The sequence below is a fragment of the Sphingobacterium sp. UGAL515B_05 genome, from assembly GCF_033097525.1.
Classification (GTDB): Bacteria; Bacteroidota; Bacteroidia; order Sphingobacteriales; family Sphingobacteriaceae; genus Sphingobacterium.
In genome coordinates, this window is record NZ_CP109907.1 from 5,766,093 (window position 1) to 5,996,778 (window position 230,686).

Annotated in this window: 196 protein-coding genes, 1 tRNA gene, 1 pseudogene and 1 riboswitch (2 of these 199 only partly in view); of the genes and pseudogenes, 76 read left to right on the forward strand and 122 right to left on the reverse strand. The window is 39.0% G+C overall.

Annotation, left to right across the window (positions count from 1 at the left end):
- The 12 genes in view from OK025_RS24155 to OK025_RS24210 are tightly spaced (at most 60 nt apart) and all read left to right on the forward strand, a layout consistent with a single transcriptional unit that may run on beyond the window.
- A protein-coding gene (locus tag OK025_RS24155) for a DUF932 domain-containing protein (RefSeq protein ID WP_317667308.1) crosses the window boundary here: on the forward strand, nucleotides 1-656 show its 3' portion. The gene continues 418 nt to the left of window position 1, outside the view; 656 of the gene's 1,074 nt are visible here — the last part of the coding sequence; its start codon lies off the left edge, out of view; its stop codon occupies nucleotides 654-656.
- A 60-nt stretch (nucleotides 657-716) separates the two neighbouring features.
- Nucleotides 717-1,130, forward strand: coding sequence for a hypothetical protein (locus OK025_RS24160; protein WP_317667309.1), 414 nt, complete (start codon nucleotides 717-719; stop codon nucleotides 1,128-1,130).
- An 11-nt stretch (nucleotides 1,131-1,141) separates the two neighbouring features.
- Nucleotides 1,142-1,552, forward strand: a complete 411-nt coding sequence (locus OK025_RS24165) for a hypothetical protein (protein ID WP_312336235.1) — start codon at nucleotides 1,142-1,144, stop codon at nucleotides 1,550-1,552.
- Nucleotides 1,549-1,995 carry a hypothetical protein gene (locus OK025_RS24170; RefSeq protein ID WP_317667311.1) on the forward strand — a complete coding sequence of 149 codons (447 nt, stop codon included), beginning with the start codon at nucleotides 1,549-1,551 and terminating at the stop codon, nucleotides 1,993-1,995. The genes OK025_RS24165 and OK025_RS24170 overlap by 4 nt, the downstream gene beginning before the upstream one ends.
- A gap of 5 nt (nucleotides 1,996-2,000) precedes the next feature.
- Entirely contained in the window at nucleotides 2,001-2,357 is a 357-nt protein-coding gene (locus tag OK025_RS24175; protein ID WP_312336239.1) for a penicillin-binding protein, read from the forward strand.
- Entirely contained in the window at nucleotides 2,341-2,550 is a 210-nt protein-coding gene (locus OK025_RS24180; protein ID WP_312336241.1) for a hypothetical protein, read from the forward strand. Before OK025_RS24175 ends, OK025_RS24180 begins: the two co-directional genes overlap by 17 nt.
- A gap of 3 nt (nucleotides 2,551-2,553) precedes the next feature.
- Nucleotides 2,554-2,922 (forward strand): hypothetical protein, encoded by a 369-nt coding sequence (locus OK025_RS24185; protein ID WP_317667312.1) that lies wholly within the window; start codon nucleotides 2,554-2,556, stop codon nucleotides 2,920-2,922.
- The gene (locus OK025_RS24190) at nucleotides 2,909-3,463 is read left to right on the forward strand and encodes a PRTRC system protein E (RefSeq protein ID WP_317667313.1); all 555 of its coding nucleotides are present in this window, start codon (nucleotides 2,909-2,911) and stop codon (nucleotides 3,461-3,463) included. The genes OK025_RS24185 and OK025_RS24190 overlap by 14 nt, the downstream gene beginning before the upstream one ends.
- Before the next feature lie 11 nt (nucleotides 3,464-3,474).
- On the forward strand, nucleotides 3,475-3,693 hold the full coding sequence (locus OK025_RS24195) for a PRTRC system protein C (RefSeq protein WP_241282721.1): 219 nt from the start codon (nucleotides 3,475-3,477) through the stop codon (nucleotides 3,691-3,693).
- A 16-nt stretch (nucleotides 3,694-3,709) separates the two neighbouring features.
- Nucleotides 3,710-4,867, forward strand: a complete 1,158-nt coding sequence (locus OK025_RS24200; protein WP_317667314.1) for a hypothetical protein — start codon at nucleotides 3,710-3,712, stop codon at nucleotides 4,865-4,867.
- A gap of 11 nt (nucleotides 4,868-4,878) precedes the next feature.
- Complete coding sequence (locus OK025_RS24205; RefSeq protein ID WP_317667315.1) at nucleotides 4,879-5,586, forward strand: PRTRC system protein B; 708 nt, start codon at nucleotides 4,879-4,881, stop codon at nucleotides 5,584-5,586.
- Nucleotides 5,583-6,395 (forward strand): PRTRC system ThiF family protein, encoded by an 813-nt coding sequence (locus OK025_RS24210; RefSeq protein WP_317667316.1) that lies wholly within the window; start codon nucleotides 5,583-5,585, stop codon nucleotides 6,393-6,395. Before OK025_RS24205 ends, OK025_RS24210 begins: the two co-directional genes overlap by 4 nt.
- Before the next feature lie 248 nt (nucleotides 6,396-6,643).
- Here OK025_RS24210 and OK025_RS24215 read toward each other — a convergent pair whose 3' ends face one another.
- From OK025_RS24215 to OK025_RS24240, 6 genes are all read right to left on the reverse strand, one after another.
- Complete coding sequence (locus OK025_RS24215; protein ID WP_317667317.1) at nucleotides 6,644-7,543, reverse strand: hypothetical protein; 900 nt, start codon at nucleotides 7,541-7,543, stop codon at nucleotides 6,644-6,646.
- Nucleotides 7,544-7,582: 39 nt separating this feature from the next.
- Nucleotides 7,583-8,362: a tetratricopeptide repeat protein gene (locus OK025_RS24220; protein WP_317667318.1), complete on the reverse strand. Its 780-nt coding sequence runs from the start codon at nucleotides 8,360-8,362 to the stop codon at nucleotides 7,583-7,585.
- Between the two features lie 28 nt (nucleotides 8,363-8,390).
- On the reverse strand, nucleotides 8,391-9,110 hold the full coding sequence (locus OK025_RS24225) for a hypothetical protein (protein ID WP_317667319.1): 720 nt from the start codon (nucleotides 9,108-9,110) through the stop codon (nucleotides 8,391-8,393).
- Between the two features lie 18 nt (nucleotides 9,111-9,128).
- Nucleotides 9,129-9,461, reverse strand: a complete 333-nt coding sequence (locus tag OK025_RS24230) for a DUF4280 domain-containing protein (RefSeq protein WP_241282651.1) — start codon at nucleotides 9,459-9,461, stop codon at nucleotides 9,129-9,131.
- A 1-nt stretch (nucleotide 9,462) separates the two neighbouring features.
- A complete protein-coding gene (locus OK025_RS24235; protein WP_317667321.1) occupies nucleotides 9,463-11,562 on the reverse strand; it encodes a type VI secretion system Vgr family protein in 2,100 nt (699 codons plus the stop codon).
- A 622-nt stretch (nucleotides 11,563-12,184) separates the two neighbouring features.
- On the reverse strand, nucleotides 12,185-13,915 hold the full coding sequence (locus OK025_RS24240) for a helix-turn-helix domain-containing protein (RefSeq protein WP_317667322.1): 1,731 nt from the start codon (nucleotides 13,913-13,915) through the stop codon (nucleotides 12,185-12,187).
- 383 nt (nucleotides 13,916-14,298) lie between these two features.
- Between OK025_RS24240 and OK025_RS24245 the strand changes: the two genes are divergently transcribed.
- The 3 genes from OK025_RS24245 to OK025_RS24255 all read left to right on the forward strand — a co-directional run bounded on the left by OK025_RS24245 (nucleotide 14,299) and on the right by OK025_RS24255 (nucleotide 15,533).
- On the forward strand, nucleotides 14,299-14,547 hold the full coding sequence (locus OK025_RS24245) for a hypothetical protein (RefSeq protein ID WP_317667323.1): 249 nt from the start codon (nucleotides 14,299-14,301) through the stop codon (nucleotides 14,545-14,547).
- A gap of 176 nt (nucleotides 14,548-14,723) precedes the next feature.
- Nucleotides 14,724-15,173, forward strand: coding sequence for a MauE/DoxX family redox-associated membrane protein (locus tag OK025_RS24250; protein ID WP_317667324.1), 450 nt, complete (start codon nucleotides 14,724-14,726; stop codon nucleotides 15,171-15,173).
- Nucleotides 15,174-15,269: 96 nt separating this feature from the next.
- Nucleotides 15,270-15,533 (forward strand): hypothetical protein, encoded by a 264-nt coding sequence (locus OK025_RS24255; protein ID WP_317667325.1) that lies wholly within the window; start codon nucleotides 15,270-15,272, stop codon nucleotides 15,531-15,533.
- 175 nt (nucleotides 15,534-15,708) lie between these two features.
- On the opposite strand, the gene OK025_RS24260 is transcribed toward OK025_RS24255, so the two are convergent.
- The 7 genes from OK025_RS24260 to OK025_RS24290 all read right to left on the reverse strand — a co-directional run bounded on the left by OK025_RS24260 (nucleotide 15,709) and on the right by OK025_RS24290 (nucleotide 25,437).
- Nucleotides 15,709-17,151, reverse strand: coding sequence for a TlpA disulfide reductase family protein (locus OK025_RS24260; RefSeq protein ID WP_317667327.1), 1,443 nt, complete (start codon nucleotides 17,149-17,151; stop codon nucleotides 15,709-15,711).
- A 4-nt stretch (nucleotides 17,152-17,155) separates the two neighbouring features.
- Nucleotides 17,156-18,523, reverse strand: coding sequence for a RagB/SusD family nutrient uptake outer membrane protein (locus tag OK025_RS24265; RefSeq protein ID WP_317667328.1), 1,368 nt, complete (start codon nucleotides 18,521-18,523; stop codon nucleotides 17,156-17,158).
- 9 nt (nucleotides 18,524-18,532) lie between these two features.
- Nucleotides 18,533-22,066 (reverse strand): SusC/RagA family TonB-linked outer membrane protein, encoded by a 3,534-nt coding sequence (locus tag OK025_RS24270; protein WP_317667329.1) that lies wholly within the window; start codon nucleotides 22,064-22,066, stop codon nucleotides 18,533-18,535.
- Nucleotides 22,067-22,176: 110 nt separating this feature from the next.
- Nucleotides 22,177-23,337: a FecR family protein gene (locus OK025_RS24275; RefSeq protein WP_317667331.1), complete on the reverse strand. Its 1,161-nt coding sequence runs from the start codon at nucleotides 23,335-23,337 to the stop codon at nucleotides 22,177-22,179.
- Between the two features lie 60 nt (nucleotides 23,338-23,397).
- Nucleotides 23,398-23,979 carry an RNA polymerase sigma factor gene (locus tag OK025_RS24280; RefSeq protein WP_317667332.1) on the reverse strand — a complete coding sequence of 194 codons (582 nt, stop codon included), beginning with the start codon at nucleotides 23,977-23,979 and terminating at the stop codon, nucleotides 23,398-23,400.
- A gap of 384 nt (nucleotides 23,980-24,363) precedes the next feature.
- Nucleotides 24,364-24,813, reverse strand: coding sequence for a hypothetical protein (locus OK025_RS24285; protein ID WP_317667333.1), 450 nt, complete (start codon nucleotides 24,811-24,813; stop codon nucleotides 24,364-24,366).
- A 15-nt stretch (nucleotides 24,814-24,828) separates the two neighbouring features.
- The gene (locus tag OK025_RS24290; RefSeq protein ID WP_317667335.1) at nucleotides 24,829-25,437 is read right to left on the reverse strand and encodes a hypothetical protein; all 609 of its coding nucleotides are present in this window, start codon (nucleotides 25,435-25,437) and stop codon (nucleotides 24,829-24,831) included.
- Between the two features lie 415 nt (nucleotides 25,438-25,852).
- Between OK025_RS24290 and OK025_RS24295 the strand changes: the two genes are divergently transcribed.
- The 3 genes from OK025_RS24295 (at nucleotide 25,853) to OK025_RS24305 (ending at nucleotide 28,116) form a co-directional block, all read left to right on the forward strand.
- Entirely contained in the window at nucleotides 25,853-27,139 is a 1,287-nt protein-coding gene (locus OK025_RS24295) for a hypothetical protein (RefSeq protein WP_317667336.1), read from the forward strand.
- A gap of 5 nt (nucleotides 27,140-27,144) precedes the next feature.
- Nucleotides 27,145-27,525, forward strand: coding sequence for a hypothetical protein (locus tag OK025_RS24300; RefSeq protein ID WP_317667337.1), 381 nt, complete (start codon nucleotides 27,145-27,147; stop codon nucleotides 27,523-27,525).
- Nucleotides 27,526-27,741: 216 nt separating this feature from the next.
- A complete protein-coding gene (locus tag OK025_RS24305) occupies nucleotides 27,742-28,116 on the forward strand; it encodes a hypothetical protein (protein WP_317667338.1) in 375 nt (124 codons plus the stop codon).
- Nucleotides 28,117-28,497: 381 nt separating this feature from the next.
- Here OK025_RS24305 and OK025_RS24310 read toward each other — a convergent pair whose 3' ends face one another.
- The 3 genes from OK025_RS24310 to dinB all read right to left on the reverse strand — a co-directional run bounded on the left by OK025_RS24310 (nucleotide 28,498) and on the right by dinB (nucleotide 35,554).
- On the reverse strand, nucleotides 28,498-31,215 hold the full coding sequence (locus OK025_RS24310; RefSeq protein WP_317667340.1) for a dsDNA nuclease domain-containing protein: 2,718 nt from the start codon (nucleotides 31,213-31,215) through the stop codon (nucleotides 28,498-28,500).
- Nucleotides 31,216-31,349: 134 nt separating this feature from the next.
- Nucleotides 31,350-34,394: a DNA polymerase III subunit alpha gene (locus OK025_RS24315; RefSeq protein WP_317667341.1), complete on the reverse strand. Its 3,045-nt coding sequence runs from the start codon at nucleotides 34,392-34,394 to the stop codon at nucleotides 31,350-31,352.
- A gap of 11 nt (nucleotides 34,395-34,405) precedes the next feature.
- A complete protein-coding gene (gene dinB, locus OK025_RS24320) occupies nucleotides 34,406-35,554 on the reverse strand; it encodes a DNA polymerase IV (RefSeq protein ID WP_317667342.1) in 1,149 nt (382 codons plus the stop codon).
- 78 nt (nucleotides 35,555-35,632) lie between these two features.
- Here dinB and OK025_RS24325 point away from each other — a divergent pair, with 78 nt between their 5' ends.
- Nucleotides 35,633-36,403 (forward strand): LexA family transcriptional regulator, encoded by a 771-nt coding sequence (locus tag OK025_RS24325; protein ID WP_317667343.1) that lies wholly within the window; start codon nucleotides 35,633-35,635, stop codon nucleotides 36,401-36,403.
- Nucleotides 36,404-36,407: 4 nt separating this feature from the next.
- On the opposite strand, the gene OK025_RS24330 is transcribed toward OK025_RS24325, so the two are convergent.
- From OK025_RS24330 to OK025_RS24375, 10 genes are all read right to left on the reverse strand, one after another.
- A complete protein-coding gene (locus tag OK025_RS24330; RefSeq protein ID WP_317667345.1) occupies nucleotides 36,408-37,619 on the reverse strand; it encodes a hypothetical protein in 1,212 nt (403 codons plus the stop codon).
- Between the two features lie 194 nt (nucleotides 37,620-37,813).
- Nucleotides 37,814-38,839 carry a hypothetical protein gene (locus tag OK025_RS24335; RefSeq protein WP_317667346.1) on the reverse strand — a complete coding sequence of 342 codons (1,026 nt, stop codon included), beginning with the start codon at nucleotides 38,837-38,839 and terminating at the stop codon, nucleotides 37,814-37,816.
- Between the two features lie 26 nt (nucleotides 38,840-38,865).
- Nucleotides 38,866-39,186, reverse strand: coding sequence for a hypothetical protein (locus OK025_RS24340; RefSeq protein ID WP_317667347.1), 321 nt, complete (start codon nucleotides 39,184-39,186; stop codon nucleotides 38,866-38,868).
- Nucleotides 39,187-39,211: 25 nt separating this feature from the next.
- Nucleotides 39,212-39,979 carry a DUF2314 domain-containing protein gene (locus tag OK025_RS24345; protein WP_317667348.1) on the reverse strand — a complete coding sequence of 256 codons (768 nt, stop codon included), beginning with the start codon at nucleotides 39,977-39,979 and terminating at the stop codon, nucleotides 39,212-39,214.
- Nucleotides 39,980-40,077: 98 nt separating this feature from the next.
- Nucleotides 40,078-40,533 carry a ribonuclease E inhibitor RraB gene (locus tag OK025_RS24350; RefSeq protein WP_317667349.1) on the reverse strand — a complete coding sequence of 152 codons (456 nt, stop codon included), beginning with the start codon at nucleotides 40,531-40,533 and terminating at the stop codon, nucleotides 40,078-40,080.
- An 11-nt stretch (nucleotides 40,534-40,544) separates the two neighbouring features.
- On the reverse strand, nucleotides 40,545-41,054 hold the full coding sequence (locus OK025_RS24355; RefSeq protein WP_317667350.1) for a hypothetical protein: 510 nt from the start codon (nucleotides 41,052-41,054) through the stop codon (nucleotides 40,545-40,547).
- Nucleotides 41,055-41,118: 64 nt separating this feature from the next.
- Nucleotides 41,119-42,099: a hypothetical protein gene (locus tag OK025_RS24360; protein ID WP_317667351.1), complete on the reverse strand. Its 981-nt coding sequence runs from the start codon at nucleotides 42,097-42,099 to the stop codon at nucleotides 41,119-41,121.
- Between the two features lie 10 nt (nucleotides 42,100-42,109).
- Complete coding sequence (locus OK025_RS24365) at nucleotides 42,110-42,466, reverse strand: hypothetical protein (RefSeq protein WP_317667352.1); 357 nt, start codon at nucleotides 42,464-42,466, stop codon at nucleotides 42,110-42,112.
- Between the two features lie 23 nt (nucleotides 42,467-42,489).
- On the reverse strand, nucleotides 42,490-43,635 hold the full coding sequence (locus OK025_RS24370) for a putative toxin (protein WP_317667353.1): 1,146 nt from the start codon (nucleotides 43,633-43,635) through the stop codon (nucleotides 42,490-42,492).
- Nucleotides 43,610-45,010 (reverse strand): hypothetical protein, encoded by a 1,401-nt coding sequence (locus OK025_RS24375; RefSeq protein WP_317667354.1) that lies wholly within the window; start codon nucleotides 45,008-45,010, stop codon nucleotides 43,610-43,612. Before OK025_RS24375 ends, OK025_RS24370 begins: the two co-directional genes overlap by 26 nt.
- A gap of 657 nt (nucleotides 45,011-45,667) precedes the next feature.
- Here OK025_RS24375 and OK025_RS24380 point away from each other — a divergent pair.
- The 5 genes from OK025_RS24380 (at nucleotide 45,668) to OK025_RS24400 (ending at nucleotide 54,243) form a co-directional block, all read left to right on the forward strand.
- Nucleotides 45,668-46,153, forward strand: coding sequence for a sigma-70 family RNA polymerase sigma factor (locus OK025_RS24380; protein WP_317667355.1), 486 nt, complete (start codon nucleotides 45,668-45,670; stop codon nucleotides 46,151-46,153).
- 93 nt (nucleotides 46,154-46,246) lie between these two features.
- Entirely contained in the window at nucleotides 46,247-47,140 is an 894-nt protein-coding gene (locus OK025_RS24385) for a FecR family protein (protein WP_317667356.1), read from the forward strand.
- A gap of 160 nt (nucleotides 47,141-47,300) precedes the next feature.
- Entirely contained in the window at nucleotides 47,301-50,375 is a 3,075-nt protein-coding gene (locus OK025_RS24390) for a SusC/RagA family TonB-linked outer membrane protein (RefSeq protein ID WP_317667357.1), read from the forward strand.
- A gap of 11 nt (nucleotides 50,376-50,386) precedes the next feature.
- Nucleotides 50,387-51,760: a RagB/SusD family nutrient uptake outer membrane protein gene (locus tag OK025_RS24395; RefSeq protein ID WP_317667358.1), complete on the forward strand. Its 1,374-nt coding sequence runs from the start codon at nucleotides 50,387-50,389 to the stop codon at nucleotides 51,758-51,760.
- A 152-nt stretch (nucleotides 51,761-51,912) separates the two neighbouring features.
- Nucleotides 51,913-54,243, forward strand: a complete 2,331-nt coding sequence (locus OK025_RS24400; RefSeq protein WP_317667359.1) for an alpha/beta hydrolase family protein — start codon at nucleotides 51,913-51,915, stop codon at nucleotides 54,241-54,243.
- A 27-nt stretch (nucleotides 54,244-54,270) separates the two neighbouring features.
- Here the strand turns inward: OK025_RS24400 and OK025_RS24405 are convergent, their stop codons facing one another.
- The 22 genes and pseudogenes from OK025_RS24405 to OK025_RS24510 all read right to left on the reverse strand — a co-directional run bounded on the left by OK025_RS24405 (nucleotide 54,271) and on the right by OK025_RS24510 (nucleotide 71,403).
- The gene (locus tag OK025_RS24405) at nucleotides 54,271-54,525 is read right to left on the reverse strand and encodes a DUF6520 family protein (protein WP_317667360.1); all 255 of its coding nucleotides are present in this window, start codon (nucleotides 54,523-54,525) and stop codon (nucleotides 54,271-54,273) included.
- A 31-nt stretch (nucleotides 54,526-54,556) separates the two neighbouring features.
- Complete coding sequence (locus OK025_RS24410; protein WP_317667361.1) at nucleotides 54,557-56,071, reverse strand: DoxX family protein; 1,515 nt, start codon at nucleotides 56,069-56,071, stop codon at nucleotides 54,557-54,559.
- 136 nt (nucleotides 56,072-56,207) lie between these two features.
- Nucleotides 56,208-56,942 (reverse strand): AraC family transcriptional regulator, encoded by a 735-nt coding sequence (locus OK025_RS24415; protein WP_317667362.1) that lies wholly within the window; start codon nucleotides 56,940-56,942, stop codon nucleotides 56,208-56,210.
- Nucleotides 56,943-57,246: 304 nt separating this feature from the next.
- A complete protein-coding gene (locus tag OK025_RS24420) occupies nucleotides 57,247-57,723 on the reverse strand; it encodes a DUF3872 domain-containing protein (protein WP_241282574.1) in 477 nt (158 codons plus the stop codon).
- 11 nt (nucleotides 57,724-57,734) lie between these two features.
- Nucleotides 57,735-58,292, reverse strand: coding sequence for a conjugal transfer protein TraO (locus OK025_RS24425; protein WP_241282572.1), 558 nt, complete (start codon nucleotides 58,290-58,292; stop codon nucleotides 57,735-57,737).
- 11 nt (nucleotides 58,293-58,303) lie between these two features.
- Entirely contained in the window at nucleotides 58,304-59,188 is an 885-nt protein-coding gene (traN, locus tag OK025_RS24430; protein ID WP_317667363.1) for a conjugative transposon protein TraN, read from the reverse strand.
- A 23-nt stretch (nucleotides 59,189-59,211) separates the two neighbouring features.
- The gene (traM, locus tag OK025_RS24435; RefSeq protein ID WP_241282568.1) at nucleotides 59,212-60,546 is read right to left on the reverse strand and encodes a conjugative transposon protein TraM; all 1,335 of its coding nucleotides are present in this window, start codon (nucleotides 60,544-60,546) and stop codon (nucleotides 59,212-59,214) included.
- Nucleotides 60,527-60,808 carry a nitrogen regulatory IIA protein gene (locus tag OK025_RS24440; RefSeq protein WP_241282566.1) on the reverse strand — a complete coding sequence of 94 codons (282 nt, stop codon included), beginning with the start codon at nucleotides 60,806-60,808 and terminating at the stop codon, nucleotides 60,527-60,529. The genes traM and OK025_RS24440 overlap by 20 nt, the downstream gene beginning before the upstream one ends.
- 8 nt (nucleotides 60,809-60,816) lie before the next feature.
- Nucleotides 60,817-61,239 (reverse strand): hypothetical protein, encoded by a 423-nt coding sequence (locus OK025_RS24445; protein ID WP_317667364.1) that lies wholly within the window; start codon nucleotides 61,237-61,239, stop codon nucleotides 60,817-60,819.
- An 11-nt stretch (nucleotides 61,240-61,250) separates the two neighbouring features.
- The gene (gene traK / locus OK025_RS24450) at nucleotides 61,251-61,874 is read right to left on the reverse strand and encodes a conjugative transposon protein TraK (RefSeq protein WP_312336325.1); all 624 of its coding nucleotides are present in this window, start codon (nucleotides 61,872-61,874) and stop codon (nucleotides 61,251-61,253) included.
- Between the two features lie 2 nt (nucleotides 61,875-61,876).
- Nucleotides 61,877-62,896, reverse strand: coding sequence for a conjugative transposon protein TraJ (traJ, locus tag OK025_RS24455; protein WP_241282560.1), 1,020 nt, complete (start codon nucleotides 62,894-62,896; stop codon nucleotides 61,877-61,879).
- Between the two features lie 15 nt (nucleotides 62,897-62,911).
- Nucleotides 62,912-63,544, reverse strand: a complete 633-nt coding sequence (locus OK025_RS24460) for a DUF4141 domain-containing protein (RefSeq protein ID WP_394799627.1) — start codon at nucleotides 63,542-63,544, stop codon at nucleotides 62,912-62,914.
- Between the two features lie 20 nt (nucleotides 63,545-63,564).
- Nucleotides 63,565-66,140 (reverse strand): annotated as a pseudogene (locus OK025_RS24465) (TraG family conjugative transposon ATPase).
- Between the two features lie 8 nt (nucleotides 66,141-66,148).
- Nucleotides 66,149-66,505, reverse strand: coding sequence for a DUF4133 domain-containing protein (locus OK025_RS24470; protein WP_241282558.1), 357 nt, complete (start codon nucleotides 66,503-66,505; stop codon nucleotides 66,149-66,151).
- A 4-nt stretch (nucleotides 66,506-66,509) separates the two neighbouring features.
- Entirely contained in the window at nucleotides 66,510-67,346 is an 837-nt protein-coding gene (locus tag OK025_RS24475; RefSeq protein ID WP_317667367.1) for a DNA adenine methylase, read from the reverse strand.
- Between the two features lie 26 nt (nucleotides 67,347-67,372).
- Nucleotides 67,373-67,681, reverse strand: coding sequence for a DUF4134 domain-containing protein (locus tag OK025_RS24480; RefSeq protein ID WP_241282555.1), 309 nt, complete (start codon nucleotides 67,679-67,681; stop codon nucleotides 67,373-67,375).
- Nucleotides 67,682-67,871: 190 nt separating this feature from the next.
- Nucleotides 67,872-68,669: a hypothetical protein gene (locus tag OK025_RS24485; protein WP_241282553.1), complete on the reverse strand. Its 798-nt coding sequence runs from the start codon at nucleotides 68,667-68,669 to the stop codon at nucleotides 67,872-67,874.
- Between the two features lie 189 nt (nucleotides 68,670-68,858).
- Nucleotides 68,859-69,263: a hypothetical protein gene (locus tag OK025_RS24490; RefSeq protein ID WP_241282551.1), complete on the reverse strand. Its 405-nt coding sequence runs from the start codon at nucleotides 69,261-69,263 to the stop codon at nucleotides 68,859-68,861.
- 46 nt (nucleotides 69,264-69,309) lie between these two features.
- Entirely contained in the window at nucleotides 69,310-69,879 is a 570-nt protein-coding gene (locus OK025_RS24495) for a hypothetical protein (RefSeq protein WP_317667368.1), read from the reverse strand.
- 49 nt (nucleotides 69,880-69,928) lie between these two features.
- Nucleotides 69,929-70,225: a DUF3408 domain-containing protein gene (locus OK025_RS24500; RefSeq protein ID WP_317667370.1), complete on the reverse strand. Its 297-nt coding sequence runs from the start codon at nucleotides 70,223-70,225 to the stop codon at nucleotides 69,929-69,931.
- A gap of 1 nt (nucleotide 70,226) precedes the next feature.
- Entirely contained in the window at nucleotides 70,227-70,634 is a 408-nt protein-coding gene (locus tag OK025_RS24505) for a DUF3408 domain-containing protein (RefSeq protein ID WP_241282545.1), read from the reverse strand.
- A 1-nt stretch (nucleotide 70,635) separates the two neighbouring features.
- Nucleotides 70,636-71,403, reverse strand: a complete 768-nt coding sequence (locus OK025_RS24510) for a ParA family protein (RefSeq protein WP_241282543.1) — start codon at nucleotides 71,401-71,403, stop codon at nucleotides 70,636-70,638.
- A 670-nt stretch (nucleotides 71,404-72,073) separates the two neighbouring features.
- Here OK025_RS24510 and mobA point away from each other — a divergent pair.
- Both mobA and mobB read left to right on the forward strand, forming a co-directional pair.
- Nucleotides 72,074-72,502 (forward strand): conjugal transfer protein MobA, encoded by a 429-nt coding sequence (gene mobA, locus OK025_RS24515; protein WP_241282541.1) that lies wholly within the window; start codon nucleotides 72,074-72,076, stop codon nucleotides 72,500-72,502.
- Nucleotides 72,499-73,770: a conjugal transfer protein MobB gene (mobB, locus tag OK025_RS24520; RefSeq protein ID WP_317667372.1), complete on the forward strand. Its 1,272-nt coding sequence runs from the start codon at nucleotides 72,499-72,501 to the stop codon at nucleotides 73,768-73,770. The genes mobA and mobB overlap by 4 nt, the downstream gene beginning before the upstream one ends.
- Before the next feature lie 182 nt (nucleotides 73,771-73,952).
- Here mobB and OK025_RS24525 read toward each other — a convergent pair whose 3' ends face one another.
- Together OK025_RS24525 and OK025_RS24530 are read right to left on the reverse strand one after the other, a co-directional pair.
- Nucleotides 73,953-74,636 (reverse strand): hypothetical protein, encoded by a 684-nt coding sequence (locus OK025_RS24525; protein ID WP_241282536.1) that lies wholly within the window; start codon nucleotides 74,634-74,636, stop codon nucleotides 73,953-73,955.
- A 207-nt stretch (nucleotides 74,637-74,843) separates the two neighbouring features.
- Nucleotides 74,844-75,098, reverse strand: a complete 255-nt coding sequence (locus OK025_RS24530) for a hypothetical protein (protein ID WP_317667373.1) — start codon at nucleotides 75,096-75,098, stop codon at nucleotides 74,844-74,846.
- A gap of 181 nt (nucleotides 75,099-75,279) precedes the next feature.
- On the opposite strand from OK025_RS24530, the gene mobC reads away from it, so the two are divergent.
- The 5 genes from mobC to OK025_RS24555 all read left to right on the forward strand — a co-directional run bounded on the left by mobC (nucleotide 75,280) and on the right by OK025_RS24555 (nucleotide 84,748).
- A complete protein-coding gene (gene mobC / locus OK025_RS24535) occupies nucleotides 75,280-77,265 on the forward strand; it encodes a conjugal transfer protein MobC (protein WP_241282534.1) in 1,986 nt (661 codons plus the stop codon).
- 156 nt (nucleotides 77,266-77,421) lie between these two features.
- Entirely contained in the window at nucleotides 77,422-78,237 is an 816-nt protein-coding gene (locus OK025_RS24540; protein WP_241282533.1) for a hypothetical protein, read from the forward strand.
- A gap of 17 nt (nucleotides 78,238-78,254) precedes the next feature.
- Complete coding sequence (locus OK025_RS24545; RefSeq protein ID WP_241282531.1) at nucleotides 78,255-79,328, forward strand: ComEC/Rec2 family competence protein; 1,074 nt, start codon at nucleotides 78,255-78,257, stop codon at nucleotides 79,326-79,328.
- Entirely contained in the window at nucleotides 79,325-84,211 is a 4,887-nt protein-coding gene (locus OK025_RS24550) for an ATP-binding protein (protein WP_317667376.1), read from the forward strand. Before OK025_RS24545 ends, OK025_RS24550 begins: the two co-directional genes overlap by 4 nt.
- A 6-nt stretch (nucleotides 84,212-84,217) precedes the next feature.
- Nucleotides 84,218-84,748, forward strand: coding sequence for a hypothetical protein (locus OK025_RS24555; RefSeq protein WP_241282528.1), 531 nt, complete (start codon nucleotides 84,218-84,220; stop codon nucleotides 84,746-84,748).
- Here OK025_RS24555 and OK025_RS24560 read toward each other — a convergent pair.
- The 8 genes from OK025_RS24560 to OK025_RS24595 form a co-directional block, all read right to left on the reverse strand.
- A complete protein-coding gene (locus OK025_RS24560; protein ID WP_241282526.1) occupies nucleotides 84,745-85,281 on the reverse strand; it encodes a hypothetical protein in 537 nt (178 codons plus the stop codon). The genes OK025_RS24555 and OK025_RS24560 overlap by 4 nt on opposite strands.
- A 34-nt stretch (nucleotides 85,282-85,315) precedes the next feature.
- On the reverse strand, nucleotides 85,316-86,062 hold the full coding sequence (locus OK025_RS24565; RefSeq protein ID WP_241282524.1) for a hypothetical protein: 747 nt from the start codon (nucleotides 86,060-86,062) through the stop codon (nucleotides 85,316-85,318).
- Nucleotides 86,063-86,301: 239 nt separating this feature from the next.
- Nucleotides 86,302-91,623, reverse strand: a complete 5,322-nt coding sequence (locus OK025_RS24570; RefSeq protein WP_317667377.1) for an N-6 DNA methylase — start codon at nucleotides 91,621-91,623, stop codon at nucleotides 86,302-86,304.
- Nucleotides 91,610-92,047 (reverse strand): DUF1896 domain-containing protein, encoded by a 438-nt coding sequence (locus OK025_RS24575; RefSeq protein ID WP_241282520.1) that lies wholly within the window; start codon nucleotides 92,045-92,047, stop codon nucleotides 91,610-91,612. Before OK025_RS24575 ends, OK025_RS24570 begins: the two co-directional genes overlap by 14 nt.
- 174 nt (nucleotides 92,048-92,221) lie before the next feature.
- Nucleotides 92,222-94,306 (reverse strand): type IA DNA topoisomerase, encoded by a 2,085-nt coding sequence (locus tag OK025_RS24580; protein WP_317667379.1) that lies wholly within the window; start codon nucleotides 94,304-94,306, stop codon nucleotides 92,222-92,224.
- A gap of 5 nt (nucleotides 94,307-94,311) precedes the next feature.
- A complete protein-coding gene (locus OK025_RS24585; protein ID WP_317667380.1) occupies nucleotides 94,312-95,691 on the reverse strand; it encodes a DUF4099 domain-containing protein in 1,380 nt (459 codons plus the stop codon).
- Between the two features lie 71 nt (nucleotides 95,692-95,762).
- A complete protein-coding gene (locus tag OK025_RS24590; protein ID WP_241282514.1) occupies nucleotides 95,763-96,062 on the reverse strand; it encodes a helix-turn-helix domain-containing protein in 300 nt (99 codons plus the stop codon).
- A gap of 239 nt (nucleotides 96,063-96,301) precedes the next feature.
- A complete protein-coding gene (locus tag OK025_RS24595) occupies nucleotides 96,302-97,144 on the reverse strand; it encodes an RteC domain-containing protein (RefSeq protein ID WP_241282511.1) in 843 nt (280 codons plus the stop codon).
- A 471-nt stretch (nucleotides 97,145-97,615) separates the two neighbouring features.
- Between OK025_RS24595 and OK025_RS24600 the strand changes: the two genes are divergently transcribed.
- Together OK025_RS24600 and OK025_RS24605 are read left to right on the forward strand one after the other, a co-directional pair.
- The gene (locus tag OK025_RS24600; protein ID WP_317667381.1) at nucleotides 97,616-98,227 is read left to right on the forward strand and encodes a Crp/Fnr family transcriptional regulator; all 612 of its coding nucleotides are present in this window, start codon (nucleotides 97,616-97,618) and stop codon (nucleotides 98,225-98,227) included.
- Nucleotides 98,228-98,855: 628 nt separating this feature from the next.
- Nucleotides 98,856-99,833, forward strand: coding sequence for a DUF6602 domain-containing protein (locus OK025_RS24605; protein WP_317667382.1), 978 nt, complete (start codon nucleotides 98,856-98,858; stop codon nucleotides 99,831-99,833).
- 468 nt (nucleotides 99,834-100,301) lie between these two features.
- Here the strand turns inward: OK025_RS24605 and OK025_RS24610 are convergent, their stop codons facing one another.
- A complete protein-coding gene (locus OK025_RS24610; protein ID WP_317667383.1) occupies nucleotides 100,302-101,051 on the reverse strand; it encodes a hypothetical protein in 750 nt (249 codons plus the stop codon).
- A 224-nt stretch (nucleotides 101,052-101,275) separates the two neighbouring features.
- Between OK025_RS24610 and OK025_RS24615 the strand changes: the two genes are divergently transcribed.
- From OK025_RS24615 to OK025_RS24630, 4 genes are all read left to right on the forward strand, one after another.
- Nucleotides 101,276-102,052 (forward strand): hypothetical protein, encoded by a 777-nt coding sequence (locus OK025_RS24615; protein ID WP_317667384.1) that lies wholly within the window; start codon nucleotides 101,276-101,278, stop codon nucleotides 102,050-102,052.
- Between the two features lie 110 nt (nucleotides 102,053-102,162).
- Nucleotides 102,163-102,738, forward strand: coding sequence for a Crp/Fnr family transcriptional regulator (locus OK025_RS24620; RefSeq protein WP_317667385.1), 576 nt, complete (start codon nucleotides 102,163-102,165; stop codon nucleotides 102,736-102,738).
- 74 nt (nucleotides 102,739-102,812) lie between these two features.
- Nucleotides 102,813-103,631 carry an alpha/beta hydrolase gene (locus tag OK025_RS24625; RefSeq protein ID WP_317667386.1) on the forward strand — a complete coding sequence of 273 codons (819 nt, stop codon included), beginning with the start codon at nucleotides 102,813-102,815 and terminating at the stop codon, nucleotides 103,629-103,631.
- The gene (locus OK025_RS24630; protein ID WP_317667387.1) at nucleotides 103,618-104,490 is read left to right on the forward strand and encodes a DMT family transporter; all 873 of its coding nucleotides are present in this window, start codon (nucleotides 103,618-103,620) and stop codon (nucleotides 104,488-104,490) included. Before OK025_RS24625 ends, OK025_RS24630 begins: the two co-directional genes overlap by 14 nt.
- Here the strand turns inward: OK025_RS24630 and OK025_RS24635 are convergent.
- Complete coding sequence (locus tag OK025_RS24635; RefSeq protein ID WP_317667388.1) at nucleotides 104,471-104,896, reverse strand: hypothetical protein; 426 nt, start codon at nucleotides 104,894-104,896, stop codon at nucleotides 104,471-104,473. The genes OK025_RS24630 and OK025_RS24635 overlap by 20 nt on opposite strands.
- A 372-nt stretch (nucleotides 104,897-105,268) precedes the next feature.
- Here OK025_RS24635 and OK025_RS24640 point away from each other — a divergent pair, with 372 nt between their 5' ends.
- The 7 genes from OK025_RS24640 to OK025_RS24670 all read left to right on the forward strand — a co-directional run bounded on the left by OK025_RS24640 (nucleotide 105,269) and on the right by OK025_RS24670 (nucleotide 116,853).
- Nucleotides 105,269-106,444, forward strand: coding sequence for a FecR family protein (locus tag OK025_RS24640; RefSeq protein WP_317667390.1), 1,176 nt, complete (start codon nucleotides 105,269-105,271; stop codon nucleotides 106,442-106,444).
- A 184-nt stretch (nucleotides 106,445-106,628) separates the two neighbouring features.
- Nucleotides 106,629-110,057, forward strand: a complete 3,429-nt coding sequence (locus tag OK025_RS24645) for a TonB-dependent receptor (RefSeq protein WP_317667391.1) — start codon at nucleotides 106,629-106,631, stop codon at nucleotides 110,055-110,057.
- A 17-nt stretch (nucleotides 110,058-110,074) separates the two neighbouring features.
- Complete coding sequence (locus tag OK025_RS24650; RefSeq protein WP_317667392.1) at nucleotides 110,075-111,730, forward strand: RagB/SusD family nutrient uptake outer membrane protein; 1,656 nt, start codon at nucleotides 110,075-110,077, stop codon at nucleotides 111,728-111,730.
- A gap of 55 nt (nucleotides 111,731-111,785) precedes the next feature.
- Nucleotides 111,786-113,309 carry a sulfatase-like hydrolase/transferase gene (locus tag OK025_RS24655; RefSeq protein ID WP_317667393.1) on the forward strand — a complete coding sequence of 508 codons (1,524 nt, stop codon included), beginning with the start codon at nucleotides 111,786-111,788 and terminating at the stop codon, nucleotides 113,307-113,309.
- Nucleotides 113,306-114,796 (forward strand): arylsulfatase, encoded by a 1,491-nt coding sequence (locus OK025_RS24660; protein ID WP_317667394.1) that lies wholly within the window; start codon nucleotides 113,306-113,308, stop codon nucleotides 114,794-114,796. Before OK025_RS24655 ends, OK025_RS24660 begins: the two co-directional genes overlap by 4 nt.
- 199 nt (nucleotides 114,797-114,995) lie before the next feature.
- Entirely contained in the window at nucleotides 114,996-115,589 is a 594-nt protein-coding gene (locus OK025_RS24665) for an RNA polymerase sigma factor (RefSeq protein WP_088161078.1), read from the forward strand.
- A gap of 673 nt (nucleotides 115,590-116,262) precedes the next feature.
- Complete coding sequence (locus OK025_RS24670; protein WP_088161077.1) at nucleotides 116,263-116,853, forward strand: riboflavin synthase; 591 nt, start codon at nucleotides 116,263-116,265, stop codon at nucleotides 116,851-116,853.
- 91 nt (nucleotides 116,854-116,944) lie between these two features.
- Here OK025_RS24670 and OK025_RS24675 read toward each other — a convergent pair whose 3' ends face one another.
- Nucleotides 116,945-118,744: a chloride channel protein gene (locus OK025_RS24675; protein ID WP_317667395.1), complete on the reverse strand. Its 1,800-nt coding sequence runs from the start codon at nucleotides 118,742-118,744 to the stop codon at nucleotides 116,945-116,947.
- Nucleotides 118,745-118,750: 6 nt separating this feature from the next.
- Entirely contained in the window at nucleotides 118,751-119,689 is a 939-nt protein-coding gene (locus OK025_RS24680) for a hydrogen peroxide-inducible genes activator (protein ID WP_120334676.1), read from the reverse strand.
- Between the two features lie 226 nt (nucleotides 119,690-119,915).
- Here OK025_RS24680 and OK025_RS24685 point away from each other — a divergent pair, with 226 nt between their 5' ends.
- A complete protein-coding gene (locus OK025_RS24685) occupies nucleotides 119,916-122,078 on the forward strand; it encodes a S46 family peptidase (protein ID WP_317667396.1) in 2,163 nt (720 codons plus the stop codon).
- A 178-nt stretch (nucleotides 122,079-122,256) separates the two neighbouring features.
- On the opposite strand, the gene OK025_RS24690 is transcribed toward OK025_RS24685, so the two are convergent.
- Entirely contained in the window at nucleotides 122,257-123,435 is a 1,179-nt protein-coding gene (locus tag OK025_RS24690) for a MalY/PatB family protein (protein ID WP_317667397.1), read from the reverse strand.
- Nucleotides 123,436-123,617: 182 nt separating this feature from the next.
- On the opposite strand from OK025_RS24690, the gene OK025_RS24695 reads away from it, so the two are divergent.
- Entirely contained in the window at nucleotides 123,618-124,001 is a 384-nt protein-coding gene (locus OK025_RS24695; RefSeq protein WP_317667398.1) for a diacylglycerol kinase family protein, read from the forward strand.
- Here OK025_RS24695 and OK025_RS24700 read toward each other — a convergent pair.
- A complete protein-coding gene (locus tag OK025_RS24700; protein WP_317667399.1) occupies nucleotides 123,984-124,472 on the reverse strand; it encodes a hypothetical protein in 489 nt (162 codons plus the stop codon). The genes OK025_RS24695 and OK025_RS24700 overlap by 18 nt on opposite strands.
- 265 nt (nucleotides 124,473-124,737) lie before the next feature.
- Between OK025_RS24700 and OK025_RS24705 the strand changes: the two genes are divergently transcribed.
- The gene (locus tag OK025_RS24705) at nucleotides 124,738-124,926 is read left to right on the forward strand and encodes a hypothetical protein (RefSeq protein WP_075992013.1); all 189 of its coding nucleotides are present in this window, start codon (nucleotides 124,738-124,740) and stop codon (nucleotides 124,924-124,926) included.
- 152 nt (nucleotides 124,927-125,078) lie between these two features.
- Here OK025_RS24705 and OK025_RS24710 read toward each other — a convergent pair whose 3' ends face one another.
- From OK025_RS24710 to OK025_RS24750, 9 genes are all read right to left on the reverse strand, one after another.
- Nucleotides 125,079-126,812 (reverse strand): thiamine pyrophosphate-dependent enzyme, encoded by a 1,734-nt coding sequence (locus OK025_RS24710; protein WP_317667401.1) that lies wholly within the window; start codon nucleotides 126,810-126,812, stop codon nucleotides 125,079-125,081.
- A gap of 301 nt (nucleotides 126,813-127,113) precedes the next feature.
- A complete protein-coding gene (locus tag OK025_RS24715) occupies nucleotides 127,114-128,895 on the reverse strand; it encodes a DUF4091 domain-containing protein (protein WP_317667402.1) in 1,782 nt (593 codons plus the stop codon).
- Between the two features lie 154 nt (nucleotides 128,896-129,049).
- Nucleotides 129,050-129,832, reverse strand: a complete 783-nt coding sequence (locus OK025_RS24720) for a zinc-dependent peptidase (RefSeq protein ID WP_317667403.1) — start codon at nucleotides 129,830-129,832, stop codon at nucleotides 129,050-129,052.
- Between the two features lies 1 nt (nucleotide 129,833).
- Complete coding sequence (locus OK025_RS24725) at nucleotides 129,834-130,595, reverse strand: hypothetical protein (protein ID WP_317667404.1); 762 nt, start codon at nucleotides 130,593-130,595, stop codon at nucleotides 129,834-129,836.
- A gap of 166 nt (nucleotides 130,596-130,761) precedes the next feature.
- Complete coding sequence (locus OK025_RS24730) at nucleotides 130,762-132,045, reverse strand: glucose-1-phosphate adenylyltransferase (protein WP_120334684.1); 1,284 nt, start codon at nucleotides 132,043-132,045, stop codon at nucleotides 130,762-130,764.
- Nucleotides 132,046-132,051: 6 nt separating this feature from the next.
- Nucleotides 132,052-133,464 (reverse strand): glycogen/starch synthase, encoded by a 1,413-nt coding sequence (locus OK025_RS24735; RefSeq protein ID WP_317667405.1) that lies wholly within the window; start codon nucleotides 133,462-133,464, stop codon nucleotides 132,052-132,054.
- 153 nt (nucleotides 133,465-133,617) lie between these two features.
- Nucleotides 133,618-135,576, reverse strand: coding sequence for a 1,4-alpha-glucan branching protein GlgB (gene glgB, locus OK025_RS24740; RefSeq protein WP_317667406.1), 1,959 nt, complete (start codon nucleotides 135,574-135,576; stop codon nucleotides 133,618-133,620).
- A gap of 2 nt (nucleotides 135,577-135,578) precedes the next feature.
- Nucleotides 135,579-138,038 carry a glycoside hydrolase family 31 protein gene (locus tag OK025_RS24745; protein WP_411567683.1) on the reverse strand — a complete coding sequence of 820 codons (2,460 nt, stop codon included), beginning with the start codon at nucleotides 138,036-138,038 and terminating at the stop codon, nucleotides 135,579-135,581.
- A 148-nt stretch (nucleotides 138,039-138,186) separates the two neighbouring features.
- Entirely contained in the window at nucleotides 138,187-138,660 is a 474-nt protein-coding gene (locus tag OK025_RS24750) for a Dps family protein (protein WP_153846887.1), read from the reverse strand.
- 338 nt (nucleotides 138,661-138,998) lie between these two features.
- Here OK025_RS24750 and OK025_RS24755 point away from each other — a divergent pair, with 338 nt between their 5' ends.
- On the forward strand, nucleotides 138,999-140,678 hold the full coding sequence (locus tag OK025_RS24755) for an RluA family pseudouridine synthase (protein WP_317667408.1): 1,680 nt from the start codon (nucleotides 138,999-139,001) through the stop codon (nucleotides 140,676-140,678).
- A 301-nt stretch (nucleotides 140,679-140,979) separates the two neighbouring features.
- Nucleotides 140,980-143,577, forward strand: coding sequence for a DUF5686 and carboxypeptidase-like regulatory domain-containing protein (locus OK025_RS24760; RefSeq protein ID WP_317667409.1), 2,598 nt, complete (start codon nucleotides 140,980-140,982; stop codon nucleotides 143,575-143,577).
- Nucleotides 143,578-144,083: 506 nt separating this feature from the next.
- Here OK025_RS24760 and OK025_RS24765 read toward each other — a convergent pair.
- Nucleotides 144,084-145,769 (reverse strand): protein-disulfide reductase DsbD family protein, encoded by a 1,686-nt coding sequence (locus OK025_RS24765; RefSeq protein ID WP_317667410.1) that lies wholly within the window; start codon nucleotides 145,767-145,769, stop codon nucleotides 144,084-144,086.
- Nucleotides 145,770-145,868: 99 nt separating this feature from the next.
- A complete protein-coding gene (locus OK025_RS24770) occupies nucleotides 145,869-146,936 on the reverse strand; it encodes a PLP-dependent cysteine synthase family protein (protein WP_120334692.1) in 1,068 nt (355 codons plus the stop codon).
- A 157-nt stretch (nucleotides 146,937-147,093) separates the two neighbouring features.
- On the opposite strand from OK025_RS24770, the gene OK025_RS24775 reads away from it, so the two are divergent.
- On the forward strand, nucleotides 147,094-147,555 hold the full coding sequence (locus OK025_RS24775; RefSeq protein WP_248933805.1) for an Lrp/AsnC family transcriptional regulator: 462 nt from the start codon (nucleotides 147,094-147,096) through the stop codon (nucleotides 147,553-147,555).
- 76 nt (nucleotides 147,556-147,631) lie between these two features.
- Here the strand turns inward: OK025_RS24775 and OK025_RS24780 are convergent, their stop codons facing one another.
- From OK025_RS24780 to yihA, 3 genes are all read right to left on the reverse strand, one after another.
- On the reverse strand, nucleotides 147,632-149,308 hold the full coding sequence (locus OK025_RS24780; protein ID WP_317667412.1) for a PNGase F N-terminal domain-containing protein: 1,677 nt from the start codon (nucleotides 149,306-149,308) through the stop codon (nucleotides 147,632-147,634).
- A gap of 80 nt (nucleotides 149,309-149,388) precedes the next feature.
- Complete coding sequence (locus tag OK025_RS24785) at nucleotides 149,389-150,243, reverse strand: UbiA-like polyprenyltransferase (protein ID WP_317667413.1); 855 nt, start codon at nucleotides 150,241-150,243, stop codon at nucleotides 149,389-149,391.
- 17 nt (nucleotides 150,244-150,260) lie between these two features.
- A complete protein-coding gene (yihA, locus tag OK025_RS24790) occupies nucleotides 150,261-150,890 on the reverse strand; it encodes a ribosome biogenesis GTP-binding protein YihA/YsxC (RefSeq protein ID WP_075991997.1) in 630 nt (209 codons plus the stop codon).
- Nucleotides 150,891-151,324: 434 nt separating this feature from the next.
- Here yihA and OK025_RS24795 point away from each other — a divergent pair, with 434 nt between their 5' ends.
- Both OK025_RS24795 and OK025_RS24800 read left to right on the forward strand, forming a co-directional pair.
- Nucleotides 151,325-152,260, forward strand: coding sequence for an ABC transporter ATP-binding protein (locus tag OK025_RS24795; RefSeq protein WP_317667416.1), 936 nt, complete (start codon nucleotides 151,325-151,327; stop codon nucleotides 152,258-152,260).
- Nucleotides 152,253-153,578 carry an ABC transporter permease gene (locus tag OK025_RS24800; protein WP_317667417.1) on the forward strand — a complete coding sequence of 442 codons (1,326 nt, stop codon included), beginning with the start codon at nucleotides 152,253-152,255 and terminating at the stop codon, nucleotides 153,576-153,578. The genes OK025_RS24795 and OK025_RS24800 overlap by 8 nt, the downstream gene beginning before the upstream one ends.
- Nucleotides 153,579-153,721: 143 nt before the next feature.
- On the opposite strand, the gene OK025_RS24805 is transcribed toward OK025_RS24800, so the two are convergent.
- Nucleotides 153,722-154,249, reverse strand: a complete 528-nt coding sequence (locus tag OK025_RS24805) for an Mpo1-like protein (RefSeq protein WP_317667418.1) — start codon at nucleotides 154,247-154,249, stop codon at nucleotides 153,722-153,724.
- 141 nt (nucleotides 154,250-154,390) lie between these two features.
- Between OK025_RS24805 and OK025_RS24810 the strand changes: the two genes are divergently transcribed.
- The gene (locus OK025_RS24810) at nucleotides 154,391-155,041 is read left to right on the forward strand and encodes an HAD-IA family hydrolase (RefSeq protein WP_317667419.1); all 651 of its coding nucleotides are present in this window, start codon (nucleotides 154,391-154,393) and stop codon (nucleotides 155,039-155,041) included.
- A 298-nt stretch (nucleotides 155,042-155,339) separates the two neighbouring features.
- On the opposite strand, the gene rny is transcribed toward OK025_RS24810, so the two are convergent.
- From rny to pheT, 4 genes are all read right to left on the reverse strand, one after another.
- Nucleotides 155,340-156,893, reverse strand: coding sequence for a ribonuclease Y (gene rny, locus OK025_RS24815; protein WP_075991992.1), 1,554 nt, complete (start codon nucleotides 156,891-156,893; stop codon nucleotides 155,340-155,342).
- A gap of 354 nt (nucleotides 156,894-157,247) precedes the next feature.
- Nucleotides 157,248-157,538, reverse strand: a complete 291-nt coding sequence (locus OK025_RS24820) for a cell division protein ZapA (protein WP_046675831.1) — start codon at nucleotides 157,536-157,538, stop codon at nucleotides 157,248-157,250.
- Between the two features lie 54 nt (nucleotides 157,539-157,592).
- The gene (locus tag OK025_RS24825; RefSeq protein WP_046675830.1) at nucleotides 157,593-157,898 is read right to left on the reverse strand and encodes a hypothetical protein; all 306 of its coding nucleotides are present in this window, start codon (nucleotides 157,896-157,898) and stop codon (nucleotides 157,593-157,595) included.
- Between the two features lie 40 nt (nucleotides 157,899-157,938).
- Nucleotides 157,939-160,335, reverse strand: coding sequence for a phenylalanine--tRNA ligase subunit beta (pheT, locus tag OK025_RS24830; RefSeq protein WP_317667420.1), 2,397 nt, complete (start codon nucleotides 160,333-160,335; stop codon nucleotides 157,939-157,941).
- 511 nt (nucleotides 160,336-160,846) lie between these two features.
- Between pheT and purL the strand changes: the two genes are divergently transcribed.
- Nucleotides 160,847-164,578, forward strand: a complete 3,732-nt coding sequence (gene purL, locus OK025_RS24835) for a phosphoribosylformylglycinamidine synthase (RefSeq protein ID WP_317667421.1) — start codon at nucleotides 160,847-160,849, stop codon at nucleotides 164,576-164,578.
- A gap of 37 nt (nucleotides 164,579-164,615) precedes the next feature.
- On the opposite strand, the gene OK025_RS24840 is transcribed toward purL, so the two are convergent.
- Together OK025_RS24840 and OK025_RS24845 are read right to left on the reverse strand one after the other, a co-directional pair.
- A complete protein-coding gene (locus OK025_RS24840; protein WP_075991990.1) occupies nucleotides 164,616-165,062 on the reverse strand; it encodes a DoxX family protein in 447 nt (148 codons plus the stop codon).
- 250 nt (nucleotides 165,063-165,312) lie between these two features.
- Nucleotides 165,313-166,227 (reverse strand): AEC family transporter, encoded by a 915-nt coding sequence (locus tag OK025_RS24845; protein ID WP_317667422.1) that lies wholly within the window; start codon nucleotides 166,225-166,227, stop codon nucleotides 165,313-165,315.
- A 107-nt stretch (nucleotides 166,228-166,334) separates the two neighbouring features.
- Between OK025_RS24845 and OK025_RS24850 the strand changes: the two genes are divergently transcribed.
- Nucleotides 166,335-167,165 carry an AraC family transcriptional regulator gene (locus tag OK025_RS24850; protein ID WP_317667424.1) on the forward strand — a complete coding sequence of 277 codons (831 nt, stop codon included), beginning with the start codon at nucleotides 166,335-166,337 and terminating at the stop codon, nucleotides 167,163-167,165.
- A gap of 55 nt (nucleotides 167,166-167,220) precedes the next feature.
- Here the strand turns inward: OK025_RS24850 and OK025_RS24855 are convergent, their stop codons facing one another.
- From OK025_RS24855 to OK025_RS24910, 12 genes are all read right to left on the reverse strand, one after another.
- The gene (locus OK025_RS24855; protein WP_317667425.1) at nucleotides 167,221-169,557 is read right to left on the reverse strand and encodes a mechanosensitive ion channel family protein; all 2,337 of its coding nucleotides are present in this window, start codon (nucleotides 169,555-169,557) and stop codon (nucleotides 167,221-167,223) included.
- Between the two features lie 115 nt (nucleotides 169,558-169,672).
- Nucleotides 169,673-171,076 carry a radical SAM protein gene (locus OK025_RS24860; RefSeq protein WP_317667426.1) on the reverse strand — a complete coding sequence of 468 codons (1,404 nt, stop codon included), beginning with the start codon at nucleotides 171,074-171,076 and terminating at the stop codon, nucleotides 169,673-169,675.
- Between the two features lie 11 nt (nucleotides 171,077-171,087).
- A complete protein-coding gene (locus OK025_RS24865; protein WP_046675824.1) occupies nucleotides 171,088-171,327 on the reverse strand; it encodes a hypothetical protein in 240 nt (79 codons plus the stop codon).
- 5 nt (nucleotides 171,328-171,332) lie between these two features.
- Nucleotides 171,333-172,085, reverse strand: coding sequence for a prolipoprotein diacylglyceryl transferase (locus tag OK025_RS24870; protein ID WP_317667427.1), 753 nt, complete (start codon nucleotides 172,083-172,085; stop codon nucleotides 171,333-171,335).
- Nucleotides 172,086-172,218: 133 nt separating this feature from the next.
- Nucleotides 172,219-173,379: a diaminopimelate decarboxylase gene (gene lysA / locus OK025_RS24875; protein WP_317667428.1), complete on the reverse strand. Its 1,161-nt coding sequence runs from the start codon at nucleotides 173,377-173,379 to the stop codon at nucleotides 172,219-172,221.
- 15 nt (nucleotides 173,380-173,394) lie between these two features.
- Nucleotides 173,395-174,708, reverse strand: coding sequence for an aspartate kinase (locus tag OK025_RS24880; protein WP_317667429.1), 1,314 nt, complete (start codon nucleotides 174,706-174,708; stop codon nucleotides 173,395-173,397).
- A 125-nt stretch (nucleotides 174,709-174,833) separates the two neighbouring features.
- Nucleotides 174,834-175,781 (reverse strand): D-2-hydroxyacid dehydrogenase, encoded by a 948-nt coding sequence (locus OK025_RS24885; protein ID WP_075991985.1) that lies wholly within the window; start codon nucleotides 175,779-175,781, stop codon nucleotides 174,834-174,836.
- Between the two features lie 144 nt (nucleotides 175,782-175,925).
- Entirely contained in the window at nucleotides 175,926-176,996 is a 1,071-nt protein-coding gene (serC, locus tag OK025_RS24890; protein WP_317667431.1) for a 3-phosphoserine/phosphohydroxythreonine transaminase, read from the reverse strand.
- Nucleotides 176,997-177,182: 186 nt separating this feature from the next.
- Nucleotides 177,183-177,440: a hypothetical protein gene (locus OK025_RS24895; RefSeq protein WP_317667432.1), complete on the reverse strand. Its 258-nt coding sequence runs from the start codon at nucleotides 177,438-177,440 to the stop codon at nucleotides 177,183-177,185.
- A 55-nt stretch (nucleotides 177,441-177,495) separates the two neighbouring features.
- The gene (gene icd / locus OK025_RS24900) at nucleotides 177,496-178,758 is read right to left on the reverse strand and encodes an NADP-dependent isocitrate dehydrogenase (RefSeq protein ID WP_317667433.1); all 1,263 of its coding nucleotides are present in this window, start codon (nucleotides 178,756-178,758) and stop codon (nucleotides 177,496-177,498) included.
- A gap of 25 nt (nucleotides 178,759-178,783) precedes the next feature.
- The gene (locus OK025_RS24905; protein ID WP_153847450.1) at nucleotides 178,784-180,907 is read right to left on the reverse strand and encodes a cation:proton antiporter; all 2,124 of its coding nucleotides are present in this window, start codon (nucleotides 180,905-180,907) and stop codon (nucleotides 178,784-178,786) included.
- 115 nt (nucleotides 180,908-181,022) lie between these two features.
- Nucleotides 181,023-182,240 carry an ABC transporter permease gene (locus tag OK025_RS24910; RefSeq protein ID WP_317667434.1) on the reverse strand — a complete coding sequence of 406 codons (1,218 nt, stop codon included), beginning with the start codon at nucleotides 182,238-182,240 and terminating at the stop codon, nucleotides 181,023-181,025.
- A gap of 150 nt (nucleotides 182,241-182,390) precedes the next feature.
- Here OK025_RS24910 and fmt point away from each other — a divergent pair, with 150 nt between their 5' ends.
- Nucleotides 182,391-183,308 carry a methionyl-tRNA formyltransferase gene (gene fmt / locus OK025_RS24915; RefSeq protein WP_182984266.1) on the forward strand — a complete coding sequence of 306 codons (918 nt, stop codon included), beginning with the start codon at nucleotides 182,391-182,393 and terminating at the stop codon, nucleotides 183,306-183,308.
- Here the strand turns inward: fmt and OK025_RS24920 are convergent.
- A complete protein-coding gene (locus OK025_RS24920; RefSeq protein ID WP_046675813.1) occupies nucleotides 183,305-183,526 on the reverse strand; it encodes a helix-turn-helix domain-containing protein in 222 nt (73 codons plus the stop codon). The two genes, fmt and OK025_RS24920, sit on opposite strands and share 4 nt — an antisense overlap.
- 390 nt (nucleotides 183,527-183,916) lie before the next feature.
- On the opposite strand from OK025_RS24920, the gene OK025_RS24925 reads away from it, so the two are divergent.
- Nucleotides 183,917-184,777 (forward strand): RNA polymerase sigma factor RpoD/SigA, encoded by an 861-nt coding sequence (locus tag OK025_RS24925; RefSeq protein ID WP_028068906.1) that lies wholly within the window; start codon nucleotides 183,917-183,919, stop codon nucleotides 184,775-184,777.
- A 136-nt stretch (nucleotides 184,778-184,913) separates the two neighbouring features.
- Here the strand turns inward: OK025_RS24925 and OK025_RS24930 are convergent, their stop codons facing one another.
- Nucleotides 184,914-187,769 (reverse strand): M16 family metallopeptidase, encoded by a 2,856-nt coding sequence (locus tag OK025_RS24930; protein ID WP_317667435.1) that lies wholly within the window; start codon nucleotides 187,767-187,769, stop codon nucleotides 184,914-184,916.
- Between the two features lie 248 nt (nucleotides 187,770-188,017).
- Between OK025_RS24930 and xerD the strand changes: the two genes are divergently transcribed.
- Nucleotides 188,018-188,920 carry a site-specific tyrosine recombinase XerD gene (gene xerD / locus OK025_RS24935; protein WP_075991976.1) on the forward strand — a complete coding sequence of 301 codons (903 nt, stop codon included), beginning with the start codon at nucleotides 188,018-188,020 and terminating at the stop codon, nucleotides 188,918-188,920.
- Here the strand turns inward: xerD and OK025_RS24940 are convergent, their stop codons facing one another.
- Nucleotides 188,921-189,223: a hypothetical protein gene (locus OK025_RS24940; RefSeq protein WP_317667436.1), complete on the reverse strand. Its 303-nt coding sequence runs from the start codon at nucleotides 189,221-189,223 to the stop codon at nucleotides 188,921-188,923.
- A gap of 277 nt (nucleotides 189,224-189,500) precedes the next feature.
- Between OK025_RS24940 and OK025_RS24945 the strand changes: the two genes are divergently transcribed.
- The 4 genes from OK025_RS24945 (at nucleotide 189,501) to OK025_RS24960 (ending at nucleotide 192,813) form a co-directional block, all read left to right on the forward strand.
- Nucleotides 189,501-189,572, forward strand: a tRNA-Arg gene (locus tag OK025_RS24945).
- A gap of 411 nt (nucleotides 189,573-189,983) precedes the next feature.
- Complete coding sequence (locus tag OK025_RS24950; protein ID WP_317667437.1) at nucleotides 189,984-190,376, forward strand: hypothetical protein; 393 nt, start codon at nucleotides 189,984-189,986, stop codon at nucleotides 190,374-190,376.
- An 8-nt stretch (nucleotides 190,377-190,384) separates the two neighbouring features.
- Nucleotides 190,385-190,987 carry a GNAT family N-acetyltransferase gene (locus tag OK025_RS24955; protein ID WP_317667438.1) on the forward strand — a complete coding sequence of 201 codons (603 nt, stop codon included), beginning with the start codon at nucleotides 190,385-190,387 and terminating at the stop codon, nucleotides 190,985-190,987.
- A gap of 914 nt (nucleotides 190,988-191,901) precedes the next feature.
- Entirely contained in the window at nucleotides 191,902-192,813 is a 912-nt protein-coding gene (locus tag OK025_RS24960) for a helix-turn-helix domain-containing protein (protein WP_317667439.1), read from the forward strand.
- 110 nt (nucleotides 192,814-192,923) lie between these two features.
- Here OK025_RS24960 and OK025_RS24965 read toward each other — a convergent pair whose 3' ends face one another.
- From OK025_RS24965 to OK025_RS24995, 8 genes are all read right to left on the reverse strand, one after another.
- Complete coding sequence (locus OK025_RS24965) at nucleotides 192,924-194,678, reverse strand: sensor histidine kinase (RefSeq protein ID WP_317667441.1); 1,755 nt, start codon at nucleotides 194,676-194,678, stop codon at nucleotides 192,924-192,926.
- A 1-nt stretch (nucleotide 194,679) separates the two neighbouring features.
- On the reverse strand, nucleotides 194,680-195,801 hold the full coding sequence (locus OK025_RS24970) for a sensor protein KdpD (protein ID WP_317667443.1): 1,122 nt from the start codon (nucleotides 195,799-195,801) through the stop codon (nucleotides 194,680-194,682).
- An 83-nt stretch (nucleotides 195,802-195,884) separates the two neighbouring features.
- Complete coding sequence (locus tag OK025_RS24975; RefSeq protein ID WP_317667444.1) at nucleotides 195,885-196,967, reverse strand: porin; 1,083 nt, start codon at nucleotides 196,965-196,967, stop codon at nucleotides 195,885-195,887.
- A gap of 91 nt (nucleotides 196,968-197,058) precedes the next feature.
- Nucleotides 197,059-197,628: a K(+)-transporting ATPase subunit C gene (locus tag OK025_RS24980; protein WP_317667446.1), complete on the reverse strand. Its 570-nt coding sequence runs from the start codon at nucleotides 197,626-197,628 to the stop codon at nucleotides 197,059-197,061.
- Between the two features lie 77 nt (nucleotides 197,629-197,705).
- A complete protein-coding gene (kdpB, locus tag OK025_RS24985) occupies nucleotides 197,706-199,715 on the reverse strand; it encodes a potassium-transporting ATPase subunit KdpB (RefSeq protein WP_317667447.1) in 2,010 nt (669 codons plus the stop codon).
- 22 nt (nucleotides 199,716-199,737) lie between these two features.
- A complete protein-coding gene (kdpA, locus tag OK025_RS24990; protein ID WP_317667448.1) occupies nucleotides 199,738-201,426 on the reverse strand; it encodes a potassium-transporting ATPase subunit KdpA in 1,689 nt (562 codons plus the stop codon).
- 98 nt (nucleotides 201,427-201,524) lie between these two features.
- The gene (kdpF, locus tag OK025_RS26865) at nucleotides 201,525-201,602 is read right to left on the reverse strand and encodes a K(+)-transporting ATPase subunit F (RefSeq protein ID WP_120259290.1); all 78 of its coding nucleotides are present in this window, start codon (nucleotides 201,600-201,602) and stop codon (nucleotides 201,525-201,527) included.
- Nucleotides 201,599-201,985 (reverse strand): hypothetical protein, encoded by a 387-nt coding sequence (locus OK025_RS24995; RefSeq protein WP_317667449.1) that lies wholly within the window; start codon nucleotides 201,983-201,985, stop codon nucleotides 201,599-201,601. Before OK025_RS24995 ends, kdpF begins: the two co-directional genes overlap by 4 nt.
- Before the next feature lie 937 nt (nucleotides 201,986-202,922).
- Between OK025_RS24995 and OK025_RS25000 the strand changes: the two genes are divergently transcribed.
- From OK025_RS25000 to OK025_RS25010, 3 genes are read left to right on the forward strand one after another with little or no spacing between them, the layout of a single operon-like run.
- Nucleotides 202,923-204,110, forward strand: a complete 1,188-nt coding sequence (locus OK025_RS25000; RefSeq protein WP_317667450.1) for a BamA/TamA family outer membrane protein — start codon at nucleotides 202,923-202,925, stop codon at nucleotides 204,108-204,110.
- Nucleotides 204,110-205,804 carry a phosphoethanolamine transferase gene (locus tag OK025_RS25005; RefSeq protein WP_317667451.1) on the forward strand — a complete coding sequence of 565 codons (1,695 nt, stop codon included), beginning with the start codon at nucleotides 204,110-204,112 and terminating at the stop codon, nucleotides 205,802-205,804. The genes OK025_RS25000 and OK025_RS25005 overlap by 1 nt, the downstream gene beginning before the upstream one ends.
- A 60-nt stretch (nucleotides 205,805-205,864) precedes the next feature.
- Nucleotides 205,865-206,827 carry a PCMD domain-containing protein gene (locus tag OK025_RS25010; protein ID WP_317667452.1) on the forward strand — a complete coding sequence of 321 codons (963 nt, stop codon included), beginning with the start codon at nucleotides 205,865-205,867 and terminating at the stop codon, nucleotides 206,825-206,827.
- Between the two features lie 183 nt (nucleotides 206,828-207,010).
- Here OK025_RS25010 and OK025_RS25015 read toward each other — a convergent pair whose 3' ends face one another.
- The 3 genes from OK025_RS25015 to OK025_RS25025 all read right to left on the reverse strand — a co-directional run bounded on the left by OK025_RS25015 (nucleotide 207,011) and on the right by OK025_RS25025 (nucleotide 210,408).
- The gene (locus OK025_RS25015; protein WP_317667453.1) at nucleotides 207,011-208,090 is read right to left on the reverse strand and encodes an acyl-CoA dehydrogenase; all 1,080 of its coding nucleotides are present in this window, start codon (nucleotides 208,088-208,090) and stop codon (nucleotides 207,011-207,013) included.
- The gene (gene pnuC / locus OK025_RS25020; protein WP_317667454.1) at nucleotides 208,077-208,694 is read right to left on the reverse strand and encodes a nicotinamide riboside transporter PnuC; all 618 of its coding nucleotides are present in this window, start codon (nucleotides 208,692-208,694) and stop codon (nucleotides 208,077-208,079) included. The genes OK025_RS25015 and pnuC overlap by 14 nt, the downstream gene beginning before the upstream one ends.
- 55 nt (nucleotides 208,695-208,749) lie before the next feature.
- Nucleotides 208,750-208,894: riboswitch (TPP riboswitch) on the reverse strand.
- Nucleotides 208,895-208,908: 14 nt separating this feature from the next.
- The gene (locus OK025_RS25025; RefSeq protein ID WP_317667455.1) at nucleotides 208,909-210,408 is read right to left on the reverse strand and encodes a malate:quinone oxidoreductase; all 1,500 of its coding nucleotides are present in this window, start codon (nucleotides 210,406-210,408) and stop codon (nucleotides 208,909-208,911) included.
- Nucleotides 210,409-210,920: 512 nt separating this feature from the next.
- Between OK025_RS25025 and fabG the strand changes: the two genes are divergently transcribed.
- The gene (gene fabG, locus OK025_RS25030) at nucleotides 210,921-211,664 is read left to right on the forward strand and encodes a 3-oxoacyl-[acyl-carrier-protein] reductase (protein WP_317667456.1); all 744 of its coding nucleotides are present in this window, start codon (nucleotides 210,921-210,923) and stop codon (nucleotides 211,662-211,664) included.
- A 273-nt stretch (nucleotides 211,665-211,937) separates the two neighbouring features.
- Nucleotides 211,938-212,918 (forward strand): acyl transferase, encoded by a 981-nt coding sequence (locus OK025_RS25035; RefSeq protein ID WP_317667457.1) that lies wholly within the window; start codon nucleotides 211,938-211,940, stop codon nucleotides 212,916-212,918.
- Between the two features lie 194 nt (nucleotides 212,919-213,112).
- Here OK025_RS25035 and OK025_RS25040 read toward each other — a convergent pair whose 3' ends face one another.
- Nucleotides 213,113-213,982, reverse strand: a complete 870-nt coding sequence (locus OK025_RS25040; protein WP_317667458.1) for a neutral zinc metallopeptidase — start codon at nucleotides 213,980-213,982, stop codon at nucleotides 213,113-213,115.
- Nucleotides 213,983-214,262: 280 nt separating this feature from the next.
- On the opposite strand from OK025_RS25040, the gene OK025_RS25045 reads away from it, so the two are divergent.
- A complete protein-coding gene (locus OK025_RS25045) occupies nucleotides 214,263-214,844 on the forward strand; it encodes a PhnA domain-containing protein (RefSeq protein ID WP_120334732.1) in 582 nt (193 codons plus the stop codon).
- A gap of 84 nt (nucleotides 214,845-214,928) precedes the next feature.
- Here the strand turns inward: OK025_RS25045 and OK025_RS25050 are convergent, their stop codons facing one another.
- Nucleotides 214,929-215,855, reverse strand: coding sequence for a polysaccharide deacetylase family protein (locus tag OK025_RS25050; protein WP_317669787.1), 927 nt, complete (start codon nucleotides 215,853-215,855; stop codon nucleotides 214,929-214,931).
- A gap of 324 nt (nucleotides 215,856-216,179) precedes the next feature.
- Nucleotides 216,180-216,710 carry a hypothetical protein gene (locus OK025_RS25055; RefSeq protein ID WP_317667459.1) on the reverse strand — a complete coding sequence of 177 codons (531 nt, stop codon included), beginning with the start codon at nucleotides 216,708-216,710 and terminating at the stop codon, nucleotides 216,180-216,182.
- Nucleotides 216,711-216,923: 213 nt separating this feature from the next.
- Here OK025_RS25055 and OK025_RS25060 point away from each other — a divergent pair, with 213 nt between their 5' ends.
- Nucleotides 216,924-217,499 carry an NAD(P)H-dependent oxidoreductase gene (locus tag OK025_RS25060; protein WP_317667460.1) on the forward strand — a complete coding sequence of 192 codons (576 nt, stop codon included), beginning with the start codon at nucleotides 216,924-216,926 and terminating at the stop codon, nucleotides 217,497-217,499.
- A gap of 33 nt (nucleotides 217,500-217,532) precedes the next feature.
- Here the strand turns inward: OK025_RS25060 and OK025_RS25065 are convergent, their stop codons facing one another.
- Both OK025_RS25065 and OK025_RS25070 read right to left on the reverse strand, forming a co-directional pair.
- Entirely contained in the window at nucleotides 217,533-218,399 is an 867-nt protein-coding gene (locus OK025_RS25065) for an aminotransferase class IV (protein ID WP_088161006.1), read from the reverse strand.
- Between the two features lie 19 nt (nucleotides 218,400-218,418).
- The gene (locus tag OK025_RS25070; protein ID WP_317667461.1) at nucleotides 218,419-219,465 is read right to left on the reverse strand and encodes an RluA family pseudouridine synthase; all 1,047 of its coding nucleotides are present in this window, start codon (nucleotides 219,463-219,465) and stop codon (nucleotides 218,419-218,421) included.
- Nucleotides 219,466-219,483: 18 nt separating this feature from the next.
- On the opposite strand from OK025_RS25070, the gene OK025_RS25075 reads away from it, so the two are divergent.
- The 7 genes from OK025_RS25075 to OK025_RS25105 all read left to right on the forward strand — a co-directional run bounded on the left by OK025_RS25075 (nucleotide 219,484) and on the right by OK025_RS25105 (nucleotide 226,231).
- A complete protein-coding gene (locus tag OK025_RS25075) occupies nucleotides 219,484-220,431 on the forward strand; it encodes a 1-aminocyclopropane-1-carboxylate deaminase/D-cysteine desulfhydrase (protein ID WP_317667462.1) in 948 nt (315 codons plus the stop codon).
- A gap of 177 nt (nucleotides 220,432-220,608) precedes the next feature.
- Entirely contained in the window at nucleotides 220,609-221,172 is a 564-nt protein-coding gene (locus OK025_RS25080; RefSeq protein WP_317667463.1) for an NAD(P)H-dependent oxidoreductase, read from the forward strand.
- Nucleotides 221,173-221,250: 78 nt separating this feature from the next.
- Nucleotides 221,251-221,829 carry a DJ-1/PfpI family protein gene (locus tag OK025_RS25085; RefSeq protein WP_317667465.1) on the forward strand — a complete coding sequence of 193 codons (579 nt, stop codon included), beginning with the start codon at nucleotides 221,251-221,253 and terminating at the stop codon, nucleotides 221,827-221,829.
- Nucleotides 221,830-221,838: 9 nt separating this feature from the next.
- On the forward strand, nucleotides 221,839-222,216 hold the full coding sequence (locus OK025_RS25090; protein WP_317667466.1) for a hypothetical protein: 378 nt from the start codon (nucleotides 221,839-221,841) through the stop codon (nucleotides 222,214-222,216).
- Between the two features lie 247 nt (nucleotides 222,217-222,463).
- Complete coding sequence (ppk1, locus tag OK025_RS25095; RefSeq protein WP_317667467.1) at nucleotides 222,464-224,533, forward strand: polyphosphate kinase 1; 2,070 nt, start codon at nucleotides 222,464-222,466, stop codon at nucleotides 224,531-224,533.
- Nucleotides 224,534-224,657: 124 nt separating this feature from the next.
- Nucleotides 224,658-225,338: a M15 family metallopeptidase gene (locus OK025_RS25100; protein WP_317667468.1), complete on the forward strand. Its 681-nt coding sequence runs from the start codon at nucleotides 224,658-224,660 to the stop codon at nucleotides 225,336-225,338.
- A 2-nt stretch (nucleotides 225,339-225,340) separates the two neighbouring features.
- A complete protein-coding gene (locus OK025_RS25105) occupies nucleotides 225,341-226,231 on the forward strand; it encodes an AraC family transcriptional regulator (RefSeq protein ID WP_201670649.1) in 891 nt (296 codons plus the stop codon).
- Here the strand turns inward: OK025_RS25105 and OK025_RS25110 are convergent.
- From OK025_RS25110 to OK025_RS25135, 6 genes are all read right to left on the reverse strand, one after another.
- Nucleotides 226,214-226,921 carry an HAD family hydrolase gene (locus OK025_RS25110; protein WP_317667475.1) on the reverse strand — a complete coding sequence of 236 codons (708 nt, stop codon included), beginning with the start codon at nucleotides 226,919-226,921 and terminating at the stop codon, nucleotides 226,214-226,216. The genes OK025_RS25105 and OK025_RS25110 overlap by 18 nt on opposite strands.
- A 1-nt stretch (nucleotide 226,922) precedes the next feature.
- A complete protein-coding gene (locus OK025_RS25115) occupies nucleotides 226,923-227,912 on the reverse strand; it encodes a lysylphosphatidylglycerol synthase transmembrane domain-containing protein (RefSeq protein WP_317667476.1) in 990 nt (329 codons plus the stop codon).
- Nucleotides 227,905-228,855 (reverse strand): CDP-alcohol phosphatidyltransferase family protein, encoded by a 951-nt coding sequence (locus tag OK025_RS25120; RefSeq protein WP_317667477.1) that lies wholly within the window; start codon nucleotides 228,853-228,855, stop codon nucleotides 227,905-227,907. The genes OK025_RS25115 and OK025_RS25120 overlap by 8 nt, the downstream gene beginning before the upstream one ends.
- The gene (locus OK025_RS25125; protein ID WP_120334741.1) at nucleotides 228,836-229,729 is read right to left on the reverse strand and encodes a hypothetical protein; all 894 of its coding nucleotides are present in this window, start codon (nucleotides 229,727-229,729) and stop codon (nucleotides 228,836-228,838) included. Before OK025_RS25125 ends, OK025_RS25120 begins: the two co-directional genes overlap by 20 nt.
- Before the next feature lie 4 nt (nucleotides 229,730-229,733).
- Nucleotides 229,734-230,444 carry an NDP-sugar synthase gene (locus OK025_RS25130; RefSeq protein WP_317667479.1) on the reverse strand — a complete coding sequence of 237 codons (711 nt, stop codon included), beginning with the start codon at nucleotides 230,442-230,444 and terminating at the stop codon, nucleotides 229,734-229,736.
- A 182-nt stretch (nucleotides 230,445-230,626) separates the two neighbouring features.
- Nucleotides 230,627-230,686: the 3' portion of an inositol-3-phosphate synthase gene (locus OK025_RS25135; RefSeq protein WP_046675789.1), read on the reverse strand. Its footprint extends 1,269 nt past the window's final position; 60 of the gene's 1,329 nt are visible here — the last part of the coding sequence; its start codon lies beyond the right edge, outside the window — the gene reads right to left on this strand; its stop codon occupies nucleotides 230,627-230,629.

Sequence of the window (230,686 nt, forward strand, 5' to 3'; positions counted from 1 at the left end):
CAAAGCTTCCTAACTATATCCGCATAGGAAATTCAGACGATGTTATTGAAAAATACATCTTCCTGACCACGAGCCATGACGGAAGCGGAAGCATAACGGCTGCCTTCACACCTATCCGTATCGTCTGTCAGAACACGCTGAACGCTTCGCTCCGAAATATGAGCAACGTTGTACGCATCAAACATACCGCAGGTGCTAAACAACGGCTCAACGATGCACACAAAGTCATGGGACTGGCGAATAATATGACCACGCAAATGGACAGTATTTTCAACCACTGGTCAACGATCAAAGTCAAGGACAGCGAGGTCAGAAAACTGATACAGCTCGCCTTATGCCCGAACAAGGAATCATATAACCTGCTCAAAAAAGGTGCGGAAGACGAACTGTCAACGATGTTCAAAAATACCGTGGACGATGCCTTTGCCTATGCCATGATGAACGACACACAGCAACTGGAAACGACCAAAGGAACCCTGTTCGGAGCATATAATGCCGTCACTGGCTACTTTCAGAATGTGCGCAATTACAAGGACGGCGAAGCGAAGCTACAGAGCATTGTACTCGGTGGCACTGCACAACTTAAATCACAGAAGGCGTTTGACCTCTGCACTTCATTTGAAAAGATAGGAACGGACATATTTCAATTGAATTAAGCAAATCTTAACAGGTGGCAGGGATTGTAAAAAACTGCCACCTACATAAAATACAAAATCATGAAAGCATTAACAGAAATGAACAACACGGAAAGGGCGTTTACGGTAGCAAGGCTTTTCCCCGATCATCTTGGAACATTGACCGACTTTATAAAAACCGAAATAGCACACCTGCGTGAAAAGGAGCAACATATCAGAAAAGCGTGGCCACCCAATTGCGTTGCAAGTGCTGATTATTGGTACAGGCTTGTCGAAAATGCCGAGCGGACAATCGAAAAATTCGGTGTTCTCCTTTACAGAAACCCAAGGATTTTTGCGGACCAATTTTTCTATCAGGACAACAGCGTTTTTGGTATCCACTGCCTGATCAGACTTGCAGGCTCGCAGGACTTACCACCAATGCTGAGACTGGCAATAGAACTCTATTTCGGGGACGACAAGGTCGTCACCATAGACTTTAAAAAGAAACCTTAAAATTTAAAAAAATGAAAAACTTACAGCAGATGAACAATTTGGATAGGGCGTATCTACTGGCAAACCTATTTCCCGATGAACTGAAAGCGCTGACCGAGTTCATGAAAAAGGAAGCCAACCTATTCACTGACAATCGAAATCAAGTCTATGCGCAGTGGACTGAAAAGAATATAAATGCTGACCTCTGGTTCAGGTTTATAGCAAATTTTCAGAACAGGTACAAGAGAAACGGTACAAGACTGTATAGAAATAAAAAAACGTTCAGGGATCAATTATTTGACGGCTACGATTCCCTATTTACTTTACATGCTATCCTGCATTATACCGAGCAGAAAGAATGTAGCAGTGAATTAAAGTATGCCATATACATGCTTTTCGGAACAAGGAAACTCATTGAAATCAACTTCAATACTTCGCCATGAAAAAATCAGCTAAAATGACGGATGTCATGCTTTTAAAAGCATTCAGCGAGAAAGGGCGTAACAATCACGAGGTAGCCATTATCCCCCTTTGGGGGGACTGGCTTAAAAAGTCGGTTGAGACAACAGACCTGCTCGAACTGCTGAACGTGGAATCCTTTTCGGGCTACATCGCACGAAAAGATCACGGCATTTCTTTCCTGCTTTGCAGGACAGCGAAAATACCATTCTATGAGCAGTGGCTCGATGGAAATGAAATTGCTTTCTTGGAAGCTCAAGCAAGCGAAATAGAACAGCTATGCAGACATTTTGATTGCATCAAAAGTGACAGCCTTCGGGTACATCCGAGCGGGATGGCAAATTATGAAGCATTTGAGGACGTCAAATTCAGAACAGTTGATTTTGACCTCAAACTTATACAGGAAATTTTAACAGCAAAAAATTAGAACTCATGACACGATCAAACTTACATATCACATTATCTGACGGACAGCAGATTATCTGTGTTGCAGATAGTACGAGCGCACCGGAACAGGGCTATATCGTTGAAGAAGTATTCATGCTCCTTATGAAACTTGATGATTCCAGTAAGGAACTATCCTTTCTCAAAAAGCATTGTACAATGGATGAAAGACGGGCAAATGCAACGTACCGCTATTACATCAACCTGATAACAAAAGAGGTTACGATGTTTGAGGAGCATTTTAGCTACACTTCGGAAAAGTTCAGGAAAGGAAAAGATATAACGCAACGCTATACAAACTACGTAGAATACTTGAATAACCAAGATCATGAAAAAGGAAACTGATACAGAACTGCAATCGCTTCATATCATAGCCGAAATGGTGATGAAGTTCGCACAGCTCCATGTTCTAAATATTAAGGAAGAAGACTGGAAACTGCTGAACAACGCAAGGCAATGCCTTGAGAAAGTAATCCATGACAATGGTTACCGCATGAACTATGACAAAAATTTAAAAAATCACCTTATAAAACATTAAGAAATGGACATACTGGCAAAATATAAGTTCGCAGACTATCTCTATAACAGGTTTGTCGAAAATTATAAAAATCAGAACGTCGTGGAAGCTTTCATTTTCTTGGATATTTTATCACGTTACCAAATGTTCGCAATGGAATTCCGAAAACTTTCCGATCAGCGCAGACATATAAAAGAACTGTACAGGGATATTAACAAGGCTCTGAAAAACGGAACCGCTCATAAACTTTTTCTCACAGGCGAGGAAGGTACAGCAGAATTTAACAGAGAAATGAAAGCCTATGGAGATTCCCTAAGGGAACAGGGCTTTTCAGAATCATATATAACACAATGCGTAAGCGATAAAGCAATGAACTACTATGGAAACAGCTAATTTTTTCAGACAGATTTCGCAAATGGACATAAACAGCAAAATTACGCTATCCATTACAAAGGCGACAGAAAACAGGATACTCGTATCTATCTTGATTGAGAATGACAGTTGCGCAGACAAGGCAAAGAATATCATTCCCCCTTTTAATCTGAAAGGAAGTCCCGAAGAACTAGACAACGGATTTTTTGAGCATATCAAAAAACCCCTGAAAACGGCTGACGGACTGATTTCAAATATGCAGAACTTTCTTAAAGGCGTGGAATCGGCTCAGGCAAACTCCGCAATGGAAAAACAAAAGTCGGATAAGGAAAAAGCAAAGGGTAAAAAATACAGCGAAGCCCTGATAAAAGCCGACACGCTTGCAAAAGCAGGTAAATACAAAGAGGCTTGGTCTGCACTTCCGAAAGTCGGTGATTATCCTGAGCATAAAGAAGACATCAGAAAGAAACAGGATGAGTACGAAAAACAATTTGTACCCGATCTCTGGTCAGCTTCCGAGCCGAAGTCAGAAACGGTCGATCAGCAGGAAATTAACCCCTAAAAAGTAATATTATGTTAGTAGCAACAGAACTTCAAAGAGTGTTTATCCTAAAAGAAAAAGAACAGGAAATCAGGCTTGACGACCCTGAGCCAAAGTGGAACTTGCAGGCAGTGTTAAATTTCTATTCAAACAACTACCCTGCCCTGACCACTGCGAAAATTTCACGTCCGACAATCGTTGACGATGTTGTAGAATATCGCTTCGAGACGGTAATCGGAACAAAAGGTTAACCAAAATTTTAAACCCATGAACCATGCAGAAAAAATATCCGCAAACGGTAAAACTGCCCACCGCAATAAGCCAGTCACAACTTCACCGCCAGTTGGGCGAGTTCGCAAAGTGGATGAAACGACCCAAAGATGCAGGAGAACTGCGCAAGGACAGACGGCAGTCCGTTCCACCTGCGATGTTACCAATGCCTTTTTAGCAATGCAGTTTTATCCAAGATTGCATGAACCTGAAATTGGAGAAGATTACAATGCAATAAAATTGGAGAGGGAATTTTTTAAATCCCTCTCCAATATCTCCAAAAAACTCAATATTACTAAACTGGATTGTACCAATGTGCCTTACCCGTATAATATTTCAGCATCATTGGCGAACCTCAAAAAACAGCTCAAACTCAGCATGAACGACTGGCGGGAAATCAGATTGGTAAATGATGGACAGAGTACCTTTTTTGCGCGGGAAGAAAATTATGACACGGGTTCCACGCTATACTATATTCCGGTAATTCCGCTTTATACAATCCTGCACAAAAAAGAGACTGCGAATGCCAGTAAATTATTGGTAGCAGTATATGCCTATATCTATCAGATTCTTGCAGTACCCTATTATAGAAATACTGACTGTTATCTGAACTCTATGTATGAAATGCTTGAAAATTCATACCAAGAAGAGGAGGAAGAATACCAAGATGAGGAAAGTTTAGACGAGTTCAATGACGCTGAACGGATCGGAGATTATATCAAAGAGCTGATAACAGATAAAAAGCATCTGCTATCCTTTCAAAAACTTGTAGACAAGTTCGTTCCAAAAAATGATTTTGATAAAGATGTTCTTTTGATCGCAACATCATTTTATGAAATCTTTCATTCGTTTCCGAATGTACGTATAGACTGTAAATATTTTCCTTTACGGTACAGGGAAATAAACGAAGAATACGACAATCCTATCGCACTGGACAACTATGTTTCATTCTGCGCATCCATTAAAGGAAACCTTTTTGAAACGCTCTGCGATTTCGTTAATAATGAATTACAGGAATATTCCGAAATAGATGAACCTGTACGCTTTATACCCTTTGATAATCGAAAAATAGAAAATAACGATTTCGATTTTGAAACAAAAGTTTTCGATACGATTGACAACCTCATTAGACTTTGGCAGAAACATAACTTTTAAAATTTGAACTCATGGAAGATATAACAAACAATTTTGAAACCTATTTTGAACCAACCTGCGCATTGGTTTTTTACCAAGGTAATAAAGCATATAATGATTCGTATGTCGAATATTTTGACATGGAAGACGGTATCCCCATCAATCCGCATCCCCTATCAGTAAACGAAGGAATCAGATTGGCAACCGCATTGAAAGTCGATGAAAATAATCTACATATGTTGCATTCTGAAGGCGTACTTCCCAGTAACCTATTATCCTTTGATTCAAAATCGGCTACCCTTGTCTGGTATACAAAGGCGCAGTTTCGGGAACTATTTTTTAATAAACATCTTGGAATAAAGTCGGGAAAAGCGCATACACCTCCAATGGTATGGGTCGCAGACAGGGAAACGCTGAGGGTTTTTGCACTTTCAACATCGAGGAGACCCACCCCTAATACCCCTCTTTATTACGCCCCATTTTTTAATGTTTATGAAAACAGCTCAGTTTGCATGGGTACAGTAGATATAGACACCACAGCAACAGGCTCAGTAAATGAACTGATGACCTTGTGGGAAAATTACTTTTTCAATAGTTACTTTTCGCATCTGATGCATGACCACAACCCTGTTAACGGTAACTGTGTCATGCTATGGGAAAATCTTGTAGGAACTGGAAAAGCTTTTCCAAATGACAGCCTTGTAAAAACGTCTCAAAAACTTAAAGACATCTTATTATGAAAACAGCGAAAACAAATATTCATTTTTTGGATAACTATCTGTTAAGTCCCACAAATCCAATTCGTGTAAACGTTATAGGTGCGGGCGGAACAGGCTCAAAGTTTATGACCGCACTCATGGAAATCAATCATAGCCTGTTGGAACTCGATCACCCGGGACTGGACGTACATCTCTGGGACGATGATATTATTACAGCTTCAAATATCGGAAGACAAAGGTTCGCAGATTCGGAAAAAAATCTTTACAAATCACAGGCGATTATTAACCGCCTTAACCGTTGGGCAGGAACAAGCTGGAAAGCAGAGACACGAAAATTTCAGCGTGATGAAGATGCAAAAATACCGACTGGTGCAGGAGCATCTATTTATGTGTCATGTACAGACACGGTGGCATCAAGAATAGAAATTTCCGAAATACTTAATCACCTTAATAATGATTATGGATTCCATAGGGACAAAGGAAAATATTGGCTCGATCTGGGAAACACTAAATTTTCAGGACAGGGAATACTTTCTACCATTGGAAAAATTGAACAGCCAACCTCCAAAAAATTTAAAACAGTTGATACCTTACCGTCTATTATTGAGGAATATGGTAACCTTATGCAGACTTCGGAGCAGGAAGATGATACGCCAAGCTGTTCATTAGCAGAATCACTTGCAAAACAGGATCTTTTTATAAACAGCACGATAGCCAATCTCGGAGCTTCGCTTTTATGGAATCTGCTGAAAACTGGAATGACAGAAAATCGTGGATTTTTCCTGAACCTGCAAAATTTTAAATCTCAGGCCATAACCGTCGGCAGTTGAAAAAACTGCCGCGGCCAAAAGCCGTTGGCTTTTGGCGCAAAAATCGGCTGCAACGGCTGTCTCCCTTCTCCTATCCCCGCTTCGACAGCCGTTGCGGGTTATTTGTGGGATACACAGTATCCCAGAATGCTTCGCAGATAATTTTTTAGTGACATTCAAATTTTCCCAAAGCAATACCGGTTTCTTTATGTAAGTTTTTGCCATTGAATAATTTCAAACCTTATAAATCATATAGATCTTTGGCAGTATTATACATTGTCTCCATCTAACAGGGAGAAATTTCGACCTGGTTTTCTTCTTTCAGTCTCATACTCTTCCCACTGTTCGAAAGTATATTTTTTGCCCTCGTGGATTTTATGAATGCCTCCGCTATAACTATCAAAATCAGAATCAACCGTATAGATTATTTCTTCGGAAAGCTCCTGCTCACCCTTAATGGAAGATTTAAATGTGATATGTTTTATGATATTCGCAGCGTTGTCAATGATTACTGTGATCTTAGAATCAATCGAAAAATCACGTGAAATATGATAATCTTTTGCCTTCGTCCTAAATCCCTGATCCATGAGCAACCTATCCAGATTAGTCTCATTTACTCTTACCCAGCCCTCAAGATGTGATTCTTTTTCGGTAACTGCTTTACATTCAAAAATAGTTTCCAGCGGAATGTCCAATGGCATGGATAGATAATCAAGTCCCCTGTACTTTTCATCTTTCTTATAATTCCCGTCCGAATCTATAAAAAATGCAAGATAGACACCATTGGAAAAGGTATCATGCTCCATCCCCAACGGAGTATTGAAATATAATTTTTCAATTAGCATCAGCATCACCCTATTGGTCGGATTGCGGTGCTTATCCCGAAATCGATTCCATTTAGGTTTGAAATTCTTTTTGTCGGTAATCGCAGCAACACCTAAACTTCTGGCATATTTCCACTCTACCGGACTGAATAATAACGGGTCATTGGTATTGCTGCTCTTATAACTTAGATTAGTGAACTTAAAGGTAGGTTCATCGGCATTCATTTCTCCTTTTTCCAAAGTGAATACTCCATTTGAATCTATATTAAAAAGTGACCTCCCTTTGTAAGAACTTTTTTTTTGAAATGAAAACCTATATTCAACAGGGTTCAATAAATCAGACATGTTTTTAATTGCGGACGGAAACCATCCAGTTTATTACAATTATACTTTATAGTTTTCGGGATTAGCACTCTCAAAATATCCCTGTTCAGCATCTTTTTCCATGGACTCAACCATTTCTTGCGGAACCATATAAAGTGTAAGCATTTTTGCTTCCAGCTCCTTCATTTTTTCCCTATCGTTTAAGGCATGGTACAGCTTAAACAGGATCTCATCTTCGGAAAGGAACTGATAAGGGTCACTTACGTAATGGCTTCTGAATGCAACAAATTCGTTTATTTTTTCAGCAGCCTTTTCATATTGATTAGTCCGTATCAATGAAGAATATAGTCGATTATATGCAAAAGAAAGCCATTGTCCAAATATTTTGCGCTGGTCATCCTGTGAATATTCATTTCGCCCAGTATCAAAATTAGCGAGCAGGTATTCGGCTTCTTTTATCGCATCGTCATAGCGTTCAAGCTTATAATAAAGTAGTACAAGCCTCAGATATCCCATCTTAAAGGGTTGATTCTTGGAAATCGATTCTTTATAATACTTTTCCGCAAGTTCATCATTGCCTCTCTTTTCAGCAATCATTCCCTGCAATTCAAATGCTTCGGGATAATCTGGATCTTTTTCCAAAGCCTTCCTGCAATAGTCTTCTGCCGTATCGATAGAATCAGCATCATAATATGCACTTCCCAAGAGAGCCAGATATTTCTTTTCTTCTGGAAATTCATTATTTAAAATATGTAAATTGGCGATAGCTTTCTCCGTCTCACCAAACATTTTTTGGTTGCTTATTTTCTGCAATAACTTTTCTACTTCTTGTTCATTCATTATTCAAATTTTATAATTGTAAGCAATTTTAACCCCTGAAAGTATTACCAGCCGGAAATTTACCATGTGTGGCCACATATGCATCAATCAGCGACACTTCTTCAGCATTCGCCGTGGCGTAGTTCACATTTTGTACATACCATTCTTTTGGCAACAATTTTCCCGAAGTTAGACTGTTTAATATATATTCATCTTTATCTCCATGATATAATTGGAAAATTACTAAATATCGCGCATATACAGATTTAAAAGATGTCAATCCATATTTCCAGATCGCACCACTCATCATAAATTGGTTTACAAATCCGGCACCATAGGTGTAATTACGCATAAGTCCTGGAGTTCCAACGTGTAGATCATAAACGTTATATATGTCTTTTTCTCTTCTTCTTGTTCTTGGTTTTGTCTGCGGTACGCTGATCGGCGGTGCAATTGGAACCGTTATAGGTTCGTCAATAGGTATGTCCACAGGAGGCGGAACGGGTTTGGGCAACTCTTCATCCACTGTCGGCGGTGGTGCTGTCACGGGTGGTGCAGTGACAAATTCCCAGACTACCTTTGCTGCGTCTGCAATTGCATTGCCTACAGTTGAAAAGAAATCACATATATCATCCCAGAAATACCATATTGCGGCAATTGCGACAACAGCTAAAATTATCCATCCAATAGGATTCCACGACATCGAAGTTCCGGCAGTCGTTGCACTGGCAAAAATACCGGAAGCACCGCCTGCTATTGCTAATTCCATAGTTCGAATTTTTAAAATTTATAATTGTCCCGAGTTTTTACAGCTTATAACACCTCCATAGGGACAGATACATTTTGACACATCTGATAGGGGCTTCTTATCCAGAACTTTAATCTTTGGCACTGTTTTAATCCATGTAAGGGGTACTCCCGAAAGTTCAAGATTTAACCTGCAGATTCCTTTTAATCCACATAGCCCGAAATTGGGGATATTCAGTCCAGCGACGTTATCCTTGTCAGTGGCAAACTTACCATCACGGAGCTTGATCTTTGGATTGGACGTAACAATCAGTGTAGAACTCAATAGTCCTTTATCACAATCCAGTATAGCCTGATCTTTTATGTATTCCATCTTATGTAAGTTTTACCTCAATTCCACCTTTTACATTTATATTCTTGTCATTACTAATCGTAATATCACCACCTTTGGAGGTGATGTCTATCGTTCCGGAACCGCCGCCCTTTTCGGATGGCGTCGCATTTATTGCCAGATTATTGCTACCCGTTACGGTTATATCTTTTCCGGTCAGACTGATCGTACCGTCTTCTTTCATTTTTAAGGAACTGTTACCAATCGTAATTGTCAGGCTCTTTTTTCCTTTAAAACTGATATTTCCCTGGTCGTCCATATCAAAAATAGACGCAGCTGGATTGTTTTCTTTTGCTCCAACATTTATTGAACTCGTACTGCCAGCATTGACCACGTGATTTAAGTTTGCATCGGTCGTCGCATTGCCAGTCCCGTCAAAATGCATATTTGCACCTCCCTTATCTTTTAGATTCATAGAACCAGCACCGTTATCATATTTTAGTTCAGCACCGCTCCTTCCACTGAATGACATAATATTATTTCCAGATCCGCCACCTGCTCCGGACCCGCCGTGAAAAAGTCCTCCCATGACAAATGGTCGGTCAGGATGCTGATAGACAAAATTGACCATAACTTGATCCCCTACCTCGGGAACGGACATAAAGCCCCTATTCGTTTTCACGTCTTCACTGCTGCCAGCATCCGGAGACATGACCCGAATAAACTCTGAACTATCCTTGCCCTGCTGCCAGTCAAATTGAACCTTAACCCTTCCCTGATTTAAAGGATCGCTATTTGAAACTACCTTACCAAATTGTGGTTCGGCCTTTGGGACAATAAATTCCGGTCGGGGAATGTAACCCGAATCGGCCGCAATAGCTTCGAACCTTCCGCTGTAATACCCCCTTGCATCAACTTCATGTACCACTTCGGTCAATAGCAATCGTGTAAAATATGAAGTTTCACTGCTTTCAGCTTTTCGCATTTCCATGTCTGCAGTACAGCCCGGATACAAAAAAGGTACAGTGGATATTCCTGTTGTGATGAACACCTCAGAAGCCTTACTCCCTGCAGTTCCTTTCTGCGACGATTCAACATCCAAAAAGGAATTGGCTTTGATGGGTGCTACACGTAATGAAGGCGTTTTAAACGTTTTTACAGAAATTTCATAAGCTCTCTGCGCAATATCCGAGGTGTGTTTGATAGCCGGAATTCCCCCTGTCAGTTTCTCATTTTTACGGCTATTGTAACCGTAGAAAGAAGGCTTCACATGTTGGGCTTTCATCCGTATCCTTACATCGCTCAGGTTTTTGCCATAGACCAGCTTTACAGGATTTTCAGCAGGTGGGAGCTTTCCGAAATGTAGAACCTCCCCATCATAGAAAAACTGTTCTCCATAAGCTTCCGCTACCCGTGCTAAATAATTGTAATGTGTTTCTTCATACTGCGAACTATAGCTTATATTACCAAAGCTTGCATCTACCCTGAAATCAAATTTGCTCGGGTCAAGACCTTCGCTGATAACTTGCTGTGCAATGCTATTGAGACTGATTTCCTGTCCTCCGCCAAAACTTTGGGTATGCGGTGCCGCATCCAATAAGATCGTTGGACTTTCCCCAATAAGCACAATATTCCCCAGACTTCCCTGATCTTGGCTGAACCCTACCTCGGTCACTACGCCGACAAAGTTTCGCTCCGGGCTCTGCTGTACATCCTTATATCTGAACACAACAGTAATCCGCTTTCCTAGGAAATTTTGTGCCTCTTCCAAATTGTGATTTTCAGCCTCTCCCAAGGTGTCATGTGCTAAGGTCAGCTCAAATGTATGATGCTTTATAGCGCTCTGTACAAGCTTAAAATGCTTAAAAAACCGAATGGAAGTACCCTCAACAACAATTTCAAGCTTTACCAAGCGATTCAGTCCCGTCACTTCATTTTCAACAATTGCATTTGCATTATAAATTTTTGAAGTCGGCTGGTCTTTCCAGAGTTTCCCTTTCGTTAGGGACTTTTCATTCTTCTGTATAGGCTTGTCAAAGAAAGTATTCTTTTCGGCCATTTCTTGTGTAATATTAACAGTTGGTTTGTTACTTTCTCCTCCAACTGCTGAGGAATCTATATGATCCATATCTTTCTGAAACATACATATCTATTTTTTCATTTATGTAATTACAATGATATTCTACCTGTATATGGTGAGACTATTTATTCAGGCATCCAGTCAATAAGATAAAATCCTCATATGAGATGTAGGAATTTATGACTGTTCTGAGAAGGATTCGTACAAATTTCAAAAGGTTGAAACTCTTTTCTATGTGCAGGGATGCACGCTTATATGATATAAATTTATATTCTTTTTCATAAATTAATGTGATTTTGGTTTTGCAATATAGTCTATTGAAAAATCACAGCAAAATGATTTACACACTTTTTTAGAAAGTGTCGTAATTCTACTATCTGTCTATGATGCAACAATTTTGGTCAGAAAAATTGGAGTTAATTTGCAGTTACAGCCCATCTATAATGATCCGTTCCTAAACTGTTCTTTTGCTTTTTCTATTTTTTCTACCCTGTAGACGTACACTATAATCGGTTAGCTTTCTTCATCAGTTCCTTCATATTCTAAAAGGTCAAAAAAATGGGGTTTCGGTTCCCTCACAACACGGCCAGTCCAAGCAATAGTTACTTGATCTTTCATAAACGGCTAAATATAGTATAGATAATATAAGAAAAATTGCGGGAACCCGTAAGGAGATATTCTAAATTTATTCATTTAAAGATATAGCAGCAGTATCCATTTCTGATTTTACTTTGTTTAGATATTGTGTAAAATTCATTCCTGTGACCTGCATAAATACTTTTGAAAAATTAGTCCGTGATGAAATTCCGCACTTTTTTGCCAGTGCATCACTGGTAAATTTATGATATTCAGGATCGGTATCAAGTTTTTCAGTAATATATTTAATCCGTAACTCGCAGAGGTATAGATGAAAATTCACTCCCTTATGTGCCTGAATGATTTCGGATAGATAATTGTGGTTTACACCAAAACTTTTGGCCATTGATTTAAGCTTCACGTGCTCCATAAGATAGTCATGATTTGCTTCAAAATCGCTCAGTTTGTTAAGAACGTCCTCAACAATACTATTACCTATATCCGTTTTCTTGTATGTTCGCATCCTGAATACCCCTTCACCGGGCAAATTCAACGTTCCTCCTGCAAGGTTTATCCCTAAAATGCTATTACGACCCATAACTGTCCTTCTGGATCTCACCCTCAAAAGCAGATAAAACGCTCCAAAAGAAAAAATAAATAGTACGATCATATAAACGGTCCCTCTAATCCAGGATAGCCGCTGTAATTTATCCTTCTCCTGTAAAAGTTTATCTGCATCATATTCATGATGGATCTTTGAAGAGAGGTAAACGAAATCTTCTTCAAGAATTTTATCGACCTTAATAAGCTGTTTAGTATAGTATAATGATTTCGTAGTATCTTTTTGATCAGCATAATAATCTATCAGATCAACATATATATGTCTTACTTCCGGCAGAATAAAATTATGCTTTACAAAAATTGAATCTATCTTTTCAAAATCCCTGACCGCTGCTCCTTTATTCCCCTGCTCCAAATTGGCTCTGCCAAGGTAGGAATACGATACCGTTAACCATGCAAAGTCATTCACCTTGATCAGTTCTGATAAAGAACTGTTCAACATTTTGACCGCATTGCCATAATGTTTGTTCCGAAATCCGCGGATACCCTCCTCTTTGAGGAAATAACTATGTTCCTGCTTGTAATCCGCATTTTTCGATGATCCGGCAAGCCCTACCCCAATCAGAGAGTCAGCCTTTTTATAATCGTCCAGTTTGCGGTAACAGACGACCATTTGATGGATCGTATTCAAGTACCCTCTTTGATTTCCGTACATCAAATTTGGATGCTGATACTTCTTGATCTCACCTTCAAAAAATGCTCTTCCCTCCTCAAAATCATTAAGTGCTTCCCTGTAATAACCGATATAGCTTTTAACAACACCCATATGATAATTCAGCTTGTTTCTATAATATGGATCTTTATTGCTTTTATTCTTTTCAAAAGCTTTTAAATATTCATTCAGGGCAAGCTTATATTTTTTAAGATAGAAATAATAAACCACTCCTTTGCTCAGATATGCACTGCTCAATAAGCTATCGTTCTTAATTGCCTTTGCAACATAGATCGCACTGTCCGCATATTTCAGTTTGACCTGCGGATCAACCGAATAATAGCGGGCATCTTTATAGCCTAAAAAGAGCTGCGTATTATTATTTTCAAGTTTTGCCTTGCGGATAAGCTTTCCTACTAGCGGAAGTGCAGCTGCATCATTTTCTGGAAGGTTCTCATATTGACGCTGAATGAGATAAAAATCGCTCAGCTTTTCTTGCTGGGCAAACAGCAATTCGCACAGAAAAAGTAATATGATTGATAAAAAATGAATTTGTGGGCGGTTCATGGCTAAATATTACTATAAAATTAAGAAAATTTCCCATATACCACACAACCCAAAATCATGGTTAACCGAAAAAGCATTTTACAAAGCAGCACACTGCATATCAATTAATTACGAAATATTCCAAGCAAATCGAAAGTGTGAATTTGCGTTCTAATACATGTGAATGCTTTCTAATACACTTCAAAAATACCCCCGATTCAACATTTTTTCGCAAAAATATTAGGTGACTTTTTCTCAATTATTTACATCCGCCGTAGGGGCCAATTAATTGGTGTGCATTTGATAAGTGAGACCACAAGTTGTTTTAACCTATCCCAAAGACTGATAATTTGGACCACAGAATTCAACCACGTCTCGGCCGAGATAATCTAAAAAATTTTACAATGAAAAAAACAACGGTTATCTCAATATTGATAATCCTCTTCACCCTCTGCGCATTACAATCATGCAGACAGGATGAAATGGATTTAGTACCAGAAAGTAACAGTCTGGTGGAAAAAGAAAATCAGCAAAAGCTCTATTTAAAAACAGAGAATGACACTTTGCAAACAACATCAAATTTAAGTTTTGACGTGGACGGAAATGAGATCAAAGATCCACCACCAAAAGACAAGGATCAATGGAAACATTAACTGTGAAAATTTTCTAATACAGTGTGCATTTGTATTCTGAGACAACAAGTTCTTGCATTTAAGCCAAAAGGCATTCTAAATTTGATGAAATAGAAATTTTGAAAATAGATTTTTATTTCCGCGAAAATGCAAGTGACCAATTAAAGCATATATAACAACCACCAAACAATCACATCATGAGAATTAAGAATATCATTTCAGAACTGATCATATTTATCCTCATTCTTGTATGGGCGTACACCTTCGCCAGTAAAATCTTTGATTTCGACACGTTCAATAGGCAAATTAAAGGTGCTTACCTGTTATCTGCAGGAGGAGCTGTCTTACCTTATGTTTTACAGGCTGTACACCTCGGGATTGTTATACTGCTGCTAAACAAGAAGTGGAGAAGATTGGGATTATTGACTTCCCTCTCTGTCATGATCCTTTATACTGCATACCTCATTTATATTTTAAAATTTGCACCGAGCATTCCATGCTCATGTATTGCAGTTTTTAAAGGTATGAACTGGAACGACCAACTGTATTTTAATTTCATTGCACTGGCAATTAATACTATTGGTCTGATCACTTTTTCATCGCTAAAGCGAGCCCCACACGATAGTGTTCAGACCACTTATAACTAAACTAATAACCAACAGGGGTAGCCGAAAACCTGAACCAAGAGTAGGCGAAAAACTAACCAAAGTTTAGCTTTTTGATTTATAAAAGCACCAAACATCATGAAATCACTAAGAATTACTCTAGGAGTTGCAGCAATTGCAATTGGAAGTTTCGCAGCTTTCTCTTTTGCTCCCGCAAGTAGCAGTGCAAAAGTAGCTTTACAAGAATTTTATGTGAATCCAGACGGTTCACAAGGAGCCCAAGTTACGGGTAACAATCAATGCAAGGATCAAACACAGATCTTATGCTCACAGGAGTACGATACCTCGACCGGCGAACCAACAGGAAATACTAGCAGAATGCATAGAGGTCCTCGTAACTAATAAAAAATTAGACTGCTATGAGCAGTCTTTTTTACATATGCATTCTTTACAAGAAGCTATTCTATTTAAAATTTCTAGATTTCATCCCCGTAAGGAAAATGCACCAAATAGGTTTATACCATGAAAGGATGAAAATTAAATTTACTACTACCCCAAAATTGGGGTAGTAGCGTTTTTATAGATATTGGTTGATGAATCTCTTGAACTCGGCACTATTCCCCCTCGGGTCAGGTGGTGGCCCGATCAGATTACCATTCTTATCAATCACTATCAAAAACGGATAACCACCAGGGTTCAAAAATTCGACTAATGGGTGTTTTGTTTCAAGACCCTCCGTAAAAAGTTGCAAAGAACTGCTACTACAGTACTTACCTATCCCTTTCAACCATAAACTCTTCTTACTATCAATACTTATTGATATAAATTGAATTTCCTTACCAGAATACTCTTTTTCTAAATCCGCCATAACTGGAGCTAGCACTCTACATGCTCCACAACCATTAAACCAAAAATCCAGAATTACAACTTTGCCTTTAAAATCGGTCAGTTTATGAATTCTCCCAATTGAATCAGGTAATGAAAACGAATAGAATGGCATTCCTCTCTTCAATCTTGTTTTTACGATCTGGTAACTATCAGCTACTTTTTTGAAAAATTTAGAGCCATGATCGACATTGTCAGAGTACAATCTGTATATCAAGTCTGTATTTTTACTGTCCTGTTCATCCGAAAAAACATTTAATGCAGTATTAGCTAAGAGATATTCTTTTGCGGCAGGATATTTTGATAAATGTTTAAGAATTAACCGGCAATAATTAACAGGGTCATTATTCATCATTTCCCGAGCATTATCTTTGCTAGGATTTTGATACTCTGAAAGTAGTATATAATCGCGAAGTATAGTTAATCCACTATAATAAACATTTATATTCTCTAAAAATGGACTAAATCGATTTTTTTTCTGTACGAATTTTTCAAATAATGTTCTGACTGAATCGCTTTTGCTATTTACGGCAGAAAGCATTAACATATCCAATACTGTTTCATACTCATTTGCTTTAATAAGTTCCTTATCTCTTTTTTTAATGTCAATTTTGTAGTTTTTATAGATCGAATCGATGGCGTTCAATTTTTTGTCCGTAGTAGCGAACTTATAGCTTATTGATTGCAGACGATATGCTGGATCTTCCTTATACAGTGCCAATTTTCTTTTTACAATTTCTTTCTGAAAATCAATTTTGTCGACACCCTTTCCGGAAAAATTCAGATCCATCATCCCCAGTTTTTTAGCATTAGGTACTAAAATATGTAAACTATCTCCAGGGTTTACTAAAATTGAAAAGGTTCCCGGTAAAAACAAGATTTTTTCGTTTATCGCTCCTCCAATTTGTACTGGCTCTGTTAATTCAATTTCAAATGTAAAATTTCCTTTTGATGTTTTTGTTTTATAATCGATCTTACGACCTTGACCAATAACGAAAGGATAAAAGACGCTTATCTCAACATCGGCTGGTGATTGTATTGATTCTGGTATAAACCCAGTGATTTTGGTCTTGACCTGTCCCGTTGACGTAAAAAATATAAGAGACAAATAGATTATTAGAATAAATTTTTTCATGTTTTTAATATTGATTTTGTTCAATATGATTGAAGTTTATTACAAACTGAGGAATTGGTAATACGTATCTTGGATCATTAGGAGGTAACGTAAATGTTTCATCGCCGATCTTTCTTATTAACGTTTGCGAAAACTTCGGATCTCTATTGAGCCTTTTAAGATCTTGCCATCTAAGTCCCCTTGTCAGAAGTTCTTTTCTTCTTTCTTTTAAAATGAGATCTAACGCTGCATTGGCATTCTGAGCAGTAAAATTTTGAAATCCTTCCTTTTTGTATCTTTTACTTGAAAGCTTGTTTAATGCGTCCATAGCACCCTGAACGTCATTCAGTCTTGCATTTGATTCTGAAAGAATTAGCAAGACTTCACCAGTTGTTGTACCAGTGAAAAGGTTATTCAAAAACTCACCGCGGAAAGTAAACTTTCCATCTTCCTCTTCCTTAAAGAATAGGGATTTTCGCAAATCGTTACTACCATAGTCATTATATAGAGATGTATTAATACGTCCTAATGATGGACTGCTTGATGACTTAACCATTAAACTTCTTATATGAATCTCTTTCGACTTAATATCCAACGGATTATTAGCAGTCGGATCATTTATTAAATTAAAATCTTCAACAAAAGAGTTATATTTTAATGATGAATCTGCAGCACTTTTCGCTTCTTCATAATTATCCATAAAAAGAAAAGTTCTGGCAAGAAGAGCGAATGCTCCTGCTTTTGATACTTTTGTATAATCAGGTTGGGTAGTAGGTAGAGCACTTGCTGATTGTTTTAGATCATTAAGAATTTGCTGATAAGTTTGTTCTACTGATTCTCTCCGAACCATCTCATCAATATCATCATCTAATTTTATAGGTATTCCCAAATCACTACTTGATGTACTCTTGTCATAATACTTGCTAAAGGTCATCACCATATTGAGAAATTGTTTTGCTCTATGATAAAGAGCTACACCCCGAATACGGTCATAATCAGAACGGTTCGCATCTGTCCGATCAATCAAAGAAAGTCTCTTCAAAACTACATTGCAAACTTGAATCTGACTGTAAGCACAACTCCATTCATTCTGTTGAACAAGGTCTAGGTTCTCATAGTCTTTTTCTTTTTTCCATATAATAAAATCACGATCAAATCCAAAGTAAACTTGATTAAACTGATCTCTTGTAAATTCATAATCATCACATGATGTCTCTATTCCCCCTCTTCCGTCATATTGAAATAAATCCGCATTTAAAAGAAGATCCAGATCGTTCAAGGTAGTAGGAACGATCAATTTAATATCTTGCTTTTCCTCAAGCCATTGTTTTGAACAACTTACTGTCAAAGCAGTCGCCAAAAATGCTAACAAATTAAAAATTATCTTTTTCATAGCGTTAGATTAAAGAGTACAATTGAATGCGATCGCAAAAGTGCTAGGCATTTTGCTAGTCGGAAAATCGGGATCTAGCCCCACTTTGTTGGCTTTCCATAACAAACCAACATTATTAGCAATCGCTGATACCCGCAGAGATTTGAGATGAAGTGCGTTTAAGGTTTTTGAATCAAATGAATATGATAGCACAATATCTTGCAATCTGATGTGGTCACCTTTTTCAACCAAAACTTCCGAATTTCTGTAATATTGATCTGCTAATGTAGATGCAGGATATATTAGGGCTGGTACATTCGTAATTTTCTCGTCGCCAGTATTTTGCCATCTTTTATAAAAATCGCCGTGCGTGGTGTAGTTGCGATACAATGAGGAATACATAATACTGTTTCTTCTAAAATAATAACCAAAACGATATGTAATATTAAAAGAAAGTTCAACACCCTCATAACTAAAAGTGTTCCTCAAAGCTCCGAAATATGGAGCTATTGCACGCCCATTATATCGAAGATTATTTTGAGGATCGAGCGCTAATTGCTGTGTTATTTTTGAATAATCTTTTGAAGCGACACCATCCAAGTAACCTCTAGCTTGACCAGTTTCAGGATCGAGCCCAGCCCATGGGTAAGAATAAATTCCAAAAAGAGGTTTACCGATCACTGGCGAATAGTTTGATGGATTCCTATAAATACTGTTATCAGTCAAGAAGGTATTTATGGATGTTGGGCGTTGATATTTTGTAACCTTATCTTTCGCAATAGAAAATAATGCAGTTGTATTCCATCTAAATCTTTTAGTAATTATATTTGAAGTTTTAAATTCCACATCCAAGCCGCTTCCAGTCATATTAGCTACATTACCTCGATAGCTAGTAAATCCGCTAGTAGGATCAATTGCGCTGTTTCCAATTAAATCGCTCCCCAACCGATTAAAGTATTCAATACTACCGACAATACGGTTATTTTTTGTACCATAGTCTATCCCTATATTGAACATCCTATTTTTTTCCCATCTCAAGTTCTTATTTGGTGGGTTCCGTAAGGTGGCCGCAGGAAGAGTGTTTATACTATTATAAGTCAAAATAGCAGTTGTATATGCGGTTATGGTTTTATCAACATTTCCACTATAACCAAAAGTAGATCTAAAACTTAGTTGTGGAAGCCAATCTATATGGTAAAAATGCTCTTTGCTTATATTCCACTTTGCCCCCACCGACCATAAAGGAATTGACTTTTGATTCGTTTTTACTCCGAAAAGATTGGATTGATCGATTCGTGCACTTGCGGACAATACATAACGGAGATCATAATTATATGCACCGTTGAAATAATAGGATCGTATTCTATTCAAGGTCTCAGAATAGTCATTTCCCTGGGGAATTACGCTTGTAGAGCTAGATCCATAGAATGGAAATTCGGTCAGATAATCGACAGTGATGTTGGAACCAACATTTGGGTCAAAACCATAAAGACTATTTGAAAGCCCGTTAGCCTTTACTTCCCTTACTTCAAATCCAGTAATGGCGTTGACCTGATGTTTATTCCATCTTTGATCAAAGTTTAATTGGAAGCGGCCATTCAGCGCTTTCAGATCATTATTTGTATTATCAAGCTTGCCTCCTAATGGTATGTTGCGCTTCATTAAACTATTTGAAAACGTAGTATATTGATTAATTAGGTTGCGCATAAAATAACTATCAACATCATAAAAATTGCGACCCTTTCCAATCTGATTTTCGTATTGAAATCTCGCCTCAGCAGTTACTGAGGAAATAATCTTATATTTTATCGCAGCATTAAGTCGAATTTCAGATTGTTTAAATTTATTGTCTTGATATCCCAGCTCATTCAAGGGTATAAAATCCCAATTGAGTAGACCATCTGTTAGTGCCTTTCCTTTCAATGCATTACTATAATCTTTTGTTACAATAGAAGCATCGCCATTACCATCAAGAAGCGTAGCGTAAGGGTACATTTGCTCTTGTCCCATATTGGTTAGCATCGAAATTACATTTGATAATGATCGATTATTTTGATTGTAGTATAATCCCGCTGAAATCTCTAATTTTTCGATGGGACGGAAAACTTGGTCACTACTTATGCTTACCCTACTAAACCCCTCACCTTTAGCTGAACTTTTGTTTTTATCAAATCCTGCTGAAAAGTAATAGGCATACTTGTTGGATCCACCGTTTAAATCCACAGAATATTGCTGTTTTATACTATTTTGATACAAATACTTACTCATGTCCCTGCGGAGATCGCCACTACGAAGAGCATCAATTTGCAGATTAGCCTGCTCAGACGTTATTAACCCTTTTCTTTGATCGTTGAGAATACTTACTACTGGCGAATATGGACGATTGTTAGTAGTATTGCTGATAATCGTATTGTAGAATCCTTTTTCAAAAAGCATTTTCTCAATATCAATGAAGTCTGAAGGTTTGATCTGTGGAATGTAGTTCAGATCAGGCTTCTGCCCGATCGTAAGATTGGAGGTAAAACCAATATTCATGGGCTGGTCTGCTCGTCCTTTTTTAGTTTTTATGACGATCACACCATTACCAGCACGAACTCCCCAGATGGAAGCTGCAGCAGCATCCTTCAAAATATCAATATCCTCAATATCATTAGGATTGATGTTATTGATGTCGCCTTCATAAGGAAAATTGTCAACAACAATCAATGGCTGATCGTTTCCGAAGATCGTCGCCTGTCCCCGAATGGTCAACTTTGGAGAACCTGAACGTTCGTCAAATAATATAGAGGGAGCAATACCTTTCAGTCTGCTGATCACATCGGTGGAGACCTGACGGTTAAAAGTCGCATTGTCAACTTTTGAAAAAGACCCCGTAGCCCTTTCTTTGGGAATGGACTGGTAGCCACTGGCTACCACACTCACCTCTTCTATCCTATTGGAATTCGTAACAAGTACGATTCTTTCGGCACTCTTTGCAGAGACTTCCATCCGTGCGTAGCCCAGATAGGATATCATCAGATCCGAATCAGAAAATTCACTGGGCAATTCAAATGATCCCGTATTGTCGGAAGTTACTGTAAAATTTGTTCCTTTTACTTGGATCGTTGCCCCCGCAAGTGGATTGCCATTTTCATCCACAACCCTCCCTTTAGTTGTTTCCTTATTTTTTGAAGGGGTTGTATTTCCGTTTGCTGGTTTTTCTTTTAAAATGATAATGCCATCGGCGATCTTGTAGGAAATCGGCTGGTCAGCAAACATTTTGTTCAATACCTCCGTAATGTTAGCATTTTTAAGATTGATGGAAATTGGACCAGCTTTTTTTAATAGCTCTTCACTATAAGCAAAGTCATACTTTGTGCTCTTCCGTATTTCGGAAATCGCCTTTGATAGTGGTGCTTTCTGCAGTGAAAGGCTAATCTGCTGTGCCTTAATAGCAGTGCCGCTGGCAAGAAGCATAAAGAATAGGGTACTCTTTAAGCCTGCACGCAGCAATTTTTTCCTGCCCGAAAACATATCCGCTACCTGCGGTATGTTTTCCCTGTTGGAAAAATCATGTTTTTTCATAGATTTGTGTAGGGTTAATTATTAGTTGCTCGAAACTCTAGTATATAGACCCGATCGCCGGAGTGCGCTAACACTCCGGCATTATTTCAGGCCAACATATGAAACAGTAATTAGTTATTGTCTACCTCAATCCTCCTTCCTGTCATTTTAAACTTTAAATCTGTAATTTCTCCTAGCGCATAGAGTACGCTCGTCAATTTTTTATTTCGGCCAATTGTAGCATAAACTTTTATATGCGGAACATTCTTATAATCCACATCGATATCGTACCACCGCTCCAGTTGGCGCAGAACCTCCGCCAGTTGAGCGCCTTTAAATTGGAATTCATTCTCAGTCCATCCTATAAAAGACTCTGCATCAACTTTTTTAACTTCAATACCACCAAGCACAAATCTACCCTGCTCCCCAGGTTTAAGTCTTAATAACAAATCATTTTGTAGATTTCTCAATTCAACACTTCCGCTAATAAGTGTTGTCCTTGAATATTCTTCGTTAGCATACGAATTGATATTGAACTTTGTTCCAAGAACCTTGACCCGCTGGCCTTTTGATTCCACTATAAATGGCCTTGAAGCATTATGCGTAACTTCAAAATAGCCCTCACCTTCAAGTTCAACCAGACGTTCCGCACCTGCAAATTTTGTAGGATACTTAAGTTTGGATTCAGCATTCAGCCACACTGTCGTTCCATCCGGTAGTACCGCTTTATATTGTCCTTTACGTGGTGTTTTAAGTGTCGCAAACTGCATCTTTGACGCTGAAACCGCTTTACCATCCAGATAGGTTACACCACTGGCATCGCTCTTCACCGTCTTTCCTTCCAGATCAATGACCTGACCATCGTCGAAAGTCAATGTCGCCTGATCCTTACCCGGGTCAATGTCGGCCGTGGCAATATTGACGGTCTCAAGAATGGACTCTCTGGACTGATAATACCTGTATAGAAGCAGGGTAAGCGAAAAAAACAGGAATACGGCGGCAGCGGAAGTCCAAAAGACAACGCGCTTATAATGGGATTGACGTTTCTTCAATACCCCATGTAGTTTTTCAAGTTCCGAAGTAGTGCTGGAACCAGCAAGCTCCCGCTTTAAAAGTTCACGGGCAACATGCTCGTCGTCTTTCAGGTGTTCAAAGAAAGCACGGTTCTCACTGCTCTGACTGAGCCAGACCTCAACCGTCTTCTCTTCGAGAACGGTCAGAACCTCTCCTCTGACAATCTTTGTCAAAAGCGGGACAATCTTTAACTCATCAAGAATACGTTGCTCTTCCATCGGTTTCATTTTAAATAGAAACCCGAAAAGATATTGCGTTGTCCCAAAAAAGTTAAAAAATTATGAATAAATCATTAAAAGTGCGATTCCGGCACCTGAGAGGGATTTTTTTAATAGCGAAAGCGCTCTTGATTTTTGGGTATTTATCGTACTGACAGGAATACCGAGCTCCTCAGATATTTCTTTTGGTGTATCACCGCTGACAAGCCTGCTCATAATAAGCCGGTATTGTTCCGGCAACAGATCAATCGCTCTATAAAGCTCCTCATATACTTCGGTCTGAACAATACTATCAAGTACATTTTTTTCGAACTCGTCAAAGTTCTTGGAGTACAGGTCAAACCGCTTTTGATTTACCTTTTCCTTTTCAATCGCTTTGATACAGCTATTTTTTACGGATATATATAGAAACGCTTTGATATTTGACAGCGTTTCAAAACCTTCCCTCCTGTCATATAATTTAAGAAATATGTCCAGTACAATCTCCTTGGAAATTTCCATCCCGATATTCAGAAGTAACCGGTCTGCAAAAAATATCAATGAAGAATGAAACATTGTGAAAATACGGTCAAAAGCCAGTTTATCACCGCTTTGAAACTGGGAAAGCAGTGCCCTTTCGTCGATCACATTTCGGGATGTCATAATAGGGCAATTGGTAAATGATTTAGTAAAGTTAGAAAATAATAGTTGTAAAAAAAAAAATGCCATGATCGATCAACTCAATAAAAACTGAATTCTTACTTGATTTCAAATGTCATGACGTAAAAATTAATTAAATTTAGTGTAGTCTGCTTGTGGAACACACAAGAGATTAAAGTAATTTTAGCAGAACTGTCAATGGATTCTACGCAGAAAGTATTTTTAGTTGGGAATATAAATCTTACAAAGATAATACTGCTTAACGGCTGTGGTAATATGGGCTGATGTACTCAATACAAAAATTACGTATGACGGTATACGCAGGTCTTTAATAAAAAGTGGTAGGCCGAAACTTTATGAGGTTTCAGCCTATATTTTTTGTCTAAGTTAATTATTAATGTCCAATTCTTGAACTTTGGTTTCCAACCATTTAACCATATTATTTTTTCTTTCATCCATAGGGATTAGATTTTCATCAAGAAAGGATGAATAGTAAACATTTTGAAAATCGTTAAAAATATCAAAACTGTTCATCTTGATAAATTCGAGATTACGCTCTTCATGGTCTTTCAATATTCGATAGAGGTTATTGATCAGATCGTCGTCAATTGGAGAAGCGAACTCAATATGGCTCAGTGATCCAAGAGAGACAATTACATTATTGTTATCGGTCCGCAAAATTCGACGGGACCATTTAAATTGAAGACAGAGCATAGAGTTAGAAACTTTTTTAAGTTCCATATCTGTTTCAGAATCCATTACAAACCTGCCACCTGTTGAACTTTTGTAATCAAGGTGGTAATCCGTAATTGTGTATTTTCCTTCGATTTGTTGCATACTTAATACTTGAATTTAATTTTTGGGTATATAAAGTGATCCAGTCCATTCGACCTGTTTGGTCCGTACTATCTCGTTGTATTCATAAATTACATAATTAGCATATCCCCGCCATTGCCCAGTGCTCCCCACCACCCATCGTGTTACGCCAAAAAGGCTTCTCAGCACCTTAATGTAACTATAGAAATCAACCGGATTATTTACATACTCAGTTTGATAATAACTGTTCTCCTCCCTAATATACTTGCCTGTTAAAGTGATTATTGCTCCTGGAATCTGATTTCCGGGTAAGTAAGGATCCGGCTGGGTGACGTCAATAGTAGTGTTAGCATCTGCCTTTTTAGAAATGCCTTCCCCGTTTGAACGGGAAAGACGATATACCTTTTTTGTTCCGTCTGCCATCGTATGTATTTCACGTCCATTGACGTAATCAAGCTCCATTTTGTCAGGAAGCGCGTTAAAAAACGAATCGACGGCTTGCTTTGCTACCGCAGCAGAAATTTTGGGATTAGTTGAATTTTTCTCTTCTAATTTTTCGGTTTGTTGCTCTACAGGATCATCTTTTCTACAGGAATGCACTATCACCAAAAGGGCAATAATTAAAAAAAAAATGTTCTTTTTCATAAAAATGGTTCTAAAATATTTCTTAATATCGATACAACACCAGCTCAAACAAATTGTTTGATATTGGCATTATTTATTTTAGAAAATAAATATTTAAAATTTTACTCTAGTATATTCAAGAGAAGAGACTGCCCCATTTCTTTTGAAGGCTTTAAATTGTTCTATCATATTTTTTCAAATAGATCTATAAGATCAAGAGGGAGTATGTATTCGATCACTTATACTTTACTTTTTAATTCCTATCTAACTTAACATCAAGCCATAACAATAGATTAGATAAAATATTTATTCACAAATTATGCAAGTTGAATTTTTTGCCTTTTGTCAAAAGATTTTATTTTTTATAGGCTTAATTTAGTTTCAATAATTCATTGGACAAAGAAATACAGCGACACTAACCTTTAAACCACATAAAATGTTAACAAAAATTTTCAGAAACTTACTTTATGCAGTATTCGCAATTATCCTGCTACAGTCATGCGAAAGGGATATGGAAAATTACCCTCAGAACGATGAAACCTCGGTAGCCAAAAAATGGTACGAGGACAACGGGAAACCTTTTCCCTTAGATTGGAAAAAGGCACAGCTCATAAACGGAAGTAAAAGTTCGACGCTCGTAGTTCCCGTACAGGATGGCACAATCCTAGGTTGGGGATATTCGATGCAGCAAAACCTGATTTTTACTATTGAAGGAAATAAAGTAGCCAGCGCCAATAAAGTGAGCCTTTTCGCAGACACACGAACTGTGGCAGAATTTTCCGAACAGGCTATTTCTAATTACGTTAAAAAACAAGTGTATCGAGGTGAGGATCTTGGAAAAGTATATTATATGGTATATGATTTAAATGATACCTTGTTGTACAGCCAATTAATGGATGTAGACGGTCTTAAACAGGTGAAACTTCAATTGAAAATTAAAGACGACGACGCCAACACAAAAAAAGGAAACGTCAAACCTGACACAAATAAAAATATACCTGTTGTTTGCAGTGAATGGTATCTGGTACAGTACTTTGATGATGGTACCGAATATTGGACTTATTTATACACCACATGCACTGGTACTGCCTCAGGTGGAGGTGGCGGCGGTGGTGGTGGAGGTGGCAGTGGAGGCACTTCTAGTTCATCTTTCGTGGCGGTTGCACCTGTAACAACGATCGATATTGAGGAGCGATTGAAATGTTTCAACAATGTGGTAGATAATGCAAACACAAAATATAAAGTGACTTTGAATGCACATAGAATAGACCTAAATTCTGATAAACCTGGTCACGCTTTTCTCACTATTGAAAAATCAAACGGTACTCAGCTTCAAAGACTTTCTTATGGCTTCTATCCGCAATCTGGTCCATCGGCGGCGACAATGCAGCCAGTTACCAGTGCAATGGGGGAAGAATCGAGTGATTATAAGCGAAAAAGTGATGCAAGATATGCTTTGTCTGTTACCAAGGCGCAATTCGATGCAATCGTAAGCCAGTCTATTGCCCTATCTAAAGTCCCCTATGATCTAAATGAAAATAACTGTACACATTATGCTACCGATGTTTTTAATCTACTCCTTCCGAGCAGCGGACAATTAAATAATAATGGTTTTTTAACACCGGATGGCGTTTATACATATTTAGCAAATTTAAAACAGGGGGGTAATCCAAATGTCACATTAGGTCGGATTGATCCGCCAACTAGCACGAATTGTCAATAAAGGATATGAAAAGAAAATTTATTATAGGAATTGTACTATCTGTTCTGGTGATACCCAATACACCAGTTATAGGTACGGAGATATTGAAGGCCATTGATGGTGACCATTTTCGATATTCTAATGCAAACGCCGCTTTTACCGGCATTGAGTACATGGATGTTTTTTCCCCTTGGATGAGCAAATGGGTAACATATGGATTTATCGAGGCTACGCGACCCCAAATGGCCAATATGGAAATTTTTAGGTTGTATAGAATTAATCCATTTTGTTTCTGGCGTTGGCGTTATTATTTAACCGTTAGCAGAAATTTCGCGTATCGGGACTGGGAAACTATAAAGCTAAACAGAGTTCCCTTCAAACCATCAAATAAATGGCAGGATTTCTGATTTTTCCTAAAAGAATAAATGGAACGAGCATAGTATTTTTCTATAATAAGCAATCTGTACACTTCGAAAAACTCTCATTTGATGGGAGTTTTTCTGATAAAATCCGCCAAAGTAATAACATACACAATAAATTAATGCACCAGTCTTTCATACTTCAAATAGTGCTGATCGCCTGCAAATGAGCAAAAAGATATGAAGAGGAAAATAATTAGAATAATGAGGAAAACTATTATTATAGTGGTAGGAACTATGCTATTACTTCCTAATATGCCTTTTATTGGCAAGGACATTCATCACTGGTTAGATGAGGGCTATTTTAGATATTCCAATTTAGATGGATCATATTACATCACGCAAGATTTTGATTTTAAAAGCCCCGGATTTTCAACCTTTGGTTTTGAATATTTCGTAAAAACTACTTCACCTGCCAAAGAAAACCGGAAACTTTACAGATTGTACAAGATTAATCTCCTGTGTTTCTGGCGGTGGAGCTATTATCTTAGGCATAGTATCCATTTAGATTATATGGACCCAAGTGTAATTGAACAGAATATGGAGAAGAAAAAGGTCGATACCACTAAAGTGATGTAGCATTTGCGTCGTCCAATAATAGCTAGATCTAAAATCTTGAAAACTCCCATTGTATGGGAGTTTTTGTAATTAAATCCATGAGATTTTCATTAAAAATCAAACGCATCTCTAAAAAGATGCGTTTAACAAACTAATAACCATGAAACGTATTAAACCTGTAAGCAGGTCTATCCGTGTATTTGAAATGTATTGTATTTTATTATCGAATTGAATTAGGTTAACATATAACCGAGACAAGCTCTCAGATTTTCCGTTGCAAATTTAAAGATTAATTTTTGATCTGCCTACGGATTCCCGTAATCTCAATAAAGACATTTTCTTTATTGAGAGCACTTAAACATCTTTTTTCCCGGAAGCCCGATTTCATGCTCCCTGTGGATACTAAGTTCGGTTTGAAGGGAAGTCCGCTCTACGAGCATCATTAAATTCTTCACTGGTGAGTAGATCAAAATATACCGTCTGATAACTGCTGAGTGAAAGTCCTTTTTCACTTAACTTTTTTGTTTTATTAAGATCCTCAAACATTGCAGCAAATTCTTCTTCTGGAATCTGACTTAAATTCTTGAGTATGGTATTTATACACGATCCTATAAAGCCGTAATGATCTTGAATTTCCTCTTTCGTGCGGCTAATGGTCGATGGGATAAAAATATCGTAGCTGAACTTCTCATCTTCCTGTCGGAACTCCGGGGAGCGATCGTAATTTTCAGCAACCTGGATATTTATCCTGACAATTGGCGAATTAAATCGGAGATTGGTTCCCAGAGCGGCAATTTCTGCTAAAGTGATCTGAATCAATGCACAGAATTCCTCCGCAACTCCATTAGAAACCGCATCGTTAGGAAAAGCAATTTGCCACTGCATACCACAGAATTGGAACCTGATTTCACGCACAGGTCCCAAATCATTTAAAGGAATATCGACCAATTTTCTTTCCAGCAGCTTATTCAAATCACCTTGGCCCTCTAGCGTTGGTATGATACCACTTGCCATTGCGTCAACCATTTCGGGAAAAGGACTTCCAAAGCTATTTTTCTGGTAATTTACAAATGCAGTCAGATCTTCACGGAGTTTAGTACTGCTTCCAAGGAGCATTGAGACGTCGAGTAGGGTTTTCCTTAACATTTCGTCTTTTTCCAGGTCTACTTCTTCTGTCGTGAATTCCTTTCGGGCATGGAGGTATTTTTTAAAACTATATAGTGCGCTGATCCAGGCCCCCTGTGTAAAATCGGCCTGAAATATGACAGCGTAACTGTCGCTTATTCTTTTCAGCGTTTTATAATCTCCCAGGTGAAAGCATGCGTGCAAGGCACATAGACCATAATATTTAGCAGCAAAGTTCAATTTTAAAGTGGAATACACCTGAGCTGTGACTAACAATCCGAGAATAAAACCTTCCTTTGTATCGTCAAGAAAATATAAGCTTTTTGCCTTATGAAAACATTCTAATGCTTTTAGATTGTTTTCAAAGGATGGATTACTCAAATAAGCCTTTCCACGTTTTACCAGGTTTTGCGCAGAATGGTGATTGCGTTCAGTTTTACTAGCCTGTTCCTCTATTCCATCACAGAAATCTTCAATAAGTTTAACGACCTCAGAATGCCTCCCAAAGACAATCAAGGTTTCCAAAATCTTCGTCAATTGATCATGCAACGTGGAAATACTGTAGGTTTTAGTATCCGGTAAAAGTTCTATTATTTTCTTATAGATAGCAAGTGAGCTATTAGTGCGATCAATCAGCGGGATCTGTTGATTTCCTTGAAATAGGAAATGTCCTTGTAGCTCATATGCTCTGCAGAGTTCATCCACTGTCGATGGGTTACCCAATTTCACATTAATTTCCTGCTCTACTCCGGCTGCCCATCCTTCGATTTCCGCATCCTCCAGAAACTTTTCACGAAAATACTGCTGGGCCTGAATAATTTCCAGCAGTACAATATCGTCCTCAATATCACTGAAAGTATTCCTATCCCCCATGTGGTTAAAGTAATACCGGATCAGCTCCTGCTGGTCTGTAATTTCCCTTTTAGGCTGAAAATTTTTAGGATGAGGAGATAAGGTAAGAAATATATATTCATAGATGGCCTTTCGTCTGTAGACAATAATCGTCTGATCCAGATCAATATAATTTTTAAGCAGTGTAAGCCATAATCTTTCATGCTCACTGTTGGAAAGCTCCCATCTGCAGTGCCTTGCTGCACTGATCACCTCGTAGAAAGATCCCACATTAAATTCTGTAATGTTCTCTACTGCTGACCATTTTTGATAAACATCAGCGTACCATCTCTGTGCCTCTGAACCTTCATTTAGGATAAGAAAATCCAATAATTGATTGGTAAGTGCGCTTTCTTCGGTATCTGTTTTTCCTGTGCGTTGCGTAATTTCATAGTGGAGAACCGAAATATAAGTTGATACTTTTTTCGAGTCTACTGGAAGCGGGAGCTGAAGGACTAAATCTTCGATTTCTGAGAGTAAAAGAGGAATGGCCTCTTCCTGGGGGATGGCATCAAATTGCCACTCAATCGAGGAAATGAACTTATTCCAGGTTTCCTCAGTTAGCTGATCATAGATTTCTTTAGCCTCCCTGAGTTCCTCAACGCGCTTTTGCGAAGTGGCGGCGGAAATCGCTTTTTCTACGTATTCATCAATGATTGTTTTGACCCGTTCGCGACATCTCTGCTGTAATTCTTCACTCAGTGTCCCATAATTTGCTGCCCATTCACGCAGAAGATCGGCATCGTTTTCCCCATAGGCTCTAGCAACATTTGAATTTGTTTCAAAGACAAAACTAACCTCATCCGCACTATAATCCTCCTTAACAAAGAGCATGAAAAAATGAGCCAGACTTTTGGTGACTTCTTCCTTTGAAAAAGAAAAATTGGAAGAATAAAGTTTGACCTGCCTGAATTTAGATTTACCCTTTTCAAAATCCCGTTGGAAAATATCTTCTTCATAGTCACAATAAATAGTTTCATCGGCATGGTTGATCCGGTTTTCCAGCCATGTTTTTAATGTCTTTAATTTTTGGTACTGGAATCCCTGTTCTGTGGCTGGCGCATCAGTATCTTTTGCAAATAAATAGAGTTTATGTATGGACATTGAATATCGTTTTCAGGTTATTAATATATGGAATTAGCCATCAATTTTTCCTTAGAAACAAATATATTTAAAAAGATCAACTGATTATTACTTTCAGTAAGAAACTCTTTTTACGTAAAAAAACGATAAATCATCTAAAGTTTTTTCCTTGGAAGTCCGATCTCATGTTCCTGAGGATAAGGCGCTCTAAAGGTCATACTGACGTCCTCCTTGATCCGTTGCTGCGCCTCATATTTCTTTTCTTCATCATGTGAATACCTTGGATCGGCAATAAACGGCATCTTGGCCATTTTAGTAATTGTTATGGTCGGAAAATGAAAGTCCACTTCAACTATTCCTAGCAAGAGGTAGCATCCCCCACCTTGAAAAGGATATTTTTCAAGGCAGTCCGGGAAATGAGCTGTATCAAAATAGTTTCCTTCCACATCTATCCATGTTCCGAAATACATTGTCCCCCGTTTGGTCGGCACATGTTTCCTTGAAATAAGGTAGGCCAGCATCTTCACTTCTTTTTTGTGATGGGCAGTGAGATCTTTCGCCATAACAGTTCCTCTATATTTTGTCTGAAGCAGATCGAAAGGTGTACAGGATACCGGAAAACTTAAAATCTCGATTTCGTCGAAAGCATCCTCAAACACATTTCTTTTTAATTCCGGAAATTTGTATTCCTTGATCGGTTCTTCAAAAAGAGTATGAAATCTTTTTTCCGGTTTAAAATCACCCAATTGAATGCGCGCTTTGAGCAATAATTCATTTTTTGGAACACCTGAAAAACGGAATGCTCCGATAAAGATCAACGTCTGCAAAGTCTCAATACCAATTGGAACTCTCTTGATAAAATCTTCCATTGACCTATACTCCCCATTTGCCTTTCTTTCCTTAGGTATCAGCTGAGCAAGTTTCGATTCAACTTTTTCAAGCAGCATCAGTCCCAAATATATTTCCTCTCCATAAATCGTTGTTTCGTACTCGCTTTTATTGACACATGGATTCAATATAACACCCCCTGACATCCTTGCCTCATGTACATAGACCTCTGTCCTATAGAAACCGCCCATATTATTTATCGCCGAAACCATAAACTCCAATGGATAATAAACTTTAAGATACAGCGATTGATAACTCTCCACTGCATAGGAAGCGGAATGAGCCTTACAGAATGAATACCCTGCAAACGATTCAATCTGTCGGTAAATTTCTTTACTCAGCTGCTCAGGATGTCCCTGTTTTCTGCAAGATGCAAAAAAATCATCCTTCACTTTTTGAAGTGCCGAAAGTGACCTACCTTTTCCGCTCATAGCTCTTCTCAATATGTCACCATCAGCAGCTGAAACACCACCATAATGCAGAGCAATCTTGATCACATCTTCTTGATAAACCATAATGCCGTAGGTCTCCCCTAACTGCTTCTCAAAAACAGGATGGAAATATTCAAACTTGTCTGGATTATTGTGCCTAAAGATATATTCCCGCATCATGCCCGATTGGGCAACCCCGGGTCTGATGATAGATGATGCGGCAACCAATACCTTATAATTATCGCATTTTAACCTTCTAAGCAAACCGCGCATAGCCGGTGATTCAATATAAAAGCAGCCTATGGTTCTTCCCTGACTTAAATATTCATTGCATTTTTGTTCATCCTTGGAAATCGTAGTGTCTTTGATATTGACCTTGATTCCCCTTTTTTCTTCCAGTAGCCTTACGGTATCGTTAATCGTCCCAAGCCCTCTTTGGGATAAAATATCAAATTTTTCAAAACCGACCTCCTCAGCAACATGCATATCCCACTGTACAATGGGAAAACCCTTTGGTGGCAACTCAAGGGCTGTAAAATTTGTCAGCGGTTCCTCGGAAATAATAATCCCGCAGGAATGCATACTCCGCTGGTTGGGAAATTTTTCAAGCAGCTTCCCATACTTCTGCACCTGCTTTACTATATCGTCCCGAAATACCCGTTCTGGATATTTGCTCAGCTCGTCAAGTTCCTCTTTTGGAAGTCCGAATGCTTTTCCAACTTCCCGAATAATCGAACGATATTTAAACTCTACATTAGTGCCGCAGAAGGCGACATACTCTTTACCGTATCTATTGAAAATATAATCAAGAATAATATCTCTTTCCTGCCATGACCAATCGATATCAAAGTCAGGAGGACTTTTTCGATTAAGGTTGAGGAACCTCTCAAAATATAGGTCAAGCTCAATCGGACAGATATCAGTAATGCCAAGGCAGTATGCTACAATAGAATTGGCCCCACTGCCCCTTCCCACATGCATGAATCCCATACTGTTGCTATATCTGATGATATCCCAGGTAATAAGAAAATAACCGCTAAAGTTTAATTCGTCGATAACCTTCAGCTCCTTTTCAATACGCTGTTTTGCCTGTTCATGATGTCTACCGTATCGGCGCTCCAGACCAGCATAAGCTAACCGGGTAAGCAGTTTAAGATCATCAGCTTTGGTTCCTGTATAATGCTTTCTATTTCTTGGTGTAGAAAATGCAAATTCAAATTTGCACTGTGACAATAATTTTTGCGTATTTTCTATAATCTCCGGATAATGGCGAAAGATTTCAAATACGGAGTGGGCGGACCGCAAATATTCCGACTTCCTGCAAACTTCCTTTTCCGGAAGCTTGGAAAGAAGTACATTGTTATCAATGGCACGTAAGATCCGGTGAAGATTGTATTCCTTCTTTGTGCTAAATGTAACCGGGCAGAGAATAACCATTTTGGGTATTACCCTCTTTAACTCAGGTCGTATCAACAGATTGAGCTCATCCTCACGGATTCCGATATATTCATTATCACGAAGATTTTTAGGAGCATTATCCAAAGGATAGATAATAAAATTATCGTTTAAATCCGGCTGTAACGGTAAATTGACCCCATCACAATTATACGAAGTAAGCATGCTGTTTACTTCTGAAATCCCTCGAAATTCCTTTGCAATTGTAATATAGTACAGTTCGCTTCCTTTACGCACTTCCACTCCCACAATCGGACGGATATTATTCTTTTCACATTTAATTTTAAATTCATAGATGCCGGTCACTGTATTTATATCGGTTAGAACAAGTTCCTCTATTCCCAAAGCTAACGCCTGCGAAATAAGATCATCTATGGAAAGTGTTCCATAACGAAGACTGTGAAAGGAATGACAGTTTAAAAACATACTTGCACATGCTAGCGTGAAAAATTAAAACCTACTGCACGACCTACTGCATCTTTACCGAAACGGTTTTTGATATTGTCCATCGCCTGATATAAACTGATCAGCTCAGCATTGTCCTCAAAAAGATTCATTTGGTAGCTACCGTGAACGAGATCCGTAAATCTTAATCCCACTAAACGTAGACGCATCCGGCGTGAATAAACCTTGTCGAAAAGTTCCAATGCTACCCTAGCCAATGTATGATCAGAAGAAGTATAGCTCACCCGGCACTGTTTGGACTCTGTATCAAAGTTTGAATACCTGATCTTGATCACAACTGTAGAAGTTAGCCACTTCTCCTGTCGGAGCTGATGGGCAAGTTGCTCAGCCATACCAGAAATTAGGCTTTTAACCTCAAAGACATCCATCGTATCAGTGCTAAAGGTCCTCTCTTTTGAAATTGACTTTCTTTCGGAATAAGGTATAACAGGAGTTTCGTCAATACCATTCGCTTTTTTCCAGAGATCGACTCCATTTTTTCCGATCATCTGTTGTAGGACATCAACAGGCATTTCTGAAAGTGTGCCGATAGTCCGGATACCTACTCTCGAAAAAAGCTGAAAAGTTGCATTCCCGACCATCGGCATTTTTTTGATAGATAAAGGATTTAAAAACGACTGAACACCCACTGATGGAATTTCCCGATGACCGTGCGGTTTGGATTCACCAGTCCCTATTTTGCTCACGGTCTTATTGATTGATAGCGCATAACTGATCGGTAGTCCTGTCTCCTTCTCGATCCTTTTCCCCAGCTCTTTAGTCCATTTATATGCTCCGAAAAACCTATCCATTCCTGTTAGATCCAGATAAAATTCATCAATAGATGCTTTTTCCATTACTGGTGCACTTTCCTCGATCACTTCTGTAACCGTATGTGACATCTTGGAATACAGTTCCATGTCCCCCTTAACCACCTTTGCCTGCGGACATAAACGGAGCGCCAGTTTCATGGGCATTGCAGACCGAACTCCGAATGTTCTTGCTTCATAACTGCACGAAGACACAACCCCTCTGTCCCCACCTCCAATGATCAGTGGAATACCGTTTAAACCGGAATTTACCAGCCTTTCACACGACACAAAAAAGGTGTCCAAATCCAAATGTACAATCGAGCGTTCCATTTTATTACTAAATTATTTAGCAAAATTGTGAACATTTTTCCCAAATGCACTATATTTGTTGTGAAAAATATTCACAAAATGTCAGCGCTTGCAATTTTTTCCGATAACATCAAGTATTTAAGGATGCAGATACCTAAAATGTCCCAACAAAAATTTGGCAACATATTAGGCATCACCAGAGATGCTTATGCCAAATATGAATCGGGAAAAATCAATATTCCGATTGATACCTTAATGGCTATATCCAAATATTACCACATCAGTACTGACTTGTTATTGACTGTTGATTTAAGAAAGTATAAGCTTGAAGAAATGTTAAGCTTGCCCGATAACAGGATTTTGCTACCCATAAAAACTGATTCAGTAGGTGAAAATAAAATAGAGATAATACCCTATAAAGCCTCAATGGGCTACCTGTCAGGATATGCTGATCCAGAATATATTGAAGGTCTGCAAACAATGTCACTACCTTTCCTTCATAATGGAAAATATAGAGCTTTTCCAGCAGTAGGTGATTCGATGCCTCCCTATCAGGATGGCACCTACATTGTTGGAAGATACGTCGAGAGTATTCAAGATATCAGTTTGGGTAAAACGCATGTACTGGTAACGCGCAAAGGATTTACTTTCAAACGCATTGAAACTATCAACGACAATTCCATTACCGTAAAATCTGACAATACATTTTATGATAGTTACGATATTTCATTTGCTGACCTTTGGGAGGTTTGGCAATATGCAGGCAGTTTTTCATCTAGAGAACAGGAAATAATTGACTTCGCAGGCGAAGACATAAAATCAATGCTGATAAAATTGATGGAAGAGGTTCGAGAATTAAAAACCCGATAAATACTTAATTAACATCCTTTTTATCAATGATACTTTCATAAAATTCAATTAGCTTTTTCACCAAGGCTTTAAAAACCTCGAGATCAGTAGCTGACTCTTGGAGACCCAACCTTTGTTTGCACGAATTATACCGTTTTACAAAACTGGAATCACTTAAGTGGCCGTGCAATTGTCTTAAATCATTTAGTACAAAGAGAGGTGCAATCAATGTATCTGCGTCACTTTTCAAAAGCACTCTTTCAATAAACAATGATAAAAGCTTTAAACTGCCCAACTTTCTACCTTCTTTATTTACTAAACCTTCATCAGTTAACCCAGATTTTTTTAAGATTTCTCTTAGAGATTGATCTTGGATATTCTCTACAAGATATTTGTTTAGGCTGAGAAACGCAGAAAAGACCTGCTCCCTTTCTTCCATTATCGGGGGCTTATAATACTCAGATAGCTTGCTGACATCAACTTTGGTGAGATCTATTCCAAATTTATCTCTAATTTCAGAATTGAATTGATTTTTTAAATAAAATAAGCGTGTTTCATTATCAGAATTTTGAAAAGCATCATCTGGAGAATATGGATTCTGACTTAAATAAAATTTCGAAAAAACTTCATGATCGGACGGAACGTTAGAAGCCTGAAATCTTTTCAGATGGGGTTTCATATCTTCATCTCTGAAATCTTCATCAAGATCACCAAGCCATTTAAACAATTTTCCGTTCCTGTTTATTCCGAATCCCCAACTAAATAATGGTTCTCCTTTAAAGTATATATTACAAGAAGAAAACGAGGTAAATTTTACAGCGTAGTCAGGATGGCCATTATAATAAATCAAAAGATCCTTATCAAAGAAAACCGGAGTCAAATATCCATCATCCTCCGGACGATATAATCCTGGAATTATATAGTAATCTAAAGGATCATATTGAAATCCCAAATGATCATATCTTTTAAATCTCTTTTCTGCATCCAGCTTTGAAAAAACGTATTTCAAAGGCATGTCAAAAAACTCCCCTTCCTTTATGTCGCCCATCATTTCATCTCTAAACTTCATGAAATTATCACCGGGAAGAATACTTTCCCTGTCACCACAGTTCTTACATAAATAAAAAGGTATTTTGATTCCAAAACCTTTCTTATTATCTCCATCATTGAAGTTTACCCCGGCAAATTCAATAAATCTATAATCCCCACATTTTTTACATTTAAGCGGATGTACCATACCTAAAATTTTAAAGTTTTTGTCGAATCTTTCTTAACAATGACAATTTGTAATTCAGCTAGCTTCCCAGTTTTGCAAAAAAAACGATCATAATTTAGCTATACCCAAATATAAAGAAATTGAATTCACGATAGACAACTTCATTCTTTGCAAAATCAAACCTAAGTCAACATAAATAATAAACCTCTGGAAGATTATCGTTTTAACCTAACGTCTTCATATTTTTTTCTTTCCGTCTTAAGAGAAACGAGCCATTCCAGATACATCCCTTCAGGCATATTTCTATACCCAATCTTGTGAATATAATTGTACTCTTTGTTCAATGACGAAAGAAGCTCCTTTGCTTTTCGATCGGATTTTTCCATTTTCAGATATTGTTCCTTGTGAGTTTCTGCCCGCAATAGTAATGCTGTTATTAAATTTGGACTGACTTTCAAGGCCCTTTCAGCACATTTTAGCGCAAAGCTCCCGTCACTTTCAGGAAAAGACCGTTTATAAGCATTCGCCAGATCGACTAAACATAAACCGAGGCTTTCGCGATTATCTAATGCTTTCATATAAATTCCATTTTCAATGGCATTTAAGTGAATAAATCCCGATGCCATCAACCAGGCGTCCTGCGGAAAGATACCACTTGTTAATTCTGTATTATACCAGCCAATGGATTTTATATTATGTTTGATATAAATATGATTTGGTGCCAGCGCAAGATTTGCTTCAACGCCGATTTCCTCCGCAAGAATTTTGTAGAGGTATGGTAATGAATTACAATTTCCTCTCTGCGTAGTTACCAGTTTTGAAACAAAAAGGCTTGTCAGATCTTTGTGTCCGAAAACATCTTCAAAATCGTATGTAAATGGTTTATAGTGTACCGTATCTTGATCGATTAAAATAGGTGTCTCTTCACAGATAACTGAAAAAATCGACGCATATTTACTAACTTTATCTTTATCTGTTTCATTATAAGTAAGGTCCCGATTTCGAAGAATAGTTTTACAGAAATTTGCCATAAATTTTATTTTCCTGTTTACTTCAACCGTATCTAGCTTCCCCTGATAATATGCATTCTCCGTACTCAGCACAGCCACTTTAAAACTGTATTTCTGTTTATCATTGAGCATATTATCAATAGTTAAATATGCTTCATCATAAAATCGGTTCTCCTGCGATTTTACCAAACCGGCAATGAAAATAAATAAAGAGATATAAAAGTATTTCATAATTAGGTTCCCAAAAATGGGTGTATTTAATTGTTCTGATTATCCAGATGATCAATGATATCGATCACCAATATATCATCGGTTTTCCGACCATATTGTGAAAGGAAGTGATCTATTAAGAAACAAAGCTGGTTAAGTGAGCAAAGACGTTCGAACCATATTTCCTCTTCTTTTATTAATCCCGCCATACCCTTTCTAGATCGAAAAAATTTATAATCTGCATCAGTACTGACCGTGAATTCTGCATACAGCATAATGTTCTCATAGTCGGTATTGCTCAGGTCACCACTAAGCAGTTCATTGATTGTATTCGTCCTTACCTCCTTAATAATTTTATCTAATTTCATGATTATCCACTTTTCATAATAGTTTTCAGTCAACAAGATTCAGTACTTTCCAGCCATCATCTTTTATAAAACCTACCCAAAATTTATTACTTACCGTTGAGCCATTTTCAAATATTATCCTTTCCTCAATAAACTGCTGTCCTGCCCGACTATCAAGCAATGTAAATACCCTTTCTATGTTTTCGAAATTTGGAAATCCATTCCTTTCAAGATCTTCTAATAATGATATTTTAAGAACGGTTTTAATTTTTGAATGTATGTCCTTGCTAAATTCCAAATTGCTTTCAAGCAGAACATTTTCAGCTTCCATATTAAAATCCTTACATGAAAGAACACCTTCTATATTTTTTTCACTGTAAAAATTCTCAAGTGCAATAATTGCCCCTTCCGCAGTTGACCGGTCTGCCTTAAATAAATCATTTCCAAGATCAATCCGAAATCCACAGTGTATTTCAAAATCGACCTTTTTATCTTCTGACAATGTCTCATTGTAATATCGAATTGTATAACCTCCAATCAACCGCTGATCCACAATTAACATCCAATCTATAGCCTCAGCAATCAAAATACTATGAACCTCGTTGTTTTCTGGCAACACGCCATGATAACGGCCGTTCTCAACTCTGACATTTTCCAACCACACAAAGATTTCGTCCTTATTCTTAAATTTAATGGCTGAATAACCGCAATAACCATCACCAATTAGTTCATTGAAATACCAAATTGTGTTTTTTGCCTTATATAATAAGTAGAGATAATCGTCGTTTATCTCGAATTCAAAAGTATTTTTCATTTAATGGGATCAAACTAGGTAGGGATAAAATTCTTGTATTAAGATGTCTGAAAAAGCTCTTAACACTTTTAGTTTTACAAGATGCATACAGTTTTTTATTACTTTACAGCAATCTGCCATCCATCAAAAACACTACTATTCTTTTCTGCTATTTTAGACATTTCTTTTGCCCATCCAACAACTGCCTCTTCGTTAATTGAGACAGGCTCCGTGTAACCAATTACGACATAATCTTTTTTATCATTCGTCTGCCTATATCCAGCTGTATACCCCATAAGTTCTAAATATGCGTTTAATTTCTTCGCATTTTCCGCAGTTGAACTTATAAAGAAGAATTCAATTTTATGTTTTGAATTCCTTTCAATTCCATTTTTGTACAAATCAATAACCGCCTTTCTATCTAAATCCTCTATGGCCTTTTCGTCATCAGAATACGTCGACTCAATAATCTTGTAGTCTACAACAGTAGACGAATCAATAATCACTTTATCCTTCTTCTTATCGCAAGAAAGACTAATTGCAAGAACAAAAAATACAATTAATACTCTAATCATCTCTGCGCTTTTTAAGAAAAGTCTGGATAAACGAAATTATATTTGCCAATCTTGATTCTTTCCACGATAGCAAATGGGGGAATTACAATTCCTACCTCCGCGTTGGTATTCTCCCCTACCAGTTTACCTACCTTTTTGAAATCTTTATCATTAATTTTCCACACATACCAGTTTTCGGAAACCTTCATAGGTTCTTCACCGACTTTTTTGCCATAATCATTTGTATCTCTAAATAGTATATCGTCTATGGCAGGATAAACAATACTTTTTCCTTCCTGCGTAAACAAAGCTTGTTTTACTCCGATATTAATCATTGTATGTGCATGAAAGTCAATTTCTCCACCTGTTACTTCCGCAAAGTCAGGAATTACATCACTTGGATATTCTCTTTTGAAGGAACGGATAACGTCACTATTTAATTGGGTTAAATCGTTTGCTATATATTGAAAATATTTCTTTTTCCCATTATCCAATGTTACTGAAAACATATCACCGATCTCCGTTTTAACTCTTTTTGCCATTAATAATATTAGTATTGTTAATGTTAAATTGAAAACCTAACAATATCAATTTCTTGAAATTTATTTATTTTAAACTATCTTTTATCCATTGTGCAGATTTCAAAAATCTTTTCGCAGTATCATCGCTCCATTGTACCCCATAATCAAACTTATGGCTTTTACAATTTTCATTTTTCAAAACTGCCTTAGCAAGTTGAAAAAGTTTGGAACTACCAACTCTTATGGTTAGTTCATCTAACTTTGTTAACCAACTCGATGTAGTTTTGGCACCTCTCGATGTATCAAAGAAATGAATTAGCTGTACTTTAATTTCAAAGTCTTTCCATAGATCTGCAGAGATTCCAAAATTCAGAATGTCACTAATATTTTTATAACAGCATTGGTTATTTTCAACTTTATAATTTTTCAGATAATCCATTAATCCAGTGTCGTTTGCTGTTACTAATTTTAAAATCTTCTTAAAACAGATTACATCATGGTGAAAAGTTTTCTGATTTATAATATCTAATATATTTTTCAAAGTTGATAGCTTAACCTCCATAGTAGCTTTTTTTAAAATACTTCGGGATTGTTCAATTTTTATAATGTCTTCCAAAAAGTTGCTGTTCGGTGAAATAAAATAGTTATGTTTAAGATAAACAGTAATATGAAAATAATCTTCCGGTGAATAAGTAATCATCTTGTCCTTCACAAAACTTGGGATAAGATTATTTCTGAGCAAAGCTCCCAATCTGGCGACGTATAAAGACCTTAAAAAAGCTCCATGAAATTCGTTGTTATAATGCAACAGTTTTGGCAGGATGTACTTATAGCTATCCTTTTCAATTTCTGATGAGATCAGTTCCTGGAAATTAGTCTCCAATTCCTTTTCTGCTTTCAATTGGTCTTCCCTATCATTAGTTAATTCTTGATGATATAGAAGTAATTGGTCAAACCAATCTTGAATTTTTAAAAAATCGATTGCAGAAATATTTAATGCTTCGGCTAAAACTTTAGATTCCCTCAAGTCATCATTTTTAAATTTTAAATATGGATTGTCCATCATAAATCTAAATTTAGATCATTTCCTCAAATTTTACTTTTTTACCGTCTATAATGTAGGGATATATTTGCTGAAATCTGCTTTCAGGCGAAAGTATTAAATCCACAACCAATACATCCTTACCCTGATATTTTCCATCCTGAGCAATAGCATAAACCCGAACATCCTCATCTTTTAAATCATCATATGCTCCAGCCAACAAAATATCATACATTTCTTTTGAGTCAGTTGATTCCGAATAAGCAGAGATATAAGCTAGGTCACCATTTGCTCTGACATAGGTAGCATAAGGGGCGAATTCTCCACTCTCTGATAAAAATTTTTCTGCTTGCTCCTTAATAGCGCTAAGCAATATTTGAACATTTGTCATCTTTAAATATAATAAAATTGGAATTATGTACAACCTGGTACGCCAGCACAAGGATCTTTAGGTTTTGGCACAGGAATTAGTTTTGGGGCCGGAGCAGGTATAACTCTAAGGTTATCAATTTTAGGCTTTGCTGGAGGCGTATATCGTTGAATATTAATGCCGGAATTTTTAAGAGGTTCGCTTAATTTTGCAGATTCATTGATTTTCAAAATTGCTTCCTGTCCACTTGCTTTTGAAATCTCCTGCTGACCCCTAAGCTGTTTGGTAAAAGATTGTTTGGCAACGTGCTTTATCTCCACTGTTCCTCCTTCATCTGTCATTGCGTCGGGTATAGTTTTTCCAGTCTTTCCAGTCTTAGGATCGGTGTATTCATAGGTTTTGGTATTTTTCTCTTTTCCCATTTCGGCAAGCTGTTTTTCTTCAACATATCTACCAAAATTGAAATGTTCTTGCTGAGCTTTTGTTACGGCTTCACTTTGCTTAGTTCCGACTTCACCAGTCTTCGTAACTGTTTCAATTAAGTTTGGTTTTATTGAAGATTCTTCAAATAATGGCATTAAACGTAACCACCAACAACATTCGGTAGCGTCTTCTGGTGCTAAACCTGTAGGATCTTTAAATCTTACAGGGTTATTAAACGACATGCTATAGGGACTCCAACTTGGGAATTCCTCACTTAAAGGATCAGGACTGATCCACCTGCCATGCGTATCACCAATCGGTTGTGCATCGGGATCATCTAGATTTACTTCAATAAAATCAACGATTTCGCCTTTTTTAACATTAAAAGTTACCGAACCAATGGTAACGATGCTGTCCTGATCATGAAATTCAAGATATTTTCCTTTGCTCAATGTAGCAACCTTCGGATAATAACCATATTTTTTAAATGGGTTACCCGCCTCAATATTTTTTCTTCTTCTTTCCGCCTCAACCGGCGTTAAGGAATCTCTGGTTTTTAGCACCTCACTCATGTAAGGTCTTGCTTTTTCTTCTTTGGTCAGCTTTACCGGATTGACCCATTCCTTTTTGCTGGTCAATTTTTTATTCTGTTTTACCTGCGCATGGTTAAATCCAATGAAAAACAGCAGAATAAATAATAAAATCCTTCTCATATTTAAGTTTGTATTTCGAATTATCTGGTTATAAAAATTCCTTTGGAATAGCATATACTTTAGGACTTTCCTTTTTCGGTGTAATTGTTTTTGCCTTTTTAGCTTCTTCACGCTGTTTTTGAGCGTTGAGCAGTCGTACCCGTTCCGCAATCTCATCACTTTTTTGCTTATTTTCAGTGCTTTTCAACGAGCCTAACCATTGTTCATACTGCTCCGCAGGCATCTGGGCAAAACCAGATTGATCGATGTAATCAAAACCAGCCTTGATACCCAGAAATTGATCTTCCAGTGGCGGATAGCTCCTGATCTTTTGCAATTGTTCTTTATTTTCAGGATCAATTCCTAGACGGCTACAGGCCTGCATAAACCTCATCTGGTCAGTATTGCTCTTCCATAGGGTTGCGTTAATATTGTTCGGATTGAGCTCCAGCGCCTTTCCTAGAACCTTGGCAACAAACTCATCATAGCCAAATTTGTGGATATACCCACTGGCGAGATCTACATAAGTCTGCGAAAGAACATCTTTCTTTGTCAGATTTTGCATATAAAGCTTATTCTTAAGGGCTTCAGCTTTAATATATCCTGAATTCAGAACAAACGAATTTGCTGAAAACATGCCGTTGGTCAACTCTACGCTCAACACTTCGCCATCATTATCCTTAAAACGTATATAAGAATGGTTAGGTGACATAACCAAAAAGGCTTCTGCACCGATCTGTTCTGCCAAGATCAAATACAACAATGGCATGGAATGACATTGCCCACTGTTTGTTTTCATCAGTTTGGAAACAAACATTTTACTATAGTCCTTTGCCCCCATATAATCATCAAAATCATATTTGACAGCTTTGTGGACAACTTTTCCATTCTGCTTGGTATCCTGTGCAAAGTATTTGAAAATTGAAAGATTTTTAGCAACGTTGTCAGATTCATCAATACCGCTATTCTTAATATCTTGCCTGATTATCGAAGTCGCTTTCTGTATCTGCTGCTGATAAGCCGACTGAAAATTCCTGTCATTATTGTTGTATGCATTTTCAACGATAAATACAGCATCTGCAAGTGTATACCCGTCGGGATCGAGCTTTAGTAAATTATCATAGGCCCTGTAGTAAGAATCAGTTCCTTCCTTTTCGGATAAAGAGCTGAGATTATAGCGTTTTGCATCAGCTTCTTCCCTGATTAAAGCCATCTGGCGTTCAACCTCTTTGTTAATCGCTTCCTGATCGTCTTGGTGGGTAGTCTTTTTTTTATAAAGATTTGAATTAGCATTAATATTTGGGGAGGCAGGTCTAGGGGTGGGTTGATTATTCAGACCCGCAGGTATACTGTAAAGATTGGAGACACTAGGCCTTTGCGGCAGATTTGGAATCTGTCCGTAGATATAGTGATAGCATAAAAATAAGCTAAATAATAATATTTGTCTCATCTCATAGGTGTGTTTTTAAAGGTTAATTTTGGCTTCGCAATATATTTTAATTTATAACACTACGGTATCCGTATTTTCACGGAAATATTATCAGATTCTCTGATCGATTGCTCTTTATCAAAGATCTATAAGCGAAATTATACTGTCAGAACGACAAAACATGTCGTATAATAGAAAAAATTATAAGGTATTAAACTGATGCATTCCTGGGAAAATACAAAAGGCATGAAACCAGATACGTCATCTTTGAGAGGTACTGCGAAGAACCCATAACCTAATGACGACCTAGCCCATGCCCGTATGACGATGCACAGGCGTAAGTCTGTCAATAGGAGGTTATTTGGAAGTTTCGCAGTTTTCTCAAACCTTTTTGACAGCTTACGCTTTATTTTCGATAAAATTTAGGGTGCTAAGATATAAATATTTTTATAAAAGATAATTATTATCACTAAAATATGATATACATTTCAAAAATTCTGATAAACGGCTAAAATCGCCGATAAAGTATAATTTATTTCAGTGTTTATACCACATCAATGCAAATATATTACTAAAATAAACAATTTTAGTAAATTATACTTAAATTTGTAGAACTGCGAATTTCCTAAATAACCTATAATGCCGTTAATTTCACGTCATACAAACAATCACAATCTTATGTTTCAGCAAATTTACGATACATATTGGAACCGTATTTTTGTTATGGTCACCCGAAAGGTCAAAGACCGCGATGATGTATTTGACGTAATGCAGAATATTTTTTTCCATCTATGGATTTACAGGAGTTCACTCACTCAACACAATACTGAAAGTGTAATTATAAAAACTTGCGTTCAGGAGATTTCCAACTACTTCTCAAATCTGAATAAGCACCCTTATACTACAGAAATTAGTAATCTCCAATTACCCGATGAATCGGCCGAAATGCTCCAGGCTCAGCTTGAAAAAGACGAAGAACTGGAACTTTTGAAGACGAAAATTGACCAGCTTCCTCCCATAAGAAGGAAGATTTTCACCATGAACAAGTATGAGGGCATTACTCAGGAAAAAATCGCGACACATCTAAATTTATCCACTAAAGCTGTAAAAAAGCAGATCGGAAAGGCACTTATATTTCTCCGAGAACATCAAAATCATTCTTAATTTCAGTTAAAAAAGGTTAATTTCAGTTAAAGTTTTCATATTACAGGGGGCTATAAATGTAGTTTTCATGTATACATAATAAAGCCCTTTATTATGGACAAGAGAAAACATCAGTCAATAGCCATAGATGAAGCAAAAGAGATATGGGATAGCCTCACTAATAACACAGATGCCGATTTAGAGCCTCCTACAGAGCAGGAAGCAAAGGAGTTTCATCGAAAACTTTATGCGAGAATAGAAGCACATGAAGCACAAAAGAGAAGGAGAAAGACTTTCCGTTATTCTTCTATGCTGGTCGCCGCTTCCCTGGTTATTATTTTCAGTATTATAGCTTACAGAACGCTCTTTCTACCTGATGTATATACGGCATATCATGATGATTTGAAAGTTACTTTAAAGGATGGATCGACAGCTATCTTGGCAAAGGGAGCCATATTAATGGTAGGGAAATCATTTCCAGCAGCTACAAGAGATGTCTTTCTCACAGGGGATGCAGTTTTTAATGTAACCAAATCCAAAAATCATCCCTTCATCGTACATGCCGGACTTTATGAAACAAAAGTTTTGGGTACAGTTTTTAAAATCACCCAGGATAAAACAACCTTCAATATTGATCTGTATGAGGGTAAAGTGCAGGTTATAAAAACTGAAAAACCAGCAGAAACATTTATTGTACATCCGAAGGAAACATTCTCCAATCAAGGCTCTAAAGATGTTGCGACCATTGTTGATACTAAAAGTACAGGTCAATCTCAAACCAACAATGCGGCGACTGTTTCATTAACTGATTTAGAACTTTCTAATGCCATAAAAATTTTAGAAAATACCTACGGCATAAAAATTCTGTTCCCGCCAGCGGTTGCAAATTCAAAAATTAGTGCTACAAAAGAAAAAGCCACAGCAGCGGATTTGATAAGACTCATCTCACTCAAACTGAACCTAAAAACTAAAAAAATAAATGATAAAACATTTCAATTGGAGGAATAGACTATGGTCTATCCATACTCCTGCCCTAATTCCGTACTCCTAATAAAACCCGGTGTGGAAGAATACAATAAAGAGACCGACGGGTGCAACCGTCGGCCAAGAAGTATTCAACCAATAACTGTTCGATAGATTATTAATTATAAATACTAATGCAAAAATAATGAAAAAACTTTGCAGAGCAGTACTATTGATTCTCTTCTTATCAATAGGCTGCCAAGGGCTGTATGCCCAAGAAAAACTCTCCATAAAGAGGGTAAATTTTGAAACTGGAAAAACAACTGCATCAGAAGCTGTAGGGAAATTTCTATCAGAAAATGTAAAAGATAAGATTTACTCAAACGATGATCTTAAAGATTATTCAGTTCAGCCAACTAAATGTAAAAATGAACTGGTAATGGACTGTCTCAATAAAATTTTGAGGGATGTTCCCGTCGAAACTTTTATCGACAATAATAGCGTTATCATCAGGCCGAAAAAAAATAAATCAACCTCGGCAATTATCAAAAACTCATCCCCTATACTTACTAAAGCCGATACCACAACCACAGTCTATAATACAAAAGTTATTGATGAAGTTATCCTGAACGCCGGATACTATAAGGTCAGCAAAAAAGAACAAACCGGAAGTATTGCTAAAGTTAGCGCTAAAGAAATCGAAAACCAGCCCATATCAAATGTGCTGGCAGCTGCACAGGGACGTATGGCTGGGGTCAGCATTGTGCAGAGCAGTGGTGTTCCTGGCAGTGGCTTTCAAGTCCAGATTAGAGGTAAAAACTCGTTAAGAAGTGATGGCAACAATCCGCTTTATATTGTCGACGGCGTTCCAATAGGCAATGAAGTGAAAACGTTTGGATTTACATCTGCAATATTGCCTATGTCAAGTATCAGCCCCTTAAATAGTATCAATCCGAATGATATCGAAAGTATTGAGGTGTTAAAAGATGCGGATGCGACCGCAATCTACGGTTCCCGCGGTGCAAATGGGGTCATTCTCGTCACAACGAAAAAGGGTAAATCGGGCAGGCTAAGCGTGTCACTAACCTCATCATACGCACTCAGTAACGTAATGTCGAGATTGAAAATGATGAATACTGAACAATATCTAAGTATGCGGAGGCAGGCATTTTTCAATAGTGGAATCAGCACATATCCAGCAAATGCTTATGACGTTAATGGTACATGGAGAGCGGACAGGTATACTGACTGGTCTAAAAGTTTAATAGGAAATACAGCAACCGCATCCAATACCCAACTACAATTAACAGGTGGTAGTGAGACAACATCATTTCTTCTAAGCTTGGGGCATAATGAACAGTCCACTGTTTTTGGCAATGATTTTAAATATACCACAAATAGTATCACCACTAATATTGCACACCGGTCAAAAGACAAAAAGCTGAATCTTGCGGTTTCAAATATGTTCAGCATTCAAAAAAACAATGTTATAAATTCGGACATCACCCGAAGTGCATTTTCTCTGTCTCCAAATGCACCTGCCCTTTACAATGATGATGGCACACTGAATTGGGAGAATAATACCTGGAGTAATCCCGTTGCAGCATACAATGCTACATACTCGAACCAAAACATCCAGTATCTGACAAATCTTAACATCGCATACGATCTGTTTAAAAATATCACACTAAAACTAGGTGGAGGGGTCAATTATCAAGCTTTTGAGGAATGGAATATCAGTCCGAATACCATCTACAATCCTGCGTATGTAACCGGACAGTCAAGCGCCTATTCAAAGGCTTCCAAAAACAATCAGAATAGACTATCTTATATACTGGAACCACAGATTAACTGGAAATTCAGTCATGAAAACCATGCCCTTGATATTTTGGTAGGAGGCACATTTCAAAATGAAAATAACTCCTATGGCTCAATGAGCGGTACAGGCTTCGAAAGTAATGCACTTATCCACAATATATCAGCAGCAAAAACAAAAACGATCGAAGATCAATACAACACGCAATACAGATATGTCGCATTTTTTGGAAGAGTAAACTACCAATTTGATAAAAAATATATCCTGAATATCACCGGTAGGCGTGACGGATCAAGCCGTTTTGGACCAAATAAGAAATTTGCAAATTTTGGCGCTGTAGGTGCAGCATGGCTATTTTCCGAGGAGAATTTTCTAAAAAATTCGAGTTGGGTCAGTTTTGGAAAATTACGTGGAAGTTTTGGAACAACAGGTAGCGACAATATTGGTGATTATGGGTATTTGGATACCTATACCGTCTCTTCATCCATTTACGATGGTGTAACAGGTCTGGTCCCTTCCCGTCTGTTCAATCCCGATTTCAGTTGGGAAAAAACCAAAAAACTTGAAGCTGCAATCGAAGTGGGATTATTCAGGAATAAAGTAAATATTAATACCGCCTGGTACCGCAACCGTTCATCCAATCAATTAGTCGGCTACCAGCTGCCTACAATGACTGGCTTTTCCTCTGTACTTGCGAACTTGGATGCCACGGTGCAGAATACTGGATGGGAATTTGAATTGAATGCCAGACCATTTTCCAGGGGAAAATTCCAATGGGAAACTTCATTTAACATAACTTTTCCCAAAAATAAACTAATTTCTTTTCCGGGACTAGAGGGCTCAACATATAGTAATACCTATGTTATTGGCCAACCTACCTCAATTGTTAAGTTATTTAATCTTGAAGGAATCGACCCTAAAACCGGAGCTTATATTTTCACAGACTACAATGGAGACGGCAAAATCTCTTCAGCGGACGACGCCAAAATAGTAGAAAACATCGGAGTAAATTTCTTTGGCGGTTTAAGCAGCAGCTTACATTATGAGAACTGGGATTTCTCTTTCTTATTTCAGTTTGTAAAACAGAAAAGTAGAAATTACAACTACATCATTCCTTCTCCGGGGATAATGAACAATCTTCCAGTTGAAGCGTTGGATGTCTGGTCGCCAGAAAATCCGGGAGGCTTTTATCAGCCTTATAAGGCCAATGCATCGCCTAACCATTCAATATTCCAGAATAGTTCAGCATCTGTATCAGACGGGTCCTTTATCAGGCTAAAAAATGTGGAATTGGCCTACAATATCCCTTTAAAAAACACATCATTCAGAAGTATAAGGATATACTTTCAAGGCCAAAATCTCATCACGTGGACAAAGTATTTTGGCATTGATCCGGAATTCACAACTATTGGCTACCTCCCGCCTTTACGCACATTCTCATTTGGTTTAAAATTAAATCTTTAAAATATCTCAAAATGAAAACACACATATTTATATATACAATACTGGCGATTTTACTACTACAGGTTAGTTTATCATGTGAAAAAATGCTGGAAGTAGACGTGCCCGAAAACCAGATTCCTACTGAATCGGTTTTTGAGACCGTGCAGACAGCTAATGCTGCACTTGCGGAACTGTACGCTGGATTATGGAACAGTTCACCGCTCGCTGGCAACCAAACAGGTAGATTACTGGGAAGTTATACAGACGACCTTACCTATTATGGAACAAATTCTACGACGGGACTTTACGATATTTTTCAAAATCAGCAGATTGATAGCAATGCTGCAATAAGTACATACTGGGCCTCAGCATACAGATTGGTGTATGTATCAAACGCCATATTGGAAGGAACAGAAAAATCTACAACGATTCCTGCCATTGAAAAGCAGCGAATCAAGGGTGAAGCACTACTGGTAAGATCAATACTGTTCTTCTACCTACAACAAATTTTTGGCGATATTCCCTATCCTACTTCAACAGATTATCAGATAAATCAATCCTTATCAAAAATCCAATCGTCAAAAGTGCTGACCCAATTGGAAAATGATCTCAACACCAGCATATCATTACTTACGGATGCTTACAGAAGTACAGAAAGGATCATTCCTAACCGTAAGGTTGCCCAGCTGATGCTTGCAAAAATCTATATGCTACAATCCAAATGGAATAATGCTGAAACTTTATTGCGAACTATAGCTCAAAGCTCCCTTTATCAAATTGAAAATGATCTCAGCAAGGTTTTTACAAAAAGTGGATCACATATACTGTGGCAATTAAAACCAAAAAACAATGGCGATGCAACCCAGGAAGTAACTGCCTATTATTTTACAGGCGCAGCCCCTTCCAATTATGCGTTGTCCCAAAATTTGGTAAACATCTTCACTGCTGGCGACCAGCGTAAAAATCAGTGGATGGCAACTGTTACTGTAGGACAAAATACATGGTACAGGGTCGCAAAATATAAGGCACTTACAAATAATACTTCGGAATTTTCAGTTGTATTTAGATTAGACGAGGTGTATCTCCTTTTAGCTGAAACGCTTGCCCAACAGGATAAAATAGCTGACGCACTTCCTTACCTGAATGTAACACGCCAACGCGCAACATTGGCAGCACTTGTGATGCCGATTTCAAAACAGAGCTTACTTGATGAAATCCTATTAGAAAATAGAAAAGAATTCTTTACCGAAATGGGGCATCGATTCCTTGACCTTAAAAGGATGAATAGACTAAATGACCTTCTACCCATTAAAACAAATTGGAAAAGCTACCATAGCTTTTGGCCTTTACCACAAAAAGAGTTATTGCTAAATCCTAATCTAAACCCACAAAATACCGGATACTGATGATGAAAAAGATATTAACTTTTATATTAATCCTTCTAAATATTATAGGAAACTGCCAGTCTTGGGTTACTAATGATACTTTACAGCAATGGATATCAAGATATCACACCATAAATAACCTTACCTATTCGCCCGATACAAACTTTGTGGCTATGCGAAAAATATATTCGACCAACAGCGATACCGCTGTAGTATTGGACGCCAATAGAACAAATAACCAGCTGGCAACCATACTTAAAATGCCAAATAATATTTTCTTAAAAAACAGCAGTTTATTCTCCTACGGAAATGGAATAGCACAGCATAGCAATTTACATAAGAAAACAACGGTTAAATATGAAAATATGAGGTTTGCAGATATCCTTTTTGAACTAAATCAGTACTTTATAATTGATAACAGTGGAACATTGAAACTTTATGGTGCAGCGAATCAATTATTGCAATCAGTGGCAAATAGCGAAATGTATACAACAGATAAAAAAACTTCGTTGTTTCTGAATTTTAAAGAAGGTACAATGAACAAAGTGGCACGTATAGAAAGTGATAAAAGAGTAATTTTATTTGAAACCCAACAGGAAATTAAGCAAATGATCCTGCCTCCTTCCGGAAAAGATCTGATAATCTGCCTAAATGATCCAAAGACACAGAAATTGCAGCTGATATTTATTGATACGAAGTATGGAAAACAAATAAAATTATCAGGTATTGAGTCCCAAAAAGCTGACTTCGTTGAAGTGTCTCAAGTTAAAGACGGCAAAGCGTATTTTATTACCTTCGCAAGTAGACGAAAACCATCTAAGGAGAATTTTTTAGATATCTGGTACGGAAAAGACAATAATCTAGGCGCTAAACAGGCAGGATCAACAGACTACCTTTATTATCTATTGAACAAGGATACAAACAGGACACATAAGTTACCCGACACTTATCCAATCTACAGTAACATTGACAGTGAAAGGTATGTTTTGGCTTTTAATCCATTGGAGGAATTTGAGAATCTAACATTGCATCCCTTTTTAAATCTGAAACTATATGATACATCAAGCGGAACCTTTACCGAAATTTTTCATCAGGTTACAAAGGACATCGTACATTCATCCGACGGACGTTTTATTATGTCTCTAAACCCCAAAGATCAAAAATGGAACCTTTATGACGTTAAAACTGCCAGCAACTTTATTATTCATAAGCAAAGTTTACAGAATCCAACATTTTCCGAGGATTTTAAAACCATCCTTTTTGAAAGTTTCAATGACATCTGGATTTTTGATATAAAAAGCCAAACACTCTTCGCTGCTGGAATATCAAAAAAACAGGAGGCTAGAATTTTAAATGCTGAGCGAAAAACCACGAATCCTGTGTTCGGGTTTAAAATGAATATGCTTAAAAATAGGAGTCCACTGTTGATAAGAACAGTAAATAAGATTTCAAATAGCAGTACTTACAGTACGTTTTATAAGGGCAAAAAAAAGATTGTCTTTCCTTCAACAGAAAATCGCATCAAAGAAATTAAATACGACCACAATTTGAAGAATTTTGCAACAATCGAAGAAAATTTTAACATGGCACCCAAGATCTTCACTTCAAAAGCTGGATGCAAAAACAAAACTGAAATATTTACTACTGAGGATAAGACTGGACAAACTCTAAAACAAGAAATTGTACAATATAAAAATTCTCTTGGAACACCTTTGAAGGGAGTGCTTTATTATCCGTCAGGATATGATCGCAGTAAAAAATACCCAATGGTTGTCTATATATATCAGATTAAAAGCAGTCTATCCAATCTTTATTCCCTTCCAGCAAATGAACCGACTGGGGTCAACAGACGAACCCTTTTGGCACATGGTTATTTTGTGTATGAACCGGATATCGTCTTTGATGGCAGAGGACCTGGTCTTGCGGCACTGGACTGTATAAATAGCGCACTCGATGCCTTATCCACATACACTGCCATCAATAAAAATAAAATTGGACTGACTGGCCATTCCCTGGGTGGATATGAAACCAATTTTATTGCCACGCACTCCGACCGATTCGCCGCTTTTATTGCAGGTGCAGGATATAGTGATATAACTTCCCGCTATTTTTCCTATGATTATCATGAACAAAAGCCTAATCACACAAGATTTGAGACCGGACAGTATGAAATGAACAAACCTTTTTCAGAGGATAAACAACTTTATCTAAAAAACAGTCCAATAAATTACGTGGAAATGGTTAAAGCGCCCTTTCTGCTCTGGAACGGTGTTAAAGACGATATTGTTCCTTCGGAACAGGCTATGGAATTCTTTATGGGACTAAAGCGGAACAATCTTCCTACAATTGCCCTATTCTATCAACAGCGAGAACATGATCTGGGATGGAACACGAAAGAAAGTATGGACATGAACAGAAGAGCACTTGAATGGTGGGATTATTTTCTAAAAAATAAAACCGATATTCCTTGGATCGAAAAAGAAATTAAAAGGGATGCTACATAGCATCCCTTTCACTTTTAACGCCAACGTCTAAGGTAAGATTTCGTGCAGAACCTTTCCACATTCTGTTGGACTGATAAATCTTTGCAATTCCACAGAATTATCAGCAGACCAGGTACAAACAGGATTGGTTTCCTCTTCACCACACATTTGTTCGGTCTCAATACACAGCCCTTGGCTTTCATCAAAGCGATAAGCTGTTTCGTTAAATTTTGCCTTGTTTCCGGCAACTGCTGCTCCGGCACCCATTGCTACAATGAGTGCAGGCAATAATAATTTTTTCATCTTAATTTGTTTATAATTTCTCTGCCTACTCTTAGTGGAGGTTTTCGGCTTCCCCTCTTACGTAATTTTTTTTGATAATATCGCGAATGCGGTACCTTACCACTTCGTCTCCACGTAGAACATACATATATTTCTCAGTTATCAAGAAATCGTGCATTTTCATCTCCTTTTTATTATATATGTAAAAGCTTCCAATATATTCCTGTCGGTCGGTTCTATACATATCTATCACCTTCGCGGCTTTCCATGCTTCCCTAGATTCAAGCTTACCCATGAGATCAGATTGGTTAAACAGTACTCCACCGAATGCAACACTCTGACGGTTTACCTTCAATGGGGGCGCATTCATTTTGTGTCTACCGTCAGCAAGTTTTGTTATTTTGATCTGGGCAATACGTGTTGTATCAATAGTATTGAACGTATTCTTTAACCTAAACCGATCATCCATAATTAGGTATTCATTTCTATAGAGGTAGGTGTAAATCAAGTTGTTCTGAGACTTGTCATAAGTTATGTTTCCATCTACATCGAATACACCATCTATCTGCTTTTTTAAAAGCTCTGGAAATAACTTTATCTTAGGATCTGAATTTAGATCAAGGAGTGCCAGTGTAAATTGTTTCGTCGCGCTGCTCTGTGTTCTCAGCGCAAACCGTGCTGAATCCAGAACAATAAGCTGATTAAAATAGGCATCTTGAAAACTTAAAGTTTTAGCGTTTGGATTTCCTAATCTACCACTGTAAATTATTGGTATAGTACCGTCATAAAAATAGTAAAATCCATTATTGACCTGCAACCGCACATTAGAAAATTTATGGTTCATATTGTCTGGCTGGATCTTCATTAACTGAATGCTATTGAGTGCTGTGTCTGCGGTCGTCAAAATCTGCGGAAAGATCCTATTTCCAAAATAGATATGTTCATCATCATAACCAGCAAAATAATAGTCCGGTCTGTCCAGGTCAAGAATCTTTTTTTCCTCAATAACTGGATGAACCAAGAAGCGTCTTGTGAAATTATTTTCCTTTTTCACAATGTGCTCTGACCCTAGAAACAACACAATCACAATTCCGCAGCTCAGCACAGTTGTAATACTCGTAAAAGCTAAAGTTGTGCGCATTTTAAAACCGCTGTTCCTACTGAGCGCCACGATTGCACCAAGAGATAACAAAACAAAGCAAAAATTGAATATAAGATGTTCTTTCCATCCCAATTTTTCCAGTATACCTCCACAACTACAGGGTATGAAATCACTATAATTCAATATGAGGTATATGTAAATAGTGAAAGCGACCATTAATGCCAGTGATCCATATAACGCTAGAAGCCTGCTTATGGGTAAACATAACGCAATTGCTACCAGAAATTCGATTATTAGGATCAGGTACGATATAATTCCCGCGTACGCACTTAATAACGGAGACTGAGCAAGTTGTACCTGGAAGTTTGCAAAGTCCAACAACTTACTGGCTGCAGCATATATGAAAAGCAATGCAAGAAGAATGCTTACCGTCTGTACAAAATACTTTTTTATAAAGCTTATCATAATCACTGGCATTGATTATGACAAATTTCGGTCTTGTGCTAAAAATAAATATTGACAATATTAACAATTATATACCAATATGCAATAAAATTATACCAATATGCAACAAAAGTATGTACAATAATAACTGAAGGAATTATAAATTAGCTAATCGAGGAATTGTTGTCAGACCGACGCCATGACGCGTAAAAGCTTTATACATATTCTGATAATCCAGAAATCTGTTTTTAAATGCCACTTCCTTTAAACTCATCGATGTAAATATTATGTCGCCTACAGCGTCCAGCATCTTTCCCTTTAACCAAAAACTGTAGAAAGAATCACCAAAACAAATTTTACAGTCACGTTGAAAATGACTATAATTATATCCTTGGTTTTCAATAAATTCCTTTAAAGTCTGGCTATTATTGGAATTATAGGATTTCACTATCTCCTTAACATAAATAACATTTTGAGGGGTGTTTTTAATTTCCTCTTTAGGTAAATTGAGATCAACTATATGCAAAAAACCCCTCTTTACACTCTCTGCCCGGCATAAACCTACTACCAAATGCATATTACTTTTATCCGTATAACGCACTTGAACCGGAAATACATCATTTAATGCAGGCCTAGTCTGGTTGAGGTTACATACCACCTCCTTAATCGACCGATCATAACCATTATCTTCCGCAAAGCTATAATAACCGAAATTATCTTTAATAAACGCATTTTCCGGTATGAATTCAAGGTTTTTTAAAAAAGAAAAATAAAAATCAGTAACGACTTTAAAATGCTTAGATATTTCATGCAGATCAGAAAAAAGGACTGCGGACTTCACAAAATTTAGTTTGCAAAAACCAGATAGATTTTGCTCAGCTAAAGCATCCAATAATGAGACGATGTAGAAATTCATTGTATCTCCTTTTGTTATCTTAAAAGACCGATGTCAGCGTCAGCAATAAAATAAGTTTCCGTATAGTGTAATTTATGGTCTATCGTATGGTCAATTTAATCTTTTTACCCTAATAATGAAATAATAATGTGCAAATCACATTTAATGCGCCCGAACTTAATCGCCAAACTATTAATTGTAACAAGAAAGGACAGCCTAATGGCTGTCCTAACAAGCATGCTTCCACTCTGGTAGTGTATGGTTTCTGCTTTACAAATATCACAAAATTTATGAAAACAAATTATCTAACTGGCCCAATAATGATCGGACCTAGCTTTTTGTTATTAAATTGAAAAGAAATTTGCTTTTCATTACCAAAACTATCAACTATCCAAACGTCAAATTGTTGTGAAACTAAAGATTCTGATGTATAATACAGACGAAATTCTTTTTCCGCCAATGGATACAAATCATTTGGCAAATAAGGTTTATATCCTGCATAATTTAAACTACCTTGCCCATCATTTTGAAAATATCTTAGCCTGTATGTATTACCTGTATAGTTTCCAGAAGAAATTATGGAAAAGCGTATTTCCACACTTTCACCAATCCCGATCTCCTTTGGAACAGGCATCACCTTCACTTCAAAAGGAAAAACCTCCTGCACATCCAAAACCTCTTTCTCACAGCCGGAAAGTAATGAAATTCCCAGAAAGGCAATAAAGCCTAGAAAAACCGATCCTATCGACATTTTAATAGTATTTAATATATTGTTCATATTATTGATTTTCAAAAATTAAAACGTAAACCGACACCTGTTGATGGTCTAAATCTCTCCAGATCGGTCCCCCATAATATCCTGATCCGACTTTGCAGCATAAAAACGACCCGGTCTGAAATATAGGTCTCCAACGATAATCGGCCTCCAGTACCAAAAACAAATCCACTTTGGTTTTTCAGCACCCCACCATCCATGAGCAGACTATCTCCTTTATTGACCGATTCAAAGCCTGCAACTCCCGTAACACCTCCGTTCAGAGTGATAAATTTCCTTGAATCTGAAAGAAGCTTTATACTATAACCTACCTCTCCAAGAAAGTCTTCCAAAGGGATATTCCAAGTTTTATAGTCTGCTGTCTTCTTTTGATATTCAAGTCCCCAGATCCAGTAGTTGCCGTGTTTTGCAAAACTGTTCAATGTCAAATTGATATAGAAATCTTTGCCTATTCTATCTGCATTTAAAAGTCCTGTATTAATTTCCAAAGAATTCTGTTTATACACCATGCGTTGCGCATACAATGGGATGCTCACAATGGCTAGTACCAAAAAGATGATATACTTTTTCATGATTACTTACTTTATTGGTTAACCTTAATCTTCATTTCAGATATGGGCTTCGCGGCAACCAGATCCGAATTCTCTATTTCAAGAACCTGATTCCTTGCTCCATTCCTTTCAAAAATTTCAATCCTTAGCACCTGTTCATCAGTAATTGTAAATTGGTCAAGAAGTATCACATTGCCAGCTGTTGAATTATCTGCGATCTCTTCAAGACCGGGATATTGCCGTAATGGCACGAGCTGCTTTTCCTGCGAAACCGTCCGCTTTGCCACCTGTTTATCTACGATCTTATAAGTACAAAAATCCACGATAAAGGGTACGTTTGACTTGTTCTTCATTTCAAGATGAAAATAGAACTTTCCGTTATGCACATAGATTCCTTTGAGAAGCGACTGAATACCATAGGATCTGGCCGCAATGTGACGCACATATCTTTTACTCTGCTGATATATAGTTTTCAGCGCAACTTCTGTTAAAGATGGTGGATTAAAACCGAGCTCTTCAAACTGAACGTTTCTTCCTTCCTCACGCTCACTATCATTTTTCATTTTCTTTAAATCATAGCTTAAGATGTAAGGATCAGCATTATAAATAACATTAAAGCTATAAAATTGACCATCCTCAGTAATTACAGAAAAGTTCGTTTCCTCTGCAAAATCCTTAACAGCTGCCTTAACACGCAATACATTTTGAGCATTCTCAGCTTTCTCTGCAATCAGATAACTCGATCCCAGATCAGTATATCTGATAGCTACAGGAAAAATAAGATGAGTAGTCTTGTTATATGTCACTTCAAGATGATAGGGTTCTACCCTTCCTGCTGCAAGCGACTGCTGACCAAAGGTCTTAAAGAACAGACCTATGAAAAGCAGGATAATCAATATATTTTTTATTGAAATCATAGTTGATCATTATTGTTATTAAGTTATTTTTTAGTCACCAGTAATACTGGATGACCTGATCTGACTGTCACCTTGACAGCTCTCAGTTTCTTAGAAAAGTATCCTGAAACTCCCTGTATCAATCCCCTGCTCAGATCACTGGCAACCTGTTGCCCAGCAGATCGTGACATCGAAATATTCATTCCGGAACTTTGGCTCATATTCGCTGCTATTTCTCCTGCAGCATTGATTTCATCCGATCTCGGCACAAGTAAACCGAGCTGACCGTCAGTGCTATACACAAGAATCTCAACTGGAATTATATTTCCAGATACTTCTACGGCACTGATCTTTAATTGCAGTCGATTTCCCTGGAATTTTGCCTCTGCGACAAGCTCTGTACCTTTCGGCACATTATATCCAGCGATAATGGCTTCTTCAGATAATCTCAGCTTTAATGATCCGTCTCCTGACAATGTTTTTGTTTCCATAATCATTGCGCGGATACTGTTTCTTGCATTATCACTTTGAGTAGATTGACCAGGGGTAATAAAGTTCATGTTACGGTCAGCTATGCCGTTTAAGATCTCTGCTTGATCTTCTTCCCTGTATAAGCTGGATACGATGCTCTTTTTCACCCCTTTCATACTTTCGGTTTTCCCTTTTTTATTAGGTACAGCAGCTGTTTTAACCACTAATGAATCCAGAGACGGGCCGGCACTGACCGCAGGGACGCCATGCACGGCACTCCCAGATGGTAAATACCGCGAAGCCATTTCATATGACTTCTCCATTAGTGCTAACTGATCATTTAATGATGGTGTCTGCGGCACGTCCTTTTCCGAAAGGCGGTCTTTGAGTTCGTCAACCTGTTTACGAAGTGCCAGTTTTTCTTGGTCATCGTCCCGATAAAAAGAACCCAGAGTTTGCTGTGCATTGTGATAGCTGCTCAAAGAACTATTCTCTGTACCCTTCATCGCATATCCTCCTGAGTTGCCGCCATTAACTTTTGCCATCGGAACCTCACCGCTAACTGAGGTATCGGAACTATTCCAATAATCTGACAATGACATCAGCGAATTGCGCTTTGCGGCTTCCCTTTCATCAACCATTTCCTTCTCATACGCTTTTTGTTTGTCTGCCTGCAACCCCTTATCCGTTGCTTCGGGAACTGCATTTTTCAAACCCTTATCTTTATTTTCCTCACCACCATTTTTAGGTTTAAATATTAGATATAGACAGGCTATAAAAACTATTGCCATAAGCCCAAAAATGACCGGTTTCTTAAACTTGTCCTTTTTTGAGGAACTGCTACCCGTATTTTCTGCAGAATCATCATCTACAATAAGGCTTATCCGTTTATTCTCTTTCTCTTCCATTTTCGATATCTTTAGGATTTGTAACCAATTCTTTCTGGGAGGATTCATTATGAATCACAGCCGGAACCTCTATGTGACTAATGTCAATTTTATCGCCTTTGCCAAGATCATAAAAGACCTTGACAAGTACTCCTACGCCCATAAGCAGATAAAATGCGAATAGATAAAGTACATATCTGATCTGCTTTTTGACGGGTAAATTCCGCCATCTTAAATCAAGCTTCTCAAGCTCATTATCAATTGTTGTTCTAATGTTTTTCATAATTTTTCCTATTTAAAGCGAATTCCCTTCTTTAATTGAGTGTCTTTTAATTCAGGATTCATCGCCATCGCTATAGCATCCGATGCTGTAGGAAGGGTACCCGTTGTTACATCCATCACAATTGGTTTTAGTGACTTACTTACGCCCTCCTCATAAATAATCATCCGATGAACAGCAAATTTCCCATTGTTATAATCCATACACATATCACATTTTATCGATGACTGGTTAACACTATCTGATTTTATGCAAGTAGTAAACAACATTAGTCCATGTTCTTTATCTATTCCTCCACTTTGGTAGCTCTTAATGAATGCATTAAGATTATCTCCTAATTTTCCGAAATGACAAACTGTGATAACAAAATGGTCATCATAACCCTTTCCGATCAAAATATTTTTGAAGCTTTCGGCATCATAACTTTCTTTCATTTTATTTAATTTTAACGTTCGACGATTTCCTCATCCTTATTAGAAATCACCGCAAACTTCAGAATTTGAAAACCTTGCGGATTGGTATCAGATCGGACACTGTTAAGCAGATTGCATGAGGTGACAAGACTTCTTCGAGTAAGATTGCTCGATCTAATGATGAATTGTTTAGCGTAGGTGGTTACAGAATATGGGTACGAATTAAAATCACAGATCACGCTGTCCACTTCTATTCGTTGCTGAATGTTCCCAGAGATAATCCTGTTGTAATACCCCTTTTCAGAAAGATCACGATAATAATCAAATGCACTTTTGTCCGCCAGATCAAATGCACGTTTCATATTGCTTTCAATCGCGGCCTTATCTGGTGCCAGTGTGAAAAAGAGCTCATGGAACCTCCTAACATGCTCACGTGCCTCAACGGGGCGGTTTATGCTTGCATCTTGTGACAGCGCCAGCATCAGCGATTTTCCCTGATCCAGAACATATATTTTCTCCCGTTGTGCCGAAGCAAAGGAATAAGATTTCCACACAGCAAAAACTGCCACCGCAAGACACAGTATTGCAAAGACAATTGCGTATAGCCTGATCTGTTTGAAGCTGTTTTCGATATTTCTTAGCGTTCTGAATTCCATAATCAATTGCTTTTTTGTCCACCACTTTTATTATCAAGTAATTCTCCGCCAATATTCCCCACTACCGCTCCTGCAGCTGCTGCCCCAACATTTCCTGTACGCATTGCTGCCTGACTAACGTTACGCGTAAAGTTGCCAGCTCCGCCAGCCTGGATGATCCAGCTTGTAACAGTAGGAATAGTAAAGTATCCTACAATTCCGATAATCATAAAAATCAGGTAAACGCTATTCTCAGGATCAGGGACAAATGAAGGATCACTTAATAGCTCTATGTCCCGTTGCACACTCATGGCATTGATTTTTGCCAGCATAGCGCTAAATAGATCAGCGACCGGAAGCCACAGATAAACACTGATATATCTGCTGAGCCACTGGGTAAGCGTACTCTGAAATCCGTCCCATACAGATATGGCAAATGCAATCGGCCCCAGTATCGAAAGAACTATTAAAAAAAAGGTCCGGATAGTATCCACGACCAGTGCCGCGGCCTGAAAAAGAAGTTCGAGGATTTCCCTTAATTCTTTTTTGATTTCCTGTTTGATATTGTAGACTGCTTGATCACGGTACATACTGACCATCGTTGCGATATCATCAAATGACCAGCCCAGATCATCGAGCTTTTTGTCAAACTCCTCGTCGGAGACCAGGTATGCGGTAGCCGGGTTTCTCAGCATCGCTTCCTTTTCAAGAATATCTTTCTGCTGTTGCAGGGTATTGAGATCCAGAACCTGTCCTTCAAGCATCGAGTGGGTTCCTTTCACTATTGGACTCAGCACACCATTGATAGTACCTAGCACAATGGTCGGAAAAAACATGATACACAGTCCTATTGCAAAGGGTCTCAGCAAGGGAAAAACGTCTATTGGCTCTGCCCTGCTCAATGCCTGCCATACTTTTAAAGCAACATAAAATAAGGCTCCTAATCCCGCAACACCTTTTGCTACTACGGCCATCGTTTCCGACAAAGGCATCATTTCATCGTAGAGACCACGTAGAATCTCATGTAAGTTGTTAAATTCCATAACGCTCAGAATTAGTTACCAATATTTTTGACTAGCAGTTCCATATAGATCCATGACACGCTTCGTGTCATTTTGCTTTTTAGCTCGTAGGATGCTGACAGAGATATTTTTATTGGTATAATATCTTACAAGGCTGTGATACTGTTTAACCTCTTTATATACGCGATCAATAATCTCCATACGCTCCTTATCGTTCAGTGAAAGACTGCTTGAACTCACAATTTGCTTTAGTTCTTTAAGCAGTTCCGTACTCTCGTTCAGCAATGCGGAATAACCATTTCCTATCGCAACCAGCTCGGCAGCAGAAAAATTCTTATCATTTAGCATTTTTCCGAAATTGTTGACGTACAAGTTGCTTACATCCCCGACCAGTAGCACAGTCTGCTGAACTTTTCTAGCATCTTTAACCAGGTTATTGACAGCTTTAAGCTTGTCATAATACTCTTTGCCCTGTTCATATACTTTTTTGACTTCATTGAAATTCTTGACAACATTGCTTACTGTGCTCGAGGTTTGCACGATTTCATTCGCTGAATTCAAAATCCCAGAAGCCAGATTGGTGGGATCGGTAACGACCCATTGAGCCTTTACGTTTTGTGATATGGTAATGGACATCACCATAAACACGGTCATTAATAGATTTTTCATTTTTTTTATTTTTAGATTGTTTAAATATTTAAATTGTCTGTGGGCGAAAGCCCTTTGATTTTCCGAAGAGAAATCTTTTTGATAGCTGCTTCCACGTCGCCGCCCATATCGTGGGCAAGATTCATCACTTCCATTTTCTCCGATTCCTCAGTTGTATAGGCCAAATACTCCTGTTCGCTCACCTCTGTAGCGTAGACCGCCGAATGTGTTCCTCCAAGCCCTATCCAAACTTCCTTGTACTTACGATTAGGATCATTGTCCTGATTAATCGAAAGGATCTGCGATTTTTCACGCTCAGTAAGTCCAAGCATATTTTGGATGTCGTCAAATTTGTTGGCGTATTTCCGCTGGTCGAGTAAAATCTTGCAGTCACTATTATTGATGATCGTTTCTTTTACAATCGGAGACTGTATGATATCATCCACTTCCTGCGTTACCACAATTGCTTCCCCAAAAAATTTCCTGACGGTTTTGAATAAATAGCGTATATATTCGGCCATTCCTTCTTTAGCAATTGCCTTCCAGGCCTCCTCTATGAGAATCATCTTACGGATACCTTTTAACCGGCGCATCTTATTGATAAAGACCTCCATAATGATTATTGTCACTACTGGGAACAGGATTTTATGGTCTTTGATCGCATCTATTTCAAAAACAATAAATCTCTTATTAAGCAAATCAAGCTCTTTTTCTGAGTTTAATAAATAATCGTACTCACCGCCTTGGTAGTAGGGTTCAAGAACGTTCAGAAAATTGGCTAGATCAAAATCTTTCTCCCGTACTTCCTTGTCCTGAAGGACTTTTTTGTAATCTCCTTTGACGTATTCGTAGAATCCGTTAAAACACGGTATTTCATCACTGTTTTTAATTCGATCAATATATCCTGCAACCGCATTGGACAATGCCACTTCCTCACTACGTTTTGGCGCTTCGTCGTCCCGTTTCCATAAAGTAAGGATCAATGTCTTAATGCTTTCCCTTTTCTCTATATCAAAGACACCATCTTCAGTATAGAAAGGATTAAATGAGATCGGGTTCTCCTCGGTATAGGTGAAATAAACGCCATCTTTTCCTTTTGTCTTTCCTTTTATAAGCTCACATAATCCCTGATAAGAGTTACCTGTATCCACTAGTAGTACATGAGTTCCTTGCTCATAATATTGTCTCACCATATGATTGGTGAAGAATGATTTTCCACTTCCAATTTTTGGGTGGGCTGGCGGGCTACTCAGTTAAGAATAGCCCGCCAACCCCCAGATGGCCCTAGAATGAAACGGTTTCTATTCGTGATAATCCCCTTTTTCATCGGCAAATCACTGAGGTCCACATGTACCGGTTTCCCTGTCAGCCTATCTGCAAGCTTAATCCCAAATGGCGACAGCGAATCCTGATAATTCGTCTCTTGGGTAAAAAAACATAATGCTGGTTCGATGAAGGTATAAAAGGATTCTTCGGCGGGGAAATCACCTGCATTGCCAGGAATACCCGCCCAAAATAAAGTGGCCGCATCTACCGTATTATGTCGGGGCTTGCATTCCATGAGAGCTAGCGCACTTCCGACATCATTTTTCAGGTTTCGAAGATCCTCGCGATCTTCACTCCATGCAAATACATTATAATGTGCCCTTATCGAGGGTGAGCCGTGAGAATGGGCTTCATTAAGATAACGTTCGATCCATTCCTTGTTTATCTGGTTTGCCCGACTATAACGCGCCAGCGAGTGCATATTCCTGGCTGACTTCTCAAATTTTTTGAGGTTTTCGGAACTGTTATCAATAAATAGGTATTGATTATAAATATGGTCACAGCTCAGCATCAGTCCAACAGGACTTGCAAAGGACAGCATGCAGTCACTTCGATCTGTGGAAAGCCTGTCATAACGGTTACAGTCCGAAACGGTTCCGGGAAGATCATCCGTATTTGATAAGGTATGGAGGACCATCTTTTTGCTACCGATCCTGAGTTCTTCTGCTCCTAATGCTATATCCTGCAGAACAGGATTATTCTCCCTGGACAGCGTAAAATACTGTTCAAGAATTCCAGTCTGCCCGTCGGTCCCCAAAATTTCACCCTCGCGGATCTGATCCATTGTTATATGACCACTGTCATTAATTATCCGCTGGAACTGGCTCACCGACTCCAAAAAACGTCGCATTCCTTCTTTATCCCGAATTTCCTTGGGCACAAGATTCCCCTTGCATAGACTGCTGAAATTGCTCTGCGACTGCATCCGTGACTTTGTCGTTTTTGTCAGGAAAACGTAGCAGTAATGGTTTAAGAAGGGACGTTCATTAAAGTGGAGCTGGAAAGAACGTGACAAAAAGCTGTGTTCATTTCTTTCTATGTCCGGTTGATATTGCTCTTTAAGGTACCAATCCTGCTTGTGCAGGATACTATAATCAGGTAAAGTTTTGATCGCTTTACACCAGGAAGAATGAATGGATTCATACACATCCGTGCCTACGGTGAAAATTTCAGGTAGCCGTACCCGGAAACAAACCGTAAGATCTCCTTCCTTCGATATGATGCAGTTGTTCTCAATTGCAAGAAGGGGAAAACGGCTTTCTAAAGTTGTGATCTTAGAAATATTTCTCATGATATCGTTTAAGATTTAGCGTTAAAATTTTGATTATTCTCACCTTTAGCTGTTGGAGAATTTAGGTAAGACTGGACAGGTTTACGAGTGATGATATACTGCGGGTGCTTTCTTTTCGCACTTAGCTTCATCAGGCCATATTCACCATACCTGTTGTTCAGGCTGAAAGTTTTCCAAACGATCAACGATGCAGATAGGAATCCCACCGAAAGGCAGAGATACATATTTACGTTGGCCATGTACAGCACCATTACGAGGATCAGCACAAATAATAATCCTCCAGCAAATCCAAACAGATATTGCGCTTTCAACCCCTTAAATTCAACTGTACAGCCGATTCCCTTATTGATGTTAAAGGTTTTCATGTTCTTAAGATTTAAAATTTAGGGTTCCCTGCACTATCGCTAGGTCATAGTTGGCGGTAAGTACTTCAATCTTTTTCTTTGGCACTTTTCCCGAATGTTTATCTACCAGCACCTCTTTCTGCATTTGTACAGTGTGCCAGTCAAAATCCCGGCTGAATTTGTTAAGGATCTCACTTGGATAACTGCTCAAAAGAAATTTTCCCTTTGTATGTGATAGACACAAAAGCAGAGATTCAAAATCATCTTTACTGTACCCATCGTAATGACCGCAGTCGCTATTAAAATAAGGCGGATCACAATAGTGAAAGGCCTTTTCGTGATCTCGCGAATTGATAATTCTAATGGCATCCGTGTTTTCGATCTGGACATTCTGTAGACGTATGGCATATTGCTCGGAAAATGAAGTACGTTTGTTGCTCATTCTTTTGGAAGAGGTCTGATCACGAACATCGTATCCCCACGAATCACCAATCTTTGCACTAAAAGACTGATTACATAACACCCATACTGCCCAGGCACGTTGTAACCTATCAAAGAGATGAGGATTGTTATAGATCACCAGCGCATCGCTATGAAGCGATCTGCTGTGAAGTGTAATCCGGATCATTTTTTCCAGCTCTACAAACTGATTTTGGACAATCTCATAGAAGTTGATCAGCTCACGGTTGCAATCGTTGATCACCTCAACCTCAGATTTCGGTTTAGACCAGAATATTGCGCCGCCACCAACAAATGGTTCCACATAAGTATAATGTGGTGGAATTAGAGGAATAATGATCCTTGCCAGCTGCTGCTTTCCGCCATAGTATGTCAGTGGCGTTACCATCTTACTTTTTGCCATAATTGAAAAAATTTAATAGCATCAGCCTAAAGAAAAAATGACCGTAAGATCGTCGCTGCGACAATCAGGAATATACACGCGCCGAACCAGCTGGCCGCTGTCTTTGAGGTATCAGGATCCCCCGAACTGAATTTGTTGTACACCTTCACTCCACCGATGAGCCCGACCACAGCACCGATCGCATAGATCAGCTTTGTTGCGGGATCAAAGTAACTTGTGACCATCTGTGTCGCCTCTTGAATGCCGGCAGCACCATTTCCCTGTGCAAATACCTCATTGCTGGCAAGTGAAATCAACAGCAACCCAAGCAAAATTTTTTGTTTTGATTTTTTCATGTTTCATTACATTTTAAGTTTGTAATACCCGTTTCTACGGGCTTGGAAACAAAGGTGTTCGAGATTAGATCAGATTGGGGGCAGCGTGGTATTAGACGTACTAAGTTTGCCGTTGATGTCCTAATCGGACTTAGGAAAACAAAAAAAAAACCGCCAGACTGGAAAAGTCTGGCGGTCTTACTACTATGTGCTACAATTTCCGTCCCTTCTTATTTTCTTTATTTTCAGTTCTTTTTTTTACTGCATCCTTGATGGGTTGTTTGAGTTTATTTTCAGAAATAAGTTGATCGATTCCAGACTTATTCCATGGGATCACATCGGCCTTAAAGTCAAGCCGAAGACCCGTTTCTTTTAAGCCTTCTATTTCCGCCCACCCCCATTTTCGATTCCACCCTACGGGATCAAGGGTCTTCACAAATGGTATTTCAACAAATAATAGGTCTTTTGGATATTCTACAACTTTATCCCATTCGATCTGCCCTATTTCATGTGTTTCAGGGTTATACGGAAATGCATAGGTATTTTTTTCGTCAACGTACCAGTCCTCAAGCTCATCAAAACTTATCCCCATCGTGGAAAAATCATCCTTGGGCCGTAAAAGATCTATCCGTGCATCTGCATAAAAGATGTGGCCACCAATTTCAATTGTTGGAAGTTCTCCATTTTTAATTCGCCTTGTTAATACTTCCTGATCGACCATAAGCTCAAAATCGCTAAGTAAAAGGATTTCCTCAACAGCTTTATTGTATTTCTCTGCCATCTGCTCTGGGGCCAGCGTAACAAATTGCGGAGGCATTATGGTTAAATCCTGTCTACTTGTCTTGTCGAAATGATCAAAGCGGTATCCTGCTTCCCCCAGATCGATCATATCCTCCAATGTGTAGCGGTTTTCTGGGTTAGCCCTTTCTCGAAATTCGAATTTCTCCACATCAATGATAAACTCAATTCCGTAATCTGGATCTGTATAGATCGGTAGTTCTTTTTCCATAACTCAGCATTTTATTATTTTTTATTAATGTAATTGCTGAGCTAAAGTCTGCCGTAACCCAATATATTTGATGATTTGATGTAAATCGAGGTACCATTTTTCTATGATTTTCCTATCTAATATTAAAAAAGTCTATATTCAAAATTTTGGCCGCTTCCCTTTCCATAATTTCTATAATCTTTATCAATATCAGAACATGCCCCTACCCTTTTTCCGGGATTTAGGTAGGGACTGCGCCTCTTTATTTTCCATCCTTTTCAAAGCGACCTCAGATAAGATCTGACCCACAACTTCTTTTATTGGAACAGGAACAGATACAGACCTACCTTGCTCTATACCATTATTATTGGTAACTGTTGATAGCCAATCAATATAATTTCTGGCATCTTCCATATTAACAGGTTCCATTTTCCTGTAGCCTATACTTTTTGAATCATCAAGTCCGATGTAAAATCCGTAATCGGGAAAATCAAGCTTATCATAAACAATAATAATATTGTCAATTGATTTTTGTGAAACATTATTTTTATGACTGGCTATTATCTGACCTTTGTATTCTTCAATTATATAATCAGGATCATCCTTTGCTATCATTGTTGCTTTATTTATTGTTACTAATTAGTGCCTTCCAAATTCAGAATCAAATAAAATCCCCGATATCGAAACTGTCCAGTGCAGTATTATGATCCTCTTTCGGAATAAAAATATGTTTTTCCGATAACGACTTATCCAAAAGTCTGGCAATCTTCTGAGAAGCTCCATCAATGGACAGTTGCATCATAGCAAGAAATTCTGTTCCCTCAATTTTTTGGATGATGTGCGTAGTTTCCTCTTCTTGCGCTGCATCCAGACTTTCCTTCTGCAACAGGTTCCCAACTTTTGTCAGTTCATTTAAGGAAACTGCCTGTCCAAACCGATCATCATCCGTTAGAATATCATCGAAATCCTCAGAGTCTTCTACATTAAACTTAGAGGCATCTTCTCCTTCCTGGTCATTTTCGATTGAATCGTTGTTACCCTCATCCACCTTATTTACTAACATTTGCTCAATCAGCTTTTTCCTGTTGGCAAGCCAGACCGGTGTTTTTTCATTTTCAGGAATTGCTACCCCACCGATGACATGCGGTTCAGCTTCCTGCTCAACCTTTCGATATTTTTTCCGCTGAGGTTTCATAAACCTCACCTTGTCAACCAACAATAGTATAATCACGACAATTAGGCAAAACAATATTACAATCTGCATTAAACCCTCCATGATCTTAGAAAAGGGGTTTTGATTTGTCGTTGAATTCCTTCACCAGGATTTCCGCAAATAGCGCGAAATGATGCCTCAATATGTTATCAAGCAACGCATATAAAGGTATTTTATCCTCACCTATTACATTCGCAATTCTCAATAATCTGGTGTGATTCTCACCGCTAACATAGATGCTCTTATCTCCACGCTTATCCATGAAGCTATCTGATAGGAATAGTGATTCATATTTCACATTTTCATACGCTACCTGCTGATGGACCTTTACGGTAACTTCAACTTGATTTTTTTTCTTTTTCATCTTATAAAATGGGTTTAAATTTTTTATTGAAATACTCAGTAATCTCATCTCCATATTCTCGGAAGTGATTTTCCAATATATTGTCTATATATGAATACAGCGTTACTTTATCCTCCCTGGTCAACTGCACTATTCGCAATAGCCGCTCATGATATTCTGATCGGATATAGACAACCTTGCCACTTCTGCCACTGGGAAAGCGGTTTACAAGAAATAACTCTTCGTAATCCATCTTTTTGCCAGCTCTTGTTCTGGATTTCTCAACTTTAGCCAGTGAATCTGTATTTTTGTCCATACCCTTCTCCGAATTTGTCGCAGGCAAAGGTTCATCACCAGACATGATGTTCATCAAGTACTCCTCATCTATGATGGGTTTCTCAAACTCTTTACGATCTTTCTTTATTGCCATCCTACATATGAATTACCTTTAGAAACTCTATAACGAATTGGTCCACACGTGTGGCTTTTAAAATTTGCACATCAGCAGGTAAGAGTGTCGATTTAAACACATAATTACCTGTATCATCAATTTCTTTTCGAAATCGTTTACTGTCCATGATCCGCGACTGCATTATACGTATTGACAGCTCCTCTATCACACTTTGATATAATTCGTAAAGACCTGTCTTTTCCCTGCCATCAACCTGATTCCAGAATAAGTATAAAGATTGCTCAATGGCATTTTTATTCTTTGCTGGAAGTTTTAGAAAAACCTCACTGAATGCGAGTGTGCTCTCCACAACAAGCCGGTCCGCAGTAATAGGTGAAAAAATAAAATTCATTCCTTTTAAAGCACCGATGACTCCGTGTGTATTGGCGGTGCCGGGGAGATCAAAAAAAATAATATCCGGCGTAACGGAGCTTGTCTCACAATATTCAAAGGCTTTTTCAAGCGCATTTTCCGCCTTACATTTTATGATCGGATAAGCCTTCTTATTGATCGTATGGAACTGTTTAACCGCCAGTTTTTTATGGAAATCGCTTTCCATAATAGTACGCTTATCTCTTTCACGTATACCGATAAGGCTATGTTGTGGAAAATCGCAATCCAGTACCACGATATTATATCCAAGACGATAATGCAGAACGCTGGCGAGAAGGATTGTTATCGTCGATTTACCGACTCCGCCTTTCTGTGCATAAATGCTTACCTTTAATGTTTCCTTCTTTTTTTCCATATTATATTATTTTATATCTTCTTAATTTAAAAGTTGTATCGGAGAGCAAATACCTAAGTTTACAAATGCATCGTAAAATATGTGTATAGTCAGTATTACTGGTTTAAAAAAGACCTTGCATAAAGGCTCATATCTTACTTGTAAATCATATGTCCTTCTTAAAATATAGTAGGCTGGTAAAGCAACTTCCTCTCTTAATGACCTAACATTTTACCAGTTTTATGCTTTTACGCTTTTATAGTTTTACAGTTTTAAAACCTAATACTTTTATGCTTTTACAATTACTTGCTTTGTTAAATGGTAAATTGACCATAGTTCTTACCGCCATGCTCTATGCAAAAGAAGGCAACTGTAGGGGGCTGTAAAGCTGATGCTTTACTACCTTTCCTCTTTTTACCTACGGTTTCCGAAAGCTCTTTATAATGCGAACTTTATTCTATTCTTTCTCATATCTGTTCCCAAGAACAGAGCAAGTTGTGTTTTGAGTGCCTCAAAACTCGTTTTGTGCCCCAAAACTACTTGCTCTACCGAGGGCTGGGTAATCCTCCGAAGTCGGATTTACCTATTATATGTCTTTGCGATTTTATGTGAATCGGTAGGAAAAACAAGGTTTTTAATAGCTCATAATTATGAATGTTCATCGCTTTCTTTTAGTTTCTGGAAAAAAGATATGACAGCGAATCATAAAGGAGGTCGAAAACCTAAAATGGACAAAGCTACCCACCGATACGTATTCCGTCTTACGGACGAAGAAAACGCCAGATTTCTCTCATTATTTGAGCAATCAAGACTTGATAATAAAGCTAAATTTATTGTTTCGCTATTGTTTGAAAGGAAGATAAATTCAGTTATTATAGATAAGAGCACCATTGATTACTGTACAAAATTATCGCAATTTTTTGCACAGTTCCGTGCAATTGGAGTCAATTACAATCAGATAGTAAAGATCCTGCACACTAATTTTAGCGATAAAAAAACCGTTCATTATCTCGGAAAGCTTGAACAGCACACCAGAGATCTGGCCGGGATCTGCCGCGAAGTTTTACTGCTCAGCAAAAAGTTTGAAGCTGAATATCTCATTAAAAAAGAAAAACTATGATTGCAAAAATAGGTCGCGGGTCAAATATGTATGGTGCTTTAAATTATAACCTCTCCAAGGTTCATCAAAATGCTGGTACAATTTTACACCTCAACAATATGTTCGAAACTCCTAGTGGCGAATATACGACTACACAGCTACTATCCTCATTCATTGCCAATTTAGCTGCAAATAAAAAAACAGAAAAGACAGCAATCCATATCTCGCTAAATCCTGATCCAATTGATATCCTATCAGATGAAAATTATGTCAGAATTGCAAAGGAATATATGGGAAAAATGGGCTATGGCGATCAACCTTATGTTGTATTTAGGCATAATGATATCGACCGCAGCCACATCCATATTGTTTCAACAACAGTGGACAAAAATGGAATCAAAATATCCGATGTTTTTGAGAAGAAAAGATCAATGGAAATCTGTCGCAATATTGAAAAAAAGTATAATTTAGCACGTGCCGACGAAAAGGAATGTTTTAATGAAAGTCTTACTTTCCAACCAGTAGATCATACGAAAGGCAATATTAAAAGCCAACTTGCGGCTGTTGTAAGATACCTGCCTAACTACTATTATTTTCAAAGCCTTGGCAGTTATAATGCGTTGCTATCGCTATTTAATATCGCCGTCGAATCCACGAAAAAGGAATATAGTGGTGAATTTAAGGAAGGTTTAGTATATTTCGCATTGGATAAAAATGGGGAAAAGGTGACCAATCCCTTCAAAGCGTCCCTTTTCGGGAAAGAAGCAGGGCTCATAGCACTTCAAACACATTTTATAAAAAGTAAAGAACTTGCTGCAGAAACTAAAGAAAAAAGCAAAAATATCATTGCGCAAGCCATTAGTATAGCCCGAAATGAAAAGGACTTTAAAGAGTATTTAATAGACCATGGGATCAATGTAGTGATCCGAAGAAATGATCAAGGCAGATTATATGGAATTAGCTTTATAGATCATAATTCGCGCAACGTATTCAATGGCTCTCATCTTGGTAAGGGATTTTCGGCAAATTCATTCAATGCGCTGTTTTCAAGTAGCCAAAGTCCTAAGGTAGTAGAATATATAGAAGGTTCACAAAAAAAAGATACTTCAACGCAATCAAGATCGGCTAACCATTCGCTCCATCCACTATTCGACTTTATGATAAATAACGGATCTGTTTTTAGTGATTGGGGACTACTTGATCAGCTTCTACTTCATGGGATGACAGAAGATCCAGAAGAACATCTATTTGAGTTTAACATGAAAAAAAAGAGAAAGCGCAAAAGATAAGGAGTAGCATCAAAAATAATCCTTAAAATATGGTGAACGACATTAGGATCCTACTACATTAGATAGTCAAAGCAGTATATTTCCACTAAGCTAAAAAAAAGGAAGTCCTAAATTCGGACTTCCTTATTATCTCTATGGAATACTTTTCCTATAAAAAGGAATAGCAAGCAATTGAAAACATATTACACAAAGAACAGACCTTCGGCTTGGAAGCCATTTGGTTGTACAGCCGGCAATTTTTCTAATTCAGCTTTTTCGCCCCTTCTAACATAGTCCCTAATGATGGAATCACCACCTGAACCTTGAATATATTTACCTGTAGCTCTTTCAACCCATCCATGAACTACTACGCCAACAAATCTTTTGTATTCTGTTTTATTTGCAAGGGGGCTGGTATCTCGAAAGTTTTCTCGAGCATTACCTGTAAGATTAGCTTGAGGATGCTTAGAGTGATCATATTTCCACCAAACTGCTAATGATATTTCGCCAAAACTGATTTCTCTCCAAATAACGACGCTTTGATATCCGAACAATTCGACAAAAATGTAGCCTGTTTCTTTCTTATCCTTTTCAACCTGAAAAAAATCTTTGTTTTGTTTCAGAATTTCATTTAAACCCGCTACCAATAAATTGCGATATGGATTCTTCGGTCTTAAGTCTAATTTCGTTGCATCAGTAGTCTGATAATCCAAAGAAGGTATATCAGAGTTATTAAGTAAATTCTGAAAATGTTTCCAACTGTGAAATCCGCTTTGTTTTGAGGCAAGCTCCAAAGCCTCATGATGAGAAATATTCTGAACTTTTTTAATAGATTTTGCGATACGCTTAATATAATCGGCAGTATGCCCATTTACTTTTTTTTCCATGTTTTAACAATATACCTTGCATAGAAATCATGTCACCTGTCAGCCAAAACCCCTTACAAGAAATTTGTTAAAGTGGTATAAAAAGTTAGATACAGTGCTAAAATAGCTTCGCTAAGACAAGTGGCAAGCTTCTGTAAAGCTCGAAACAAATATAGCAAAATATTTTGGTATTATTTTGCCTTTCAGAGCTATGAGGATGAACTCAAATCATAGCCTGTACCTAAGAGCGACCTGGCGCCAGATATCTTCGGCCAAATCCTGGTCTTCACCATGTTCAAAACTCCATTTGTCGTTTTCCTTTTTTAGTCTCTGCACCAAGCCATCCAAGAGTATCTGAAATTCCGTCATATTTTTATTCAATTCTCTCTTCAATAGTACGACTTGAAAATCACGCTTTTTAAAGGTGATTCTGAATACCTGCTTATTAAATTGTTCTTCAAATTGTCCAATAGTATCAAACATAATCCACTTCCGAAATTCAGTCTAATGATAGCAATTTTCTAGCAGATAAAAAACCAGATGAGCAATGTTAATCTGTAAAATTCCAATAAGATTGGGAAGAAATAGGCAAATATATACCATATTATACATCAACAGAAAAATCAGCTCTCAAGACTAATATCTATGGTGAAACTTTTCACTTATGCAAGAAGACGATTTAAGGGGCCTCGCAAAAATTATGGCTTTTATGCGAGCTGTCAGCATCCTTTTAGTTTTGATGAATTTCTACTGGTTCTGTTACTCCTTTTTCTATGATCAGGGTTGGACGCTGGAAGTCGTCGAGCGAATCCTAAAAAATTTCCAGAGAACCTCTGGTCTATTTACAAATTCAACTTATAGCAAACTGTTTGCCCTAATCTTATTGGCATTGAGCTGCCTCGGAACTAAAGGTGTCAAAAACGAAAAAATTAAATGGAAAAAAATTAATACGTTTCTATTTACCGGATCGACACTTTACCTTCTCAATTTCCAACTTCTTGAAATATCAGGCATTTTATATATGATTACTACATCTGCAGGCTTTATCCTGCTTATGGTTGCTGGATTATGGATGAGCAGACTGCTTAAAAACAAGTTGATGGATGATCCTTTCAATAATGAAAACGAAAGCTTCATGCAGGAGACAAAACTTTTAGAAAATGAGTTTTCCGTTAACCTGCCGACAAAATTTTATTATCGTGGAAAATGGAATCACGGATGGATATCGGTGGTGAACGTCTTTCGCGCATCTATCGTACTAGGTACTCCTGGAAGTGGTAAGAGCTATGCGATCGTAAACAATTACATCAAGCAACACATTGAAAAAGGTTTCGCCATGTACATCTACGATTTCAAGTTTGATGACCTTTCACAAATCGCTTACAATCATCTCCTGAAGCACAATGACAAGTACAATGTAAAACCCAAATTCTACGTAATCAACTTTGATAATCCACGAAAAAGCCATCGCTGCAATCCCCTAAATCCTAAATTCATGACCGATATCTCTGATGCATACGAAGCATCTTATACCATTATGCTAAACCTAAATAAGACGTGGATCCAGAAACAAGGGGATTTTTTTGTTGAGTCACCAATCATCCTCCTAGCAGCGATCATCTGGTTTTTGAAGATTTATGATAATGGAAAATATTGTACTTTTCCGCACGCAATCGAACTACTTAATAAAAAATATGCTGATATTTTTACAATACTAACAAGTTATTCTGAGCTTGAAAACTACCTTAGTCCCTTTCTTGACGCCTGGGAAGGCGGAGCCCAAGATCAACTACAAGGCCAGATTGCCTCCGCTAAAATCCCGCTATCAAGAATGATCTCTCCGCAGCTCTACTGGGTTATGTCCGGGGATGATTTTTCATTGGACATAAACAATCCGAAGGAACCAAAAATCCTATGTGTTGGCAATAATCCAGATAGACAGAACATATACTCGGCTGCCCTCGGCTTATACAACTCCAGAATCGTAAAAATGATAAATAAAAAGGGAAAACTTAAAAGTTCCGTTATTATTGACGAGCTTCCCACAATTTATTTCCGTGGATTGGATAATCTCATTGCAACTGCTCGAAGCAATAAAGTGGCTGTCTGTCTTGGTTTTCAGGATTTCTCTCAATTGATCCGGGATTATGGTGACAAGGAAGCGAAAGTTATACTCAATACCGTTGGAAATATATTCTCAGGTCAGGTCGTGGGTGAAACAGCCAAAACACTTTCAGAAAGGTTTGGAAAAATTGTCCAAAAACGTCAATCGATATCTATCAACAGAAATGATACCAGTACATCTATATCAACACAATTAGACAGTCTGATTCCGGCTTCTAAAATATCTACTCTTTCCCAGGGAATGTTTGTAGGAGCAGTTGCTGACAATTTTGGTGAGAAAATAGAGCAAAAGATATTTCATGCCCAAATCGTAGTAGATACGGAAAAGGTGGACTTAGAAACTAAAAACTATAAGCCTATTCCAGAGATCCGTTCTTTTATTTCAGAAACTGGCGAGGACAGGATGGACAAAGAAATTGATCAAAATTATCGCCAGGTCAAACTTGATGTTTCAAAAATTATTGCAAGTGAACTTTCGAGAATTGAGAACGACCCGGAATTAGCTCACCTTGTTAGAAAAACTTAGCCATTTCGTTCTGTAAACATATATCAATTTCAAACCAATTAATGTGTCTCACGTAGTTTTAAACTAAGATATAATAAAAGGCTTATTTATTGAATCATTTTTATACTTCGAAAAAGAAATTTCAGTATATTTCTGTCAATAAAAAAGCCTTTTTTAATGCCTTACAAGTATTCGGATGAACAGCGAATAGAATGGTTAAGAAGCCTACATCCAAAATTTGATGAACAGAATTGGCACGACGACGTCGTAGCCCATTTCAGCCATATCAAAAACTTTCATTTTTTCAGATCTGCAGGAACGTTTACGGAAAAAATAGATCCCCGTAAGATTTGTGGGATTGATTATTCCTATGGTTACAACTGTATAATGCACAAACCGAAAGATTGGCGATATTATTGGTTACAATTTTTTACTGATTTGCGCAGGTTAGATCGTGTCATTGACAATTTTCCAACCAAAGAAAAAGTTATTGACCATATCCACAACGCAAAAGAAGCTAAAACTGTAGTTCAATATGGCGATCGTTACTTTACTATTGGTGGTCAACATCGCTTATGCCTTGCAAAATTTTTGGAGGTTACTGAAATTGAGGTAGATGTAATAAAATATGTTTTTGATCGAGTTCATTTCGTTTGTGAAATGCGTTTTCAAAGAACTATTCCTTTTTTGCAGGAATTAGGATTACTCCCTCTTGATTATTATACAGATCTTAATTACGATTTTTTTATCGTAGAATTCGCAGGCCAGTACGTGTCCATAAAAAAAAAGTATGCAGCTTTTATATTGAAAAGATATACGACCTTAAAAAAGATACCATTGAAAGGATTTATAAATTATATAAAAGCTATGGACACGAATTATTATGACAAGACGAGGATTGATGAAGATGTTAAGCTTTATATCTTGGATGCCTACTTGTTGAAGCATATTAAAGCAAGTAAAAAATTGTTGCATGTTAATGCAAAAAACTAACTATTGATATTGTTATTATGCTTCAAAAAACACATAAAATAAGTTTCCATTTTTATGATACCGGTGGCGGTGACGCCATTCACATAAGATTTTTAGGAGAAGATTCGAACTGGCACAATATACTTATTGACGGTGGATACGCCCGTGAATATAAAAATGCTTTTGCTCCACTTATCAAAGAAATTTTAGCTGCTGATGAAGTCGTTGACCATTGGATAATCAGCCATGTTGACAGAGATCACATCGGTGCAGTTCTGGGTTTCCTACAAGATAATACCATAAAAGATAAGCCCAATGCTGTTAAGAGGTTTATATTTAACAGTACCACCGAACCTATCCAAATACCCAGTGAGAAAATTTCAGTCCGTGATGGCATTACTTTAAGAGAATATATCAAAAAGAGCTACATTCAAAGCGAACCTTCTATAAATACAAAAACAAAATCTATTGAGGTTCAGGGTCTGCAGATGACGATCCTTTCGCCAACGCCTGAAAAACAAAAAAAAGCTGAAGATTTATGGACCGTGGAAGAGCGGACAATGAAAGTTGGCAGAAAAGCTTCACAGTCAGATCATGCGAAAACTATCTCTGAGCTTAAAGATCTACCTTTTCATCAAGATAAAGATGAAGTTAACGGCAGTTCCATCGCTATCCTTGTTGAATTTGGCGACATTAAGGCTTTACTTTTAGCAGACAGCCACCCATCAGATATTGAAGATAGTCTTTCTGCCTTACGGTATAGTTCAACAAATCCCATTCCTCTCTCCTTTATGCAGTTATCTCATCACGGAAGCAAAGCAAATACGAGCGTTGGACTATTGGAAATGGTCAACACAGAAAATTTTGTTGTTACTGGTAATGGCATCCATAATCGACATCCAGATAAGGAAGCTTTGGTAAGATTACTAGAACACGGAAAGAAAAATGAAATAAAAATTAAAATTCATTATTCCTGTGACACAAAGGAATTGAGAGATCTATTTAAAATTGATGCAGAAGTAGAATCGTGCTACGAATTTGATACTACCTATAAGAAAATCGGTCCTGAAAACGAACTATTTTTATTCGAAAAAATTACTGAAAAAATATGAACCTAAATTTGCCCCAGCTCTCTACTATCAGAATTCAATGCAATGAAGACATTGGGACCGCAGTTATATACTTTCCAGATGCCGATACTGAATATGTATATATTTTAACCGCAAAACATTGCTTAGTTGGGGAAAAGTTTAACAAAACGTATTCAAAAGAAAGAATACTGCTAGATCAAATTTTCAATGAGGAGTCCTTGACCTATCATTCATATGTTCTTTCAGATACTGCAGTCGTGATAACCTCAGTAAATAATGAAGAAGATTTGGCCTTAATTATTATTCCTGCGAATGATATAGTAGCACTAACCGGAAAGAGGTTTTTCAGTCAGGTAACTGATACAGATGATACTATTCAAGACTATAAAGTTAGGGGATTCGCAAATTTTAATGATCAAAAAGACGACCAGCCTTTTTCGCTTAAATTTCTTGAAAATAAAAAGCATAATCCAAATATTTTCACATTGCATCATGAAGGAGCGCTAGATACTTTTTATCAACAGGCCATGTCAAATGTATCAGGTCTTTCAGGTTCAGGAGCCTATGCCGATCTGTTCGGAAATCTCTATTTTGTAGGAATAATCCATACATACGAAGATGGTAATACATTTATAGCAACGAAGATTTCAGCATATAATAACCTCATTGATCCTAACAAATTCAAACTTATTGAAGAATTAAAACCCGAAACTAATCCTGAAATATTGGATAGTTATGGGATAATGGATAAAAATAGGGAAATAATCAATTTAAGAACTAGGGAGACAGTTGGTTCATTCAATGTTCATCGTGATACAAGTTTTTTGACTCGTGCTATCAAAGAAAATAATCTTGTCGTTATCCATGGGAAGCCCGGTGTGGGAAAATCAGCGCTAGCGAAGGCTGTGGTGACAGAATTAAAATCCGAAGGTGATTATACTGTCATTACGCTTACTCCAGAAAATCTCTACTGTAATACCTTAGATGAAGCAATGAAGAGTGCCAGATATAATGCGACAATCCCTCAAATTATCGGTAGTCCCCTATCCGCACGAAATGTTCTTATTTGGATTGAAAGTTTTGAAAAATTAATAGAATCCGAATTTTCGGGGGCATTTAATGAACTGCTCCAAGTTATCAAATCAAATAATCGTATTATCCTTTTAATAACAGTTAGGGAATATTTGTTACAAAGGTTTCGCATTCATTTTTATTTTGAGCTTCCAAAAAACAATACATATTTAGAAGTCAATGATTTTAATGATGGAGAGATACAACAAGTTCAGGATGCCATCCCCCAACTTAAAACATTACTTGAAAATCCAAAAATCAAGCATTTACTTCATAACCCCTATTATCTTGACAAGGCTGTTCGTATTATTCCTTTTCTGGAAAGTGAGCAACAATTAGATGAAATAAAATTTAAGAAGTTGATGTGGCAGCATATAGTGGAGAATGGAAACATATCCAGAGGAGCTGTTTTTTACGAAATTTGTGTAAAAAGATCACGAGAGATGCGCCTCTTCACCGACTTTTCAGGAAGTGATGAGCTGATTTCTCAACTTTTGAGAGACAACATTATACAACAGAACGATATCGTAATAAATCCTGAATATAGTCCATCACATGATATTTTAGAAGATTGGGCGTTGATAAGATTTATTTCAGAGCAAAAAAGGCTGATGCCGGACAGTAGAACTTTTTTAGAATCCATGGAAAATAACCCTGCAATGAAAAGGGCATTTAGGTTGTGGATGGAAGAATACTATGTTACGGATCCCGTCGCATCGGTAAGTTTTGTTTATGACCTTTTGCAAGATAGTTTATTGTCACAATCATGGAAAGACGAACTTTTAGTTGTATCACTTCGTTCTCAGAACGCTGCAATACTTTTAGATGCATTAAAAGATAATCTTCTTAGCAACCAAGGGCAGTTTTTGAAACAGATAATGTTTTTGCTTCAGATCGGATGTAAACGTATAGACCCGACCAAACAAAGTTTAGATCAGTTATTACCAATAGGTTCAGGCTGGGACTATATTATAGATTTTATTTGGGATAATTATGATACAATTTCATCGTTCAAAATCGATAGCGAATACATAGCACTTATTGAGGCGTGGGCGACCCAACTACCGGAATTCAATCCGCAAACACTTCCAACTTGTTCAAAAAGTGTTGCCCACTTTTTGGAAAGATTCGTTCATCGGGTTCAGAAAGTATTTATTGGTGGGGCAAAATACCATTCTGTCAACTCCGTTTTAAAGCCATACATAAAAATAATCTTTCAATTGACGGCGTCGGCCCCGTCGATAGTTGAAAACTTAATACAGGCTTCGAAAAATCCCAGTGTAGGAAATGAGCGATGGACTAATCCTCAATTTTTATATCAAATTAGAGCATATATTACCGATGGGGTAATCGCAGATCAAATATGCCGTTTTTTCCCAGATGACGTGTTGGCTATTGCTAATGAGGATTGGCTGGCAAAGGAAGAGGATAATGCAAAATCACCATATAGACCCATTAATTTTCGTAGATCTGATGCAAGGGATTTCGGTTTGAACAAAGCATTTAACACTGAACATGGTTTTCCAAGTGCTTACCACACGTTTTTTTATTGGATGTTTCTTTATCATCCAGACAAAGCACTGGATTTCATTATTACTTTTTTAAATGCTGCGTTTGAAAAAAATCAGAGCGTTTTAAAATCACAAAATGAAGAAATTGATAATATTACTGTAAGTTTCTACGATGGTACTTCAAAAAACTACTATGGAAATTATGAGTATTGGTGTATGTATCGGAGTAGCAGATCTGAAAATCGGCACATTGCCTCATTGTTAATGGCACTTGAAGCTGGACTACTTGATGCTATAGGGGAAGTCTCAGATCAAGTGCTAAGAGGATACCTGCAAAGAATTATCAAAGAATCTAAGAATGTTGCATTTCTGGGTATTGCTATAAGTGTAATTCAGGCTCATCCTGAACTTTTAGACGAAAATTCAGTTTCTCTTCTAGGCATACAGATTTTTTTCTGGTGGGAGTCAAGCCGTTGGATGTCAGAATTACATACTAATGAAGTATTCAATGATGATGAATACGAGAAAAGTGAAAGAATTAAATCCAATAAAAAAATTCATCGACGAAAGTATTACCAGGGCCTTGTAGGTTTTGTTTTTGATTATATGTTTATCTATCGCACCCAAAATGATCTATTATTCAAGCAAATTGATACGATGTGGGAACAAGCTCCAGCGGAGGAATATCTATGGAGAAAATTTCTATTTGATATGGATGCCCGTAAATATCAGCATATACCTGTTGAATTTAATGGCAAAAAATTGATCCAAATCCAACCAGGTTACGATGAGGAAGTTCGGAAAAATGTGACAGAAACTAAAGATCTCAGTCTAGCCCCGACTGTTAATGTGTTTTGGGCGAAAGATGCCTATGATAATAAACCTATTGATGATCACCATTACGAAAAGTGGAGAGTAGGATATGATTATATTCAAAATTCTAAAGGCCAGTTTGATTTGATGATTTCAAAAACATTGATGGCATCACTTGGTTTACGCGATTTTTTTACAGAAATGAACGAGGAACAGTTAACATGGTGTCGGCAAACTATCATGGATTTTGCAGAAACAAAATTGGGAGCCCAAGAATCTATGGACATGTATTTAGATGTATTTGGTAAGCAAGCTGCTCTTACTGGTCTTTCATTTAATATTAATTATGAAACAGATGAAGCCACTAAATTGAAAATAAAAGAATTAATTTTTCGATTGCTGATTAGTGGACTAGACGAACAGGAACGAATTGCACTTCAAGTTGGAGTTGCACACCATCTTCCAAAAGATGATCCAGACTTTGTATTAAATTGTTGGTATGGACTATTAAATTTTATGGAATTCAAAAAAGAAACGAATTCTATTGAAGAGCGCCGCAGGGAAGCCATGTGGAAGTATGGAAAAGAAGTAGAATGCGAGAACGAAACTCTTGTAACTGAGAAAGAATTTGTGGACAACTTAACCAAAGTAGTTCTCGATGGCAGTATTGACAAAACTGCAACATTATCGTTCAATCTGGATCTGCCCACCCACTGGCTCCTTGATGATGCCCTCCGTATTATACCATGGACAACGACAATTGCTCAACAACATGACATGGTTCAAAAAGTTCTTAAACTTCACCTGGAATTTTTGGGTGATAGGACCTTTGGTAGCAAATCGGATTATTACGACAGTAGACATGCTTTCACTTTCTTCTATCCAAGATTTTTACTTTCCCAGCCAACCGAAATTTCGAAACCGCTGTTTAAGGATTTACTTGATCTTACAATAACTGATGATAAAAAGTTTAATAAAAGCGACGTAAAAGATTATTTATATAGGCTAGTCAAAGAATTTATAAGATCAGTAGCAAATGGATCAAACAAAGGTAAATTCTGGGCGCTCTGGGATGTTTTGCGAGAGTGGACAATTGAAAATGCAACTACTTTTTACCTGCCTCTTTTTTTTATGGATCTGGACTGGAAAGCAGGCTCGGAAAACTGGCATGTGCTTGAAGGAAAAAGCCTGTATTACAAAGAGTTTATTACAAAGTATGAATTTAACAAAATAAATGAATGTATCAAGTTTTTGAATGGTGTGGCATTTCATCAGTTTATGCCTGAATCTTTAAGTTGGGTGGCCTTGATACTTAAAAGGAAAAATGCTTATGAAGTGAATAGAGAGCTATTGGAAAACTTCGCTGAAAAAGCTTTTTATAATTATGGAAACAAAATAAAAACTAGCAAAGAATTGCTAACAGATTACCTCTTTATCCTGGATTTTCTAATAGCTATTATTTCCCCAAAAGCTTACATGCTGAAAGATGAATTAATACAGTATAAATAAAAAAATATGAAAATAGAAAAAATTGTAAAAAATATCAAAGACGCCATAAATGTTCTATTGGAAAAGGAAGCTGGTAACCTTTCTAGAGGGCTTAATGAACTTAATATTTCAACCCATTTGGCTTTTTACTTGAAGCCTTTCTTTCCCGAGCTAGACGTTGATCCCGAATATAATGGTGATATAGATAAGCCCAATGATAGGAAGGCATTAGATATAGCAAAAAACCGTATGATGGAAATAGGTTTCAAACCAAATGATAACGATAATTACAAAATTAATCCAGACATTATTATTCATAGAAGACTAACTAATAATCATAACTTAGTTGTGATCGAAGTAAAAAAGGACAGTCATACAAGAAAACATAAAGAATTTGACCTTATTAAACTTGAACACCTAACCATTGACTTTGTTGGCAATCATTACAATTACAAATTAGGTGTAGCAATAATTTTTGGAACTAAAAAAAATACGGGGCAATACGAGATTCGTTTTTTCCAAAACGGCAGGGAATTCTTGGAAGAAAACTTAGTCTAATACTTGTAATCTATGTATTTTAATAATTGCATCACTGAGTAGTCTATTTTCATAATGTATTCGTCTTCTCCGCCGTAGTCTCGTAGAAATCGGTCAGAGAAACCGTATCCGCCATTAGCTTTTGCTTTTTTTAATACATCGCTAAGAGGGTAAAAGGTATTTCTGTATCTCCCTTTATTTATTTCCAAAGATGGCAGACAATCTTTTGTATCACATACAATCCAATAGCCTTTTCGCTCTCCGAATCTTACCGCGGAATATGCCGTGTTGGTAAAGCTCGCAATGTATTCTGCTTTAGATCTACGGGGAATGCTTCTGATCAATATAGGTTTTGTCTTTGGAATGAAATTTCTTAATACAATATCCCACACATCATAATACGCCTTAAATTTTTCACTACGGTCAGTGCGTATCCAATTAGAGATAAAAGTTATTGTATCTGCAGACGGTATGCTATCTTTCTCAAAAATATCAATTAGGTTTTGAGCTATTTCTTGCTTTTCGCCGGTAGTTAGCCGATAATAATCTTTCATGATTTCTTTTATTTTTTAGGTAAATAATTACAAATTACTGCTTGTGTTTGTATTTTAAATACCGTTCTAACGCAATCTGATACGAGAGAGAGTTTATAATTCTGTCGTGCGGGAGATTATCATTATACATTTGTAATAGATCTTCATCAGCATTGTCATATTTTTTACCAGTAAGACTGCCAAGAAATACAAACAGAAAATCCTGACCAAAATATGAATGATCTGAAGATGTGTATATTCCTCCGATCCCTTGCTGTTTTTGATTATTTGATTCAAATGCCGGGATTAGAGTTCCGAAATATTTATTAAAAAGTGTTTGCAATTGCTTTTTATTTTCAATTGAAAAAGCTGGATATAGATCTTCAAAAAGCTGATATCTGATAGTAATAAACTCTCTTCTGAATAGGGGATTCTCATCTTTTACAACATCAAGCCTGGCATCAGTAATCGTTTTCCAGTCAGAATATCTATCAAGCCTAACCTTATCAATGTTAGCCCTTTCTGCTGCCCTCAGCCTTTCAATACCGTAATAAGCGACTATGAGTGTAATTGTTGCTGCAAAGAGTCCATTATATCTAGCGAATTGTTTAATGTAAAAATTAATACCATCGGGCGAAAATTCAAAGTGATTTCCGAAGAGTATTGTTTGTGTTGAAAAAAAGGCAATACTCGATAGCACAAACATGCACATTGCAACGATTATGATTATAAATCTAAATATGGATCCTATGCTTACAATCGATTTTCCTTTATGAAACAAACGTTGATTGATACTCTTCATAATAATGGTTTCAAGAATTTTATACTAATCCCAATATAAGAAAAAATAGAAAATGCATGCCGTGTTGCCTTACTTTTCGAATTTGAATTTTTCTAAATATTGAAGACCATGATCATTTTTATCAATAGGCCATTAAATTAACGAAACAGCCTACGAAATCTATTCAATTAATTTTCAGCATATAAAAATTGTAAAAGTTTTCCCAAAAGACACTTACAACAAAAGTGTTGGTTCCCCTCCTATAATTTAAAGGCAGAAGAATTTTTGAGTTCTATTTCGGTTTCTGATTTTACATGTTGAGCGCTACCACCATCATCTTTTATCTCCAATGATGCCTGTATTTTTCTTTCCACAGCGGCGAGTTCGGTTTTCAAAGCTGCTAGCATCTTTTCTTTGTTCCAACTGCAATTCACAATATCACTCAGTACGATTTGGTCAGCTGTCAGTTGATTTACCTTCTTATTCTCTTCGTCAATAAGTCCAGGAAGTTTTTGTAGGGCACTGAGAAAATTTAAGCTTGCCCGCTCAGCGTCGCTCGCCATAATACCATTATTATGCGTATACTTAATATTTCCTTCACCGCACACAAAGAACCTGTTATCTCTTTCAGTTGAGCCGGATCCTTCTTTTTGGGTCATCTCCGTTTTTACGAGCAGTCTAAAGCCATATAAAGTACCTATCTCTTCGTAATCACCGCCGGTCCTTGAGGCCTCTGCAAGTTTAGCCAGCTTTGCACCAATTTCTTTAACATCTGGATCACTGCGCAAGCCTTCCAACATGATCGGGTTCAAAACTTTTCCATCTTGCGATTTTTGGACACGATTTCCAAAGTTTTCCCAGTCTGCATTTAATCTTGCTAAACGGGACTTTCTCGCTTCAAGTTCTTCTTGCAGACTTTCCAATTTGGAACTGGAACTCCACTTTGATCGTAAGAAAGCATGTTTCTCACTTTCAAGAACAGAAATTTTCTTTTCGACTTTCGCCTTTTCCAATAGATCGGTATTACCTGATAATAAAGCCACATACTCGGAAAAATTCATACCCGAAACTTCATCCATTCCCCCTTCATCAAGTATCCGTACTGCGATGGTATTACTCTTTAACTGTCCGATAAAACGCTGCTTATTTGCTAGTGTATTAAATTTGTACGCATCCAATGATTTTTCTACAGCATAAATAAAAACATCGACCTTATTGTCAGCAAAAAATTTAGCAATCTCATTGCCTTTTCGTACAGCGCGACCGTCCCGCTGCTCAAGATCCGAAGGCCGCCATGGAATATCCAGATGATGCACAGCTACTGCCCTCTTTTGGGCATTTACGCCCGTTCCTAGCGTTTCTGTAGATCCAAAGAGCACCCTAATTTTCCCTTCATTGGTAGCTTTGATCAGTTCTTTACGCTGATCCTCCGTTTTTGCTTCCTGAATAAAGCGCATCTCCTCTGCCGGTATCCCATGATCTTCGACAAGTTTCCGCTTAATCTCGCTGTATATGTTCCACTCGCCCGGTTTAAAAGTGCCGAGGTCTGAGAAAACAAATTGAGTCCCTTTCTGCGCATTGAAATTTTTATAATATTTTGCAATATTTGCTGCGCAAACAGAAGCTTTATTTCCTGGATCGTCCCTATATCGCGAAGATATAAGCCGCATATCAAGGGACATTTTCCTTGCAAAATCTGTCGCGATCAACATCTTGGCTTTCTGCTCTGTCGGTGTTAGAGGAGCTCTACCAAGTAACTCAGCATTGCCACTCTTTGCAAACTCCATCAACTTTTTAATGAAAATTTCCTGATCCGGGGTTGGCGGTATATTGTAAAGGATCTCATTTTTTATAGGCCTATCAATTCCGATATCAGCCGCAGTACGGTAATCGGTGATTTCAGTGTAAAATTGGGCCAGTTCGGGCACTTTTATAAAATGTCTGAACCGCTCCTTTTGAACGATATTATTGGCAACCGAGAATTCATAATCTATCGATTTACGCGCATAAATAGCAGCCCATGCATCAAAACAATTAATTCCCTGTCTTACCAGTGCTTTTGGTCTTAAAAATTTAAAAAGGCAGTATAACTCTGTAAGTGAATTTGAAATAGTTGTTCCAGAAAGAAAAGTTGCACCAAGATCTTTCCCATTTCTTTCCTGAATTGTACGGATGGCAAAAAGTAGGTTGAGTGCCTTTTGGCTGCCTTGTACATTGCCCAATCCAGCTACGCGCTCATGACGCGTATTGAACATAAGATTTTTAAATTTATGGCTCTCATCAACAAAAATATGATCAATACCCATCATTTTAAAGTCGACGACATCATCCTTTCGGTTTTCGATATCATGCTCCAGTGTCTTAAGCTTCACAGCTAAGTTTTTCTTCCGGATTTCTACACCTTTCAGCATTGCACCAGATACGTCTTTCCCTTGATTGCGTAATGCGTCCAGATTTTGCTCCACAGACATCAGTTCCGCTTGAAGTATCTCTTTCTGCAATTCTGTTGATTGGGGGATCATACCAAACTGGTCATGCGTAAGGATAATGCAGTCCCAATCATTGTTCTTGATTTCACCAAAAATCTTAAGCCTTTTCTGGGGTGTGAAGTCCTTCTTACCGGGATACAATATCTTTGCAAACGGATAAGCTTTTCGGTAGGTTTCTGCAATTTCATGAACATTGGCCTTTAGCGCTATGATCATTGGCTTGTGAACTAGCCCCAACCTTTTCATTTCTTGCGCTCCGGCACACATAATAAGTGTCTTGCCTCCCCCAACTTCATGATCACAAATACCTCCATTGTTACTTTTAAGCATGTAAATGGCATCTTTCTGACTTTGATACAGATCCTCGATGCCTACCGCCCTGCGGTCAAGTCCGGGAAATGTTTGATGGCTACCATCGTAATACGGTCTGACATGACAATTAAAAAGCTCGTTATATCTTCCGGTAAGTTCCTTTTTAAAATTATCGCCCTGGTGATAAAGCCAATCCGTAAATTCATGCCGGATCTCATCAATTTTGCCATTGGCCATCTGGATAGCATCCATATCCTTGACCTTGATGGCAGTCCCATCCGTTAAGTATTCAGTTTTGGTGATATCCGGATTGGTGTTAACAAGAGCATGCCGCAACAGGTTTAATCCATCAAATGTCCGACTCTCAGATTTAATAGCATATTTTTCTGTAATCCTTATATTGCTGGATTTTGCAATTACAGAAAAATCATCGCTGCTCTCTGAATAGTAAATCTGCACATCGGTATCAAAGAGGTGGCTTGCGAAACGGTTATAAATTTCTGTGCCTATCCAACGCTCCCCCAGGTTAAAATCCAGCTCCTCAAATTTAATCGGTTCAGGTATGACTTTTTCAAGCGCTTCCAGACTCTCCCGGGCTTCCGTGTCTTCCGGATGTTTAGCAAGGTAATTATTCAGTTGCGTAGCTTTTAAAACAACATTTCCAGCAAGAAATTTCTGAGATACTTCCAATGCGCCAGATAACGGATTGAAGAAAATATGTCCTTGCAGATCTTTCCGCAATTCGTTTTCGGTGAGGCCACTTACCTGCGCCATAAAAGCAAGATCTACGGAGCCCGTTTGATTAAGTGAAGCCGACAAAGCCTCTGAAGCGCTGGTTACAGCAATTTCTGTCATGGAGAAGCTGACAGGACGTGCAAAAATATCTGCCTTATGGATGACACCACCAACCACCCGTTCAAGAAAAGGAACTTCATTTCCGGAAGAGTCCATTTTAATGAATTTAATATTTTCGGCTGTATTTAATTTTCCAAACCGTTCAGTAAACTCATCATAAGTCCTATTTAAAAGCTGTCGCCCCTCCTTATCCTCCTCTCTGCTTTTAGCTTCAATTTCATATAGCGAATGGTAGCTATCCCTAAGTTTGATATAGCTCTTGATTCGCTCCTCATCCTTTTTGGATAATTCAAGCGGATGAAAAATATAGGTTCCATCAAGACGGTTAATTTTTAGTTTCCCGACACTATTACCCGAAACAATTATAGTATCTTCGCGGTAAAATGCCTTCACTTCACCGTCAAAGGCTCTGACCTCATTTTTTAACACCGAATCATCAGGTAGTTCATGGAATAACGATGCTAACGCTGTAGCTTTTCTTCTATTTGCTGATACAGTTTTTTTTAGTACACTTTCTTGCTGATCCGATCTACTAGCCCTTCGAGGTTTATCATCACTTGTATGAACTTCATCTGCATCAAAAAAGGAAAGCTGCTTAAAATTTGTGACCTTATTTTGGCTTGTGCTTTTCCTACTTTTCTTTGCCTTTTTAACCGATAAGTCAGCAATAACCTGATCGGAAAAAAGACTGAGTTGAGTCACTGTTTCAGAATTACTAGCATCAGGTTTCACTTTTTTTGGAATATTTAGAGTTGTTTCTGATGTCAATTTTTTACCGACCACTTTCATGCTGTGCTCATCATAGAGCTCGCGGTTGAAATACTGCCGGAAAGCCTCTGAAAGCTTTATATGAACATCCTTTGCAATTCCAGCAACTCCACCATCATGCACATGCACCGTTGTCGGCTTCCCATATTGATCAGTATCCTGAAAAGAACGCGTAGCAATAATGTGGTTTGGATTATAAAATAAGAGGTTGCAGTTTTCTGTGGTCCCCATAAAATCCCTTGCACTTATAGATAAGGAACGGGGCTGTGTATTTTTTTGCAGAACAATAAGGTCTGTACCGACAGACGTACCACTTTCTTCAAATAGATTATTTGGTAACCGTAGCGCAGCCACCAGACTGTGCTCCCGCATCAATGCTTCACGGATCGGATAGTTAGAAGGACTGTTCAGAACCCCCTGCGAAGTTATAAATGCTAGCAGCCCTCCTTCTCGAAGTTTATCCGTAGCTTTTAAAAAGAAATAATTATGGGCGCTCTGTGCGGCAAATTTCCGGGCCTTATCTGTACCCCTTGAATAAGTTAGATCGAATATTGAAGTGGTTCCGAACGGAATATTACCAATAACGAGATCATATCCTGTATCTCCTTTGCCAATATTCTCAAAGCTGTCTATTCTGATATCAGCATGGGAACCATACAAATTTTTCAGGATTTTCCCTGTTATTAAGTCCTGTTCATAAGCACAAATATTTAAATTATCCAGTTCTCTAAAGGGATCAATAAAAGCTCCTACACCGGCCGATGGCTCAAGCATGCTACGAATATCTATTCCCGTTTCAAGTATAGCCTTTGCTATGCGGTCGGTAATCTCTTTCGGTGTGTAAAATGCATCCAAGATAGAGCCCTTAATTTTTGCCACATAGTCGGGATACTTACTTTGATCTTCTGTATTTTCTCTGATGAGCGTAAATAATTCCTGCGTCATCGCAAAATAAGGCCGATCAGAAGCCTTCCAGCTATTGATGTCATCCGATGATGAGACGGGATTTAAGATAAATTTCAAGCCTCCAAATCCCGAAAAATTACGTAGCAGCAGTTTTTCTTGCTCAGTTGCTTCCCGCCCCTCCTTTTCAATACTGAAACTTGTTGTGATGGCATCAATGTTCTGCCGTAAATGGCGTTTCTTATCGAATACCATTTTGCTCAATCCAAATAGCAATAAAACCTGTTAACTCAGTATACAGCAGATCGTAATCAGTTGTATAGGCAAAATCATCAGTCAATTCATAATGGTCAAAGCATTCCTGGCATTTTGGAAGGATCTTGAGTGCAAAATCGCGATAATCGAGTTCATCAAAAACATCAGAAAATTCGTAGGACAGAACCTCAAACAGAGAATCAAATTTAGAAAAGTGCAATCCCTCATAAAGAATACCGTCGGCGATCTCATTACATTCATCAATAGGATTGCCTGCCCTAAATGCGCCATCGTATGCGTTTGCTGCCCACCTGGCGCGCTGCTCAATAAAATTTGTATCAGCAGATCTTTCAGGAAAACTTGAATCAATGTGATCCTGCAACTTTAATTGGTAATAGGAATAGTCCTGGTTATGCTTTTTCATATTGCTATAATTTTTTTAAGTTTTATAGCGGTAAACCTAGCTTGGCTGAGCTGCACTGTTGGCAATGTGTCCTATCCGTTCCTGTTCTTGCATCGATATTCCTAAAACCTTATAAAAAAAGAAACCCGGAACCATTTAAGGCTCCAGGCTTCACTAACCAAATCACATCGTGAACTATTTGTATTTATGTTTCTTTTTTTCTTCAAATTCAAAAGTGGTCGAACCAGATCCGTCCAGTAAAATATAAGCGCTAAATGGTTTCTTATTTCTACCCACCATTTTTTTTATTAAAGGTGTTCGCCGTTTTGTTAAAAGCGCTTCAATTTCTTTGTATTGTAACTGGACACCACAAATGTTTCGGAATAATTTCCAGCCACACTCCTCATCTGTGCATTTTATTATTTTTTCACGGAGCATTACAGCAGAACTGCATTTAGGGCAGCTTAGATGTACGGTATTTGCTGATTTTCTTCTAGAATTCAATAGCTCATTGGTGATCTCCTGTACCATCAGCTCTACCTCAGCATGAAAAATCCCGGCATCCAGTTGGCCATTTTCGATTTTTTCAAATGCAATTTCCCACTGCGCAGTCATTGCCGCATCAGCAATTTTCTTATCGGCTACAATTTCGTAAACAAGCATCCCCTTATCTGTAGGAACAATAGCCTTGCTTTCTCTTTTGACGTACCCGCGGTCAAATAAGGTTTCAATCACAGCAGCTCTTGTTGCCGGCGTTCCTATACCTAAGCTTTTGAGGATCTTGCGCTCCTGTCCATTTTCTACCATAGAACCAATATTTTCCATCTTATGAAGCAGATCAGCTTCCGTGTATAGTGTTGGAGGTTTGGTTTTCTTTGAAAGTACCTCTAAACTGTCTATTTTAACCTGGATTCCTACTTGCAAATCTGGAAAATCGGTAACCAGATCATCACCTTCCTCATCAAAATCACCGTTGACAATTTTCCACCCTGCAGAAACAATTTTGACAACCTTCAAATCGAAATCATAATGGAGAATACCAAATTTCACATTTGTGATTTCTTTATGGCATGCAGGCGAAATAGCTTCCAGCACGCGCCTGGCGATTATATCATAGAGAACATCCTCGTCAGCGTTCAATCGGGTCGGAATATTTTCAGTAATCAGTATACCATGATGGTCTGTGACTTTGACATCATTTACAATATGTCTGTTGTAGCGTTCCCACTTGATGGTATCAACAGAATCTTTGCAGGAAGATCGAGAACCTAAGGCAAGAATCAGTGCGGGTATTTCAGGCCAGACATCTTCGGGAATATATTTGGATCCTGTTCGAGGATAGGTTATAAATTTCTTTTCGTAAAGCTGCTGGGCGATTTCCAGGGTCCGCTGAGCAGAGTAACCGAGCTTTTTATTTGCCTCTTTCTGCAGTCCTGTCAGATCAAATAGAAGTGGCGCTTGACTTGTGCCAGCTTTCTTTTCTACCTGTTTCACTTCTGCCACTCCGACACGTTGCAAAATCCTCCTTACTGATTCAGCTTTTTCTTTATCTTCAAACTTATCTGTCGAAAAACTCTTAATACGAGTACCTTCTTTTATAGAAGAAAGTTCAAGCTGAAAGTAGTTTTTAACCTCAAATGATTCACACGCTAGAAAACGCTGACAAATTAATGCAAGAGTGGGCGTCTGTACCCTTCCAAGAGAAAAAAGTCCATCACCTAAGGCAACGGTCAGCGCCTGCGTAGCATTGATTCCTACAAGCCAATCGCATTCAGACCGCTGCTTACCGGCTAGAAAAAGACCATTGAAATCGCTTCCCGGCAAGAGATTTTTGAATCCATCGATTATGGCCTTTTCAGTAAGGCTGTTAATCCAAAGTCGCTCAAAGGGCTTTGTGCAGCCGAGATATTGATAGATAAACCGGAAGATAACTTCGCCCTCACGTCCTGCATCAGTCGCCACGATTATACTTTCGCACCGCTTAAATACAGTCTCAACTACTGCAAGCTGCCGTTTTGATCCCTCATCAACAATAAGGCCTTTACCCGACTTTATTTTTCTTCCTATTAATTTGAATCTTGATGGAATAATGGGAAGGGATTCCCTACTGAATCCCTTAATCCCATAATCTTCCGGCATAGCAAGACCTACTAGATGTCCCAGTGCCCAGGTCACCAGAAAACCTCCGCCTTCACAATATCCGTCTTTTTTATCTGTTGCACCTACAATACGTGCAAGCTCATAAGCTACTGAGGGCTTTTCCGCAATAATTGCTTTCATTAGGATCAATTCATTTTTTGTTTTCTGATATTTTCCTTCTTCACAGTACCGTTCTGAACCGCATTTTTATTCGTAGAAGTCTCCTCTTTTTCTTGCACTCGCCCCTGTTTCTCTGTCTGTTTTTGAGATTTTTCCTGATTGGGATGATCAAAATCGAATTCTAATCTTCCGCTCTCTTTATTTTGCCAGACATAGCCTGAGTAAAGTTTTGTGCCTTCTTTATTGACAATATCTTTCACATGAATCACTTCACCATCCTGCAAAAGCTTCTTTTCCTTTTCATCCAAAACTTTACCTCTAAATTCATCAGGGATGCCCTCAACCTGCGCCTGTTGTTGGCTCTCGCCCTGTCCGACAAAAACAAGTTTTTTCGCGTCGGCGTTATATTGTAGATGCTGATTGAAGACTTCTCCCGTCTTCGAGTTTACCATACCTTCCACAAGGACCTGTTTACCCTCCAGCAGTTCAGCTTTTTGCTCCGGACTGAGTTTCACACCACCAAATTTTTCACTGATCTTGATCAGATCTACTGGAAAGGACACAACCTCATTGGTTAATTTGTCAATACTAATGAGAGCCTTCACCTTCGAACCGTCGGAATAATTTGTAAGTTCCGCAACGCGCCCCATGTTCCCTGTTTTCTTTAAATTATCCCGATCCTCAGCTGTAAAAGAATGGCCATAAAACTGATTTTTAAGATCTGGTTCCACTCGGACTCCATGAGCCATCACGACAACTTTGTCCTGTACTTTCCGTAATGAAAGCCGTGCATCTCCTTTCATCACAACACCATCAAAATTCCCTTCAAGTCGGTAAATCCCATCAGATTTATACCCTTTCAGCAGTTTCTCAAGTTGTCCGTTTTTTTCAAGCAGTTCACGATTTAAATTCAGTTTTTCAAGTGATGTCCAGTCGATCTCCTGAGCATTGTACTTATGAGGTCTACTCTCCGTTGCGGGCGCTGTGCCCTCCGATGTTTGATTTGTTTCCATATTTTTATTATTTAACTTATTGTCATATTTGATTTCAAGTGCATCAAGAAGCTTAATACCCTCGGGAGTGGGATGGTCAATGGCTTTCTGTAGCTTCTTAGCAACTTCATCCAGATTAATTTCAGGAGACCTGAAAAACCGGAAGGATAATGGATCATTGAGCCGGCGCCAGAAGTTCGAAAAGAAATTGCTTATAGCGTCCCCCTTATCCACACGCATAAAATCCAGAAGATTTGACTTCTTAGGTGTAGAAGTTTGCAGATTCCCTTCCTCATCCATACCCTTTACCGCCTCGATACGGTTCTTCTTTTTATCAAGTACTAAAAGAATATCGGAAAGAGCTTCAAGTACTTGCTGCGGCTGGTTTTCTTTAGAAATAGTTTGTTCGTTCATAATAGAAAGTCTTTAAGTGCTTGAAATTATTGGAAGGATTTTAAGTGTAAGTCCCACTCTCTTTTTGTTTCCTACATAGGCGTATACTTTCCCCCATGGTAACTGTCACGGATAAACTGGTGGACGTCAGAACTTTTGTAGAACACTTTTCCACTAATTGTAAAGTATTTGATCTTACCGATGGTACGGTAGCGTTGCAGACAACGGTATGTTATCTTTAACATTTGCAGAACGTCCTGGTTGTCCAATAATTCTTCGCCGTCGATACTGAGCCTTTTCTTTTCTCTATTTTCGATATCACCGGCAAGGACGTCGAATCTTTTCATGATTCGTTCCATCCAATTCAAAAATTCAACTCTGTCAATATTCATAGCCTTTTGCTGTTTGGTTTACTGAGCCAAAATTGGCCTTGTTTTTCCGGCAAAATCTAACAGGGTGCATACCCATATGCTAGTCAGATATAATTTTTTTTTGCAGCCTTTCTTTGTGTGATTTTTGCCTGGGAGAGCATATTAGAAACATCTACATGGGTACGATATGACTTGGTATGGGTAAAAAAAGAAGGATAACCCGTTGGATTACCCTTCATATATATTGATTCTCTTCCAATCTATAAATCATTGTCCATATATTGTTCAAGATTGTATTTTAGCGAATGTAGAAAGCGGGCTCTTTGTCCTGCTCTAAATTTCATCTGGTAAAACGCATGATGAATGTCACCGAGACTTACCTCAAATATATCCTCAAAGAGCTGGCTGATTTTCCGAATTCCAACACGGCCATTTGAAACACTTCTTGAAATGTGAAGGGCATAGATAAGCTCAATTAGAGCATTCTTTGAATCAGTCCACGAAAATTCGGCATCTTCACTGATATCGAAATCATCGTTATTTGTAGGTTCGACTCTGTTGAATTTTCCCGAAAGGTAAGAATGATAAAGATCGTAAGCCTTGATCTGCGCGACCTTATAATCGTAATAAGTCGAAAAATCCCTGTCAACCTCAAAGAAGAAGCTATCTACTCCATCAAAGTAGTTTATATTTCCTAGTCTATAATAGAACTCATCTTTGTCTGACCTACCGGTACGATAATAACTGTAAAAATCTGAAGAAGCTATATTTTTTTTATATTCCTTGTTGAGTAGCTTAAGCTGCTCCGTATAGTAGGCGCCGGTTAATTCCGAATTTAAAGGGCTATATGCTTCAATTTTTACTACCTTATTGTAAAACATAAGCCTGCCCAGAATTTCCGGTTTAACTCTTTTAAAAAAAATAATTTCGTCCAGAATACTCTCAAAACCTTTCTGACTGATTTGTGCTTTTAATTCGGTTAGAGTCTTATCAAGAAATGAAACCATGTGGAAAGCTTCATCAATAGCACTCCTTGTACTCCTTGATACATTTATCTCTTCCTTTTCAATAGTTAATAAAATGTTTTTATATGCCTGTTTCATATGATTGTTTTTTAAAGTGATTATGCCCCACACTTTAAAATATATCCCGATGTGTTGAGATAAAACAAAAATAAATATACACTATAATTTATTTCTTAATCATTGATTATAAGGGGTTTTAATTATTCGTAGTAAGTTAATTATTATCCGCTCGCTTCTAATAAAGATTTGAGTATATAACAGAAGTTGCTTAATTTGACAGGTAAGTTTTAGGTATTACAATAAAAAATAATAATACTAAAAAGAAATACATATAGCGTATTTGTATTAATTCCAGAAATACAGTGTACTTTTTCTAACAGATCTTTTTCATAGGTCAAAAATTGCAGTGTGGTTTTCATAATAACAAATTAAATACTATTTCCGACCATTTTTTTTGATAAAAAGCAAAAAAATCAGGTTTAATTGAAATTTTAATCGTAAATTACGTTTATCATTAATAACCACCAATTCAACTTCTACAAAGTCTAAATGAAAAATCTGGTAAGTACATTGGAAGAAAACTCAGCGAAAGAAACCCTTTTAAAGTTTCTTGATAGTATTCATTCCATGTCGCCAGGGCTACGAGACGCTTTATTGTTAAATACATATTTGCAAAAAGTAAACAAGAAGCATATTCTACTTAATATCGATGAAATCCAGAAGTCACTTTTCTTTGTGGTCAAAGGTTTAGTACGCTCCTACTACCTTGACAGTTTTGGAAAGGATATGACGTCTTGGCTACTCTTTGAAGGGGATCTAGCAATTTCTGTATATAGCTTTTTCAGTCAGAAACGATCTTTTGAAGTTTTGGAAGCTATAGAAGAAACAAGTTTTCTTGTACTTAGCCATGAGAAGCTCATGCAGCTCTATCAGCAGTTTCCTGAATTCAATTATATCGGGAGAATTCTAACTGAGACCTATTATATAAAAGCCGAGGAGAAGGCCAATGAATTACGTGTTTTTAGTGCAACAGAACGGTATCAACATTTAATCAGAAAATACCCGAATATCGTTGCACGCGTCCCTTTAGGAATGATTTCTTCGTACCTTGGAATAACGCAGTCTACATTAAGTAGGATCCGTTCAAAAACGGTACTTTAACGTATTTAGCACATTAATTTTGTTCACTAAATTTTTGTTTAGGACACTCTAGGAAAAGATAGGTCAGGTTAACTATCACAGGACGATCTAGTTTGTGACTTTCGTAGTATAGCAATTATTGATATAAACGGTACGGATATTATTTTTTATCCTCCAAATATTTATTCTAACGAATTCACGTAAAACTATTTATCAAATTAGTAATATAAAAGATGGACAGCTAACTTGTGAGATGCTAGCAATACGTTAGACCTGTTCACTTACCCAAACCAAAATCGTAAACTAAAATTAAAGAAGATGAAAAAAAGACGTAAACGACCACCACCTAAGCTGCTCAATCCCCGTGTAGAGGAGAAAAATCGAAACAGTTAATGCCCCACAAATCTGTTAATCTCAACTACACCCGAACCTAATAAGCAATTTGCAAACATATAAAAATCTATGGATAAACAATTGAAATATGATCCACAGTTTTTGAAGATAAAACAAAATATAGAGTTGGTCCTTTGCCAACTCTATTAATTCTTTATATACTATCAAGAATTAAAAACATGCCATACAAGAGGTACACAAGATTTTTCAAATTCAAAAAACAAAATTTGTAATTTAGATAGCTAAATATTTAGAAATGGCACATGATAATTCTCCACTAAAAAGCCAGATTCCTAATCAAGGTTGGAAACAATTTCTTATAGCAAGGGATGAAATGCTTTCCGCATATGATAATGCAAAGGAGCATTCCAATAAACGGCAGGTAAAGACAGGTCATGGTAACGTAGCAGAATCAGCATTCCGCAAATGGCTCACCAAATTTTTACCAAAGCGGTATGGTGTTACAGCCGGTTACATCATTTCGCCTGGAGTACAAAATGCTGAAAATTTTATTCACTATGACGTAATCATTTACGACCAGTTAGAATCACCAGTACTGTGGATAGAAAACAATGCCGATTCTTCTGAACTAGGACGATTCATGGCAATTCCGGTGGAATATGTTCATGGAGTAATTGAGGTTAAATCTGCATTCAACAAAAAGGCAGTCAAAAAAGCGGTAGAACAATTGACAAAACTAAAACCGCTATTAGCTTGTACGGAGCCTGCGAACCATCCTCTCAAATTATATCTTCCGCCTAACTTCTTTTTTGCGACGGTCTTTTATGAGCTTCGAAAGAAAGACGAAATGGATTTCGCTGCTCTAGATGAATTAGTTGAAGCCGCAGCAATGAGGGGATTTTATGGAGGTTATATACTCCGTGGTGAAACCATAGAAAAATATTATAGCGGCAAATTAATACTCCTTAGAGAGTCGCAAGAAAGAGTAAGAGATAATCAATCACTTTTGTTTTATGCACAGTCGAAAAGCTATAAGGTAGCAGATGGTACTTTTAGAAAATTACAGCTCGATTATGGAGAATCATACTTTTCGGAATTTGCTTTCGATATAATAGCTTTATTAAAAGGAACATATAATCCAAATGTATTATCCAGTATGTACGGTATGGGATCAACGCAATGGGAAAATGGTAGTGCAGTAGATATAAGATATTTTAAACCCGAAGACGTTAAAAAATTTGACGAAGAAACTGCCAAGTTCTTTAGAAAATAATAATCATCTTATATCAGAGCCAGAAAGTGAACTCAACAATTCTATTGTGCTGGCCTAATAAATCTCAAATTTGGCATAGCGCTAAAAATTGTATTGGAGTTGCTATTTCAACTCCAATACAAAAATTAAATCATGATTTCATCATTAAACAAATAACTCTAAAGGATTCGAACTCAAAAACATAAAACCAATATACTGTATATCAATTAATTACAATATTTATTACAGTTTATCAATTGATAAAAGTTCGAAAAGTAAATCCTCTTAACATAAGGCTACAGGATTCGAACACTTTTTTAAAAAATATAAACAACTAAAAATCAAATACATATGCGCAAAATCCAGTTTAAATCCATAAGTAAAGAGTTCGAAGATAATCCTTTCAGGTTCACAAAGAAAAAAGCTAATCGAAAGATTAGCTTTTCTTGTTTTAAAGCTATTAGGATTCGAAAGAAGGGTCGGCCGGGTTTACTCTAAATTTGGAAAAGGTAATCGGTAATCAATCGCCATCATCTTTCCATTGATTTCCACTGCTTGCTTTTCCTCCATTGATAGATAGTATTTTTTGAACTCCTCAAAATCTTTTTTGTCAATATAAACGCTATACATTGTATTTTCATCGTCACCTCGTTTCACCGTTGCAGGAGAATTTAAATCTGGAAACCCCGAAAGCCAAGGCCGTTTATTGGGCGCATAGGCATAGTCCCAAAATATTACTTCAATTTTGTTTGGTAACCATTCTTTTGCAGACTTACTCTTATATTTTTTGATGTTGTCGTAAACAGTCAAGAATTGTTTAGGTGCCGCTTTTCTGTCTTCATCTTTTGTCCCAATATTGCCATATACACTAATCATTTTAATTGAGTCAATGTTCAAAATTAACTCATTTGATGGCTGATCTGTCCAAGAGCTTACTTCTATGTATTGGGGTAATTTGTAAATGCCGTCTGTGATATCTAATGACTTAATTACATATTCTAATTCGGATTTCCCCAATGTTACTTCATAAATTTTCAACTGCTTATTTTCGACTTGCTTATAGATGATTTGTCCATTTTCATAAAGTGCAAATGACGGTATGTCAGACCCCATAACCATTACCCAAGGATTTGTCTCAGTGAGCACAATCAATGGTTTTCCATAGGTACTGTCAAATTGTTGCCCCTGAACAACAATTGAAAAAAAGATGAGCATTAAAAAAAGTGTGTTTTGTTTCATTCTTTTTGCAATTAACGTTAAATCAGCATTGTCTTAAGGATTATCTGCGAATTGTCTTTGTCCTTATCAATTTATGAATAATTTCGGATGGAATAACAGCTAACACCCGAATATAAGTAATTCAATGTCTAAATCTATTCCCACGATTAAAAATCACTATTTTCATTGATTTTTTAACAGATTTAATTTGATAATTTTATTACGCACATTAAATAGCACAACGGATGAAAAATTTTGTTTTACTTCTTCTAACCCTCTTAAGTATACCTTCCCCAGCCCAAGATAAACTAGCTTCAACGGATTTGATGTATCCTGATTTAATTCCCACACTCATGCAGAACAGCTTATATGGTTACTGTGACAAATCGCTAAACATTAAGATAAAAGCACTCTTTGAAAAAGCAGAACTCTTCGAAGCTGATTATAACTTTCAGCTTTTCCATGTCAATAATCCCGAGATCATTAAATATGGAACAGAAGACTATGCTTGGGTACTATTCAATGGCGAGCGCTACCGCATCGATAAAATGGGTACACGAGTGTATAAATACAATGCCGCCGATTTTAAGACAGGTGAAACAACAATTTATCTGTACAAAAATTCAACTGTTTATTATAGCGACAGCATAGATCAAAACACACTCTTTCAACACATCAAAGACAACCAGAGTGGAAAACAACTATTTCCGGAAGAGCAATCCATTCAGGAATTTCGCATAAAAAATAAGGAGTTGATTGAGGAAGGAGTTAAATTGATTTTCCGCCCCAAAAGAAAAGAAATACCTTACGTAGATTTTACCAGTGAGAACACTTTACTAAAGGGAATAAAAAATAGTGAGACTGATCAAATCATTGTAAAAGCAAAGTATGCGAATATTGAGGAGCTTTATAATAATCCATTACGCGAACAGCAGTATCCGCTGTTTATTGGCTATCGCGGCGACCTCGACAAGGAAATCTATGTCGGTCTGAATGGAACCGAGTACTACATCAAAGACTAGTGTAAAAATCGTTAGTTTTCAACTTAAAACCGTTAAAATACGATTGAAGCGATCATTTCGCTAACTTTGTTACATCGACAGATTAGACATTCACAAAATAGTCAATGGTGATGATAGAAAAACTCTTCTTCGAAATGAATACTTATGCTGCGCTTAGCCCAGCTACGACAGAAATTTTGAAAACTATCTTTCAGGTGAAGCAGTTCAAAAAAAATGAACATATTCTACGTGCTGGAGAATATGCTAAGTACTATTATTTTATATGCAAAGGATTATTAGGTTATTATAAATCAAACGCTGATGGCAATATCATCTACAAAATGTTTTTTGAAGAAAATAGCTTTTGCGCTTCCACCGCCGCCATCATTGAAGAAAGACCGAGCACCTTCAACATCATTGCACTCGAAGATGTGGAGTTAATTCAATATTCAGCCAAGGCTTTCCGTGAGCTTGTCCGCACAAAGCATGATTTGGCGCTCTTTCAGATAGCCTACCTGGAAAAGAATTGGGTGGTCAAAAAAGAACCACTTGAAATCGAGCTCAAGTGGGAATCTGCAAAGGAACGCTATCTTGAACTTCATAAGAATCAGGCACTTTTCAAACGCCTCAAGCAGCATCATATCGCCTCCTATCTCGGTGTAACTCCCACGCAATTAAGTCGCATCCGTAAGGAATTAAAAGAATAATTCCATCAACATGTGTATACGTTTTTAAAGATTATACTGTTGAATTTTGCCTTATAGAGACAAAATTTTAAGCTATGAAAACAGTATACACACTCCTATTTTCTGCCCTTAGCCTACCACTGGCGGCACAAAAAGTCGTTAAGACAAATATCCATAGTGCCAAAATGGACAAAAACATTGAAACCATAATAATTACGCCCGACATGCAAGACGGGATCAAGTATAAAACAGTTTATATTCTCCATGGTTATAGCGGCACCCCCACCCGCACCGTGCAAGAAGACATTCCTGACTTAATCCAAAAAGCAAAAACATTTCAGACTATTTACGTACTACCAGATGGAAATTTCAACTCTTGGTACGTAGATAGTCCCATCGATCCACATGCACAGTACACCACTTTTATCGGAAATGAGCTAGTCAATTACATCGATCATCACTACCCGACGCGACAAAACCGAAATGCGCGCGGAATACTGGGCTGGAGTATGGGTGGCTACGGAGCATTGCACATCGGGATAGCCTATCCACAAACATTCTCGATCGTCGGAAGTTCATGCGGCGCACTTGATTTCGACCGCTTCGGGCAAGCTTATCAGCAATATCAGGTAGACAAGGTATTGGGCGATTTCAAAAATCTAAACAATGTAGACCGCATCTACAGCAACGAAGATAAAATGAAGCACAATAAACAACGCTATATCCTCGATTGTGGAACTGAAGACCTGCAAATGCTGGAAATGAACCGTACATTCCACAAGCATCTGACCAACAAAAACATCGAGCATCTTTACATCGAATCAAAAGGAGGACACGATACTGCTTATTGGAGCAAATCACTATCACAACAGTTGGCTTTATTTCAAAACTACTTTCAACATGAAGGACTATAAATCGACACTCTATGTTGCTGCCGGCGCTTGCAGCTATGGACTGCTCGCAACAATTGTGAAATATGCAAACCATTTAGGGATACACACAAGTCTGTTGACCTTTCTGCAGTTTATGTTTGGTTTTCTCTTTTTGTTGGCCTTTAATCTGTTATCAAAGCGTAATGAAGAAGAACATAACGCCATCAAATTTTCATCAAAAATTAAACTGATGGTCTGGGGCATTTCCCTTGGTCTAACAACAACACTTTACTATCTCTCCATCCAATATATCCCCGTATCCGTTGGAATTATTTTACTGATGCAATCCATTTGGATAAGTTTGGTGGCAGAAGCAGTGCTGTTGAAAAAGTTTCCGTCAAAAGGCAAGATAACAGGAGTTATTATTGTTTTGCTCGGCACGACCTTAGCAACCAATCTCTTCCAAAACAATAATGACCTTGACTACAGAGGAATAATACTGGGTTTCGGAGCGGGAATAAGTTATGCGCTGGCAATTTATGCTTCAAGCACAGTGGAAAAAGAGCTGCCGAGTCCGGTACGTAGCCAATTCTTGGTCTTAGGCGGACTGCTGCTCATCGTAGCATTTTGGAATATTGATATTATTCGGTATATGCAACCTAATGCATTACCCTGGGGATTATTGATTGCCATTTTTGGAACGATTCTTCCACCCTTACTATTTACAAAAGGAATCCCAAAAACCGGCATAGCGATGGGAAATATTATTTCAAGTCTGGAGATCCCTGTTTCAACCTTATCTGCCATGTTGGTTTTACAGGAAGTTGTTTCAGGGGTCCAATGGTTTGGCATACTCCTGATTTTAATGGCTGTCATTATAATTAATGTTGGTAAGTCGTAGTAGTCAGCCAATGATTAAATCTATTATATTGCCATAAAATCAGCCCCCATAACGGAACTACGGTTGCAGCCATGTGGAGCATTTCAAATATATTGGATGCTCCGCCAGCTTGGATCAGAAAGGATGAAAACAATAGGCTAATAGTGGCGGGCAATAAAACAAAGGATAGTGCCCGTGCGAGCCTACTGCTTCTGAATTGCTTATTTAGATTTAGAAAAATAGATATCGTACCAATCGCAATACAGAGTGCCACGAATGAAAGCAACAATTCTGTAAAAAAGGGCATGTAGCAACGTGCTCTTTTTGCCGCATCATTATTTGCCTGAAGTATGGCTGTAAGGACAAAGGTCGTCAATACGCTAACCCCTATAATTCGCAGGAAAATAAAACTTAGCTTCCTTTTCATTAGCACACTATTTTAAAATAAATAAACAAAGCGGCGAATAGGCCTGAACTCCTCGTTCCCTCCTATTCCCTTTAATTCATTTCGACCAGTTCCTGAGGGGAGCGGCAATCCCAAAACTGATTTCAACGCCAACCTTTTACAAGTTACAGCTGATAAATCCCTTTAACCATCAAGCTTTAAGTAAAAACAATAATCTTCTTTAAAGATGCGAATTAATCCGTAAAGATAAATGCCAAGGCAATATTGGGCGTGGTATTGACGATATTGGTCGGTTGGAGCTTAATATTTGTCGACGTGCGGCACCTAATTATTTTTTCACTTTTTTACTAAGGTTTATCCTCCCTGTTACGTATCTATCTAAAATTATATACCATGAGATTGACTGATGATATCAAACAACTAATCATAAAGTATATCGGCGACAACTTAACGTCCGGTGAAAAGGCTGATTTAAAGTTATGGTTGGATGAATCAGCAGAACATCGTATTTTTTTTGAAGACCTCCTGGATAACCATGATTTGATAAATGACTTGAATCAATGGAGCGAGCTTCAGGCTTCAGATACAATGGATTGGAACGAAAGGTTAAAAGCAAAGACCCTAGAAACTATTCGGACCTCTGCCGTTAAACCATCTCCTATCAGAAATATAAAACACCTGCTTCCCTACGCAGCAGCTTCAATAAGCATAATCTTAGGAGCTTTGATGTATTTCATGGTTAGAAAACAAGTTGCACCGGTCAGTAATCGAATCGTCTTAAATGACGTAGAAGCACAGAGCAACCAGGCAGAAATACGGCTTTCGAACGGCAAAGTACTCCAGGTATCGAGTCAGAAAGGAGCCTTGGTTTCAGGAGACAATTTAACCTACGAAGACGGTACTATCCTTCAAAACGCCTCTTTAAAAGGAGATCTGATGGCCACCGTCAACACCCCTGCTGGCACGATGCTGCAACTCCAACTGGAAGATGGATCGGAGATTACGCTCAATGCAAAAACAACACTTAAATACCCGCTTCATTTTGCAAAAAGCAAACGTGTTGTTGAAGTGGACGGTGAAGCCTATTTTAAAATTGCAAAAAATAAAAAGGTGCCCTTCCATGTTCTTTCCAACGGGCAACAAATTGAAGTCACGGGCACTGAATTCAACGTAAATACCTATTCAAAATCCCAAAGTAGTACAACGCTTGTAGAGGGGAGTATCAATCTATCGGCGCAAGGGCAAACGTTACAGCTCAAGCCCAATCAGCAAGCGCTCTTAGATTCGGGTCAACTATCGAAAAAAACGGTCGATCCCGCTAATTACATCGCATGGCTCGACAATAAATTCTATTTTAATGAAACGGACCTTCATACTGCTCTACAACTGATCGGTCAATGGTATGACCTGCAAATCATCTACACACAACCGATAAAAGAAACACTTTTATATGGCGAAATTAAACGCACGAAAAGTCTCGCGGCAGTCCTAAAGATCCTGGAGCGTAGCCATATTAAATTTGAATTGATCCAAGAAAATGGAGTTCGTAAACTCTTTGTTTCAAACTAACCAATTATCCATAAAATAACCCAAAAACAACAATTATGAGAAAACCAACCTAAGGAGACCAAACGAGATACTAAAAAAGCCGACCAATGCTACGAACATTAATCGGCCATAATAGCGATCTCCATTTTTGACCGATTTACCCAATCAGTTTAATAATAGATTATATCCCTAATTCAACAAATTTATGAATTTTAATTTTCTTGTTCATAGAAATCGAATTGCTGTGAACATACCCAAGCAATGGAAGACCAAGATGAAGCTTAGTGCCTTTTTTACCCTTGCATGTGTTGTTAAGCTGTCTGCAGCTAGCTACGCACAATCAATTACTATTAACGCCAAAAAAATGTCTTTGGTGCAGGTATTACGTACCATCCAAAAACAGAGTGGCGTCCCTTTTCTGTTGAATGGAAAAGAACTTGCCGACATTAAAATTGAGGCTCAGGTTCGTAATATGCCTTTAGAAAAAGCCATACAGGTTCTCTTAAAAGACCAACCTGTCGATTGGAGTTTTCAGGATAATATGCTTGTCGTAACGAAGTTAAAAACAAATTATCCGACTTATGAGCTTCCAAATAACTACACGTTAGTACAACAAACCCGCACATTCAAAGGAAATGTTCACGATAGCAAAGGAACAATGCTTCAGGGTGCGACGATCATGATAAAAGGTTCGACTAGAGCAACCACGACAGATGAAAGCGGTAACTTTCAGATCGAAGCAAATAATAATGCCGTACTCGTGATTAAAATGATCGGCTACCAAACCAAAGAAATCCCATTATCCAACCAGCTTTACCTAAATATTGAACTTAGCCAACAAGTCGATGCACTAGAGGAAGTCGTCGTCGTAGGCTATGGTACGACAAAAAAGAAAGAATTAATCGGTTCGGTTTCGCAGGTGGACGGAAAGCAGTTGGCAAAACGTACTGTCCCCCAGCTTGCGCAGGCCCTCACAGGTCAAATGCCCGGTGTAACCGTCATACAGCGATCTGGTCAACCTGGAGCAGCAAACAATACCATACAGATCCGGGGGGTGGGTTCGTTCGGTGCAAGTACCGACGCACTTATTTTAGTTGACGGTATACCCACCAATTCCTTCAATGATATCGATCCAAATGATGTTGCATCTATCTCGGTACTGAAAGACGCCTCTTCGGCAGCCATATACGGAGCTAGAGCCGCCAACGGCGTTATTCTTGTTACAACAAAAACCGGGGCAACAGGTGGAAAATTAACGGTCAATTACAATGGCTATTACGGTATCCAGAAACCAACAGCTTTCCCCGAATTTGTCAACTCTTGGGAGTACGCTTCCTTGCTCAATGAAACCACAAGTGGCGGCGGAGGCTACACCGCAGAGGAGATCCAAAAATTTATAGATGGCTCGGATCCCGACAACTATCCAAATAGTAATTACTTGACCAGTTCATTCAAGTCCCAAGCGGCGCAAACAGGCCATAACTTAAATATATCCAATACCACAGATAAAATACAATACACCTTATCTGCTGGCTTTCTCAATCAAAAAGGTATTGTCATCAAAAACAATTTTGACAAATACAATGTTCGCCTCAATCTCATATCAAACCTCAATGACAAGCTCAAATTAACGACGCGGGTAGCGGCAATTCAGACCGAAACAGATGAACCTGCAGCACCGGCAACGCTTGACTTCTCCCGGATGACGGATATCATTTCTCAGGTGATTCGCTATCCCGCCATATACCCAATACGCCTGAGCAATGGCGACTGGGGCGCAGGGAATAACTTGAAGGGTACACCTGTATCTTTCCTGGAGAGCGAATCTTTCTACAAAGAAAAAGTATCCAATATCTCCGGAAACGCAAGACTCGACTGGAAACCAATTTCAGATCTGACCTTGTCCGCTATTGGAGGCTATACGCAGACGAATGGCCGCACAAAACTTTTTAGAGCATCACAACGGATCAACAATTCCATTACGCTAGGACCTTCAAGCCTCAATCAAACCGCTCCTTATGAAACGTATAAAACGTTTCAGGCCTTAGCAGACTATAACAAAACGATCGGGGAACATTCCCTGAAAATATTAGGCGGTTATTCTTTCGAGAAAGGCTACAACGAAGGTTTAAGCGCTTACCGCCAGAATTTTCCCAGCAATGATCTTACCGAGTTAAATGTAGGTTCACCAGATGGACAACAAAACACTGGTACAGCTGCTGAGTGGGCATTGGAATCGTTATTTGCACGCGTACAATATAACTATGCCAAGAAATACCTTGTCGAAGGTGTTGTTCGATACGATGGATCTTCCCGTTTTCCAACCGATAAAAAGTATGCCGCTTTTCCTTCAATTGCAGTAGGCTGGCTACTGAGTGAAGAATCGTTTATAAAGGACCACTATCGTTGGATAGACGAATTGAAAATCAAAGGATCTTATGGGGTTCTCGGTAACCAAAATATTGTCAATAATGTCCAACAGCGCGTTGTCTCTAACTACCCATACCAGGATGTTTTAAATCCGGGTTATAATTACCCCTTTGGAAACACTATTTCTCCAGGGGTCGCCCGAACCACAATTGTTGATCCTACGCTACGCTGGGAATCGACCCGAACGGCAGATGCGGGCGTGGAAGTGGCTTTATTTAAAAATTTACTGACATTCAGCAGTACCTATTACAACCGATATACTTACGATATTTTGGTGAGCCCAGGTTCTAGTGTTTCCAAAATTTTGGGTTTTGAAGTAGGTGTACAAAATTCTGGAAAACTTCGAAATACAGGATGGGAATTTACGCTAGGGCATCAAAAAAAATTAAATGATTTTTCTTACAACGTTAATCTGAACTTCTCTACGGTCAAAAATAGGGTCGTCGATTTGGGTGTCGGCAATATCAATCAACCAAATGGCTTAGTGGGAAATGGTTCCACCCTGTTTATCGGTTACCCGATTCAAGCCTACTACGGCTACCAGGCGGATGGCTTATTTGTTGACGCAGCCGATATTGCAAGCTATGCTAATCAAACCAGCATCAACCCCAAACCGCAACCAGGCGATATCCGATACAAGGACATCAGTGGCCCCGACGGAGTACCTGATGGAAAAGTAGACGCTACGTACGACCGAACTGTGATTGGATCACGTATCCCCAAATACACCTACGGGATGAATATCGGGATGAACTACAAAGGGTTTGACTTAGGAATACTTCTTCAAGGTGTAAGCGGTGTTAAAGGCTTATTGGACAATTATGCTGGATTTGCGTTGACACAAAACGGCAATATCCAACGCTGGCAAGCTGACGGCAGATGGACTGTAGCCAATCCCGATCGAAATGCCATTTATCCAAGAATTGAACAATTGCCAAATACCGGCACACCAAATACCCTGCTATCAGACTACTGGTTACTGGATGCGAGCTACCTACGGCTCAAGAACATCCAATTGGGTTATACCATTCCTAAGCACATCCTTAACAAATGGAAATTGTCGGGTCTAAGGGTTTACGCAAATGCCGAAAACCTATTGACAGCAAGCAATTATAGAAAAGGATGGGATCCTGAAATCAATTCAAGCGGCGCCTACTACCCTATTATGCGCAATTTTACATTTGGGGTTAACCTTAGTTTTTAACCAATCGATAAAAAACCATGATACACATCTCATATAAACCTATAAAATTGGCCTTATGCATTCTTTTTGCATCAAGCCTAAGTACCAGTTGCAAAAAACAACTGGAAACCAATCCACTGGATAAATTTGCCAACGAAACCTTTTGGACAAACGAAACGAATGCTCGAGCAGCGCTGACAGGATTATACAAAGCGGAAATACAAATGAACTCCCTCGCCGAATTCAGCCCCACAGATTGGTGGTCCTATAACGGTCTGCTTTACCTGGAGTTTGCTTCGGACAATGCCTACGATAGACGTGGTGATAATTCGGTTTTCAACAAACTATCCGATGGTACCTTGACAAGCAATAATAGCAACTTAGACAATTATTGGATGTATACCTACAAGAAAATCGCCCGTGTAAATTATTTTCTTGAAAACATAGATAAAACTCCTATTTCAGCAGATCTACTCGCACGATTTAAAGCCGAAGCTCGGTTTATTCGTGCTTGCCAATATTTCTACCTATCCCAATACTGGGGTGATGCCCCTTTAGTTACCAAAACTTTAACGCCCAGTGAAGCAAATCAGGTTTCCAAAGCGAAAAAACAGGAATTGGTTACATTTGTCGCGCGTGAATTGCAGGAAGCAGCAAACGACTTACCTAGTTATGGCAAATTGACTACCGCAGAAAGGGGCCGCGCAAGCAAACAGGCAGCCCTCGCTTTCCTTGGACGCATCCAACTGGCAGAAAAATCTTACGCCGACGCTATCAAAAGCTATGAGCAGATCATCAATGCCAATGAAAATAGCATAGATCCTAACTATTCAGGCTTATTTAATGGAACCAACGAAACGAGCAAAGAGATTATTTTTGCCACGCAGTACTTGGTTGATCTTGCCGGAAACGGAATGTTTCAGCACAATTTTCCGGCAATCGCCGGCGGCTGGCATCTTCACTGCCCGCTCGGTAGTCTTGTAGAAAGCTATGGTTTCACCGATGGAACGGCATTTTCGTACGATGATGCGCGATATAATGCGCAAGACATCAGCAAAAACCGGGATCCGCGTTTAGCTTTCACCGTGATAACGAATGGTGATCGTTTCAAAAACCTTAAATATACATCTCACCCCGACTCCACCCTATCTATCGACCAATTGACCACAACAAAACAGGCCACACGTACGGGCTACGGATTACGCAAGTTCAACGACGAAGGGTTTAGTGGAAACTTACAAAACTCTGGAGCCGACGTTCCTATTGTACGCTACGCCGAAGTTCTCCTGAGTTACCTTGAAGCCAAACTCGAAAATGGAGACCCTATTACCAGCGACCTACTGGACAAAACCATCAACGCTGTCAGAAAAAGAAGCAGCGTTAATATGCCAGCCATTAACATCCAAAGTAGTGCCACCTTGCGCACGACGTTACGCAACGAAAGACGTGTGGAACTCGCATTGGAAGGACTTCGTTATTGGGATTTACTACGTTGGGGTATCGCAAAGGATGTACTGAAAGGTGATTTTTATGGCGCCCCATTTCCAAATGCGAAAAATCTTCGTATAAAATCCGGTGGAAGTAAAGACCCTTATAGCCGATGGTATGTGACCAGCAAGTCCTTCCGGGCTGGCCAAGATGAACATTGGCCAATTCCGCAAAATGAAGTTAATATCAATCCAAATTTAAAATAGTATCTTGGGTATCGTCAATTGTCAAACGATACCCTCTAAACAAAACTTAACGTATATGAAGAAGCCACTATCCCTAACGTTATTACTCTCCTCGAGCCTTTTCGCAGCGCTCCCCACGGTTAGTTTTGCCCAAAAGGCTAGTAAACCGAATGTGATCTATATTTATGCTGACGACCTTGGTTTTGGTGATTTAAGCAGCTATGGTGCCAAACAGATCGAAACCCCCAACCTGGATAAGCTCGCCCAAAGCGGCGTACGATTTACCAATGCTCATAGTACTTCGGCAACTTGTACCCCTTCCCGTTTTGCATTGATGACCGGAACGTATCCATGGCGTCAGGAAGGTACAGGCATTCTGCCCGGAGATGCCAAGCTAATCGTTCCTACTGATAAAATCACCTTACCCAAAGTATTTAAACATGCGGGCTATGCTACTGCCATTGTTGGCAAATGGCATATGGGACTCGGAAATCAGGTCCAAAAAGACTGGAATGCACCCATAAAACCCGGGCCTAATGATGTAGGTTTTGACTATTCATTCATTTTTCCTGCAACAGCAGATCGCGTCCCAACGGTGTTCCTTGAAAATGATCAGGTCGTCGCTGCAGAGGCCAATGATCCACTCCTGGTCGACTATGAAAAGAAAATAGGTAACGACCCCACAGGAAAAGAGCATCCCGAACTGCTCAAAATGCATTCTTCACCTGGTCAGGGACATAATCAAACTATTGTCAACGGTATCGGAAGAATCGGTTACATGAGCGGTGGAACACGTGCCAGATGGGTAGACGAAGAAGTTTCCACAACATTTCTTCACAAAGCCCAGGACTTTATTTCACAACACCGAAACAAACCGTTCTTTCTCTACTTCTGCTTGACAGAACCACACGTCCCACGCATGCCCGCAACACAATTTAAAGGTAAAAGCAAACTCGGCTACCGCGGCGATGCAATCCTTCAATTGGATTGGACCGTCGGACAAATTCAACAGCAATTGCAACTTTTGGGACTTGACAAAAACACGATAATAATTTTCAGCAGCGACAACGGCCCCGTCCTCGACGACGGCTATATGGATGGCGCTGTGGCCCAGCAAAATGGTCATTTACCCGCAGGTCCACTACGCGGCGGCAAATATAGCATCTTCGAAGGCGGAACTCGCGTGCCCTTTATCGTAAGCGGCAAGGGCGTTGCACAGGGAAAAGTTTCCAATGCATTGATCAGCCAAATAGATCTCTTGGCAACAAGTGCCCAATTATTGGATGTTCCACTAAAGGCAGATGAAGCAAAAGACAGCGCGCCGCTCCTGAAAACCTTAACCGGTCAAGATAATAAGGGACGTAGCAGTATGGTTCAGCATGCACAGACACTTGCCATCGTAAAGGACGAATGGAAATATATTGCGCCAAGCAAAGGTTCCCCCTACATGAAATTAACCGATACAGAAACAGGAAGTCTTCCGGAAGATCAGTTATACGATCTTAAAAATGACATCGGCGAAAAGAATAATGTGGCTTCAAAATATCCAGAAAAGGTCGCCGAACTCAAGCAGTTATTGGAAGGAGAACGTAAAAAATGAAATTAAAAGTTGGACTCTCCCTCATCCTCCTCGGATGGGGGACTCTTTTTGCACAACAAAAGAAAAAGCAGCATAAATTGCCCAATATTATATTTTTTTATGCGGACGATTTAGGTTATGCCGAAACTGAGCCCTATGGACAACGATTGATCAAAACACCACATATCCAGCAGCTGGCACATGAAGGTTTACGCTTTATAAACCACTATACAAGTACACCTGTATGCGCCCCAGCCCGTTGCATGTTATTAACGGGCAAGCATGGTGGCCAATCTTATATTCGCGGAAATTATGAATTGGGCGGTTTCGCAGATAGTCTCGAGGGTGGCCAGATGCCACTACCTGAAGGAACGTATACCATGGCTCACCTATTTAAAAAAGCCGGTTACCAGACCGCTGCCATTGGAAAGTGGGGACTTGGGATGAATAATTCCACCGGAAGCCCCAATAAACAGGGATTTGACTATTTCTTCGGTTACCTGGACCAGAAACAGGCACACAATTACTACCCAACACATCTTTGGGAAAATGAAACAAAATATCCCCTTCAAAACAAGGAAAAATTTGTCCATTCTCCTTTAGATTCCAGTAAGGCCACGGCGGAGGACTTCAAACAGTTTGACGGTAAGGAATATGCACCTGAACTAATGACAGAGAAAGCACTGGCTTTTATCGACAAAAACCAAAGCAAACCTTTTTTCTTATACCTTCCTTATACATTGCCACACTTATCACTACAAGTTCCCCAGGAATATGTAGATAAATATAAGGACCTCTTCCATGACAAACCTTATTACGGACAGGACGGCTATACGGCTACCCCCTATCCAAGAGCAACCTATGCCGGTATGATCACCTATCTGGATGACCAGGTCGGCACGATTATGAAGCATATCAAAGCATTGGGAATAGATGACAATACCATTATTTTATTCTCCAGTGACAACGGAACTGGCTTTAATGGGGGCATAGATTATCGTTTTTTCCGCAGTGTCGATTCACTTCGGGGATTGAAAATGGATGTTTTTGAAGGTGGTATCAAAGTTCCGTTAATTGTCAGGTGGCCCAACCATATCAAAGCGAATTCCGAAACAGATTTGATTTCGGCCCAATACGATCTCATGGCGACCTTCGCACAGCTGGTTCAACAAAGCCCCGGCCACAGCAATGGGCTCTCCCTCCTTCCAACCTGGCTGGGTGAAAAGAACCAACAAAAACATCAATATCTTTATTTCGAATATCCAGAAAAGGGCGGCCAGATCGCCATACGCGAAGGACGCTGGAAGGCAGTCAAGCTCGATCTGAAGAAAAACCCTAAAGCAAAATGGCAATTATATGATTTAACAACAGACCCTTGGGAAGAAAAAGATATCGCGGTACAGCACCCACAAATGCTGCTGCATTTCGATGAAATTGTCAATAATGAACACCAGCCTGCTCATATACAGGAATGGGAGATTGTAGCGAATAAGATGATTAAAAAATAAATCGATTTCTTTCTTAATTTTTTAATCTTAAAAAACTTGGGTTGTCCGGATTGAATCATGACAACCCAAGTTTTTTATGTAATTTAGCCAAGCAATCCATAGCGGGGCTCGAATGTGAATTTACCTATTGAATGACGTATTGACCACACAGGAGTGTAACATATTCCGAAGGCCAACGTAAAACGATCAATAACCAAGTATGCGGCAAATAGAATCATACATCAATACACTGAAAGAAGGTGATGAAATGGCTTTATGCTTTTTTATGGATCATTTTGGTCATTCTTTACGCTATTTTGCCTTTTCTTACCTCCGTAACAAAACCGATGCCGAGGAAATTGTCTCCGATGTTTTTGTTAAACTCTGGAATAATAGACAAAAGGTTGAGCATTATGAAAGCCTCAAAGCCTTTCTTTTTATCGCCACTAAAAATGCCTGTATCGATATGCAAAGAACTACGCAATTCAAAATACGGAAAGAGGAACTCGATATTCTGCAGCATATGTCGGTTCCGGATGAAGATGTACTCAAGAAGATATTCCGAACAGAACTCACCGAGTTGTTACTTGCTGAAATCAATTTGCTTCCCAAACAACAAGCTCAGATCTGCAAGCTCAGTTTTTTGGAAGGCTTGAATACAGATGAAATTTGCGAAACATTGAACACAACTGCATCAACCATCTATTATGCGAGATCCAAAGCATTGCATGCGTTAAAAGAACGTTTCAAATCGAAAAAATTTGAATATCTCACCATCCTAATGCTGACAGCTTGGTATACCTTCAAAAGTTAACTGCTACCGCACAGCCCGCATCCTCCTCCCAGAAATTTATAAAATAAAGTAAACAACTACCTATCAATCGTTTAGGGAAATAATAATCAAAAAAAATGATCACAAAAAAAAGCTTAGCATTCGGTCGGGCGACCTGCTAAGCTTTTATAAATACCTCTTTGTAAGAGGCAATCAACCTAAACCTAGGACAAAGATAGTGGTTCAAATGATATAAACAAAAATTTTGTTATATTTTTTTTCAACTCCCATAAATTTGTTTTAGCACAGCAATCACAAAAGGAATAGTAAGTGTACAATGTACACTACAATCTTTTTGCATTTTTCAACAGGTTATTTTTTTGGTTGCTTCGCTCAGCTAGTCCCAACCACAGTATTTAACCCTTGCATTATTTATCTTTACAACAGAATGACCGATCATCTCCTGCCTTCGTTTTATCTGTCACTTTTATCTTTACGTACTCAATTGCATCCGTAAATATAGCCTACAGGTCAATACAGACCACAATTGTTGATTGTCCCTTAACTTTCAAGTCTGCCATTCAACTTAATTTGGTGGTGAAGTCTGATTTCAGATGTAATCACCATGAGCTCTTATCTACCACATTTGTGCGATCTAAACATCGATATTTCATTTAATTATTTAGTAACTTTGGAATCAATCAAAAAAAATATCATGTTTACTGGAATCATAGAAACCCTAGGAAAAATAGAAAATATCGAACAGGAAAAAAGCAATATCCATTTTTACGTCAGTTCTGCTATTTCCAATGAACTTAAAATAGACCAGAGTGTAAGTCATAATGGCGTTTGCCTTACTGTTGTTGGATTGAACAATGATCAGCATAAAGTGACGGCAATTGATGAAACCTTGCAGAAGACAAATCTCGCTCAATTAAAGGTGGGCGACCTGATCAATCTGGAACGTTGTACTTTGGCCGGCGGAAGATTTGATGGACATATCGTCCAAGGACATGTAGACCAGACTGCGCGTTGTATCCAAAAGAAAGATGAAAATGGTAGTTTTATTTTTACCTTTCAATATGATGTTTCCAAACAAAATATCACCGTAGAAAAAGGATCCATTACCGTAAATGGTATCAGCTTGACCGTAGTAGACTCTAAAGACGATCAGTTTTCAGTTGCTATCATTCCGTATACACTAGAGCATACCAACTTGCAACAAGTTGAAGTAGGTAGCACAGTCAACTTGGAGTTTGATATTATCGGAAAATATGTCACAAAGATAATGGCTTTACGCGCTTAAAAAATTTGCTATGCTTCCTCGGGTTTAAAGCCGACCCAAGGGAGCATATCCGAACACGCTTCGTTTCGGGTTCTAACAATGTATACTCAGTTTACTCCAAATAGTGTCCCTGACGTATCAATAACGCGCGATATTTGTTGAATACACTCGATTTGGAAACAAAGCCCATATACTTATTTTCATCCCCCAAAACTGGAAGTATCCACGTGTCGTCCTTATTCATTTTGGCCATCACGATTTCCATGTTTTCATTGATTCCTACCGTATCATTTGGCTTCTGAGCTAACTTTTCGAAAGTTGTATCCCCCCCATCCACTTCACCCAATAATACGGAGAATAGAAACTCGCTATAAAGAAGCCCCATAAATTTGCCCTCGTAATCAACCACTGGAAAGATATTGCGTTTACTATGGATAATGTCTGTTTGTCGACCTTTTGGTGTTTCGTCGGGGCGTAAGATCACAAAATTAGTTTCCAATACATATTTTATCCGCATCATACTTAACACGGATCGATCCTTGTCTTCATAAGAAATCAGATCGCCAGACTCCGCCAATACCTTGGTGTAAATGGAATGCTTTAAAACCGACCGATTAATCAAATAGGAAATGGAACAAACCAGCATCAATGGAACCATCAAAGTATAACCTCCGGTCACTTCTGCAATCAAAAATATGCCCGTCAACGGCGCATGCATAATGCCGCTCAACGCACCGGCCATCCCCGCTACCACAAAATTTGGTACATTTAGCTCGGCAATTCCGGTCAAATTTACACCATAAGAAAATGCAAAGCCCAACAGACCTCCCATCACTAAACTTGGCCCAAATACCCCACCATTTCCACCGCCATTTAATGTAAATAATGCAGCAAGCGATTTTCCAAATAAAGTCAATATTGTATAGCCCAAAACTACTAATCCCATATCCTTGTAGTCTGAGAACAAGCTGTTCTTAACAATCGAATTAAACTGACCATTGAGAATCTGCTGAATGGTAATATAGCCCTCACCATACAGCGCTGGGAATACAAAAATCATCAGACCCAAGGCGATCCCACTGACCCAGACTTTATTATAGGGATTCTTAATCTTAGAAAACCATTTCCCCACACTCCTGGAAACACGTGCAAAGTAAATCGTATAAAGCCCAATCAGCACAGCTAATAGCAAATAAAACAACAATGCCGAAACTTGCCAATCGGAATTGAATGTACTGAATAAGGGTTCATTATAAAGCACCCGAGAGACTACAGAAGCCAATGCCGATGAGATCAGCAAAGGAATGAACACTGGAATGGAAAATTCGGGAAGCAAGATCTCGATAGCAAAAATCATTCCTGCCAAAGGGCTGTTGAAGGCGCCTGAAATTCCTGCAGCTGCACCACAAGCCAATAACATGGTAACTTCCTTATACTGCAATCCAAAAAAACGGGCGATATTAGAACCAATAGAAGAACCACCCAAAGCAACAGGAGCTTCCAGACCACAGGACCCGCCAAAGCCAACGGTAATAGCCGATGTCACCACCTGAGAATAAATATTGCTGGGATCCAATCGGCTGCCCTTCCGACTGATGGCATAAATAATCGGGGTAATCCCGTGCTCCATCTTCTTCCCTTTCAAAAATTTGCGAACAAAAAACACGCTGAGCAAAATCCCTATCAATGGAAAAATCAAGTAAACCGAGTATTTTACTTTCCAATCGATATCATCCTGTATAGTCGTTGCAATAAAATGGGGTAATCTTTTTAACACAGATGCCATAATACCACCAACAATTCCAACCAAAAATGCGAGTATAATGATAAAGTTCCGGTTAGAAACTTTCTTCATCCGCCACTGATTGATCTGGTCTATTTTTTTAAAAAAACGTCTTTTGAGGTTTCTCATATCGTCCTATTGAAAGCTCAACACTTCCTTTTTCTTTTTTGTTTTGAATTTATCGGGTACTACGGCCAATATTTCTTTTTCTAAGGCCTGAATTGCATGTCTCTTTACATAATTTTGCGTCGTCACCAATGATATCTCCCGTACTGGTTCCGGTGATTTGAAATAACGGATCCGATCCAATTGTTCATCGGAATAATCCCAAATCGACAACTCAGGCAATATCGTGATTCCGTCGTTGATATCTACCATACGTTTTAAAGTCTCTACGCTACCCGTATTATACTCAAATCGCCCTGTAAGATCTTGATTATGTTTATGATGACAAATATTAAGCACCTGCCCGCGCATACAATGGCCCTCATTGAGCAACCAAAGTTTATCATCGGCAATATCATCACCACTCAGTATTTTTTTTGGAAACAGCGGACTATTGGCTGAAATATAAGCGACAAAATTTTCGTAAAATAAGGGTGATTCCAAAATCCCGGGGTCATTTAAGGGAGTAGATAGCACACCACAGTCCAGAAGTCCGACCTTCAATTCATGCACAATCCGTTCTGTCGTATATTCCCAAATCTGTAATTGTAGCTTTGGATATTTCTCCATAAATGTGGTCAGCACATTCGGAAGTAAATAAGGTGCGATTGTCGGGATAACACCGACCCGTAGTGTACCCTCAATTTCCCCTTTTTTATCCTGTACGATCTCATTGATCTTTCGGCTTTCCGTCAATACCAATCGAGCTTGAAGAATAATTTTCTCGCCGATTTCTGTAGGAACAACAGGCTGTCGGCTCCGGTCGAAGATTTTTGCCCCTAAAGACTCTTCAAGTTTTTGTATTTGCATGCTTAACGTAGGTTGCGTGACAAAACATTTTTCTGCAGCTGCAACAAAACTTCGGTAGGTATCAACAGCTATAATATATTCCAGTTGGATTAAGGTCATCTTACTATCTTTAAAGCACAAAATTACGAATCCTGTCGCAAACCAATGTCAAATCCTTTATAATTAAAGTCAACAGGAGTATTTGGCCTGCCGATTATACAATAAATACCTTGCCAAAAAGGTCCAGTATATCCACTATTGTTACATTAGTTCACATAAAAAATCGATTTCATCAAAATGCTTTTCTTAAATTTGGAGATTTACAACAGTTGATAGTTAAAATCCTATGAAGTTTATAAATCGCACGACAATTGCACTAGCTTTATTCTTAACCATGGCAAACAGTCCTTATAGCAAGGCAAATCCCGATGAGGGAATGTTTCCATTGAGCGAATTAAATAGAGCTGGATTGAAGAAAGCTGGGTTAAAGATCAGTGAGAAAGACATCTACAATCCCGGTCAGGTCGGACTGGTAGATGCCCTGGTTCAAGTCAGTGGATGTACAGGGTCGTTTGTCTCAAACCGTGGTTTGATCATTACCAATCACCACTGCGCTTTTTCTGCCGTTCAACTTGCCAGTACTGCAATCAACAATTACTTAAAAAACGGTTTTGTCGCCCAAAATCAAGAACAGGAAATTGAGGCAAAAGGATTAAAAATAAGAATTACCGATTCTTATGAGGATGTTTCCGCTAAAATATTAAATGCTGTCGCCAACATCAGTGACCCGGTAGAGCGTATCAATACGATCAAACGTAAACAACAAGAACTGGTTAAACAAGCGGAAAAAGAAGATCCCACGATTAAAGCTGAAGTATCAGAAATGTTTATCGGTAAAAGTTATGTCCTATTCCGTTATAAAACAATTGAAGACGTTCGTTTGGTTTATATTCCACGTCAAAACATCGGTGAATTTGGTGGCGAAACAGATAACTGGGTATGGCCACGCCACACCGGAGATTATTCTTTTCTGAGAGCTTATGTCGGCAAAAACGGAAAATCTGCACCTTATTCTAAAGATAACGTTCCTTACCAGCCCAAAAAACACCTTAAAGTCAATCCAAATGGTGTACGGGAAAATGATTTCACCTTTATCCTTGGTTATCCCGGAAAAACATTCCGACACAGACCAGCACAATATATTCAATATCAACAAGAATATCTTTTGCCTTACGTATCCAACCTGTATGATTTCCAAAATAAACAGATGGAGGAAGCAGGAAAAGACAATACCGATATCGCCTTGTCCTTGGCAACACGCATAAAACGTAATGCGAATGTATTGAAAAACTATCGTGGTAAACTCAAGGGCTTACGAGGAATCGACTTGCTATCGACAAAAAAACAAGAAGACGAAGCACTGGCAGCGTTTATCTTAAGTAAACCCGAACTGAAAAACAAATATGGAAGCCTACTCACTGATATTGACGCCTATTATCAGCTGAGCGATCAAGATGCCCTGAAAGAACTTTGGATCAATAATATTTACAATAGTACGAGCTTATTGAAAGTAGCCCGCGACCTGAACGTTCTGAAAACCAACTTGGCAAAGGAAAAATCTTCCCAAGCTGCCAAGCAGCTTTTCGATCTGAATATCGAAAAATTAAAAACCGCTGTTAAAGAAACCTACGAAAGCTACAATAAGCAGGCTGATCAGCGTATTTTCTCCCGAATGTTGGAAGATGCCATTGCATTCCAAGGTAAAAATCAATTGGCTTCCATTCAGAAATTGCAATTTAATACGGGTACCGCACAAGAATTTGCAACAGAGATTATTCAGAACAGTAAACTTGGCGATCAAAATTACATACTAAATACTGTCTTGGCCAATGCCGATGCACTTCAGAAATTTGACGACAAATTATTGGATTTCCAGGGCAAATTGAACAGTGATATTGTCCAGTTCGCTGCTGAACAAAAACGACGTGAAGGGGTACTGAACAAATTAATGGGCGATTATGTTGCCGTCAAGGAAATTTTTCAGGCCAAAAACTTTATTCCTGATGCAAACTCAACCTTACGCCTGACGTATGGGCACATCAAAGGCTACTCTCCTGCTGATGCAACTTATATGAAGCCATTCACGACAATCGAAGGAATCATTCAAAAAGGAAATCTTGGTTTAGCAGAATTTGACTATCCACAAGAAATCAAGACAGCTTACCTCAATAAAAATTTTGGTCCTTATCTTCAAAAAGATCTGGGATCAGTGCCGGTCAATATCTTATATGATATGGATACTACAGGTGGAAATTCAGGATCTCCAATAATGAATGCCAATGGTGAATTAATCGGTGTAAATTTTGACCGTGCTTATGACGCAACAATTAATGATTTCGCTTGGAACGAGAGTTACAGCAGATCCATCGGAGTCGACATCCGTTATGTCCTCTGGGTTGCCGATAAAATTGACAACGCGCATTTCATTCTGAAAGAAATGGGGATTTAATCGGGGCTAAAACAAACCTCAAAAAATCCGCTGCATCGAGAGATACAGCGGATTTTTTGTTCATTAGGCTATTTTCTTTTCGCTAAGCGGGAAGATACCATGATCCACGATACTATGAGCCGAAAACTCGCCGTATATCGGAACCTATTCAACTCCTCACTTAGAATTTATCCGTATACTATTTTGCTCCTTGCAGTAAAGAGGAGAAAACAATCTTCAAACGCAACAAGCCTGTTGTCAAGACTTCTTTTGAACAAGCAATGTTGAGGCGAATAAAGGCGTCACTCCCCTTGCCATACATCGCACCGACATTGACCTGTACATGCGCCTCGTCCAATAAGAGCTGCCCCAATTTTCTACTTGAAATCCCCAAAGCGGCGCAATCTACCCATACCAGATAAGTACCCTCCAAAGGAAGGACATGCAAAGCAGGCAGGTATTCAGCCATAAAGCCTTTCAAATAAACATAATTCGCATGAATGTAGCTTAAAGCTTGATCCAACCATTCCCCACCCGACTCATACGCTGCGATCAGGCCTGTAATTGCAAAGGGACTTATGCTACTTATCTCGTTGGCTAAGAAAGCCTGCTGCACTTTCCTTCTGAGTTCAGGATCGGCCACGAAGACCGTAGCGACCTGGAGTCCTGCCAAATTAAAGGTTTTACTCGGTGCTACACAGGTAATCGAATTCGCCAAAAAGGCTGCACTGATGCTCCCAAAAGGAATATGTGTATGGCCCTCAAATACCAGATCGCAATGAATTTCATCCGAAATGACTAAGACCTGGTGCCGCAAACAGATTTCACCGAGACGTTCAAGCTCAGCTCTAGTCCAAACACGGCCAGTGGGATTATGTGGACTACATAAAATAAATAACTTGACTTTCGGATCACTTGCTTTATATTCAAAATCTTCAAAATCAATAGCATACTCGCCATTGCGGTAAATCAAGTCATTGGAAACCACCTCGGCTTGATTGCGTTCTATTGAGGAAAAAAAACAATGATATACAGGCTCTTGAACCAAAACCTTATCACCCGGTGAGGTAAATGCGCTAACCAAAGCCGAAAGCGCCGGTACCACACCGATCACAGGAAGTATCCATTCCGGCTGAAGTACAAATTTATGCCGCTGCGAAGACCAGCTCATAACCGCGCTGTAAAAAGTAGCTGGAATAGTAGCATACCCATATACCGCATGTTGAACCCGCTGCGCAAGCGCATCCACAACAGGTTGTGCTGCTGGAAAGTCCATATCCGCAACCCAGAGTGGAATCAAATCGTCATAATCATGTTGATTCCATTTGACCGAATCGGTACCACGACGAACAATCGTTTTATCAAAATTATAGATCATACAGCAATTTACTCAAAATTAGGCTGCATTTGTAATAAAAGCCCTATAAAGTAAAAAGGATGAACAAGAAAGCGGATCAGATGGATATGGCAAAGGAATAGCTCGGACTAAATACAATAAAAAAATCCAGTATGCCTAGATAAGCAGAAAGCGCTATCTTTACAGAAAATAGTAGGACAACTATGGCCAAAAATAACTTTTCATTTCGTGCTAGATTAAAGAGTTTTCACTATGCCTTCAGTGGGCTAAAAACAGCCTGGCAGGAAGAACATAATTTCAGGGTGCATTGTACAGCGGCCATTATTGCCATTACCCTGTCATTTGTGCTTCACATAAGTACCCACGAATGGATTGCTGTACTCTTTTCCATTGGTTTTGTATTTGTCTGTGAATTGTTAAATACCGCATTGGAAAATATAGCCGACTTTATCTGTCCTGAAAATAATCCAAACATAAAAAAAATTAAAGATATTGCCGCGGCGGCAGTGATGATCAGCAGCATCACTGCACTATTGATCGGCCTCTTAATTTTTATTCCCAAGCTGATCTCATTGGCCCTTCGCTAAATTTTCTAAGGCGAATTTCTCATCAAAAGCTATCTTTTTAGGATCGGCAAAAGTCATTTTTCCAGCCTTCTCCTCCATCGCACCATAACCTTCCAGTGCACGCTCCTTGGATAGTTTAAATATTACCTGGCGGACGGATTCCTGTCCCTCAGAAGAAAAAGTATAATCGGCAGTTAAAATATCCCCCTTTAATACGCCATCAATATGTCCGCTATTACGATCTTTTTCCTTCCAGGCATAGCTTAGATCACCCTGAACCTTTTCTCCATCAACAGTGATTGATAATGAAATGGTATCACCATTTTTAAGGTATTGATACGTACTCTTTCCTGTAAGAAACCTCCCGGTATCCAATGGTTGAGTACTTTGAACAGTGTCATCGAGTTTCGCCGAAGTATCCTGTTTTTTTTGTTCCTGATGGCAAGCAGCGCAACACAGCAACACTATAAATCCAAAATTGATTATTCTCATCGTGTTTTTTTGTTTGATAGTATAGATAGCAATTCAAAAGAAATTTTGTTTTAAATAACTAACATTTAAAATTTTAAAATTCAGAAAACAAAAAGCAAGCAAATATTGTTTATAAGTTAGATAGCACTCGGCTATTTTAGCACGATATAAGCTATTAAAAATAAACAATTTAGTAACAATAAAATTATTGCAGGCTTATTGTAAAGCTAATTTTTATTAGTAAATTGTACTCTATAAAATTCAGGAATTCTTAACCAATATTAGTATGAAAGATGTAAGCTTTAAGAAATTTGATAGTGGATGTACATCACTCACAAAATTGTCCATTGAAACAGACTTGGCTATTATTGTTAAAGAGCAAGTTACCATTTCTTCCGAATCCAAAGTTGAAAAACTCAGACGCTGTAAAGAAGAATTACTTAAAAGTCTTTGGTTTGTTCAACGTCAATGTTGAGATAACATTTTACTCCAAATTTCGACTATTAGTGCCTGTCAGTAACGTATCGCTTGACAGCAACGAATTCACTTTTAACACAAAACAAGCCCCTTCGCTGTTATGCTTCGAGGGGCTTTTAATATGTTTAACAATTCGAATATCACAAGTGATTAAAGCGATTTCAAATGTTTATAGTTCGACTTAATGGTATCCCATACTTCTTCGAAATTACCCGACAACATTAATTTTGCCATACTTTCTGTCATCCCTTTCATTTGACTGAAGGATATCTTGGGCGGCATAGCCAATGCATTGGGATTGGTATATATATCGATCAGGACAGGCTCATCCGTCATGCCAAGAGCTTCAGTGATAACAGCATCCACCTCTTGGGGCTGAGTCACCGTAAATGCGCGTATTCCCATCGCTTGAGCGATCATCGCAAAATCTGGATTGACCATATTGGTTTCCTGATCTTTCAGACCTGATACCTGCATTTCTAATTTAACCATACCAAGTGCACGGTTGTTAAAGACGATGATTTTAATCGGTAAGTTATATTGTTTTATCGTAGCGAGATCCCCCAACAACATGGATAGCCCCCCATCACCACAAAAAGCAATAACCTGACGTTCAGGATGTGTCAATGCCGCTCCAATAGCCATTGGCATGGCATTAGCCATAGACCCATGATTAAAAGACCCCAGCATGATACGATCCTTTCGCTGATTAATATAACGTGCTCCCCACACACAGCACATCCCGGTATCAAGCAGAAAAATCGCATCCTCACTGGCTTTTTGATCAATGGTATGTGCAACAAATTCAGGCTGTATCGCGCATTCGCTGCCCGAATCGTCCACATAAGTCATGAGATCTTCCTTGACTTTTGCATAGGATGCAAGCTGCTTCTCCAGAAATTTTGTATCCGAACGCGCTTCCACAAAGGGCAATACCGCTTTTAAGGTATGCTTGATATCGCCCACTAGCCCATAATCTACGATAGATCTGCGCCCGAGCTTTTCGCCTTCAATATCAATCTGAACAATGGTTTTATTTGTCGGTATAAAATCTTTATAAGGGAAATCAGTCCCCAAAAGTAAAATAAGATCCGAATGATGCATACTTTGAAATGCCGACGCCATACCCAAAAGTCCGGTCATACCGATTTCATTGGGATTGTCGCGTTGAATATCCAACTTTGCTTTAAATGAATAACCTACTGGCGCATGGATCTTTTGTGATAACGCTACAATTTGTTCCTGTGCTTTCTTGGCGCCCACTCCACAAAACAAAGTCACCTTTTCAGCCTGGTTGATATACTGCGCCAGGCGCCCGATTTCCATATCCGAAGGCCTCACCTGAGGTTCAGTGAAAAACACCTTCGTTGAGGTATTCATTTGAACCGCTTCCATTTCTGATACATCACCAGGCAAACCGATCACCGCAACATCCCGTTTCGAAATGGCTTGCTGTAAGGCATTTTGCACCATACGTTGCACTTGCTCGGGCCGGGTAATCATTTGATTATAGCAAGAACAATCGTCAAACAACTTGATTGGATTGGTTTCTTGAAAATAATCGGTTCCAAATTCGTATGTAGCACAGGTTGATGCAATCACAAGCATGGGTACCCGAGTTTTGTGCGCTTCATAAACACCATTAATCAGATGCACATGTCCTGGTCCACTGCTTCCCGCACAACAGGCGATCCCGTGCAAATCAGCCTCTGCCGTTGCGGCAAATGCCCCCACTTCCTCATGTCTAACATGTATCCATTGCATCGTTCCATCCGCATGAACTGCTTCGTTGAAAAAATTTAAACTATCGCCTGTTACGGCATAAATACGCTGAATTCCCGCATCCTTTAAAAGACCCACAATCTGGTGTGCTACATTTTTCATACCTATACTATAATTTAAGATTTTGTGACAGCGACCTTATACAAATTATGTTATCGCCACTTAATAACAACAATAATTTAGCGTAATGGTTTGGGATATTACCTGAACAATACAGTATTACCCAAGCGTATAAAATGATCGCATGTGCAAGGATAGCCTCAGCGGGAAGCAAGGACACACTGCGCTGAAATTTTCAGCCAATAATCCGCTGCACTTAAAATAGAAAAAGATTGTAATCAACAAAAAAGCTGTTTCAAATTGATTGAAACAGCTTTTTTAAAATTATAGACTTAATAAATCCTTAGTTGATTTGTCGCGACAATTCATCGACAAAACGCTTCGCATCATTGAGATCTTTGTTCCAGTCCGCATAGCGTTTAGCGGTATTCAATTTTGCAATTTTTGCATTTAGCTTCGCTAGGTTAGCTTGATCTTTTGACTTCTCCAACTTTGCTTTAAGAATGCCGACTTTGGTATAATCTTGAATACCTTCCAACATACGCTCATAACGGATAGAGCTTCTTCCTTGTGGATAAACAATATAGGTGTCTCCTGCTGGCCAGGTACGGAACCTTGAGTCATGCAGCGGATCTTTGACCCAGGAGTTAAACGCCCAACGCAATGCTCCATCGAAGCCTGCCGCTAGCGCATACCAAGCCATATAGGTAGATTCTGCTGGATCCGAGAACGTAAATTGATTTGGAAATTCGTCCGAACAACACACATAAAATGTCGTAATATATCCTTTTTTGCGTCGTTCAATCAAATCATTCTGGTCAAATGGATCTCCGGCCGCAACGCTGATATCGGTACTTTTATGATAACGTTGGTAGCTTTTGTGATTATCTGCAAAAGCAACCCCAAACTCAGGCGCTACTTTTTCCAACAATGCTATGGCTGGATCCATTTCTTCACGACCTCTTTCATCCATGGCGATATTGGTAATCTTCAACCAGCCCTTTGCGCTGACATGCTTGCTAAAATCCTTTAGGAAAGGCGTCCATAATTCTTCGAATATCGGCGTTCCCGGTTTAGCAATTACATTGACCAATTCATTTTTACCTTCGTCAAAATAATGAACCTCGTTGTTCCACGGCAAAAGAGAGTAACAATTGATCTGTTTGTTGACCCCTAGATCCATCATAAAGTTTACCCATCGATCAAAAACAGTATAATCATAGGTCCAGGAACCGTCTTTTGCCTTCTTCCAGGTGATCATATCCGCATAGGGATCATAGGTCTGTACGTTCCAGGCATCCTTATTCAAGGTTGCTGTAATGACCTTCTGCCCTGCAGCTGCAAGTTGTTTCATGGTAGGCTTCAACGCTTCAAAATGCTCATCGCTCCACATCTTCACATTATTGACGCGGGCAACTGCCGAAGGGTGTTGCCATTGATCCAAATGATAAGTCCACTGGGATGCAGGTGGCAGCACATGATTTTGCACATTGAGCGTAAGTTGTAACTGTTCCTTTACCTGACCATTTTGCTTAACCGAAATTGTCGTTTTATATTGTCCAGCAGCAGCTTCCTTGGGAACCTTTACTGTAATCCATACAGGACGGACTTTCTTAGCTTCAAGGTCATAGCTTTTCAGATCATCCAGCATATCCGCTGAAAGCGATGCTTTAAAATCTTCTGGTTTACGATGGCCACAACCACTTGCAAATTCGTCAGTCATGACATAACGAACAAAACGTGCTTGTACCGCATCGCTACCGATCACCTTGCCTGTTGTAGACTTTAATTCACTTACCGATACAGCAACATCTGCTGCGGCAGCACTGGTCCATAACAATACTTGCGCCGATACCTGCTCACCTTTCCAGGCATCCACAGTCGCCGTACGTTGTGTTGTCAGATTTGGATTAACAGATTTGGGATAACGTTTGTCTATCGATACAAACGAAGCATGTAGACCGGCTTTAACATTCGACCAGTTGGATAAAGTATCCGTTGTGGGATCGGCCATTTCAGTAAATGTTGTCCCTGTAGCAAAACGCTGCTGGGAAAATCCCGGATTACTGCCACAAAATAGCATACAGGCCAGGGCAATAGAAGAATAAATTGTAGTTTTAGGCATAACAGTTATAATTAACAAAACTTTATCGAAGCTGCCAGCAGTGATGGCTTTACAATCGCATCGTTCTTTTTTCCGCCTAGGAGCGGGTGCTCAAAGAAAAAAGGCAAACAACTTCTGTTTGCCTTAAAAATACTAAAATTTTATTTATCGATAACTAACTTTGTTCAAAAATTTCAGAAAGTGCTGTATAGAGCTCGGGATGATTCTGCTTAAATTTTTCTGGATTCTCAAAAAAATACTCCGAGGCAACTGCAAAGAACTCTGCCGGATTGGTCATGCCATATACATCGATATCAGATTTATTTTCTTTTATCTTGGTAATTTCTTCCCGTATCAGATTCATAAAAGGAATGACTGAAGCTTTATCCATCAAATGTGTGGGAATGCCATCCACTGTGCCATCGGTTTTATCAATCAGATGCACAAATTCGTGTATCGCTGTATTCTGTCCATCCTTTGGATTCCTAAACCCATACTCCAATGCCGATTTAGACAATATCATTTGTCCGTTCATGGCTCCCTCACCCACCATACCCATAATATTGCGGTCAGCATGGCCTTCAAATTCATATGCAGTATTGAATTGGGAAGGATAAACCATAATATTGGTCAAATTGGGATAAGTCCATTTCTTAAAGGCAAATATTGGTATAATTGCACTAGCAGCAATCATCATATAATCTTTCAGCTCAACCACTACCCCCACACCTTCAATCTTGACTGTATCCAAAAATTTTAAACAGCGGGCTTCAAATTCCGTTTTATCCGCAATAGACAGATTACGATAATAGGCAACTTCTTTTTCTAGAATTTCCTTGCCTTCGTCGCTCAATACACGTTTAATGGCTTTGCTATTTTTGGCCGTGCGATTTAACAGGTAATAAACAACATAAATGGTTACTGGTATAAGCAGTACAATGAATAGTTTTCCTAGCATATTATTTGATCTGTATCCATTTGGGATCCCGAGCCTGCAAATTACGCAAAAAGCCTTTAAAATGTGAGGTTCCAAATAAGATTAAAATCTTTTGCTGTTGGGCATCAGCAACTAAGGAAGCCAGGTTCTCTTCCCTTTTTTTCATGATAAATTCTTTATCAAATTTGTTTTTTAATGCTGCTTTTATAGGTTTGCAGGAATAAGGTTCCTGAAGCGGTGTTTTGTAATCACAGTCATCCAGGTTGATCGTACCATACAGGTATTCAAACTCGTCAAGCAATTTGTTTTTGGGAATATCTGCATTCACCGCTGTTTCGTAATTCACCAGGAAAAAGGAATAATCGGGCTGACTAATGATTCGCTGCCCCAATTTACGGTACATGGGCGCCCGAAGAACCCGGGAAGTATCACCCGGTATTTCAATACATTGCTGCAACCCTAGCCGATTGCCTGTAAGCTTTCTAAATTTGCGGTCATACAGATCACGTTGTGCCGCACTATCCACCTGATAAGCGATACTTTCATAAAAAACCACATAGCCCGAATGTTGAAGAGAATCTACAGCACGCTGGATTTGATCATAGTACACACGCGTACCCAGATGCCGCATTGGAATGTAAACGACTGTTCGATTGCCGTTACGAAGTTCAAATCTACGCGAGGCATCACGCAGTACACCAGTTCCCTGCACCATCAATGAAGTTTCGCAGCCCAGTAGGGCAAATACCATCAAAAAAAGGGAGATAATCTGTCTCAATTGCATACGATTTCATTATATTAAAATGTTCTTTGCTAGCAAAGACAGTACCATGAAAAAATTATCGCTATCTGCCCATAAATTGAGCCTGTAGATTAGCCGTATTTCGCGATACTTCCATTAGAATAACTTGCAATGATAACAATATATTATCTCCCTTGTTCTATAAATTTTATAGGCTTGTCAATCCTATTGTTGTTCCGTTTGGAATAACTGCATTTTTTTTGATAACAACAATGCCATCACAAATGGTATAGGTCGCGTGATTTACATTTAAGAGATGTGGTCCGCCATTGATCCGTACATCGTTACCGATACGACAATTTTTATCCAAAATAGCATTCTCAATATAACAGCGTTCTCCAACACCAACCACAGGAATGTTTTTCCGCTTTGCATCCTCCATATCGACGAGATCTTCATAATAGTCAGACCCCATCATATATGTACCGCGCACCACAGATCCTGTACCAATCCGCGAACGAACGCCCACGACGGAACGGTCTATTTTATCTGCTTGGATAATACAGCCATCCGAAATGACAGAATTGATTAATGTTGTACCCGAAATTTTAGAAGGCGGCAACATCCTTGGACGGGTGAAAACCGTATTTTTGTCAAACAGATTAAAGGCCGGAATATTATCAGTCAAACCAATGTTGGCCTCATAGAAAGAACCTATGGTTCCGATATCTGTCCAATAACCCTCAAATTGATAGCTAAGCACCCTATTCGTATCAATTGCATCGGGAATAATTTCCTTACCAAAATCCATTCCGCGATTCTCTTCCAGCATACGTTTCAGGACGCCTTTTGAAAAAACATAAATACCCATTGAAGCCAGATATTCCCTACCCTCACCCTTTAAATGATCGCTCACTTCTGAACTCCAGTCCACCAGCTGCTCACTATTCGGCTTCTCAATAAAAGAGGTAATGTGATTCTTTTCATCCGATTTCAGTATTCCAAAACCAGTGGCATCTTTGGCGTTTACTGGAATAGTCGCAATGGTCAGGTCGCCTTCGTTTTCGACATGAAAGTCAACCAGTGCATCAAAATCCATTTGATACAGCTGATCCCCCGATAAAATCAGTACATAGTCATAATCAATACTAGCCAGCTTCCGAAACGATCGCCGTACGGCATCTGCCGTACCCTCGAACCATTTATCGCCATCATTGGTCTGTTCAGCAGCCAGGATATCAACAAAGCCCTTACTAAAAATACTAAAGTTGTAGGTATTCTTAATGTGGGAGTTGAGTGACGAAGAATTGAATTGTGTCAACACAAAAATCTTGTTAAAACCCGAATTAAGACAATTCGAGATGGGAATGTCCACCAAGCGATATTTCCCGGCAATGGGAACCGCTGGCTTAGACCGTTGATCGGTCAATGGATACAGACGTGAGCCCCTTCCTCCGCCCAAGACGATAGCTACTACATTATGACGTGACATATCAAATTACATTATTTGGTTATATAGACTTATATACTTCGCTGCAGATTTATCCCAAGAAAAATCCAACTGCATCATTTTACGTTGATTCTCCTCAAACTGCTTTTTACTGTCGTAAAAATTTATAGCCCGAACAATCGCTGCACTAATTTCAGTGATTGTCAAACTATCAAAACCTATACCGTAACCATCATTTTTCAGATCGATTACTGTATCTTTTAATCCCCCCACCTGATGCACGATCGGCAATGTACCGTACTTCATCGCATAGAGCTGATTAAGCCCACAGGGCTCAACACGGGAAGGCATTAAAAGAAAATCCGCACTGGCATAAAGCCAATGGGCAAGGCTTTCATCATAACCAAAGAACACATCAAAATTATCAATTCCATCATCGACGAGTGATTTCACACGCGACTGGATCGCTGGGTCTCCGGCACCCAGTATAAATATACTTAATCTATCGCGATATTTCTCCGTCAAATCCAAAATTATCTCCGGTAGTAAATCCGCTCCTTTTTCTGTTGCAAATCGGCCGATAAAAACAAGCAGTGGTCGATCTGGATTGATTTTATACTGCTTCGCCAAAGCCTCCTTATTTTTCAATTTGCCGGAAAAAGCTTGTACAACATCATAGTTTTCGAACAAGGTATAATCAATTTTGGGATCCCAGATTTCCCAGTCAATTCCATTGACAATACCAACAGATTTATTTCGCTCATTATAAAATAGATGCTGTAAGCCATTTGCTTCCACATAGAGCTCTTCCAGATAGCCTTCAGATACTGTGGTGTAAGCATCGCAACATTTAATTAGGGCCGCAAGTGGGTTAATTAAACCATCCCAGTCCAATAATCCCCATTTCCAGCTATCGAAAGCAGGCAACAGAATGGCTTTGCTCCAATGTGTCCAACCCTGATATTGCCCATTGTGCACGGTGGCTACCGTTTTAACATCGGCAAGAAAATTATAGTCATTGCTATACTTCATCAAAAAAGGCATCAAACCGACATGATGGTCGTGGCAATGCACAATATCAGGTACTATAGCTTTATCCTTAAACCAAGCCAATACAGCATGTTGAAAGGCGATAAACTGTTCGCCTTCATCGGGATAACAATACACCTCCTGCCGATCGAGTTTTCCTGGAATCTTGACTAAATAAAGCTCAAATCCCAGTATATTGTCTGCTTCCTTATAAACAATATAGTTCAACAATTCAGATCCTTGATAAAAAGTACCCTCGTGAACGACAGTAAAAGTATGGTCCCGAACAAATGGTCGGTCATACCAGGGCATGACAACCGCCGCTTCCCAACCGAGTTTGGTCTGATATTTGGGCAATGCCCCAACGACATCCGCAAGGCCACCAACTTTGGCGACCGGATAACATTCAACACTCAAGTGAAATACTTTCATTCGAATAAGTTCTATATTTTATCTTTTTCAAAGGCAAAAAGCGACCTTCCTACTATTTATTACAACAAATTTACCGAACCTGAAAATTGAGGCCAGATCCGTATTTTATAACTCAACTTATTCTTGTGCATCATCAAATTTTCGAGAAACATATTATACAGGTGTACGTTCTCCCTGCTTCACCGGATTTACATCCTTTAGTTCCTTCTTCCTTTTGAGGATATAGCCTCCTAGAGGAGGCAAATGAAGTTGTGCAGACTGTACTTGGTTCATCCAATGCAGGTGCTCACTATGGACAACGGGATGATGTATACCTGAACCGAAATAGGTCAAATCATCCGAATTCAGCAGCACTTCCCATTCACCTGCGTAAGGTAAACCAATACGGAAATGTTCCCGAACGACAGGCGTTAAGTTAAGTACAACCACCGTATCATCCCAGGAGTCAAATCCCTTTCGCCAATAGACCACAATCGAATTTTCACGATCACCGGCATCTATCCATTCGAAACCTGCAGCATCGAAAGCCTTTTGGTAAAGACTTGGTTGAGCTTTATAAATCGCGTTCAGATCGGCTACAAATCTTTTCATACCCTGATGAGGCGCAAACTCCAGAAGATGCCAATCAAGTGATTGGTTTACATTCCACTCCGACGTCTGCCCAAATTCACCGCCCATAAACAGCAATTTTGTTCCCGAAAAAGTATACATAAAGAGGTACAATGCTCGCAAGTTGGCAAACTTTTGCCACTCATCGCCTGGCATTTTATAAATTAGGGACTGCTTTCCGTAAACCACCTCATCGTGTGACAAGGGTAGCATAAAATTTTCATGGAAAGCATATACTGTCGCAAAGGTGAGTCGATCATGATGATAACTGCGGTTAATTGGATCCTCTTTAAAGTAATCCAACGTATCATGCATCCAGCCCATCATCCATTTCATTCCGAAGCCCAATCCACCAGCATACGTTGGCCGACTGACACTCGGCCAAGAAGTAGATTCTTCGGCAATTGTCTGCACATCTGGAAAATGTCCGTAAACAGCCTCGTTCAGCTCTTTTAAAAATTGTACCGCTTCGAGATTCTCATTTCCTCCAAATTCATTCGGAATCCACTCGCCTGCATTTCGACTATAATCCAAATACAACATAGAAGCTACCGCATCGACCCGAAGTCCATCGATATGAAAACGATCCAACCAATAAAATGCATTGCTGATCAAAAAAGAGCGTACTTCATTTCGCCCATAGTTAAAAATATAGGATTGCCAATCGGGATGAAACCCTTTCCTGGGATCTTCATGCTCGTATAAGCCCGTGCCATCAAAACGATAAAGACCATGTGCATCTCCCGGAAAATGCGAAGGAACCCAATCCAACAATACGCCTATCCCGGCGGCATGCAGCTCCTCAATCAGATACATGAGATCTTGTGCCGAACCATAACGCGAACTCGCCGCAAAATAACCTGTTATCTGATATCCCCAAGAAGGATAATAGGGATGCTCCATTAAAGGCATAAACTCCACATGCGTGAAATTCATTTCCTTCACATAAGATACAAGTGCCACGGCTATTTCCCGATAATTGAGCAACGTATCCGGACTTTCGGGATCCCGCGACCAGGACCCTAAATGGACCTCATAAACGGACCAGGGTTGATCCAGCCTATTTTTAACGGCACGCTCCTGCATCCATTGCTTATCCTGCCACTCGTACCAGGTCGAATGAACAACGGAAGCAGTCTTTGGGGCAACTTCCCACCGAAAGGCAAAAGGATCACCTTTCTCGAGTTGCTCACCAGTATAGGTCTGGATAACATATTTATATGTCTCTCCATTGCCAAGCCCCGGAATAAACCCTTCCCAGATTCCGCTACCATCCCAGCGCACAAAGAGCGCGTGATGCTCCTTATCCCAAAAATTGAAGTTGCCGGTTACGGAGACGGATTTTGCATTTGGAGCCCAAACCGCAAAATAAACGCCTTTTTCACCGTTGACTTCCAGTTCGTGCGAACCGAACTTTTCGTATAATTTGAAGTGCTTACCCGACTGGAATAAGGCGACATCAAATTCAGAAAAGAGACTATGCGGAATTACTTCATTGGCCATGTTTAACCTTCTATCAATATGTTATCAAATTCTCGTGCGACATTAATCCAATACCGCCCCTTTTCATCTACTTGTACTTTTGTATCAATACCATCGGTCTTCACCTTTTTCACTTGAAAAGGCAGACCGATCAATTGTAGTTTATATTCTTCGTATCGCTCAGTAAAAAGCCCATCTCGCGTTTGTTTGATCGATAAGGACTCTTTGAGCCCTGAAACCGTAAAACATTTTTCAAGATAAATATCTTGTTCATACGCAAAGGTGTCGCCATGATCTGAATACACATACGAACGGGTTACACCTTCAGCGAAGTAAACATTGAGCTGTAGCTCCTCAATTTTCTTTTCACCAGTATATTGCATCACCGGGTATTCAGGTATAACAGATCCTCCGCGAATGAAAATCGGCATTTCATCAATCGGCGTAGCGATGGTATGTTCCTTACCGCCCACGTAGATTTCATTATTGAAATAATAGAACCAAGTGCCCTCGGGTAGATAGACAATCTTGCTTTTTTGTCCTGGCTGCAATACCGGGGATACCAATATTTTATCCCCAAAACAGAATTCCTCCTCGCGTTGCCAGTTGGTCGGTATATGCTGCTCGACCATGGAAATCGGACGTAATATTGGAAAACCATACTTGGTCTGCTCCCAAAAACAGGTATAGATATACGGCAACAACTTATACCGGAGTTCGATAAATTTCCGATTGATCTTTTCCCAATCCTCCCCAAAACTCCAGGGCTCACGATCGCGGGTATCGCCGGCAGAATGCACACGCATAAAGGGCGAGAAAACGCCAAATTGCATCCATCGCGTAAATAACTCACCGTCGGGTTCGCCCGTAAATCCACCGATATCCGTTCCGCAGAAGGACATACCCGAAGTCGATAGACGCTGTAATTGCAAGGTCCCCAACTTGAGGTGTTCCCAACTCGCCAGATTGTCGCCGGTCCAAACCGAAGAATAGCGTTGTGTACCCGCATAAGCCGCTCGGGTAATGGTGAATGGGCGCTTGTTTTTATACAATTTCTTTAAGCCATCATACGTTGCCCGAACCATCTGCATGCCATAAATATTGTGTGCCTTGCGATGTGAACCCCGATGGCCATCGTACTGGTGACGTACATCGTCGGGGAATGTTCCGCGGCCAAATACCGCCGGCTCATTCATATCGTTCCAGAAGCCTGCAACACCATCTTCCACAAGCCCCTGGTATAATGTACCCCACCATTGGCGAACCTCCGGATTGGTAAAATCAGGAAATTGACAACGTCCGGGCCACACAAATCCTTCCATAAAATAATCGTCCCCTCGACGACAAAAATACCTATTTTCTTTCCCTTCCCTGAACACCCAGTAGTTCTCATCAACCTTAATACCCGGATCGATCATCACCACGGTTTTAAAACCATCATTGGCCAAATCGCTGATCATATTTTTAGGATTTGGGAAATACTGCTTATTCCAGGTAAAACAGCGGTATCCTTCCATATAATCGATATCAAGATAAATAGCATCACATGGAATCTGTCGCTTCCGAAACTCCTCTGCCACCTTCCGGACATTCGCTTCGGGATAGTAACTCCAACGACACTGGTGGTAACCAATTGCCCATAACGGTGGCAGGTAATGCGTACCTGTCAACGTATGATAACGACGGATAACATCGATAATATGCGGCCCGTGTATATAGTAGTACTGCAGTTCACCGCCTTCGGACCAAAAGCTTGTTTTTCCCGGATCTTCCGCCGCGAAATCAAAATACGTTTTAAAAGTATTGTCAAAGAATATGCCGTACGCTTCACCATCTTTTAAACCAATATAAAACGGAATAGTTTTATAAAGTGGATCCTGATCATAAGCAAAAGCATAAGTGTCTGAATTCCAGTTTTTAAGTCTTTTACCTCTCAGATTCAATTTAGTGGCCTTGTCCCCTAGTCCATAAAAAGCTTCATTTTCAAAGGCCACTTTCGTGCTATATACATAGTAACCTCCAAAATCGGGATTTTCCTCCCAGTGCATCGGTGCCAAATCAGCGTTAAACAGCTTCCCTGATCGGTCCGAAAAAGAAATCAAAAAGTCACTCTTATTGATCTTACAAGAAATTGTATTCGTATGAACCAGATAATGGTCAGCCTCTTCCTTACATTGATGTATACTAACACGGTGATCTTTCTTGGCTAAGGCATAAGAAAAATCCTCCAAAAAAGTTCCTTGTGGAGCCAGCCGCACCCTGACAATCTCGTCCGTGACGATCTTAATTTCTACCTTGGCTTTGCCGTCAGAAAAATAATAGGACTTATCGTTTTGATTGTGGGCTACTATGGTTTCAAGGTATTTCTTTTCAATTTTAGGTAAATCCAATACCGGATTATTCACATGATGCATACTCTCCAAAGTACCATCATTTTCCTCCTCATTTAGTGTGGTTTGATTTAGGTTGTCGTCTTCAAGCATAGTTGTAATATGTTAAAAAGTTTCTGAAGGCTTAATTCCTCTTTAAGATAGAAAATTAATCCTGCGCTGACAACAAAACACAAAAAAAAATCCCGCCTATTGGGATAGACGGAATTTTTTTCAATACCTGTGGATAAACTTCTACAGCTTACTTAATGAAATGCGCACGAAGCATCCAAGCCATCTTCTCATGCTTTTCTAATAATCCGACCAAAAAGTCCTCCGTACCATTATCCGCTGTTCCTTCAACTACGGAAAGATCGGCACGAATTGACATTGCTATGGATTCATGATCAGCCAACAATTCCTTATAATAGGACTGACTGTCGGTTTTTTCTGAAGTAGACTCCGTTAAACGAGTCAATTTCAAATATTTATCAAAGGTACCTACCGCATAATGCCCTAAAGTACGTACACGTTCTGCGACTTCATCGATCACTTCAGCTAGTTCATCGTATTGTGATTCCAAAAATAAGTGAGCAGCATGAAAATCCGCACCTTCCACATTCCAATGCGCGTTGCGCGTTTTCATGTAGATAATGTGTTCATCTGCCAACAGCACATTTAACAACTTTGCAACTTTTTTCAAGTCCGCATCTTTAATTCCAATTGAAGTTTTCATATGTATATTCTTTTGTTAACTATATGTTTTAAATGCTTAGTTAAATTTACCTAATAATGCAGTAAAAACCAAATAAAAAGCCACTCAAATTCACAATAATTACCTCAACCCACTATACCAAAACCGACTTGCATTTCGTATAGCTGTAAAAGGTTTGCGATACCGAAAAATGAAAATACCGAAACTGCACATACCTTGATCTTTGTAGTCAGCAATAAAGCTCAGACAATACCTTATATACAAAACATTTTAAACAAAAATCGATCAATCTATTATTTAAAGCACATAATGTTGTATTTTTGCGGACATCTTTATTTTGAGGGAGCGCTGCGGACAAAATGGACAACAATACATATTTTCATCAATTCAAACAGGATATTTCAGCTATTGAACTTCCGACACGATTTACTTTTCCATTTTGCTATGAACCGCACCCCCTTGCCGTCACCGCCGCACAAGAACTCCAATATTACATCGAAACCCAAGACGATTGGACCCACAATTTTGGCCTAGACGCCGCCGTGGAGGGACTCGCTATTGGAAAAATGTTCGGTGTTCTGGTTGTCAAAAACCAACACAATGAGCTTGGCTACCTTGCCGCTGTTTCGGGAAAACTGGCCGGGAGCAACAAACACCGGCATTTTGTCCCCCCCATCTTCGATATGTTGGAAGAAAACAGTTTTTTTCTAAACGAAGAGGTGCATCTCAATGCGCTGAACCGAAAAATAGAAAATCTTGAAACAGGTGAAGAGCTAGCAAATGCTCAACGTAATCTTGATCTATTAAAAAACGGATGGGATAAATCACTCGATGAGCTAAAATCGAAATTGAGAATTCAAAAGAAAGAACGCAAAGAAACCCGCACAAAATTAAAAGTCAGTTTATCGGATGCGGAGTATGAATTATTGATGGAAGACATGCGGAGCCAGAGTTTAAAAGACAAACAACAGCTTCAACGCTTTCAATATGAAATGCATTTGGCCCTGGAGACAGAAAGTAACCATTTACACCAATTGCTATCGACGATTACTGCGCTAAAAGAGGAACGCAAAATGCGCTCAGGAAATCTTCAAAAACAGCTTTTCGAACAATATAATTTTCGCAACGCGAAAGGGCAACATAAAAATGTAGTCAACATATTTCAGGAATTTGACCGCACAACACCGCCTGCCGGATCAGGGGAATGCGCAGCGCCAAAACTGCTGCAATATGCTTATGAAAACCAGTTGACACCTATTGCTTTGGCCGAATTTTGGTGGGGCTGCTCACCTGCATCTGAAATACGCAGACACAAAAACTACTACCCTGCCTGTCGCAAAAAATGTGAACCGATTTTAGGGTATATGCTCGAAGGCTTGGTCGTAGATCCCAATCCCATGCAACAGGAAACGACGTTGGATTTAGCACTTCCTCAACTTTACGAAGATGAGGATATCATCATCATCAACAAACCGGCCGAATTTCTGTCTGTCCCGGGAATATATGTAAAGGATTCGGTCTACAACCGTATTCTTCAACGCTACCCAAATGCGGGGCCAATTATTATCCACCGCCTCGACATGTCTACATCCGGCTTGTTGGTTGTTGCCAAAAACAAAGCGGCGCATAAATTTATTCAAGATCAATTTATACAACATACCATCAAAAAAACATACATTGCTTTACTGGATGGTATTATCGAAGCCGCATCAGGTTTGATCGATCTCCCACTTCGCGTAGATCTGGATGATAGACCACGGCAAATGGTCTGCTACACGTATGGCAAACCAGCGCAGACAAAATGGGAAAAAATTGCAATAACGAATAATCAAACGAGAGTCAGGTTTTACCCCTTGACTGGCCGCACCCATCAGCTTCGCATGCATGCCGTACATCCAAATGGCCTAAATACACCTATTGTTGGTGACGATCTCTATGGCAGAAAAGCCAATAGATTACATCTCCACGCCGCTTCAATTACCTTTATTCATCCTCGTTCCAAGCAAGAAATGACCTTCGAAATCGAGCCAGATTTTTGATACCGCTGACTATATCGTTACAAAAGTCAGCAAATAAAGCAATGGAAAATCATCGCCAAGTCAAAATGTAATGTAAAATTTATTGACCCAAATCAATAATTCAACGTAAACAATTAAAACACAGCTGTTTACACAAAAATGTAATTCGATTACTTTCCTTTATTACATTACAATAAAATTTTAATTATTCTTAATTTTTTGTTTCCTTTGTTCACTGATTTTTTGATTTTAATACCTATAAAGTCAAAAATAAAGTAGAAACAGGAAAACAATTTTGAATTTTCAAGATTATAGCAATATAATGAGAGCTAAAATAAACGCAACAACCTTCATAACTAAACTCTTTTTTTCGATCACGCTCGTGCTAACGGTGTCCATGGCTTTTGCCCAAAACAAAACCGTAACCGGTACAGTTAGAGATGCAAAGACCAAGAATCCCATACCCTATGCGACTGTAGCTGTAGTCGGCGCTCCTGCTTCTGCGGGAACCACAACATCGACCAATGCAAATGGTGAATACAAACTTGTCTTTCCCACATCTTATGTAAAAATCAGAGCAAGCTATATTGGCTATGACAGCAAGGATGCTTTTGTTACGAATGACGCCACGCAAACAAAAGAGATTTTGATGGATCAACAGGACAATATGTTGGAAGAGGTCGTTGTTAAGGCCAAAAAGAAAAAATACAGTAACAAGGATAATCCTGCGGTCGCATTGATCCGTAAAGTCATCGAGAATAAAGAAAAAAACAGGCTTTCGGGTCAACAATATGCGCAATTCGACCAATATGAGAAGATGTCTTTAGGGCTAAGCAATCTTTCGGAAAAATTTGTCAATAAAAAAATATTCAAAAATTATCAGTTTCTTTTTGAAACGGACGATTCGGCTAAAACAGCCAACAAATATGTATTGCCTGCTTTCATAGAAGAAAAAATGTCAAAAGTGTATTACCGAAAAGATCCAAGCAAAACCAAACAGTACATCCTTGGTAACCAACGGGCACAATTTGACCCTAAATTTATTGATAACGATGGTCTGACAGCCTACTTCAATAAACTGTACGAACAAGTTGATATTTATGACAACAACATTTCGTTGGTTACTAATCAGTTTTTAAGCCCAATAGCAAACTCCGCTCCTACTTTTTATAAGTTTTTTATTACGGACACGATTAAGACTGTACAACCTTGGTTGGTTGAATTAAGCTTTTTTCCGCGCAACAAGGCGGATATGTTGTTCAAAGGACAGCTGTACGTTACATTAGATGGAAATTATGCCGTGCAGGGCGCCAATATGACCGTAGCGGACGACATCAATTTAAATTTCGTACGTGACCTCCAGATACAGCTTAAATTTGAAAAAGATAGCAAAAGTCGCTTCTACTTAAAAACAAGTACACTAGGTATTGATTTTTCATTAACAGAGAAAGGTATGGGAATCCGTGGAAGCCGAACTGTAGATTACAACAATTACAAAGTTGGCATCCAGCAACCGGACAGCATCTATGATGGCCCGTCCACGGTCATTGCCTACAATGTCGAAAACAAGAAAGCGACAAAGACATTGTTTGAAACACAACGTCCACTTGCCCTTGCACAAAACGAACTGAACATCTATCATAATATCGATACGTTACAAAAGATTCCTTCATTCCGTACGTTTATGGATATTGCAGCGTTATTGCTTTCAGGATACAAACAAGCTGGCCCGGTTGAAATCGGCCCTGTGAATACATTCTATAGCTTTAATCCCGTAGAAGGGTTCCGTTTACGTGTCGGTGGCCGTACGACAGAATCGTTAAGCAAGCGTTTCTATGCTGAAAGTTATGCGGCTTATGGTTTTAAAGATCAAAAGTGGAAATACTTTTTCAGCGGAACGTACGCGTTCAACAACAAATCTGTCTACTCTTTCCCGATGCACTACATCAGGGCCTCTTATAAAAAGGATACAAAGATTCCGGGACAAAAACTGGAGTTTATTCAGGAAGACAACTTCTTGTTATCTTTCAAACGCGGAGATAATGACCGTTACATTTATGAGACAAACTATGGCTTAGAGTATAAAAAAGAATTTTTAAATCACCTGGCTATTGGCGCTGCTTTCAATATCAACAGACAAACACCTGCTGGAAGTCTGACTTATCAAATGGTCGATGCCAACAATGAAAGTAGACTGTTCAATGAACTGAACTCGACCGAAGTGTCTGTAAATTTCAGATACGCTCCGCATGAAGAGTTTTATCAAGGCAAGATTTACCGGACACCTATATTCAATCAATATCCGATCTTCACGTTCAATTATACCGCTGGAATCAAAGGATTAGCGAAGGGTGAATACAATTATCACAACTTTAATGTTGGTGCATTCAAACGCTTTTATTTTAGTCAATTTGGATTTGCTGACGTAACAGCTGAGGGCAACTATATTGCAGGAAAAGAGATCCCATTCCCTTTCTTGACAATCCACCGCGCCAATCAGACTTATGCTTATCAATTGAACTCGTATAACTTGATGAACTTCCTTGAGTTTGTGAGTGACCATAATGCCTCATTGAACGTGCAGTATTATATGAACGGTTTCCTTTTGAACAAGATTCCGTTGATCAAAAAACTTAAATTACGCGAAGTATTTAGCTTCAAAGGGGTATACGGTGGACTGCGTAAAGAAAACAATCCTGATGACCCTAACTATGGCTCAAAGGTATTCACTTGGCAGCACAATGCAGATGGTGTGCAAAGTTCCTATACGTTCGGTTCAGAACCTTATATGGAAGCAAGTATCGGTCTATCCAACATTTTCAAAATATTACGTGTAGACTACGTAAAACGTCTAAACTATCTTGATCACGTCGATGCACCAGCCTGGGGTATTCGTGCACGGGTCAGATTTGACTTCTAATAGTTTCCATAAATTTATAGTATAATTTGAAGCCCTGTTCATACAAATGACAGGGCTTCTTTTTTGCCCTATGCTTCCGAAATACGGGTCCTCAACTACCATCTCCACCTGGAGGATAAGTAGGTGGAATAGATGGTAGTGATGGATATGATGGCCGTGACGGTGGAAAACCTAGATTACTTGATGGGGGTGGCACATTCACGATAAGGTTCGCGGTAAGATTCGGACCTGCTTCGGACGAGGTTCGTACCTGCTTCGGACAAGCAACAGATATTAAACAGGTGCTGTACAGTTGTTGAACAGACCTCGAACAGGAATTATCTGGTCAAGGTTTGGTCAATATATGTTACAAGACTGCTCCCGTCCGAAGCTGGTACGAACACAATACGAAGACAATATGAAGAAAGCCCCTCTACATTAGCCCTGGAGACACAAAAAGGGATGTTTTATCAAAAAAAATCCCCCTTGCACAGAACAAGGAGGATAAAATTAGAATATGACGATGGTTAGTTTTTATGTTTAAATGCATCCAAACCACTTTGCAGGAACGCCTTGTACTCTTCTACATTGTAGTTGGCACCGCGCTGAGGCACCAGTTTTTTGCCCGTCGGATCGACAATTACATACAGCGGTTGTGAATTGCTATCAAATGTAGCAGCTTGAAAATCGCTGTTTTTTTTACCGATTGTATTGATCTTTTTGCCACTATATTTGGAAACAAATTGTTCGTTGGCAGCCAGCTCGGTCTTATCGTCCACAAAAAGTTCAGCCATAACAAACTCTTCTTTTAATAATTTGGCCACAGCTTGGTCTGTCCAGACATTCGCTTCCATTTTACGACAATTGACACAATTCCAACCCGTAAAATCGATTAATACGGGCTTGTTTAATTCTTTAGCCGTAGCTAATGCCTGGTCGTAATCATAATAAGGATCAAATCCTTTTGGCGTGCCTCTTTCATGAAAAATTTCAGCATATTTTTTCACCTTCCCGTCTGAATGTGCAGCAGCACCAGCACTTACACCCGAAGAAAGATCAAAGTCTTGTGTTGCCGATGGTGGTAAAAAAGCAGAAATCGATTTTAAAGGTGCACCCCATAAACCGGGCACCATATAGACTACAAAAGAAAAAACAACAATTGCCAAGATCGTTCTAGGAACAGATAGGAATTTCAGCTCACTGTCATGGGAGAACTTTATCTTGCCGATCAAGTATAGACCCATCAAAGCAAAAATAGCAATCCATAGCGACAGGAACACCTCTCTATCCAACCAGTTCCAGTGGTAAGCTAAATCGACATTGCATAAAAATTTCAATGCTAAAGCGAGTTCCAAAAATCCCAAGACTACTTTCACACTATTCAGCCACCCCCCCGATTTCGGTAAGGATTTCAGCATGGAAGGAAACATAGCGAACAAACCAAAAGGAATGGCCAGGGCAATGGAGAATCCCAACATCCCAATTGCTGGACCTAATCTTTCCCCTTTCGAAGCTGCCTCAACCAACAGCGTCCCAATAATCGGTCCTGTACAAGAAAATGAAACCAATGACAAGCTAAAGGCCATAAAGAACAAGCCGACTAAGCCACCTTTATCTGATTTGGCATCCATTTTATTGACAAAGGAGCTTGGTAAAGTAATTTCAAATGCACCAAAAAAAGAAGCCGCAAATCCAACCAACAACAAAAAGAAAATGAAGTTAAAGATGCCGTTAGTCGAAAGCGCATTGAGTGCATCAGATCCGAATGCAATCGTGATAATCATCCCCAAGGCTACATAAATCACAATAATAAATAATCCATACAACAGGGCTTTACTGATACCACTTGCACGACTCCCTGCCTGTTTGGTAAAATAACTCACCGTCAGGGGTAACATCGGAAAAATACAAGGCATCAATAATGCTGCAAAACCACCTATAAGGCCTGCAATAAAGATACTCCACAATGATTTCTTTTCTGCCCCAGCAGCTTTTTCACCACTTGCTACTGCCGCTACTGTGGTCTTGTTTGAGTCGACCTTTACGGTAGCGGTATCCGGAGATTCCTCAAAAGATAGTGAATCGGGACTTATCGTACCATCCGTAAACTCAAGCCCCTCCAACTTGTTTGTTATTGTATCCGCTTGGGCAAACATGGCCACAGGCGCTATCAGCAACATGAGAAGGATAAATAATTTGAAATTGACTTTCATTTTGTGTTATTCTTAGGTATATATTGGTTTTTGAATAAATGAAACCCGAGGAGCTAGAGACTCCCCGAGTTAACTATAAACATATGAAACTAAATCTTTTTAGGCTCCAAATACTGGATTTGCCAGTCTGCAAATAGGTTGAAAACCCGAAAAATCAACGTCTGTAGAAAGATATCCTTCTTTTACTGGCTCCTCTTTCACCAAATCAGTACTTAGGTATTTTTTGTTATCATCGCAAAGTAGCGTCACCACGACAGCTTCATCACCCAATTCCTGTTGTAATTTAATCGCTCCGATTACATTTGCTCCGGAAGAGATACCAACAGCCAATCCCAATTGACGTGACAGCTTCTGCGCCATGATAATGGAGTCGCCATCATTCGCACAAACGACAGTATCGAGTTCATCTAAATCCACAATAGCAGGAATAAATTCATCAGATATTCCCTGAATACGGTGTGAACCTACTTTATGTCCTGTAGTCAAGGTTGGACTTTCTGCCGGTTCCAGTGGATGTACACGGACATTTGGGTTTACCTTTCTTAAGCTTCTCCCCACACCCATTACTGTACCACCAGTTCCCACACCAGCAACAAAAGCATCAGCTACTAAGCCCTGTTCTTCCAGTTGCTTTACAATCTCGTAACCTGTGGTTTTCTCATGCGCTTCGGCATTATATTGATTCTCAAATTGCCGTGGAAGAAAAACACCGCCTTTCGCAGCAAGCTCTTCACTTAAACGAATACTTCCTAAAAAACCACCTTCTTCTTTGCTTATCAACTGAATATCCGCTCCCATACTTCGAATAATATCGGTACGCTCCTTACTCAGCCAGTTAGGCATAATAATCTTTACTTGATGACCAAGCGCTTTGCCGATTGCTGAAAAAGCAATCCCTGTATTTCCACTTGTGGCTTCAATAACAACATCAGTCGGGCGAATCTGACAATTCATATAAGCTTTATATAAAATATAAAGAGCCATCCTATCTTTAATGCTACCGGTCAGATTGTAGTTCTCACATTTTACGAAAATTCGTCCGGGTTTACCTTTGTAAGTATACTGTAGTTCCAACATTGGCGTATTTCCAACTAATCGCCACAGATGTTTAAACCTCTTGTCCAATGCAGGTGACAAACACGCACTTAATAATTCTTGTTCAGCCATTTCTTGTAAATGATTATTCTGTTGCAAAATTGACCAATGACAAGATAATATTCAATACATCACCATAATTTCAATAAAAATTAAATTAAAAGTCATAAAAACCAATAAATAATTCAGAACATTAGCGTATTTTTACACTCGTACCGAAAATATTCAGATTATGGAATTGGATGATATCGATGTAAAATTATTGCGCCTCCTACAGCAAGATGCCTCAATGAGTAATAAAGCGCTATCCTTTGAACTCAACAAATCTATTGCAGCTGTTCATGAACGTGTTAGAAAGCTAAAGCGGTTGGGCTACATCAAAAAAACGGTGGCAATTTTGGATCGCCACAAAATAGGCATTGGGTTAATTTCATTTTCCCAGGTTTTTCTCAAGGCGCATACGTTTGAGGTGTTGAATGAATTCGAAAAAGAGGTGGCTAAATTTCCCGAGGTGATGGAATGCTACCAAATGGCAGGCTCTTACGACTTTATGTTACGTATAGCAACCAAAGATATGGATGCTTATCATATTTTTCTGCGGCATCGACTGGCTGTATTACCTCAAGTAAACACCGTACAGACCTACTTTGTATTATCGGAGACAAAAAGCGAGACGGCTTATCCCCTTTAATTTTTGTCTTAAAAACGAAGGAATATTGCTGTTATGTGCAATAGCATTATTGCACATAACAGCAATGAAAAAATAATTAATCGAATAACAAGGTACCCGTCACATTCCAGCTACTGAAACTTGTTCCTTCAGGTGCTCCCTGTGGGATCTGTACCTGCATCGTATGGTCTCCAGCTTTTAAATCCCCTAGATCAATATAGATCGGTGGTGTTACTGTACCTGGACACCAATTGGAGCGACTCAGATCGGATGAAGACAACCCTGTAGCAAAATTGCCTGAAGCGGGGTTCGACAAACGATACGAACCGCAATCATTGCGCCAAGGGGTGTATTTAAAGAGCAATGCATCGTTTAGGAAAATGCGGTTTTCTTTAGGCACAAACTCATCACCATTGCCCCAGCCTCCATGCCCTGTGGTAATGTAGCGTAATTGCACGTTTTTAGCATCCTGGTCCAAATGAAATGAAACAGTAAGACCTTTCTCCTTGTCAAACATAGATCCATACTCCTGACCGCCCATTTCCATGACATTGGTCGTCGTAAATAAAGACATCGCCTTTTTCAGACTGCCTTTTGACTCGGCATCGAAGCCCGGATGTATCGTCAGCTCCACACTAACCTCATGTCCATTTTTATCATAGTTACCAATGAAGGCCCCCACATAGACCTCCTGCTCGCTCAACATACCTGCCAATTCGGTTACGTCCTGACGGTACAGCACTGAGTCTTGCCAAACCTTATCCTTTAACTGAAGATAGTTAAACTGCTTAACACCAAATGGTGTAAAGAAACGCATCAATTCAACAATAGGCTCAAAGGATGTTGTTTTTACAACCCCTTGATAGGCTTTACCATTGCCATTTTCATACTTAGGAAGGGTATTCATACCATTTTTCATGCCATCCAAAAAGCTCTGTGCCTTATTGGTCGGGATGATAAAAACTGATCCAGTGCGATCATAGGCATCACCTTTCGATTGTTCGACCAACTGCACAAATACATTGTCGCTTGTCTTTATTTTTGGGATTTTCACCTTTTTTACCAAAACTGTCCCATTAGCAAAACGTAAAATAGAATCCGATTTCACATCATCTGCAAAACGTATTCTTTCCTTCCGAAAAACAGGTATTTGAATAAAACGGTTCTTCCAGATGAGATCTTTGTAAGAAAGTTCGTCGTAAGGTTTTTCATTTCCTTTCAGCCTCAGTTGATCCGGTATAGTCTTTACCTTTTCTACTTTAGTGGCAAAAGTCCGTGTATTCCCATTGCGGATTACCTCGAGTACCAGACCAAGGTCCTGACCAAGTTCCGTGGGTGCACCTTTGACCCCTAATTTATCGGTATACCAAACTTCTATTTTATTGGAATTGATGCTCGTCTCCACTTTTTTACAGGGATAGCCCAATATTGTTTTAGTCTCGTTTGTGGCGTTAAATTTTTGCTTCGAAAGTGCGAGCGAATCTTTGGTTAGAATGATTGATCCGTCTTTGAGTTTAGCAATTTTAAGTAAAGCATTGCCTCCAGCACGCTCCACCACAACCCGTTCGTATGGCGGCGCCAACTGTCCATTCATTTCTTTTGCCGAACTAACAAAAGTCTCCTTTTCATTGGCATAGACTAGAATGGCATTTTGATTGGCAGCTGTATTCCCATTGAAACTTTGATTATATTGAATGACATAATTCGACAGCTTTTGCGCCTGCGAAGACAATGACAAACATAAAATAGACGTGAAAAGAATACTTTTCTTCATAGCATGTGTTTTGGTTTAGATGCAAAAATAAGAAAGGCTTTAGGAATTCCTAAAGCCTTTCTTATTTTATGCTAAAACGTTTATTTGATCAACCAGATATCCAAGAGGTAAAATACCGCAAAAATCACCGAGGCATAACCGTTGGTTGTCATAAAGTCGCGATTGACCCGACTTAAATTAGTCGATGAAAACAGGGTATGCTGGTAAATCAGCAACGCCCCATAAAAGACCACACCTAAATAATAAATCCAACCTACAGACATCAAAAATGCTGGTATTAAAATAAATATAAAAGAAAGCACATGCAGACATTCCGAAACGCGCATAGCTCCTTTCGTTCCTAACCACACGGGTATAGAATTAAGATGATTGGCCCGATCAAAGGCTTCGTCCTGTAAAGCGTAAATAATATCGAAGCCACTCACCCAAGTCAACACAGCGAAACCATAAAGTACCGGAACGGTCGCAAATTGTCCTGTAATAACCATATATGCGCCTATTGGAGCCAATCCCAGCCCTGCCCCCAATACAAGATGGCATAAGGGCGTTATGCGCTTTGTATAGGAGTAAAAAAGCACAACAAAAAGTGCAATGGGCGACAACATAAAGCAAAGAGAATTGATAAAATACGTAGCTGCAATAAAAATCAAGCAATTTACCAGCGTAAAAACCAATGCATTTTTAGCGGAAATTTTTCCAGCAGGAATATCACGCATGGCCGTTCTTGGATTAATGGCATCAATATCTCTATCCAGATAACGATTGAATGCCATGGCAGCATTACGGGCCGTCACCATACAAACGAGCATCAAAACCAATAATTTCCACGAAAAGGCATAGTCTGTTGTGTGCAATGCCAAAAAGAAGCCAATAAAGGCAAATGGCAATGCAAATACACTATGGGCAAATAAAACTAAGGATAAGTATTTTTTCATCTGAACTTAAAATCTAGCTAAAACTGTTCGTTTCCGTCGAGTTCAGGGCGAACAAATCGGCCATTAACTTCATCGATAGCTTCTAAAATAGGCTCATGCCCCATTTTCTTCTCCGCAGACGTTAGGAAAATTGGCGGCACCTCCTCAAACCATTGGAGCAATGATTTTTTAAATTTCGCAATATTCGCATCGGATTTAACAGTCGATTGCTTATCGGCTTTGGTGAAAACCAACATAAATGGTAAACCGCATTCGCCCAACCAATAGCAAAAATCAAGATCAATCTTTTGTGGTTCATGACGGCTATCCACCAACACAAAAACACATTGCAAATTGTCCCGATGGGTAAGATACCGACGGATGAACTTTTCCCATTCATTACGACTTGTTTTAGAGGCCTTAGCAAAACCATAACCTGGCAAATCCACCAAATACCATGTATCGTCGATGATAAAATGATTGATCAACTGCGTCTTACCAGGTTTCTGGGAGGTCTTGGCAAGTCCTTTCTTGTTGGTCATTGCATTGATCAACGATGATTTACCGACATTTGAACGTCCGATAAACGCATATTCCGGCAAATTGGGTGCAGGTAATTTGTCAACTCTCGTGTTACTGCACACGAATTCGGCTTTTTTCACTTCCATGGAACAAAGGTACGTTAAATGAATCCCTTTGACAAGATTTGTACGGCTTCTATTCCATAAAAAAGCTTGACTTCCGATTTTATGGGCAGGATAATAAAATGTCCCTAATTATTTTTAACTTTCACTACAAACGATTAGTCAAACGAATAAGCGTATTCCGAAGCGGCATTATGCAATCGGAGAACGATGTAGTATTAACCAAATAAAAGAAGTCCTGCATGTAATAAGAAAACCTGTATGAATATAAAGAGGCCTGCACGTAATAAAAGAAGGCCAGTGCAAAGAACGGAAACATCACCCTGCATAAAATTTTTTAAGGGCGCTGTAACAATTCAGCTGTACAAGATACTAACTACATAAATAAACGTCAGTCTTTGGAAAAAAAGCAATGTTCTTAAAAACCCAAAGAACGAATAAATTAAACCTTAAAATAGATGTTACTCGAAATCAATCATGTCACCAAAGATTACGCCAATCACCGTGCATTGGACGATGTATCCATTCAAATCCCAAAGGGTAAGATTTTTGGGCTATTGGGGCCAAACGGGGCTGGAAAAACATCCCTGATCCGTATTATTAACCAAATTACCGCCCCCGATTCCGGCGAAATTCTGTTTAATGGCGAAGCGTTGGGGCCACAGCATATTGCTCAAATCGGCTATTTACCCGAAGAGCGGGGTTTGTATAAAAAAATGAAAATCGGTGATCAAATGTTGTATTTGGCACAGCTTAAGGGGCTTTCCAAGCGAGAAGCCTTAGCACGCATCCGAGATTGGTGCCAGCGCCTGGACATCACATCCTGGTTAGACAAAAAGATAGAAGATCTCAGTAAAGGTATGCAGCAAAAAGTACAATTTGTCGCTACAGTCATCCACCAACCACAATTGATTATCTTAGATGAGCCCTTTTCGGGATTTGATCCCGTAAATGCCAATATCATAAAAGAACAGATTCTCCGCTTAAATCAAGAAGGTGCGACCATTATATTTTCCACACACCGCATGGAGACTGTGGAAGAGCTTTGCGATAATATTGCCCTCATCAATCGATCGAAAAAAATACTGGATGGTTCTGTACAAGCGATTAAAAAAGAATACCGAAATCAAACCTATCGATTGGAATATACAGCAAGCGAAGATAATTTTCTTCTGTCCGACGACACCCTATTTAAGGTCATCACGTCAACAAAGCATGAAAAAACATACATCACTACAATTCAACTAAATAACAACAGTCATATCAATGATGTATTAATGCGTTTCATCCCCAAAATACAGCTCAATCAACTCATTGAAATCGTTCCCTCAATGGCGGATATTTTCATCCAAAAAGTCACACAAGTATCACCTACAGCTAACGATCATGCATAAAATATTACTTATCATCCAACGGGAATACCTATCACGTGTCAAGAAAAAATCTTTTATTGTCATGACTTTTGCCGTGCCCCTGTTCTTTTTCGCACTGTATGCAGGCATGTTTTATCTGACAAAAAAGAGCTTTAAAGATTCGCACACCGAAGTCTTTATTTTAGATGAGCAAGGCGACTTTGCCAGCAGACTCCAAAGCAATAAAAATGTAAGTTATACGGTATCCAAATTGGACCTGCAGGCCCAAAAAGTGCAGCTTACACAAAGCGAAGGGAAACAGTCGATCCTTTATATTCCAAAAGATATTTTAACAAGCAAACGAGCCGAACTGATTACCGGCGGCAAGACAAGTTTTGTCACACAGGAGATCATTAGCGGCCAATTGGAAGAGATCATCCGTGAAAAGGAATATAAAGCCAAGGGAATCGACCTGCAGATTATCCAGTCCATTAAGCCCAAAGTCACCATCGATGCAAAAGAATTAACAGCAGACGGTGAAGAAAAGAACAGCAATACAGCCATTGCAATGGGTCTTGGTGTCGCTTTGGCTATCTTAGTATACCTATCCCTGTTTCTCTATGGTGCCCAGGTAATGCGTGGTATTATCGAAGAAAAAAGCAACCGCATCATCGAAGTCATTATTTCCTCGGTCAAACCCTTTCAGCTCATGATGGGTAAAATTGTTGGGATCGGTATGGTTGGACTGACGCAATTTGTCATGTGGCTCGTGCTTACAGGAGGCCTTTTTATCACGGCAACACTCCTATTTGTCAATTCTCAGGATATGCAGGAGGTTGCGGCAAGCCAACCTGGAGCGGGTAATATGAGTACCGTATCAAAAGCAATGGCCCAGAATGATTCTGCTTCTATCCTTACGTCGATCCAAAGCTTTAATTTCACGGAAGTCATCATTTTCTTCTTTCTGTTTTTTATTGCCGGATATCTGCTGTATAGTGCTATTTTCGCTGCTGCTGGTTCAGCTGTCGACAATGAAACAGAGGCCAATCAGTTTTCAATGCCCATTACCATGCCTTTGCTATTAACCTATATTCTTTCTTTTGGCGTCATTATCAATGATCCCAATGGACCGATTGCAACATGGTTAAGCTTTATTCCATTCACCTCTCCCATCGCTATGCTCGTTCGCATACCTTTTGGTGTACCCCTGTGGCAGATTCTGACCTCACTGACCTTGCTCATACTGACCTTCTTATTTGTGACCTGGGTTGCTGCCCGCATCTATCGTGTCGGTATTTTGATCTATGGTAAAAAAGCAAGTCTCAAAGAAATCATCAAATGGTTCAATTACAAAAGCTAGCCGTATTCTGAACCAGCTGTGCATAACTACAGCAACATAAAAAGGGCCAAATTGCAAGCAATTTGGCCCTTTTCTTTTATATAAAAGCATCCCGATTAGGCTACGATCATAAATAGTACGATCAGCACCTAAAAACAGCTCAATTAATATCTTATATTCAATTTTTTAAAGACAAAATGCCACAACCATATCGGTCCGACAAGTAAAAACTGTAGAAACTGCTGTCCTGTGATTTTCGTCTTTTCCTTTCCCTTACCGATAAAAAGCGCCACAATAGCTAGCAATGCGATCCCCAAACACACCCAGATGACAGCAGGGCCACCATTCTTTTGTGCGTATTCCAGTTGCACAATAAAGAAACTCATGCCCCCGATAGAGAATAATATCGCATAAGACAACGTTGCGGACAGCTTTAAATAATAATAAATGACAATAGCGATGAAGAAAGACCCCCAATTCAAAAAAGTATGCCAATTGAGTTTGACCAAGAACTCGAACTGTGGAAATGGGATCATCCAGATGCAGCCCATGATACCAAAAAACAATAATGGTAAAAAGATGGCTTGAATCAGACGATTGGTCGGATCCTGAAAATTAGCATCCAGCTCCGCAAAATACTTATCTACGGGACGTAAAGGTTCGACTTCTTGAACTTTCTTCTTTTGTTTCATTCGGCAAATTTAACAAATATTGGGCATGCCTTAGGCCTTAAAGATGATAATATTCCTTATTTTTTGGTCTGCTGCACGTCATTATATGCTTTCAGGAGACACAAACTCGCTTACTCCTATTCTATTCCGTAATATTGCAGCATGAACTCTTACAAACATATCTTATTTGATCTGGACGGAACCCTGACCGACCCCGCGGAAGGAATTACGAAATGTATTGCCTATGCCTTGGAATCAAAAGGCATCCATACAGCAGATCTGAATAGCCTCAAACCCTTGATCGGCCCGCCCCTCAAAGATTCTTTCATACATACCTTTGGGTTTGACGAAAGCGAAGCAATCGCCTGTGTAGAAAAATATCGGGAGCGCTTTTCAACCATAGGGCTGTATGAGAATATCCTGTTTGATCGCATACCTGAGCTTTTAGCGTTGCTAAAAACAAAAGGGTACAGCATCTACCTTGCGACCTCCAAACCCGAAATTTTCGCCCACAAAATATTACAGCACTTTGCAATAAATACCTATTTTGATTTTGCGGGCGGAAGCGCTTTGGACGATTCCAGACCGACCAAAACCAGTGTCATCCAATATGTCATGGAACAGGCCAAGCTAACAAGTCCACAAGACTGCCTCATGATCGGAGATCGCAAACATGATCTGATTGGTGCACGAGAAACAGGCATGGATGCTGTTGGTGTATTGTATGGCTATGGTAGCCAAGCCGAACTCGAACAGGAAGATCCGACCTATCTATTGGCTACAGTGACAGATCTGATGGAATTTTTCCAATAATTACCGATAATAAAAAGGGTATCCAAAAGATCCGACCTATTTATTGGCTACAATTTGCTTCAATTTAAGTCAAATCAAATTTAACTCAAGTCAATCCAAGTAACTCAAGTCAAGCCGATTCAATTCAAATCAAGTCATTTGAGTCGATTCAATTTAAGTCATTTGAGTCGATTCAATTTAAGTCCACCCTTTAAAGAATGGAATGGCTGAAATGATCAAGTTGAGGAAACGTGTAGCATTGCATAAAAAAAGCTCCAAACATTTCGTTTGGAGCTTCTTTATGCTGGATCCTTAGGAACTATTTTGCGTAAGACACAGATCTTGTCTCACGAATTACAGTTACTTTAATTTGCCCTGGATAAGTCATTTCCGTTTGAATACGGTTAGAGATATCAGCAGCTAGTATTTCCGACTGTGCGTCAGACACCTTCTCACTCTCAACGATGACACGTAGCTCACGGCCAGCTTGTATCGCGAAGGTTTTCTCAACCCCAGGATACGATAAAGCCAAATCTTCCAACTCTTTTAGGCGCTTGATATAACTTTCCACAACCTCACGACGTGCGCCTGGGCGTGCACCAGAGATCGCGTCACAAGCCTGAACAACCGGAGATATTAAGGCAGTCATTTCGATCTCATCATGGTGAGCACCAATTGCATTACATACATCAGGGTGTTCCTTGTATTTCTCGGCAAGTTGCATACCTAAAATAGCGTGTGGCAACTCCGGATTATCATCAGGCACTTTACCTATATCGTGTAGTAATCCAGCACGTTTCGCATGTTTAACATTCAGACCTAGTTCTGCCGCCATTGTTGCTGCAAAATTAGCTACCTCACGCGAGTGTTGTAAAAGATTCTGTCCGTAAGACGAGCGGTAACGCATGCGCCCTACCATACGAATCAATTCAGGGTGCAAACCATGGATTCCCAAATCGATCGCGGTACGTTCACCAATTTCAACGATTTCATCCTCTATTTGCGTCCGCGTCTTAGCAACAACCTCTTCAATACGAGCCGGGTGAATACGACCATCTGTTACCAAACGGTGTAAAGCCAAACGCGCTATTTCGCGACGTACGGGATCGAAACCAGATAGGATAATTGCTTCGGGTGTATCGTCTACAATGATTTCTACGCCTGTTGCAGCTTCCAATGCACGAATATTACGACCTTCGCGACCAATAATACGACCTTTGATTTCATCATTTTCGATATTGAAAATTGAGACGGTATTTTCGATCGCAGATTCCGTAGCAGTGCGTTGGATGGTCTGAATAACAACCTTTTTCGCCTCTTTAGTCGCCGTCAATTTGGCCTCATCCACAATATCTTTGATTTGAATCATCGCTTGTGAGCGGGCTTCTTCGCGCAACGAGTCCACCAATTGATTTTTTGCTTCGTCAGCAGTTACGCCAGCGATACTTTCCAATTGCTTAATCTGTTGTAATTTGAGCGTTTCTACTTCTTCAGATTTCTTTTCATTCAGTTCAACCAACTTATCCAATTGCTTTTTCTTGGTATCCACCTCTTGCTTATCGCGATTGATGTTTTCCAGCTTTTGGTTAATTGACTGTTCTTTTTGTCTTAACGTATTTTCCTTTTGGTTGATGGTATTGTTACGTTGATTGACTTCCTTTTCGTGTTCAGATTTTAATTGAAGGAACTTTTCTTTGGCCTCTAACAGGCGTTTCTTTTTAATGTGTTCCCCTTCCTGCTCTGCATCTTTCAGTATGCTATTTACCTTATCCTTGGCTTCCTGTTCTTGTTTTTTAAATAACAGAACCAATAGATAACGACCTATAACAACACCAACAATCAGAGAAATTATGCTATAAATTGCGATGTCCATGTATGTATAATTGTATTATTTGTGTTTGTTTTTATTAATTATGTTCAATTTCCAGTAAAATCACCAATCAGCCTGTTCCCTTATCCTTGGTATAAGCCAACTCAGTAGCGATCCCAATAAGTGCATCAGCACTACATGACAAAAAAAAACCGCAATTAAATTTAAACAGGTCTCATGTATTATTAAACTTCGTGATTACATAATTAGGCTTAGATTGTGACCCAGATGGCTTTCGCAAAATGGCCTATATCTTTTTGCGCCTGTAATATTGAAGCGTTAAGTTTAAAATAGTGACAACCCGAATTTAATTGCGGCAAATTCGTCGTTTAAGCTCTAAATATAAAGAACGTAAATTTATTTTTTAAAGAAATCCGTCAACAACTGATCAAGTTCCTGTACTGAATTTTCCAAACCCACTTCGTGGTTTTGAGACTGCCGTTCTGCATTAAGCATACGCGTCGCAAATTGCAATACACACATGGATAACAAATCCTGCTTATCTCTCACAGTATAGTTTTCCTGCAATTCCTTTACTTTTTCATTTATCAATTTCGCAGCGTGTCGAATTACTTCTTCTTCCGCGCTCTCCACCCGAAGGGGATAAACACGATCTGCGATATTTATTTTTATGGAAATCTCTCCCATTTCTTTGAGCTTTTTAACGTTGTATTAGTTTGAATCCGATAACACTTCTCCCAACTATTTCAACAAACTAATACACTTGTCTATTTCCCGCACAAAATCGTTAATTTTTTGTTTTGTGTCAAGTATTTTTTCATTAATTGCTTCCTTATCCGTTTCAGAATCTAACGTACGGGCAACTGCCAAAGCTTTAACCTTCTCTTCCAATTGCTTGCTCTTATCGTTGCTCGCATCGAAAGCCACTTTTAAGGATTGTACCTCTAATTTAAGCAAATCATTTTCTTCTTGCAAGACTTCGCACAATTGAATTAAATTTTTCGTTTTCTCAACGATCAGATTCATTTGTGAAGACAATGTTGCCATAATATAAATTGAATATTACCAATTAATGTTGTATCTCTAATTAACCACGCACTTCCGCGCCTAGTTCCTTCTCAAAATTAACAATTAATTTTTGAACTATCGCATCAATTTGCTTATCAGTAAGTGTTTTTTCTTCATCCTGCAAGATAAAGCTCAGAGCATAAGACTTTTTCCCTTGCGGAATTTTATCACCTTTATACACGTCAAACACATTTACCTCCTTTAAAAGCTTGCGTTCGGTCTTCTGAGCGACAAATTGTAGCTTATCGAAGCTCACATTTTCGTCGATCAAGAGTGACAAATCTCTGCGTACAGCCGGGAATTTGGAAACTTCTTTATATTGGATGCTATTCTTACGAATAATTTTCATCAAAACATCCCAGTCAAAATCAGCAAAGAAAACCTGACCTTCAACATCTGCTTTTTTCAAATCCGCGTTTGCAATTGCACCAAATGAAACCAAACATTTCTGCCCTTTCATATAGTTCAAACCATAGGTAAAATGTGAACTTGTAGCATCTTGTATCTGAATTCCTTCAATTTTCAGCCTTTTAACAATAGTATCTACTGCTGCTTTTAGGTTATAGAAATTAACGCTTCCTTTGTTGTTGTTCCACTGCTCGGCTTCACCATTACCCGCCATAACGAAAGCAAAGTGCTGCGTTTCTTTATAACCTTCGCCATCAAGCGCATAAGTTTTACCGTATTCAAAGAATTTCACATCAAAATTTCTTCGCTTTTGGTTATATTCGATCGCACTCAAAGCAGAAAACACCATATTTTGACGCATGGTATCCAAATCTGAACTCAGGGGATTAAGCAATTTAACCGCTGTTTCACTATCATCGGCATAATCCAGCTTCGTCAATGAATTGGATAAAATTTCACGAAATCCATTAGCGATCAACAGATCGGCCAATTGATTTAAGACAACTTCTTTATCTGGTTTTTCAGCCGTATTTAAAGATGCTTTAATTTGTGATTTCAACTCAATGTTGTTATAACCGTAAATACGCAACACTTCTTCTACAATATCCACTTCACGTGTGACATCGACACGATATGCAGGCACCAACACATCAAGACCCGCTTCACTTTCTGCGGCTATTTCAATACCTAACGCAACGATGATTGATTTAATTTCCTCATTTGGAATCGCCTGACCAATCAAACGAACCACATTTGCATAGCTAACGTGAAATGAAAATGGTTTAATCACGACAGGATACTCATCCTTTAGGGTAGATGAAATCGTTCCACCTGCAATTTCTTGAATCAATAAAGCTGCGCGCTTCAATGCTTCAACCGTAATATTAGGATCAGTACCACGTTCGAAACGGAAAGAAGCATCTGTTTTTAAACCATGTCTTTTGGAAGTCTTCCGTACAGAAACAGCATTGAAATAAGCCGACTCCAAAAATACGTTGGTCGTTTCGCCAGATACCCCCGAATACGCTCCACCAAAAACCCCGGCAATACACATCGGTTTTTCAGCATCGGCAATCACCAAGTCCTCTGCAGACAAGGTACGCTCCACACCATCTAGGGTAACAAATTTCTCGCCCTCAGTCGCAAGGCGAACAAGGACTTTATTTCCCGCAATTTTATCAGCATCAAATGCATGCAATGGCTGACCTAAATCGTGTAATATATAATTTGTGACGTCGACAATATTATTGATCGGGCGAACACCGATAACATTTAATTTCTCTTTTAACCAATCAGGAGATTCTCCAACCTGAACACCGCTAATATTGATACCACTATAACGTGGGCAAGCCTGTGCGTCTGCAACGACCACTGCCGTTCCCTCAGCCTCAGCAGCCTCGAATGCAGAAACGTCTGCTTTTAACACTTTTGTACGGAAATGTGCAGCAATATCTCTTGCAACGCCTAAATGCGAAGCTGCATCTGCACGATTTGGCGTTAAACCAATTTCATAACGGTAATCATCCTGGATATTGAAATGATCTTTCACTAAGGTCCCCACGGCAACATCAGCTGGTAATTCAACGATACCCGCATGGGATGTACCTAAACCGATTTCATCTTCTCCACATAACATACCTTCGGAAACTTCACCACGAATTTTAGATTTGGTAATTTTAAAAGGCTCTCCTGTAAGCGGATGGCATGTCGTGCCTACTGTAGCAACAATGACTTTCAATCCTGTACGACAGTTCGGTGCGCCACATACAATGTGCAATAACTCCGGCCCACCGACATCAACGGTAGTTACTCTCAATTTATCGGCATTAGGATGCTGTTCACAAGTTTTCACTTCACCAACAACCAAACCATCCAATCCACCTGGGATACTCTGCACGACGTCCAAAGCTTCTACTTCCAATCCTGTATTTGTCAAGATAAGCGATAGTTCCTCCGGTGTCGAATCTATATTAACGTGTTGTTTTAACCAATTATATGAAATATTCATCTCGAATTTGATTTGATGCACAAACTTAGATAAATTTGAGTTTATATCCAACGTCAATTTACCCTTCATCGACAGTTGGCCTGAATTTAATGCAGTAAGTAGGCTCCTCAAAAGACTTCATTAAGCTAGGCAGCAAGCGATTTTATCTTTTTTTGGAAAGTTGATACGATAGAACCAAGTTAGCTATTTGGACCTTAGATTTATACCGAAGGAAGAGATCGTATGAAGGAGTTCATAAATCCCTTCCCAAGGATAATCATATTTATTCATAGGTGATGAATGCTGCGAATGTAGGGGCTTTCCCCGAGCGAAACGAATGCAATTATTAATTATAACTTTTATTTACATGAATTAACACAACTTTACACTTATTTACACAAAACAGCAATTTTGGCCTTTTCCAATAAACGCAACCTGAACCTATTTTTTAATGAAAATTCAAGCATTTCCATCAAAATAAATATGTAACTTTGTGCTTTAATTTGAAGAACGTTCAAAACAAACATTTATAATGATTCATTTCTTTGAGAACCCATCGAACACTGTATATGGTGTTCAAAGCGTAAACTCTTTATCACAAGAAGACATTACTAAACTCAACTGGCTATTCGGCAACGCCAAAAAACTAGACGACCAAAACCTTAACCATTACTTTGTAGGACCCCGCGCTGCGATGGTTACTCCCTGGAGTACCAATGCCGTAGAAATCACACAAAATATGGGCATTGCAGGAATTGTTCGTATAGAAGAATTTCAACCGGTACCAGCGGATTTCAATGACTTCGATCCAATGATTTCACAAAAGTTCAGTATGTTGACACAGGACATGTATACCGTCAACATCACACCTGAACCGATATTGGAAATTGAAGACATCGAGGCCTACAACAAATCTGAGGGCCTTGCGCTAAATCCAGAAGAAGTAGACTACCTCAATAATCTTTCGACCAAGTTGGGTCGTCTGCTTACAGACTCAGAAGTATTCGCTTTTTCACAAGCAAATTCTGAACACTGTAGACACAAGATTTTCAATGGTACTTTTATCATCGATGGCGAAGAGCAGCCCACTTCCCTATTTAAATTAATCAAAAAGACTTCTGAAACCAATCCGAACGAGATTGTTTCTGCTTATAAAGATAACGTTGCCTTTGTTAAAGGTCCGCGTGTCACACAATTTGCACCTAAATCTGCCGACAAACCTGATTTTTACGAAGAGAAAGCATTTGATTCGGTTTTATCAGTAAAAGCAGAAACACACAATTTTCCAACTACTGTAGAGCCATTTTCGGGGGCTGCTACTGGGTCAGGTGGTGAAATCCGCGACCGTATGGCCGGTGGCCAAGGAGCGATTCCATTGGCGGGTACAGCCGTATATATGACTGCTTATTCGCGATTGGAACAAAATAAATTGGACCTTCAGGCAGGAACAGTAACTGAGCCAGCAAAGGAACTCAACAAAACACGCCCATGGGAAAATGCGATGCAAGAGCGTCAATGGTTATACCAAACCCCAGTTGACATCCTGATCAAAGCTTCCAACGGTGCTTCTGACTTCGGTAATAAGTTTGGCCAGCCCCTCATTACAGGTTCTGTATTGACCTTCGAGCATGAAGAGGATGGCCGTAAACTTGGCTACGACAAAGTCATTATGCAGGCTGGTGGTGTTGGCTATGGAAAACTAGATCAAGCGAAAAAACATACGCCGAAAACTGGTGATAAAGTCGTTATCCTAGGTGGTGAAAATTACCGCATCGGAATGGGTGGAGCTGCTGTATCTTCTGCAGATACGGGAGCATTTGGTTCTGGAATTGAGCTTAATGCGATTCAACGTTCCAATCCCGAAATGCAAAAACGTGCAGCGAATGCTGTTCGTGGCTTAGTAGAGTCCGATCATAACCCAATTGTCTCTATCCATGATCATGGTGCAGGTGGCCACTTAAACTGTTTATCTGAACTTGTTGAAGAGACCGGAGGTTTAATTGATCTGGATGCGCTTCCTGTGGGAGATCCTACATTATCGGCGAAAGAAATTATCGGTAATGAATCGCAAGAACGTATGGGACTTGTGATCGCTGAAGATGATATTGATACGTTAAAACGTGTTGCAGATCGCGAACGTGTACCAATGTACACTGTAGGTGATGTCACTGGCGACCACCGCTTTACTTTTGAATCGAAAAGTACAGGTGAAAAACCAATGGATTACGCCCTTGAAGATTTCTTTGGTTCATCCCCAAAAACTTTCATGCGCGATAAAACTGTAGTTCGCAATTACGCTGATCTTGCTTATGATGCAGCCGACATTCCAAACTACTTAAACCAAGTATTACAACTGGAAGCTGTTGCTTCGAAAGATTGGTTAACCAATAAAGTAGACCGTTGTGTTGGTGGCCGTGTTGCCAAACAACAATGTGTAGGTCCATTGCAGTTAGCGTTGAACAACGTCGGTGTTATGGCACTTGACTATAAAGGTAAAGAAGGTATTGCGACAACAATAGGTCACTCGCCTGTTGCCGCCTTGGTGGATCCAGCGGCGGCAAGTAGAACGGCTATTGCCGAATCGCTTTCCAACATCGTATTTGCGCCAATCAAAAATGGCCTCGCAGGAATCTCCCTATCGGCCAACTGGATGTGGGCAGCCAATAATGAGGGGGAAGATGCCCGCTTATACCAAGCTGTTAAAGCCTGCTCGGATTTTGCCATTGCATTGGGAATCAATATCCCGACGGGAAAGGATTCTTTGTCGATGAAACAAAAATATCCAAACGGCGAAAACGTCATTGCCCCAGGCACATTGATCATTTCTGCCGCAGGAAATTGTACGGATATCACAAAAGTGGTAGAACCGGTGCTGAACAAAAAGGCCGGATCGATCTATTACATCAACTTATCAAAAGATCAGTTCAAATTAGGCGGTTCGTCATTTGCACAAATCATCAATAAATTAGGTACTGAAGTACCGACCATTCAAGATGCTGCTTATTTCAAAACAGCATTCAATACCGTACAGCAATTAATTAACGAAGGACAGATCGAAGCTGGTCACGACGTCGGATCGGGGGGCTTAATTACCACCTTATTGGAAATGACCTTTGCCGATGTGAATCTAGGCGCCAACTATGACCTTTCAGCATTAAACGAATCTGATAGCGTAAAAGCCTTCTTTAATGAGAATATTGCACTTGTCCTGCAAGCGAAAGACGACGCTGCTTTTGAAGCGATTGTCAAGGAAGCTGCTGTGGACGCGGTTAAAATTGGCCAGGTGATCGAAGGTAATACGGTAACGATTAAAAATCAAGAAGCAGTATTTAGCTTTGATGTCGCAGCAACACGTGATGTATGGTCTACAACATCATTCCTTCTGGATTCAAAGCAATCTAAAAATGGAACAGCACAACAACGTTTCGATAATTATAAAAATCAACCCCTAGCCTTTACTTTCCCAAGTCAATTTGATGGTAAGATACCAGTAATCGACGGAACTAAACCACGTCCGAAAGCTGCGATCCTTCGTGAGAAAGGTTCCAACTCCGAACGCGAAATGGCTAACGCAATGTTCTTGGCAGGATTTGATGTAAAAGATGTTCACATGACCGATTTGATCGCGGGTCGTGAGACATTGGAAGACATCCAATTTATAGGTGCTGTAGGTGGTTTCTCGAACTCAGATGTATTGGGTTCGGCAAAAGGTTGGGCCGGAGCTTTCCTTTACAATGAAAAAGCGAAAAAAGCCCTGACCGATTTCTTTGCTCGCCCGGATACACTTTCGGTTGGTATCTGTAATGGCTGTCAGCTATTTATGGAACTTGAGATGATCAATCCTGAGCATGAAATCCACGGAAAAATGCTACACAATACTTCCGGAAAACACGAGTCAAACTTTGTATCTGTAAAAGTTCAGGAAAACAATTCCGTCATGTTATCGACACTGGCGGGAAGTACATTGGGTGTTTGGATCTCACATGGGGAGGGAAAATTCAACCTTCCATATGCTGAAGAGCAATACAATATCGTTGCAAAATATGCGTATGAGCAATATCCGCATAACCCAAATGGTTCGGACTATAATACAGCAATGGTCTGCGATAAGACTGGACGTCACTTGGCTACTATGCCACATATTGAGCGCTCGGTGTTCCAATGGCATTGGGCAAATTATCCAAAAGGTCGTCAGGACGAAGTTTCTCCTTGGATTGAAGCATTCGTTAATGCACGTCGATGGATTGACGCGCAAGGCAAATAATAAAGAAAAGCTCCTTCATGTATGAAGGAGCTTTTTTTTAGATATCCCTTTTGTATCCTGGTTTGTTCATCATTTGGTCTAGGGAGTATTTTCCAGAACCCATGACCATAAAAAAGATCAGCAAAAAGAATACGACTATAGAAAGCCACAATTCGGAATTCAAATAACTAAAGCCGTGGGTGATATTAACAAAAAATACAGCCCCTACCAGTACCGGAAATAGCAGTAGTGAGGCCAAACGGGTTTGAAAACCTAAAATTAGGAACAACCCTCCCACCAAATGGGTAAAAACCACATAGTGAACAGCACCCCATGATGATAAGTGGAAACTACTTTGTTCAATCATATGTTGAACAACATCCCTATCATTTACGAAACTTACACCTTTGGCAAAAATAACGACCCCTAAAGCAATTCTTAGGTAATCAATCCATTGTGGGTGATGAGCATCGCCCCAATGTTCAATTTTGTGTATCAGGTTCATAATATACCTCCTTTTTATAGATGGTTATAGCCTAATAACAGTTGAACAGCAAAAAAGTTGTTCGCATGAGATGATTCACTATCAAAATGTTACGAAGTGAATACATCCCCACGCCTACACAATACTTCGGATATGACAAATCGCAGCCAAATCAGGCCTACGCTGTTTTCAAAATCAATCAATCAATCAATCAATCAATCAATCAATCAATCAATCAATCAATCAATCAATCAATCAATGCAACCGTAGGTTAGGAGAAAAAAAGTCGAATAACAAAATCCCAAAATGCAGTTGTTAGCAGCCCCACAACAATACTAAAACCGATAACCAGATTGACCAGCTTGGTATTCAGATGGTATTGCTCGGCAATGATCCCCGAAGTGACCAAGGTTGGCATAGCTGCTTCGAATATACTGATCCGCGCAACAGCTCCCTTCACACCAAGTAGTAATGCAAATAGTAATACCAATGCTGGCGCTAGAATCAATTTATAACTCATCGCTGTACTGATCTGCGAAATCTGTTGTCGCCAACCATCAAACTTCAACTGCAAACCAATAGAAAATAAGGCCAATGGCCCAACGGTGGCCACCAACTTATCGAAAAAAGGCTCGGCAACTGAAAGGTCAACAAATTGAGACAGCATTAAAGCAGTTATACAACCGATTAGAGGTGGAAAGCTGACTAACTTTCGAAGCATAAATTTGACATCGATCGTTTCGCCATCCTGGACATTCGCTTTTAGTGCATTGATGATTCCGGCTGTAGAAAGTAGAATAAATGTAGTTTGGTCGCAAATAATTGCAATCGGCAATTGGGCTTCACCAAAATAGGCGATGATCAATGGAAAGCCTATAAAGGACGTATTGCTATAACCTGCTGCCAATTCCAAGCTACTGCGCGAACGCTGTTTATAATTTTTGCGCCGACAGTACACTTCCATAAATAACCAACTACCTGCCCAAACGAGGATTGCCGAAAACACGGGAAACAGTAATTGTGATGACCATACGATCTTCGGAATATATTTGAAAGACACCGCCGGCAGCGCAAAATAAAGAATCAAGGTATTGATCCCCTTATGTGCTTCGGAATGAATTAAATTTGTTCGCCTTAATACCATCCCCGCTGCGATGCAAAATGCAATCATTATAAAATTAATCATGTTTTCTTATCATTTTATACGACACAAAGGTGCGATAGTAGAGCAGGCAATAACATGTACAAATACATTATTTTTATGTACATTTAAAGATATATATCAGGAGAGCAATGCGCAAAAAACAGTTTGAACCTTTACGGATCAGCGAATTTATTGAGGATAGTTTTCATTTGCCCCCCCACGAGCAAAATTATTATGAGCTTGTTTATATTCGTTCGGGCAAAGGAACCCATGTGATCAACAAATTTGAACTGAATTATGAACCTGGCGATGTGTTCTTAATTAGTCCCGCAGACAAGCATTATTTTAACATTGAAGAAAAGACCCATTTTTTGTTTATTTTATTTACAGACACCTACTTTCTGCAGAATAAACGTAATCTAAAGCGCTATGCCTGGATTATGGAGCTAATGAACGATAAAGGAATAAAGGAACGCAAACTGTATATGGACGAACACCATCGCCTAATTTATTCACATATCCTGGAAGCTGTCCGACTGTATAGTAATACCACTGTCAACGAGCGTTCTGATTGGCTATTTGACCAACTCGTTGCGATCTTTGGGCTCTACAAAGAAATATCAGAAACACAACGCTTACCCCAGCAGCATGAACTATATGTTGACCGATCGATTTCGGCTTATATTCATCGCTATATTTTTTCGCCCGAAAAACTTCAGGTCAACCTGCTGGCTCAGAAATTTAATATTGCTCCATCCTATTTTGGAATCTATTTTAAGAAGAACTTCGGCACCAGTTTAAGAGCCTATATCAACAGCTACAGGATCGAACTCATCGAAAACAGACTTAAATCCAAAGATTATACCTTGAAACAAATTGCTGCAGAACTCGGATTTACCGACGAGAGCCATCTTTCCCATTTCTACAAACGGGCCAAGGGATTCAGCCCCTTATATTTCCGAACTCATTTGACTAAATAATAAGCCTTGCCCATAATCCATGATGCACACTCGTCAGAAAAAGTCAATTGATAAATTAATTTTTGGGTGGAATGACACTATAAAATTTCAACCCCTCCGCTTCAAACTTTTTGTATAATACAAGCAGCACATCGTTTTTAAGCGACGAGGCATTGCCCGCCGCGTTTACCCAGCAGTAAACACTTAGATAGATCATTTCCGCACTGATATCCTGTATGCTGATCCCGCTGTCTCTTTCCTGGATGTAATATGGGCTCGCCATCATCGCATCTTTAATCCATTCTTTCGCTTTGTCCAGATCGGCCTGTCGATCGATATGGAGTACAAAGCTTGTTTTGCTGTACTCCTGTGATAAAGTCCAATTGACGACTCTTCCAGAGAGTAAATCACCATTTGGGATGATAACGTCGGCACCATCTGCAGTTTTTAGGACACTGGCACGTATACCGATTTCTTTGACCCGCCCTTTTTTGTCGGCAAGCTCAATTTGGTCACCCACCCGAAATGGCTTGTCAAAAACTAAAATAATACCAGACACAAAATTATTGATGATATTCTGCATGCCCAGACCAATACCAACACTCAGTGCTCCGATGACAACAGTAAGTTTATCCAAACTCATTCCCAGGGCAGAGATTGCCATAAAAAAACCAATCAGAATAATCGCTAAACGAAATAGCGGAAATAGGGTCATCTTCTGATTATAGACCTGGCTAAGCTGACCGTCTTCACCGCCGAGAACAATCAAACTGATATTTTTTTGAAACCAGTTGGCCACGAGAAGCAGTAAAACAGCCACAACAAGGTTGCCGAGTGTAAAAGATATGCTTCCAATGCTGCGCACTTTGCCAAAAAAGACTTCGCTCGCGGCCAATAGTGTTTCTATAAACTGTAAGTTGTTTGCCAATACAATAATGGCCAAAAGCACACAGACGATCCGAAGGATTTCGGTGATGATAGCCAATGTACGCTGTTCGTTAAAACGCATCCAGAATCCTGCAGTCAGTCGATCTTTTTTAAACTGATTACGCACATCAGCCTTAATCATGTCTGCAAAATACTGCAACGTAAAGGATTGGACTAAACCAACGGCACAGGCAATACTAAAGCTCCGCGAGTGCTCAACATGGCCAATCACATTCAAGGTAATTGCCGTGATATTGAGGATAGCGAAAACAACATAAATAAAATTGCTGATATACCCCGGACTGTTCGCATTTTTGATTCGTCGCTTTGTGTAGCTAACAAGTCCCAGTGCGATCAGATTAAAGGCGATACAAACGATCCTTAAAAAGAGGTCATCGCTTACGATCATATTGACAAATACATCCAGGATGTAAAATACAATGAGGATAATGGCAATTTTACGCTGTAATCCGCTCATGCGATGCCTTAGCAAAAACATGAAGATTAACATAATGACCAATTGGGAAGCCTGCAGAATGAAACTTGGTGTAAAGAAGTTTACAAAAGGCAACAGTGTCAAGAGAAAAATAATTGTTTTCCCAACGATAGCATCAATCGCAAGTTTATGTTCAGAATCATTCTGTCGAAGGATGTAGGACACCCGCACAATCCAGTAGCAATAGCCCAATCCCAATACAATCAATAGGATACGGCTTGCCCAGTCCGTCCGGTTGACATATTTGTCAATCGATTTATTATTACTATAATTTGTACGGATATTATTTAATAAGACATCTTTTGAAATTGCGGCCGTATTCGCTTTCCAGATCGAACTTTTGCTCGATGTAGAATCGACCTTTTTACTTACATTTTTCACTTCATGCACAGCATCCAGACGCAGCAAATGGCGTTGGTTCTTGGCGATAAGTTCATCTATCGTACGGTTGATTACCTCCAAAGAATCCATTTTTGCCGACAGCTTGAGCTGAGCATTATCAAGGTATTGGTACGCGCGACTATGATTACTGGTACTAATATCATACCGGTTGACCAAATTCCTGATCTGATCCTGGGTAATAGTAAGACTGTTTGAATAATTACTGATACTGCCCTTAATAGACTTCAGCTGCCTAATTTCTTCGTGAATACTATTTTTTATTGCTGCAATACTGTCTTTGGCGGATCCTGTATTGGTCGCAGTATACGTATTGGATTTCTCATTCAGTTGTGCAACGAAATCCGCCATTGAACCTGTTCGAATATTAGCAAGAAAAGTCAAATTGAGCTTCTTCAGGTCATTGCGTAAGGAGTCATTGCCAACACGTGTGGAATCCACAGCGGGCCTTTTATTGAAGCCAACATGTGCCGCGGTTCGATCGTTACTCTGATTTTTTCTAACCTGAACTGAATCCTGTGCAGACACATGCAACTGAAAAACCAAGAGACTTAAGACAAAAATAAAACGCTTAACAATGCCCAATTTCATACTTCTAATTTTGTTGATTTCCTTACCTGGCAATGTGTAGCCAAATGCAATGAACACTACATCTTGCAAAGAAAGGACCAAAGGTATTTCTTCGACAAAAATAACTTATCTCCTGTTAAAATCGAATAGCATCCGATAGTTTTAGTTCTTCCAGCCGTTTTATTTTATCGTCACGATAAAATAAATTCATCGTCTCAAAAGGAATTAATTTCAAGTCTTTGTTGACGATATGGACGCATGATTTTTTGACTGCACGAACGTCAAAATCGTAGGCATCCATAAAATTCATAATGATAATTCGGAAAAGATTGTCGTAATCAAGATCAGGTGCGCAGACTTCGGGTAAACAGCAAAGCAACTGGTTTACTTTTGGCTTTACCTTATCCACAGAAATTCCCGTGCTAAATATATCCAGCAATTGCATCTGAACACCTTTGTCCTGTTCATATACAATGGTGTTGCGCGATTGGCTATTTAACAAAATAGCCGGATCAATATGTCGGGTCAAAGGTATCCGCTCCGCTCCTATTTTCAGTATATAGCCCATCGCCAAAGCATCAGGATTACAAGGAACAGGAATAATATCATGTGGGTCCAATAGTGGATATTGATTCAGGATTTCCTGACGTACCTCCGTTAATGTCATTTTATGTTGCTGCGCATCGGCCGCATTTCGACCGGCAATTTCCACCGGTTGAAAGGTTACTCCCCGTACACATCGCTGTCGTAAGGCGTAATCCAATATTTCCCCTATTTCATCATCGTTGGTTCCTTTTTCCAGGACGACGACCAAGGTTGTACTTAGATTGAGTGCATTTAATTTGTCAATGGCCTTTTTTCGGATATCCGTAAGATCTTTGCCCCGGAATTTCTCAAGCACCGAAGGACGAAAGGAATCGAACTGGAGATAGATTTCAAATTCAGGCGCATAAGTCGCGAGTTGCTCAGCAAAACCAGGATCATTTGCAATTCTGATCCCATTCGTATTGAGCATGAGATGCTTAATAGGCTTTGTCTTCGCAATGTCTAAAATCTTAAAAAAATCAGGATGTATGGTTGGCTCTCCACCACTGATCTGAACCACATCCGGTTCACCTTCACTTTCGACGATTTTGTCAAACATCCGTTCAATTTCTTCCAGCGAGCGATGTCGTCCGTAATGGGGCGAGGACATGGCATAACAGGTTGGACAGGTCAAATTACAGCGGTCGGTCACTTCGATTATAGAAAGGCAACTGTGCTGTTCATGATCGACGCATAAGCCACAATCATAGGGACAGCCATAATGTACTTCATTATCAAATTTCAAAGGTGTTTCTGAGGCCTTATTATAATTCCGAATGTTCTTATAATAGTCAACATCCGTTGCAATCAGTGTTTTGAAAAAGCCATGATCAGGACAGTTTTTCGTCATAAATACCTGTTCATCCTCGATAATAATCTTGGCACCAACACGCGAAAGGCATGTTGGACATAGGCTGATGGTGTAATCGTAGTATGTATAGTTTCTAACTGGCATAAAGCTGATCTCTAGTTCATAAAGGTAAGTCCACAGGCAAGTCCCCCTGCCAACATTGCTCCAATTCCGCCCAACAATACTTTAAGCCAGGGATTGACATTGAATTTTGATTCTTTATTTCCAGCTTTAATAATCGAACCGATAATAATAACCAAAAGTGCAATACCGATCACAATAGCACCTATAGTAAGTAGAAAAAGTCCCAACATCGCGGTACTTTCCGATCCAAATGACCCCTCAAGCAAATACATAATTTCTATTTTTTGATTAAACGTTCATTTTTTAATAAATAAATATAATAAATTATCACCACGATGCAGGTAATTTGTATGGTACCTAGCCCCAAAAGTATAATTGCCCGTGGCTTAATAAAGTCCAACAGGAAACGAAAACTAAAATAACTAAGCATAAAAAGCTGAAACAACACGCCATTTCGATAATTGTATCGTCGTTTAAAAAGTTGGAGTCCTACAAATAAGAGCAGTAAAAATGCGATTTCATACAGCGCTACAGGATGCCGTTTATAGGAATCCCCCAAATACATCCCCAATGGAGACGTTGTGGGTAAACCATAGGTCTGCTCGAATACACCCATATAAAAACAACCTACCCTACCAATGGAAATTGCACTAATCAAGGGAAAGACCATCCGATCACCGGTACTTTCTTTTTTACCCATGATCTTTTTCATCCCTTCCACGGCAACCAAGCCTCCTGCCAAACCACCAATTATCGTATTATTCACCCAGATGTAAGCCCATTTATGTGTCGCATTGAGCAATTCAGCCGGGCGCTCGAGAGAACCGATGACATGTGAGCCGATTAAAGCCCCTAGGCCGGCAGCAATAACAATAAGAAGGGAATTGGTATGCCCTAAACTTTCCTGATCCTTCCATTTGAGCAACTGATAATAACGCATGCCAATAAACATCCCCAATCCTTCCATAAAAGGATGTAAGAGAAACGTTTTTCCAAACAAATCTATCGTAACCGGAAATTCAATCGCCATAAGCATAAACAAGTATACGAAAGACGATCAAGAAAATGACAAACAAAAGTTTCTGCACATGACAAAACTCTTAAAACCAAAAAGCCAGTCTGAAGAACAGACTGGCTTTTAATAAATATTTTAAAAACGGGGGTTATAGCTGATTGCTATACACAAATCGGATTTCCTCACGTAGGTTATAACGCGAGGCCATCACTTCGCCATAAGCGCCTGCGGAACGAATGGCAATTAAGTCGCCACGTTTTGAAACGGGAAGTGGTACTTCCTTACCAAAGCAGTCGGACGATTCACAGATTGGCCCAACCACATCGTAGTTAATGGATTCGGCACTGTCTGTCGCGCTGATATTTTCAATTTTATGATAGGCTTGATACAAGGCCGGGCGCATTAATTCAGTCATTCCAGCATCCAATACCAAGAAATTTTTCTTGACACCATTTTTAACATACAACACGCGGCTAACAAGGCTTCCGCATTGTGCGACCAAAGCCCGCCCCAATTCAAAGTGCACTTCTTGCTGTGCTGTACGCTCCAGGAAGCGGTCGAAAATATCAAAATAGGCTTCAAAATCAGGAATTGTATTTCCATCAGGATTTTTATAATCAATCCCCAATCCGCCACCGACATTCAATACACGGATTTGTGTACCGCGTTCTTCAAACCAGTTTTTCCATTCATTGACCTTCACGCACAGGCTTTTGAATACGGTCATATCCGTAATCTGTGAACCTACGTGAAAATGAAGACCAACCAGTTCAATAGATTCACATTTTTTTAGCACGGCTGCACATTTTTCCAAATCGGCATTGGGCACACCAAATTTGTTTTCATCAAGCCCTGTTGTAATATAATGATGGGTGTGTGCATCCACATTTGGGTTGATCCGTAAAGCCACATTTGCTTTTACACCTTTCTTTGAGGCAAGCTCATTGATGACCTCAAGCTCCTGAATGGATTCCACATTAAAAGCAAAAATATTTTGATCGAGCGCATAATTGATTTCCTTATCAGATTTACCAACTCCTGCAAAAGTGACTTTCTTGGAATCAAAGCCGCATTCAATGGCTTTCTTTACCTCATTGCCACTCACACAATCCGCACCAAAGCCGATCTCTTGAATCGCCGTCAATAGCTCGTCATTAAAATTGGCCTTTAATGCATAGTGAACGTGAAATCCCCGTTTGTGGGAAGCAGCATGCGCAGCCTCCAGGGTCTTGTTTAACACATTCAGATCATAATAATAAAACGGCGTTTCTTTCTCTGCAAACTTCGCCGCGATACCTGTATTTATCATATAAAAACCTACTTCTTAAAATAAACGATTGTGCAATGAACGTAATGCTTCTGTTTTATGATCTGAATTCAATAGAATCGACACGTTAAAGTCTGAACCACCGTAAGAAATCATACGAACTGGAAGGTGTTTTACAGCGTCAAGTACGCGAGCGGCATAACCGTGGCTATTCAAACCAAAATCGCCTACAACACATACAATGGTCTGATCGCCATCTACTGTTACAGAACCAAAATCCTCCACTTCTTTGATTATATCAGCCAAATTGGTTGTATCATCAATGGTCAACGATACCGCCACTTCCGAAGTTGTGATCATATCGATTGGTGTTTTATAACGTTCGAATATTTCAAAAACACGACGTAGGAAACCATAAGCAAGTAGCATACGCGATGAATGGATGTGAATTGCCGTGATACCGTCTTTCGCGGCAATGGCGCGAATACAACCTTTCTGAGCACCGTCCTTACTGATCAAAGTCCCTTTTGCATTGGGCTCCATCGTGTTCAACAAGCGAACTGGAACGTTATATTTTTGCGCTGGGAATACCGATTGAGGGTGTAAAATTTTAGCACCGAAATAAGCCAACTCTGCAGCTTCATCAAAGCTTAGATGGGCAATCGGTGTTGTTCCTTTGACAACACGAGGATCATTATTGTGCATCCCATCGATGTCCGTCCAGATCTGAACTTCCTCCGCACGGATTGCTGCGCCGATCAATGAAGCCGTATAATCTGAACCACCACGGCGCAAATTATCGATTTCACCAAATGAATTTCGGCAAATAAAACCTTGTGTTATAAATAACGTATTTTCTGGGCTCTGTGCCAAAATATGACTTAATTTTTCGCCAATAAATTCCACCATAGGCTCATTATCCTCATCAATTTTCATAAAATCCAGGGCTGGTAACAACACGGATTTTATACCGATTTCGTTCAAATAAAAATGCCATAAAGCAGTAGACATCAATTCACCTTGCGCCAGAATAACTTTTTCTTCAATAGGTGTAAATAATTCATTAGCTAAGGTAGAAATCAGATTAAAATGGTAATCGATCAATTCTTTACCATTTTTATAACCTTGTTCAGTGCTGAAAAGTTCTTTAATAAGGTCTTCGTACTTATCCTTATGCTTCTTGACCAAATCTTTAGCTTCGTCCTTCTTACCTACTGTATAAGCTTGACCTATTTCAACCAAAGCATTTGTCGTTCCAGCAACTGCGGACAATACGACGATCTGACGTTCAGCAGGGTTTACAATATCCAACAACCCTTTGATACGTGCTGCACTTCCCACGGAAGTACCACCAAATTTTAAAACTTTCATACTGAAGTTACAATTATTAAATTTCTGTGTGCCAATATAGGCAATTCATGAATTTATATTAAAAAAAATGCGGCACAAAATCATGAAAGTTTTGTGCCGCATATCTTATATGTTATGCGGAAGAATTACTTCTTCAAGTTTTCGATCAGTAGACCGGCCAATTCTTCGCCGATTCTTTCTTGAGCTTCATTGGTCGCCGCCCCAATATGTGGCGTCAACGAAATTTTTGGATGTTTTAAGATCTCTTCGCGTGGAGTAGGTTCATTATCGAATACATCTAAACCAGCGAATGCAACTTTACCCGAATCCAATGCTTTAACTAATTCCAATTCATCAATAACGCCGCCTCTCGAGGCATTAACCAAGCCAACACCATCTTTCAATAATGGGAACTCAGCAGCTCCGATAGCTGGTTTATCCAAAAATGGAACGTGTAAAGAGATAAAATCTGAAACTTTAAATAAGTTGTCCATCTCCACTTGTTGAATAGGTACCTCAACTTGGATACCACCTGAAAGTGTTATGGTCAATGTTTTTGGTCCTTCGAACAAATCCGTGTAAACCACATCCATCCCCAGACCAATGGCGATTTTGGCAACTTCGCGACCGATACGACCAAATCCAACGATACCGATCGTCTTACCACGAAGCTCAGTACCAGCTCCATAAGCTTTTTTAAGGGCGCCAAATTTTGTATTACCCTCAACAGGCATTTTTCTATTAGAATCGTATAAGAAACGTACACCATTCAATAGGTGAGCAAAAACCAGCTCAGCAACTGATAAAGAAGATGCCGCAGGGGTATTGACAACAGCAATCCCTTTTGAACGGGCGTAGTCTACATCAATATTATCCATGCCTACTCCACCACGGCCGATAACTTTCAAGTTAGGGCAGCCATCAATCAGGGCCTGACGTACTTTAGTTGCACTACGTACCGTGATTGCATCATAAGCAAGGAGCTTTTCAGGAAGCTCTTCTTGCGGAATATGAGTTGTATCTACACTATGACCTGCATCTTCCAGCATTTTCTTTCCTAGTGGATCGATACCGTCATTCGCTAATATTTTCATCTTTATAATTCGTTTTTAAAGGTATCGGTGCCGTTCAACTCATCGGAAGATCCAACCAGGTGAATACGTTACGACCTCTATAATTCTTAATCTAACTAATTATCTGTTTGTCAACTGCTAAATTTCAGCAACATGCACAGTCCCTTATGCGGTATGCGTGTCCTCAAATTCTTTCATTGCATCAATCAACGCATTTACGCTGCTTAATGGTAAAGCATTGTAAATCGAAGCTCTAAATCCACCTACAGAACGGTGACCTTTGATTCCGATCAAATTACGCTCTTTTGCCAAAGCCAAAAATTCAGCTTCCAACTCTGGTGTATCCATTACAAAAGTAACATTCATGCGTGAACGATCTTCAACTGCTGCAGTACCTTTGAACAATGGGTTACGGTCGATTTCATCGTATAAAGCACGTGCTTTGATAATATTCTCTTGCTCCAATACAGAAACACCGCCCTTTGCTTTTAACCAACGAAGGTTTAACATCGAAACAAAGATCGAATATACCGGTGGAGTATTGTACATTGAACCACCATTGATATGCAATTGATAATCCAACATCGACGGAAGAATACGTCCTGATTTACCTAAGATGTCATCTTTAACAATCACGAGTGTAACACCTGCAGGGCCCATATTTTTTTGAGCACCAGCATAGATCAAATCATAGTCAGCAACATTGATCTCACGTGAAAAAATATCAGAAGACATATCAACAACCACTGGCAATGCTGTTTCAGGTTTATCAAAAACCTCAGTACCGTAAATGGTATTGTTAGCTGTATAATGAAAATATGCAGCATCTGTTGGGATGGTATATCCCTTAGGGATGTAGGAATAATTTTTATCAATCGACGAAGCTACAACATCTACTGTACCGAATTTTTTAGCTTCTTTTAATGCTTTTGTAGCCCAGACACCAGTATCCAAATAAGCAGCCTTACCTCCTTCAGGTAAAAGATTCAACGGCGCCATTGCAAATTGCAAACTAGCCCCTCCTTGAAGGAAAAGAATCGAATATCCTTGCGGTACTGCCAATAACTCGCGTACTAATTGTGTGGCTTCGTCTATCACTGCTTCAAACTCTTTGGAACGGTGAGAGATCTCTAAAATTGATAAACCGGTGTTGTTAAAATCAATTACAGCTTCTGAGGCTTGTTGAAATACTTCCTTTGGCAGAATACATGGACCTGCTCCAAAATTATGTTTCATTGATGTTATAGTTTGTTTGATTGCTATTCTTTAACCCTAGCTAAGCAATCCGTTGTTTAAAAACCAAAGGTAAAATAAAATTATATATTTTTCAACTAATCTGTTTTTTTATTGAAAATTTATAAAATTCTAAATGATTTCAATAAAAAGATCGCACAACAAACACCTAGTTCAATGCAAAAAACATCAAATAAGCAGTACTTTCCATGCCATATCTACCTGATTATCTTGCAAATACTCTTTAGCTTTAAGTTGAAGGTGGGTATTACGGGCGGATTGATCGCCAATAAAGGCATTAAGCAATTCGTAAATTTCAGGGAGACTAGTTATATCATCTACCTCCTGTGGAGTGGGTAAACGTTCGATCTGAGCCAACGTAATTTTCTCGTTTTCCGTAAAAATATTCGATTCCCTTATAAAAGGAGGAAGCTGATTGTAATCCATAAAAAAGCAGAAATTTTATTCAAATTTCTGCTTAATATCTCAGAAAATAAAATTCTTATATTTTTTCGATAATTCGATCGGCAAATTCACTTGTTTTGACTAATGTAGCGTCATCCATCAAATTGTAAAAATCTACCGTCACGGTCTTGGCAATTATGGTTTCGCCCAAGGCTTTAACAATTGCCGCCGCAGCTTCTGTCCATCCAAGGTATTCGAGTAGCATAACACCGCTTAAAATAACCGACGAAGGATTCATGGTATTGGTATTTGCAAAACGAGGTGCTGTGCCGTGAGTAGCTTCAAAAACAGCATGCCCTGTTTTAAAATTGATATTAGCTCCCGGTGCGATCCCTATACCGCCAACCATTGCGGCCAGCGCATCAGAAATATAATCACCGTTCAGATTTAAAGTTGCCACAACAGAAAAATCCCGTGGATTAAGTAAGATCTGCTGTAAAAAATTGTCGGAAATAATATCTTTAATCAAAATTTTACCTGAATCCAAGGCGGCTTTTTGTTCCTGATTAGCTACCTCCGCACCTTTTTCTGCTTTCGTTCGCTCCCATTGTCCCCAGGTATACGTTTTGTCTGCAAATTCCGTTTCAGCAACCTCATACCCCCAAATCTTAAAAGCCCCTTCCGTAAATTTCATGATATTTCCTTTGTGAACAATCGTCACTGAAGGTAAACCGTGATGAATAGCATGCTCTATTGCCGCACGGACCAGTCTTTTTGACCCTTCCTCAGAAACCAGCTTGACACCGACTCCTGTCGTGGCCGAGAAATTATAATCAATATCAAGCTCATCATGCAAGAAATCCTGAAACCTATTGGCTTCAGCTGTTCCCGCCTGAAACTCTATTCCAGCATAAATATCCTCCGTATTTTCACGAAAAATCACCATATCCACATATTCCGGATGTTTGACTGGCGAAGGTACGCCCACAAACCATTTTGTCGGCCGTTGACATACATAGAGATCCAAATCCTTACGCAAAGCAACATTCAAAGAACGGATTCCGCCGCCTACTGGCGTGGTTAGTGGCCCTTTAATTCCAACGAGGTATTCTTTTAGTAAATTTAGGGTATCTTTTGGTAGCCATTCGCCTGTTTCATTAAAAGCTTTTTCACCTGCCAGCACCTCCTTCCATGTTATTTTCCGTTTTCCATCATACGCTTTCTCCACCGCTTGATCAAAAACACGCACTGCCGCATGCCAAAGATCAGGACCAATACCGTCACCGATAATAAAAGGAATTGTTGGAAAATCTGGAACCTGTAAAGTTCCTTCACTTGACATTGTAATCTTATTTGACATAACCTTCAATTTTAACGGACAATTACTATCCCTTATTAAACATATTTCCGATCTCTTTGCTAATTTTTCTAAAGATTGGAGCAGCTTCGACATCTTCATACTCGTCGATGTGTGCGTTTTCCACTCTACTAGGAAACACTAAAACAAGATTTTCGTTTGCATAAATACGATCTAATTTCTTTGCTACCCCATCCAGAGAATCACGATAGGAAACTTCTCCATTTCTGGCCGAAACAAAAATAAACATCGCATCTTCCTCCTTAAACGCTTTAAGGCCCTGCAAATTGTCCCAGGCATCGTAATGTTCAAAGGTAACAGGAACAGAATTTTTCAGCTCAACAAGATGTTCTTTAATGGCGGCAGCAGAGCGTTCATCGACAACAAATGTTACCGGAACGGATAGCTCCTGCGCCAGTTTAACAACCTTCTCCAGCCAATACTCGAACCCAAATTCTGCCTCGCACATGGGTGGTGCAAAAACGACAATGGATTTATTAGAAATAAAAGGTTTTTTAAAATGACATAACATCACATTAGCCGAGGTTCTGTTTAAGATACTTTCCGTTTTTTCTCCGACAAACTTATCCATAAAATTGGCCGCACTCGGCCAGCCCAAAACAATACAATTGGCAGAAACTTCTTTTGCCGACCGTGCAACTCCGCTGGCGATGTTTAAATCTATTGTAGCACTTATATTAACGTTCGTCTCACTCCCCGACGCATACCTGACCATATTATCCAGGTTCTTCCGTGCTTTTGACATGTTTAATTGAGCCTGTTCATTATCCTTCACAACGGACACGATATTGACGGGATAGGAACATTTCTTACTTTTAATATAGGTTGAAAAATCCAAAATAGGCTCCATATTATCCATGTTAGCGATAGATATCAAAATGTTTTCATCTTTTTCCTTCACCACATCTGTATGTTCTTCGTCCTGTTCACCATCCATCACCACTTTACGCGAGGCATTTCCCGTAACCACCGTAGCAACAATACAGGTAACCAAAATCAATAGAATTGTACCATTAAGCACATTCTCATCGATAATACCATTCTTATGTCCAACCATGATTACAGCCAGTGTTGCAGCAGCATGAGCACTACTTAAACCAAATATCAGATTGCGCTGACCACGGCTATATTTAAAAACGAGCTGCGTCAACCATGCGGCCACATATTTACCGACAATAGCCACAACGGTCAGTGTTCCAGCAATAATAAGTGCCTGCGGCCCCTTCAAAATCACGCTGACATCGACAATCATCCCCACAGATATCAAGAAGAAAGGAATAAAAATCGCATTGCCGATAAACTCAATTCGGTTCATCAAAGCGGAAGAGTGTGGTATCAGTTTGTTGAGGGCCAGACCCGCAACGAAAGCCCCAATAATCGGCTCAAGGCCGGCAATTTCCGCTAAAAATGCAGCAAAAAACACGACGGAGAGCACGAAGATATAATTGGATGTCTTCTCACTCCCCAAGCGTTCAAAAAACCATTTTGCAATCCTTGGAATAACACCAAACATGATAAACAGGAAAATAGCAAAGGAAATCGTCAGGGTAATCCAAAATTCATTACCAATATTTCCCTGAGAAACGCCGGTAATCACCGCAAGAATAATCAGCACGGCCGTATCCGTCAGAATTGTTCCGCCTATGGTGATCGCAACGGCCTCCATTTTAGAAATACCATAGCTATTTACAATGGGATAAGAAACCAGCGTATGGGTAGCAAACATGCTTGATATCAACAAACTCGGTAAAACACCGTAGCCCAATAAAAAATGACAAACGGGATAGCCAATACTAATCGGAACAATAAATGTTAAAAAGCCAAAAAGTAAACTCTTATTCTTGGTCTTTTTAAACTCATTCATATCTAACTCCAAACCAGCGATAAACATGATATAGAGCAGGCCTATTGTTGAAAACAGTGTGATAGCCGAGTTTTTTTCCAACCAGTTGAGTCCATGTGGTCCAATAATAACGCCAGATATAATCAATCCAATAATACCCGGAACCTTAATCGGTCGCAGTACGATCGGTGACAACAGGATAATAAAAAGTACCAGCGAAAATATAAGTACAGGATTTTGTAAAGGCGCTTCGAAAGCGTGGGAAATATGCTCAAAAGTTTTATTCATAAGTACTTGTATACTAGCCGTAATATGTATATACTTATTTTTCTATACAGCTCGAAAAATAGTTAACAGCACTAAAAATACGATTTTTTCAAGAAAGCGAAGCCTAAAAGTAGTGTTACTTAAAAGAAATGGCTTTGATCGGACTAATCTTGGTAATTAGCATCGAAGGAATAAATAATGAGATCATTCCGATAAACACGACAGCCAAATTGACCAAAACCACATCAGACCATTGAAGTTGAACGGCCACATAGGAGATATAGTAGGTCTTTTCATCCAATTTAAAGAAATGGGTAAAATCCTGAAAAAAGTAAAAACCTAAGCCAATAAGATTACCGATTAATAATCCCAGACCGATGAGATACAAGGCACTATACATGAAGACGCGGCGAATCCCGGCATTGTGGTACCCCAACGCCTTTAAGATACCGATCATTGAAGTCCGCTCAAGAATGGTGATCAGCAAGGCGGAGATCATATTGATAATAGCAACGACCGTCATCAGTATGAAAATGATTTTGGTGTTCATGTCAAGCAATTCCAGCCACTGAAAAATATCAGGGACCTGATCCTTGATATTGATTGCCTGCATATCGATGGGCAACAGATCTTCAACCTTGTTCGTTGTCTGTTCGAGCTGACTAAAATCTTTAATCCGAATCTCATAGCCCCCTACTTCATGATCATCGAGGTTGCTCAGTTTACGAATGACATTGAGAGACCCGATCACATAGACCTTATCTAATTCTTCGGAGCCTGTATTAAAAATGCCCTTAATGACAAATTTACGTTTACGTATAGGATCCTGCACGAAATACATAATAAAATCGTCACCGACTTTTAGGAGCAGTCGATCTGCGAGATACTTGGACACCAAAATCTGATTATCCGCATTATCCGATTTAAAGTCTATCATGCTCCCTTCCACCAACATACGCTGAAAGGGCTGTTGATTATACAAGGAATCGATACCTTTAAGAACCACTCCTTCAACTTCATTGTTGACATTAATAATCCCGGCCTTGGTCGCAAAGGAACTGATTGAGTTGACTTGGGGAATCGCCAATATGGACTTACGAACCTCCGGCGTAAGTGTTATGGGTGAATTTTCGTAAGACTTATTCAGGTCGTAACGTAAAACCAATACATCGGCAAAAAAACTCCGTTGCTTACTGATAATCTCTCCCTTAAATCCGCGCAATACCGCAATAGATATGATAATCGCTGCAATAGCAAGAGCAATTGCACCAATAGTCACCCGAACGATCAATTTTGAGAACGTTCTTTTTCCAGAAAATGCGATCCGATTTGCTAAAAAATAAGGAAAATTCAAGCTTTCAATATATTTATGTAACTTCGCAAAGTTATAAAAATTTGTTATTTACAAAACTGAAATGACAAATAATTAGGCGTTTTTCAGTGGGCTATTCAACGAGGGGGCCCCTGCACTGGTTTAAAGAGTTTTATAAAAATTACAAGTATTATGCGTATTATTTTCATGGGTACTCCCGATTTTGCTGTAGCTTCACTTGAAGCACTGATTCAGTCTGGCGAACAAGTTGTCGCTGTGGTTACGGTACCGGACAAACCTGCAGGACGTGGACAAAAAATACATGAATCTGCTGTGAAAATATTTGCTACACAACATAATATCCCAGTTCTTCAACCAGTGAAACTCCGTGATGAGGCATTTTTAGATGAACTTAAAAGTTTTCAGGCGGACCTACAGGTTGTGGTAGCATTCCGCATGCTTCCCGAGATCGTCTGGAATATGCCTAAATTTGGAACAATCAATGTCCACGCCTCACTCCTTCCACAATACCGGGGCGCAGCACCGATAAATCATGCAATCATCAATGGAGAGAAAGAATCGGGCGTAACGACATTTTTACTACAGCACGAAATCGACACGGGAAACATCTTATTGTCGAAAAAAGTTGCGATCAAAGAAACGGACAACGCGGGCGATCTTCACGATAATCTCATGGTGGCCGGAGCAGAAACTCTTCTGCAAACCATCCAGCAATTAAAGGCTGGAACCCTGCAGCCGAAACCTCAGGAAGTCCTTCTAACAACGGAGCCACTCAAACATGCTCCAAAAATTTTCAAAGAAGACTGTAAAATAAACTGGGATCAGCCCACGGCGCAAGTGTATAACTTCATTCGCGGTTTAAGCCCCTATCCAGCGGCATTTACACTCTTAAATGATAAGGTCCTAAAAATCTATAGCACAGAAAAAGAACTTGTCAATACAGCTACAATACCGGGAACCATAGAAACTGACAAGAAAAGTTTCTTAAAAATTGCAGCGCAAGACGGCTATATTGTCATTTCTGACCTTCAACTCGAAGGCAAGAAAAGAATGAATGTAGTCGATTTTTTAAAAGGTTATCGATTTTAGCCTTTTTCATCACCACCATCATAATATTGCAGCAGATCACCAGGCTGACAGTCTAGCGCTTTGCATATCGCTTCAAGGGTATCTAATCGCAATGCCTTCGCCTTTTGATTCTTGATGATTGAAAGATTGGAAAGGGTAATTCCGACATTGTCACTCAATTGGTTAAGCGACATTTTTTTCTCTTTCATTATTTTATCCAAGTGAATTAAGATTGGCATAATATAATTTTTATTCTTTTAAATTTATTTAATGTCACTAATAAAACAAAAGATCCATCTTTTTGTTTTATCATAAAATTATCATTTTAAAATAAATTTGAGGAATGCATATTGCATAATAAATCAGCTACCGTCGAGTTAAATTGTCTAGAATAAGAAAAAAAAATTAAACCCTTTAGCACTTTAAATATCAAACAGTTGAATATTACAGCAACAGATAAGAAGAAAAAAAATATTAAAATGGAATAGTTTTTGATGATTAAAAATTGAAACTCAAAAAAACCTAACTCATTAAATATGAGTGGCTAGATAATCAATTTTCCATTAATAATTCAAAAATTTTTCGTATTTTCGCAAACATTTCTTAGAGAGGAGAATTAATAAAAATTAATGAGACAGCTCAAAATTACACAATCTATCACCAATCGTGAGTCACAGTCTTTGGACAAATACTTACACGAAATTGGTAAAGTAGACTTAATTACAGCAGAAGAAGAAGTAGAATTAGCACAGCGTATCCGCGAAGGCGATCAAGTTGCCTTGGAAAAATTGACTAAAACCAACCTTCGTTTCGTAGTATCAGTAGCAAAACAATATCAAAATCAAGGTTTAACCTTAGGTGATTTAATCAATGAAGGTAACCTGGGCTTAATTAAAGCAGCTAAACGTTTTGACGAGACAAAGGGGTTTAAATTCATTTCTTATGCCGTTTGGTGGATTCGCCAATCTATTCTTCAAGCAATTGCTGAACAATCGCGTATCGTACGTCTGCCATTGAACCAAGTCGGTTCATTGAGCAAAATCAGTAAAGCTTTCTCAAAACTAGAACAAGAATACGAACGGGAACCATCTCCAGAAGAATTGGCGGATATCCTTGAAACCACAGTAGACAAGGTTTCGGATACCCTAAGCAACTCTGGCCGTCACGTATCTATGGACGCTCCCTTTGTTCAAGGTGAAGAAAACACACTTTTGGACGTTTTGGAGAACCATGATCCAGACACAGACAGTTCTTTGATTGATGAATCTCTATCAGAAGAAATCAAACGATCATTGGCAACATTGACAGAAAGAGAACGTGAAATTATCGTACTTTTCTTTGGCTTAGGTTCCAATCACCAATTGTCGTTAGAGGAAATCGGAGAGAAATTCAATTTGACACGTGAACGTGTTCGTCAGATCAAAGACAAAGCTCTTCAGCGTTTGAGACACACTTCAAGAAGCAAAATCTTAAAATCCTATTTGGGTTAACAAGAGATACTTATTAGACATTTTGGCAATCCCAATCAGAAATGGTTGGGATTTTTTTTGTCCATAATTTTTTGTCCAATAAAAAAAGGGTTGCCTACTGAGCAGGCAACCCTTTTTCTATTTTCCAAGACTCCTGTTATTTAGAATCCGGCATCAAAATAAATTCAAAAAGTCGATCTCTTTTCAAATATTTCCCGGCAACGTCCTGCACCGACTTTGACGTTACCTTCTTCAAATTGTCTATTCTTCGTGTATATCGCGTAAGATCAAGATCATTCTGATATGAACTTGATATATAATTCAGCCAATAGCCATTTTCCCGAAGATTTAACTCATTTTGTCGCTGTTGTTCTGCTAGAAACTTCTCAATATCTCCATTTTCGGGCCCCTGTTCCTGAATCTTTTTTACCTCATCCAATGCCGAAGCGATTAAAGCATCAGCCTTATCTACTGCGGAACCAAAACCAATGGAGAAAGCATAACGCGCTTTTGGCAGCTTACTAAAACTTGCCCGAGCGCCCACTCCATAAACACCACCTTCTTTTTCACGGAGTCTTTCAAGCAATTTGATCGTCAAAACACTCTCTAAGGCTTCCATATTAACATTTTCAGTTTCATTATAGGTATAGTCCCCATAGTAGGCCAATTGCGTACTTGCCTTTTCTTCTTTTCCCTTATGAACAACCACGCGCTCTCCCTTGCTCGGCTCCAGAATATTTAAATCCTTATAGCTCTCCCCTCTTTTAAGGGCCGGCAATGAGGCAAGATAGGTTTCTAAATAAGGCTTGATCTGATTCTCGTCAAATGACCCCACAATTGTAAACACAAAATCCGAAGCATCCGCAAATCGTTCCTTGTAGATTGCCAAAGCACGCTCCCGATCAATTTTATTGATCGTTTCTACCGTTGGGTTTTGCCGACGGACATTGTTGCCATAAAGCACTTCTTTCACTTTATCCGAGAATACATTATTTGGATTGCTCAATCTATTTTCCAAAGATCCTTTTGCCCGGGTCAGGGTACTCTGGAAAATATCCTCGTCCAATCGAGGTTCAGTAAAATAACCATAAATCAATTCAAAAGCATTCTTTAATCCTTCTTTATCTGTGCTACCTGAGATACCTTCGTAGCGTTCAGAAATGTAAGGAGAGATGGAAACATCTTTTCCCGAAAGATACTTCGTAAGCTCAACGTTGTTCATTTGTCCAACGCCGCTTGCATCAATTAAAGAGGATGCATTGGAGGCCGAAAAGTAATCTGCATCGTTATAGCCTGATGTTCCACCTGGACTATACGCCATAACCTGTATCTCATCATTTTTAAAGTCCGTAGGCTTTAAGATCACTTTAACGCCATTGCTTAAGGTTAATTCTTTCGCTTGAATGGCGTCAATATTTCTTGACGATACAACAGCGCCTTTCACCGGTTCTTTTGAAAGCAAGGGAAGATTGGAAACTTTATCTTCATAAGCTGTCACAGGAGTTTCTTCAACTGCTTTTACCCAGCTCATTACGGTAGACTCAGCCGGTAAACTGGCCTTATCCTTCTCTGGCCCCATAACCAAAACATCGCGGTTCAGATCGGTATAATATTTTTTCACCAAGCCATTTACTTCTGACAGCTTCAACGTTGGTAACAGCTGTTTAGTCAAACGATAAGCGTTTTCATTACTTAAAGCGGGTTCATCATCAATAAAATAATTTAGATAACGATTGACGTAACTATCCGATTTCTTTTTATCACGCTCGATAAAAGACATCTCGTTACCTTTTTTCATATCTGCGATGGCACGATCCAACTCCGTCTGTGTAAAACCGTATTTTTGAATACGCTCAAATTCTGTTAGCATCGCTTTAAATCCGGATTCCAACTCGCCCGGTTTTGGGACCACTAGCAATGAAAAAGTATTGAGGTTAGCAACAAAATCGCTGATACTTCCACCTGCCTGCATAAAAGGTGGATTCGGTTGCTGCATCAATTCAGAAAAACGACCTGCGATCATCTGATTGAAAACACTCTTTAACAGCTCGTTTCTATAATCTCCTACGGTGGAAACTTTTTCTTTTTCACTTTTGATCAAAATCTGCGCGACGGTATAAGGCAGTTCCGGATCTGAAATTGCCAAGAACTGGTTCTTGTTTAACAAATCAACACGATATTTTTTACGCTCCAATGCTTTTTTGGGCATTTTCATATCGGAAAACAAAACTTTCACCCTTTCTTCCATTTCCTTAGGATCAATATCCCCAACAATGATTAGAGCCTGTAAATCTGGGCGATACCAGTCCTGGTGGAATTTGCGTATTTCTGTATAAGGAAATGTTTTCAGGATCTGTTCAGTTCCGATAGGCAAACGTTTGGAGTAAAGGGAGCCATTGAGCAGCATCGGAAAGTATTGATCCTGTAAACGCTGCTGCACTCCTCTTCCACCACGTTTTTCTTCGAGGATAACGCCACGTTCTTTGTCAATTTCTTCGCCCTCCAACAAAGCATCCTGAGCCCAGTCGCGCATCACCTGCAAACCATTTTTTAAAAGTTCAGGATCGTCAGAAGGAATTGGTAACTGATAAACTGTCTGATCAAAGCTCGTATAGGCATTCAGATCCGAGCCAAATCGAACTCCTGCCTTTTGCAAGTAGTTAACCAATTCATTCTTTGGAAAATGCTTCAGGCCATTGAAGTTCATATGCTCTAAAAAATGTGCCAAACCAAGCTGTTTTTCATTTTCCAGAATAGAGCCGGCCTTCATGCCCAAATACATGGTAACACGCCCCTTAGGCTCGCTATTTTTACGAATAAAGTATGTAAATCCATTTTTCAGCTTCCCCGTGATGACTTCGTTGTCGAAGGGTAATTTTTGATTCAGGGCCAAACTATCTTGGGATAGAATCGCCCGTGCTTCCGCGGTTAACGTAGTTGGCTTTTTTGCTTCTGCTATATAGAATGTAGCCGGTAACAGAAAAGCTAATGCAAGTGGTTTAATGAATTTCATACAAAAAAATGTCTTTTTTTTAGTCAGCTATTTTTGCTAATTGTTTTATATTAGGGTAAACGGAACTGGAGATCAATTGTCCCGATAATAGTAAATTACAGATCAATACTTTTTTCATTATCCAAGGAGGAATCGGGTCCCTCCATTAGGGAACGTCTCTTTGTGTTACTTATAATCTGTAATAATTCCAGCTAAAAATACAGAATAACTTTCGAAAAGGACAACAGTTAATTGTAATTTTGTTGCAAATGGATTTTGAAAACTGGAGTGATATAAAAAAGGAATTCGAACAATTCTTAAAGTTCGAAAGAGGCTTGAGCATTAATTCAATTGATGCTTACTTAAATGATGTATCCAAATTTCAGATCTACTGTGAAGACAATCATTTGGTTTTAAATACCGTAACGAGAAAGAATATACAGGAGTTTTTGGCTTGGTTGCAGGAATTTAATATTTCGCCCTTCACACAATCCAGGTTGATATCTGGCCTTAAGACTTTCTTTAGCTTTTTGATGATCGAGCATGAATTCGTCAACAATCCGACCGATCTCCTTCAGGCGCCACGCTTGGCACGCAAGCTGCCCAGCGTTTTGAGCATACAGGAGATCGATCAATTAATCTCGGCAATCGATCTTTCTTCACCCGAAGGTGAACGTAATAAAACGATCATCGAAATCTTATACGGATGTGGTCTCCGTGTTTCCGAGCTTGTCACCCTCAAAATATCAAACCTTTTTTTAGATGTAGAATTTATCAAAGTTGAGGGCAAAGGAAGCAAAGAACGCCTAATTCCAATTGGTCAACACGCCATTAAACACCTTCGCATCTACTTAGAAACGGTCAGACCTCATATCAAGATTAAGGCCGGAAATGAAGATATTGTATTCCTCAACAGAAGAGGCGCCGCATTATCGCGGGTTATGATCTTCTTAATCATTAAGGAACTTGCCGCAAAAATCGGGTTACAAAAAACCATCAGCCCACATACCTTTAGACATAGCTTTGCATCACACCTGGTGGAAGGCGGCGCCGACTTAAGAGCTGTACAAGATATGCTCGGTCATGAAAGTATTACCACGACCGAAATATATACACACATCGATAGGGACTACCTTCATTCCATTATTACGCAATATCACCCCAGATCTTAACTATATCGATTTCTCCTGCTTGGACATTCGGATAAGATGTGCCAAATTTTTCACCACACGATCGTGTTTCAAAACGAATGGATTGTTTTTATCCCACACGTATCCCGCTAATATTGCACAAATGCTACGTTTCACCTCCGGGTTTTCGGTGTACGAAGTTGGCCCCACACTTCCAAGAGAAGTATTACCACTGGACAATGGAATTCTCCACAACCAAACCTGCGTTTCCAATATATCAAAAGAAATCAGACTACCTTTTTGCCCTAGCGGTCGATTAACGTCATGGACATGGCTGCATATCACCGAATGGGGCTTAAGCGAGAAGGTTGGTAGAAATTTAGCATACGAGGCAAAACTCTACCATAACATGAACAGCCAATTAGATCTCGTCAAACATCCCAGGCAGATGCTAAGCATTCATATACAAACCATTAGAACCAGCGTAAATAAATGAAGAATTGGCGAAATGAAAACATAAAAATAATGACGATAAAACGCGTTAAAAATTGCCTGCTAAAAGATTGAATTTTATCACAAAGATTATTTGTTAGATTTAGAAAATAGTATATCTTTGCGAGACGTTCCCGTAGTTCAATGGATAGAATTTCAGATTCCGGTTCTGACGATGTGGGTTCGACCCCCGCCGGGAACACAGTAGGAGGCACTTTAAAAAAGTTGCCTCCTTTTTTATGTCCATAAAAACTGAGAATCAAATCATAAGTTCTGGTGCTGGTGATTTTTAATTTAGATCGGCTAATATAAATTAGTTAATATGTTTTCACATTATGCAGATTAATCAATTTCGTTGTATTGGTTGAAAGAGGCTGAAAGCATGACGAAATTTCCTATACCGTAATTTTTAGAGATCTGAAATTCTATCTTATCCGCAAAATGAAGTTCATTTCCCTTCTCATTATGGGAATATCGTTATCAAAATGAAAGACACTTCCTATCATACTCTTTTTTAAAAACCACAAAACAAACTAACTATCAAACACTTAAAACAAATCCATATCGATTGGAATGCTTTTGGCATCTAGCCAAATAAATATGAACCAAAACAATGGATGTAACCAAACAATGGGATACAATGCAATCAACAGATTTTATTGTATCTGTGATTCCGGAACTTTATTTGAAGTTAAAACGGCCAGAATTAAAAGATAAGATAGGAAAGATACTTCAAGTAATTATTGAATTTACGCACGGAATACTATCTGCCAAAGAATGGCACCGTCTGGCATGGACAATGCAGGTGATGAACTACACGTACATTCGTGGAGATCTGGAAGTACAATCTAAAATCAAAACCATATTTATCGCTGCATTTGAAGATTTTAAAAGGGTATGTAGCCCAAATGAGTGGACACTTATCGAAAAGAAGCTCCCAATAATTTTGCGCAATGAGCATCGGCTTATGCAAGTAAATAAAAAAGATGAACAATTTAAAAATTGAAGTTTGATATGAAAGATATTTGTGAACCAGCTATTGATACCCGGTCTACTGATCCTATAATTGTGCGTACAGCTACAGTAGCTGATCTCAGATATGCAACTGAAATTTCCAATGAAACCGCTGCATCTGCAAAAGTCCGTGGTACAGGAATAGGGATAAGAACCCCACAGTCAATCTGTCATAAAATCCTTGAAGGTAATGCAGTCATTGCCATAACCGAAGAAGGCAAATGGATCGGTTACATTTATCTGGAAACCTATGCAGAAGGAGAATTTATTTCCCATTGTGGGCTTATCGTCTCACCATCATGGCGAAGGAAGGGTATCGCAACGACTATGAAAAAACAGTTATTTGAACTTTCTAGATCAAAGTATCCAAATGCAAAAATATTCGGAATAACAACATCGTTAGCGACTATGAAAATAAACGCTAAACTAGGCTTATCGCCCGTTACTTTTTCTGAAATCACCCAGGAACCATCTTTCTGGAATAAGTGTCAAAATTGTATGAATTACCCTGATTTAAAGAAAAAAGAATTTAAGCTATGTTATTGCACCGCTATGCTTTTTGATCCAGCTATACCACAGAATAACCTTATTACAACAAATTGATACAACCCATGAATATTGAACAAACAATCTCGGCAATCATTTCAGTAGTTCCCGAATCGGAAGCAGAAATGAAAAAAGCCGAATCCGATAAGAATGCATATACCATCATTAAGATCTTCACAGCCCATATAAAATATTTTATTGAGCATAAATCGAATAAAAGATACCGAAAATCACTTTCCTTAATGAATTTCATTTATCAGAAAGGCGATTCCCCTCTCCAGCGTGCTGTAGAGCAAATATTTATTTATTCTTTGGATCTATTGTTATTTTGCTGTGGTCCGCGCCAAAGAAAATCTTTCATCAGCTGGATACCAATAGACTTGTATACTGTTTATATATCTCAGATTTCTCGCTCCTGTCTGTAATCACAAATAATAGACACTCCTTCTAAAAAAGCATTTGGAAAACAGATATCGAGAAATCTGTAAAATATTCCTGCCCAGATATGCATCCCCTTTGTTTTATTACTAGAACAGAGGGGCTTTTACATTAAAAATAAGGCCGTTTATAAATGAAGTTCATTAAAATATTGTTAATTTTAAATCAGAATCCTAACATAGGTATATGTAACGAAACGACCCTGACTAAACTTCAAACTTCATTCTACAAAAGGCAAATAATAAGTTCATGCAAACAGCGAATCTACATACTCTTCCATTTGACAAATCTTTAGGATCGATTTCTGTCGACCAAAGAGAGAAAATCGCTATAAAATTACCAAGGAACATCAGCGAAATTATTTTCACATAAAAAGATGCTTTGATCAAGGAAACTCCGTCAATTTGGTGGTCATACAACGAATCATTGCCCATTACAACAAGAAGTAGTATCAATACAACTAATGGTAGCACTATTTATCCCATGATCTATCATAGGCCAACTAACTTTGTCGTATCAAAAAGTATAAAGAAATGATGCTAAATTCTAAATCAATTGGCAATAAAATTGCCGAAGCTAGAAAGAGAATAAATCTTTCACAGGCAGAACTTGCCCTGCAAATTTCGATCAGTCCGCAGGCGGTCGGTAAATGGGAACGAGGAGAGTCTATGCCGGATATCATAACGCTGAACCGACTTGCAGAAATATTTACCGTAGACCTCAACTATTTCTCTGAAAGCTTCCATAAGAATCTAACCGATCCTAAAGAACAGGAGTCTAGCCATCCAAACCACCATCTAACTGATATCGGATCAAAATCCGAAAATCAAGCTGGCCGTCACTGGAATATGTCGAAAGGTAATTGGGAAAATGCGGACTTCTCGGGTTTGAAGAATCTGGAGGAACAATTCAGCTCTTCTAATATCAAAAATTGTAAGTTTACAAATGCAGATCTATCGGGGCTGATACTTAGCAAGAATAATATCGAGTTATGTGATTTCTCTTCCTCAAACCTCACCAACAGCAAGATACAATCCTCCAATCTATTAAAAAATCAATTTAACCAATGCTCATTTAGAGATGCCAATTTTTCGAGAAGCAATATTGGTCAATGTAATTTCTCCGATGCCGATTTGACGGGTGCCAGATTTGATACCGGCTATTTTGAGCATAATGAGATGACCAATACGCTATTGAAATGCACTTCATTTATAAATACAGGGGTAAGTGATGTTATTTTTGAAGGTAGGATTGAAGATTGCCATTTCGAAGGTTGTGGATTTTACAAAGTCAAATTCCAGCGTGCTATAATTTTAAATACCTTCTTTAAATACAATAGAAAATTAAAAAAAGTAACATTCGTCGATTGTAAAGTTGACAGTCTAACCTACGCTTTTCTAAAGAATAATGAAGCAAACTTGACAGGTATAACCCTCCTCGACTAACCATTACAATACGTAATGAAACAGTTAGGTATAATAGCGCTATGTTAAACGATAAAATAAAGCACTATACTGCCCGAGAATAGTGCTTTATTTCAACCTAATTGAAAGGCTTATACATACAGTTTATCACCCACTTTTTTATCCTTATTAAGTGTAAAACAAAAAGTGCTTCCCGCACCATATTCACTTTCGACCCAAATTGTACCGCCTTGTGCTTCGATAAATTCCTTACTAATACTCAAACCCAAGCCGGTACCTTCTTTTTTAGTCCCTGGAATACGAAAATACCGTTCAAAAATCTTTTTTAGATATTGAGACTGGATTCCCTGACCGGTATCGGTGACCGAAAACCTAATCTGGGTATTTTCAGTCTCGGTTTTAATATAGATCTTAGCATTTTCATAAGAATACCGAATCGCGTTGGAAATTAAATTGGTAAGCACCCAGGCCGATTTCTCGCTATCGGTTATCGCCGTCAATGCATCTGGAGCCATTTCTATTTCGATCTGTATATTTTTATTGTCAGCGGCGGACTTATTGGCATTTACCGCATATTCAATAATCGGCTTGATCTCAGACGGGAGCAGGTTTATTTGTATTGTGCCACTTTCGACCTGCGTGATATTGAGCAGCTCTCCGGTTATCTTAAGTAGCCGCTCCGTGTCGTCTTTAATCCCGTTGATCAGATCCTTTTGCTCTCCATTCAAAAGACCAACCTTTTCATTCTCCAACAATTGTACCCCCATCTGGATAGATGAAATAGGCGTTTTAAATTCGTGCGAGACAGTTCCCATAAAGTTTGTCTTTGCAAGATCAAGCTCTTTAAATGGTGTTATGTTACGCAATAGAATCACCTGACCAATAAACTTGCTCTCTGTCTCTCCTGTTGGAATGATATTGATGTCAATTACTTCTTTTTCAAAATAACTTTCCTTGCCATCCGCATAGATTTTTAGCTGTTCTGCTTTATTGCTCTTTAACTCTGGCAGAAAGATATCTTTTATAATATCTCTGATCAAATCATTGTTCACCGCGATGTCCTGAACGGCCTTTCCAATGAAATCCTCTTTGCGCAAGCCCGAAATATTGAGCGCTTCGTCGTTGGCAAAAAGTACGATTTTGTTTTCGTCAATCCCGATAACCGGATCGTGCATATTGTCGATCAGCGCCTCAATACGCTTTTTCCCTTTTAGGATCTTTTCTAGCTTGCTTTCCGAATATTCTTCCAGCTTTTCTGCCATGGTGTTAAATGACCGGGCCAGATCCCCAAATTCACTATGTCCCCCAAAATTCACCCGTTTGGAGTAATTTTGACTGGCAATCTCTTTGATACTTTCCGTTAATTCCCGAATAGGATTGGCAATATTGGACGGAAGATTGACCAGTAAAATGACAGCGATCAAAAAACATAATCCACCTGTAAATGAAATGATCAATATTGCCTTTCGGGCTGTTTCATCGGCAATACTACTTTTTCTACTGATTGCATCCATGTTTAACCGCATCAATTGAGTGATATCTTTTCTGATGAAAGAACTCAGGGCTATATCATTCGGTTTATTTTTAAGTAAGCCAAAATGCTTGACAACAAGGTTTGTCGTTTCAATCTCCCCTATTTCGGTTACATTTCTCATTTGTAGGCTCAAATTATGTTGAAATGTATCAATCGCTGCAGCATCCTTCCCGATATCTTCCAATGCCAAGAGCATATTCCGTGAATAGAGCAGTGTATTGTAGTTTGCGACAAGTATATTATTCGTATCTCTTTTGAGCTGATTAATATACCAACCACTAATAGCAGCCAAGGCCACTATTAAAATAAATAGGAGCCCAACCCCAAATGTCAATTTTGCTTTAATTTTCATCTTATGACAGTATTACGAGATCAATATTCTCTTGTGATAATTTATTTAACAATGCATTGAAAGTATCTGTCGCAAGGATAATCCGGATCAAATTGATATGTGGCTTGCCAATACACACTGTTGTTATCATACGCTCTTCGCATTCCTTCATAATGGCTTTAGTGGCATTTTTTGCTTTTACCTTAATAATTTCGGCCCCAAGTTCAGTCGCCAGTTTAAAATTATTGATGAGGTGCCGCTGTTTATCCAAGGCGATCCTATCTACACTTTCTTTTGGAACCTGTACATACATGACATACCATTTGCTATTGTAATAATTGGCTAAACGGGCAGTTTTCCGAATCACATTTTTAGCTGTTTTATCATTGGAACTGATGCAGGCCAGAAAACGTTCCTTTTTGACATTTCGATTGAGAACGACCTCAGTTTCGACTTTGCGTTGAACCTGTGCGGCGACTTCCTTCAATGCGAGTTCCCTTAATTGGAGGATATGTTCACTTTTAAAAAAATTACTTAGCGCCGACGCGATTTTCGAACTTTCATAAATTTTTCCTTCCTTCAACCTATTAATTAATTCCTCTGCTGTTAAGTCTATATTGACAACTTCATCTGCCTGTGCCACGACACTATCTGGAATCCGTTCTTGAACATCAACACCTGTGATATCACGAATCTCGTTATTAAGGCTTTCAATATGCTGAATATTGACGGCACTGATCACATTGATACCAGCATCAAGGATATCCATCACATCTTGCCATCTTTTTTCATTTTTACTTCCTTCTATGTTGGTATGAGCAAGCTCGTCAACAATTACAATCTCTGGACGAAGACTCAAAACTGCTTGCAGATCCAACTCCTCCAGCTCTTTACCTTTATAAAAAAGCCTTCTACGGGGAATTAAGGGCAGGCCCTCCAGTAATGCGTGTGTCTCTGCACGAAAATGCGTCTCAATATAGCCAATTTTAACATCAATACCATTCCGTAATAGCGCATGGGCTTCCTGAAGCATACGATACGTTTTCCCTACTCCTGCACTCATTCCGATATAGAGTTTAAATTTACCTCTCCGGGACTTCTCGATCAGATTCAAAAAATGTTCGGCACTCTTTCTTTCATCCATAATATATAATTACTATGTTTTATAAACTTACAAATTCCCCTTAGACAATTCGCTAAGGGGAACCACTAAAAATAGAGGGATAATTAAAAACGAACTGTCAATGCAGTAACCAATGAAGAATTATTTTTTTTCATTTGATTATCCCGTTGAGCAAATACAGCGTCTTTACTATTCAGATTTTTCAGTTCAGTTCGCCAGACCACATTCGGTAAAATCTGATAGTCGACATTGAGCGATGCACCAAATGTCTGAAAACCATTTTCCGTCTTCGTAGTGACAATGACCCCATTCTTATCCTTGTAATATTCACCCCTAGCGGCAATGCTCATCCTGTCAGTAGGGCTGTACTTCGCAATTAATGCCGGAGTGTACCATGTTGCATATTTATTGCTTCCTTTCTCTTTTTGCTGTGCTCCAATGTCAAATCCGACAATCAGCGCAAATTGTTCACTGACCTGAAACTGTCCATACAGATTGTGGAAATAACGCATTCGTCGTTCACTCTCCGGAAAATCATTTCCGATAAAGGAGCTGCTATTTAAGGTCACCTTAGCCGAAGGACGGAAAGTCAGTTGATGTCCAAACGCAGGGGTAGTGTTTCCATCCACCCGCTGGATACGCTGCCATCCATTTAGTACCAAAATCGCCATGGTCCATTTGCCATTCGCAGTACCATAGGACAATTTTGCTCCCGTCTCAAAATAAGGAGAATTATCGGCCATCATGCTCCTTGTCAATGTATAACAGTCCGCACCTATGGCGCTTTCAACACCAATATGTGAAGGTAAAATACCTGCATCTAACCACAGATTATGATTTTTGGAAAGCTTGACCCCTATGTTAGCTTCATAAATATTCTTTAAGACCCCCGGTTCGGCTATATAATTCGCGTTCATATATGAGCCTACACCGAAACCGAGATTCGCTCTTGTATATGGTGTTTCATAGGCTGCTTTGATCATACCCAAGTTTAAACTGACTTCATTATTTCTATTGTGGCTATAAACAAACCCTGGTCGAGTATTCGATTTAGGATTGTTGAAATCCTGCTGATAATATAGCTCTGCGTAACCGCTGATCAGCAGACTTTTTTTTGATTCTTCCTGAGCCAATAGGCTTCCAGTTGCTCCCACCATCAGGGTAGAGAACATCACTATTTTTTTCATTTATTACAAATAATTTATCTAAAAAACTACCGGCTCTGATCAGCACGAAGACGAATTAGACAGAGCCAGATAGTTTCAAGGTTGGAGTTTTCTAATTCTGTTTTCCGATATTATCCAAGGCGATATTGAGTTTTAACACATTGATTTTCTCCGGGCCAAACATTCCCCACAATGGCTTTTCGGTATTGTCTTCAATCAGTTGATTTATTTTGTGCTCTTCGACACCTCGTATTGCTGCAATACGTTTGACCTGAATTTTCGCTGCTTGAATCGAGAAATTGGGGTCCAAGCCACTTCCACTAGCCGTAATCAGGTCCACTGGTATTTCCGATTTCTTGATGCCAGGGTTGTGCATTAGAAATGTATCAATGCGCGCCTCCACAAGTGTTAGGTATTCGGCATTTGAAGGTCCCTTATTGCTCGCGCCCGAACCTGCTGCATTATAATTTACGGCCGAAGGTCTTGACCAAAAATAATTGTCAGCTGTGAAAGATTGTCCAATATTAGCATAGTACTTTTTGCCATGATTTTGGATAATTTTTCCTTTTCCAGCATTGGATGAAAATTGAGCTACCCCCCAGACAGCAAGTGGATAGATAACCGCAAAGAATACAATCATGACGAAGGTCAACATGAATGCAGATAGAATATTTTTTTTCATTTTTTTATATGTTATGGAGATAAAATCCGAAGGAAACCTGTCCTTTATGAAGTTTAAAATCCAGATGTATCTAATAATTAGAAGAAAACAGATATTAACATATCTATCACCTTAATACCTAAAAAAGGAACGGCAACCCCACCTAATCCAAATATGAGAAGATTTCGACGTAATAATGCACTTGCTCCAATTGGTTTATAGGCAACACCTTTCAGCGCCAATGGGATGAGCATCGGAATGATGATCGCATTGAAAATTACCGCCGATAGTATTGCACTTTCGGGACTGTGCAATTTCATGATATTCAGTCCTTGCAAAGCCGGGATGGCAGTTATAAATAAAGCCGGGATAATGGCAAAATATTTAGCCACATCATTGGCGATACTAAACGTTGTTAATGTTCCCCGCGTCATCAAAAGTTGCTTACCAATTTCAACCACCTCAATCAATTTTGTCGGATCGTTATCTAGGTCGACCATATTCCCCGCCTCTTTTGCCGCCTGTGTACCCGAATTCATCGCTACTCCCACGTCGGCCTGAGCTAAAGCAGGAGCATCATTTGTTCCATCGCCCATCATTGCGACCAAACGCCCTTCAGATTGCTCCTTTTTGATATAGTTCATTTTGTCCTCAGGCTTCGCTTCAGCGATGTAATCATCCACACCTGCTTTATCGGCAATAAATTTTGCTGTTAAGGGGTTGTCACCGGTTACCATCACGGTTTTGATCCCCATTTTGCGAAGGCGTTCAAACCGTTCATGAATACCCGGTTTGATCACATCCTGCAACTCAATTACGCCGAGTGCAACTTCATTTTCAGAAACGACTAAAGGCGTTCCTCCATTTTGGGAGATTGCTCTGACTCTCTCTTCAACTTCTTCCGGGAATGTATTGCCAGCTCTTGTAACAAGATTTTTAACCGCATCAGTTGCACCTTTTCGGATACGTATGTTTTCATAATCTATACCTGAACTTCGTGTTTCAGCTGTAAACTTGATGAATTCAGGGTTTTTCACATCATAACTCAACGGATTGATACCCGCCAGTTCTATAATGGATTTGCCCTCCGGTGTTTTATCCGTCATGGAGCTCAATACAGCTGCTTTTATTAATTTATTCTCATCAATACCATGCGCAGCATAAAAATGGGTTGCTCTGCGGTTACCAATTGTAATCGTGCCAGTCTTGTCCAATAGCAAGACATCAATATCGCCGGCGGTTTCCACAGCCTTACCACTTTTTGTAATAACATTCGCTCTCAAAGCGCGGTCCATGCCGGCAATACCTATCGCTGAAAGCAATCCACCAATAGTAGTTGGGATAAGGCAGACAAACAGCGAGATAAAGGAAGCAATTGTGATACCTACATTCGCATGGTCAGCAAATGGTTTTAGTGTGACACATACAATGATAAATACTAATGTAAAACCGGCCAACAAGATTGTTAGAGCAATTTCATTCGGTGTTTTTTGTCTTGAAGCACCTTCTACCAAGGCAATCATCTTATCGAGGAAGCTCTCGCCAGGCTGTGTTGTTACCTGAACAACAATTCTGTCGGAAAGAACCTTCGTTCCTCCTGTTACGGAGCTTTTGTCACCGCCCGCTTCCCGAATGACGGGTGCAGACTCCCCTGTGATTGCACTCTCATCAATGGTAGCAAGACCTTCAATAATTTCACCATCAGAGGGGATAACATCCCCAGCTTCACAGACAAAAATATCACCCTTTTTTAACTGAGCAGAAGAGATGGTATGGCCATTTTTAAGTTTAGCCGGAGTTTCTTCTCTTGTTTTGCGCAGGCTATCCGCCTGCGCTTTTCCCCTCGCTTCAGCGATAGCTTCGGCAAAGTTGGCAAACAACAGTGTGAGTAATAGGATAATGAATACGGCAAAGTTGTAACCAAAGCTACCCTGTCCCTTTGCCCCCGCCAATGTCCATAAGCTGACAATCAGCATAATCATTGTTCCGATCCATACAGTAAACATGACTGGATTACGAAACATTGTTTTCGGATTCAGTTTCACAAAAGACTGTTTCAGTGCTTCCTGTACCATATCTTTTTGAAACAGTGATGTATTATTGTTCATTTCTAATGTCTTTAATCAACGTTTAATAAAGTGAAAAGTATTCTGCGATGGGACCTAATGCCAGCGCTGGAAAAAAGGATAGCGCAGCAACAATGGCGATAACAGCAAAGACCATAAGTCCGAAAGTTGCTGTATCTGTTTTCAATGTTCCATCTCCCTCAGGAATAAATTTCTTTTCGGCCAATAAACCCGCGATAGCTACCGGTCCAATAATCGGCAAGAAGCGAGACAGAATGAGCACAAAACCAGTGCTGACATTCCACCAGATGGTATTGTCTCCCAATCCTTCAAAACCACTACCGTTGTTTGCAGCCGATGAAGTGTATTCATAAAGCATTTCACCAAATCCGTGAAATCCGGGATTGTTCAATGTTGAAGCTGTGTATTGCGGCATTGCGGCCGCCAAAGCCGTACCGACCAAAATTAGAAAAGGGTGCAACAAGGCGATGATCATTGCTATTTTCATCTCCCGGGCTTCCACTTTTTTACCTAGAAACTCTGGAGTTCTCCCCACCATCAAGCCGCTGATAAATACTGCGAGAATGATGAAAATAAAAAAGTTTAAAATCCCAACACCACAACCACCATAAAAAGCATTAATCATCATAGCGAGCAGTTCATTCATTCCGGATAGTGGCATGGTACTATCATGCATTGCATTTACAGATCCTGTTGAAATCACTGTGGTTACGATACTCCAAAAACCAGACGCAGGCGCACCAAAGCGAACTTCTTTACCTTCCATCGCGCCAAGAGAATTATCAATCCCCATTGCAGCTATCGCTGGATTGCCTTTGGTCTCCATGATAATATTCGGAATAACAAGCAAAAGGAAGCCGACGGTCATCACGCCAAAAACCATCCAGGCGAATTTTTTCCGCTTGATAAATATGCCCATGGCAAATATCATGGCTAAAGGAATGATGAATTGCGCAACCATTTCGACCATATTGGAAAGGTAAGAAGGGTTTTCAAAGGGATGTGCAGAGTTTACTCCAAAAAAACCACCGCCGTTTGTACCAATATGTTTGATCGCTATAAATGCCGCTGCAGGCCCTCTAGAGACGGCAACGGTATCTCCCTGTAAAGAAATTATGGTATCCTTTCCTTCGAAAGTCATAGGTGTGCCCTCAAAAGCTAAGATGATAGCCACCACGAATGAAAGCGGAAGTAGGATACGTGTACAAGACTTAACAAAATAATTGTAGAAATTTCCCAATGTATTTGCTGTGCGGTCGCGGAATGCTCTGAAAACAATTACAGCAGCTGCCAAACCGATGCCAGCACTCACAAATTGTAAGAACATCAACCAATATTGCCCCAAGTAACTCAGCCCTGTTTCTCCCGAATAGTGTTGCAAATTACAGTTAACAACAAAAGAGATTACGGTATTGAACGCAAGGTCAGCAGACATACTCGGATTATTATCCGGATTCAAGGGTAGACTACCCTGCGTCATTAAAATGAGCATTCCAAGTAAAAACCAGATCAAATTAATCGTGACCATCGCCACCATCTGTTGTTTCCAGTTCATTTCAACCTGAGGATTGATACCACTAACCTTATAAAAGATCCTTTCCAGGGGATTAAATATGGGGTCAAGCAGTGTTTTTTCGCCAGCATATACTTTTGCAATGTACTTGCCCAACGGTATTGCTAGTAATACCGATACGACAAACATGACGATTATTCCTAAAATTTCTGTATTCATTTTTTATTGATATTATTTCAGTTTTTTCTTTTAAACTACCCGATGAAATCCTGTAAAATGAGGGCATACCTCATCCACCTCCCATCGGTCATAGCTTTTTAAAATTTCTCTGGTTTTAGTAGTACATAGCAGATGTATACAAATACACCGATAGCTACCACAAATAATGCTGTCATATAAAAGATTTTTGAGTGATATAACTGTTGCTGTTCTGCAGCAGATATATTTGTTTAAGATTTTGCGGAATATGTTGGTACATGTAAATCCACTGTTCTGTCGTACATCTTCTTCTCATGCCTCGAAAAGAGCGTACAAATAGGTTTTCAATAATATCACGCACATGTTCATTTCCTCTTTTGTAGAGCCAACTCATGTATTTTAACCGAACACCTATTTTTTCAAGCTGTCCTTCTGAAACCAGTAGATTGAAGTGGTTTACAATAGCTTGAAATATTCCGGCGAAATTTCTACGGGAAGACAATGTGTCGATTTGTTCCCTTATTTCACCATAGTGTTTGGCCAGATAGTGACTTGCCAATGTTTCATTTATTTCGTTCATTTTTCAAATTTTCTCAAAAAAGCCAATAGACTTGATGAATAGTCCGAAGCAGGCTATACCTGCGATAATTAATACAAACGTTATCATTTTCTTATTTTATTAAACTGCACTAAAATGTTTTATAATTGCACCGACATTCAATACCGCTAGCATGACAATCAGCATGAGGTGGTACGATTCTAGCCATTGGCGAAACGAAGGCGGCTCTTGTCTCTGTTCCCATTTAACATTTGTATTGTTCATTTTTACATTTCTTTAAATCCATTATGCCAAATTGTATTCCAACAACAAAACAAAACAAACAACAAGCTGAATAACAACATATTGAATATAAAAACAACACATAACGACTAAAAAAAACCTTATCATTTTGATAGCATTTTTCTCAAAATGATAGGACTTCCAATCCTATTGGAATGAATGAATCACACCATACCGGCCTTTAACATGAATAACATCTATCCAGTTAGAAAATTGAATGACAGAAAATAAATGGAATAGCTATATATCGTTGGTTACTATATGATAAATTGTTATGACCGATTAGCTGTCAATAAAAATATAGAAGTTGCTATTCGATTTCTGATCGATGCATATTGTTCAATTTCAAAGCAGCTGTAAGAAAGGAAAAACTTCAGACCGCCATTCCTCAAATTTGAATAATTGGTTCTAGCGAAAACATCATAATTCGTGCTGGCGTTTTCTACTTTAAAGTAAATCGCAGTCGTTTTTACTTTACCTTGACTTTACAGCGATACAGATCGGCTAAAAAGTCTTACCTTTGTTTATGTGTTTAAACATATATTTTATTTATTTCTTTTATCCTTAACTCTTTTTAGGGTATAAATCGATGTTGAAAATTGTTCTTTTAACATCCCGTTTAATATCATGCTAGGTTTTTCTTCCTATCATCATCGTTTACCAACGAAATTTTACAATGACAAAAACACTTACCTGGATTGCATTATCCACAATTTTTCTATTTTCCATTACAATTTCATCTGCTCAGGAATTGACATATTCAAAGCCAACGAAGCAGGATAGCGTAATAGTATTACAAGACAGTTTACATATTAAAAAAAATCTTTTCAAACGAATTACGAGTTATTTTGAAGAGGCAAAAAAAGACAAGTCACAAAGTAAATTTGACATCTCATTTATAGGTGGGCCAAACTATTCTGTTGATACAAAACTTGGCTTAGGCCTGATGGCCTCAGGACTTTACAGAATTGATAAACATGATTTAAGTCTCCCGCCCTCAGATGTTGCAGTATACGCCAATATTACCACAAGTGGCTTTTTCTCAATCGGTGTCCAGAATACAACAATTTTTCCCGAGAATAAATATCGCCTGAATTACGATATGAATTTTAAATACCTACCGACCAGATTCTATGGGATTGGCTATGAGGCCGGCGCATCAGGTCTATATTCGCGATATGATGAATACCACTTGGGACTAAAATTCGACTTACAGCGAAAAATACTTCGCAATACGTATGTTGGATTAATATTCTCGGCGCAGAATATTCGCAGCAAAAACTTTGAGGATATCTCCTTTAAGCCTGACCAAAATACGACGAATACGGCGATAGGCTGGGGTCTTCTAGCATCCTACGACAGTAGAGACTTTATTCCTAATGCAAGTAAAGGCTTATTTATTCAATATGAACAAACATTCTTCCCGGCTATTTTTGGAAACGGGAATTTCTTTAATGCAATAAAGTTCACGACAAGAGCATATCAAAATTTATGGACAAACGGCCTTATTGCCTTCGATTTTAACGGAGAATTTAACAGTAGGGAAACTCCTTGGACAATGATATCAAAACTAGGTGGACCGCGGCAGATGAGGGGTTATTTTTTAGGGCAATACCGTGATCGTAACCAGCTCAATAGCCAGGTGGAATTACGGCAAAAAATACATGGCCGTCATGGTGCCGCGTTATGGGGCGGAGCCGGAAACGTCTTCGAATCCACAAAAAAAATCGACTGGTCACATACCCTTCCTACCTATGGCCTAGGCTACCGATGGGAATTCAAAAACAGAGTAAACGTGCGCCTTGACTACGGCTTTGGTAGAGGACAAAACGGTTTCTATTTCAATATTTACGAAGCATTTTAATGAAGACAATTACAAAAAATCCAATTGTTCTATTCTGGTACTACATTTTAGTAAATATGGCTCCCAGTTTCTATTTTGCTATGACCCAACCCGTAGATGGATTAGGAAAGTTGACTATCTTATTCTTTCCGTTGGGACTGTACATGCTAATTTTTTCTGTGTTAAAAAATACAGGATTTAGCCTGCTGCTAACCTTTCCACTCCTATTTTTACATGCTTTTCAGATCGTACTTTTCTACCTGTATGGTGAGGACGGAATCGCGGTGGATATGTTCCTCAATGTAGCCTCCACCAATACTTCGGAGATCAATGAACTGCTCAGCAGCCTATTACCCTCAATCGCCTTAGTACTCGTGCTCTACGTCCCGGTTCTGGTTTTCGCTATACGCCAATGGATCCAAAAGAGCTATTTAAGCAATATCTTTAGAAGGAAGACTCAACTGTCAGCAACATTATTTTTAGTATTGGCTCTATTGTTATCCGCATTCAGTACACTAAAAAATAACGATCCTCTTATCTTCAAAAACGACATATATCCGATTAATGCGATAAACAATCTGGTTTTGGCTATTAGAAAGATAGATAAAATAAAACACTATCGGGAAACTTCAAATTTGTTTAAGTTCGATGCAAAAAGGGAATCATCAGATCTTTCAAAAAGACAGATTTATGTACTAGTCGTTGGCGAAACTGGCAGAGCCGACAATTGGTCGCTATATGGATATCATAGAGAAACGAACCCCTGCTTAAAGCGGCAAAGAAACTTGATCGTATTTAAAGATGCATTAACTCAGTCCAATACAACACATAAGAGTGTGTCGATCCTCTTATCGGATGTCAAAATCACTGATTATAATAGCATATACAAAAGAAAAGGTATTGTTGAAGCTTTTAATGAAACGGGCTTCACCACGATATCCCTGTCCAATCAAGCTGAAAATGGCTCTTTTATCGAATATTTTACCAAGAGTGCAAAAGTGTATAAAACGCTTCGCACGACGAACAAAAAAACCGGAGTCACTCAAAATCATTATGACGAAGAGCTTATCCCTTTAATGCAAAAGCAGATCCAGGAAAATAAAGGTGACTTATTTATTTTACTCCATACCTATGGATCGCATTTTAAATACATGGATCGCTATCCCGAACAGTTCAGAAAATACATGCCCGACCATATCAGTAATGTCAGCAGATCTGAACAGGACAGACTGGTCAACGCCTACGACAATACCATCTTGTATACTGATCACTTTCTATCATCAACCATTGATGCCTTGAACAAAACGAGTGCAAAAGTCGCCCTATTATACACCTCTGATCATGGTGAAGACTTGATGGATGATAATAGAAACAAATTTTTACATGCTTCACCGACGCCTACATATTATCAATTAAGAATTCCGTTTATTATGTGGTTTTCAGATTCCTATGTAGCCGACCATAAAAATGCCATACAGGCTGCAAGAATAAACAGTAAAAAACCAATTTCAAGCAATGCCGTCTTCCACACAATGTTGAATGCGGCCCAGCTGTACAGCCCTTATTTGGATACCACACTATCATTAATTCATAAAGATTTTAAGATTGCCCCGCGCCTCTATCTTAACGATCACGATATCGCTGTTCCTTATCGAAAGATGAACCTGAAGCAAATGGATATCGAAATGCTTGAAAAGAATGGTATTAAAAATTAACAAACAATTTGTAGCGTCAGTTTACCACTGCGAATAGTACTATCGAAAATTAAAAATATAATGAATATAAAATTACAATCATGGCTTTTAGTCCTAGCCTTACTTCCTGCTGCGACAAAAGCCCAAAACGAGAAAGTAGAGGCCCTACCCCTAGGTCATATGGACCAATGGCTAAAGCGGGAAGTTAAAGAGTCATTTGTTATAGGCGGGAAGACACAATACCTCTATGAAATTACAGGTTCCAAAGAGAAGCTTCCGATCAATACGCCTTATCAAAATAAAAACTCACCATGGGCAACGTCGTCCGTATTGGCCACTGTTAGTGGGATCACCAAAGGTAGTGTGACAGTATTTCCGGAAATTCGGGACAAAGGCTATGCTGCTCGGCTCGAAACACGGATTGAGCGCGTAAAAGTATTTGGTGTAATAAACATTAATGTCTTAGCATCTGGAACCATTTTTTTAGGAGAGATGCTTGAACCCATAAAAAGTACAAAGAATCCTCAAAGTAAACTTATAACCGGTATTCCATTTTCAAAAAAACCAAAAGCCTTACAATTTGACTATAAAGTCATCACTGGAGGAGCTTCTAGATACGTCAATGGCTTGGGAAACGGTTCGGATGCAAAAAGAACCGACAAAGCCGAAATACAGATTCTTCTACAGAAAAGATGGGAAGATAAAGATGGAAATGTTTATGCGAAACGCATTGCTACGGGATGGAAATTATTGGATAAAACCGTAAGCAACTGGATAAACCAATATCGTCTACCCGTGAACTATGGAGATATCAGTAAACAAGGCTATTATACATCAGATATGCGGCTAAAAGATAATTCAGATGCTTATTATACTAGAAATAGCAAAGGTGCTATCGTTCCAATCCATGAAGTAGGCTGGGGAACTAAAGATGACGCCGTAACTCATTTAATTGTACAGTTTTCTTCTAGTAATGGCGGTGCTTATATTGGAAATACCGAGAGCCGCCTTTGGGTTGATAATGTTGGCCTGGTTTATGAGTAAAAGTGTAAAATTATAAATAGATTGTAAAAAGGATCAATACAGCTTAAAAATGCGAGTTCTAAGGATCTTAATTGGTGAATCCAAAGAAAAAAAATTGGCACAAACTCAGCGAGCCGCTGTATTCACCGCATAAATTTACATTCCTAAATAATAAGAAAGACCATCAAATGATGGTCTTTCTTATTACAAATCCTTCTGTAATAACTTATGTTGCGAAGCCGTAAAAATATTCCGGAAGATTATATTGATTTCATGATCAATGGCGGCCCCCGAAATTCCGGTATGCGGATAGAGCCTTATTGTATTTGTCAAGATAGATTCCACAAAATCTCGACTTTGCACCCCTATCTGTTCATAAATCGCTGCATTATCATTGCCATCATGAAGATTTACCCAAGAAAGAGCGGCCAAATTCATTACTGTTTCCCTCCGATTAACATAATCTTGCTGAAAGTCATCGAGTACCCTAAACGCTTCTTTACTTTCAGTCTTCTCCCATTTGGATTGATTGCTTTTTAACACAAATAGTTTTTCGATTAAATCCAGAAAGCGCTTATACATTCCCGTAAAGTTGGCCAGTAAAGTCAATTCCGCAAAAGGCATAAAGGGATATTGATACAACAGCTCGCTACGTGTACTTTTTGCCGCATCAATCTCAAAAGACTGCCTACCATCAACGAGTATGTCTTCCAGCGAAAAGGAATGCGAAGCCGTAGCCTCCAATCCAAATGTATCCCAGTCGTAATGCACCAGTACATGGTCACGATCCACAAAAAATGATTTTATCAGTGGTTCACCTTTTTCGTCCAAAACGGGTTTTCCTGCCTCCTGAATTGCAGCATTTAAGGTAAAATGGGTTAAATGAGGAGCTCCGGTAGCATATTTCCAAAAACCGCGGAGCCGATAATGTTCCCCTTCACGTGTAGCTGTACCTGATGCCTGTCCACTGCCGCCAAAACAAACCCGATACGTTTTGAAAATCTGATCTCCTAAAACCGGATCAATAAAACCGACAAAGAGATTTGCTCCCGAGCATAACGTTACTGTCCAGGCTAATCCCCCATCCCAATAAGCCAGGTCAGCCAATAAATTGAACCCTTCAGGTAGACTTAATCCCAATCCACCCAATGCAGGTGGAACCCAGATCTTAAACCATTTCCGACGAAAAATGAGCTCGAGTTGTCCATCCGACAATGTTTTCTGATGGATTCCCTTAGTCTGATTATCTTTCAGAATGGCGATATCTTCGCTACTGAGTTGCATATCTTTCTTCACTTATTATTCTCCTCCAATTAAAATATCCACTAAATGCCATAACAAATAAAAACAAAGTCAAACCCGAATAAAGAAATAACCCTTTATGGATCAATAAAGGAATTGCCATCAGATTACTAATATTCAACAATATCCAATTTTCTATCTTCCGTTTTGCCAATAACCACATCCCTGCCCAAGCGGTACAGGAAACTGCAGAGTCCCAAAGCGGTACATCCGAATCCGTTAAATGTACCAATCCGAAATAAAACAACAGAAAAGCGAGAGCGCAGATTCCCCCTACTATCCACCATTCTTTCGGCTCACAATGCGTTATGGGAGCAGCAACATCACTACTATATTTCCAATAGATCCAGCCATAGATGCTCATGACCAAATAATAGAGATGTAGCAATATTTCTGCATATAGTTTCGCATGGAAGAGTACGTATACTGAAATTAAGATACCAATAATCCCAAAAATGTAATTGATCGATTTATTTTGACGGGAAAACCAAACCTGTAAAATACCAAAGGATACCCCTAACCATTCCGCGATGGTGGCCTGTTGGATCTGTTTTATAAAAGCTTCGAAAATTGTTTCAGAAGTCATCGCCTTGTTTATTATTTCGTGTAATTCATAATAAACCTATGGGAGAAAAACGGACGTTTTTATTGAAATTAAATCCCTACGCCAGCATTACCTGGATCAGGTATATAAAAGCGATTGTATAAGGAGTTACAATCGCTTTTATTGGGTATAATCTCAGCCGAGAATGACCATGGTCATTCCAAGCACCCCATAAGTATATTTTCTGTCGAATTGATTATTCTATATCAATCAATTTCAACGCTTTGTGCGTCCGCGTACGCGTTTCTTTACATAGTTGCGCATCATCGTTCAATGATTTCCCATGTGAAGGAATCATTTCACGTAGTTTTTTACGGTATTCATCTGACTTCGCACGTTCAGGGAAACATTTCTTCAACAGGCTGATCATGATAGCAACTGACGTCGAAGCACCAGGAGAAGCTCCTAATAGCGCAGCAATAGAACCATCTGCACTAGAAACAACCTCTGTACCAAATTCCAAAATTCCACCTTTCTTTTCATCTTTCTTGATGACCTGAACACGTTGTCCTGCTTTCTCGATAACCCAATCCTCCAATTTAGCTGTAGGCATAAATTGTTTTAAAGACTCTAGTTTATCTTTTGGTGACTTCATGACTTCAGTAATAAGATACTTCGTCAAAGGTAAGTTGTCAAGTCCGGCGGATAACATCGGGCGGATATTGGACAATTTGATGGAAGCAGGTAGATCGAAGTAAGACCCCTGTTTTAAGAATTTAGTCGAGAAACCTGCATATGGTCCAAACAATAACGCTTGTTTGCCATCAATATAACGTGTATCTAAGTGCGGTACAGACATTGGAGGAGCACCAACAGAAGCTTTTCCATACACTTTCGCATGATGTGTATTTATGATCTCTTCATTTACACAACGTAGCCATTGGCCCCCTACAGGAAATCCGCCATAGCCTTTCGCTTCTGGTATTCCAGATTTTTCCAACAACAACAACGAGTGGCCACCGGCCCCAATAAATACAAACTTTGCTTTGATTTCTCTCTTTGTTCCTATCTTTAAATCTTTGACCTCCACTTCCCAACGGCCATCGTCTTCACGTTCGATGTCGATTACTTCATGGTTTAAGGAGATCGAAATATTTTCTTTATTTTCAAGGTTAGCGATCAAATCACGTGTCAACGACCCAAAATTAACATCGGTACCCAGATCCATTTTTGTCGCAGCAATTTTTTCATCGGCCTCGCGTCCTTCCATCATCAATGGAATCCACGATTTCAACAATGCCGTATCTTCGGTATACTCCATCCCTTTGAACAAGTTTTGGGTCGTCAATGTTTCCCATCTTGTCTTTAGGAATTTAGCATCTTTTTCACCAAAAACCGCACTCATGTGTGGAATACTACGGATAAAATTTTCAGGTTGGGCAATAATGCCTTTATCAACGAGGTAGGACCAAAATTGCTTAGACACTTCAAATTGCTCAGCAATTTTAACTGCTTTATCAATCTTTACAGAACCATCTTTCTGTTCGGGGGTATAATTTAACTCGCATAAGGCAGAGTGACCCGTGCCAGCATTATTCCAAGCGTCAGAACTTTCAGCAGCCACAACATCCAAACGCTCAAGAATTTCAATATTAACGTCTGGGCTTAATTCATTGATTAGAGTACCCAAAGTAGCACTCATAATACCGGCGCCGATCAGAACAACGTCAACTTCTTTATTTGATTTTTTGCTCATGTTTTTGTGATTGATGCAAATTTAATATAGTTTTTGGTAAACGTCCAAGTCTTTTGTCAAAAAACTGTACTTTTTAGAACCACTTATTCAAAAATACCATTGATTTATTAAAATAATCCTAAGTGAGCGATCGCTTACCGTAAAATTCTAAAATTGTTTCCGGAAAACACTCCCCCACTCCAAGATAAACACAAGGTCAGCACACAATGTTTTCCTATTTTAAACCGTTATTTATCGAAAGATTTTGTGTTATAATATAGTTTTAACATTTTTGCAGAACATCGAAAGGCAATAGTGTATACAATAGCTAAAAAACAAGATCATTTATTCGCTGATACGATGGTATCGAAAAAACACAAGCACTGTGGCATAACCAAGATAAACCAAATGGAAACGAGTTCATGTTTCGTATTGAATTCCAGTAACAGACAGGCTGTGAGAGAAAGACAGGGCGTTGAAAATGGACATAAATGCCTAAGTGTGAATAATTGAAGAACAAATAACTTATACAGATGAAAATACTTGAAGGAAAAATTGCTTTAGTAACAGGAGCATCAAAAGGAATCGGAAGGAAAATTGCAGAAGTGTTTGCACAACATGGTGCTAACGTCGCTTTTACATATCTTTCTTCTGTCGAAAAAGGACAGGCGCTGGAACAGGAGCTTCAGGCTTTCGGTACCAAAGTGATTGGTTATCGCTCTGACGCTTCAAAATTCGAAGAAGCAGAACAATTAATCAACGCGATCGTTGCCGATTTTGGAGGATTAGATATCGTTGTAAATAATGCCGGTATCACAAAAGACGGCTTGTTAATGCGCATGACCGAGGAGAATTGGGATGATGTATTAAATGTCAACTTAAAATCCGTCTTTAACGTTACAAAAGCCGCTTCGAAAATTATGATGAAAAACCGTAAAGGTTCATTTATCAATATGTCTTCAGTTGTGGGCGTTCAAGGAAATGCTGGTCAGGCAAATTATGCGGCATCAAAAGCCGGTATTATCGGGTTCACAAAATCTGTCGCAAAAGAGTTAGGTTCTCGTAATATCCGTGCAAACGTAGTTGCACCAGGTTTTATACGCACCGAAATGACAGATGTATTGGATCCTAAAGTTGTGGCTGGATGGGAAGCCGGGATTCCATTGAAACGTGCTGGAGATCCAGAAGACGTTGCCAATGCTTGTCTCTATTTAGCATCTGACTTATCGGCATACGTAACCGGACAGGTTCTACCTGTTGATGGTGGTATGTTATAAAAATTAACAATGTGAGGTCAAATTTTTTAAATTTGACCTCACATTGCCCCTTATTTATCTTTACTGCCCTACTCCGATCTATCCCTTAAACCTCAATATACTGAACACAGAGGGCTTTCCCTTTCCTTCTGATTACAGAATTTACAACCTCTGCATACCTGTATTGTTAGTACTAGCAAATAGCTTCAATAGATCTCCGATAAGAAGGAATCTATAAGTCCTCACAATATTTCCAAATTTTAGTTAATTTTGTCCATTAAATTTTTAAATGCCATGACGAACTGGAAGGATTTTTTTGAGATTAAAACCGAGGATGATTTTAATCAACATTGTTTAGATACCTACCAATTCCAAAGTCAGCATTGTAAGATTTACCGTGACTATATAAGGATCCTAGGAAAAGAAAAATCCCCGATACAGCACTATACCGAGATCCCCTTCTTGCCTATCGAATTTTTTAAAACCCAACAGGTTATCGCAGCTGGAATGGACGCCGAAATTGTGTTTTCGAGTTCGGGGACAACAGGTATGGTTACCTCAAAACATTTGGTCGCCGACCTCAATATTTACGAACGTACCTTTCGTCGGATTTTTGAAGATTTTTATGGTCCGCTGAGTAATATTGCAATTCTGGCACTTCTACCCTCTTACCTCGAAAGAAGCGGTTCTTCTCTAATCTATATGATTGATGATCTCATGAAGCAAAGTGAGCAACCAGAAAGTAACTATTTCCTCTATAACCATCAAGAACTATACGATACACTTGTTGAACTCAAAAATAAAGGAACAAAAACAATCCTCTTTGGAGTGACTTACGCGCTGCTCGACTTCATCGAACACTATGCCTTCAAATTCCCTGAATTGATTATCATGGAAACTGGAGGTATGAAAGGTAAGCGTAAGGAAATGGTCAAACAGGAAATTCATAAACTTCTGGAAGATGCATTTTCCGTAAAAGGAATTCATTCTGAATATGGTATGACAGAACTTCTATCACAGGGCTATTCTGTGGGACAAGGGATTTTTCAGCTACCGAAATGGATGAAGATATTAATACGCGACACAAATGATCCATTGAGTTTGATTCCTTTGAATAAAACCGGCGGAATTAATGTCATTGATCTCGCGAATCGTTATTCTTGCTCATTTATAGCAACACAAGATTTGGGCAAGGTTTATCAAGATGGTTCCTTTGAAATATTAGGGCGTTTTGACCAAAGTGACATCCGCGGTTGTAATCTATTGGTTCAATAACGATCTGTAATTATCAACCGAACCGGATTTATCCAATGAGTATCATTCCTCCGAGGAAAACTAAAATTAAAGTTTAGCCCTGTATTAGATTAGCTCCATATTAGATACGATTACATCACAATTGCCAATATCAAAAAAAAGACACCTGCTCAGACGTAATGACCAGGTGTCTTTTTTAGTATAAGAATATCCTCCTATTTCAAACTCGGATCCTCAAAGGTATTGCCCGATCGCATATCGCCCGAATCATATCCTTTTTTAAACCAGGCCATACGTTGTGCAGATGTACCATGTGTAAATGATTCAGGAACAGCATACCCTTGGGCCTCTGTTTGTAATTTATCATCCCCAACAGCTTCGGCAGCTTTCATACCATCCATAATATCATTATAATCAATTTTTATATCGGTTAAATCATTGATGTAATGCGCCCATACACCAGCATAAAAATCCGCTTGCAGCTCGGTCATAACGGAGATCCTGTTATTTTCACGCTCGCTCAGTTTCCCACGGGCTTGATTGGTCTTCGGCAATAATCCCACCAATTGTTGGATATGATGTCCGACTTCATGCGCAATTACATACGCCATGGCGAACTCTCCTTTTGCACCGAATTTATCCGAAAGTTCTCTACTAAAGCTCAGATCCAGGTAAATCTTTTGATCACCCGGACAATAAAAAGGTCCGTAAGAAGCCTGCCCCATACCACAACCATCCGTTTGTGTTCCCCCATCGTAAAATACAAGTGTTGTAGGGGTATAATTTTTCTGCATCTGCTCTTTAAAGAGCTTTGCCCAAACATCCTCGGTACTCTGAAGTACAGTTAACGAAAATTCAGTTAGTCTTTTTTCCTCAGGATTTAACTCACGCGGCTGTCCCGACTGTTCAGTTTGCGCCCCCATATTTTGGGCTTGCTGTAAGAGTTGCATCGGATCTCCACCCATCAAAAATCCAATGACCAAAACAATAATTCCACCAATTCCTCCTAAAGCAATTTTTCCTCCCCCCGACATTCCGCGACGGTCCTCAAAATTACCACTTTGCTTGCCTCCTTGCCATTTCATAGTATTCCTATATTACAGTTAATAATCTTTTCTAATGTTGGTTAAACACAAATTCGGTACCAATGTTCTACATGGAGTAAATTTATTTGAAGAAAAAATTCACTCCACTTTACCTCATAGCCCGCATCCTATAAATAAATTTACCAGCAAACAAATGAAAGCCATAAGCAAAAACAATGCTTTATAAGAGTAAAAACAGGAATTATTTCCCTAAGTCGTGATATTCGTCATTGTACATCAAAGCAAATTTGGCTAAGTTTGGGCTTTCAAAAAAACTGACATGAAATTAGAAGAACAATTACAAGCGAGAGCTGGCGGAAAATGTGAGCTGACAGGCGAAGATGCCACTTTAATTGCCTACACATTACCTCCGGAAATAACATCAAATTTGGACAATACTTTACTGATTTCAGAAACATTGGTCAATCAGCTCAACAAAACGGAACAATTAAATCCCGACGACTGGAAGTTTCTTCCTAATGCCATGTGGTCCGAAAACCCATCGGTACAAATTGTATGCTGGCGCATGTTAAATCGATTAAAAAATGAAGGCTGGGCTTCTGAAGCACTGGATATCCTCTATCTTGACGATGAAACACTATCGGAAGCGAAGAAAACTGGAGATCATGAAAATGATGGCTATGTTTCTTTTCATGAAGATAGCATCGGACAACGACTATTGGAGGGCGATACAGTTGTTCTGACAAAAACGCTTGACGTGAAAGGTTCCTCCTTAAAAGCGACTTTAGGCACCGTGGTTAAGAATATTCGACTGGTAGCAGACAATATCGAACAAATTGAAGGAAAGATTGAGGGTCAAACAATCGTTATACTGACCAAATATCTCCGTAAACAAAATTAAACTAGATTTTTCGTCTAAATAATAAAGGTTTAAACTGGGGTTCACTCCCGTTCAAGCCTTTATTATTTAGCGAGATAGCTCTCACTATTGCGGATAATTCCGTACAAATTCAAAACGATAGTTTGGATGTTGTTTAAGACTATCGATCAAATCCGATAAAAGACGCTGTCCTTTTTTCGTTTGATACATATTGTCATGTGTCAATAGCACAACATTATTTTTCGTATAAGATGTACCTTTACGAAGCAAATTCTTCATCTGGGTATACAATTGATTCACAGATAAATCCGGTTTCCCAGTTACCCCATTTATTTTCCACTCACAGTCCCAACCAATTACTTTATAACCGTTTTGATGTAATAACTCAGCCGTCGAAGCCCCACTTTTCAAATCCACCTTTTTACGGTCTCCAATATACCAAATATTTCGTCCTGGTAAACGTACGATTTTATGTTCCAAACCCAGTGATTGTTCAGCAAGTTCAAAATCCTCAAAAGCCGTCTGAGCGTTCGAATAAAAAGTAGTGTATTTGTTGTGCGCGTGCCAGTAACTATGGTTATAGCAATCTACTAGAGGATTATTCTTATAGCGTTCCGTAAAGCTGTGCAATTTTTTACTCATTTTATCATGATTACCAATCAGAAAAGCATTGATCTTAATGCCTTTCGCCGTCGCAATGGAATCAAGGTGTTGACTTCCATTCAGGGGACCATCGTCAAAGGTGAGATAAATATAACGAGGAGAAACAGTATCGGTCAATAAAACAGTCGTATCTTTAGCTCCCTTATAAGCCACATTTTCTTCCATTTTTGTAATGGTATCCTTACGGAGGGAATCGACTTTACTTATCGAATCTTGTACCACCAATAAACTGTCTTTTTTTGGTGGCATTGAATCGACAGCCCCTATAGTTTGCACCTTATTTGTTCCACTTTGGTTGCAGGAGTAAAATCCCAAAATAGATATACTCAACCCAACCCATACAACACCTGAATTAACCACTTTTCTCATCACAAAAATTAACTTTCACATTACAATTATTTCTCCAACACTTAAAATCGCAATAAATGAGCTGATTTTAATCACTTGTAGCGCAAAATTAATATATTTTTCATTAATCAGGCTGTTATGTTATTTAATTTATTGTGCATGCACAATAAAACTTCATGATCCGCTAGCACAATTAGCCATGAAAGTAGACTGAAAGTTATTTCCGACCAGTAACCGATCTCGACAAGCGCATTGATACCTAAAAGAAACACAAATCAGTAAAATAGAAAAAAGGAACCTATACGATATAGATTCCTTTTTGTTCATGTAATTCAAAATACCGGATCAATCTCTATGTCTTCCACCATGACCTTTACCGCGTCCATGACCAAGATCGTTGCCACGACCATGACCATTCCCTCTATCATACCGACGGCTTTCACTCCATGAATGTTTGCGCCTTACACTACGTTCGCTGGCAAATGAATACCCGCTACCACCGTGGTGGTTGTCACGGATAGATACTTGTCTTCCACGGTAACCGCCATAACGGCTTCTATACCGATCATGGTGATGCCAAGGTGTGCGATCGTTAATAACCACTTTATGAGCCCGATAAAAATCGTAATGCCTGTATCTCCTCGGTAAACTTGCTCTTCTTACCCAGCCGCCATTATCATAATAAACGTAACATCTCGCAGGTACATCGTAATACATATTGTACTCAGGAATATAATAATAGCGGGCATAATCATAACCTGCTGGCCCCCAGCTTGGCTGACTCCCAATATTGACACTAATACTGACTTGCGCTTGTGCAGCTCCTGCCGTAAAAAGGCCTGCAATAATCGCCGCCGCGTAAAACAATTTTTTCATAAGTAGCTCCTCCCTCTAGTTTGTAATTTCTTCTTTACAATACGACAACAAACAGTGTGCAAAAGATTAATGCTCAAATGTTAATTTTTGTTAACACAGCAATAAGAGCTTCATTTTAAATAGGTTGAACATGATTATAGTAAACAATAAAACCGCAAACTTTTTAGTAGGATCAGTTGTTCAGATCATACAGACTTTAATGAACTAATCACAATGAGTATATATAACGTAGGAATATTGGTCGGTAGCTTACGAAAGAAATCTTACAACAAAAAAATTGCGCAGTTTATTCTTGAACAAGAGGAATCTAAATTTGGCTACCGCATAATTGATATCAGCGAACTTCCCTTATATAATCAGGATTTTGACGATGTAGGAAATCCTCCTCCGAGCTATGTACGATTTCGGAAAGAGGTCGCGTCCCTGGATGCAATACTTTTTATTACCGCAGAGTATAATCGTTCTATTCCTGCAGTTTTAAAAAATGCGATTGACGTAGGTTCAAGACCCTATGGAAAAAATAAATGGGATGGTAAACCTGGCGCAATAATTTCTTCATCAACGGGAGTTTACGGTGGCTTTGGCGCCAACCACCATTTACGTCAATCGCTGGTCTTCGTCAATATCTTAACCATGCAGCAACCCGAAGCTTATTTGGGCAATATAACAACATGTATTGGTCCCACTGGGGCTATTGAATCACAAAAAACCAAAGATTTTCTACGCAGCTTTAAAAATGCCTTTGAGCAATGGGCTGAGCGAATTATACATACAAAAGGTCAGGATTAAATCCTGACCTTTTGTATGTATAATCAAATTATTCTAGTCCTGTTCATCACTGACGTCATAGTTCCAATGTTGTAATTTTTCCTGCAAGATCCGCGATATCTTATTGAAATAGCGCTTTTGCTTATAGCCCATTACCCATTGTACACCCTGTACAGCATTGGTACAGAAAATCTCATCCGCCCGTTTCATGATTTCGGGGCTTATCTGTGCCTCAACCACCTCTATACCTTCATCCTGTGCCATGTCCATGACTACCCGGCGCATTACTCCTTCAATACATCCTTCGGATAGCGCTGGTGTATAAAGTACCTTTTCATAATAGACAAAGATATTTGAAATCAAGGATTCACATAGATAGCCTTCCTGATTTAGAATCAATACATCATCAAAAGCCATTTTCTTTTTATAGATGCCAGCTAACACGTAAATCTGCGCATTTAAAGATTTAATCTTGGAAAGATCGCTATACGGTTTTTTGAATTCATTGTAAAGTCCTACAATCAAACCGACCTTCTTATCGCGAAGATTAGGTTCTATGCGCTGCACCTGCAAAACAAAACCAGGTTTATTACTCGTTGGACTGTACAATCCGCCTCCAGATCTAAACACGATCAATCGGATACGAACCTGCTGCCCCAACATATTGTTTTTACGGATTAATTCTTCGGATCTCGAACGAATAAAAAATTCATCGAATAGATTCGCATCATCCAAATGAATCAACTCCATTCCTTTCTGTAAACGCTCGACATGAAAATTTAGAAAGCGGATATCACCATCCTTATACAGCATCGTTTCGAATAATCCATCCCCATAACGGAAACCTCTATTCTCAATGCTAAATATTTCCTGATCTTCCGGCACTACACTGCCATTGAAATTGATATAGTTTGTTGGCATCTTAATTTTGTTCTAAATTTTAATCATTTTCTATAGCCATTGAATTTGCCGCATATCCGCGCCACTTTTCTAAAGCTAAACGAAAATCTTCTGGAAATGGTACCTCAAAATACATATTTTCTTTTGTCGTAGGATGGATAAATCCCAATACCTGCGCATGAAGTGCTTGCCGCGGCAGTAATGAAAAACAGTTATCCACAAACTGCTTGTACTTTGAAAACACGGTACCTTTTAAAATCTTATCTCCACCATACATTGCATCATTAAATAGCGGATGACCAATAGACTGCATATGCGTACGAATTTGGTGTGTACGCCCTGTTTCTAACTGACATTCAATTAAAGTAACATAGCCCAATCGCTCCAAAACTCTGTAATGTGTCACCGACCAACGCCCTTTGTCTTCACTGTCATACATCGCCATGATGCGTCTGTCTTTTAGATGACGTCCAATATAACCTGTAATTGTTCCGTCCTCCTTTAAATCACCCCAAACTAATGCAATATACTTACGGGTAATGCTGTGATCGAAAAACTGTTTTGCCAAAAAGGCCATTGATTTTTCATTTTTAGCAATAACCAATAGTCCGGAAGTGTCTTTATCGATTCGATGCACCAACCCCGGGCGATCGGAGTTTCCTGGTAACTGCGGCAACTGCTGTATATGATACGTCAATGCATTTACCAAGGTTCCCGTATAATTATTATATCCTGGATGTACGACCATACCCGCTTTTTTATTCACAATCAGCACGTCGTCATCCTCGTATTTGATATCTAATGGAATGTTTTCTGGATAAACTTCGTTATCCCGTGGTGGGTCAGGTAGCACCAATGTAATCACATCATCAGGTCTAACCTTATAGCTCGCCTTGATCTCCTTACCGTTAACCATGACAGAACCTGCTTCAATAGCATGCTGAATTTTGCTCCGCGTCGCATTTTCCACTCTGTTCATCAAGTATTTATCAATGCGGAGTAATGCTTGTCCCTTATCCACTTCAATACGTAGATGCTCAAATAATTCTTGTTCTTCCTGATCTTGCGATCCTATTTGTTCTGTCATGCTACAAAAATAAACCAAATGAAACAATTTTCGTTAAATTTGTTTTCATTTAATGTTATGTTGCCCTTCAAAATCCATAGCCCCGAAACTGAATTGTGCCTCCCGGCTTGGGAGAAGAAGCATATTAAAGTAACACTTAAGCGCGATGACCTCATACATCCGTTTATTTCAGGCAATAAATGGCGAAAATTAAAATATAATCTGGAAGAAGCCCTGCAGCTTCAGAAAAATCATCTTGTTACATTTGGTGGCGCATGGAGCAACCATCTTATAGCTACCGCTTGCGCCGGAGCTACCTTTAAGTTTAAAACAACCGCTTTTGTTCGAGGTGAAGAAGGGGTTAACAACCCTGTTTTAGCGATGTGCCGCCTTTTTGGGATGCAGCTCATTTACGTCGACCGCGAATCTTACCGAGATAAAGAAAGTTTATACAACACCTATTTTGGTCAGGATCCAACGACGTTCTATATACACGAGGGTGGTTACGGCATACTGGGAGCAAAAGGTTGCTCTGAACTCGTTGATGAACTCCAACATGAATACCAGCATATTTTTACCGCCTGCGGCACAGGAACAACATTAGCTGGAATAGCCAATGCGATAGAAAAACGAGATCTATTTACCCGCGTACACGGCATACCTGTTTTAAAAAATGGAGGATTTATTCAGGAGGAAGTCGATCAGCTTTACCCCAACATCACTCCTCCTATTTTACATCTTGATTATCATTTTGGTGGTTATGCAAAATCCAATACCGACTTACTCGCCTTTGTTCAGCATTTTATAGCTGCGACAGGAATCATGATCGAACCCACCTATACCGGCAAATTACTTTATGCCGTAGATGATCTGATCAAAAAGGACTACTTTACCCCCGCAGATCAGGTACTCGTTATTCATACTGGCGGACTTACAGGCCTACTTGGTATGTACGAACGTTTCAATTTTATTGATCTACATCAATAAATACGCTAGAACGCCGTACAGAGACATTTGATTGACATTTATTCAGCAATTATATCGTAAGTTTGACCAGATTTTAAAAGAAAACAGGAGGAAATCATGATTTCCCAAAGGTAAAAACGAGGTAGGTATCATGTGGTTTCGCCCTTACCTAACACCTCAAAAATTAATGATATAAAGATGAAAATATTAGCATTTGCAGGAACAAGCAACAAAAACTCAATCAACAAAACATTCGTCACAAGTATATCCAAATACTACAAAGAAGCTGACGACACGATCGAATTGCTAGACTTAAACCATTTTGAAATGCCTATCTATTCTTACGACAAAGAAGTGGAGCAGGGTATTCCTCAATTAGCGCATGACTTTGCAGCTAAAATGGATGCAGCAGATTTCCTTTTGATCTCTTTAGCGGAACACAATGGTTCATATACCACAGCTTACAAAAATATCGTTGACTGGGTTTCGCGTATTCCTAACCGTAAATTATTCAATGGCAAGCCTGTTTTCTTATTGGCTACTGCACCGGGTCCAATGGGTGGTGCCACAGTATTGAACACCGCAGTAAACCGAATCACTTGGGATGGCGCCGATATATTAGACTCCTTCTCCCTCCCTGAATTCCACAAAAACTTTGAAGAAGGTAAAGGTATTATCGATCCCACTTTAAGAAGTCAATTAGAAGCTAAAGTGCGCAAAACAAAACGTGCACTGGCCGAAAAATTAGCCGTGCAAGGTTAACAAAAGATTAACAAATAATCATTGCAAATACCTCTTTTAATATGTAAATTGAAAACCTATTAAAAGAGGTTTTTTGATATGGCAAAAAAAATATTACTACTTGTAGGAGACTTTGTAGAAGATTACGAAGCAATGGTTCCATTTCAAGCAATGGGTTCAATAGGATTGACGGTAGATGCGATTGCTCCGGACCGCAAAAGCGGAGATGTAGTTCCAACTGCAGTTCATGATTTCACTGGTGACCAGACGTATAAAGAACTGCGTGGACATAATTTTGCAATCAATAAAGATTTCGACCAGGTCAATGTCGAAGATTATGATGGCCTATATATTGCTGGTGGCCGATCGGCAGAATATATTCGACTCAACAAACGTGTATTAGAGATTACAAGACATTTCTTTGAGCACAATAAGCCTGTTGCGGCAATATGTCATGGCATCCAAGTGTTGACAGCGGCAAAAGTACTTGAAGGACGTACATTGACAGCATATGTTGCTGTAGGCCCTGATATCGAATTAGCGGGCGGCACATGGAAAAACATCCCTGCGGATCAAGCGGTGGTAGACGGCAATTTGGTCACCTCTCCTGCATGGCCGGGACATCAGGCAATTTTAAAAGAGTTTTACAAATTATTAGGTATAACAATTACAATTTAAGTGTTTTTAATGAAGAAGAATAAAAGGCTATGGCTTTTGGTCATACCGATTTTAGTGCTGTTGGGTTTTATTTTAAAAGATAGCTTCAATCAGAAAAGTATTGAGGATCTACCGGGAGGTTTTAAGGAAGTCGCTTTCGTCAGAAATGAACAAAATAAAGGTGGTATCATACGCATTTATGCCGTTACTGTAGGCGACCTGTTGAATGCGGATTATTCTGCTTGTCTTGATTTAATGCCTGTTAATGATTACGGAAGTACAACAACCGTGTATTTCTTCGATCGAAGTGCTCCTTATCCGACAAACTTGTCAATTGACACGCCACATTTTGACACGACGAAATACAAAGCGATTCAAATTTCCAAAAAATACGGAAAGAAGAAATAGACGAAACCAAACATAATGACATATCCCTCAAAGTCTGAATAGACCTTTGGGGGATTTTTTTTGCCATGCAGTGCAACACCTTGTGGCGGTTATTTCCCAGGAAAAAGAGCAGTGGCAAAAATGCACCTTTAAAACTATGGTCTACACACATGAACAAAAAATAACTTAATAATTCTTTAACACAAAAAAGTTCGATTATCCCCTGTAGAGCTATAGTTTTGCTTTTTAAATTTACGTATATTTAGCTATGGCGAAAAAATTTATTCCTAGAGACGTTAGTTGGCTGAGCTTTAATGGAAGAGTACTTCAGGAAGCTGCGGACGAGACTGTCCCTTTACCCTTAAGAATCAAATTTTTAGGTATATTTTCCAATAACCTCGATGAATTTTTCCGTGTACGTGTTGCAGGTCTAAAACGGGCTATAGACCTGAAAGACAAAAGTGCCAACCAATCCTTCTACGAAGACCCACAACTCATATTGGAAGAGCTCAATATCCGGGTAATCAAGCAGCAAAAGAAATTTGACAATACGTGGAATCGTATCCAAAAAGATATGGCCAAACAGAATGTCTATATTAAGACCAGTGAGGAACTGAATCCCGAACAACAACAATTTGTGAGTGACTATTATCAGGATGAGGTGGAATCGAACGTCATTCCTTTGATATTGGACGATATACGACCTATGCCCTATATTCGAGATAAGAGCCTTTACTTGGGTATTGCGATGGGAAAACAGGAATGGCAGTATGAAACTAAATTTGCACTCATCGAAATCCCTACCAGTCAAAATGGACGCTTCGTACAATTACCTTCGCCAAAAGATGAAAAGCATATTATACTTTTGGAGGATGTTATCAAGTTTAATCTTCCATTAATATTTTCCTATTTCGGTTTTGATGTATTCAATGCACATGTCTTTAAAGTAACAAAAGACGCCGAATTTGACATTGACAATGACATCAACACGACGCTCGTTGAGAAGATAAGCAAAGGGGTAAAAAACAGAAGAAAAGGTAAACCTACCCGGTTTATTTTCGATCAAGAAATGGACCATAAATTGGTAGAATTCCTGATCAAGAAACTTAACCTTTCAAAAAAAGACAGCATCATTCCAGGACAAAAAATACACAACTTCAAACACTTCATGGATTTCCCCAATGTGTTTAAATCCTACAATCAGCCCTTGGAACGAACGTCTTTTCCACATCCTTATTTCAAAAACTACGAACGTGTAACGGATACCATATTAAAAAAAGATGTACTGCTCTCCTTTCCATATCATGAGTTTAGACCGATCATCGATTTACTTCGGGAAGCAGCAATGGATCCCGATGTAAAAACGATCCAGATTACAGCATATCGTTTAGCTTCCAATTCCAAAATTGCAAATGCCTTGATTAACGCAGCCCGCAATGGCAAGGAAGTCACTGTGATGCTTGAACTTCGTGCAAGATTTGATGAAGAAAACAATTTGGACTGGAAAGAGAAACTTGAACTCGAAGGCATTAAAGTACTTACCGGTATCCCAAATAAAAAGGTTCATGCAAAACTATGTGTGATAAAAAAACGTATTGGAATGAAAACGATCCAATATGGCTTTGTCAGCACAGGAAATATCAACGAGAAAACGGCTAAATTATACGGAGACTATTGCCTCTTAACGAGTAATAGGGATGTTATTGCCGATATAAATAAGGTTTTCAATTACCTAAGACGTCCCAAATCAAATCCGGCTGAAATTATCAAAAATTGCAAAAGTCTTTTGATATGCCCAACCGATATGCGTAGAGAACTTCTACACTACATCGACCAGGAAATTACCGAAGCAAAGGCTGGTCGAAAAGCATACATCATTGTCAAGGTAAATTCACTCAGCGATAAAGAGATGATTAAAAAGCTCTATGACGCAGCAACAGCTGGTGTCAAAATAGATCTTATTATCCGGGGAATCTACTGTGCAACAAATCAAAAAACGTTTAAATTGCAAATGAACGCCATTTCAATCGTAGATGAATATTTGGAGCATGCACGTGTGATGTATTTTTATAATGCTGGTCGAGAGCAACTATTTATTTCCTCAGCGGACTGGATGACAAGAAACTTGGATCATCGTATCGAAGCCGCAGTAAAAATAACAAGCAAAAAAATCAAGGAGGATTTAAAAGAAATGCTTCAAATCCAGCTCAAAGATAATGTCAAAGCGCGGATACTCAATAATTCTCTGAGCAATCATTACGTCGAGAATAAAGAGGCACCATGTCGTTCACAGATAGAAATATACAAATACCTGAAAAAAAAATTAGCTGATCATTAGCAGTCTGTCTATCAATAGGAGCGCAAATTGATCAATAAACCGAACTGGGTTTTATACCTATTGATACAGACGAGAATCACCGTTTTTATTATATTAATTAAGACACAAGTTGTATCTTCATTCCATGAAATTCAACTTGTGTCTTACATTTGGCTTCAGCCTTTTCACACTTTGCCTCCGTGGGCAGGAAAAGATCATGCCTTCAGATTTTGTATACGTCAAGGACATTATCCCCACGATAAGCTTAGAAGTGCGTTATTTCGGCAGTCACAACTTCACCGGAAGGCCGATTAAAGGTTATGAAAAACCAGTCGCTATTTTAACTAAACGTGCGGCGCTAGCACTACAGCAGGTCGAGAACCATTTAAATAAAAAAGGTCTTGGCTTGAAAATATTCGACGCCTACCGCCCGCAACGTGCTGTTGACAACTTTAAAACATGGTCTTTAAACACCAATGATACAATTGCAAAAAAGGAGTTCTACCCGCTTATCAATAAGAAGAATTTGTTCAATCTAGGCTTTATTGCCTCCAAATCGGGCCACAGCCGGGGCAGTACAGTAGATCTCACGCTCATTAGCTTAAAAGATCAAAAAGAGATTGACATGGGTGGACCTTTTGATTTTTTCGGCGCAGTCTCACATCATCAGTACGCGGATCTGACAGCCCAACAGAAAGAGAACCGAAAGATCTTAAAAGAAGCAATGGCTAAATTTGGCTTTAAAGCTTATGATAAGGAATGGTGGCATTACACCTTGCAAGATGAACCCTATCGTAAAACCTATTTTGATTTTATCGTAAAATAAACATGTCTGTAAAGGAAACTTCCATCGAACACAAGGGCTTTTATGTCTTTCATTTTAAAGGCAACAAATCAAAACCCGTCTTTAGTTCCGAGCAGCAGCACATTTTATCAAAAGGTGAGCTCTATTCGCTCTGTTTAATAAAAAAAGGTGAAACTTCCTTCATCATTAATAATGAACGGGTACAAGTTGCTCAAAATCACCTATTGTTGACCAATCCTTCTTCGCGAGTTAATGGCTCTTCGGTCGTCAAATCTTGGGATTGTGAGGTTTATTTGATTTTCTTTACGCTGGATTTTAGCTTCAAACTGGATTTCCAGGAGGATTTCTTCGAAGTCACCAAGAAGTCTCTGGCCTTAAATGACAGCTACATTTGGTCGCTATCGAGCCAAGATTCGACGAACTTATCCAACTTATTTAAACAGTTTATTCATTACGATCGACAAGGGCCTAGCTATCTTTTCAAAAATCAGATCATAAAGTCATTAACGGAAATATTATTTTGCGAAATAGCCCGTCTAGGAAGCCAAAATATGCGAAATACGCCAGCTATTCCCTCTCGAAAAAGAGAGATACTTGCCAATTTCCATTTGCTCCTAAAGAAGTCGTTTCATAAAGAACACATGGTGCAATTTTATGCGATGGAACTTGGTATCACAGCAAAACACCTATCCGTAATTACGAAAGAACTAACCGGAAAATCAGCAATAGAACTTATTCAGAACGTCTTAGTGGAGGAAGCAAAATCGTTACTTTGCCAGGGGCTTTCCATCGGAGAAATTGCGGTGAAATTGCATTTCTCGGATCAATCCTTTTTTGGTAAATTCTTTAAGCGAAATGTTGGAATCTCGCCTAAAGAATTTCGTCAGAATCTTTATTTAAACAAAGGCGATTAAATCAAAGATACTTGTAAATTGTTGGTCTGCAGCGGATGTATCTTGCAATTTATCCTCACCCCAAGTCTGTCCTTTCAACCATAAGGTCTGGCAGCCGACAGCTTTGGCAGGTATCATATCTTTACTATAGGAATCACCCACAACCAATACCTCTTGCGCAGGAAGACCTATTTTAGTCACACCTAAAGCATAAATTGCAGGATCAGGTTTGCGTACGCCGACTATGGCCGACTCCACAACAGACTGAAAATAAGGAAAGATACCAAAATCGTCAAGTACTGATTTCAAATTACCATAAAAATTGGACACCATGACAATTGGATATTTTGCATAAAGTGAATTTAACAGTGGTTTTACCTGCTCAACTGTATTTTTCGCCAGCGAATAACCGTCAAAGGCTATTTTATGCGCTAGTGACCGATCTAGGTCGTACCCTGCAGCAATAAGATAATCAAATTGTACATTGAGCTTTGCTTCAAGTACTTCTAAAAAATTGAACTGCGGTTTAATGATAGGCTGTAAAGCCATCTGACGTTCCGCATAGGTATAGGCCTCCTGAAAAGCGTTCAAATTTACAGGAACCTGATATTTTTCATAACCCGACCAGATAACAGCTCCCCAGTGGCCCCCGTTAGTGTCTAAGGTTCCACCATAATCAAAAATAATCCCTTTAATATTAAACTTATTCATGTTATTTCTTTTTTACTAAACTCATCCACCCCAAACCGATCATAATCCAGACAATTTCCCTAATTCGTGTCACAACACCCATAAAAATACCGACTTTCGCAGGTAATCCTATACTCATCACAGCCATTGCTAACCCACCTTCCCGCGTTCCCAATTGCATTGGAAAGAAAAAAACAAGATTGGCAAATAAGGAAGATCCCGAGCTAATGATCATGGCATCAATAAAATCAATATTGATATCTAAGGCTAAACCAATAAAATAAATCTCAAAACAGCCCACAACACGTGCTACAAATTCCCAAAAGAGGGCTTTATAGAAACGATCGCGACGATTTTGAAAGAGGTTTTTCACCTGCTGATCGACGTCATTCAACGTTTCAAACTTCGTCTCCAGTAAATGACCAACTTTCTTGCCTACCAAAGGTAGTTTAGACAAAGCCTTCAATAGTGAAACCGTAATTCCCTTCTTATAAAACTTCGTAAATAGCCAAGTACAAATGATAGCCATCACAAAAATCACAGCACAGGCCACATCAACCATTGTACTTGCCGGGACGAACCAAAGAATTAGAAAAACAGAGGCTACCCAAAATAAAATATGCGACAAAATGTGCATGACACCGTATAACAGCACGGAAGAGCCTGCCTTCGAACTACCGACATAGTTTTTAAGCTCCATAATACGATAAGGCTCACCACCTAACGCAACAAAGGGCGTTATATAATTAATGGCATACCCCGATATTGTCAACTGTAAGACCTTCCAAAAGGGTACGTCCGTCTGTGGCAATTCGGGTTCCTGAATAATTGCCTTAAATGCCATTGCGTTCATCCAGTAGAGTACTGCCCAGCTACCGAGGACGGGCAAAAACCACCAGCCAATTTTTTCGAGGTTGTTCCAAATCTCATCAATTCCCATTGCTTGAATCATATAGGCCAGTGTACCTATACCGATTAGCATAAAGAGTACTTTATAGATCTTACTACCCATAGGTTGGATCATTTGTTAATTTATCAACAAAATAACCACTCACCTTTTCTTGTCGGTTACACATGTATATCAATATCGGATTTAGGACAAACATGTCAAAGAAAAAGTAAATCCAAGGCTGACCGATAAACAACCAAACAAATAGGAAAATCACTCGTGTATTGAACTGTACAATATTTGTATACTTCATCAATGGTTTATTCTGAGCTCTAAAATCGACCATCAGTTGTTTCGGTAATTCATCTTTATACCGATTTTTAACAATATGCAGCAGTTTTTGCAATTTTGGAGAAAGTTTTTCCTGGTTACGTGTATAGCCCATGTAGCCATTCAACACAAATTTGCTGAAAAAATTCTTGCGCCAAGACAACGCATCATAGTCAACTCTCAAATCACGTGTATTGTCCAGCTCACTTCCAGCTTTACCTTTTATAAAATACAAATGTACATTACGATAATAATCAGCCATTGCCGACTGAAGCATATGCGATACACCTGCAAGTACACAGAATACCCATAGCCATTGTGGCCATCCTTCATTAATACTGCGTAAACAGATCGCAATATGAATAGAAGCAAACCAAAAATCTCCAGCAAAACCATCCAAAATACGACCGAAGCGACTTTTATTGTCCGTCATTCTTGCCAGCTGTCCATCAGCACTATCTAAAGAATTGGCAAAAACCAATAAAAGCATGCCAATCACATTAATCCATAATGCAGGATAATAGAATAAAATACCCGCCGCAACGCCAAAGAAAATACTAATAATTGTCACAGCGTTGGGTGTAATACCGATTTTAGCACAGACTTGGGCGATGCGATAACCTATAGGTCGATAAAACCAAATATCAATTCGCTCTTCTGTATCATTAGATTTTAAAGATTGTTCGAATGCACTCAAATTATCTTCTTCGATTACATTAACTTGTTCTTTCTGCATTGTGGTTCTTTTCAGTAAATTTATGGTAAACCATTTGAGCAATGGCCTCAGCGGCCTCTGCCCGACATGGCGCAAAACTTGGCCAGTCATTTAAGTCAATAATATGGAAGTCTCCATTTGCATCAATAATCACATCGCCGCCGTAGATATGTACATCCAGGACCTCAGCAGCACGATTAGCAACTTCTTTTAGATTGTCGAGATCAAAAGGAAAATGTACGACTTCGTCATTAATTTGTTCATACAAATCATATTTGTGATGATTGTGTTCATATGGGTAGAAATAAAAGAAGAAATCCGTTCCCCGCACTGCATAAAACTTGAGTAAGTCTCCGGCAAGATGTTCAGAAATCACAGCCTCTTTAATCCCACGAAGTGCATATTCATTCAAGATATGTTGCGCTTCTTTCAGACTAGCAGCAAAGGTAACATCTTCCTTATGAATCGCATGAAAATCGCCACGCTTGATCCATACACCCTTTCCTTTCAGTTTTTCGAAAATAGATTGAATATCTGCAACGGTAGAGATCACGATACTCTTCGGATAAGGAACTCCACCTTCTAAAAGCTTAAGGGTCATATTTTTCCGAAAGCAATTTTCAATTCCAAATCCTGAATTCAAAACATTGATCCCATTATTTTGAAGAGATTGCAACTTTTTCACTAAAGTCTTCGTTCTCCCCATAGTCAGAATATTATCCTGCTTCACGGATGGTGAAGACAAAAATTCATCTTCATTACACACCTCCACCGAAGCACCTTTTTCAGTCAGTTTTAAAACTACTTCATTAAATATAGCGGCATCATTCCCCACATGGTTGGGTGAAAAGCGATTTTTTCGAGTTACGCCTAAAATAGAAATCATATCGCTCATTTTACTAACTAACCTCCTCACTCAAAAATTGTTCTGCGACGACACGATCTTTTAAATGATCAATATCGACTACCTTGTCAAATACAAATGCTTCTACTTGTAAATCGTTTTCCAATAAAGCACGCTGAAAATTACGCATTCTGGAATTACCTGCTTCAACGGAGCTTAATGCACAATCCATAGCTGCTTTTCGGAAGCAATAAATTCCGCCAGAAACATACTTCGTTTCTGCGGTCGCTGTATCCAAAAAAGCTTCCACCCGAAGCTGTGAATTTGTGTTCACATAGAGTGGACTCTCATCGTCGACAAAAGGCGTGACTGCCATAAAAGCATCTGCATGTTGATGTTGCTGAAATGCTTCCAAATAGGTATGAAATTCGTGTGGTCTAAAAACCGTATCTGTTGTTGTCAGACAACAGGACGACCAATCGGGGTTATTTTTGACAAGCAAGGCAAAACTATGCAATGAACTTGCAGTATCTTCCTCTATTAGCACAATAGATAATTCAAACGTTGTTTTTTCCAAAAACAATTTCAGCTCCGGAGATTGTTTATTGATGATAACATGAACTCTTTGCGCCCCTTCTTTAACAAACACGCGAATCAATCGCTCAATTAATGGAACTCCATGTAATGGTAGCAAGGGTTTCGGTAAATTAAATCCCTCTTTTCGCAATCGAGAACCTTCTCCCGCCGCTATAATTGCAAATTCCATTTCTTTTAATTGCAAAATAAAATCATTTATAAAAAAGCAAAACCCCCGTCACTATCTCAGCGTTCGTAAGCGCAAAAGTCTACAGAGGGTTATATCACAAATCTTCAATATCGTAAAGATTTTGAAGAAAAAGGGGAAAAACTGTTTTTAAACAATTGTTTCCCCTCTCTTATTAAGGTAGTTTATTGAATACTATCTACTAGCTCCTGGTAATAATCCAATCCCAAATGTGTGATTAAATC

Excerpts from the sequence above, each read along its gene's own strand:
- OK025_RS24160 (WP_317667309.1), top strand. The coding sequence starts at position 717 with ATGAAAGCATTAACAGAAATGAACAACACGGAAAGGGCGTTTACGGTA.
- OK025_RS24165 (WP_312336235.1), top strand. The coding sequence starts at position 1,142 with ATGAAAAACTTACAGCAGATGAACAATTTGGATAGGGCGTATCTACTG.
- OK025_RS24170 (WP_317667311.1), top strand. The coding sequence starts at position 1,549 with ATGAAAAAATCAGCTAAAATGACGGATGTCATGCTTTTAAAAGCATTC.
- OK025_RS24175 (WP_312336239.1), top strand. The coding sequence starts at position 2,001 with ATGACACGATCAAACTTACATATCACATTATCTGACGGACAGCAGATT.
- OK025_RS24180 (WP_312336241.1), top strand. The coding sequence starts at position 2,341 with ATGAAAAAGGAAACTGATACAGAACTGCAATCGCTTCATATCATAGCC.
- OK025_RS24185 (WP_317667312.1), top strand. The coding sequence starts at position 2,554 with ATGGACATACTGGCAAAATATAAGTTCGCAGACTATCTCTATAACAGG.
- OK025_RS24190 (WP_317667313.1), top strand. The coding sequence starts at position 2,909 with ATGGAAACAGCTAATTTTTTCAGACAGATTTCGCAAATGGACATAAAC.
- OK025_RS24195 (WP_241282721.1), top strand. The coding sequence starts at position 3,475 with ATGTTAGTAGCAACAGAACTTCAAAGAGTGTTTATCCTAAAAGAAAAA.
- OK025_RS24200 (WP_317667314.1), top strand. The coding sequence starts at position 3,710 with ATGAACCATGCAGAAAAAATATCCGCAAACGGTAAAACTGCCCACCGC.
- OK025_RS24205 (WP_317667315.1), top strand. The coding sequence starts at position 4,879 with ATGGAAGATATAACAAACAATTTTGAAACCTATTTTGAACCAACCTGC.
- OK025_RS24210 (WP_317667316.1), top strand. The coding sequence starts at position 5,583 with ATGAAAACAGCGAAAACAAATATTCATTTTTTGGATAACTATCTGTTA.
- OK025_RS24215 (WP_317667317.1), bottom strand. The coding sequence starts at position 7,543 with ATGTCTGATTTATTGAACCCTGTTGAATATAGGTTTTCATTTCAAAAA.
- OK025_RS24220 (WP_317667318.1), bottom strand. The coding sequence starts at position 8,362 with ATGAATGAACAAGAAGTAGAAAAGTTATTGCAGAAAATAAGCAACCAA.
- OK025_RS24225 (WP_317667319.1), bottom strand. The coding sequence starts at position 9,110 with ATGGAATTAGCAATAGCAGGCGGTGCTTCCGGTATTTTTGCCAGTGCA.
- OK025_RS24230 (WP_241282651.1), bottom strand. The coding sequence starts at position 9,461 with ATGGAATACATAAAAGATCAGGCTATACTGGATTGTGATAAAGGACTA.
- OK025_RS24235 (WP_317667321.1), bottom strand. The coding sequence starts at position 11,562 with ATGTTTCAGAAAGATATGGATCATATAGATTCCTCAGCAGTTGGAGGA.
- OK025_RS24240 (WP_317667322.1), bottom strand. The coding sequence starts at position 13,915 with ATGAACCGCCCACAAATTCATTTTTTATCAATCATATTACTTTTTCTG.
- OK025_RS24245 (WP_317667323.1), top strand. The coding sequence starts at position 14,299 with ATGAAAAAAACAACGGTTATCTCAATATTGATAATCCTCTTCACCCTC.
- OK025_RS24250 (WP_317667324.1), top strand. The coding sequence starts at position 14,724 with ATGAGAATTAAGAATATCATTTCAGAACTGATCATATTTATCCTCATT.
- OK025_RS24255 (WP_317667325.1), top strand. The coding sequence starts at position 15,270 with ATGAAATCACTAAGAATTACTCTAGGAGTTGCAGCAATTGCAATTGGA.
- OK025_RS24260 (WP_317667327.1), bottom strand. The coding sequence starts at position 17,151 with ATGAAAAAATTTATTCTAATAATCTATTTGTCTCTTATATTTTTTACG.
- OK025_RS24265 (WP_317667328.1), bottom strand. The coding sequence starts at position 18,523 with ATGAAAAAGATAATTTTTAATTTGTTAGCATTTTTGGCGACTGCTTTG.
- OK025_RS24270 (WP_317667329.1), bottom strand. The coding sequence starts at position 22,066 with ATGAAAAAACATGATTTTTCCAACAGGGAAAACATACCGCAGGTAGCG.
- OK025_RS24275 (WP_317667331.1), bottom strand. The coding sequence starts at position 23,337 with ATGGAAGAGCAACGTATTCTTGATGAGTTAAAGATTGTCCCGCTTTTG.
- OK025_RS24280 (WP_317667332.1), bottom strand. The coding sequence starts at position 23,979 with ATGACATCCCGAAATGTGATCGACGAAAGGGCACTGCTTTCCCAGTTT.
- OK025_RS24285 (WP_317667333.1), bottom strand. The coding sequence starts at position 24,813 with ATGCAACAAATCGAAGGAAAATACACAATTACGGATTACCACCTTGAT.
- OK025_RS24290 (WP_317667335.1), bottom strand. The coding sequence starts at position 25,437 with ATGAAAAAGAACATTTTTTTTTTAATTATTGCCCTTTTGGTGATAGTG.
- OK025_RS24295 (WP_317667336.1), top strand. The coding sequence starts at position 25,853 with ATGTTAACAAAAATTTTCAGAAACTTACTTTATGCAGTATTCGCAATT.
- OK025_RS24300 (WP_317667337.1), top strand. The coding sequence starts at position 27,145 with ATGAAAAGAAAATTTATTATAGGAATTGTACTATCTGTTCTGGTGATA.
- OK025_RS24305 (WP_317667338.1), top strand. The coding sequence starts at position 27,742 with ATGAGGAAAACTATTATTATAGTGGTAGGAACTATGCTATTACTTCCT.
- OK025_RS24310 (WP_317667340.1), bottom strand. The coding sequence starts at position 31,215 with ATGTCCATACATAAACTCTATTTATTTGCAAAAGATACTGATGCGCCA.
- OK025_RS24315 (WP_317667341.1), bottom strand. The coding sequence starts at position 34,394 with ATGTTTTTAAACTGTCATTCCTTTCACAGTCTTCGTTATGGAACACTT.
- dinB (WP_317667342.1), bottom strand. The coding sequence starts at position 35,554 with ATGGAACGCTCGATTGTACATTTGGATTTGGACACCTTTTTTGTGTCG.
- OK025_RS24325 (WP_317667343.1), top strand. The coding sequence starts at position 35,633 with ATGTCAGCGCTTGCAATTTTTTCCGATAACATCAAGTATTTAAGGATG.
- OK025_RS24330 (WP_317667345.1), bottom strand. The coding sequence starts at position 37,619 with ATGGTACATCCGCTTAAATGTAAAAAATGTGGGGATTATAGATTTATT.
- OK025_RS24335 (WP_317667346.1), bottom strand. The coding sequence starts at position 38,839 with ATGAAATACTTTTATATCTCTTTATTTATTTTCATTGCCGGTTTGGTA.
- OK025_RS24340 (WP_317667347.1), bottom strand. The coding sequence starts at position 39,186 with ATGAAATTAGATAAAATTATTAAGGAGGTAAGGACGAATACAATCAAT.
- OK025_RS24345 (WP_317667348.1), bottom strand. The coding sequence starts at position 39,979 with ATGAAAAATACTTTTGAATTCGAGATAAACGACGATTATCTCTACTTA.
- OK025_RS24350 (WP_317667349.1), bottom strand. The coding sequence starts at position 40,533 with ATGATTAGAGTATTAATTGTATTTTTTGTTCTTGCAATTAGTCTTTCT.
- OK025_RS24355 (WP_317667350.1), bottom strand. The coding sequence starts at position 41,054 with ATGGCAAAAAGAGTTAAAACGGAGATCGGTGATATGTTTTCAGTAACA.
- OK025_RS24360 (WP_317667351.1), bottom strand. The coding sequence starts at position 42,099 with ATGATGGACAATCCATATTTAAAATTTAAAAATGATGACTTGAGGGAA.
- OK025_RS24365 (WP_317667352.1), bottom strand. The coding sequence starts at position 42,466 with ATGACAAATGTTCAAATATTGCTTAGCGCTATTAAGGAGCAAGCAGAA.
- OK025_RS24370 (WP_317667353.1), bottom strand. The coding sequence starts at position 43,635 with ATGCTATTCCAAAGGAATTTTTATAACCAGATAATTCGAAATACAAAC.
- OK025_RS24375 (WP_317667354.1), bottom strand. The coding sequence starts at position 45,010 with ATGAGACAAATATTATTATTTAGCTTATTTTTATGCTATCACTATATC.
- OK025_RS24380 (WP_317667355.1), top strand. The coding sequence starts at position 45,668 with ATGTTTCAGCAAATTTACGATACATATTGGAACCGTATTTTTGTTATG.
- OK025_RS24385 (WP_317667356.1), top strand. The coding sequence starts at position 46,247 with ATGGACAAGAGAAAACATCAGTCAATAGCCATAGATGAAGCAAAAGAG.
- OK025_RS24390 (WP_317667357.1), top strand. The coding sequence starts at position 47,301 with ATGAAAAAACTTTGCAGAGCAGTACTATTGATTCTCTTCTTATCAATA.
- OK025_RS24395 (WP_317667358.1), top strand. The coding sequence starts at position 50,387 with ATGAAAACACACATATTTATATATACAATACTGGCGATTTTACTACTA.
- OK025_RS24400 (WP_317667359.1), top strand. The coding sequence starts at position 51,913 with ATGCGAAAAATATATTCGACCAACAGCGATACCGCTGTAGTATTGGAC.
- OK025_RS24405 (WP_317667360.1), bottom strand. The coding sequence starts at position 54,525 with ATGAAAAAATTATTATTGCCTGCACTCATTGTAGCAATGGGTGCCGGA.
- OK025_RS24410 (WP_317667361.1), bottom strand. The coding sequence starts at position 56,071 with ATGATAAGCTTTATAAAAAAGTATTTTGTACAGACGGTAAGCATTCTT.
- OK025_RS24420 (WP_241282574.1), bottom strand. The coding sequence starts at position 57,723 with ATGAACAATATATTAAATACTATTAAAATGTCGATAGGATCGGTTTTT.
- OK025_RS24425 (WP_241282572.1), bottom strand. The coding sequence starts at position 58,292 with ATGAAAAAGTATATCATCTTTTTGGTACTAGCCATTGTGAGCATCCCA.
- traN (WP_317667363.1), bottom strand. The coding sequence starts at position 59,188 with ATGATTTCAATAAAAAATATATTGATTATCCTGCTTTTCATAGGTCTG.
- traM (WP_241282568.1), bottom strand. The coding sequence starts at position 60,546 with ATGGAAGAGAAAGAGAATAAACGGATAAGCCTTATTGTAGATGATGAT.
- OK025_RS24440 (WP_241282566.1), bottom strand. The coding sequence starts at position 60,808 with ATGAAAAACATTAGAACAACAATTGATAATGAGCTTGAGAAGCTTGAT.
- OK025_RS24445 (WP_317667364.1), bottom strand. The coding sequence starts at position 61,239 with ATGAAAGAAAGTTATGATGCCGAAAGCTTCAAAAATATTTTGATCGGA.
- traK (WP_312336325.1), bottom strand. The coding sequence starts at position 61,874 with ATGGAATTCAGAACGCTAAGAAATATCGAAAACAGCTTCAAACAGATC.
- traJ (WP_241282560.1), bottom strand. The coding sequence starts at position 62,896 with ATGGAATTTAACAACTTACATGAGATTCTACGTGGTCTCTACGATGAA.
- OK025_RS24460 (WP_394799627.1), bottom strand. The coding sequence starts at position 63,544 with ATGAAAAATCTATTAATGACCGTGTTTATGGTGATGTCCATTACCATA.
- OK025_RS24470 (WP_241282558.1), bottom strand. The coding sequence starts at position 66,505 with ATGAAAACCTTTAACATCAATAAGGGAATCGGCTGTACAGTTGAATTT.
- OK025_RS24475 (WP_317667367.1), bottom strand. The coding sequence starts at position 67,346 with ATGGCAAAAAGTAAGATGGTAACGCCACTGACATACTATGGCGGAAAG.
- OK025_RS24480 (WP_241282555.1), bottom strand. The coding sequence starts at position 67,681 with ATGAAAAAATCAAAACAAAAAATTTTGCTTGGGTTGCTGTTGATTTCA.
- OK025_RS24485 (WP_241282553.1), bottom strand. The coding sequence starts at position 68,669 with ATGGAAAAAGAACTACCGATCTATACAGATCCAGATTACGGAATTGAG.
- OK025_RS24490 (WP_241282551.1), bottom strand. The coding sequence starts at position 69,263 with ATGATAGCAAAGGATGATCCTGATTATATAATTGAAGAATACAAAGGT.
- OK025_RS24500 (WP_317667370.1), bottom strand. The coding sequence starts at position 70,225 with ATGAAAAAGAAAAAAAATCAAGTTGAAGTTACCGTAAAGGTCCATCAG.
- OK025_RS24505 (WP_241282545.1), bottom strand. The coding sequence starts at position 70,634 with ATGGCAATAAAGAAAGATCGTAAAGAGTTTGAGAAACCCATCATAGAT.
- OK025_RS24510 (WP_241282543.1), bottom strand. The coding sequence starts at position 71,403 with ATGGAAAAAAAGAAGGAAACATTAAAGGTAAGCATTTATGCACAGAAA.
- mobA (WP_241282541.1), top strand. The coding sequence starts at position 72,074 with ATGACAGCGAATCATAAAGGAGGTCGAAAACCTAAAATGGACAAAGCT.
- mobB (WP_317667372.1), top strand. The coding sequence starts at position 72,499 with ATGATTGCAAAAATAGGTCGCGGGTCAAATATGTATGGTGCTTTAAAT.
- OK025_RS24525 (WP_241282536.1), bottom strand. The coding sequence starts at position 74,636 with ATGGAAAAAAAAGTAAATGGGCATACTGCCGATTATATTAAGCGTATC.
- OK025_RS24530 (WP_317667373.1), bottom strand. The coding sequence starts at position 75,098 with ATGTTTGATACTATTGGACAATTTGAAGAACAATTTAATAAGCAGGTA.
- mobC (WP_241282534.1), top strand. The coding sequence starts at position 75,280 with ATGCAAGAAGACGATTTAAGGGGCCTCGCAAAAATTATGGCTTTTATG.
- OK025_RS24540 (WP_241282533.1), top strand. The coding sequence starts at position 77,422 with ATGCCTTACAAGTATTCGGATGAACAGCGAATAGAATGGTTAAGAAGC.
- OK025_RS24545 (WP_241282531.1), top strand. The coding sequence starts at position 78,255 with ATGCTTCAAAAAACACATAAAATAAGTTTCCATTTTTATGATACCGGT.
- OK025_RS24550 (WP_317667376.1), top strand. The coding sequence starts at position 79,325 with ATGAACCTAAATTTGCCCCAGCTCTCTACTATCAGAATTCAATGCAAT.
- OK025_RS24555 (WP_241282528.1), top strand. The coding sequence starts at position 84,218 with ATGAAAATAGAAAAAATTGTAAAAAATATCAAAGACGCCATAAATGTT.
- OK025_RS24560 (WP_241282526.1), bottom strand. The coding sequence starts at position 85,281 with ATGAAAGATTATTATCGGCTAACTACCGGCGAAAAGCAAGAAATAGCT.
- OK025_RS24565 (WP_241282524.1), bottom strand. The coding sequence starts at position 86,062 with ATGAAGAGTATCAATCAACGTTTGTTTCATAAAGGAAAATCGATTGTA.
- OK025_RS24570 (WP_317667377.1), bottom strand. The coding sequence starts at position 91,623 with ATGGTATTCGATAAGAAACGCCATTTACGGCAGAACATTGATGCCATC.
- OK025_RS24575 (WP_241282520.1), bottom strand. The coding sequence starts at position 92,047 with ATGAAAAAGCATAACCAGGACTATTCCTATTACCAATTAAAGTTGCAG.
- OK025_RS24580 (WP_317667379.1), bottom strand. The coding sequence starts at position 94,306 with ATGAAAGCAATTATTGCGGAAAAGCCCTCAGTAGCTTATGAGCTTGCA.
- OK025_RS24585 (WP_317667380.1), bottom strand. The coding sequence starts at position 95,691 with ATGAACGAACAAACTATTTCTAAAGAAAACCAGCCGCAGCAAGTACTT.
- OK025_RS24590 (WP_241282514.1), bottom strand. The coding sequence starts at position 96,062 with ATGAATATTGACAGAGTTGAATTTTTGAATTGGATGGAACGAATCATG.
- OK025_RS24595 (WP_241282511.1), bottom strand. The coding sequence starts at position 97,144 with ATGAAACAGGCATATAAAAACATTTTATTAACTATTGAAAAGGAAGAG.
- OK025_RS24600 (WP_317667381.1), top strand. The coding sequence starts at position 97,616 with ATGAAAAATCTGGTAAGTACATTGGAAGAAAACTCAGCGAAAGAAACC.
- OK025_RS24605 (WP_317667382.1), top strand. The coding sequence starts at position 98,856 with ATGGCACATGATAATTCTCCACTAAAAAGCCAGATTCCTAATCAAGGT.
- OK025_RS24610 (WP_317667383.1), bottom strand. The coding sequence starts at position 101,051 with ATGAAACAAAACACACTTTTTTTAATGCTCATCTTTTTTTCAATTGTT.
- OK025_RS24615 (WP_317667384.1), top strand. The coding sequence starts at position 101,276 with ATGAAAAATTTTGTTTTACTTCTTCTAACCCTCTTAAGTATACCTTCC.
- OK025_RS24620 (WP_317667385.1), top strand. The coding sequence starts at position 102,163 with ATGATAGAAAAACTCTTCTTCGAAATGAATACTTATGCTGCGCTTAGC.
- OK025_RS24625 (WP_317667386.1), top strand. The coding sequence starts at position 102,813 with ATGAAAACAGTATACACACTCCTATTTTCTGCCCTTAGCCTACCACTG.
- OK025_RS24630 (WP_317667387.1), top strand. The coding sequence starts at position 103,618 with ATGAAGGACTATAAATCGACACTCTATGTTGCTGCCGGCGCTTGCAGC.
- OK025_RS24635 (WP_317667388.1), bottom strand. The coding sequence starts at position 104,896 with ATGAAAAGGAAGCTAAGTTTTATTTTCCTGCGAATTATAGGGGTTAGC.
- OK025_RS24640 (WP_317667390.1), top strand. The coding sequence starts at position 105,269 with ATGAGATTGACTGATGATATCAAACAACTAATCATAAAGTATATCGGC.
- OK025_RS24645 (WP_317667391.1), top strand. The coding sequence starts at position 106,629 with ATGAATTTTAATTTTCTTGTTCATAGAAATCGAATTGCTGTGAACATA.
- OK025_RS24650 (WP_317667392.1), top strand. The coding sequence starts at position 110,075 with ATGATACACATCTCATATAAACCTATAAAATTGGCCTTATGCATTCTT.
- OK025_RS24655 (WP_317667393.1), top strand. The coding sequence starts at position 111,786 with ATGAAGAAGCCACTATCCCTAACGTTATTACTCTCCTCGAGCCTTTTC.
- OK025_RS24660 (WP_317667394.1), top strand. The coding sequence starts at position 113,306 with ATGAAATTAAAAGTTGGACTCTCCCTCATCCTCCTCGGATGGGGGACT.
- OK025_RS24665 (WP_088161078.1), top strand. The coding sequence starts at position 114,996 with ATGCGGCAAATAGAATCATACATCAATACACTGAAAGAAGGTGATGAA.
- OK025_RS24670 (WP_088161077.1), top strand. The coding sequence starts at position 116,263 with ATGTTTACTGGAATCATAGAAACCCTAGGAAAAATAGAAAATATCGAA.
- OK025_RS24675 (WP_317667395.1), bottom strand. The coding sequence starts at position 118,744 with ATGAGAAACCTCAAAAGACGTTTTTTTAAAAAAATAGACCAGATCAAT.
- OK025_RS24680 (WP_120334676.1), bottom strand. The coding sequence starts at position 119,689 with ATGACCTTAATCCAACTGGAATATATTATAGCTGTTGATACCTACCGA.
- OK025_RS24685 (WP_317667396.1), top strand. The coding sequence starts at position 119,916 with ATGAAGTTTATAAATCGCACGACAATTGCACTAGCTTTATTCTTAACC.
- OK025_RS24690 (WP_317667397.1), bottom strand. The coding sequence starts at position 123,435 with ATGATCTATAATTTTGATAAAACGATTGTTCGTCGTGGTACCGATTCG.
- OK025_RS24695 (WP_317667398.1), top strand. The coding sequence starts at position 123,618 with ATGGCCAAAAATAACTTTTCATTTCGTGCTAGATTAAAGAGTTTTCAC.
- OK025_RS24700 (WP_317667399.1), bottom strand. The coding sequence starts at position 124,472 with ATGAGAATAATCAATTTTGGATTTATAGTGTTGCTGTGTTGCGCTGCT.
- OK025_RS24705 (WP_075992013.1), top strand. The coding sequence starts at position 124,738 with ATGAAAGATGTAAGCTTTAAGAAATTTGATAGTGGATGTACATCACTC.
- OK025_RS24710 (WP_317667401.1), bottom strand. The coding sequence starts at position 126,812 with ATGAAAAATGTAGCACACCAGATTGTGGGTCTTTTAAAGGATGCGGGA.
- OK025_RS24715 (WP_317667402.1), bottom strand. The coding sequence starts at position 128,895 with ATGCCTAAAACTACAATTTATTCTTCTATTGCCCTGGCCTGTATGCTA.
- OK025_RS24720 (WP_317667403.1), bottom strand. The coding sequence starts at position 129,832 with ATGCTAGGAAAACTATTCATTGTACTGCTTATACCAGTAACCATTTAT.
- OK025_RS24725 (WP_317667404.1), bottom strand. The coding sequence starts at position 130,595 with ATGCAATTGAGACAGATTATCTCCCTTTTTTTGATGGTATTTGCCCTA.
- OK025_RS24730 (WP_120334684.1), bottom strand. The coding sequence starts at position 132,045 with ATGTCACGTCATAATGTAGTAGCTATCGTCTTGGGCGGAGGAAGGGGC.
- OK025_RS24735 (WP_317667405.1), bottom strand. The coding sequence starts at position 133,464 with ATGAAAGTATTTCACTTGAGTGTTGAATGTTATCCGGTCGCCAAAGTT.
- glgB (WP_317667406.1), bottom strand. The coding sequence starts at position 135,576 with ATGGCCAATGAAGTAATTCCGCATAGTCTCTTTTCTGAATTTGATGTC.
- OK025_RS24745 (WP_411567683.1), bottom strand. The coding sequence starts at position 138,038 with ATGCTTGAAGACGACAACCTAAATCAAACCACACTAAATGAGGAGGAA.
- OK025_RS24750 (WP_153846887.1), bottom strand. The coding sequence starts at position 138,660 with ATGAAAACTTCAATTGGAATTAAAGATGCGGACTTGAAAAAAGTTGCA.
- OK025_RS24755 (WP_317667408.1), top strand. The coding sequence starts at position 138,999 with ATGGACAACAATACATATTTTCATCAATTCAAACAGGATATTTCAGCT.
- OK025_RS24760 (WP_317667409.1), top strand. The coding sequence starts at position 140,980 with ATGAGAGCTAAAATAAACGCAACAACCTTCATAACTAAACTCTTTTTT.
- OK025_RS24765 (WP_317667410.1), bottom strand. The coding sequence starts at position 145,769 with ATGAAAGTCAATTTCAAATTATTTATCCTTCTCATGTTGCTGATAGCG.
- OK025_RS24770 (WP_120334692.1), bottom strand. The coding sequence starts at position 146,936 with ATGGCTGAACAAGAATTATTAAGTGCGTGTTTGTCACCTGCATTGGAC.
- OK025_RS24780 (WP_317667412.1), bottom strand. The coding sequence starts at position 149,308 with ATGAAGAAAAGTATTCTTTTCACGTCTATTTTATGTTTGTCATTGTCT.
- OK025_RS24785 (WP_317667413.1), bottom strand. The coding sequence starts at position 150,243 with ATGAAAAAATACTTATCCTTAGTTTTATTTGCCCATAGTGTATTTGCA.
- yihA (WP_075991997.1), bottom strand. The coding sequence starts at position 150,890 with ATGGAAGTGAAAAAAGCCGAATTCGTGTGCAGTAACACGAGAGTTGAC.
- OK025_RS24795 (WP_317667416.1), top strand. The coding sequence starts at position 151,325 with ATGTTACTCGAAATCAATCATGTCACCAAAGATTACGCCAATCACCGT.
- OK025_RS24800 (WP_317667417.1), top strand. The coding sequence starts at position 152,253 with ATGCATAAAATATTACTTATCATCCAACGGGAATACCTATCACGTGTC.
- OK025_RS24805 (WP_317667418.1), bottom strand. The coding sequence starts at position 154,249 with ATGAAACAAAAGAAGAAAGTTCAAGAAGTCGAACCTTTACGTCCCGTA.
- OK025_RS24810 (WP_317667419.1), top strand. The coding sequence starts at position 154,391 with ATGAACTCTTACAAACATATCTTATTTGATCTGGACGGAACCCTGACC.
- rny (WP_075991992.1), bottom strand. The coding sequence starts at position 156,893 with ATGGACATCGCAATTTATAGCATAATTTCTCTGATTGTTGGTGTTGTT.
- OK025_RS24820 (WP_046675831.1), bottom strand. The coding sequence starts at position 157,538 with ATGGGAGAGATTTCCATAAAAATAAATATCGCAGATCGTGTTTATCCC.
- OK025_RS24825 (WP_046675830.1), bottom strand. The coding sequence starts at position 157,898 with ATGGCAACATTGTCTTCACAAATGAATCTGATCGTTGAGAAAACGAAA.
- pheT (WP_317667420.1), bottom strand. The coding sequence starts at position 160,335 with ATGAATATTTCATATAATTGGTTAAAACAACACGTTAATATAGATTCG.
- purL (WP_317667421.1), top strand. The coding sequence starts at position 160,847 with ATGATTCATTTCTTTGAGAACCCATCGAACACTGTATATGGTGTTCAA.
- OK025_RS24840 (WP_075991990.1), bottom strand. The coding sequence starts at position 165,062 with ATGAACCTGATACACAAAATTGAACATTGGGGCGATGCTCATCACCCA.
- OK025_RS24845 (WP_317667422.1), bottom strand. The coding sequence starts at position 166,227 with ATGATTAATTTTATAATGATTGCATTTTGCATCGCAGCGGGGATGGTA.
- OK025_RS24850 (WP_317667424.1), top strand. The coding sequence starts at position 166,335 with ATGCGCAAAAAACAGTTTGAACCTTTACGGATCAGCGAATTTATTGAG.
- OK025_RS24855 (WP_317667425.1), bottom strand. The coding sequence starts at position 169,557 with ATGAAATTGGGCATTGTTAAGCGTTTTATTTTTGTCTTAAGTCTCTTG.
- OK025_RS24860 (WP_317667426.1), bottom strand. The coding sequence starts at position 171,076 with ATGCCAGTTAGAAACTATACATACTACGATTACACCATCAGCCTATGT.
- OK025_RS24865 (WP_046675824.1), bottom strand. The coding sequence starts at position 171,327 with ATGTATTTGCTTGAGGGGTCATTTGGATCGGAAAGTACCGCGATGTTG.
- OK025_RS24870 (WP_317667427.1), bottom strand. The coding sequence starts at position 172,085 with ATGGCGATTGAATTTCCGGTTACGATAGATTTGTTTGGAAAAACGTTT.
- lysA (WP_317667428.1), bottom strand. The coding sequence starts at position 173,379 with ATGATAAATACAGGTATCGCGGCGAAGTTTGCAGAGAAAGAAACGCCG.
- OK025_RS24880 (WP_317667429.1), bottom strand. The coding sequence starts at position 174,708 with ATGAAAGTTTTAAAATTTGGTGGTACTTCCGTGGGAAGTGCAGCACGT.
- OK025_RS24885 (WP_075991985.1), bottom strand. The coding sequence starts at position 175,781 with ATGAAAATATTAGCGAATGACGGTATCGATCCACTAGGAAAGAAAATG.
- serC (WP_317667431.1), bottom strand. The coding sequence starts at position 176,996 with ATGAAACATAATTTTGGAGCAGGTCCATGTATTCTGCCAAAGGAAGTA.
- OK025_RS24895 (WP_317667432.1), bottom strand. The coding sequence starts at position 177,440 with ATGGATTACAATCAGCTTCCTCCTTTTATAAGGGAATCGAATATTTTT.
- icd (WP_317667433.1), bottom strand. The coding sequence starts at position 178,758 with ATGTCAAATAAGATTACAATGTCAAGTGAAGGAACTTTACAGGTTCCA.
- OK025_RS24905 (WP_153847450.1), bottom strand. The coding sequence starts at position 180,907 with ATGAATAAAACTTTTGAGCATATTTCCCACGCTTTCGAAGCGCCTTTA.
- fmt (WP_182984266.1), top strand. The coding sequence starts at position 182,391 with ATGCGTATTATTTTCATGGGTACTCCCGATTTTGCTGTAGCTTCACTT.
- OK025_RS24920 (WP_046675813.1), bottom strand. The coding sequence starts at position 183,526 with ATGCCAATCTTAATTCACTTGGATAAAATAATGAAAGAGAAAAAAATG.
- OK025_RS24925 (WP_028068906.1), top strand. The coding sequence starts at position 183,917 with ATGAGACAGCTCAAAATTACACAATCTATCACCAATCGTGAGTCACAG.
- OK025_RS24930 (WP_317667435.1), bottom strand. The coding sequence starts at position 187,769 with ATGAAATTCATTAAACCACTTGCATTAGCTTTTCTGTTACCGGCTACA.
- xerD (WP_075991976.1), top strand. The coding sequence starts at position 188,018 with ATGGATTTTGAAAACTGGAGTGATATAAAAAAGGAATTCGAACAATTC.
- OK025_RS24950 (WP_317667437.1), top strand. The coding sequence starts at position 189,984 with ATGGATGTAACCAAACAATGGGATACAATGCAATCAACAGATTTTATT.
- OK025_RS24955 (WP_317667438.1), top strand. The coding sequence starts at position 190,385 with ATGAAAGATATTTGTGAACCAGCTATTGATACCCGGTCTACTGATCCT.
- OK025_RS24960 (WP_317667439.1), top strand. The coding sequence starts at position 191,902 with ATGATGCTAAATTCTAAATCAATTGGCAATAAAATTGCCGAAGCTAGA.
- OK025_RS24965 (WP_317667441.1), bottom strand. The coding sequence starts at position 194,678 with ATGAAAATTAAAGCAAAATTGACATTTGGGGTTGGGCTCCTATTTATT.
- OK025_RS24970 (WP_317667443.1), bottom strand. The coding sequence starts at position 195,801 with ATGGATGAAAGAAAGAGTGCCGAACATTTTTTGAATCTGATCGAGAAG.
- OK025_RS24975 (WP_317667444.1), bottom strand. The coding sequence starts at position 196,967 with ATGAAAAAAATAGTGATGTTCTCTACCCTGATGGTGGGAGCAACTGGA.
- OK025_RS24980 (WP_317667446.1), bottom strand. The coding sequence starts at position 197,628 with ATGAAAAAAAATATTCTATCTGCATTCATGTTGACCTTCGTCATGATT.
- kdpB (WP_317667447.1), bottom strand. The coding sequence starts at position 199,715 with ATGAACAATAATACATCACTGTTTCAAAAAGATATGGTACAGGAAGCA.
- kdpA (WP_317667448.1), bottom strand. The coding sequence starts at position 201,426 with ATGAATACAGAAATTTTAGGAATAATCGTCATGTTTGTCGTATCGGTA.
- kdpF (WP_120259290.1), bottom strand. The coding sequence starts at position 201,602 with ATGACAGCATTATTTGTGGTAGCTATCGGTGTATTTGTATACATCTGC.
- OK025_RS24995 (WP_317667449.1), bottom strand. The coding sequence starts at position 201,985 with ATGAACGAAATAAATGAAACATTGGCAAGTCACTATCTGGCCAAACAC.
- OK025_RS25000 (WP_317667450.1), top strand. The coding sequence starts at position 202,923 with ATGACAAAAACACTTACCTGGATTGCATTATCCACAATTTTTCTATTT.
- OK025_RS25005 (WP_317667451.1), top strand. The coding sequence starts at position 204,110 with ATGAAGACAATTACAAAAAATCCAATTGTTCTATTCTGGTACTACATT.
- OK025_RS25010 (WP_317667452.1), top strand. The coding sequence starts at position 205,865 with ATGAATATAAAATTACAATCATGGCTTTTAGTCCTAGCCTTACTTCCT.
- OK025_RS25015 (WP_317667453.1), bottom strand. The coding sequence starts at position 208,090 with ATGCAACTCAGTAGCGAAGATATCGCCATTCTGAAAGATAATCAGACT.
- pnuC (WP_317667454.1), bottom strand. The coding sequence starts at position 208,694 with ATGACTTCTGAAACAATTTTCGAAGCTTTTATAAAACAGATCCAACAG.
- OK025_RS25025 (WP_317667455.1), bottom strand. The coding sequence starts at position 210,408 with ATGAGCAAAAAATCAAATAAAGAAGTTGACGTTGTTCTGATCGGCGCC.
- fabG (WP_317667456.1), top strand. The coding sequence starts at position 210,921 with ATGAAAATACTTGAAGGAAAAATTGCTTTAGTAACAGGAGCATCAAAA.
- OK025_RS25035 (WP_317667457.1), top strand. The coding sequence starts at position 211,938 with ATGACGAACTGGAAGGATTTTTTTGAGATTAAAACCGAGGATGATTTT.
- OK025_RS25040 (WP_317667458.1), bottom strand. The coding sequence starts at position 213,982 with ATGAAATGGCAAGGAGGCAAGCAAAGTGGTAATTTTGAGGACCGTCGC.
- OK025_RS25045 (WP_120334732.1), top strand. The coding sequence starts at position 214,263 with ATGAAATTAGAAGAACAATTACAAGCGAGAGCTGGCGGAAAATGTGAG.
- OK025_RS25050 (WP_317669787.1), bottom strand. The coding sequence starts at position 215,855 with ATGAGAAAAGTGGTTAATTCAGGTGTTGTATGGGTTGGGTTGAGTATA.
- OK025_RS25055 (WP_317667459.1), bottom strand. The coding sequence starts at position 216,710 with ATGAAAAAATTGTTTTACGCGGCGGCGATTATTGCAGGCCTTTTTACG.
- OK025_RS25060 (WP_317667460.1), top strand. The coding sequence starts at position 216,924 with ATGAGTATATATAACGTAGGAATATTGGTCGGTAGCTTACGAAAGAAA.
- OK025_RS25065 (WP_088161006.1), bottom strand. The coding sequence starts at position 218,399 with ATGCCAACAAACTATATCAATTTCAATGGCAGTGTAGTGCCGGAAGAT.
- OK025_RS25070 (WP_317667461.1), bottom strand. The coding sequence starts at position 219,465 with ATGACAGAACAAATAGGATCGCAAGATCAGGAAGAACAAGAATTATTT.
- OK025_RS25075 (WP_317667462.1), top strand. The coding sequence starts at position 219,484 with ATGAAACAATTTTCGTTAAATTTGTTTTCATTTAATGTTATGTTGCCC.
- OK025_RS25080 (WP_317667463.1), top strand. The coding sequence starts at position 220,609 with ATGAAAATATTAGCATTTGCAGGAACAAGCAACAAAAACTCAATCAAC.
- OK025_RS25085 (WP_317667465.1), top strand. The coding sequence starts at position 221,251 with ATGGCAAAAAAAATATTACTACTTGTAGGAGACTTTGTAGAAGATTAC.
- OK025_RS25090 (WP_317667466.1), top strand. The coding sequence starts at position 221,839 with ATGAAGAAGAATAAAAGGCTATGGCTTTTGGTCATACCGATTTTAGTG.
- ppk1 (WP_317667467.1), top strand. The coding sequence starts at position 222,464 with ATGGCGAAAAAATTTATTCCTAGAGACGTTAGTTGGCTGAGCTTTAAT.
- OK025_RS25100 (WP_317667468.1), top strand. The coding sequence starts at position 224,658 with ATGAAATTCAACTTGTGTCTTACATTTGGCTTCAGCCTTTTCACACTT.
- OK025_RS25105 (WP_201670649.1), top strand. The coding sequence starts at position 225,341 with ATGTCTGTAAAGGAAACTTCCATCGAACACAAGGGCTTTTATGTCTTT.
- OK025_RS25110 (WP_317667475.1), bottom strand. The coding sequence starts at position 226,921 with ATGAATAAGTTTAATATTAAAGGGATTATTTTTGATTATGGTGGAACC.
- OK025_RS25115 (WP_317667476.1), bottom strand. The coding sequence starts at position 227,912 with ATGGGTAGTAAGATCTATAAAGTACTCTTTATGCTAATCGGTATAGGT.
- OK025_RS25120 (WP_317667477.1), bottom strand. The coding sequence starts at position 228,855 with ATGCAGAAAGAACAAGTTAATGTAATCGAAGAAGATAATTTGAGTGCA.
- OK025_RS25125 (WP_120334741.1), bottom strand. The coding sequence starts at position 229,729 with ATGAGCGATATGATTTCTATTTTAGGCGTAACTCGAAAAAATCGCTTT.
- OK025_RS25130 (WP_317667479.1), bottom strand. The coding sequence starts at position 230,444 with ATGGAATTTGCAATTATAGCGGCGGGAGAAGGTTCTCGATTGCGAAAA.